General features: G+C 67.2%; 190 protein-coding genes and 1 pseudogene (2 of these 191 only partly in view). 100 read left to right on the top strand and 91 right to left on the bottom strand.

Going from position 1 to position 230,686, the window contains the following annotated elements; translation table 11 throughout:
- On the top strand, nt 1-218 hold the 3' portion of the coding sequence (locus tag CFB47_RS26240; RefSeq protein ID WP_011658604.1) for an XRE family transcriptional regulator. Its footprint begins 79 nt before the window's first position; the window shows 218 of its 297 coding nt (coding positions 80-297); its start codon lies beyond the left edge, outside the window; the stop codon is at nt 216-218.
- A 150-nt stretch (nt 219-368) separates the two neighbouring features.
- Here the strand turns inward: CFB47_RS26240 and CFB47_RS26235 are convergent, their stop codons facing one another.
- The 3 genes from CFB47_RS26235 to CFB47_RS26225 all read right to left on the bottom strand — a co-directional run bounded on the left by CFB47_RS26235 (nt 369) and on the right by CFB47_RS26225 (nt 7,085).
- Nucleotides 369-1,643, bottom strand: a complete 1,275-nt coding sequence (locus tag CFB47_RS26235) for an APC family permease (protein WP_089442665.1) — start codon at nt 1,641-1,643, stop codon at nt 369-371.
- Nucleotides 1,644-1,778: 135 nt separating this feature from the next.
- A complete protein-coding gene (locus CFB47_RS26230; protein ID WP_089462766.1) occupies nt 1,779-6,359 on the bottom strand; it encodes a DEAD/DEAH box helicase in 4,581 nt (1,526 codons plus the stop codon).
- 201 nt (nt 6,360-6,560) lie between these two features.
- Nucleotides 6,561-7,085: a metal-dependent hydrolase gene (locus tag CFB47_RS26225; RefSeq protein ID WP_089442663.1), complete on the bottom strand. Its 525-nt coding sequence runs from the start codon at nt 7,083-7,085 to the stop codon at nt 6,561-6,563.
- A gap of 398 nt (nt 7,086-7,483) precedes the next feature.
- On the opposite strand from CFB47_RS26225, the gene ggt reads away from it, so the two are divergent.
- Nucleotides 7,484-9,205: a gamma-glutamyltransferase gene (gene ggt / locus CFB47_RS26220; protein WP_089442662.1), complete on the top strand. Its 1,722-nt coding sequence runs from the start codon at nt 7,484-7,486 to the stop codon at nt 9,203-9,205.
- Between the two features lie 87 nt (nt 9,206-9,292).
- Here ggt and CFB47_RS26215 read toward each other — a convergent pair whose 3' ends face one another.
- Nucleotides 9,293-10,216, bottom strand: coding sequence for an alpha/beta fold hydrolase (locus tag CFB47_RS26215; protein WP_089442661.1), 924 nt, complete (start codon nt 10,214-10,216; stop codon nt 9,293-9,295).
- 361 nt (nt 10,217-10,577) lie between these two features.
- Between CFB47_RS26215 and CFB47_RS26210 the strand changes: the two genes are divergently transcribed.
- From CFB47_RS26210 to ppk2, 3 genes are all read left to right on the top strand, one after another.
- Nucleotides 10,578-11,027 carry a helix-turn-helix domain-containing protein gene (locus tag CFB47_RS26210; RefSeq protein WP_069251376.1) on the top strand — a complete coding sequence of 150 codons (450 nt, stop codon included), beginning with the start codon at nt 10,578-10,580 and terminating at the stop codon, nt 11,025-11,027.
- Between the two features lie 67 nt (nt 11,028-11,094).
- The gene (locus CFB47_RS40700; RefSeq protein ID WP_256941145.1) at nt 11,095-11,226 is read left to right on the top strand and encodes a hypothetical protein; all 132 of its coding nucleotides are present in this window, start codon (nt 11,095-11,097) and stop codon (nt 11,224-11,226) included.
- A 90-nt stretch (nt 11,227-11,316) separates the two neighbouring features.
- On the top strand, nt 11,317-12,267 hold the full coding sequence (gene ppk2 / locus CFB47_RS26205) for a polyphosphate kinase 2 (protein WP_089442659.1): 951 nt from the start codon (nt 11,317-11,319) through the stop codon (nt 12,265-12,267).
- 55 nt (nt 12,268-12,322) lie between these two features.
- On the opposite strand, the gene CFB47_RS26200 is transcribed toward ppk2, so the two are convergent.
- The 3 genes from CFB47_RS26200 to CFB47_RS26190 all read right to left on the bottom strand — a co-directional run bounded on the left by CFB47_RS26200 (nt 12,323) and on the right by CFB47_RS26190 (nt 14,580).
- Nucleotides 12,323-12,613, bottom strand: a complete 291-nt coding sequence (locus tag CFB47_RS26200) for an H-NS histone family protein (RefSeq protein WP_089458043.1) — start codon at nt 12,611-12,613, stop codon at nt 12,323-12,325.
- A 266-nt stretch (nt 12,614-12,879) separates the two neighbouring features.
- Nucleotides 12,880-13,467, bottom strand: coding sequence for a YigZ family protein (locus CFB47_RS26195; RefSeq protein WP_089462765.1), 588 nt, complete (start codon nt 13,465-13,467; stop codon nt 12,880-12,882).
- Nucleotides 13,468-13,722: 255 nt separating this feature from the next.
- Complete coding sequence (locus CFB47_RS26190; protein WP_089463556.1) at nt 13,723-14,580, bottom strand: LysR family transcriptional regulator; 858 nt, start codon at nt 14,578-14,580, stop codon at nt 13,723-13,725.
- A gap of 127 nt (nt 14,581-14,707) precedes the next feature.
- On the opposite strand from CFB47_RS26190, the gene CFB47_RS26185 reads away from it, so the two are divergent.
- The 10 genes and pseudogenes from CFB47_RS26185 to CFB47_RS40690 all read left to right on the top strand — a co-directional run bounded on the left by CFB47_RS26185 (nt 14,708) and on the right by CFB47_RS40690 (nt 31,915).
- Nucleotides 14,708-15,286 (top strand): DUF4865 family protein, encoded by a 579-nt coding sequence (locus CFB47_RS26185; protein ID WP_179258983.1) that lies wholly within the window; start codon nt 14,708-14,710, stop codon nt 15,284-15,286.
- Nucleotides 15,287-15,797: 511 nt separating this feature from the next.
- Entirely contained in the window at nt 15,798-17,675 is a 1,878-nt protein-coding gene (gene tssF / locus CFB47_RS26180) for a type VI secretion system baseplate subunit TssF (protein ID WP_089463555.1), read from the top strand.
- Nucleotides 17,676-17,744: 69 nt separating this feature from the next.
- Nucleotides 17,745-23,624, top strand: coding sequence for a type VI secretion system tip protein TssI/VgrG (tssI, locus tag CFB47_RS26175; protein WP_256946756.1), 5,880 nt, complete (start codon nt 17,745-17,747; stop codon nt 23,622-23,624).
- Between the two features lie 254 nt (nt 23,625-23,878).
- A complete protein-coding gene (locus tag CFB47_RS26170; RefSeq protein ID WP_089462763.1) occupies nt 23,879-24,388 on the top strand; it encodes an RHS repeat-associated core domain-containing protein in 510 nt (169 codons plus the stop codon).
- A gap of 113 nt (nt 24,389-24,501) precedes the next feature.
- Nucleotides 24,502-24,744, top strand: coding sequence for a hypothetical protein (locus CFB47_RS40695; RefSeq protein WP_143330865.1), 243 nt, complete (start codon nt 24,502-24,504; stop codon nt 24,742-24,744).
- Between the two features lie 414 nt (nt 24,745-25,158).
- The gene (locus tag CFB47_RS42155) at nt 25,159-25,323 is read left to right on the top strand and encodes an RHS repeat-associated core domain-containing protein (protein ID WP_089462762.1); all 165 of its coding nucleotides are present in this window, start codon (nt 25,159-25,161) and stop codon (nt 25,321-25,323) included.
- A gap of 994 nt (nt 25,324-26,317) precedes the next feature.
- A complete protein-coding gene (locus CFB47_RS26160; protein WP_089462761.1) occupies nt 26,318-26,572 on the top strand; it encodes a PAAR domain-containing protein in 255 nt (84 codons plus the stop codon).
- Nucleotides 26,573-26,803: 231 nt separating this feature from the next.
- Nucleotides 26,804-27,547 (top strand): type IVB secretion system protein IcmH/DotU, encoded by a 744-nt coding sequence (gene icmH, locus CFB47_RS26155; protein ID WP_256946755.1) that lies wholly within the window; start codon nt 26,804-26,806, stop codon nt 27,545-27,547.
- Between the two features lie 28 nt (nt 27,548-27,575).
- Nucleotides 27,576-31,574 (top strand): annotated as a pseudogene (tssM, locus tag CFB47_RS26150) (type VI secretion system membrane subunit TssM).
- Nucleotides 31,571-31,915 carry a hypothetical protein gene (locus CFB47_RS40690; protein WP_105749912.1) on the top strand — a complete coding sequence of 115 codons (345 nt, stop codon included), beginning with the start codon at nt 31,571-31,573 and terminating at the stop codon, nt 31,913-31,915. Before tssM ends, CFB47_RS40690 begins: the two are co-directional and overlap by 4 nt.
- A 55-nt stretch (nt 31,916-31,970) precedes the next feature.
- Here the strand turns inward: CFB47_RS40690 and CFB47_RS26145 are convergent, their stop codons facing one another.
- Together CFB47_RS26145 and CFB47_RS26140 are read right to left on the bottom strand one after the other, a co-directional pair.
- A complete protein-coding gene (locus CFB47_RS26145; protein WP_089442655.1) occupies nt 31,971-34,172 on the bottom strand; it encodes a glycoside hydrolase family 3 C-terminal domain-containing protein in 2,202 nt (733 codons plus the stop codon).
- 472 nt (nt 34,173-34,644) lie between these two features.
- Nucleotides 34,645-35,904 (bottom strand): oligosaccharide flippase family protein, encoded by a 1,260-nt coding sequence (locus CFB47_RS26140; RefSeq protein ID WP_089458046.1) that lies wholly within the window; start codon nt 35,902-35,904, stop codon nt 34,645-34,647.
- 578 nt (nt 35,905-36,482) lie between these two features.
- Here CFB47_RS26140 and CFB47_RS26135 point away from each other — a divergent pair.
- Complete coding sequence (locus CFB47_RS26135; RefSeq protein WP_089462759.1) at nt 36,483-38,339, top strand: serine aminopeptidase domain-containing protein; 1,857 nt, start codon at nt 36,483-36,485, stop codon at nt 38,337-38,339.
- A gap of 169 nt (nt 38,340-38,508) precedes the next feature.
- Here the strand turns inward: CFB47_RS26135 and CFB47_RS26130 are convergent, their stop codons facing one another.
- Nucleotides 38,509-38,928 (bottom strand): hypothetical protein, encoded by a 420-nt coding sequence (locus CFB47_RS26130; protein WP_089462758.1) that lies wholly within the window; start codon nt 38,926-38,928, stop codon nt 38,509-38,511.
- A 128-nt stretch (nt 38,929-39,056) separates the two neighbouring features.
- Here CFB47_RS26130 and CFB47_RS26125 point away from each other — a divergent pair, with 128 nt between their 5' ends.
- The 8 genes from CFB47_RS26125 (at nt 39,057) to CFB47_RS26090 (ending at nt 50,366) form a co-directional block, all read left to right on the top strand.
- Entirely contained in the window at nt 39,057-40,283 is a 1,227-nt protein-coding gene (locus CFB47_RS26125; RefSeq protein WP_089462757.1) for a polysaccharide biosynthesis/export family protein, read from the top strand.
- A gap of 59 nt (nt 40,284-40,342) precedes the next feature.
- A complete protein-coding gene (locus CFB47_RS26120; RefSeq protein ID WP_089462756.1) occupies nt 40,343-42,616 on the top strand; it encodes a polysaccharide biosynthesis tyrosine autokinase in 2,274 nt (757 codons plus the stop codon).
- Nucleotides 42,613-43,947 (top strand): oligosaccharide repeat unit polymerase, encoded by a 1,335-nt coding sequence (locus tag CFB47_RS26115; RefSeq protein WP_089462755.1) that lies wholly within the window; start codon nt 42,613-42,615, stop codon nt 43,945-43,947. Before CFB47_RS26120 ends, CFB47_RS26115 begins: the two co-directional genes overlap by 4 nt.
- A gap of 253 nt (nt 43,948-44,200) precedes the next feature.
- Nucleotides 44,201-44,446, top strand: coding sequence for an acyl carrier protein (locus tag CFB47_RS26110; protein WP_089458051.1), 246 nt, complete (start codon nt 44,201-44,203; stop codon nt 44,444-44,446).
- A 55-nt stretch (nt 44,447-44,501) separates the two neighbouring features.
- Complete coding sequence (locus tag CFB47_RS26105) at nt 44,502-46,445, top strand: HAD family hydrolase (RefSeq protein WP_089462754.1); 1,944 nt, start codon at nt 44,502-44,504, stop codon at nt 46,443-46,445.
- Nucleotides 46,446-46,682: 237 nt separating this feature from the next.
- Entirely contained in the window at nt 46,683-47,603 is a 921-nt protein-coding gene (locus tag CFB47_RS26100) for an SGNH/GDSL hydrolase family protein (RefSeq protein WP_179250141.1), read from the top strand.
- Between the two features lie 52 nt (nt 47,604-47,655).
- A complete protein-coding gene (locus CFB47_RS26095) occupies nt 47,656-49,086 on the top strand; it encodes an MBOAT family O-acyltransferase (RefSeq protein WP_089462752.1) in 1,431 nt (476 codons plus the stop codon).
- Nucleotides 49,087-49,196: 110 nt separating this feature from the next.
- A complete protein-coding gene (locus CFB47_RS26090; protein WP_089462751.1) occupies nt 49,197-50,366 on the top strand; it encodes an acyltransferase in 1,170 nt (389 codons plus the stop codon).
- Between the two features lie 75 nt (nt 50,367-50,441).
- Here the strand turns inward: CFB47_RS26090 and CFB47_RS26085 are convergent, their stop codons facing one another.
- The 3 genes from CFB47_RS26085 to CFB47_RS26075 form a co-directional block, all read right to left on the bottom strand.
- Nucleotides 50,442-51,521 carry a glycosyltransferase family 1 protein gene (locus tag CFB47_RS26085; protein WP_089462750.1) on the bottom strand — a complete coding sequence of 360 codons (1,080 nt, stop codon included), beginning with the start codon at nt 51,519-51,521 and terminating at the stop codon, nt 50,442-50,444.
- 27 nt (nt 51,522-51,548) lie between these two features.
- On the bottom strand, nt 51,549-52,697 hold the full coding sequence (locus tag CFB47_RS26080; RefSeq protein ID WP_089458057.1) for a glycosyltransferase: 1,149 nt from the start codon (nt 52,695-52,697) through the stop codon (nt 51,549-51,551).
- A 439-nt stretch (nt 52,698-53,136) separates the two neighbouring features.
- Nucleotides 53,137-54,186, bottom strand: coding sequence for a glycosyltransferase family 2 protein (locus CFB47_RS26075; RefSeq protein ID WP_089442759.1), 1,050 nt, complete (start codon nt 54,184-54,186; stop codon nt 53,137-53,139).
- Here CFB47_RS26075 and CFB47_RS26070 point away from each other — a divergent pair.
- Nucleotides 54,185-55,906 (top strand): right-handed parallel beta-helix repeat-containing protein, encoded by a 1,722-nt coding sequence (locus CFB47_RS26070; protein ID WP_373453158.1) that lies wholly within the window; start codon nt 54,185-54,187, stop codon nt 55,904-55,906. The genes CFB47_RS26075 and CFB47_RS26070 overlap by 2 nt on opposite strands.
- Here CFB47_RS26070 and CFB47_RS26065 read toward each other — a convergent pair.
- The 3 genes from CFB47_RS26065 to CFB47_RS41285 form a co-directional block, all read right to left on the bottom strand.
- The gene (locus tag CFB47_RS26065) at nt 55,896-57,470 is read right to left on the bottom strand and encodes a mannose-1-phosphate guanylyltransferase/mannose-6-phosphate isomerase (protein WP_089462748.1); all 1,575 of its coding nucleotides are present in this window, start codon (nt 57,468-57,470) and stop codon (nt 55,896-55,898) included. The two genes, CFB47_RS26070 and CFB47_RS26065, sit on opposite strands and share 11 nt — an antisense overlap.
- Nucleotides 57,467-58,045, bottom strand: a complete 579-nt coding sequence (locus CFB47_RS26060) for a drug:proton antiporter (protein ID WP_089458970.1) — start codon at nt 58,043-58,045, stop codon at nt 57,467-57,469. The genes CFB47_RS26065 and CFB47_RS26060 overlap by 4 nt, the downstream gene beginning before the upstream one ends.
- 883 nt (nt 58,046-58,928) lie before the next feature.
- Nucleotides 58,929-59,207 (bottom strand): hypothetical protein, encoded by a 279-nt coding sequence (locus CFB47_RS41285; RefSeq protein WP_179258963.1) that lies wholly within the window; start codon nt 59,205-59,207, stop codon nt 58,929-58,931.
- A 59-nt stretch (nt 59,208-59,266) separates the two neighbouring features.
- On the opposite strand from CFB47_RS41285, the gene CFB47_RS26055 reads away from it, so the two are divergent.
- Entirely contained in the window at nt 59,267-60,658 is a 1,392-nt protein-coding gene (locus tag CFB47_RS26055; RefSeq protein WP_179243726.1) for a sigma-54 dependent transcriptional regulator, read from the top strand.
- Between the two features lie 41 nt (nt 60,659-60,699).
- On the opposite strand, the gene CFB47_RS26050 is transcribed toward CFB47_RS26055, so the two are convergent.
- From CFB47_RS26050 to CFB47_RS26025, 6 genes are all read right to left on the bottom strand, one after another.
- Nucleotides 60,700-63,153, bottom strand: coding sequence for a glycoside hydrolase family 2 protein (locus CFB47_RS26050; RefSeq protein ID WP_256946754.1), 2,454 nt, complete (start codon nt 63,151-63,153; stop codon nt 60,700-60,702).
- A 29-nt stretch (nt 63,154-63,182) separates the two neighbouring features.
- Nucleotides 63,183-64,250: a DUF1839 family protein gene (locus tag CFB47_RS26045; protein ID WP_089463554.1), complete on the bottom strand. Its 1,068-nt coding sequence runs from the start codon at nt 64,248-64,250 to the stop codon at nt 63,183-63,185.
- Nucleotides 64,247-65,221, bottom strand: coding sequence for an amino acid--[acyl-carrier-protein] ligase (locus CFB47_RS26040; RefSeq protein ID WP_089458061.1), 975 nt, complete (start codon nt 65,219-65,221; stop codon nt 64,247-64,249). Before CFB47_RS26040 ends, CFB47_RS26045 begins: the two co-directional genes overlap by 4 nt.
- The gene (locus tag CFB47_RS26035) at nt 65,218-66,414 is read right to left on the bottom strand and encodes an acyl-CoA dehydrogenase family protein (protein WP_089442641.1); all 1,197 of its coding nucleotides are present in this window, start codon (nt 66,412-66,414) and stop codon (nt 65,218-65,220) included. Before CFB47_RS26035 ends, CFB47_RS26040 begins: the two co-directional genes overlap by 4 nt.
- Complete coding sequence (locus tag CFB47_RS26030; RefSeq protein WP_089442640.1) at nt 66,411-66,662, bottom strand: acyl carrier protein; 252 nt, start codon at nt 66,660-66,662, stop codon at nt 66,411-66,413. The genes CFB47_RS26035 and CFB47_RS26030 overlap by 4 nt, the downstream gene beginning before the upstream one ends.
- Nucleotides 66,663-66,841: 179 nt before the next feature.
- On the bottom strand, nt 66,842-67,624 hold the full coding sequence (locus CFB47_RS26025; RefSeq protein ID WP_179243727.1) for a Crp/Fnr family transcriptional regulator: 783 nt from the start codon (nt 67,622-67,624) through the stop codon (nt 66,842-66,844).
- Nucleotides 67,625-68,546: 922 nt separating this feature from the next.
- Between CFB47_RS26025 and CFB47_RS26020 the strand changes: the two genes are divergently transcribed.
- The 4 genes from CFB47_RS26020 (at nt 68,547) to polX (ending at nt 73,455) form a co-directional block, all read left to right on the top strand.
- A complete protein-coding gene (locus CFB47_RS26020; RefSeq protein WP_089462746.1) occupies nt 68,547-69,335 on the top strand; it encodes a Crp/Fnr family transcriptional regulator in 789 nt (262 codons plus the stop codon).
- A gap of 32 nt (nt 69,336-69,367) precedes the next feature.
- Nucleotides 69,368-70,753 carry an undecaprenyl-phosphate glucose phosphotransferase gene (locus tag CFB47_RS26015; RefSeq protein WP_089463553.1) on the top strand — a complete coding sequence of 462 codons (1,386 nt, stop codon included), beginning with the start codon at nt 69,368-69,370 and terminating at the stop codon, nt 70,751-70,753.
- 384 nt (nt 70,754-71,137) lie between these two features.
- A complete protein-coding gene (locus tag CFB47_RS26010) occupies nt 71,138-71,530 on the top strand; it encodes a TraR/DksA family transcriptional regulator (RefSeq protein ID WP_089462745.1) in 393 nt (130 codons plus the stop codon).
- A 155-nt stretch (nt 71,531-71,685) separates the two neighbouring features.
- On the top strand, nt 71,686-73,455 hold the full coding sequence (gene polX, locus CFB47_RS26005; protein WP_089462744.1) for a DNA polymerase/3'-5' exonuclease PolX: 1,770 nt from the start codon (nt 71,686-71,688) through the stop codon (nt 73,453-73,455).
- A 54-nt stretch (nt 73,456-73,509) separates the two neighbouring features.
- Here polX and ald read toward each other — a convergent pair whose 3' ends face one another.
- On the bottom strand, nt 73,510-74,625 hold the full coding sequence (gene ald, locus CFB47_RS26000; protein ID WP_089458064.1) for an alanine dehydrogenase: 1,116 nt from the start codon (nt 74,623-74,625) through the stop codon (nt 73,510-73,512).
- A 336-nt stretch (nt 74,626-74,961) separates the two neighbouring features.
- On the opposite strand from ald, the gene CFB47_RS25995 reads away from it, so the two are divergent.
- Nucleotides 74,962-75,378, top strand: a complete 417-nt coding sequence (locus tag CFB47_RS25995; RefSeq protein WP_089458066.1) for a DUF3995 domain-containing protein — start codon at nt 74,962-74,964, stop codon at nt 75,376-75,378.
- Nucleotides 75,379-75,387: 9 nt separating this feature from the next.
- Here the strand turns inward: CFB47_RS25995 and CFB47_RS25990 are convergent, their stop codons facing one another.
- The gene (locus CFB47_RS25990; RefSeq protein WP_089462743.1) at nt 75,388-75,975 is read right to left on the bottom strand and encodes an RNA 2'-phosphotransferase; all 588 of its coding nucleotides are present in this window, start codon (nt 75,973-75,975) and stop codon (nt 75,388-75,390) included.
- 602 nt (nt 75,976-76,577) lie between these two features.
- Between CFB47_RS25990 and CFB47_RS25980 the strand changes: the two genes are divergently transcribed.
- From CFB47_RS25980 to CFB47_RS25965, 4 genes are all read left to right on the top strand, one after another.
- On the top strand, nt 76,578-77,315 hold the full coding sequence (locus CFB47_RS25980; protein WP_039356908.1) for a gluconate 2-dehydrogenase subunit 3 family protein: 738 nt from the start codon (nt 76,578-76,580) through the stop codon (nt 77,313-77,315).
- Nucleotides 77,315-79,093 (top strand): GMC family oxidoreductase, encoded by a 1,779-nt coding sequence (locus CFB47_RS25975; RefSeq protein ID WP_089462742.1) that lies wholly within the window; start codon nt 77,315-77,317, stop codon nt 79,091-79,093. Before CFB47_RS25980 ends, CFB47_RS25975 begins: the two co-directional genes overlap by 1 nt.
- Nucleotides 79,090-80,502, top strand: a complete 1,413-nt coding sequence (locus CFB47_RS25970) for a cytochrome c (protein WP_089462741.1) — start codon at nt 79,090-79,092, stop codon at nt 80,500-80,502. The genes CFB47_RS25975 and CFB47_RS25970 overlap by 4 nt, the downstream gene beginning before the upstream one ends.
- A gap of 209 nt (nt 80,503-80,711) precedes the next feature.
- Entirely contained in the window at nt 80,712-82,430 is a 1,719-nt protein-coding gene (locus tag CFB47_RS25965) for a cation:proton antiporter (protein WP_089462740.1), read from the top strand.
- Nucleotides 82,431-82,651: 221 nt separating this feature from the next.
- Here CFB47_RS25965 and CFB47_RS25960 read toward each other — a convergent pair whose 3' ends face one another.
- Both CFB47_RS25960 and CFB47_RS25955 read right to left on the bottom strand, forming a co-directional pair.
- Nucleotides 82,652-84,550, bottom strand: a complete 1,899-nt coding sequence (locus CFB47_RS25960) for a penicillin-binding protein 2 (protein ID WP_089462739.1) — start codon at nt 84,548-84,550, stop codon at nt 82,652-82,654.
- A gap of 417 nt (nt 84,551-84,967) precedes the next feature.
- On the bottom strand, nt 84,968-85,312 hold the full coding sequence (locus CFB47_RS25955; RefSeq protein WP_089458071.1) for a DUF3564 family protein: 345 nt from the start codon (nt 85,310-85,312) through the stop codon (nt 84,968-84,970).
- A gap of 638 nt (nt 85,313-85,950) precedes the next feature.
- On the opposite strand from CFB47_RS25955, the gene CFB47_RS25950 reads away from it, so the two are divergent.
- Complete coding sequence (locus tag CFB47_RS25950) at nt 85,951-87,162, top strand: SDR family oxidoreductase (RefSeq protein WP_089442628.1); 1,212 nt, start codon at nt 85,951-85,953, stop codon at nt 87,160-87,162.
- Between the two features lie 55 nt (nt 87,163-87,217).
- Here CFB47_RS25950 and hpaR read toward each other — a convergent pair whose 3' ends face one another.
- Nucleotides 87,218-87,658 (bottom strand): homoprotocatechuate degradation operon regulator HpaR, encoded by a 441-nt coding sequence (gene hpaR / locus CFB47_RS25945; RefSeq protein ID WP_039356885.1) that lies wholly within the window; start codon nt 87,656-87,658, stop codon nt 87,218-87,220.
- Between the two features lie 152 nt (nt 87,659-87,810).
- On the opposite strand from hpaR, the gene CFB47_RS25940 reads away from it, so the two are divergent.
- From CFB47_RS25940 to hpaI, 7 genes are all read left to right on the top strand, one after another.
- Nucleotides 87,811-88,500, top strand: coding sequence for a fumarylacetoacetate hydrolase family protein (locus tag CFB47_RS25940; RefSeq protein WP_089458074.1), 690 nt, complete (start codon nt 87,811-87,813; stop codon nt 88,498-88,500).
- Entirely contained in the window at nt 88,497-89,261 is a 765-nt protein-coding gene (locus tag CFB47_RS25935; RefSeq protein ID WP_089462738.1) for a fumarylacetoacetate hydrolase family protein, read from the top strand. Before CFB47_RS25940 ends, CFB47_RS25935 begins: the two co-directional genes overlap by 4 nt.
- Nucleotides 89,262-89,283: 22 nt before the next feature.
- The gene (gene hpaE / locus CFB47_RS25930; RefSeq protein ID WP_089462737.1) at nt 89,284-90,747 is read left to right on the top strand and encodes a 5-carboxymethyl-2-hydroxymuconate semialdehyde dehydrogenase; all 1,464 of its coding nucleotides are present in this window, start codon (nt 89,284-89,286) and stop codon (nt 90,745-90,747) included.
- Between the two features lie 160 nt (nt 90,748-90,907).
- A complete protein-coding gene (gene hpaD, locus CFB47_RS25925) occupies nt 90,908-91,756 on the top strand; it encodes a 3,4-dihydroxyphenylacetate 2,3-dioxygenase (RefSeq protein WP_089462736.1) in 849 nt (282 codons plus the stop codon).
- 33 nt (nt 91,757-91,789) lie between these two features.
- Nucleotides 91,790-92,182: a 5-carboxymethyl-2-hydroxymuconate Delta-isomerase gene (locus CFB47_RS25920; protein ID WP_089462735.1), complete on the top strand. Its 393-nt coding sequence runs from the start codon at nt 91,790-91,792 to the stop codon at nt 92,180-92,182.
- A 20-nt stretch (nt 92,183-92,202) separates the two neighbouring features.
- The gene (gene hpaH, locus CFB47_RS25915) at nt 92,203-93,006 is read left to right on the top strand and encodes a 2-oxo-hept-4-ene-1,7-dioate hydratase (protein ID WP_089427639.1); all 804 of its coding nucleotides are present in this window, start codon (nt 92,203-92,205) and stop codon (nt 93,004-93,006) included.
- A gap of 12 nt (nt 93,007-93,018) precedes the next feature.
- Nucleotides 93,019-93,825, top strand: coding sequence for a 4-hydroxy-2-oxoheptanedioate aldolase (gene hpaI / locus CFB47_RS25910; protein ID WP_089462734.1), 807 nt, complete (start codon nt 93,019-93,021; stop codon nt 93,823-93,825).
- An 80-nt stretch (nt 93,826-93,905) separates the two neighbouring features.
- On the opposite strand, the gene CFB47_RS25905 is transcribed toward hpaI, so the two are convergent.
- Nucleotides 93,906-94,697 carry a helix-turn-helix domain-containing protein gene (locus CFB47_RS25905; protein ID WP_089462733.1) on the bottom strand — a complete coding sequence of 264 codons (792 nt, stop codon included), beginning with the start codon at nt 94,695-94,697 and terminating at the stop codon, nt 93,906-93,908.
- A 95-nt stretch (nt 94,698-94,792) separates the two neighbouring features.
- On the opposite strand from CFB47_RS25905, the gene CFB47_RS25900 reads away from it, so the two are divergent.
- Nucleotides 94,793-95,044 (top strand): hypothetical protein, encoded by a 252-nt coding sequence (locus tag CFB47_RS25900; protein WP_089442618.1) that lies wholly within the window; start codon nt 94,793-94,795, stop codon nt 95,042-95,044.
- A 46-nt stretch (nt 95,045-95,090) separates the two neighbouring features.
- Nucleotides 95,091-96,056: a zinc-binding alcohol dehydrogenase family protein gene (locus CFB47_RS25895; RefSeq protein WP_089462732.1), complete on the top strand. Its 966-nt coding sequence runs from the start codon at nt 95,091-95,093 to the stop codon at nt 96,054-96,056.
- A gap of 182 nt (nt 96,057-96,238) precedes the next feature.
- Here CFB47_RS25895 and CFB47_RS25890 read toward each other — a convergent pair whose 3' ends face one another.
- From CFB47_RS25890 to CFB47_RS25870, 5 genes are all read right to left on the bottom strand, one after another.
- Nucleotides 96,239-97,330 (bottom strand): porin, encoded by a 1,092-nt coding sequence (locus tag CFB47_RS25890; protein WP_089458084.1) that lies wholly within the window; start codon nt 97,328-97,330, stop codon nt 96,239-96,241.
- Between the two features lie 130 nt (nt 97,331-97,460).
- Complete coding sequence (locus CFB47_RS25885; RefSeq protein ID WP_089458085.1) at nt 97,461-98,528, bottom strand: ABC transporter ATP-binding protein; 1,068 nt, start codon at nt 98,526-98,528, stop codon at nt 97,461-97,463.
- Nucleotides 98,521-100,293, bottom strand: a complete 1,773-nt coding sequence (locus CFB47_RS25880) for an iron ABC transporter permease (RefSeq protein ID WP_089462731.1) — start codon at nt 100,291-100,293, stop codon at nt 98,521-98,523. Before CFB47_RS25880 ends, CFB47_RS25885 begins: the two co-directional genes overlap by 8 nt.
- 120 nt (nt 100,294-100,413) lie before the next feature.
- Nucleotides 100,414-101,514, bottom strand: coding sequence for an ABC transporter substrate-binding protein (locus CFB47_RS25875; RefSeq protein WP_089462730.1), 1,101 nt, complete (start codon nt 101,512-101,514; stop codon nt 100,414-100,416).
- 218 nt (nt 101,515-101,732) lie between these two features.
- The gene (locus CFB47_RS25870; RefSeq protein WP_089462729.1) at nt 101,733-103,223 is read right to left on the bottom strand and encodes a PLP-dependent aminotransferase family protein; all 1,491 of its coding nucleotides are present in this window, start codon (nt 103,221-103,223) and stop codon (nt 101,733-101,735) included.
- 102 nt (nt 103,224-103,325) lie between these two features.
- Here CFB47_RS25870 and CFB47_RS25865 point away from each other — a divergent pair, with 102 nt between their 5' ends.
- The 3 genes from CFB47_RS25865 (at nt 103,326) to CFB47_RS25855 (ending at nt 106,975) form a co-directional block, all read left to right on the top strand.
- Nucleotides 103,326-104,564: a multidrug effflux MFS transporter gene (locus CFB47_RS25865; protein ID WP_089462728.1), complete on the top strand. Its 1,239-nt coding sequence runs from the start codon at nt 103,326-103,328 to the stop codon at nt 104,562-104,564.
- A gap of 130 nt (nt 104,565-104,694) precedes the next feature.
- Complete coding sequence (locus tag CFB47_RS25860; protein WP_089458090.1) at nt 104,695-105,375, top strand: response regulator; 681 nt, start codon at nt 104,695-104,697, stop codon at nt 105,373-105,375.
- A gap of 181 nt (nt 105,376-105,556) precedes the next feature.
- Nucleotides 105,557-106,975 carry a sensor histidine kinase gene (locus CFB47_RS25855; protein WP_089462727.1) on the top strand — a complete coding sequence of 473 codons (1,419 nt, stop codon included), beginning with the start codon at nt 105,557-105,559 and terminating at the stop codon, nt 106,973-106,975.
- An 84-nt stretch (nt 106,976-107,059) separates the two neighbouring features.
- On the opposite strand, the gene CFB47_RS25850 is transcribed toward CFB47_RS25855, so the two are convergent.
- The 8 genes from CFB47_RS25850 to CFB47_RS25815 all read right to left on the bottom strand — a co-directional run bounded on the left by CFB47_RS25850 (nt 107,060) and on the right by CFB47_RS25815 (nt 115,204).
- Nucleotides 107,060-107,926: an MOSC domain-containing protein gene (locus tag CFB47_RS25850; protein WP_089458092.1), complete on the bottom strand. Its 867-nt coding sequence runs from the start codon at nt 107,924-107,926 to the stop codon at nt 107,060-107,062.
- A gap of 88 nt (nt 107,927-108,014) precedes the next feature.
- Nucleotides 108,015-108,968: an ABC transporter substrate-binding protein gene (locus tag CFB47_RS25845; RefSeq protein WP_089462726.1), complete on the bottom strand. Its 954-nt coding sequence runs from the start codon at nt 108,966-108,968 to the stop codon at nt 108,015-108,017.
- Between the two features lie 37 nt (nt 108,969-109,005).
- Nucleotides 109,006-110,190 carry a cytochrome c gene (locus CFB47_RS25840; protein WP_089462725.1) on the bottom strand — a complete coding sequence of 395 codons (1,185 nt, stop codon included), beginning with the start codon at nt 110,188-110,190 and terminating at the stop codon, nt 109,006-109,008.
- A gap of 50 nt (nt 110,191-110,240) precedes the next feature.
- On the bottom strand, nt 110,241-111,068 hold the full coding sequence (locus CFB47_RS25835) for an ABC transporter ATP-binding protein (RefSeq protein ID WP_089462724.1): 828 nt from the start codon (nt 111,066-111,068) through the stop codon (nt 110,241-110,243).
- On the bottom strand, nt 111,062-112,168 hold the full coding sequence (locus CFB47_RS25830; protein ID WP_089463552.1) for an ABC transporter permease: 1,107 nt from the start codon (nt 112,166-112,168) through the stop codon (nt 111,062-111,064). The genes CFB47_RS25835 and CFB47_RS25830 overlap by 7 nt, the downstream gene beginning before the upstream one ends.
- A 4-nt stretch (nt 112,169-112,172) precedes the next feature.
- Entirely contained in the window at nt 112,173-113,213 is a 1,041-nt protein-coding gene (locus CFB47_RS25825; protein WP_089462723.1) for an ABC transporter substrate-binding protein, read from the bottom strand.
- Nucleotides 113,214-113,245: 32 nt separating this feature from the next.
- Nucleotides 113,246-114,085: a class II aldolase/adducin family protein gene (locus tag CFB47_RS25820; protein ID WP_089462722.1), complete on the bottom strand. Its 840-nt coding sequence runs from the start codon at nt 114,083-114,085 to the stop codon at nt 113,246-113,248.
- Between the two features lie 33 nt (nt 114,086-114,118).
- Nucleotides 114,119-115,204: an LLM class flavin-dependent oxidoreductase gene (locus CFB47_RS25815; protein ID WP_089442602.1), complete on the bottom strand. Its 1,086-nt coding sequence runs from the start codon at nt 115,202-115,204 to the stop codon at nt 114,119-114,121.
- Nucleotides 115,205-115,509: 305 nt separating this feature from the next.
- Between CFB47_RS25815 and CFB47_RS25810 the strand changes: the two genes are divergently transcribed.
- Complete coding sequence (locus tag CFB47_RS25810; protein ID WP_089462721.1) at nt 115,510-116,862, top strand: acyl-CoA dehydrogenase family protein; 1,353 nt, start codon at nt 115,510-115,512, stop codon at nt 116,860-116,862.
- Nucleotides 116,863-116,953: 91 nt separating this feature from the next.
- Here CFB47_RS25810 and CFB47_RS25805 read toward each other — a convergent pair whose 3' ends face one another.
- The gene (locus CFB47_RS25805) at nt 116,954-117,928 is read right to left on the bottom strand and encodes a LysR family transcriptional regulator (RefSeq protein ID WP_179258982.1); all 975 of its coding nucleotides are present in this window, start codon (nt 117,926-117,928) and stop codon (nt 116,954-116,956) included.
- A gap of 17 nt (nt 117,929-117,945) precedes the next feature.
- Here CFB47_RS25805 and CFB47_RS25800 point away from each other — a divergent pair, with 17 nt between their 5' ends.
- Nucleotides 117,946-118,512 (top strand): cysteine dioxygenase, encoded by a 567-nt coding sequence (locus CFB47_RS25800; RefSeq protein WP_089458099.1) that lies wholly within the window; start codon nt 117,946-117,948, stop codon nt 118,510-118,512.
- Between the two features lie 116 nt (nt 118,513-118,628).
- Complete coding sequence (locus CFB47_RS25795; RefSeq protein WP_089462720.1) at nt 118,629-120,257, top strand: rhodanese-related sulfurtransferase; 1,629 nt, start codon at nt 118,629-118,631, stop codon at nt 120,255-120,257.
- A 57-nt stretch (nt 120,258-120,314) separates the two neighbouring features.
- On the opposite strand, the gene CFB47_RS25790 is transcribed toward CFB47_RS25795, so the two are convergent.
- Nucleotides 120,315-121,457, bottom strand: coding sequence for a glycerophosphodiester phosphodiesterase (locus tag CFB47_RS25790; RefSeq protein WP_089462719.1), 1,143 nt, complete (start codon nt 121,455-121,457; stop codon nt 120,315-120,317).
- A gap of 376 nt (nt 121,458-121,833) precedes the next feature.
- Here CFB47_RS25790 and CFB47_RS25785 point away from each other — a divergent pair, with 376 nt between their 5' ends.
- Together CFB47_RS25785 and CFB47_RS25780 are read left to right on the top strand one after the other, a co-directional pair.
- Nucleotides 121,834-122,898 (top strand): phytoene/squalene synthase family protein, encoded by a 1,065-nt coding sequence (locus CFB47_RS25785; RefSeq protein ID WP_089462718.1) that lies wholly within the window; start codon nt 121,834-121,836, stop codon nt 122,896-122,898.
- Between the two features lie 491 nt (nt 122,899-123,389).
- Nucleotides 123,390-124,610 carry a porin gene (locus CFB47_RS25780; protein WP_071332677.1) on the top strand — a complete coding sequence of 407 codons (1,221 nt, stop codon included), beginning with the start codon at nt 123,390-123,392 and terminating at the stop codon, nt 124,608-124,610.
- A gap of 227 nt (nt 124,611-124,837) precedes the next feature.
- Here CFB47_RS25780 and CFB47_RS25775 read toward each other — a convergent pair whose 3' ends face one another.
- The 8 genes from CFB47_RS25775 to CFB47_RS25740 all read right to left on the bottom strand — a co-directional run bounded on the left by CFB47_RS25775 (nt 124,838) and on the right by CFB47_RS25740 (nt 132,831).
- Entirely contained in the window at nt 124,838-126,334 is a 1,497-nt protein-coding gene (locus CFB47_RS25775) for an efflux transporter outer membrane subunit (RefSeq protein WP_089462717.1), read from the bottom strand.
- Nucleotides 126,335-126,344: 10 nt separating this feature from the next.
- Nucleotides 126,345-127,499 (bottom strand): ABC transporter permease, encoded by a 1,155-nt coding sequence (locus CFB47_RS25770; RefSeq protein ID WP_089462716.1) that lies wholly within the window; start codon nt 127,497-127,499, stop codon nt 126,345-126,347.
- Nucleotides 127,496-128,455: an ABC transporter ATP-binding protein gene (locus tag CFB47_RS25765; protein WP_089462715.1), complete on the bottom strand. Its 960-nt coding sequence runs from the start codon at nt 128,453-128,455 to the stop codon at nt 127,496-127,498. Before CFB47_RS25765 ends, CFB47_RS25770 begins: the two co-directional genes overlap by 4 nt.
- Nucleotides 128,452-129,426 (bottom strand): HlyD family secretion protein, encoded by a 975-nt coding sequence (locus CFB47_RS25760; RefSeq protein ID WP_089462714.1) that lies wholly within the window; start codon nt 129,424-129,426, stop codon nt 128,452-128,454. Before CFB47_RS25760 ends, CFB47_RS25765 begins: the two co-directional genes overlap by 4 nt.
- Complete coding sequence (locus CFB47_RS25755) at nt 129,423-130,130, bottom strand: TetR/AcrR family transcriptional regulator (protein ID WP_089442592.1); 708 nt, start codon at nt 130,128-130,130, stop codon at nt 129,423-129,425. The genes CFB47_RS25760 and CFB47_RS25755 overlap by 4 nt, the downstream gene beginning before the upstream one ends.
- A gap of 254 nt (nt 130,131-130,384) precedes the next feature.
- Nucleotides 130,385-130,804, bottom strand: coding sequence for a cupin domain-containing protein (locus CFB47_RS25750; RefSeq protein ID WP_089462713.1), 420 nt, complete (start codon nt 130,802-130,804; stop codon nt 130,385-130,387).
- A gap of 10 nt (nt 130,805-130,814) precedes the next feature.
- Nucleotides 130,815-131,252 (bottom strand): carboxymuconolactone decarboxylase family protein, encoded by a 438-nt coding sequence (locus tag CFB47_RS25745; protein ID WP_089442590.1) that lies wholly within the window; start codon nt 131,250-131,252, stop codon nt 130,815-130,817.
- A gap of 94 nt (nt 131,253-131,346) precedes the next feature.
- Nucleotides 131,347-132,831, bottom strand: coding sequence for a PLP-dependent aminotransferase family protein (locus CFB47_RS25740; RefSeq protein WP_089462712.1), 1,485 nt, complete (start codon nt 132,829-132,831; stop codon nt 131,347-131,349).
- Nucleotides 132,832-133,148: 317 nt separating this feature from the next.
- On the opposite strand from CFB47_RS25740, the gene CFB47_RS25735 reads away from it, so the two are divergent.
- Both CFB47_RS25735 and CFB47_RS25730 read left to right on the top strand, forming a co-directional pair.
- Nucleotides 133,149-134,066, top strand: a complete 918-nt coding sequence (locus CFB47_RS25735; RefSeq protein ID WP_089462711.1) for a LysR family transcriptional regulator — start codon at nt 133,149-133,151, stop codon at nt 134,064-134,066.
- A 156-nt stretch (nt 134,067-134,222) separates the two neighbouring features.
- Nucleotides 134,223-134,972, top strand: coding sequence for an SDR family oxidoreductase (locus tag CFB47_RS25730; protein ID WP_089442587.1), 750 nt, complete (start codon nt 134,223-134,225; stop codon nt 134,970-134,972).
- Between the two features lie 94 nt (nt 134,973-135,066).
- On the opposite strand, the gene CFB47_RS25725 is transcribed toward CFB47_RS25730, so the two are convergent.
- Nucleotides 135,067-136,704 carry a glycoside hydrolase family 32 protein gene (locus tag CFB47_RS25725; RefSeq protein ID WP_089462710.1) on the bottom strand — a complete coding sequence of 546 codons (1,638 nt, stop codon included), beginning with the start codon at nt 136,702-136,704 and terminating at the stop codon, nt 135,067-135,069.
- A gap of 150 nt (nt 136,705-136,854) precedes the next feature.
- Nucleotides 136,855-138,453 (bottom strand): glycoside hydrolase family 68 protein, encoded by a 1,599-nt coding sequence (locus CFB47_RS25720; RefSeq protein ID WP_089462709.1) that lies wholly within the window; start codon nt 138,451-138,453, stop codon nt 136,855-136,857.
- A 172-nt stretch (nt 138,454-138,625) separates the two neighbouring features.
- Between CFB47_RS25720 and CFB47_RS25715 the strand changes: the two genes are divergently transcribed.
- The 5 genes from CFB47_RS25715 (at nt 138,626) to CFB47_RS25695 (ending at nt 143,785) form a co-directional block, all read left to right on the top strand.
- Nucleotides 138,626-139,654, top strand: a complete 1,029-nt coding sequence (locus CFB47_RS25715) for a substrate-binding domain-containing protein (protein WP_089462708.1) — start codon at nt 138,626-138,628, stop codon at nt 139,652-139,654.
- A 404-nt stretch (nt 139,655-140,058) separates the two neighbouring features.
- The gene (locus tag CFB47_RS25710) at nt 140,059-140,745 is read left to right on the top strand and encodes a type 1 glutamine amidotransferase domain-containing protein (protein WP_089458114.1); all 687 of its coding nucleotides are present in this window, start codon (nt 140,059-140,061) and stop codon (nt 140,743-140,745) included.
- A 142-nt stretch (nt 140,746-140,887) separates the two neighbouring features.
- Nucleotides 140,888-141,997, top strand: a complete 1,110-nt coding sequence (locus tag CFB47_RS25705; protein WP_089462707.1) for an NADH:flavin oxidoreductase/NADH oxidase — start codon at nt 140,888-140,890, stop codon at nt 141,995-141,997.
- 128 nt (nt 141,998-142,125) lie between these two features.
- On the top strand, nt 142,126-143,196 hold the full coding sequence (locus tag CFB47_RS25700) for an AI-2E family transporter (RefSeq protein WP_089462706.1): 1,071 nt from the start codon (nt 142,126-142,128) through the stop codon (nt 143,194-143,196).
- Between the two features lie 214 nt (nt 143,197-143,410).
- Complete coding sequence (locus CFB47_RS25695) at nt 143,411-143,785, top strand: hypothetical protein (protein ID WP_089442751.1); 375 nt, start codon at nt 143,411-143,413, stop codon at nt 143,783-143,785.
- A gap of 27 nt (nt 143,786-143,812) precedes the next feature.
- Here the strand turns inward: CFB47_RS25695 and CFB47_RS25690 are convergent, their stop codons facing one another.
- Entirely contained in the window at nt 143,813-144,607 is a 795-nt protein-coding gene (locus CFB47_RS25690; protein WP_089442580.1) for an SDR family NAD(P)-dependent oxidoreductase, read from the bottom strand.
- Nucleotides 144,608-144,789: 182 nt separating this feature from the next.
- On the opposite strand from CFB47_RS25690, the gene CFB47_RS25685 reads away from it, so the two are divergent.
- A complete protein-coding gene (locus tag CFB47_RS25685; protein ID WP_089462705.1) occupies nt 144,790-145,635 on the top strand; it encodes an AraC family transcriptional regulator in 846 nt (281 codons plus the stop codon).
- Between the two features lie 10 nt (nt 145,636-145,645).
- Here CFB47_RS25685 and CFB47_RS25680 read toward each other — a convergent pair whose 3' ends face one another.
- The 7 genes from CFB47_RS25680 to CFB47_RS25650 form a co-directional block, all read right to left on the bottom strand.
- A complete protein-coding gene (locus CFB47_RS25680; RefSeq protein ID WP_089442578.1) occupies nt 145,646-146,233 on the bottom strand; it encodes a LysE family translocator in 588 nt (195 codons plus the stop codon).
- 104 nt (nt 146,234-146,337) lie between these two features.
- On the bottom strand, nt 146,338-147,777 hold the full coding sequence (locus CFB47_RS25675) for a heavy metal sensor histidine kinase (protein ID WP_089458117.1): 1,440 nt from the start codon (nt 147,775-147,777) through the stop codon (nt 146,338-146,340).
- The gene (locus tag CFB47_RS25670) at nt 147,774-148,469 is read right to left on the bottom strand and encodes a heavy metal response regulator transcription factor (protein WP_011355331.1); all 696 of its coding nucleotides are present in this window, start codon (nt 148,467-148,469) and stop codon (nt 147,774-147,776) included. The genes CFB47_RS25675 and CFB47_RS25670 overlap by 4 nt, the downstream gene beginning before the upstream one ends.
- A 28-nt stretch (nt 148,470-148,497) precedes the next feature.
- Complete coding sequence (locus tag CFB47_RS25665) at nt 148,498-150,018, bottom strand: efflux transporter outer membrane subunit (protein ID WP_089462704.1); 1,521 nt, start codon at nt 150,016-150,018, stop codon at nt 148,498-148,500.
- Nucleotides 150,019-150,023: 5 nt separating this feature from the next.
- Nucleotides 150,024-151,253, bottom strand: coding sequence for an efflux RND transporter periplasmic adaptor subunit (locus CFB47_RS25660; RefSeq protein WP_089442575.1), 1,230 nt, complete (start codon nt 151,251-151,253; stop codon nt 150,024-150,026).
- A gap of 36 nt (nt 151,254-151,289) precedes the next feature.
- Complete coding sequence (locus CFB47_RS25655) at nt 151,290-154,457, bottom strand: efflux RND transporter permease subunit (protein WP_089462703.1); 3,168 nt, start codon at nt 154,455-154,457, stop codon at nt 151,290-151,292.
- A 228-nt stretch (nt 154,458-154,685) separates the two neighbouring features.
- Nucleotides 154,686-155,441, bottom strand: coding sequence for a Crp/Fnr family transcriptional regulator (locus CFB47_RS25650; RefSeq protein ID WP_179258981.1), 756 nt, complete (start codon nt 155,439-155,441; stop codon nt 154,686-154,688).
- A 168-nt stretch (nt 155,442-155,609) separates the two neighbouring features.
- On the opposite strand from CFB47_RS25650, the gene CFB47_RS25645 reads away from it, so the two are divergent.
- Complete coding sequence (locus tag CFB47_RS25645) at nt 155,610-157,265, top strand: acyl-CoA synthetase (RefSeq protein WP_089462702.1); 1,656 nt, start codon at nt 155,610-155,612, stop codon at nt 157,263-157,265.
- Between the two features lie 36 nt (nt 157,266-157,301).
- On the opposite strand, the gene CFB47_RS25640 is transcribed toward CFB47_RS25645, so the two are convergent.
- From CFB47_RS25640 to CFB47_RS25625, 4 genes are all read right to left on the bottom strand, one after another.
- Nucleotides 157,302-159,284 (bottom strand): methyl-accepting chemotaxis protein, encoded by a 1,983-nt coding sequence (locus tag CFB47_RS25640; RefSeq protein WP_089462701.1) that lies wholly within the window; start codon nt 159,282-159,284, stop codon nt 157,302-157,304.
- A gap of 158 nt (nt 159,285-159,442) precedes the next feature.
- Entirely contained in the window at nt 159,443-159,874 is a 432-nt protein-coding gene (locus CFB47_RS25635) for a YqaA family protein (protein ID WP_089462700.1), read from the bottom strand.
- A gap of 61 nt (nt 159,875-159,935) precedes the next feature.
- On the bottom strand, nt 159,936-161,111 hold the full coding sequence (gene kch, locus CFB47_RS25630; RefSeq protein ID WP_089463549.1) for a voltage-gated potassium channel protein: 1,176 nt from the start codon (nt 161,109-161,111) through the stop codon (nt 159,936-159,938).
- Nucleotides 161,112-161,233: 122 nt separating this feature from the next.
- Entirely contained in the window at nt 161,234-161,881 is a 648-nt protein-coding gene (locus tag CFB47_RS25625) for a LysE family translocator (protein ID WP_089462699.1), read from the bottom strand.
- A gap of 283 nt (nt 161,882-162,164) precedes the next feature.
- Here CFB47_RS25625 and CFB47_RS25620 point away from each other — a divergent pair, with 283 nt between their 5' ends.
- On the top strand, nt 162,165-162,647 hold the full coding sequence (locus CFB47_RS25620) for an Lrp/AsnC family transcriptional regulator (protein ID WP_021159229.1): 483 nt from the start codon (nt 162,165-162,167) through the stop codon (nt 162,645-162,647).
- An 847-nt stretch (nt 162,648-163,494) separates the two neighbouring features.
- Here CFB47_RS25620 and CFB47_RS25610 read toward each other — a convergent pair.
- Nucleotides 163,495-165,144, bottom strand: a complete 1,650-nt coding sequence (locus CFB47_RS25610) for an IclR family transcriptional regulator (protein ID WP_089462698.1) — start codon at nt 165,142-165,144, stop codon at nt 163,495-163,497.
- Between the two features lie 177 nt (nt 165,145-165,321).
- Here CFB47_RS25610 and CFB47_RS25605 point away from each other — a divergent pair, with 177 nt between their 5' ends.
- The 3 genes from CFB47_RS25605 (at nt 165,322) to CFB47_RS25595 (ending at nt 169,235) form a co-directional block, all read left to right on the top strand.
- The gene (locus tag CFB47_RS25605; RefSeq protein WP_089427583.1) at nt 165,322-166,281 is read left to right on the top strand and encodes an MBL fold metallo-hydrolase; all 960 of its coding nucleotides are present in this window, start codon (nt 165,322-165,324) and stop codon (nt 166,279-166,281) included.
- Between the two features lie 179 nt (nt 166,282-166,460).
- Nucleotides 166,461-167,810: an MFS transporter gene (locus CFB47_RS25600; protein ID WP_089462697.1), complete on the top strand. Its 1,350-nt coding sequence runs from the start codon at nt 166,461-166,463 to the stop codon at nt 167,808-167,810.
- Between the two features lie 87 nt (nt 167,811-167,897).
- Complete coding sequence (locus CFB47_RS25595) at nt 167,898-169,235, top strand: MFS transporter (protein WP_089462696.1); 1,338 nt, start codon at nt 167,898-167,900, stop codon at nt 169,233-169,235.
- A 34-nt stretch (nt 169,236-169,269) separates the two neighbouring features.
- On the opposite strand, the gene CFB47_RS25590 is transcribed toward CFB47_RS25595, so the two are convergent.
- The 3 genes from CFB47_RS25590 to CFB47_RS25580 form a co-directional block, all read right to left on the bottom strand.
- The gene (locus CFB47_RS25590; RefSeq protein WP_089462695.1) at nt 169,270-169,566 is read right to left on the bottom strand and encodes a hypothetical protein; all 297 of its coding nucleotides are present in this window, start codon (nt 169,564-169,566) and stop codon (nt 169,270-169,272) included.
- Nucleotides 169,567-169,681: 115 nt separating this feature from the next.
- A complete protein-coding gene (locus tag CFB47_RS25585; RefSeq protein WP_256946752.1) occupies nt 169,682-171,502 on the bottom strand; it encodes a sensor domain-containing diguanylate cyclase in 1,821 nt (606 codons plus the stop codon).
- Between the two features lie 325 nt (nt 171,503-171,827).
- Nucleotides 171,828-172,628, bottom strand: coding sequence for an SDR family oxidoreductase (locus CFB47_RS25580; RefSeq protein ID WP_089462693.1), 801 nt, complete (start codon nt 172,626-172,628; stop codon nt 171,828-171,830).
- 136 nt (nt 172,629-172,764) lie between these two features.
- On the opposite strand from CFB47_RS25580, the gene CFB47_RS25575 reads away from it, so the two are divergent.
- Together CFB47_RS25575 and CFB47_RS25570 are read left to right on the top strand one after the other, a co-directional pair.
- Nucleotides 172,765-173,724, top strand: coding sequence for a GlxA family transcriptional regulator (locus CFB47_RS25575; RefSeq protein ID WP_089462692.1), 960 nt, complete (start codon nt 172,765-172,767; stop codon nt 173,722-173,724).
- A gap of 75 nt (nt 173,725-173,799) precedes the next feature.
- Entirely contained in the window at nt 173,800-174,948 is a 1,149-nt protein-coding gene (locus CFB47_RS25570; protein ID WP_089462691.1) for an epoxide hydrolase family protein, read from the top strand.
- A gap of 93 nt (nt 174,949-175,041) precedes the next feature.
- Here the strand turns inward: CFB47_RS25570 and CFB47_RS25565 are convergent, their stop codons facing one another.
- Nucleotides 175,042-175,533 (bottom strand): 2,4'-dihydroxyacetophenone dioxygenase family protein, encoded by a 492-nt coding sequence (locus tag CFB47_RS25565; RefSeq protein WP_089462690.1) that lies wholly within the window; start codon nt 175,531-175,533, stop codon nt 175,042-175,044.
- A 168-nt stretch (nt 175,534-175,701) separates the two neighbouring features.
- Here CFB47_RS25565 and CFB47_RS25560 point away from each other — a divergent pair, with 168 nt between their 5' ends.
- From CFB47_RS25560 to CFB47_RS25550, 3 genes are read left to right on the top strand one after another with little or no spacing between them, the layout of a single operon-like run.
- Nucleotides 175,702-176,172: a MarR family winged helix-turn-helix transcriptional regulator gene (locus CFB47_RS25560; RefSeq protein WP_089462689.1), complete on the top strand. Its 471-nt coding sequence runs from the start codon at nt 175,702-175,704 to the stop codon at nt 176,170-176,172.
- 45 nt (nt 176,173-176,217) lie between these two features.
- The gene (locus tag CFB47_RS25555) at nt 176,218-176,553 is read left to right on the top strand and encodes a hypothetical protein (RefSeq protein WP_089458132.1); all 336 of its coding nucleotides are present in this window, start codon (nt 176,218-176,220) and stop codon (nt 176,551-176,553) included.
- The gene (locus CFB47_RS25550) at nt 176,550-177,788 is read left to right on the top strand and encodes an MFS transporter (protein ID WP_089462688.1); all 1,239 of its coding nucleotides are present in this window, start codon (nt 176,550-176,552) and stop codon (nt 177,786-177,788) included. The genes CFB47_RS25555 and CFB47_RS25550 overlap by 4 nt, the downstream gene beginning before the upstream one ends.
- 162 nt (nt 177,789-177,950) lie before the next feature.
- Here CFB47_RS25550 and CFB47_RS25545 read toward each other — a convergent pair whose 3' ends face one another.
- Nucleotides 177,951-178,901: a LysR family transcriptional regulator gene (locus tag CFB47_RS25545; protein WP_089458134.1), complete on the bottom strand. Its 951-nt coding sequence runs from the start codon at nt 178,899-178,901 to the stop codon at nt 177,951-177,953.
- 105 nt (nt 178,902-179,006) lie between these two features.
- On the opposite strand from CFB47_RS25545, the gene CFB47_RS25540 reads away from it, so the two are divergent.
- Nucleotides 179,007-180,362, top strand: coding sequence for an aspartate aminotransferase family protein (locus tag CFB47_RS25540; RefSeq protein ID WP_089442555.1), 1,356 nt, complete (start codon nt 179,007-179,009; stop codon nt 180,360-180,362).
- 49 nt (nt 180,363-180,411) lie between these two features.
- Nucleotides 180,412-181,929, top strand: a complete 1,518-nt coding sequence (locus CFB47_RS25535) for a CoA-acylating methylmalonate-semialdehyde dehydrogenase (protein WP_089462686.1) — start codon at nt 180,412-180,414, stop codon at nt 181,927-181,929.
- Between the two features lie 153 nt (nt 181,930-182,082).
- On the opposite strand, the gene CFB47_RS25530 is transcribed toward CFB47_RS25535, so the two are convergent.
- Nucleotides 182,083-182,457, bottom strand: a complete 375-nt coding sequence (locus CFB47_RS25530) for a hypothetical protein (RefSeq protein ID WP_089458136.1) — start codon at nt 182,455-182,457, stop codon at nt 182,083-182,085.
- 237 nt (nt 182,458-182,694) lie between these two features.
- Nucleotides 182,695-183,630, bottom strand: coding sequence for an AraC family transcriptional regulator (locus CFB47_RS25525; RefSeq protein WP_089458137.1), 936 nt, complete (start codon nt 183,628-183,630; stop codon nt 182,695-182,697).
- Between the two features lie 87 nt (nt 183,631-183,717).
- On the opposite strand from CFB47_RS25525, the gene CFB47_RS25520 reads away from it, so the two are divergent.
- Nucleotides 183,718-185,181, top strand: coding sequence for a cytochrome P450 (locus tag CFB47_RS25520; protein WP_089462685.1), 1,464 nt, complete (start codon nt 183,718-183,720; stop codon nt 185,179-185,181).
- A gap of 199 nt (nt 185,182-185,380) precedes the next feature.
- Nucleotides 185,381-185,698 carry a panthothenate synthetase gene (locus CFB47_RS25515; protein WP_089462684.1) on the top strand — a complete coding sequence of 106 codons (318 nt, stop codon included), beginning with the start codon at nt 185,381-185,383 and terminating at the stop codon, nt 185,696-185,698.
- 75 nt (nt 185,699-185,773) lie between these two features.
- Here CFB47_RS25515 and CFB47_RS25510 read toward each other — a convergent pair whose 3' ends face one another.
- On the bottom strand, nt 185,774-186,244 hold the full coding sequence (locus tag CFB47_RS25510) for a hypothetical protein (RefSeq protein WP_256941151.1): 471 nt from the start codon (nt 186,242-186,244) through the stop codon (nt 185,774-185,776).
- A gap of 49 nt (nt 186,245-186,293) precedes the next feature.
- Nucleotides 186,294-187,094: a helix-turn-helix transcriptional regulator gene (locus CFB47_RS25505; protein ID WP_089458141.1), complete on the bottom strand. Its 801-nt coding sequence runs from the start codon at nt 187,092-187,094 to the stop codon at nt 186,294-186,296.
- A gap of 141 nt (nt 187,095-187,235) precedes the next feature.
- On the opposite strand from CFB47_RS25505, the gene CFB47_RS25500 reads away from it, so the two are divergent.
- Together CFB47_RS25500 and CFB47_RS25495 are read left to right on the top strand one after the other, a co-directional pair.
- Nucleotides 187,236-188,642: an APC family permease gene (locus CFB47_RS25500; RefSeq protein WP_089462683.1), complete on the top strand. Its 1,407-nt coding sequence runs from the start codon at nt 187,236-187,238 to the stop codon at nt 188,640-188,642.
- 80 nt (nt 188,643-188,722) lie between these two features.
- Nucleotides 188,723-189,832, top strand: a complete 1,110-nt coding sequence (locus tag CFB47_RS25495) for a P1 family peptidase (protein ID WP_089462682.1) — start codon at nt 188,723-188,725, stop codon at nt 189,830-189,832.
- 132 nt (nt 189,833-189,964) lie between these two features.
- Here the strand turns inward: CFB47_RS25495 and CFB47_RS25490 are convergent, their stop codons facing one another.
- On the bottom strand, nt 189,965-190,177 hold the full coding sequence (locus CFB47_RS25490) for a hypothetical protein (protein ID WP_089442544.1): 213 nt from the start codon (nt 190,175-190,177) through the stop codon (nt 189,965-189,967).
- 137 nt (nt 190,178-190,314) lie between these two features.
- The gene (locus CFB47_RS25485) at nt 190,315-192,498 is read right to left on the bottom strand and encodes an FUSC family protein (RefSeq protein ID WP_089462681.1); all 2,184 of its coding nucleotides are present in this window, start codon (nt 192,496-192,498) and stop codon (nt 190,315-190,317) included.
- A 200-nt stretch (nt 192,499-192,698) separates the two neighbouring features.
- Here CFB47_RS25485 and CFB47_RS25480 point away from each other — a divergent pair, with 200 nt between their 5' ends.
- Nucleotides 192,699-193,646, top strand: a complete 948-nt coding sequence (locus CFB47_RS25480) for a LysR family transcriptional regulator (RefSeq protein WP_027791525.1) — start codon at nt 192,699-192,701, stop codon at nt 193,644-193,646.
- A gap of 124 nt (nt 193,647-193,770) precedes the next feature.
- Here the strand turns inward: CFB47_RS25480 and CFB47_RS25475 are convergent, their stop codons facing one another.
- Nucleotides 193,771-194,073 carry a DUF4148 domain-containing protein gene (locus CFB47_RS25475; protein ID WP_089462680.1) on the bottom strand — a complete coding sequence of 101 codons (303 nt, stop codon included), beginning with the start codon at nt 194,071-194,073 and terminating at the stop codon, nt 193,771-193,773.
- 216 nt (nt 194,074-194,289) lie between these two features.
- Nucleotides 194,290-195,432 carry a porin gene (locus tag CFB47_RS25470; RefSeq protein WP_089462679.1) on the bottom strand — a complete coding sequence of 381 codons (1,143 nt, stop codon included), beginning with the start codon at nt 195,430-195,432 and terminating at the stop codon, nt 194,290-194,292.
- A gap of 501 nt (nt 195,433-195,933) precedes the next feature.
- Here CFB47_RS25470 and CFB47_RS25465 point away from each other — a divergent pair.
- Together CFB47_RS25465 and CFB47_RS25460 are read left to right on the top strand one after the other, a co-directional pair.
- Nucleotides 195,934-197,268: a chloride channel protein gene (locus CFB47_RS25465; protein WP_089462678.1), complete on the top strand. Its 1,335-nt coding sequence runs from the start codon at nt 195,934-195,936 to the stop codon at nt 197,266-197,268.
- 209 nt (nt 197,269-197,477) lie between these two features.
- Nucleotides 197,478-198,800 (top strand): TIGR00366 family protein, encoded by a 1,323-nt coding sequence (locus CFB47_RS25460; protein WP_089462677.1) that lies wholly within the window; start codon nt 197,478-197,480, stop codon nt 198,798-198,800.
- 180 nt (nt 198,801-198,980) lie between these two features.
- Here the strand turns inward: CFB47_RS25460 and CFB47_RS25455 are convergent, their stop codons facing one another.
- The gene (locus CFB47_RS25455; protein WP_089462676.1) at nt 198,981-199,772 is read right to left on the bottom strand and encodes an IclR family transcriptional regulator; all 792 of its coding nucleotides are present in this window, start codon (nt 199,770-199,772) and stop codon (nt 198,981-198,983) included.
- Nucleotides 199,773-199,932: 160 nt separating this feature from the next.
- Between CFB47_RS25455 and CFB47_RS25450 the strand changes: the two genes are divergently transcribed.
- The 5 genes from CFB47_RS25450 to CFB47_RS25430 all read left to right on the top strand — a co-directional run bounded on the left by CFB47_RS25450 (nt 199,933) and on the right by CFB47_RS25430 (nt 204,323).
- Complete coding sequence (locus CFB47_RS25450) at nt 199,933-200,709, top strand: ABC transporter substrate-binding protein (RefSeq protein ID WP_089462675.1); 777 nt, start codon at nt 199,933-199,935, stop codon at nt 200,707-200,709.
- Between the two features lie 88 nt (nt 200,710-200,797).
- Nucleotides 200,798-201,454: an amino acid ABC transporter permease gene (locus CFB47_RS25445; RefSeq protein ID WP_089462674.1), complete on the top strand. Its 657-nt coding sequence runs from the start codon at nt 200,798-200,800 to the stop codon at nt 201,452-201,454.
- The gene (locus tag CFB47_RS25440) at nt 201,451-202,206 is read left to right on the top strand and encodes an amino acid ABC transporter ATP-binding protein (protein WP_089442530.1); all 756 of its coding nucleotides are present in this window, start codon (nt 201,451-201,453) and stop codon (nt 202,204-202,206) included. The genes CFB47_RS25445 and CFB47_RS25440 overlap by 4 nt, the downstream gene beginning before the upstream one ends.
- Nucleotides 202,203-203,513 carry an FAD-binding oxidoreductase gene (locus CFB47_RS25435; RefSeq protein WP_089462673.1) on the top strand — a complete coding sequence of 437 codons (1,311 nt, stop codon included), beginning with the start codon at nt 202,203-202,205 and terminating at the stop codon, nt 203,511-203,513. Before CFB47_RS25440 ends, CFB47_RS25435 begins: the two co-directional genes overlap by 4 nt.
- 78 nt (nt 203,514-203,591) lie before the next feature.
- The gene (locus CFB47_RS25430) at nt 203,592-204,323 is read left to right on the top strand and encodes a class I SAM-dependent methyltransferase (protein WP_089462672.1); all 732 of its coding nucleotides are present in this window, start codon (nt 203,592-203,594) and stop codon (nt 204,321-204,323) included.
- 29 nt (nt 204,324-204,352) lie between these two features.
- On the opposite strand, the gene CFB47_RS25425 is transcribed toward CFB47_RS25430, so the two are convergent.
- Both CFB47_RS25425 and CFB47_RS25420 read right to left on the bottom strand, forming a co-directional pair.
- Entirely contained in the window at nt 204,353-205,774 is a 1,422-nt protein-coding gene (locus tag CFB47_RS25425) for a cytochrome-c peroxidase (RefSeq protein ID WP_089462671.1), read from the bottom strand.
- A 95-nt stretch (nt 205,775-205,869) separates the two neighbouring features.
- Nucleotides 205,870-207,543 carry a phospholipase C gene (locus CFB47_RS25420; RefSeq protein ID WP_089462670.1) on the bottom strand — a complete coding sequence of 558 codons (1,674 nt, stop codon included), beginning with the start codon at nt 207,541-207,543 and terminating at the stop codon, nt 205,870-205,872.
- 349 nt (nt 207,544-207,892) lie between these two features.
- Here CFB47_RS25420 and CFB47_RS25415 point away from each other — a divergent pair, with 349 nt between their 5' ends.
- Nucleotides 207,893-208,804, top strand: coding sequence for an EamA family transporter (locus tag CFB47_RS25415; RefSeq protein ID WP_089442525.1), 912 nt, complete (start codon nt 207,893-207,895; stop codon nt 208,802-208,804).
- Nucleotides 208,805-208,822: 18 nt separating this feature from the next.
- On the opposite strand, the gene CFB47_RS25410 is transcribed toward CFB47_RS25415, so the two are convergent.
- Complete coding sequence (locus CFB47_RS25410; protein WP_039367332.1) at nt 208,823-209,296, bottom strand: Lrp/AsnC family transcriptional regulator; 474 nt, start codon at nt 209,294-209,296, stop codon at nt 208,823-208,825.
- Between the two features lie 319 nt (nt 209,297-209,615).
- On the opposite strand from CFB47_RS25410, the gene CFB47_RS25405 reads away from it, so the two are divergent.
- The 6 genes from CFB47_RS25405 (at nt 209,616) to CFB47_RS25380 (ending at nt 214,003) form a co-directional block, all read left to right on the top strand.
- Nucleotides 209,616-211,001, top strand: a complete 1,386-nt coding sequence (locus CFB47_RS25405; protein WP_089442524.1) for an amino acid permease — start codon at nt 209,616-209,618, stop codon at nt 210,999-211,001.
- A gap of 46 nt (nt 211,002-211,047) precedes the next feature.
- Nucleotides 211,048-212,250, top strand: coding sequence for an amino acid aminotransferase (locus tag CFB47_RS25400; RefSeq protein WP_089462669.1), 1,203 nt, complete (start codon nt 211,048-211,050; stop codon nt 212,248-212,250).
- Between the two features lie 162 nt (nt 212,251-212,412).
- Nucleotides 212,413-212,811, top strand: a complete 399-nt coding sequence (locus CFB47_RS25395; RefSeq protein ID WP_089462668.1) for a DUF488 domain-containing protein — start codon at nt 212,413-212,415, stop codon at nt 212,809-212,811.
- Nucleotides 212,812-212,949: 138 nt separating this feature from the next.
- Nucleotides 212,950-213,240 carry a DUF1488 domain-containing protein gene (locus CFB47_RS25390; RefSeq protein ID WP_089427535.1) on the top strand — a complete coding sequence of 97 codons (291 nt, stop codon included), beginning with the start codon at nt 212,950-212,952 and terminating at the stop codon, nt 213,238-213,240.
- 16 nt (nt 213,241-213,256) lie between these two features.
- Nucleotides 213,257-213,496, top strand: coding sequence for a UDP-glucose 4-epimerase (locus CFB47_RS25385; RefSeq protein ID WP_089442521.1), 240 nt, complete (start codon nt 213,257-213,259; stop codon nt 213,494-213,496).
- A gap of 156 nt (nt 213,497-213,652) precedes the next feature.
- The gene (locus CFB47_RS25380; RefSeq protein WP_089462667.1) at nt 213,653-214,003 is read left to right on the top strand and encodes a metal ABC transporter ATPase; all 351 of its coding nucleotides are present in this window, start codon (nt 213,653-213,655) and stop codon (nt 214,001-214,003) included.
- A gap of 45 nt (nt 214,004-214,048) precedes the next feature.
- Here CFB47_RS25380 and CFB47_RS25375 read toward each other — a convergent pair whose 3' ends face one another.
- From CFB47_RS25375 to lhpI, 3 genes are all read right to left on the bottom strand, one after another.
- Nucleotides 214,049-214,828, bottom strand: coding sequence for a helix-turn-helix domain-containing protein (locus CFB47_RS25375; protein ID WP_089442519.1), 780 nt, complete (start codon nt 214,826-214,828; stop codon nt 214,049-214,051).
- 16 nt (nt 214,829-214,844) lie between these two features.
- The gene (locus CFB47_RS25370; protein WP_089462666.1) at nt 214,845-215,249 is read right to left on the bottom strand and encodes a response regulator transcription factor; all 405 of its coding nucleotides are present in this window, start codon (nt 215,247-215,249) and stop codon (nt 214,845-214,847) included.
- A 168-nt stretch (nt 215,250-215,417) separates the two neighbouring features.
- Complete coding sequence (gene lhpI, locus CFB47_RS25365; RefSeq protein WP_089462665.1) at nt 215,418-216,353, bottom strand: bifunctional Delta(1)-pyrroline-2-carboxylate/Delta(1)-piperideine-2-carboxylate reductase; 936 nt, start codon at nt 216,351-216,353, stop codon at nt 215,418-215,420.
- A gap of 262 nt (nt 216,354-216,615) precedes the next feature.
- Here lhpI and CFB47_RS25360 point away from each other — a divergent pair, with 262 nt between their 5' ends.
- From CFB47_RS25360 to CFB47_RS25335, 6 genes are all read left to right on the top strand, one after another.
- Complete coding sequence (locus tag CFB47_RS25360; protein ID WP_089442516.1) at nt 216,616-217,353, top strand: FadR/GntR family transcriptional regulator; 738 nt, start codon at nt 216,616-216,618, stop codon at nt 217,351-217,353.
- A gap of 121 nt (nt 217,354-217,474) precedes the next feature.
- Nucleotides 217,475-218,596 (top strand): branched-chain amino acid ABC transporter substrate-binding protein, encoded by a 1,122-nt coding sequence (locus CFB47_RS25355; protein WP_089462664.1) that lies wholly within the window; start codon nt 217,475-217,477, stop codon nt 218,594-218,596.
- Between the two features lie 65 nt (nt 218,597-218,661).
- Nucleotides 218,662-219,669 (top strand): trans-3-hydroxy-L-proline dehydratase, encoded by a 1,008-nt coding sequence (lhpH, locus tag CFB47_RS25350; RefSeq protein ID WP_089432659.1) that lies wholly within the window; start codon nt 218,662-218,664, stop codon nt 219,667-219,669.
- A gap of 175 nt (nt 219,670-219,844) precedes the next feature.
- Nucleotides 219,845-222,436 (top strand): penicillin-binding protein 1A, encoded by a 2,592-nt coding sequence (locus tag CFB47_RS25345; RefSeq protein ID WP_089462663.1) that lies wholly within the window; start codon nt 219,845-219,847, stop codon nt 222,434-222,436.
- A gap of 79 nt (nt 222,437-222,515) precedes the next feature.
- Nucleotides 222,516-223,406 (top strand): PilZ domain-containing protein, encoded by an 891-nt coding sequence (locus CFB47_RS25340; RefSeq protein ID WP_089462662.1) that lies wholly within the window; start codon nt 222,516-222,518, stop codon nt 223,404-223,406.
- 222 nt (nt 223,407-223,628) lie between these two features.
- Nucleotides 223,629-223,958 (top strand): DUF4148 domain-containing protein, encoded by a 330-nt coding sequence (locus CFB47_RS25335; RefSeq protein ID WP_089462661.1) that lies wholly within the window; start codon nt 223,629-223,631, stop codon nt 223,956-223,958.
- A gap of 132 nt (nt 223,959-224,090) precedes the next feature.
- Here CFB47_RS25335 and CFB47_RS25330 read toward each other — a convergent pair whose 3' ends face one another.
- Genes CFB47_RS25330 through CFB47_RS25320 form a run of 3 tightly spaced genes read right to left on the bottom strand, consistent with a single transcriptional unit; the run spans nt 224,091 to nt 226,407 of the window.
- Nucleotides 224,091-224,984, bottom strand: a complete 894-nt coding sequence (locus tag CFB47_RS25330) for a DMT family transporter (RefSeq protein WP_089463548.1) — start codon at nt 224,982-224,984, stop codon at nt 224,091-224,093.
- 8 nt (nt 224,985-224,992) lie between these two features.
- Complete coding sequence (locus CFB47_RS25325; RefSeq protein ID WP_089463547.1) at nt 224,993-225,781, bottom strand: DUF2182 domain-containing protein; 789 nt, start codon at nt 225,779-225,781, stop codon at nt 224,993-224,995.
- A gap of 23 nt (nt 225,782-225,804) precedes the next feature.
- Entirely contained in the window at nt 225,805-226,407 is a 603-nt protein-coding gene (locus CFB47_RS25320) for a DUF1326 domain-containing protein (RefSeq protein ID WP_089458173.1), read from the bottom strand.
- A 348-nt stretch (nt 226,408-226,755) separates the two neighbouring features.
- Here CFB47_RS25320 and CFB47_RS25315 point away from each other — a divergent pair, with 348 nt between their 5' ends.
- Complete coding sequence (locus CFB47_RS25315; RefSeq protein ID WP_089462660.1) at nt 226,756-227,160, top strand: lysozyme inhibitor LprI family protein; 405 nt, start codon at nt 226,756-226,758, stop codon at nt 227,158-227,160.
- Between the two features lie 99 nt (nt 227,161-227,259).
- Here CFB47_RS25315 and CFB47_RS25310 read toward each other — a convergent pair whose 3' ends face one another.
- Together CFB47_RS25310 and CFB47_RS25305 are read right to left on the bottom strand one after the other, a co-directional pair.
- Nucleotides 227,260-227,907, bottom strand: coding sequence for a response regulator transcription factor (locus CFB47_RS25310; RefSeq protein ID WP_039367385.1), 648 nt, complete (start codon nt 227,905-227,907; stop codon nt 227,260-227,262).
- Nucleotides 227,904-230,012: a PAS domain-containing sensor histidine kinase gene (locus CFB47_RS25305; protein ID WP_089462659.1), complete on the bottom strand. Its 2,109-nt coding sequence runs from the start codon at nt 230,010-230,012 to the stop codon at nt 227,904-227,906. The genes CFB47_RS25310 and CFB47_RS25305 overlap by 4 nt, the downstream gene beginning before the upstream one ends.
- Nucleotides 230,013-230,335: 323 nt before the next feature.
- Here CFB47_RS25305 and CFB47_RS25300 point away from each other — a divergent pair, with 323 nt between their 5' ends.
- Nucleotides 230,336-230,686, top strand: the 5' portion of a protein-coding gene (locus tag CFB47_RS25300) for a universal stress protein (protein WP_089442508.1). Its footprint extends 120 nt past the window's final position; the window shows 351 of its 471 coding nt (coding positions 1-351); its start codon is at nt 230,336-230,338; its stop codon lies beyond the right edge, outside the window.

The following is a 230,686-nucleotide window of genomic DNA, read 5'->3' as shown; positions in this document are numbered from 1 at the left end:
CCGCCACCGCGATCAAGCGCGTGATCGCCTGGCAGATCGGGCAGGAAATGAAGGCGCAGCACATCACGAAAACCGCGATGGCCGCACGGATGAAAACCAGCCGCGCCGCGCTCAACCGTCTGCTCGACGAAACCGACACGAGCCTCACGCTGGCGACGCTCGCGAGCGCGGCCACCGCGCTCGGCAAACGGCTCAGCTTCGAGCTGGTGCCTGCCTGACGGGCGCGAAGCATCGGCGGACGGCCGAGGCAGCGCCCCCGCGCATGATGCACGCGGCGGCGTGGCCGGCGATCCGGCCGGCGGTTCGGGGATGATCAGCCCGCGCGTCGCCGCCAGCAGGCGCGTGTCGGCCCGCGCGCAGCTGCCGGGTCACTCGCGCGGCCCGGCCACCTGCAGATAGAGCAGCGCCCCGCCCGCGAGCAGCAGCGGGCACAGGATGTACCAGCCGGTCGTCAGGAACAGCGCGGCCACCGCGACCAGCGAAATCCATGCACAACGGTGCGCGATGCCGCCGCGCGGCAACAGTTTCAGCGCGGCGGCCGCGCCGAGCCCGTACACCATCACGAAGCACCCGGAGGTGACGAGCACGAGCGGCTTCGGCCCGACGTCCGACAGCGTCGTCGCAGCGAGAGCGACCACGGCGAGCAGGGCGATCACACCGAGGCTGCGGCGCGGGACGCCGCCGACCTGGCTGCCTTGCGCGAGCCACGCGGGCAATGCGCCGTCGCGCCCGAGCGCCGCGCCGAGCTTGGCCGCGCCCGCGAAGTACGCGTTCATCGTACCGAGCGTGAGCAACAGTGCGGCTGCGGCGGCCAGCACCTGCGCATGGCCGCCGATGCCGCCCGCGATCAGTTCGGCGAGCGGCGCACCCGATCCGCCCGCGGACGGCCCGAGCACCGTCACGCTCGCGGCAGCAACCGACAGATACAGAAACCCGACCACCACGACCGCGATTCCCGCCGAGCGCGGCATGTCGTGCGCGGGCCGGCGGAATTCGGCCGCGAGATGCGTGATCGCTTCCCAGCCGGCGAAACTCCACACGAGCAGCGCGGCGGCCTGGCCGACCGCGAGCCAGCCGTGCGGCGCGAACGGATGCAGGTTCGCGGTGCGTGCATGCGGCGCGGAGGCGAGCACCGCGGCGAGCAGCAGCGTGACGAGCAGTGCCGACAGCACGAGCTGCATGCGGCCCGAAACCGTGACGCCGAATGCATTCGCGGCCGACACGGTCGCGATCAGCGCGGCAGCGGTGACGATGACCGTGGTGTGCCCGCCGCCCGTGACGGCTGCGACGTAGGCGCCGCCGAACATGGCGGCGGCCGGTGCGCCGGCCGGTACCGCGAAGTAGAAGCACCATCCGACGATCGCCGCGGCTTTCGGCCCGAATGCGCGCCGCGCATAGGTCGATACGCCGCCTGCGTCGGGATAGCGCGCGCCGAGTGCGGCGAAGGTGGCCGCGAGCGGCCCGGACAGTACGACCAACGCCGCCCACGCGAGTAGCGAGGCGGGCCCCGCCACCTCGGCGGCCAGTGCGGGCAGCGCGATCACGCCGGTGCCGAGCACCGCGCCGATATAAAGCGCGGCGCCCTGGAAAATCGTCAGCGAGCCCGCGTGATGAGCGGCGGGCGATTCGACATGCGAGGGCATGGACAGCAGTCTCCGGAAGTCTTGTTGTGTTCGAGCGCGGGCGCTCGTGCGGAAAATCGTTCGATGCTACCCGAACGACCGCGGCCGCGCGGCCCGGCGATCAGTAGTCCGTGCGGTGTCGCGTGTCAGCCGATGTCAGCAGTGGCGTGCGAGCCGCAGGCGGGCATCCTCGCGCGCGGCGGGTGACAGTTCGGGGGCGTAGTGGAACGCGCCCGAAACCAGCGACGCGACGGGCACGCCATCGCGGAACAGCACGCGATTGCCGGCCAGCGCCGGCACCTTGTCGCCGGGCAGCAGCGTGCCGGCGAGATTCAGCGGATCGGCGCCCGTCACGCATACGTACTGTCCGTCGCCGGGTTGCCGCCGTAGTTCGCGCAGGATCGGAATCGCTTCGGGCAGCGCGAACTGCTCGCCCGCGAGCCCGGCGACGAAGCGTCCGCCGCGAATCTCGCCGCGCGCTTCGAGACGCTGCAGCACGCGCACGAGTTCGCGCCAGCTCGGCAGCCAGTCGGCTTCGCGTTCGAGCAGCCGCCAGAACACGACGCCGTAGCGGCGCAGCAGCGTCCACGCGATGTGTTCGAGCGCGTCGGGGTCGGTCGCGGCCTGGCCGCGTTTCGGCACGGGCGCATCGTCCGGCGGCGCGTGACGTTGCACGAGTGCCCAGCGGCCGGCGTCGTCCATCCCGCCGATCAGCGCGCCGCCGCGCCGGGTGCGTGGCGCATAGGTCGCGCTGCGCTTGACGGCGGGCTTCAACAGCGCACGCAGGCCCGCGTAGCTGTCCGCATTCACGAGGCCGGCCGACACGAGCTCGCCGAGCGCCTGTTCGAGTTCGACGGGCAGCATGTGCAGGTCGTCGAGCAGCGCATCGAAGAACATCGCGCCATGCGCGGCAAGGGCGTCGCGCACTTGCGTGGCGCGCGCGGATAGTGCCGGTTGCGCGTCGGGATCACGCAGCGCCTGCCATGCCGAGAGGTGGCGGCGCGGCAGCAGCACGATCGGCGTCGTCTTCACGGGGGTGCCGGCCGCGCGCGCCGGTGCGCCGATGCGTGTCCACACGAGCTTGCCCGAGCGGCACAGCTCGTCGAGGCCGCCCGCCATGTAGTCGGTGAGCCGCGCGGGCAGCAGCGCGTCTTCCCAGGCGCTCGCCGCGGCCTCGTAGCCTTCGAGCTGTTCGACCACGGCCGCGAGTGCGTCGCGGCCCGTGCCGCGCGTGTCCGGCGTCAGGTGTTGCCAGTGGAACAGGAAGCGCATGAAGTCTGCACGCTCGACCGGCTCGATCTCGCGGCGCAGCCGCTTCACCGTATAGCGATGAATGCGTGCAAGCAGATGGCGTTCGCACCATTCGTCCGTCGTTGTGCCCGGCGTGAACCGGCCGCGCATCACATAACCTTCGCGTTCCAGCGCCGCGAGTGCCGTCGCGACCGACGCGGGCGGCAGGCCGAGCGGTGCCGCGATCGCGTCGAGCGCAAGCGGCCCGAAGCCGGTGAGCCGCGCGCGGATCACGTCGACGAGTGCGGCATCGGCTTCCCACGGCTGCGCGCAGGCGGCCGGCACCTTGAGCGCCGGCGCGATGCGTGCGTCGGGATGCAGCGCACGCATACAGACGAGTCGTTCGACCGGTACCCATAGCGCGGCGTGGCCGGGTGTCACGAGTTTCGTCGCACGGCGGCGTTCGGCGAGTTCCGCGAGCCGGTCGAGCCAGCCATCGCGTTGGCGTGCTTCGCTGTCGGCGATGCACGCGAGCGTGAGCAGCGCGTCGTGCATTTCGTCGGCGTTGCGCACGAGCGGCCAGGCTTCGTCGCGCACGGCATCGATCGCGTCGGCGTCGAGCGCGCCGAGATCGTCGGCCGATTCGGGATCGCTCCAGCGGCGCGACTGCACGGCCTGCGTGCGGCGTTCCTCGAGCGGGGCATCGTCGAGGAACGCGTAGGGTTTCGCGTTCAGGATCTCGGCCGCGAGCGGCGACGGCGCGGGCAGGTCGCGCGCGACGAGTTCGATCGCGCCGCTCTCGATCCGGCGCAGCAGCGCAAGCCAGCCCTCGGTGTCCATCGCGTCGTGCAGGCAGTCGTCGAGCGTCTGGTCGACGAGCGGGTGATGCGGGATCTCGCGCTCGCCGACGATGTTCTCGAGGCACGCGACCTGATCGGGGAACACGGTCGCGAGCAGGTCGTCGCTCTTCATCCGCTGCAGTTGCGGCGCGGTGCGCTTGCCGCCGGTGAAGCGCGGCAAGGCAAGCGCGGTCGTCGCGTTCCAGCGCCAGCGCACGCCGAACATCGGCGCGTCGAGCAGGGCCTGGATCAGCACGTGCTCGGCGCTCGCCGAGCGCAGGTAGCGCCACACTTCGTCGAGCGCGAAGCTGTGCGCGAGCGACAGCGACAGGATGATCGCGTCGTCGGTCGCGGCCGCTTGCAGCTCGAAGTTGAAATTGCGGCAGAAGCGCTTGCGCAGCGCGAGCCCCCACGCGCGGTTGATGCGGCTGCCGAACGGCGAATGGATCACGAGTTGCGTGCCGCCCGATTCGTCGAAGAAGCGCTCCATCACGAGCGTGTCCTGCGTCGGCAACGCGCCGAGCGCGGCGCGCGTGCGCGCGAGATAGTCGGCGATCTGGTGCGCGGCGTCGGGCGACAGGTGCAGATCGTCGACGAGCCAGCGCAACGCCGGCGCGAGACGGCTGTCGGCCGGGCTGGCAGGGGCGACCCGGGCGACGTCGTTTCGTACACTGATCGCGGCTTCGGCTTCGGCTTCGGCTTCGGCTTCGGCTTCGGCTTCGGCTTCGGCTTCAACACGTCGCGTCGATTTTGCGCCGCCTTTGGTGTTGGCTTTGGTCGTCGCCTCTGTTTCAGCCGCCGTCTTCCCGCGGATCTCGTCGTCAGTGCGTTCACCGCCTCGGGCATGTCCTTGCCGGTCGCCGTCGGCGAACAGCCCGTCGAGCCGCGCGCGCAGCCGGCCGACCGCCGCCGACAGCTCGTCGCTGCGCCCCGGCGCCTCGCCGAGCCAGAACGGAATGCTCGGCGACTGGCCTTGAGCGTCCTCGACACGCACGCGGCCCGTTTCGACGCGAATGATCCGGTACGACTGGTTGCCCAACTGGAACACGTCGCCGGCCAGGCTCTCGATCGCGAAATCCTCGTTGACCGTGCCGACCTGGATGCCCTGCGGTTCGAGGAGCACCGCGTAGTCGGCCATGTCGGGGATCGTGCCGCCCGACGTGGTGGCGGTCATCATCGCGTTGCGGCGCCCGCGCACGGTGCCGCCGACCACGTCGCGATGCAGGTACGCGCCGCGCACGCCGCGCCGGCTCGTGAAGCCTTCGGCGAGCATCTTCATCACTTCGTCGAAGCGCTCGCGCGTCAACCGCGCATACGGCGCCGCGCGCGTGAAACTCGCATACAGCGCGTCTTCCTGCCATTCCGTGCACGCCACTTCGGCGACGATCTGCTGCGCGAGCACGTCGAGCGGCGCTTCGGGAATGCGCAGCGTGTCGAGCTCGCCGCGCTGCACGCAATCGAGCAGCGCCGCGCATTCGACGAGCTCGTCGCGCGACAGCGGGAACAACCGGCCCTTCGGCACGCCGCCGACATGGTGCCCGGAGCGGCCGACGCGCTGCAGGAACGGTGCGATCCCGCGCGGCGAACCGACCTGGCAGACGAGGTCGACGTCACCGATATCGATGCCGAGTTCAAGTGATGCGGTGGCGACGAGCAGTTTCAGTTCGCCGCGCTTCAGGCGCTGCTCGGCGTCGAAGCGATGCTCCTTCGCGAGACTGCCGTGATGCGCGGCGATCGCCTCCTTGCCGAGCCGATCGGCGAGATGGCGCGCCATGCGCTCGGCGGTGCGTCGCGTGTTGACGAACACGAGCGTCGTGCGATGCGCGGCCGCCAGTCCGGCGATGCGGTCGTATACCTGTTCCCAGACGTCGGTTGCCATCACGGGTTCGAGCGGCACGTTCGGCAGTTCGAGCGCGAGGTCGCGCTCACGCGTGTGGCCCGTGTCGACGATCGTGCAGTCGCGCGGCGCGTCGGCCGGGCCGCCAACCAGGAAGCGTGCGACCGCATCGATCGGTTTTTGCGTGGCCGACAGCCCGATGCGCGGCAGCGCGCGGCCGGCCAGCGCGTCGAGACGTTCGAGCGACAACGCGAGATGGCTGCCGCGCTTCGATGACGCGAGCGCATGGATTTCGTCGACGATGACCGAGCGCACGTTCGACAGCATCTGCCGCCCCGACGTGGACGACAACAGCACGTACAACGACTCGGGCGTCGTGACGAGAATGTGCGGCGCGCGCTTGCGCAATGCGGCGCGCTCGGCCTGCGTCGTGTCGCCGGTGCGCACGGCGGTGCGGATCGCCGGCACCGGCAGGCCGAGTTGCGCGAGCGATTCGGCGATGCCGGCCAGCGGCGCATCGAGGTTCACGTGGATGTCGTTCGACAGCGCCTTCAGCGGCGACACATACACGACGAGCGTCGCATCGGGCAGCGTGCCGTCGTGCGCCAGCGCATCGCGCACCAGATCGTCGATTGCACACAGGAACGCGGTGAGCGTCTTGCCGGAGCCGGTCGGTGCGGCCACGAGCGTCGATCGGCCGGCCTTGATGTGCGGCCACGCGAGCGCCTGCGCGCCGGTCGGTGCGGCGAACGTGCGCCGGAACCACGCGGCGACGGCCGGGTGGAACACGTCGAGCGCACTGGCAGCAGGGCGGGTCGTGGTGACGTCCATCGGAGCGTTGAAATGGGGTGCAAGCGCGCGGTGGGCGCGGGTGCGAATCGAATCGTCAGTGTGCCAGACGTCGCGTATGCGCGCGCGGCACGTGTGTCGACGATTCCGCTTCAGATGGGGGCCGTCACCGCACTTTCAATGAACGGAAAGTTGCATGCACGTCGGCACGCGGATCGCGTGCCGAATTGCGCCCAATTGCAACTAAACGCGATGCAGCCAGCCGATCCAGTGTTCGAGCAACGGCGCACGCGAGCACAGCGACTGCGCGAGCCACAGCGTGCCGCCCCATGCGGCGGCCACGACGATCAGGTCGCAACGCCCGCTCTTCCACAGGTTGAGCGAATGACGCCGCCAGATCCACGGCACGCCGAGCGGGTTCGGCCAGTCGGCGAGCAGGTGCATCAAGCCGCCGCATGCGAAGCCGAACAGCGGCGCGGCCCACAGCGGATGCGGATCATGGATGAGCCCGTGCCACCCGAGCGCCAGCAGCGCGATCCAGCCGATGCCCCAGTGCGTGACGGTGCGATGCGTGATCCACAAACGGCGCTTGCGGCTCCACCATGCGACTTCGAGCCAGTCGGGCGCGGTGCCGCCCGCGACGCCGGCCGCGAACGCGGCGAACAGGCCCGAATGCCACGGGCCGGTTGCGCCGGTTTGTGCGACGAGGACGGCGGCGGCGACACCGGCCGCGAAGCCGGACGCATGATGCGCATTGTGTGATGCCATAGGAAGCGAGACGAAGAAACGTGAAGCGACGCGTGCACGAAAAATGATGCACCGCGAAAGCGGGGCGCTATCTTCGCAGATCGGCCCACGCAGTGGGAGGGGCCGTTTGCAGATTTTTTTGCACGGGTCGCGCAGCCTTCCGCGCAGTTCGCAACTTTCGGTTTTTTGTGCATTGCGTGACGACGTGTTCCGCGTGCCATTCGACCGCTCCGCATCGCTGTGCGGACGCCTCGACATGATCTTGCGCACATGACGAATGCGCTTTCGTTGCACGCCCCGTGTTCGACCCTTTTTGTCCCCCTATACTACGAGACCGGATGTGGCCGTCGGCGCGCCAGCGGCCATGAGCGGAACAGGTGCTTTTCCTGCCTGAAGGAGATCCACATGGGGGACATGCAATGACTACGCTGAATCGCTTCAAATCATCCGCTGTCGTGCTCGCGACGGTGGCCGGCATCGGCTTCCTGCCGAACGCGCCCGTCTATGCGAAGGGGCCGCAGCCGGCCATCCTGACGAGCTCGGCGGTCGCGGTGGCCGACAAGTACAGCGCGGATGCCGCGGAGCGAATCTTCAAGGAAGGCGGCAACGCGATCGACGCGGCCGTCGCGATCGCATTCACGCTCGCCGTCACGTATCCGGAAGCCGGCAACATCGGCGGTGGCGGCTTCATGACGATCTACAAGGACGGCAAGCCGTACTTCATCGACTATCGCGAGCGCGCGCCGCTCGCCGCGACGAAGGACATGTATCTCGACAAGGACGGCAACGTCGTCAAGGGCATGAGCCTGTACGGCCCGCGCGCGGTCGGCGTGCCGGGCACGGTCGCGGGCATGTGGGAAGCGCAGAAGCGCTTCGGCAAGCTGAAGTGGAAGCAGGTGCTCGCGCCGGCGATCCACTATGCACGCGACGGCTTCGTCGTCGACGAGCAGCTCGCGCAGCGCGGCGTCGACGCCTCGAAGGAGTTCGGCGGCAAGACCAACTTCGACAAATATTTCTCCGGGCTGAAGGCCGGTGTGAACTTCAAGCAGCCCGATCTCGCCGACGTGTTGACGCGCATCGCGGACGGCGGCGCGGAGGGCTTCTACAAGGGCAAGACGGCCGAGCTGATCGCCGCGTCGATGAAGACCGGCGACGGCAACGGGCTGATCACCACCGAGGATCTCGCGCAGTACCGCGCGGTGTGGCGCCAGCCGGTGCAGGCGAAGTGGAACGGTTATGATGTGATCACCGCGCCGCCTCCGAGTTCGGGCGGCATCGGCCTCGTGCAGCTGCTGAAGATGAAGGCCGACCTCAAGCAGGACTTCGAGGGCGTGAAGCTCAACTCGCCGCAGTACATCCACCTCGTCGCGGAAATCGAGAAGCGCGTGTTCGCCGATCGTGCGCAGTATCTCGGCGATCCGGATTTCTACAAGGTGCCGATCGCGCAGCTGACCGACGACGCGTACATCGCGAAGCGGGCAGGCGAAGTCAACCCGAAGGAGCCGTCGGATACGAAGAGCGTGCAGCCGGGCCTCGGCACGACGATGCCGGAGAAGGCTGAAACGACGCACTTCTCGGTGGTCGACAAGTGGGGCAATGCAGTGTCGAACACGTACACGATCAACGGCTATTTCGGCTCGGGCGTGATCGCCGACGGCACCGGCATCGTGCTGAACGACGAGATGGACGACTTCTCCGCGAAGCCGGGCGTCGCGAACATGTTCGGCGTGGTCGGCAGCGACGCGAACGCGATCGAACCGAAGAAGCGCCCGCTGTCGTCGATGTCGCCGACGATCATGACCAAGGACGGCAAGGTGTCGCTCGTGATCGGCACGCCGGGCGGCTCGCGCATCTTCACGTCGATCTTCCAGGTGATCAACAACATCTACGACTTCAAGATGCCGTTGAAGGAGGCCGTCGGCGCGATGCGTTTCCATCACCAGCTGCTGCCGCCGAACACGATCTTCTGGGAGCCGTACCACCCGATCGAAGGCGAACTCGCGAAGCAGATCGAGGCGCGCGGCTATACGCTGAAGGGGCAGGATTTCAGCGGCGACATCCAGGTGATCAAGATCGACGGCAAGACGCCGGAAGCGATGGCCGATCCGCGCGGGCGTGGCGTGACGCGGATCATCCGGTGACGTGAAGCGGTGCGTGCGCGGTGGCGAAGGCGGCCGCGCACGCGGTGATCCGCAGCCGGGCATCGTGCCGCCGGCTGCGGAATACCCTCAGCCGGTGGCCCGGACGAATTCGGCGATGCGTGACGCGATGACGTCGGGCGCATCCTCGAAGCAGTAGTGCCCGACGCCCGCCAGCCGTTCGACGGGCGCGGACGGAAACAGTGCCGTGAAGAGCGGCAGGAAGTGTTCGGCGCCGAGCGTTCGATCGGCGTCTCCCCAGATCGCGAGCGCGGGCTTGTCGCGTATCGCGCGCAGCGCCGCCGCATCGGGCACCTCGAACCGATGCGCGCCAGCGGCAAACCCGCGGGCCCATCCGATCGCGCCGGCGCAGTCCGCCGGTTGCGCGAACGGCGCACCGTATGCGGCGATCCACGTGTCGTTGATCACCGCGTGATTTTCAAACCCGTTCAGCTTCAGCGTGCTCAGGATATTGAAGCCGAGCTGACCGAGCACCGTCTCGAGCGTATCGTCCGACGCCGCGCGCGCGATCCACTGGAACCACGGTGCGGCGCGACCGTTCGCGTTCAGCCGCTCGACCAGATCGGGCTGGCCGAATGGCGTCGGCCCGTTCGCGGACACGATCCGCCGGATGCGATCCGGATGCCGCGCGGCCAGCCCCATGCCGACCGGGCCGCCGAAGTCGTGCATCACGAGCGTGATGCGATCGAGGCCGCGCGCGAGCACGAAGCGCTCCAGATTGTCGATATGGTCCTGCAGCCAGTAGCTGCGGTCCTGCGGCGTCGCGCTTTTGCCGAAGCCCATGTGATCGGGGACGACGACGCGGTGTGTCGGACTCAGCGCGGCAATCAGATGGCGGAACAGATAACCCCACGTGGGTTCGCCATGCAGGCACAGGAGGGTTTCGCCGTCGTGCGGACCTTCGTCCACGTAGTGCATCCGGAAGCCGGATGCGTCGTCGAAATGGGGGGCGAATGGAAAGGTGCCGTCGAACGTGGCATCGGACCGGATCATCGAATGCTCCTTCGGATAGTCGGATAGTCGGATAGTTTGGTTTCAAGTTGAAACCGAATCGAAGCGTAGGATATTGGGTTTCAAGTTGCAACCAAAAAGATCGAAGCGCTGGCCGCCGAATGACCGAGCCGTGGGCGCGTGATGACGCATCGGAAGGGAGCTGTGCCGGAATTTACCGGCCTGAAAGAGGAGGTGGAGTGCTAATCGGGCTCGAATCGGCCGTTCCATTCGGCCATCGCGAACAGTCGGGCCGCGGGAGATTGATCTTTCGTGTGGTGAGTTTTATATTGCAACCATTCATTTCAACGAAAACGACCGCCGTTCCGCCCGCATACCGGGAACGGCATCGCCCCATGCATCGATGAACAGACGAACCACGCACGAGGATTCCCCTTGCGGGGTTGCCCGCCCGCTGGACGCGATCGGCGACTGGTGGTCGCTGCTGATCGTCCGCGACGCGTTCGACGGGCTGCGCCGCTTCGGCGAATTCCAGAAGAACCTCGGGCTGGCCAAGAACATCCTGGCCGCGCGCCTGCGCAACCTGGTCGCGCACGGGATCATGGACATCGTGCCGGCCGCGGACGGCGGCGCGCATCACGAATACGTGCTGACCGAGAAAGGGCGTGGCCTGTTTCCGTTGCTCGTCGCGCTGCGGCAGTGGGGCGAGGATTTCTTCTTCGAACCGGACGAGGCACACGTGCTGCTCGTCGACCGGAAGAGCGGGCTGCCGGTCAGGAAGCTCGAACTGCGTTCGCAGGACGGGCGCGTGCTCGGGCCGGAGGACACGGTCGTGTTGCCGCCGCCGGACTGACGAGCGGCGACCGGGCTCGTGCCGCGTTCAACTCCGGTCGCTCGCCGTGTCGCATTCGAGGAAGCGGGTGACCTATATCCCGTTACGTACGAAGATTACGCTGGACATCGACCAGCCGAACCGGCAGCTCGCGTCGAACACGTTCGATATTTCCGCGAACCCCGTGCTGGCCAGCGTGCTGCTCGCGTTCCGCTTCTGACCGGCGCGCCGGCCCCATTTTTCATGAATTTGACGCGCGACACTGGGATAATGTCAGCGTTTGGCTGCGTCAATGATGGAAGGAGGCCCCATGGGCGACAACGATACCCGTACCGAGACCGACGACCGCACCGATATGGAGTCGATGGAGGCGCGCCAGCGCCGCTTCGAGGAAGATCTGGTCGACGCCTACGACGAAGAGCTCGAGATGGAGCTCGACGATCGCCGCTTCGACGACAGCGACGACCTGCTGTTTTCGCAGGAGCGCCGCGAGGCGCGCAAGCAATATTTCCGCGAACTGTTCCGCCTGCAGGGCGAACTCGTGAAGCTGCAGGACTGGGTCGTGAGCACGGGGCACCGGCTCGTCGTCATTTTCGAGGGGCGCGACGCGGCTGGCAAGGGCGGGGCGATCAAGCGCATCACGCAGCGGCTGAACCCGCGCGTCTGCCGCGTGGCGGCGCTGCCCGCGCCGAACAACCGCGAACGCACGCAATGGTATTTCCAGCGCTATGTCGCGCATCTGCCGGCCGGCGGCGAGATCGTGCTGTTCGACCGCAGCTGGTACAACCGCGCGGGCGTCGAGCGCGTGATGAACTTCTGTACCGACGAGGAATACGAGGAGTTTTTCCGTTCGGTGCCCGAATTCGAGAAGATGCTGGTGCGTAGCGGGATCCAGATCGTCAAGTACTGGTTCTCGATCACCGATCACGAGCAGGAAGTGCGTTTCCAGAGCCGGATCGAGGATCCGCTCAAGCAGTGGAAGCTGAGCCCGATGGATCTCGAGAGCCGCCGCCGCTGGGAAGCCTACACGGCCGCGAAGGAAGAGATGCTGCTGCGTACGCACATTCCGGAGGCGCCGTGGTGGGTCGTGCAGGCCGTCGACAAGAAGCGCGCGCGGCTGAACTGCATTCACCACCTGCTGCAGCAAGTGCCGTATCACGAGGTGCCGCACGCACCGATCGACCTGCCGCCGCGTGAGCATCACGAGGATTACATCCGTCGACCGGTGCCGGACAACATGATCGTGCCGGACACTTACTGAGCGGCCGGCGCGGATTCGATGCGATGAAGGGACGCGCCGCGCCACGCGGCGCGCATTACTCCCGAATCAGAAACGCGGTGCGGTCGCGCCCGACGATCCATGTGGGTGCACGGCCGCGGCCGCTCCATGTCGCGCCGGTTGCCGGGTCGCGATACTTCGCGCCGACGGTGAACAGCTTCGCGCGATCGCTGTAACCCTGCCCGAAGATTTCCCGCGCGGTCAGCGCGTAGCTCGTGACGAGTTCGCGTACCTGCGCCAGCACCGCATTGCGTTCGCGGCTCCGCGCCGCCTTGATGCGCCGATCGAGTTCCGCAAGCTGGGCTTGCAGTGTCTGCACTTGATGCATGCGTCCGTTATCCCGTAGCTGAGTTTTGATTATTGGCGACGCGTGACGAACCGCACGTCGGCACACCCGGCCCTGGCGTGCCGACTCGGCCGGTGGCGGTTGCGTGCTGCCTGTGCCGGCCTGCGGATAAAACGTATGCGGCGCGAGTCGCCGGGAACCCGGTGAGATTAAGTGGCGGCGTGCGGTTTTTCTATCGGACGTATCTGATTTTTCGGCGGAATTTTCAGGCGGCGGGGTGACGGGGTCGGGACGATAGCGGCCGCTCGTTACAGATCGGGAAAGCCCGATCGCCCTTGCGTCAGGTCGAACAACTCGGTCCGCGCGTGCGCGTCGGCGGTTTCGGGCAGCTTGATCACGAGCTTGACCGTCATCCCGTACACGCTGTCCACCAGTTCATAACCCGCCTGTTCGATCCAGCGGCGCACGCGCGCCTCCTCGGGATAACCGATCTCGATGGCGAGCCGCGTGTAGCGGATGCGCTCGACGCGCTCGGCATCGAGCAGCGCCGACGCGATTGCATCGGTGTACGCGCGCACCAGCCCACCCGCGCCGAGCTTCACGCCGCCGTAGTAACGCACGACCGCACCGAGCACACCGTCGAGATCGTGATGGCGCAGCACTTCCAGGATCGGCCGGCCCGCCGTGCCGGACGGCTCGCCGTCGTCCGACATCCCCGATTGGCCGCCCGCCAGCAATGCCCAGCACACGTGCGTGGCGGCCGGATGCTCGTCGCGCAGGCGTTGCAGCGCCTGCATCGCGGCGTCGCGGTCGTCGACGGGAATCGCGTAGGCGATGAACCGGCTCTTGCGGATTTCGAGTTCCCGGATGTAGGTGGTGGCGAGCGAGTACATCATGCGTCGCGACGGGGAAAGGGTAGGGAAATCAAGGTGATGATGGCGTGTCGGTTCTTTGGGAGGGCGGCCCGCGCAGGCAGGGGGCCCCTGCATGGGCGCGATGAAGACGGAATTTTACCGTGGCGCGCGTCGAAGCCTTTCGAGGCCGTCACGGCCTGATCCGGGTGAGGTGCCGGATACCGAATGGAGAAGCGCCACTGTGCATGGTGCGGCAGCGGCCGTTCCGATTTTTTCTCCGATGGTTCAAGCACGCCATCACCGCGCGCCGACCGACGACCGCAGCGCTGCGCCCAGCGTGCGCAGCGCCTGGCGGGCCCGCGCATCGGTCAGGTTCGAGTAGAGCACCACGTCGCGCGCCGGCAACGGCGGCAGCCCGTATCGCGCGCCCACGTCGACCGTCCCGACGGGCGCCACGCGATGCCCGAGCGCGGCGACGGCCAGCCCCGCGGACACCGCCGCGCCGATCGTCGCCACGCCGCCGCCGACGAACACTTCAGTCCACGCGACACCGGCTTCGTCCAGCGCGCCGATCGCCATGTGGCGCACGCTGCACGGCTCGGCCTGCGTCGCGAGCCGCAGCGGTTGCGGCGGATGGTAGTCGAAATCGGTCGCGGCCATCCAGCCGAACGACTCCGACAGCAGGGTTTCCCCATCGAGCCGCCGGCTGCCGTGCTGCAGCGCGACGGCGGCGTCGAGCTGGCCGCGATCGAACGCATCGAGTACGTCGCGCGACGCGGCGACCCGGATCTCCAGCACGAGCCCCGGTTCCGCTTCGCTCATGCGCCGAAGCAGCATCGGCAGATCGGCGCCGACGGCATGATGGCTCACGCCGATCACCAGCCGCCGCTGGCCGGCGCCGAACGCGCCGACCGCACCCTGGTGAGCCGCTACGAGCTCGCGCGCGGGTTCCAGGAACGCGGTGCCGTCGGCCGACAGGCGAACCTGCCGCGGCGTGCGTTCCAGCAAACGGCGGCCGAGGCCGTCTTCAAGTCGCTTGATCTTCAGGCTCACCGCGGACTGCGTCGTGTCCATCGCCTCGGCGGCCCGCGTGAAGCTCTTGAGGTCGGCGGTCAGCACGAACGCCTGCACGGCTTCGATGTCGAGCGTTTTCATCACGCATTCATCCATTAAGAAAATGAATCATTGAAATATTCTGCCATCGTCTTTTCAAATGATTCAAGGTCTTCTACGCTGTTCTCGAGCCGTTCGGAATCTCCCTAGTCAATCCCAGGAGTCGATCATGCTGACCGCGTACTACGTGCACCGCCTGCCGGCGGACTACGACCTCGACATCATCCGCAATCGCGTGCGCGAGCGCGGCAGGCTCTGGGACGACACGCCGGATCTCGTGTTCAAGGGGTTTCTGCTGCGTGAGGCGGGCCGCTACGGTGCGACGGAAAACGGCTATGCGTCGCTTTATCTGTGGCGCAATGAACAGGCGTTCGCCCGGTTCGTCACGGACGGCCGCTATCGGGTCGTGACGGACAGTTTCGGGCGCGCGCCGATCGATGTGCAGGTCGCGCTCGATGCGCGCAAGGGCAGCGCGTCGACGGGACGCTTCGCGCGGCTGGAGGCCATCGATATTCCGGCGGACGCCGACTTGGATGCGACGCTGGCACAGGAAGTCGAGCGCAATCGCGACGTGGCGGCGCGGCAGGGTACGGTTGCGGCCGCCGTCAGCCTCGATCCGCTGCGCTGGCGGCTGACGCGCGTGCTCGTATCGGAGCAGGAGCCGGACGACGGCGGCGCGGGCACGGTGTATCAGGTTTTGCATCTGGCCCGGCCGTTGCTCGATACGCTCGAAGGGAGTGGGGTGTGATGGTTGGCCCTGCACCGAGCCGGCGGCATGGTCGGTCGTCAGCGCGCAGCGCGCCGACGTTACGTTTGCCTGCCGGGCTTGCGCTTGCCGCGCATCTGGCAGGTGTGGCTGCAGCGATGGTTGGGATTGCTGCGTTGGCGACGTCGCTGGCTTTGCTGCTCCGGTAACGGTCGGCAACAGTAGGGCGTTTCCAGATGTGTCGTAAATGAATCCGGCGTGTGGTCAGTCTCGTGAATCCGCGTGCCCGCGTCGCACTCGACCTGCCGGGCTCGCGGACTATCTACGGCGTTCGGTCTCGCTACAAGCTGCTATCCCCCGACGATGCATCGACTATTTGGCGTGGTTTTCCGACAGTCGTGGTAACTCGGATATTGTCCTGAAGCGAGGCGTCAAACCTGGCCTTGCAATTCTGTCAGGTGTTTATCGAGATGGTATTTGCGGCTAGCATCCATCGCATTGCCGACAGCACCGCTGTCGAATGCTCTGCACGGAACCCGGATTTGCGCTTGCCATGAACCCTCATCTCCTTGATGCCTACAATCGGGAATTGCTCTATTTCAAGGAGCTGATGGAGGAGTTTTCCCACGCGCATCCCAAAATTGCGCGTCGGCTGGGCATGCATGCCGGTGAGATTGCCGATCCTTTTGTCGAGCGTCTGGTGCAGGCAGCGAGTTTTACAACCGCTCGACTGCAATTGAAGCTGGATGCCGAATTCCCGCTGCTGACCAGTCGGCTACTCGAAACCATCTATCCGAATTACGTCGCCCCGACGCCTTCGATTGCTGTCGCACGTCTCTATCCCAATGAGCAGGAAGGCAATTTGCTCGAGGGGTTTTGCGTACCGCGTGGCACGGAGTTCACGAGCCGTGTGCCGGATGGCGAACGCACGTCCTGCACCTTCCGTAGCGGCCTGGACGTGATGGTGTATCCATTGGAGATCGTTTCCGCGAGGTTGACAGGGGTTCCGCCGGATATTCCATCGATAGAACGGTATAGCGTCGCACACAAGCGCGTTCGCGGGGCGCTGCGTCTCAGGCTCCGTACTACGGGTGAGGCGCGATTCGAAGAATTGCGCGGCCTGGATCGATTGCCCGTGTATCTGGCAGGCGACGAGGGCGTCGCGTCACGGCTGTTCGAGTTGATCCACGCAGGCGCTGTAGCAACCGTGACAGGAGTACCGGATCGCTTCGCAGATCCGAATCAGGCACGCGGGATTGTGTCCGCTCAGGCGGTCGAATACACCGGGCTGGCTACCGACGAGAGTCTGCTGCCGTTGGCGGGACCGAAGTTTCACGGCCATAACCTGCTGCACGAATATGCGGCGTGCCCCGCGCGCTTCTGGTTTTTCACGCTGGCCGGTCTGAATGCGGGATTGCGACATGTGGCCGGTCGTGAAGCCGAAATCGTCATATTGCTGGATTGCTTCGACAGTACGCTGGTCGAGCACGTTGACGCATCACGCTTTGCACTCTTTTGTACACCGGTTATCAATCTGTTTCGTCGCAAGACCGATCCTGCCGAGATTCCGCGCACGGGCGGCGAAATCCTGTTGCAACCCGACAGGCAGAACGGTTCGGACTATGAGGTGTTCGCGGTGGAAGCGCTGCACGGCTTTGTGAGCAAAGGCGCGGCATCGCTCGAGTTCCGGCCGCTGTACCGGGCGTTGACGAACGATGAAAACAATCACGGGCGCTACTTCACGACGCGCCGCGAGCACGGAAGGGCGAAGGCGTCATATCGTCGCTACGGTGCTCGTACCACTTACGTCGGGACGGATTTTTTCGTTTCGTTGGTCGATCAAAATGAGCAGTCCTATCCACAGATCATGAAATATCTGGCGGTAGATGCGTGGCTGACGAACTGCGATCTGCCGAGCTTGCTGGCGCCCAATGGCGTCACGGATCTCACTATCGGAATCAGTGCGCCGTTAAGCAGTGCGGGGCTCATTCGTGCACCAAGCCCGGCACGCGCGCCGCTTGCTCAGCGGAACATTGCATGGCGGCTGATCGGCCAGTTGAATCTCGGCTACGGCACCTTGGAGGCTGGTGACGGGAGCGGACTGCGCGACATCCTTGCTTTGTTCGCTGCCGACGACGATGTGCGCTACCGCCGCCAGATCGACAGCCTGATCCGCGTTGATGCGCATCCCGTGACGAAGAAGCTTCCCGGCCAGAGTCAGTTGCGATTCGGTCGAGGCATCGAGTGCGTCCTGACGGTGGATGAAACCGGCTTCGATGGCATGAGCCCTTATCTCTTCGGGGTGATCCTCGAACATTACGTGGCGCGCCACGTTTCGACACATTCTTTTACTCAATCCGTGTTGCGCTCGACGCAACGCGGCGAGTTGATGCGCTGGCCAGTTCGAACAGGAACGCGCAGCGCACTCTGACTCACGGAGGAATGCAGTTCATGCAGTCGGTAACACAGAACAACATCAAGCGCACGAGGACCAGCACGCATGTTGAATTTCAAGACGAACCGAACGTTTTCGGTCAGCGGTCCTGCGCTGCCGGAGCTGGAAGGCATCGCGTCGGTACTGCACCTCAGCGCGATCCGGGGCACCGAACAACTTTCCACGCTGTACGCGTACGAGCTATGGCTGACGACGCCCGCCGATCTGCTGTTGCCGGTCGACCTACTGGCCAACCTAGATCTCAAGGCGATGCTCGGCAAGGAGTTAACCGTCACGATCCAGCTCGACGGGATGGGCAGCTTTGTCGCAGGGATAGCCGGGCGCACAGGTGCCGCGAACGTAGGTGCCGGCACGCGAGAAATCAGCGGCGTCGTGACGGCGGCCAGCTATGTGGACCAACTGAATCGGCAGTCGCGTTACCGGATCGTGCTGGAACCGTGGTTTGCACTGGCGCGAGAGCGGACCGATTACCGCATCTTCCAGCGCAAGAGCGTGCTGGACATTCTGCGCGAGGTGTTCGGTTCTTATCTGTACTCGTTCGAGATGCGCGTTGGTCGGACGTACAAACCGCTGCGCTATCAAGTCCAGTATGGCGAGTCGGATTTTGCGTTTGCCCAGCGGTTGATGGAAGAACACGGCATCACGTGGTTCTTCGAACACTCGCAAGGCGTGCATCGACTGGTACTGGTCGATGGTCCAGGCGCTTTTCGGACTGTGGAAAGCGTCGCGTACCAGACGCTCGGCTACTACCCGCCGGGCCAGAAGATCGACCGGGAACACGTCGACTACTTCGAAGCGACGGAGCGCCTGCAGTCGGGCGTGTGGACCACTGACGATTTCGACTTCGAGAAGCCGGGCGCGACGCTGACTGCGCAGAACAGCCTGCCGCGCGACACCGCGCACAATCAGCTCGAACGCTATGAATGGCCGGGCGACTATACGGAACCGGAGGACGGCCGCGCATTCGCATTGGTGCGGATGGAAGAGATTCACGCACAGGGCGAGCGGGCGAAAGGCGAGGGCAATCTACGCAATGTGGTGTGCGGCACGACGTTTGCGTTGGCAGGCCATCCGATGGCGAGCGCCAACCGCGAGTATCTGGTGATCGCGTCGGAGCTGGATGTGAAGGAAACCGGAGAAACGACCGGGTTCTCGGCCTACGCGATTCGCAGCAAGTTTGTCGTCCAGCCCTCCGCCACGATATTCCGCCCACCACGCACGATCAGAAAACCCCGCACGCGCGGCCCGCAGACGGCGATCGTGACCGGCCCGGCGGGCGCGGAGATCTGGACCAACAAGAACGGTGAGGTGACGCTCAAGTTCCACTGGGACCGCTCCGACGTGAAGGACCAGAATTCGTCCTGTTGGGTGAGGGTGTCGTATCCGTGGGCCGGCAGCAACTTCGGCGGCATCCATATTCCGCGGGTGGGCACCGAGGTCATCGTCGATTTCGAAAATGGCGACCCGGATCGCCCGATCGTGACGGGGCGCGTCTACAACGCGATGACGATGCCGCCGTGGACGTTGCCGGCGAACGCGACACAAAGCGGGATCCTGACGCGCTCGACCAAGGGTGGTGGATACGGCCACGCCAATGCAATCCGCTTCGAAGACAAGAAAGGCGCGGAGCAGGTGTGGATCCAGGCCGAGCGCAACCTGGATGCGGTGATCGAAGCCGATGAAACCCACACGGTGGGACACGACCGCACGAAGCGAATCGGCCACGATGAAACCGACCAGATCGGACGCCACTGGACACTGTCGACCGGCGGCTACAAATTCGAGACGGTGACGCTCGCGTCAGTGAAGAGCGTGGGCATGGGGGCGATGCTCAACGTCGGGATGGCGTACAACGTCAACATCGGCGGGCTGTACCTGCGTAACGTCGGGCTGCATATGGCCAGCACGGTCGGCCAGAGCCGGACCGACCGCGTCGTGCAGGACTGGACGGCGGATGTGGGGCACACCTACACGGTGACCGTGCGCGGCAAGGCGGTGGGCGATGCGGTGAGCGCCGATCAGGCGAATCCGATCGCGCCGTCGCCCGATTTTGCGCCGCAACTGCCCGCGCCGGTATCGAGTTCGAACGCCAACCAGTTGCGCATCACGGATACGGGTGAAAGCAGCCTGTCGGGAGCGAAGCAGGCGCAGCTGACGGGACCGGGCGGCACGGTGACGATCGACGAATCGGGCATTCACCTGAAAGGTACGGCGATTTACCTGCAGGCGCCGACGATCAGCATGACGAATGGCGATACCAGCGGCCTCGCACCGGTGACCGAAGCCGATTGCGCGGAGTGCGCGAAGAAGACGGTCAGCGCGAACCCGGTCGATCTGGCGACGGGGCAGAAAGTGCTGTCGCACACGGACTTTACGCTGCCGGGTCGGGTCTCGATTCACTGGAGCCGGAGCTACCGCAGCGCGGACCAGCGCCAAGGCAGTCTGGGCGTGGCGTGGAAGTTGCCGTATGCGACGGAAGTGAGGACGAGTTCGACGGGATTGATCTACTTCGACGCGGACGGGCGGCAATTGCGGTTTCCGCCGCTGAGCCCCGGTGAAGAACACTTCCATCCGATTGAGAAGTTCACGCTGGTGCGCGGTGACGACAACGCCTCGGGCGCGACCTACGTGCTGCGCTTCGGCAATGGTGTCGAAGAGCACTATGGCCGCCATCCGGCTGACGAGAACCGATGGCAATTGCAGCGTATCGGCACACGCGACGGGCAGAGCCTGACGCTCGGCTATACGGCACAGGGCTGGCTGGAAACGGTCCGCAACAATCGCCACACCGTGCGCTGCGAACTGGACGAGGCTGGCCGCATCACGTCCGTGTTGCTCGACCAGGGGTTCGGCAATCAGCCGCTGCACCTGACGAGTTACGTCTATGACAAACACGGCGACCTGATCGAGGCCACCGACCGCGAAAATCTGACGTGGCGATACGGCTATGACCACCATCTGCTGACGACCTACCGTACGCCGGCGGGCGCGACGCACGTGTCGGAATGGAGCGACGACACACCAAACGCGTACTGCCTGCGGACTTACGCGTACACCGAAATCGCCGACGGGCAGCGCGCCATCACGCGCGAGACGCGCTTCGATTACCTGCCATCGCTGCGCGTGACACGGGTGACGGACGGACTGGGGCATACGACCGAGTATCACTACAACGGCTTGTGGGCGATTGAGAAGATCGTGCATCCGGACGGCAGCCTCGAGCAGACGCATTTCGACGAGACGGGGAGCGTGGCGGGCTATACGGATGGAGTGGGCCGCACGACGCGGATGGTGAACGATGCGCGGGGCAATCCGACGTCGATCATCGATCCGGCCGGTCAGGTCACGCGCATCAGCTATAACGACCGGAACCTGCCGGAACAGATCACCGACCCGGCCGGACAGGTCTGGCAGCGCGGCTACGACGCGCAAGGCCACCTGACGAGCGAAACCGATCCGCTCGGGAATGTGACGACTTACGCGTACGAGAACGGCTTGCCGGTTGCCCGCACCGATGCGCTGGGCAACGCGACGAAGATGCAGTGGGACGACGCGGGACACCTCGTGGCGAGGACCGATTGCTCGGGGCAGACGACGACCTATCAGTACGACCAATTCGGCCAGTTGACCGAGACGACCGACGCGCTGGGCCAGGTCAGCCGCCACAGCGGCAGCCTGTCGGCGCGCATGACGGCGGTGCAGCCGGCCGGTATGGGCTGGTGGAAGGTTGAATACGACGACGCAGGCAGGGCCATCGTGCATACCGATCCGCTCAAGCGCGTGACGCGGGTGGACTGGGATGGATACGGGCAGCGGACGCAAATCGTCGATCCTGCAGGCGGCACGCAACAGTTCCGGTATGACTCGATTGGCCGTCTGACAAGGCTGACCAATGCGAATCAGGAGGCGACGACGTTCCGTTACGACAGCCGGAACCGGCTGATCGAACAGACCGGCTTCGACGGCCGTCGGCAAAGCTACCGGTACAACGCGGCGGGGGAACTGGTCGAACGCATCGATCATGGCCAGGATGGGCAGATCACCACGCATGTGGCGTATGACGTGCTTGGCCGGCCGGTGGAGCGGCGGTCAAGTGACGGGAGTCAGGCCAGTTATCGGTACGACGCGCGGGGGTTGCTTACGCAGGCACAGGCGGTCTCGCCAGGCCGAGGCCCGGTGCAGGTGACCTACGAATATGACGCGGCCGGGCGCCGCACGGCGGAGGTGCAGGCGCATCACGGACGCGTCTGGCGACTGACGCACGGGGTGGACGCGATCGGGAACCGCAACTGGACGAACGTGCCGGACGTCGGTTCGCTGGTGTGGCAGCGCTATGGCTCGGGGCATGTGCACGGCGTCCTGCTGGACGAGCATCCGCTGGCGAGTTTCGAGCGGGATGAGCTGCATCGCGAGATCAAGCGTACGCAAGGCCCTGCGTCACACCACTTCGGGTATGGCGCGAACGGTCTGTTGGCCGCGCATCGCTGGCAGAACCTCGACGAACGGGGGCGCTCGCTGGAGAGGCCTCGGCCGTGGCGGGCATGGGAGTACGACGCGGCGGCCCAACTGACGACATTGGACGACGCATGGCGAGACAAGAAGACCTATCGGTACGACGCACTATCCCGATTGACGCACGTGACGGCGGCAAGTGGTGCGGAAGCGTTTCACTACGATCCGGCGAGTAACCTGCTGGGTGCTGCGCCGAGCCTGAACGACGTGCAGGCGTGGAAGGCAAGCGGCGATCGCTTGCTGCGGTTTGCGCCGCAGACGCGCCCGGATCGCCCGGTGGATTTTACGTACGACGGGCACGGTAACCGCATTGCACGAACGGTGCCGTTGCCGCCGAAGCCGGAACTGACGGCGGCAGAGCAGCGTAGCCAGCGCGGGACGGACAACCTGCTGCGCGTGATGGAGGTGCTGACGGGGACGCCGAAGTACGAAGAGCCGGAAGCACATCCGGAGGTGACGCGGTATCGGTACGACGGCAGCCACCAGTTGATCGCGATTGAGCACGCGGACGGCGCGAAGAGCGAGTACGAATACGACGCACTCGGACGGCGGGTAGCAAAGCATCACACGCCGGCAGGCGGTCCGGGACAGACGGCGCTGTTCATGTGGGACGGTGACTGGATGATGCAGGAGATCCAGACGGGGCGCACGTCGCATGAGGACAACGCCGTGACATACGTGCCGCATCCGGACCATGAAGGGCCGCTGACGCGGCTGGCGGATGGGCAGGCGTGGCACTACGTGACGGATCACCTGGGTACGCCGCAGGAACTGTACGACGACCAGCGTGAGGTGGTGTGGGCCGCGGACTTGAGTGCGTATGGACGGTCAGCCCGGACGCTGGCGCACGGCGTTGACAATCCGATACGGTTTCCGGGGCAGTACTACGATCGGGAGTCGGGGCTACACTACAACAGGTTCCGCTACTACGATTCTGAAATTGGGCGGTACGTATCACAAGACCCCATCGGGTTGCGCGGTGGGTTCAATAGCTACACCTACGTCAAAAACCCGATTGTATGGATTGATCCGCTCGGGTTACAGGCAACGGGACCAGTGCTCTTGGGAATGGGCAATCTTTATCGTGCGGGTGTACAGCCACCATTGCCAACGATTTCACGTAACGCTCCGCTCGCTAGTGTCTACGGCGATATATCTAATCTCGCGTTTCCCTCTAAGGTACTCCCCGGGGAGTGGGTCGGTGTTAACGTCCCGTGGAGTATGCCGATCATCGAACGATATTGTGCAAAGGGGTATTTTGGAGATTCGCCACTTGAGATGACGGACAATTCGGGAAGGCAATGTAAGCGTCAAAAGGATTTTGATGTTCCAAGTCTAGTTCCAGATGGATGGTCGGATAATCGGAAATTCAATTGCATGGAATGGGTTCCATATGAGTTATCGAATCGCTAAAATAGTTAAAAACCCCCTGTTCTTGGTGGTGGTGATTATGGTTTCCCTCATTTTGATTTCAACTCTAGGACCAGCGCCCGACACTTACTATGGAAGGCTGAGGCGGTGTATCAATATGTGTAGGGAGTCTAGTCACTTTGGCAGGTTGCTTGAGCCCAAGCGGGCCTCCCCCAAAAACACGATAGCTGATTACCAATGTCAATGCTATTGACTACACAGCGGACTTGAAAGCGTATGAGCGAACATTCAGATGACTGGCACATGCCGTTGACAATCCGATACGGTTTCCGGGGCTGCACTACAAGCGCTTCCGGTACTACGATCCTCAGGTGGGCAGGTACATCAATCAGGATCCGATTGGGTTGGCTGGGGGGCGGAACAGCTACACCTATGTGGACGATCGGCCTTCGCATTCGAAAGATTCACTTGGGTTACAAACAGTTGCATTGGGTGCAATGGGCGGTGGTGCCGTAGCCGGTCCTCTTGGTGCTCTCGTTGGAGCGGTAGCAGGCGGGATCGTATTGTTAGCGTGGGTCGCGTGGTACGCGATGTCCGGAAAGAAAGATAGTGTGATCGAAGAAACCAAAACGGATTGCCCTTCGAACTCAAGGACGTGCCCGCCGTGCAAAACAGTAACGGGTCGAATCGTGGCTCGTGGAGCTTTTGGCTATCGGCCGTTGGACGTAATCCCTGATGGGGAAATGCAGCACGGCGTTTATGGATCGCATCACAATATGTTTATTGCAAATCAAAAATCCGAATAGCTGTCAATGCTTTTGGGCGAAGCAGAAGTATGTTCTGAAGCCAGATCAATTAACCGCGGAAATGGTTCCTGTCGAGGAATTCGTTAACTAATTGGAAGTCGTTAGGAGGATATATGAAATATGTGGGTTTTGAGCGGGGATTTAAGGTGGGTGACAGTGTTTTGGTTGAGGATGGTGTAGAGGGCGTGGTTGTGTGCGATTTCGATGGAAGCCAGTTTTTTCCTGGATTCGAGGATTGGTCGCCAGGTGCTAGCGTTGTCAAAGATAGCGTTCCGAATAAAGGAGTGTTAATCGAATCCAGAAGGTACGGTTTAATTCACTATGAAAATGAGGACGATTCAATAAAATTTATATAATCTGCTGGCGAGGAATAGTAGTTCCGACGACGTTGACACCGCTTCTGCGACGGATAGCCTGACAAAGGAATGTCATCGAAATGACGATTGCGATCCATGTGATAAGAAAATTGACAAATCTCTAGGGGGGCTGATAAAGGGAGGTTTGTTTGTGCGAGAAAGGCTTTGAGATGAAAAAAATAATCAAGGCGGGCTTTTATATTTTTTGTTGCTTTAATTGTGTTGTTCGTTTTGGCGAAATGCAACGAGCCAACTATAAATGAGCGGCAGAATCAATGCTTCAAGACTTGTGGTGATCGCGGCATGTTTGGAATTTTGGAGGCTCCTTTCCCAAATTCGACTAGAAACACCGCGGCAAATTACACGTGCAAGTGTTATTGAGTGTGTCGTGAGGATCAGTGACGCGATTGCTAGATGAGAAGCTTGTTACGTAGCAGATACGATCGGGAATCAGGGCTGCACTATAAGCGGTTCCGGTACTGCGATCCTCAGATAGGCAGATATATCAATGAAGATTCTATTGATCTAAAGGTTGGATTGAATCTGTTTTTGCGCGTTGATAGAGATTCGGTAATTTAAGTGGATTCGCCGGATATTTTAAATCCGACGAAACTTCTGACGTGTGATGGAAATGCAGCTAATTAAGGAAGACTTTATGCATCGGGAGGTTTGAAGTTGGCCGTTGCAGCCGGATTGGAGCGCACGGAAATTGCGACCCCCCGCTGGAATAGGCGTTGTGGTGCTAGGGGTTTGGAATATAAATTCTGCAGGCTCTGCTTGAAAGCGTTCGATTCAGCAATCGACTTAAGCGAGTAATGAGAAGTTGTCGGATGCAAGTTGGGGAAATTTACTTGGAGTTCTCTCGTGTGGTGCGGAATTTGGTGACCCAGGTGGGCCGGCGCCTTATGATTTATTCAAAGAGAAGGGGGTGATGAAAAAAATTAAGAAATCTTCTTCATGAAATTGGAGTGGTGTTGTTCTGATGGGGCATTGGAATTTTTAATAATATTAATCACGACGTGTTTGGTAGTGTATTTTTCGGCTTTATTTATTTTGAAAATAAAGGTGAAGGGGCGAGTGACGTGGAGGGGCTTCCGGCAGTGGTTAAGAAGTGTCATTGACTCATTTTTTTGGTATGGGCTGAATGCATAGTTGTCGCTAGCATGTGAAATGCTGTGCTGGTTCAGTATATGGGGATAATCCAGAGGTGTATCTGTCGATCTGGGTCACGCAATTTTGCTTGCGTATTTATTCGTAGGTGGCGACAAGGTATTTTGGTTGCAATAAAAATGTGAGGCTGTATCTAGTGTTAGATAGATTGGTACTGGCAGGGGGCGGTGTGCGAAGAGTAGATGGGGCTTGGCTTTATATTTTATTTTTCATTCCGCTTGCATTTTTTTATGAGCCGATGAAGAGATATCTGGGCGGAGGCGCGTTATTTGTTGTGTGCTCTGTGTTTTATCTGTGTGTCTGTTCTGCGTTGGCTATTTTTTGGGGAAAAACCGGAGGGCGAAAATAGTGTCATGCTTTTCAAAGGTGTGAAATTGGAGAACTATTTTTGAGGTGTACCTGAATGTCAGCTTTCGTCGCAACTCTTTGCACATTGACCACCCATGGCGGCGTAGTCACGTCAGCCAGCGCAGGCGTCTCGATCAACGGACGTCCCGCAGCATGCGTAGGCGATTCCGTGTCGTGTCCATTGCATGGCCCGGGTGTCATTACCAAAGGCGGTTTTGGCACGATCAACGGCCGTCAAATTGCTCATCACGGCAGTGACACGAGTTGCGCTGGAACGCTGATCGTGTCCGATGCTGGGCCTACGGTTTGACAGTTTCTACATCGAGCGCGATGAGTCGAATTTTGAATTCACCCGAGCATGACCCAATCCAGTAGCCCGCCCAAGATCGTGTCGGCTCGAAGCGCGCTGGCTCCACCGCGACAACCGACCGGTATCTTTCTCTCTGGCAAGAGTACAAGGCAGCGTCGCAACACGCGCCGTAGTCGTCCATTGGGACCGCTTTCGCCGCCCGAGGACGAGCAGACTAGGCTGGCGTCGGTAATGGGCCACCGCAATGCCTTGCTGGAGGCAAGCAGGGTGCTGCTTCGAGCACTTGTGGACATGCCGGAGCTAATCGGCATCGGCCATGACGAACGCTTGCGCGACCTGCTGATGGACGAAGTTCGCGTGTTCGAGCGCCTATGTGTGAGGGCCAACGTCCGCAGCGAGCACATGATCGGCGCACGATATTGCCTATGTACAGCACTGGACGAGGCCGCAATGCGCGGACTTGCATCGCGAGGCGATACGTCGGGGTGTGTCGCATGGGCTGCCGACGCGCTGACTCAGCGTATCGGCGAAGACAATCAGGGCGGTTCGAAGATCTACACACTGTCGCTGCGTTTGTTGAAAGACGACGCCGATCACTGGCCATTGCTCGATGTGATCTACCGGATTTTCAGCCTGGGGTTTGAAGGTCGGTATCCGCATGGCAGGGTGTTTGGCATGCACGACCGCGTACGAGAGCGAATTTACAACGCGATTGCCGTGTATCTGCCGTCTGTTCCACACGCGCTCTCACCTCATGCGCAATCTACCGTAACGATTCGACAAACATTCCATTTCGAAATCCCGGTGTGGATGTCGGTGGCCTTGCTGTCAGTGACGCTCTGCGCGCTGTATGCCTTCTGCCGTATCGAGTTGGGTGCGCAAGCGAACGACGTGCAGCGACAACTCTCCAGCATTGCGCGTGTCGCGACGACAGGCAGCGCGATCGATCCACCGAGGGCCAGTCCGGCACGGTAGTGCGAGTTGGACGCCATTCACCGTACACATGAAGAAGATTCTCTCGTTTCTACGCTCGCGTCATCTATGGGCAGTCGTGACGGTGATCGTTGCTGCTGCTGCGATCTGGTTTGCAGGGCCGATGGTGAGTTTCGGTGGACTGAATCCACTCGCTTCGGTCGGCATTCGCCTGACTTTGATCGCCTTGGTGCTCGCCGTATGGATCCTGTGGCTGGTCGACTGGTCGACGAGCATCGTAACCGTCGCGCTGCTCTGTCTCACGATCTGGCATGCCTTTCCGCTCATGACGTTGGCCGGCAAACCGCTGTTTGCATCCGTGATGGCCCGCATTCTGGCAATGATCGGCGTTGTGTTCGTGTATGCCATCGCCATGTCGGTCCGATGGTGGAAGCGCATGCGCCGGTATCCGGGCCAGCTCAGGCGTTTGCTTCGACTCGGTAAGGGTGGTGCCCGGCCGCTGGCTGCATCGCGCCTGGCGGAGATCGAAGACATGGCCAGCACCGCGATCAAGCAGTTGAAAGCCCGGCGCGGGGGCGCCCGCGGGCTGGCGCGACTGTTTCGAGGGCCAGCGTATCGCTACGAGGTGCCGTGGTATGCCGTGCTGGGCTCGAAGGATTCGGGCAAGACCACGGCGCTGTTAAACGCGGGCCTGGCGTTCCCGCTGGATGCACAACTTCAGCATTCGCTCGCGCCCGATGACGCCCGGGCTTTGCCGGGTTGGCGAATAACCAATGAGGCTGTGCTGATTGATACGGCCGGCCACTATGTTCGGCACGGCACGTCGCGCTACCGTCTGACGGCGGAACTGTCGGATACGCGGAATGAGGGGATACGCAACAAGCGGCCAACCGACATAAGCACTGCCCGCGAGCAGGCTGATGCGGCGGAATGGAAAGGATTTCTTCGACTGCTTCGCCGTATCCGCCCCCGTCTGCCGCTGAATGGCGTGCTGTTGACGATCAATGTTGCTGCGTTGACGCATGCGGATTCCGACGTACGCGCGGCCGAGAGCCGCGCATTGCGAGCGCGTCTCGATGAAATGCAAGCCGAGTTTGGAACCGGATTTCCCGTCTGGCTGATTGTCACGAAGGTAGACCGGCTTCCAGGCTTCACTGACTATTTCTCATCGCTCGGGGAGCAAGATCGTGCGCAGATATGGGGCGTGACATTGCAGCCCGACCCTGAGGCACGGGCGGCTGAGGCGATTCGCGCAGAATTGAATTTGCTGGCCACACGTCTTGCGGATGGCGTGAGTGGTCTGCTTCGCAATGAAACCGATGTGGCACGTCGTCGCCGTCTGGCGATGCTGCCGGAGGCATTTTCAGCGCTCACGAACCCGTTGGTAGATCTGCTCGGACAAGTGCTCGCCGGGAGCGACAATGGTGTGCCGACGGTACCGAATTCAATGCTCCGAGGTGTTTACCTGACGAGCGCGAGTCAGACCGGCCAGCAGGTCGTCGCGGATCGGAACACGCTGTTGCAACGCATGATCGGCGCATCCAGTGCGCACTCGAATGACAGGCGAGGAGAGCGTAGCGAAGCCAGCTACTTCCTGCGCGATCTGTTTTTCGGGGTCGTATTTCGCGAGGGGCGCCTCGCATGTCCGAACCGGAGTCGGGAGCATCGTGCGCGACTGCAGCGGTGGCTGGGACACTCGCTCGTGTGGCTGATCGCCGTGGGGTTAGGCGCGAATCTTTGGAGCAGCTTCACAGCGGAACGGACGGCCCTTGCTACGCTGGGGCAAAAGGCACGCTCACTGGCCGCTTTGCTTGCACGCAGCAACCTTTCTACTGCTCCTGAGCGTGTTCCGATGGTGTTGGACAGTGCAAACGAATTGTTGCGTGACACAACGCACCTCGTCGCCGATCCCGACGTCGCATTTCGGCTCGGCGCGGACCGGCTGGACATGATCGAGTCCGGAAGTCGTCACGTATACGAGGCTCTGTCGGAGCAGGTTGTATTGCCGAACATAGTTCGCAGGATGGAGGTCGTGATAAACGATGCCTCGGCGAGCGGTGACGCCAAGGCTGCGTACGATACGTTGCGCGTGTACCTGATGCTCTACGACAGGGCACGGTTCAACGCGAACGACATCAGGGGGTGGGTGCTGGACGATTGGGCACGATACGACAGTGCCGCAATATTCGGTGGGCGCGCCGCAATGATCGATCACGTGCAGCGGCTGTTTTCCGAAGGACATGTAGTGCAGTCGCCACTGTCCCGTAACGAAGGGCTGATCCGGCAGGCGCGTGCATTTCTCGATGGCAGCAATCCAGTCGATCGTTTGTATCAGCGCGCGAAAGCGGCGATGTTGAAAGACGCGCCCGACGAATTTTCGCTGCTGCGCGTGGTTGGACCACAAGCAGGCGTCGTGTTTACGCGGGCCAGCGGAGCATCGTTGTCCAGCGGCGTGCCGGGACTCTTTACGCTGGATGGATATCGAGCGATGTTCGACAAACGCCTGCCGGAGTTTCTTCAGACGGCAAGCGACGATGATGCCTGGGTAATGGGGCGTCGGCCGCTGGGTGATTCCTCTGGTAGTTCGGTTGGGGTGCTGAACGTATCGAGTCGAGATGGGGGCGCGCTGTCGATGGCGATCAGGCGCCTGTACCTGACGGAGTACGCTCAACAATGGGAGGCGTTTCTCGACGACATTCGTGTCGTGAGCGGAACGAGCCTTGCCTTCAGCTTGAAGGTGCTGCGAAGTTTCGCAGCACCAGATTCACCGCTGACGCGTCTCGCGCGCGCGGCGGCACGCGAAACGACGCTGACGCGACCAATGGCGAGAGCCGACGCCTCCTTCCTTGAAAAAGCGACTGACGCCGTCAACCAGCAAACCGAGAGGATACTGGGGCCTCGCGAGTCGGAACAGGTTGAACGCGAGTTGGTCGATAGCCATTTCGCGGCATTGCGCTAGGTCGTGACTGGCCATGCCGACGTGTTGCCGGATACGCAGTTGTCCAGTCCGCCGGCGGAGAAGACGGGCCTGGATGGCGTCACAGATCTGTTGAACGATTACTACACGACACTCACGATTTCCGACAATGCGCTGTTGAACAACAGCATGCCGCCGAAAAGCGAGAGTGCTGCAAAGCTCAAGATGACGGCTGACACGATGCCGACGCCGTTCCGGGCAGTCTTGCGTCAACTCGCTGTCGATGGCTCACGTGGCGTGAATCAGGGTATCGGCCAGTTACTGTCGCGCCAGATGCAGGCGGTAGTTGCAGACACCTGTCGAATGACGATCGAAAGCAACTATCCGTTCTCGCCTGATAGCAAGCGTGACGTCAGCATTGACGATTTCACTCGGGTGTTTGCACAAGGTGGCGTGATCGACGATTTCTTCGCGAAAACGCTTGCACCGTTCGTCGACACGGCTGCGAAGCCGTGGCGCTACCGGACGCTGCCGGGCGCGACCGAACCCGTGCAGGGGCCGGACCTGGAACCGTTCGAGCATGCGAAGGCGATTCGCGACATTTTCTTCAACGATCCTGATCGCAAGAAACCGAGCTGGAAGGCTGACATCCGAATTCCTGAACTCGACCCGTCAATCATGAGCCTGTCGCTCGATATCGACGGACAGACGACGCTTTACCGACACGGTCCGGTCGCGCCCTTCACGGTGACTTGGCCGGGACCGCGTGGTGGAGTCCACGCTCAAATCATGGCGAGCCCGACCGTCTGGCCAGACACATCGACGATCGCCGCGGACGGGCCGTGGGCGCTGATGCGGTTGCTCCGGAAAGGTCGTGTTGTCGAGGCGGCCACGCCGGGCCGCACGCGAGTCGTGTTCAGTTTTGACGGTCGGGAAGCCGCACTCGACATCGCGAGCGCAGGAAGTGTCGCAAACCCGCTGACAAGCGATGTGCTGACGACGTTCCGGTGTCCGAGCACGATGCCTATGTTCAATCTGCCGGACAGTGGCCCTCCGGTGGGACTGCCGCGCGGATCGATTCCGGTTGTCCAGAAAGGGGAGCGTACCGCGATGTCCTCAACAACAGTGTTGCATGCCAAAGGTAATCGATGATCCGGGGAAAATTCACTCATATCAAAACGATTGTTGCCATTGTCGCCGTTTCCACCGTCCTATTCGTTGTATTTGGAGGTATATCAGCGGGGTATTCGCTCGACGCTGTCATCGTTCTCGGCGTAATGGGTGCCTTGTTCGGTGCCATAGCCGTTCCGGAGCTGGAGCCGAAAGCTTTTCGGTATCCAACGATCTGGCAGATTTCCTGTTCAGTCGCTGGAAGTCTGCTTGTAGCTTGGATGCTGGCGTCTGGGGCAGAAGGCTATGTACTCGCAATTCTTATCGGGACATGCATCGGTTATTTTGCGCCGTTCTGGATAAAGCACATCGTCTTGCCGTGACGCTTCGGAAGCGCCGCGCACGACGCACGCGGCGCTTCCGTCGGGTGATGACCGCTCAGTGCCCCTGCAACCGGATATCCCGCGACGACGCACCGACGTACACCGTTCCGCCCGGCACCACGCGCCAGCCGTTACGCGACGTATCCCACACGCTCTGCATCCGCGGCGACACGGTCACGCGCACACGCCGCGCCTCGCCCGGATTCAGCCGGATCTTCTCCCAGCCGACCAGCCGCTTCGGCGGTTCGTCCTTGTACGGCACGCCGAGATAGACCTGCGGCGTTTCCGCGCCGGCGACGCGCCCGTCGTTACGCACCGTGAACGCGACGCTCAGCGATCCGTCCCATTGCTTCGACACCGACAGCCCCGAATACGCGAAGTGCGTGTACGACAGCCCGTAGCCGAACTCGAACATCGGCTTGATGTTGTGCGCGTCATACCAGCGATAGCCCATGTTCAGCTTTTCCGCATAGACGGGATCGTTGTCGAACGCGCCGTTTTGCCCCCAGGTCGGCGAATCCTGATCGCGCGCGGGGAACGTCACGGGCAGCTTGCCGGACGGATTGACCGCACCGAACAGCACGTTCGCGATCGCCTTGCCGCCGGCTTCGCCCGGATACCACGCCTCGACGATCGCGGAGACCTGGTCCTTCCACGGCATCAGCACCGGGTTGCCGCTCTGGACGACGACGATCGTGTGCGGATTCGCGCGGGCGACGGCTTCGACCAGAGCATCCTGGTTCGACGGGTTCGCGAGGCTCAGGCTCTGGAGATCGCCGAAATCCTCGCCGGCCGGCTGCGCGACCACGACGATCGCGACGTCCGAACGGCCCGCGAGTGCCGCGGCCTGGTCGATCTCCTGCTGCGTGTACGCGCGGAACGGCGACTGCTGATCGCTGTTGCCGGCATACGTGACCTGCGCGGCCGGTGCGAGCGCGCGGATCGCCGCGACGATCGGCACGTCGACCTTCAGCCACGGATTGCGCCACCAGCTGCACCCGGTCGATGACCCGAACGTCAGGCCGCCGCACCCCGCGAACGATCCCGATACGGGGTCGCGCGTGTTGCCCGAGCCGCCGCCCGACAGCACGGCCGCATCGGCATGGCCGCCGATCACGGCGATACGCGACAGCGCCGACGCGGCGAGCGGCAACTGGTTGCCGTCGTTCTTCAGCAGAACGATCGACTGCTCGGAAGCGGATTGCGCGAACCGGTTTCCGGCCGCGAAATCGATCGTGCCGCCGCCTTTGGCCGGATCGTCCATCACGCCGACGCGGATCATCACGGCGAGCTTGCGGCGCACCATGTCGTCGAGGCGCGCGGTCGACACCGAGCCGTTCGCGATCGCCTGCTTGACCGCCGCCGGCGTCAGGTACACGCTCGGCCCGACGTCTTCTTCCTCGTCGAGCCCGGCGTTGATCGCGGCGGCGGTGCTGTGCGTGGCGCCCCAGTCGGACTGCACCTGGCCCTGGAAACCCCATTCGTTCTTCAGCACGTCGTTCAGCAGATGGGGGTTCTCGCACGCATAGGTGCCGTTCAGGCGGTTGTAGCTGCACATCACGCTGCCGGGCCGCCCGCGTTTCGCGGCGATCTCGAACGGCAGCAGGTAAAGCTCGCGCAGCGTGCGTTCGTCGATCTGCGTGTTGCCGCCCATCCGGCCGTGCTCCTGCTCGTTGCCCGCGTAGTGCTTGATGGTCGCGATGACTTTCTGCCGCTGCGTGGCGAGCGTGCGTTCGGCGAGCAGGTCGCCTGCCAGCAGCGGATCCTCGCCGAGGTATTCGAACAGGCGGCCGCCGCGCGGTTCGCGCGCGAGGTTGGTGCCGCCGCCGAGGCCCATGCCGAATCCTTGCGCGCGCAACTGGATCGCGACCTGCTTGCCGAAGTCGTACGACAGGCGGCGATCCCAGCTCGCGGCGACGGCGATCGTCGCGGGGAACGTCGTGCTGGCCTGCGACGTGCTGCCGGAACCCGTCGCCGAGTCGACCATGTTCAGGTCGGGAATGCCGAGGCGCGGCACCCCCTGTATGTAGCCGGCGCCGCCGCCCGGCACCTTGGACATTTCGTATTGCGAATGAATGAATTGAAGTTTTTCGTCGAGCGTCATCTTGCGCACGAGCAGGTCAGCGCGCCGAGCCGCCGCGGCCGACGCGAATGCATCGGTCGCGTCGGCCTGCGCGTTGAAATCGGCGTCGCCCGCGTAGGCGGTGGTGCAGAGGGTCGCTGCCAGCACGACGGCCGGCCAGAGTGTGTCCCGCATGTTGCTCTCCATGATCGTATTGCCGGTTGTTCGGATGATGTCTGGAGCTGCGCACGTCCGGTGGATTCGCACCGGACGCAATTGGCCGGCAATGCTGGGTGGTTGCGCGTCGGCATGCCGGGCCAGGCGGGGAATCGTTACGGCCGGTTGGGCCCGATCGAACATCGAGGACGGCGACGCGGACCGCCCGGCGCTGCCGAATCGGATGTAGCGATTCTCTGCAGCGACCAATCGTACAAATGTAGTTTGACTACAGCATCGGTGTTTCTACCGATACGTGTGATCTTTATTTCGTAGGGGCGCGTAGCGGGGCGGAAAGACGGTCATCGTTCCCGATCGAGCGTGCGCGGAGGAGTAAGAAGTACCCGTGTGCGAGCGTGCGGAGGCGGCGGGCAATCAGGAGACGTGTGGCACGGTGCGGTTCGTTGCGCTCGCATCGAATGGAACACCGTACGATGCCGGCCACCTCGCGCTAGCCGCGTCGCGCGACCGGACTGCCGGGAAGCGGAATCCCGGCGCGATAGACGACGGTGGCGAGTGCCGCGGCGACCGCCGCTTCGGCCGTCAGCACGGCGGCGGCTGCGCCCAGCTCGGCGAAGTACTTGGCGAGCACGGGTACCAGCACGATGTTCAGAATGCCCGATGACATCAGGATGCGCGTGAATGCGGACTTCATCCCGAGCGGCAGCATCGTCTGCACACCGAACAGGTCGGTCATGCCGGCCATGAACGGAATGAAGGCCATCCAGCGCAGCACCTGGACCGTCGGTTCGTACGAAGGGCCATACAGGATGCGCACGGCGAGCGGCGCGCCGAAGAAGATCACGAGCGAGATGCCGAGCACCATCGCAACCTGGACGACGAACAGCTTGCGCAGGAACGAGAACGCATCGTTGCGCGCGTGCCGCATCAGGTAGTTGATGCGCGGATAGGTGGCGGCCTTCAGCGGTTGCAGCATGCTGAGCGCCGCACGGATCAGCTTGTCGCCGGCGGCGAAGTAGCCTGCCGCGACGTTGCCCGATACGAAGCCGAGCAGTACGGTGTTGGTCGACGCATAGAACGCGATGGACGTCGACGCGAGGAACACCTGCCAGCCGCCTTTCAGCGATTCCGCGATGTCGGAGAACTCAACGCGAATGAAGTCGATTTCGCGCTGCGCATAAAGGTAGATGGCCAGCACGATCGCGGACAGCGTCGGGACGGCTGCGTTGACGATCATCGCGCGGTCGATGTCCGCCGGGCTGTGCACGAGCGCGAACATCGCGGGCAGGCTCAGGATGCGGCCGATGAACAGGATCACGCTCAGCGCGCGCAGTTTCTCCATGCCCTGGAAATACCAACCCGGCGTAAACGCCACGCCGGCCACCATGCCGAAACCGATCAGCAGCAGATCGCGGTCCTCGCCGAAGCGCTTGAACAGGAAAGTCAGCGCGACCAGCACGATGAAGCAGATGATGGCGATGCCGATCTGGGCGTACAACGTCGCCCAGAAGATACGGGAGCGCTCGGCGCGGTCGTCGCGGGCGAGCGCGATGCGCGGCGTGGCGGTCAGGTCGAAGCTGTAGCTCGTGCAGTTGGTCAGGTAGGCGATGACCGCGAGCGAGAACGCGAGTTGGCCGTAGCCTTCAGGCCCCAGTGCGTGCGTCAGCAGCGGTGCGATCATCAGCGGCACCGCGTACATCGAAATCTGCAACGTCAGCAGCAGCAGGAAGTTCTTCTTGAGGTTAGACATTCGCTCGGTCGGCGCCGTGGGTGTCGCGGTGCGGCGGCATGGGGCCGCGATGCGTGTGTGCATCCGGTCGGCGCTGACCCGGGTGCATGGGTGGGTGGCGCGTCCGGCGTCGCCGGGCACGGCCACATCATCGTATGGCGGCCATGATACCGGCCGCACGAGACGACTGTGTTCGCGAGCCTACTGTTCGCGGATGCCGTGCGCACGGTATGCGTGGATCCCGACACCGCGCACGCCGTCGCGCGTCGTCTCGTCGTATCGCGACCGTGATGAATCCATTTGTAAGCTGGCGCACCGAAGGACGCTCGAACCGGGTGCTTTAATCGAACGCACAGTTTTGGCTCACGCCGCACGGGTTCCCGGCGCAAACCGTGACGGCGTGCCGGGCACGCAACATCACCTCCCGCGGGCATGCGGGCAGGGTAACGAACGAAACAGGGCGGGCCGCGCAGGGGCGCGGCTGGGGGCGCCGCCGTGTGTTCGTCGAGCAGTCGCACGATCGTGGAATCGCTCATTTCGGTGGAGCCGCCGGAACACGCGTCCGCGTCCGATAAAAATACCGATCCGAGGAGTACCGATTGAAGCCGATTACGTTCGGCAGCTGCGTGGGGTGGCTGCACGAGGGACAGACGACACAAGGGGTGGTCCTGTGCGAAGCATTGGGCCACGAGGCATCGTGGACGCACAAGCTCATGCGGGCGATCGCCGAGCGCCTTGCCAGTAACGGCGTCACGGTGTTGCGATTCAACTATCCGTGCAGTGGTGACTCCGCGGGCGACGATCTCGATGCCGGTCGCTATGCCGCGTGCATCGACAGCATTCACGATGCGATCGACATGCTGCGCGACCAGGTCGGTGTCGCGTCGCTGACGCTCGTCGGAATCCGTGCGGGCGCGCTGTTCGCGATGCTGGCCGCCGTGGGCAGCGGCCAGCGTCCGTCGCCGCGCGTCGACGCATTGGCGGCGTTCGCGCCCGTCGTGCGTGGGCGCGCGTATCTCCGCGAGATGTCGTTCGTGCATCGCCAGTGGCTCGACATCACGTCGCCGGCCATTCGTGCCGCACATCGCGACGAACCGTGCATGAACGTGCTCGGGCACCGCTTTCCCGACGATTTCGTCGATGCGCTGAAGGCGGTCGATCTGTGCGACGTCGTGCGCGATGCAGCGGCGTTGCCCGGTGCGGTGCTGCTGATCGATCCCGATCAGGGGGACGGCCCTGCGTTGCGCGATGCACTGCTCGCGCGCGGCGTCGACGTGGCCACCGATTCGTTCCGCGAATGGTCGACGACGATGCTGGACGGTACGCGCTCGCGCCTGCCGCTCGACGCGATCGACACGCTCGCGAACTGGATCGCCGAACGGGCGCCGCGCGCGGCGACAGGCATCGACCCCGCGCGGCCGCTGGATCCGGCATGGAATGGCGAGTCGGCTGTCGCGCTCGACATGACGGACATGACCGAGCAGGTCGTCGCGGTAGGGCCGGACCGGGTGGTCGGCGTGCTGTGCCGTCCCGCCGATACGGGGCCGGCAAATCCCGTCGCTCCGGCACTCGTGATCGCGAACACGTCGACGAATCCGCGCAGCGGAGAAGGGCGCTTCAGCGTGCGCCTCGCGCGCACGCTCGCACGCGCCGGCGTGACGACGCTGAGGATCGACGTGCATGGCGTGGGCGACAGCGGGGCTGCCGCGCCCGACGACCAGGCGCCGGTCGTGTATGCACCGCAGTCGAGCGACGACGTGGCGGCCGCCGCGGACTGGCTGCGTGCACTCGGCTACCCGGAGGTGATCGCAACCGGCATCTGTTCGGGCGCCTATGCAGCATTGCATGCGGCCGTGAAGACGCCGTCGCTCGGCGGCGTGATCGCGATCAACCTGGCGCGTTTCGTGTGGCCGGCCGGGCTCTCGCTGGAGGCGGTGCAGAAGCAGCGGAACAATTCGGTGCGCGGCTACTGGCTATCGGTGCGCGACTGGAAAAAGTGGAAGGGCCTCGTGCGCGAACGGCGCGATCTGCGGCCGATCGTGGGGGCCGTCGCCGCCAATGCGATCGCGCGCGTCAGCGTGCCGATGAAAGAGGCCGCCGCGCGCTTCGGCTGGAAGCCGCGCCCCGGCACGCCACGCGGCGTGATGCACGTGCTGGCGCAACGCAATGTCCGGACGACGCTGGTGTACGGCGCGCTCGATCCCGGCATCGACGACGTGCGGCGCCACTTCGGGGCGATCGAGCGCGCGTTCAGGCACTCGCGTCACGTGCGACTGCATCTCGAGCCGCAGGTCGATCACGCGGTGTACGGCGCGGTCGGCACGGACATCGTGATCGGGCTTTGCATGCAGGCACTCGGCCGTGATTCGGCGAGGCCGGTCGTGCGCGTCTCCGATCCTGCCACGCTCGAAGCGGCCGCAGGATCGTACGGGAGCGTGTCGGTCGGCAGGCCGTGACGTGCGCTGTGCCGCATGCGTCGCATGCAGTGGCGCGTCGGGGTGCGATCGCGCTCGCGTATGAAGATGGGCGTTCGGTGGGGTTGCTCACAGACGCGCCGTTTGCCGTGGTGTCCAATCCCTTATCGATGCATGCGCGGTCATGCCGAGGCATGACCGGCCGGGTGCTTCAGTCCGGATCGGCTGGCGCGTCAAAGGGTGATTTCGCGTAGGGCGATGCGTACAACGTGCCACTGCCCCATACGTCGTCGGCCGGTGTACTGGCCACCTGCGCGCGATGCGGGCGCGCCGGGACGAGCGGCCGGCGCAACGTGCCGTGGGCGCGCGGGTCGGGCTGAACGGCGGCGCTCGCGGCGGGGCTCGTGAGCGCGGGCGCGGCAGTCGCGGACGCGGGCGTGGCAGGTTCGGCGGCCGCGCGTGCGACCGCCGCTTGCGCCGAACGTTGTGGCGGCACCAGGCCCGGTAGCGTCGACGACGCAAAGGACGGGGTGTCGGCGGGGCTGCTGGACAGCGTCTGCGCACCGGCGGCACAGACGAAGCCGGCCGACACGATGCAGACGAACGACGAAAGCGATGAAGAGAAGTTCATGACGAATCGTATGGAGTGACGTGCGGTGAAGAGGGCGGTGCGGCGATGCAATGCGAGCCGCGCTGGGCAAGCGTAATGCCGGAATTCGCCGCGTTCGGCGGGTTACCGCACAGTTTTGGAAGGACATCATGTCAATCACCACGCAACCGGAATCGACGCTCGGCACGCCTGGGCCACGCCGGGCCGTCGCCCGTCGCGCATCGTGGCAGTCGCGCCTGGCGATCGCGGCCGCCGCGTGCGCACTGAGCGCATGTGCGCTGTCGCCGGGCATGACTTATCACCCGCCGGCCGAGCGCGACGCGAATGCGCGCGTGAGCGCCGACGCATCGGGATCGGGCGGCCTCGACGGCGTGCAGAACGTGTCGAGCGAGGATCTGATCGAGATCACGCCGGCCTTCGTCGCGCAGCACCATGCGGGGCGGCCGGCCAACGTCGACGCGGAAATCCGCCAGCTGTTCGGCAAGCCGGTGCCGTACACGATCGGCCCTGGCGATGTGCTGGGCATCGTCGTCTGGGACCACCCCGAGTTGAACCTGCCGACGACGCAGACGGTCGGTGGCGGCGACGGGGTCGGCGCCAGCTCGGTCGCGACGGGCTACACGGTCGATGCGAACGGCAACGTGCAGTTCGCTTACGCGGGCCTCGTTCACGTGGCCGGGTTGACCGAGGCGCAGGCAGGCGCGCTGCTGATGAAGCGGCTCGGCGAATACGTGCGCAAGCCGCAGCTCTCGCTGCGCGTGCAGAGCTACCGCAGCAAGCGCGTCTATCTCGACGGCGAGGTGCGCACGCCGGGTCTGCAGATCGTCAACGACATGCCGATGACGCTGCCCGAGGCGATCGACCGTGCGGGCGGTTTCACCCCGACGGCAGACCGCTCGCAGGTATCGGTGACGCGCGGCGACAAGACCGTGAACGTGAGCCTGCCCGCATTGATTTCGGCGGGCGTGAATCCGTCGAACATCCTGTTGCGCGACGGCGATCTCGTGCGCGTGCGCGCGGCGAGCGACGCGAAAGTGTTCGTGCTCGGCGAGGTGTCGCGACCCGCGACGCTGACATTGACCGACGGCCGGATGAGCCTTGGTGAGGCACTCGGCGACACGGGCGGCGTGAGTCAATACACGTCCGACGCGCGCCAGGTGTTCGTCGTGCGCCGTGGCCCGGACAACCGTCCGCGGGTGTACCACCTCGACGGCAGCTCGCCCGCGTCGTTCGCGCTTGCCGACCAGTTTCCGCTCGAGCGGCGCGACGTCGTGTTCGTCGATGCGTCGTCGCTCGTGCGCTGGAGCCGCGTCGTGAACCTGCTGATTCCATCGTCCGCGCAAGGTGCGCTGACGGCGAAAGCCATTTCGCCGTGATATTCGCGGCGGATTTTGTGACCGCGACGGTGCGTCGCGCCATACGGGACTGAGGCTGTATGAATACTTCGACCCTGCCTGACTCGCACAGCGGGCGCATTCCGCGGCCGTCCCATTCGGTACGCCGCTACTGGGGCGTGCTGTATGGCGGCCGGCGCCTGATCCTTTGCACGGCGCTTGCGGGCGCGATTGCTGGAGGCTTGTATGCGCTGTGCGCGGCCCCCGTCTACCGCTCCGACATCCTGTTCCAGGTCGAGCAAAGCCAGACCGACTCGAAGCAGACGTCGCCGCCTGGCGATCCATCGTCGGTGTTCGATCTGAAGACGGATGCATCGACGGAGATCGAGGTGCTGAAATCCCGCGCGGTGCTCGATCGCGCGATCGACAGCACCAACCTCGCGCTCGACGCCCGACCGCATTACCTGCCGCTGATCGGCTGGCGGTTCGTGAATGCCGCCGACGGGTTGTCGTCGCCGTTGCCGGGCGGATACGTGTACGGCACCGAGCGCATCGACGTGCCGACCTTCGACGTGCCGAAACGACTGCTTGGCAAGCGCTTCGCGTTGACCGTCGGCGATGACGGCGCCTATACGCTGCAGCGCACCGGCCTCTTCGGCCGGAAAGGGCCGATGTGGCAGGGCCGTATCGGCCAGCCGTTGCACGTCGAGACGCCGGAAGGCGCGATCGACGTGTTCGTGCGCGGCGTGGCCGGCAAGCCCGGCGCACGCTTCGACCTGACGCGTTACAGCGACGAGGAGGCGTCCACGTGGCTGCAGAAGAACGCGCTGATCTCGGAGCGCGGCAAGCAGTCGAACATGGTTGGCGTGACGCTCGACGGCACCGATCCCGTGCAGGACAGCCGCGTGCTGAACGCGATCGGCGACGCGTATCTGGCGCAGAACACGCAACGCAAGTCCGAGGCGGCCGACAAGCTGATCCGCTATATGGACGGCCAGTTGCCGCAGTTGAAGGCCCAGCTGGAGGCGGCGGAAAACCGCTTCAACGCATTCCGTGCGTCGCACGGGACGGTCAATACGAGCGACGAAGCGCTGGCATTGCGGCAACAGGCGGTCGACATCGAGACGCGCGTGCAGACGCTGCAGCAGCGGCGTGAGGAACTGATGACGCGCTTCATGCCGAAGCATCCGGCGGTTGCGGCCGTCGATGCGCAGCTCGCCGATGCGCAGCGCTCGCTCGACACGACACGCAAGCAGATCCAGCAGCTGCCGACCGTGGAGCAGGGCGTGCTGCAGCTGCAGCGCGACGTGGCCGTGGATACCGCGCTGTACACGAACCTGCTCAATACGCGCCAGCAGATGGTCCTCGCGCGTGCCAGCAAGACCGGCACCGTGCGGATCGTCGATACGGCGAAGATCGCCGAGCAGCCGATTGGTCCGCATCGCGGGGTTGCAGTGGTCGGTCTCCTGATGGTGGGCCTGCTGGCTGGCGCGGCGATCGTGATCGCCCGGCAGCGTGTCGTCGGCACGATCGGCGACGCGGAAGAAATCGAATGGGCGACGGGGCTGCCGGTGTTCGCGACCGTCCCGCACAGCGCGATCGCGGCGGCCGCGGAACTGCGGTCCAAGGCCGGCCGGCCCGGTCCGCGCACGTCGATTGCGCCGGTCGGCGCGCAGGACGCCGCGCTCGAAAGCTTGCGCGGTCTGCGCGCGTCGCTGCAATTGGCGATGCCGGCCGCGTCGAATCGGGTCGTGCTGATCTCCGGGCCGACGACGGGCGTCGGCAAGTCGTTCGTCGCTGCGAATATCGCGTCGCTCGCCGGTGCCGCGAAACGGCGGGTCCTGCTGATCGACGCCGATCTGCGCAAGGGTTCGCTGCACGACCGGTTCCGCTATAGCCGTGCGCCGGGGCTGTCGGACGTGGTGGCGGGCACCCATGCGCTCGACGAGGCAATCAAGCGCGGCGTGACTCCGGGCCTCGATTTCATCGCGATGGGCAGCGTCGTTCCCGATCCGGGCGAACTGCTGCTCCAGCCCGCGTTCGCCGAATTGATCGGGCAGCTCGCGTCGCGCTACGACATGGTGGTGCTCGACGGCCCGCCGCTGCTGCCGGTCGCCGATGCGCTGGTGCTGGGGCGTCTGGCGGGCACGGTGTTCCTCGTCGCGCGTAGCGGCGTGACGACGCTGACGGAGCTCGACGAAAGCGCGCGACGGCTCGAGCACGCGCATATCGATGTGCGCGGCGTGATCCTGAACGATTACCAGGGCGCGCCGGGTCGGTACGACTACGGCTATACGGATACGAATACGCATCAGGCCGCGGCGATCGCCAATGGAATGGCGGTATCGCGACAACAGATGGAACGTGCTTCATGAGACCGCGTGGCGTGGGCGAAGGCCGACCCCGCCCGCGACAAAGCGGGGCGACGGCACGCAAGGCGGCCCGTGTCGGTCGCGACGCAGGTGCTTACACGGGTTACTGGTGGGAAGATCCCGCCCGGCTCGTGCTGATCTTCATCCTGCCGTTGTACGGGATGTTGTCATTGAGTCTGCTGGTCAATCAGAAATCGATTGCGCGGCTCTACTTCGACGGCTATTACGCCTGGGTCGGCGCACTGTTCCTGGTGGTGGTCGTGGCGACGGCGTGGCTGGCGACGACCGAGGCGCAGTCGCGCCGGGGGCCGCCGGCCGCGCCCGCCGAGCTGCTCCCCGGCGTACTCGATTTCGTGTTCGTGCTCGCGATGTTCGGCAATCTGATGCTGCTGGGCGGGATTCTCGCGCGTCCGGCGTTGTTGCTGGCGTTCCTGCACGGCGAAGCGAATGCGTATGTCATGCTCGAGCAGAAAGGGCACTTCACGGGCCTGAGCTCGTTCACCCAGGCAGCCGCGCCGTACGTCGTGCTGTATTTCTACGTGTTCAAGACACCGGTCAAGGGCTTGAACCGCTACAAGGTTTACCTGGGCGTGCTCGCGGTGCTGACGCTGCTGCGCAGCTTCATCTTTGCCGAGCGGCTCGCGTTGATCGAGGTGGCGCTGCCATGCGTGCTCATGATCGTGCGGTTCCGGCTTCGCGGCCGGTTCTCGCGACTGCTGACGCTCGGGCCGTACGCCGCGATTCCGTTGCTGTTCGGGCTCTTCATCGCGAACGAGTACAACCGGTCGTGGGAGGCCTATTACGTCACCGTCTACGACAACATTTTCGATTTCGCGATCGAACGTCTCGGCTTGTATTACTCGACGGCGCTGAACAACGGTGCGGGGATACTGAGCGTGCTCGGGTGGGGCAGCGGCCATCCCATGTTCACCTTCGACTGGTTGCTGCATTTTCCGATCATCGGTGCGCCGTTGGAGCCGTGGCTCGATTCGACCGACAGCATCACCGTGTTCCTGAACAGCTACGCCGACCCGGAATTCAACAATCCGTCGGGGATCTTCGTTCACTTTTACGAATGGGGCTGGTTCGGGCTGCTCGATGCGGTCGTCCTCGGCTGGGTGTTCGGGCGGAGCTACGCAGGCTGGCGGAGTGGAGCGGGGTTCTGGTGTTGCGCGCATGCCGTGCTCTTCGTTTCGATCATGGAAATTCTTCGAATTCCGAATTTGTTCAGTGGACGGAATTTCGTGCCGACAGTCTTGCTGATCGTCGTGTTCCGCTATTTCGTCAAGCGACCGGCGTCGGTCGCGCCGCTCACCCGTCCTGCCGCGCCGTGAGGCGCACGCGGTCGCGCACCCGCTCGACATTCCGCCCGCGAGTCGAAACCTGCATCCGAGCCTTGCAGTCTCCCGGAAAAGTAGCTTTTCGCACGTTAATGATTCGATCGCCGGGCTAGCATTTGTACGATGGTCGAGGTTGTCGTGCTGCCACGAACCGCTGACCGACGCAATGCGATGACGTACGCGAGAACGACTTCGACCGGGTACATCGCATCGTTCATTTTTCCCTACGTCAAAGGATGCCTTCGCCGTGAGCCAATCTGCCGTCTATGCCAAGTTGACCGATGTGTTGCGGGACGTATTCGACGACGACGAGCTGGTGGCAACGCCTCAACTGACCGCCGCCGACGTCGACGGCTGGGACAGCCTGTCGCATATCCGTCTGGTTCTGAGCGTCGAGCGCGCGTTCGGAATCAAGCTTGCCGCCGCCGATATTTCCGGCCTGAAGAACGTCGGTGAATTTGCAGACCTGATCAGCAAGCGCCACGTCGCATGACGCGCGTCGGCCCGCATTTCCAGTCCAGAACCCGCTTCGCCGAGAGCGCCGCCCGATGAAAGATGATTTGTACACTGCGCTGGCCTGGTTGCCGCGCCCGCCTGACGATTTCTCCGCGCGCTGCCGCGAGCTCGGCGAATCGATCCACGATGATCCGGGTGCCGGACTGGGCAGTCGCATACGCCAACTGGCCAGCTGCGCGCTCGGCGAAAATCAGTTGATCAAGCTGGGGCGCGCGATCGTTGCCTTGCAGCGCGCGGGGCGTACGCTTGCACCGCTTACGCCGTTCCGGCTCGGGTTGGTCGGCAACGGCACGCTCGATCATCTCGTGTTGCCGCTCGTCGCCAGCGCCGCGCGTCATGGCGTTGCGCTGGAGATCGTGTCGGGACACTACGGGCAGGTCATGCAGGAAGCCCTGGCGCCCGATTCGACGATCAATCGCGCGCAAGTCGATGCCGTGCTGGTGGCCCTGGACTACCGCGGGTTGCCGCTGAACGCACAACCGGGCGACGAGGAAGCGGCGCAGCACGGCGTGGCCGCGGCGCTGGACCAGATCGATGCACTGCGCGCCGGCTTCAGGCAGCACGGCAACGCGCTGTCGATCGTCCAGACGCTCGCGCCGCCGTCCGACACGCTGTTCGGCAACCGGGATGCACTGATTGCCGGCACGCCGCTCAATCTCGTCGAACGTTTCAATCGAGCACTCGCGCAGCGGGTGGCGGAATCGAACGACATCCTGTTCGACGTTGCGCATGTCGCGGGGACGGTCGGCGTCGCGAACTGGCATTCGCCCGCGCAATGGAATCTGGCCAAGTATCCGTTTGCCGGCGACTACGTGCCGCTGTATGCGGATCATGTGGGCCGGCTGCTCGGCGCGGCGCGCGGCAAGAGCCGACGCGTGCTGGTACTCGATCTCGACAATACCCTGTGGGGCGGGGTGATCGGCGACGACTTGCTCGAAGGCATCAAGGTGGCGCAGGGCGATGCGGTCGGCGAAGCCCATCTCGCGGTGCAGCAGCTCGCGCTCTCGCTGAGAGCGCGCGGCATCGTGCTCGCGGTGTCGTCGAAGAACAATGACGACACGGCGCGTCTGCCGTTTCAAAAACACCCTGAAATGCTGTTGCGCGAGCAACACTTTGCGGTGTTCCAGGCCAACTGGAACGACAAGGCGACCAATATTCGCGCGATTGCCGACGAACTGTCGCTCGGTATCGATGCGATGGTGTTCCTCGACGACAATCCGGTCGAGCGGAATCTGGTTCGTACGACGTTGCCCGAAGTCGCCGTTCCCGAGTTGCCCGATGATCCGTCGCTGTACGCGCGAACCCTGGCCGCCGCGGGCTATTTCGAGTCTCTCGCATTCTTGCCGGAAGATCGGAAGCGCGCGGACATGTACCAGGACAATGCGCGCCGCGTGGCGCTGCGCAGTCAGGCCGGCGACATGGATGCGTACTTGCGTTCGCTCGACATGAAGATCGATTTCGCACCGTTCGACGATACCGGACGGGCACGCATCGTTCAGTTGATCAACAAGTCGAACCAGTTCAATTTGACGACGCGCCGCTATACCGACGCGGAGATCCAGGCGCTCGAAGGCGACGGGCGAGTTTTTACGCTGCAGGTTCGGCTGACGGATACGTTCGGCGACAACGGCATGATCTCGGTCGTGATTTGCCGGCCCGACGAACATGCGTCGAATACCTGGCAGATCGATTCGTGGTTGATGAGCTGCCGCGTGCTCGGGCGCCAGGTCGAGCAGATGGTGTTGCGCGAAGTGCTGCAGCATGCGCACCAGCGCGATGTCACGCGCGTGATCGGGCGTTATGTCCCGACCGACCGCAATGCGCTGGTCAAGGATCACTATGCGAAGCTCGGTTTCGAAGCCGTGCGTGAAGAGCCGGACGGCACGACGGTCTGGGAAATGGCCAGCGACCGCGAGATCGCGCCCGGTCACTTCGCCGTGACGCGGGCGGGTTTCGATACGATGGCTGCCGCCTGAACCATGAAAAACACCGTACCACTCACGTCGTTTCGCGAGACGGATGACGTCGCGGTTTCTCGCCGGCTGCCGCGCCGGGACTATGTACTACTGCCGTTGATCGTCGTGGCGACGGTGATCTGCCTGTTCGTCGCCGCCGAATGCGTGACGAGGGCGATCTGGAGCGCGGGAACGCACGGGGGCGAATGTCGTGTAGCCGATGCGGCGGAGGGCATGCGCAACGTTCCGAATTGCACGATGACGGTCAAGACCCCGGAAACGCCGTGGATCGCTTACCACTACAACGCGTGCGGGTTCCGCTCGACCGAGGATTGCGGGCCGAAGCCCGCCGGTACGCGCCGCGTGGCGTTGCTCGGCACGTCGTTTGCCGAAGGCACGAGCCTCCCGTATGACCAGTCGTTCGCGGCGCTGGCGGAACAGGATTTGAGCAGGATGTGCGGCGCGCCGGTCGAGGTCCAGAATCTCGGTGTCTACGAACTGCCGTTCCGCAAGGTGCTGAACCGGATCGGGCCGGCGCTCGCCTTGCAGCCGGATGCAGCGGTACTCACGGTTGCGCCGTTCGATCTGGAAAAGATCAACTTGCCCGACGTCGCGGATGCGCCCGCGGCCACCGCAGCGCCGGAACCGCGCAGCGACCTGATGGCGCGTGTCAAGGGCTGGCTGAGCGGGAGCCGTGCCATTGCCGTCGCACAGCACTACATGTTCGAAAATCCGGACATTCAGGTGCCGATGTATCTGAAATACGGCGACAAGGCCGATTTCCTTCGCCCGCCATTTTCGACCGCCTGGCGCGAGCGGCTCGAGACGTTCGACAAAGTGGCCGCCACGGTCGCGGACAGGTTTCGCGCGACGGGCGTGCCGGTGGCGCTGATGCTGATTCCGCAGCGCACGCAGGCGGGGCTCCTGGCCGCGAAAGCGCTGCCGAGCGGGATCGATCCGTGGGCGCTCGATCGCGCGATGGCCGAAATCGCCGCGAAGCACGGCATGCGCTACATCGACCTGGCCTCGAGCCTGAAGCAGTCGGCGAACCCGGCCGATTACTACTATCCGGTCGACAACCATCTGAACGCCGCCGGCGCGCGCGTTGTCGCGCAAAGCATGGTGACGGCGCTTACCACCGGCGGTTCGCCCGCGTTGTCGGCATGCGGGTCACATTGAATCTGGCGGCGCATGCCGCCGCCATCGTTTCGAACGGTATCCAGGCCGCCCGATGAATATTCCATCCTTCCAGTTCTTCGCCTTCGCGGCCGTTGCCGCGCTGATCTTCAACCTGTCTCGCTCGCTGACCTGGCAAAACACGGTATTTCTCGTGGCCAACCTGCTGTTCCTGGCCACGTTTTCCCGCGATCCGGTCGCGTGGATTCCGTTCGCCGCATTCCTGCTCGTCGGCTATCTGAGCGTCCGGGGCATGCAGACGAAGCAGTGGCTGGCGGCGTTCGCCCCGATCCTCGCGATCGTGATCGCGCTGTTCTTCTGGCTCAAACGCTATACATTCGTGCCGTCCGCGTTGCTGCTGTCGCACCCTTACGTGACGATCGGCGTGTCCTACATCTTTTTCCGGATGCTCCACCTCATCATCGACGCTCGCAGTCCGGGCCTGCCGGTTCGCGTGACACCGGTGGTGTATCTGAATTACGTGCTCAACTTCACGTCGATCGTATCGGGGCCGATTCAGCGCTTTCAGGATTACAGCGTAACGCAGACGAACGAGCGGCCGGGGCCGGATGCGATCGACTACGGCGTCGCGCTCGAGCGTGTCATCGTGGGATTCTTCAAGGTGGCGATCGTGTCGGTGGCGCTGTCGCACGTCCATCATCAGGCGCTTGCGCAACTGTCGCCGGCGCAACCGCTCGGCGAGCGCATTCTGACCGGGCTGACGATCGCTGCGATCTATCCGGTCTACCTGTATTTCAACTTCTCCGGCTACACGGACACGGTCGTCGGTGTCGCGCGCTTTTTCGGGATCTCGCTGCCGGAGAATTTCGACCGGCCGTTCTCGTCGACCAACTTCATCGGATTCTGGAGCCGCTGGCACATCACGCTCTCCGGCTGGCTCAAGACCTACGTCTACAACCCGCTGCTGATGGCACTCATGCGTCGCTTTCCGTCGCGTTCACTGGAGCCGTATCTGGGTGTCGTCGCGTTCTTCGTGACGTTCTTCCTGGTCGGCGCCTGGCACGGGCAGACGTCGATGTTCCTGTTCTTCGGTGTCTTGCAGGGCGGGGGCGTCAGCGTCAACAAGCTGTATCAGATCCGCATGACCCAATGGCTTGGCAAGAAACGGTACGTCGCGCTGTGCAACACGCCGCTCTACACCCATTGCGCGCGCGGGCTGACGTTCACGTTTTTCGCGTTCAGCCTGTTGTGGTTCTGGTCGACCTGGAGCGAAATCCAGGCCATCGCGACCACGCTCGGCCCGGTACTCGTCGCGCTCGTGTGGCTGGTGGTATTCGTCGGCGCGACGGTGACGCTTGCCGTGCTCAATGCGGGATACGCGCGTATGACGCAAGGCGGCATGGCCGGACTGTTCCTGTCGCGTTACGTCCGTACCTCGTGGTGCACGGTATTGGCGGTCGTGACCGTGCTGGTGCTGGTCATTTCCGATTCGCCCGCGCCGGACATCGTCTACAAGACTTTCTGATCCGCGTCGGCGGTACGGCGATCGCAGGGGCAGGTTGCCGGACCCGTGCAAGTGCGCGCCGACGCGTGCCGAACCTGCAAGATCGATATTTCCCGGAGCCAGTCACTTTCATGGCCAGTCACAAGCAGAAGTTCGAAATCCTGGACGGCTTGCGAGGCATCGCTGCCATCAGCGTGATGTTCATGCATTTCCTGCAGGAACTATCGAGCACGATCCTGCAGGGTGCCTATCTTTCCGTCGACATGTTTTTCATGTTGAGCGGATTCATTCTTGCGTACTCTTACGGTGAACGGCTGCGCCAGGACGCATGGCGTGGCGAGTATCTGAAGCGCCGGTTGATACGCCTGTACCCGATGATTCTCATCGGGTTCGCGATCGGCTTCGCCAGCCTTATCGTCATGCAGGCCAATTCGTCCGCGCGGTTCTCGACGGGCAACCTGGTGGCCGCCACCGGCCAGAATCTTTTTCTCGTTCCGTACCTCGGTCGCTTTTCGGTGTCAGGTTTCGTCGGTGCGGCGAATCACAGCTTGCCGTCCATCAATGATCCCGGCGTATTCCCGCTGAACCCGCCTGCCTGGTCGCTGTTCTTCGAGATGTTCGCGAGCGTCGTCCTGATCGTGGCAATCAGGATGAGCGCGCGCAATCTGTCGAGATGGGCCTACGCCTGTCTCGTCGCATTCCTCGTATACGGTTTCCTCGCCAGTCTCGATAACGACAAGCTGGCGATCCTGATGAGCCAGGGCTGGGCGGCGGATAACTTCTTCGGCGGCTTCTTCAGGGTGGGCTACGGGTTCTTGTTGGGAATCGCGATCGGCAAGATGTACGACGCGAATCTTCCGGCGAAGTCGCATTGGTTCATCGGCGGGCTGGTGAAGAACGACTACATGCTGTTTGTCGTATTCCTGGCGGTCGTCGCGTTTCCGTCGTCGATCAAGGGGATCTATTCAGTGGCGATCCTGCTGTTCGTCGCCCCTGCACTGGTTTACCGGGGGGCCACGCTCGCGCCCAGCGGCAAGGCGATTGCAAGGCTCAGCGCGTTCCTCGGCTGGATCTCGTATCCGCTTTATTGCGTGCACTATCCGATCGGAAGGCTGGTGTTCGCGTATGCGCCACAGGCCGACATCCACATTGTCCGAACCGCGATGCTCGCCGCGTTTCTTTCGATCGTGTCCGCCGCCATCCTGGCGAAATTCGTCGAAGAACCGATCAGGTCGTATCTGGGCAAGCGCATGTTCGGAAATCACCGGGCCGCGACCGGCAACCCGGTCAACGCCGGGTAACCGGCGCAGCGCGCGGCGCATGCCGGCGTCGTTGCGGCGCCGGCATGCGGGAATGCGGGATTTCGGGAATCGCGCTTACAGCCCCTCGAAGATCTCCGTCATCATCTCGGCGCTTCGGCGCCAGCGATATTTCTCCGCGTGCAGGCTTCCCTTGCGTTTGAGCTCGGCCCTGAGCTCGGCCGAATCGAGCAGGGTCCGCAATTGCCGTGCGATGTCGTCCTGGGAATACGGATCGCAGTACAGGGCCGCATCGGCACAGACTTCCGGCAGCGCGGCCGATTTGCCGACGACCGCCGGACAGCCGCAGCGCATCGCCTCGAGAGGCGGTATGCCGAAGCCTTCGTAGATCGACGGATAAAGGAAGCATGCCGCGTTCTGATACAGCGCCTTCAATTGCTCGTCGCTGATGTAGCCGACGTACTTGATGTTCGGTTCGGCGGCCGACAGTGGATCCTGCTTGCCGAATACGGTGGTGTTCTGCATGCCGACGATGACGAGATCGACCGACGGATCGTCGATCTGCCGGAAAGCCGCGATCAGCCGCCCGAAGTTCTTGGTCGGATTCATGCTGCTGACCGCGAGCACGAATCGGCCGGGCGTCAGCGCATGCTTGTCGAGCACGCTCGTGTCCGCTTCCAGCGCATCGAGATGATCCGCACCGAGCGGCACGACGCTGATCTTCTCCGCGGGCACGCCGCAGTGATGCGCGAGGCGATCCCGTGAGAAATAGGAGTTGGTCAGCACGCAGACGGAAGTGCGCGCGAGGATCCAGAACATGATCCGGTACCACACGCGAAACGGGCGTGAGAAATGTGCGGGCGTGTCGAACACCGCCGCATCGTGCATGTAGATGATCTGGTTGCCGATGAAAACGGATGCCGAATTGCTGAGATTGACGATGCGGCCCCGGCGAGCGAACAACGGGAGCACCAACTGCTCCCAGACCACACCCTTGTAAAAGCCGACCTTGACCGTCCTGGCGCCGCTGACCTCGACGCCGGGCTGCGGAGGCACCAGCACGGTCACCGGATCCTGCGGCTGAAACTTGATCAATGCGGCGATCAGCTCGCGCGCGACGCGCTGCACGCCGGTCGTCTTCTGCGTGGTGAAGCGGCCGTTATAGACGAGTTGCTTCGGTTTATTGAAAGTGATCATGTCAACAAGAAGATATCGAATTCGGAATCAGGCTTTGACGTGATCCGGTGCGACCGGCTTGAAGTCGCGCGTGTCGACACGCGGCTCCTCGGTATCGAGTCCGTAGAGCGCATTCCACTGCCGGAAAATCGCGTTCATCGAAAACCGCTGAATCGCCCGTTTTCGCGCTGCGGCGCCCATTTGCTCGCGAAGCTGCCGGTCGTCGCGCAGCGTCGTCAGATACGTGGCCATCTCGGCGGCGTTCGACGCGACGTAGCCGGTCACGCCGTGAATCACCACGTCGCGATTGCCCACGACGTCCGTCACCACGGCCGGTATGCCGGCGACTTGCGCTTCGATCAGCGCGACCGGCATGCCTTCCCAGCGGGAAGTCTGGACGTAGATGTCCAGCTCCGAGGTCAGCGCGAGCGCACGTGCGCGGGGTATCCAGCCGCTGCAGACGACGGCTCCGCGTTGGCCGGGATCCGGAATCTCGGCCGCGTTGCCGCCGATCCAGAGAAACTCGACGTCCGTGTCGTGCAGCATGTCGGCGAGTCGCACGAATGCGTGATGATTCTTCTGGTACGACGCCCGACCGCTCATCCCGATGACGACTTTGCGATCGTCGCGCATTCGACGCGGCGGGATCTCCGCCACATCGACACCGTTTTCCACCAGGACCGTCGATTTTGCCCGGACCTTTCCCCTGATCTCGGCGAGCTCGCTGCCCGAGCACGCGACGATGGTGCCGCCGATGTGCGCCGCGATGCGTTCGAAGCTCAGATAGGCGTACTGCTTCATGCGCGACACGTCGCGACGCAGGAACGAGAGTCCGTGCGGCGAGTAGAGCACCTTCGCGTTCGGAGTGGCGATCCGGGCGGCGATTCGCCCCAGCACGCCGGCCTTCGACGAGTGCAGGTGAATCGCGGTCGGTTTGCAGTCGCGCAGGTTCCGGACCAGCGCACGCACGCTGCGTAGATCCTGTTTGACGCTCACCTCGCGCGCCATGTCGACGTACACGAGCTTCACGCCGGGCAGGAACAGCGTCGAAAAATCGGTCGGGGTTTCCGATCGGATCGAGTGCAGAACCGTCACGTCGACGCCGGTCGCTGCGGCATGGTTGGCGAGATGGGTCAGCATCGAAAGCACGCCGCCACCGAATGCTTCGGCGATATGAACGATCTTTTGTTGGGTCATCTGTGGGTCCAGCGATTCGCTCGAAAATTCATCGCACGTCGTGACGATGAGTCGCCTGCGAATCTTGCGGTCTCGATATCCGGTTCGTGAAACTATGCATTCCTGATTGATAAATGCATCGCAGTCGCGGCCATTGGATCCTGCTGTCACAGTCGCGGGTTGGCGCCGACGAGGCAGCGTGATGGTTTCCGCCGCTGGAAGGTCGAGTCGACGTTGCCGCAGGAGCGCCGGACACGATGAAGCGCGAGGAATCCATGCCGCGTCATACGTGCGGGCGCGACGCCTCCGAACATCGAAACCGGCGTTCGACTACGACGGCTGGAGCCGGGACAACGACGAAGTCCGGTCAGTGCGCGTGAATCCACTGGTCCGGATCATTGTGCAGCGCATGCGCGACCCACTGGGTGCGATGGCTTACCGAATGCGCGATTCGGCGACGCTATCGCGCGTCGGCGTGACGGCCGGATGACTTGCGCACGCGTGCGAGCGGATTGGAGATATAGCGAATCGCGCGGTTGCTGAGCGTTGCCGACGGCAGCAAGCATGCGAGCGACAGCCCGGCTACGGCCGCTTTCTTGGCAACGCCCCAGAATGGGTTGCGCAGCACGGTTTGCCAGTAGCGTCCGGATTCGCACAGGAACCAGCGCCAGCGCCGCACGAGCGGGGCGTGATAGAGCGTGCTGGCGAAGCGGGCTTTCTCGATCGCGAAGTCGAGTGGCGCGATCGGCAATGCTTCGTGCAGCCGCGTGGCGGCGAGCATGCGCAGCGTCGCCCACCGGCGTTCGGCTTTCAGCGCGCCCGTCGCGGCGTCTTCCGAATTGGTGAGCGCAAGCGCCGGCGTGTCGGCGGACGGACGCGTCCCCGGCTGCTGGTGGACGCGATAGCCGCCGAGCGTCGCATCGATCATGTGCACGGCGCCGAGCAACGCGATACCGTAGATCGCGTAGAAATCCGCACCATGAAGATTGTCCGGGGTGACCGGCACCGGAAAGATGCGCTTGAGCGCATCGACCCGATACGCGTTGCCCGATGCGGGCGGCGACGGGTACAGCCAGCCCGCGCGCAACAGGCGGCCGCAATCGGTGTCGACGGCCGACTGCGGTACGCTGGCCCCGGTCACCGCACCGTCCCGCGCGATCACGTCGAGGCGGAAATGCACCTTTACGAAGTCGCCGGATGCGAACGCGGCCAGCACGCGGGCCGCCGCGTCGGCATAGAGCAGGTCGTCGGCGTCGAGCAGGATCACGTAGCGCGTCGTGAGATGCTCGATCGCACGGTTGTACGCGGCGACCTGACCGCGATTCTCCTGGAACACCGCCGTCACGCGCTCGCCGTACGAGCGAATGATGTCGCGCGAATCGTCGGTGGAACCGTCGTCGACGACCAGCACGCGGATGCCGGGCGCGCTTTGTGCGAGCGCCGAATCGATCGCTTCGCGCAGGTACGCGCCGTGGTTGTAGTTGCAGATTGCGATGGTCAGGGTGGTCATGAACGGATTCTGGACGAGCGACGTGCGGACGATCCGGGTGCCCGGCGCGCAGGGTGCGGTGCCCCGGAGCACGGTCGCGTCGCATGGCGGCCATGATACGCGTCGTCGATCGGCATTCGGTTCGCGAGCCTACCGTTCCGCGATCCGCTTCAGCGAAAGCGCGATGAAGCGTCAACGGCAAGTCGGATACCCGATACGCCGCGCAGGCAGGACGTATTGGTCTGTTGACGCACTGAAGTGCGGCGGGTTCGAATGGTCCAATCGACGGTATCGTCGGAGGACAACTCGGTCGGCATGCAGCGATTCGGATGCGCGGGCCGGCACGTTCGAAGTCATTCCAGGGAGTCGACTCGATATGCGTAGATCACGTGGCACGTTTCTCGCGCGCGCAGCGCTCGCCGCCATGTGCGCGGCAGGCGGGCTGGCGTGGCCGGGCGGTGCCGCGGCGGCATCCGGCACGTCCGCGCCTGGTGCGCCTCATGCGACTGTGCCGGATGCGGTCGTTCGTCCCGCTGCGGACGCGGCCGATCAGGCCGACATGCTGCAACGTGCGCTGGACGCGTTGCAGCCGGGCCAGCGACTGGTGTTCGCGCCGGGCCGGTATGTGGTCGGCCGGTCGCTGGTCGTGCGGCAGCGGCATGTGGTGTTGTCGGGCTACGGCGCGACGCTGATCGCGACCACTCCCGGCGACCAGACGATCGAGATGAGCGGGGACGGTACGACGCTCGTCGGCTTCAGGCTCACCGGAACCGGCACGACACGCCTCACGACGCCGGAGTCGTCGAAGGTCGAGGTGACGGGGCGCGGTGTGCAGGTGCTCGACAACGTCATCGACGGCGGCGCGGGAGGCGGGATCTTCGTGTTCGGCGGCGCGGACGTCGCGATCGTCGGCAACGAGGTGCTGTCGACGCTGGCGGACGGTATTCACATGACGCACGGCTCGCGCAACGTGCTGGTGCAGGGCAACGTCGTGCGCGGCACCGGCGACGACATGATCGCCGTGGTGAGTTACCAGGCGGAAGGCGTGCTGACGCGCAACGTGCTGATTACCGGCAACTCGCTGGAGGGCAATCCGTGGGGGCGGGGCATCACGGTGGTCGGCGGTGCGGAGGTCACCATCTCGAACAACGTCGTGCGCAACGTACAGGTGAGCTCCGGGATTCTGGTCGCCCAGGAAGACAGCAATCGCACCGCCGGCTCGTCCGACATCCGCATCGAGGGTAATTCGATCGCGGATATCCAGACGGCGACGGATCGGGCCGATGCTCGCCCGGTCACGCAGCAGGCGGCGATCGAGGTCAGCACGTGGTCGGGTTCGGTGTCGCGCGTGACCGTGATCGGCAATCGCGTGTCGCATGCGCGATTCGACGGCATTCGCCTGTGGGGAAACGTGTCGGGCGTGCGGCTCGCGGACAATCAACTGTCGGCGATCGGCGGAATGCCGGTCCGGATCGACCCTGCGCACGATTGCGCGGCCGGCCGGCAGGTGGGGGCATCGGGACAGCAGGCGAAGGGCACGCCATGTGCGGGCGCCGCGCTTCAGCCGCTGTCGGCGGCAGGCGACGCGATCGGCGCGGATACGTCGGTGTTGCCGCGCGTGCGCGAGTCCCTCAGGCGGCCGGCGGCGCCAGGCGGCGAACAGGCGGCCGCCCGTTGTTCGCGCGGCGGCGGGTGTTGGCTTCACACATGCCGTCGCGAACCGCACGCACTTACCGGATGACGTCGCGTTCCGCGGCTTCCTCGTCCGGTTCGCGCGAGGCGAGCGACGGGGGCGGCGGCGCGGTCCCGACGACTGCCCGCCCGTACTGATCCTCGAACCGCACAATGTCGTCCTCGCCGAGATAGTTGCCCGATTGAACCTCGATGATTTCGAGCGGAATCCGGCCGGGATTCTCGAGCCGATGCACTTCGCCGACGGCGATGTAGGTCGATTCGTTCTCGCACAGCAGGAACGTCTCGGTGCCGCGCGTCACCTTCGCGGTGCCGCGCACGACGATCCAGTGCTCGGCGCGGTGATAGTGCATCTGCAGCGACAGCTGCTTGCCGGGTTCGACCACAATCCGCTTCACCTGGAAGCGCTCGCCGAGATCGATCGAATCGTAATGGCCCCACGGCCGCTGCACCTTGCGGTGCTCGCTCGCCTGCGGGCGCCGGTCGCTCTTCAGGCGCGCGACGATGTTCTTCACGCGCTGCACGTCGTGCTTGTTCGCGACCAGCACCGCATCGGCCGTCTCGATCACGACGACGTCCTTCATCCCGACGCACGCGACGAGGCGGCCTTCCGAACGCACGAGGCTGTCCTGCGTATCCTCGAAGACGATCGAGCCGCGCGCGACGTTGCCGTGATCGTCCTTCGGCATGATTTCCCAGATCGCGTCCCACGTGCCGACGTCCGACCAGCCGGCCGCGAGCGGCACCACAATGCCTTCGATGCCGAGTTCGGTGTGTTCCGCGAGGCGCTCCATCACCGCATAGTCGATCGAATCCGATGGGCACGCATCGAAGGCGGCCGCATCGACCCGGAAGAACGGATCGTCGGCGACGCCGGCGCGCCACGCGTTGTCGCAGGCGGCATGGATGTCCGGCGCGAGTGCACCGATCGCTTTCAGCCAGACCGATGCGCGCGTGACGAAGATTCCGCTGTTCCACCAGTAATCGCCCGATTGCAGGTAGCGCTCGGCGAGTGTCGCATCGGGTTTTTCGACGAAGCGTCCGATCGCGTAGCCGCCGTGGCTGCCGTGGCGGCCCGAGCGCGGCTCGCCGACCTGGATGTAGCCGTAGCCCGTCTCCGCGCGGCGCGGCAGCACGCCAAGCGTGACGATCGCGCCTTCCTGCGCATAACGCGCCGCGCGTGCGACCGCGTCCTGGAACGCGGCGACATCCGCGATCACGTGATCGGCCGGCATCACGGCGAGGACAGGATCGTTCGCGAGCGCGTTCGCATCGAGCGCGGCCAGCGTCAGCGCGGGCGCCGTGTTGCGGGCTGTGGGCTCCAGCAGGATGCGGGCGGGCGCCGAGCGGCCGTGTACCTGCTCGGCGCTCATGAAGCGATGTTGTTCGCCGCATACGAGTAGCAGCGTGTCGCCGAGCGACGCGTTCGCGATGCCGTTCAGGCGGCGCGCCGTCGCCGACAGCGGCGACTCGTTCGAGACCAGCTCGATCAGCTGCTTCGGATACTGTTCGCGCGACAGCGGCCACAGCCGCGTGCCGGAACCGCCGGCGAGAATCACCGGCAGGATATTCGGCAGATCGGGTTCGGGAACCGGGTGAAGGGCGCGGGTCATCGGTTCGCTCCGGTATCGGCGGGCAGCCGGGTGTGAGGGCGGCCGTCGGCGCGCGTATCGTCGTCGCGCGAGAACGAAACCGCGCGCGACAGCAGGTGACGCAGCGCACCGGCCGTACGGTCGGCCGGCCGGATCAGGCCGACGAACGGCGCCCCTTGTTCGAGATACGGACCGTAGGCCTTGCGGAATCCGAACCGTTTGTAGAACGCCTGACGCGGCGCGGGGACGTGCATGCGCACCGCGGTGTCCGGCCATGCGGCCTGCGCGGCGGTGAGTGCGCGCCCGATCAAACGCTCGAGCGTCTCGTCATCGCGGCAGCTTTCGCTCGTCAGCACCTTGTCGATCATGACGTCCGGATCGATGTCGTCGCCGGGCAGGATGCGCGCATAGGCCGCGACTTCCGTCGTGTCGCCGTCGCTCGCGCTCGCATAGACGTGCAGCGCGCCCGCGTCCTTGCCGTCGATGTCGAGATGCGTGTGGGCGTCTTCGACCACCAGCACGGCGTTGCGCGCGCGCAGGATTGCATAGAGATCGACGGCGCTCAGATGTTCGAATTCACAACAATGCCATTCCATGATGCTGTCCTCGCGTGATGCCTTCGGCATGCCGCGCTGCACGGACGCGATCGTTCCGTACGGCGTGGCGATCTTCATCATCCGGATGCGCGCTCCGGCGGTCTGTTCGAAAGCGTACTCACGCTCCGGATTCGCAAGTCCGGCGCGTGCGATGGAGCGGTGTGCGCGACAGGCGAGCGTCGCAATGTGCGACAGCACACATCGTCGGGGTCGCTGCCTTTTCATAATTGATTCATCGTGGCGGGCTGCAATGAAGCGCGACTGGCCAGCATCGCCCGCGAACGAGCCAGCGGGGCGCGGGACCGACGATTGCGCTTGCCGACGACGGGCCGCTCGCGTACCGCATCGTCGGCACGCGGCCGACCGCATTCACGGCCGACGCGACCTGCCGTTGGGCCTGCATCCGGTCGAACCGCGGGGGTGCCCAGTCGCGTTGGAATGGCCATCATGCTGCGCCGCGAGACGCGCGTGCCGGCCCCGCGAATTTCAAATTCGTCGGCGGCGATTCGCGAAAAGCGCCAGCGTGGCGCGATGCCGTTGATTACGGCGTGATTACGACGTGTAACGGCGGGACGGCCCTCGCGCCGGCGCAATGGGATGGGGTTATCCGGGGGCGCGCGCGATTATGTGGTGCGAGGGAAACGGTGCCGCCACTTTGACGAGATTTCGACGGTAATTGCGGGTAATCGACGGTATCAATCTTGCGGAAAAGTAGTATTTGCCACTGATTGACGGGAAAGGTCATAGATAATCAAATCTCAGTGTTCAAAAAGGGGGCGGTGCGGAACGGCCTGCGCCGTAACGGCTTGATTCAGGTTTATCTTTTGCTAACAAAACCGGCCCGAAACGGGGTGTAAATTCAGGTGCGAATGAAATGGGGTAGTCAATCCGGGCGCGGTTTGGCGGCCCTCCGGTTCAGCATCGGCGCGATTGTCGTGTACGACGCGATGCCCATGCGGACGGTTTTTTGTTTGCCGACGTGCCCCGCCTGGCGGCGGGTTGCTTCAAAGCCGGAATGTCGTGGCTCCCGTAGCCGCGTGTTCCGTTCGAGTTCGATGACAACGAGACGGGATGATATCCGGCTCGATCTCCGGGGGTTCTCGCCGTGTGCAGTTTCGATCTTCGCCAAGGCTGCGGAAACGCAGCGCGGAAAGGCGGCCATGCGCCGCCTGCCGCCGCGCACGCGAACGGTTCGCGGAGTGCAGAAAATGATGGTTTGTTATGAATATGCCAATAACGCGCGATAAGAGCGCCGGCGTGGGGAGCAGTAACGGGCAGCGTCCGCTGATTTACTGGACGCAATCGCCGTCCGTGATGCTGCGAAAGGAATTGTCGCGCCGCGACTGGAAGGTGTCGGTCGTCGCGCATGCGAGCGAGCTGCGCGACACGTCCGGCGAAATTACCTGCGGCATTCTCGACCTGAGCGGCGGCCATGCCGATGCGATCGGCAGCATCGCGTCGACCTGCGCGTCGATGCGCGATGTCGTCTGGGTGGCGCTGGTGGATGTCGGTCAGACCACCTCGCCGAACGTGCGCGCGCTGTTGCGCGACTACTGCTTCGACTACGTGACGTTGCCGGCGTCGCATCAGCGGATCGCCGATACGGTCGGCCATGCCTACGGCATGGAATGCCTGTTCGCGCGCGATCGCGAACAGCTCGAATCGGAGGAAAAGGGCATCGTCGGCACCTGCAGCGCGATGCTGCGGCTGTTCGATACGGTGCGTCGTTTCGCCCGCACCGACGCACCGGTGTTCGTGTTCGGCGAAACGGGAACCGGCAAGGAACTCACGGCCGTCGCGATCCATCGTCATTCGGCGCGGCGCAACGGCCCGTTCGTCGCGGTCAACTGCGGCGCGATTCCGCCGCATCTGCTGCAATCGGAACTGTTCGGCTATGAGCGCGGCGCGTTTACCGGCGCGAACGCGCGCAAGATCGGCTACGTCGAAGCCGCGAACGGCGGCACGCTGCTGCTCGACGAGATCGGCGACCTGCCGCACGAGAGCCAGGCGAGCCTGCTGCGGTTTCTGCAGGAACGCTCGATCCACCGTCTTGGCGGCAGCGAGCCGGTGCCGGTCGATGTCCGGATCGTATCGGCGACGCACGTCGACCTGCGCGATGCGATGGAAGAAGGACGCTTTCGTGCCGACCTGTTCCACCGTCTGTGCGTGATGCGCATCGACCAGCCGCCGCTGCGCGCGCGCGGCAAGGACATCGAACTGCTCGCGCATCACATGCTCGAACGCTTCCGCGGCGATGCGCGCCATCGCGTGCGCGGGTTCTCGACGGATGCGATTACCGCGCTCTACAAGCACGACTGGCCGGGCAATGTCCGCGAACTGATCAACCGCGTGCGCCGTGCGGTCGTGATGACGGAGGGGCGCCTGATCACAGCGCGCGACCTCGAGCTCGAATACTGTCTCGATGCGGCGTCGCCGTCGGTGGCCGACATCCGCAAGTCGATCGAGCGCGAGGCGATCGAAACCGCGTTGCTGCGAACGCGCGGGCGCGTTGCCGCTTCGGCGCGCGAACTCGGCGTGTCGCGCGCGACGCTGTACCGCTGGATGGAGGCGTACGGTATCGAGCGGCCGCGCGGCACGGGCTCGTCCGATTGATCCAGGGCGGCACGACGCTCGCGGCGGCCGCCAGCGTCGTGTCAGCCGGCCTGCGTGGCTCGCACCGCGCGCGCGGCGTTCACGGCGCGGATTTCCACCGCGGGCGGGACATTGTCGCCGGCCGCCACAGGCTTCCCGTCGATGCGCAATGGAACGAGCGCGATGCGCGTCGGCGTGCCGGGCGCGAGATGGAACCAGTCGTCGCCTGGCATGAAACCCGGCGCGTCGATCTGCACATGGCGCGCGACGTGTCGCGTGTCGACGTCGACGTGCCAGGTCTCGCCGGTGCGCGACACGCATGCCTCGATCCCGAGTTCGCGACGCGCCAGCACGGCCGGATGCGTGCGCGACACAAAATGGAACGCCTGCGACAGCAGCGCGCCGTCGTCGGCACGCAGGGTCGCGACGACCGTATCGTGTTCGCACGGGCCAAAACGGTATGCATAGGTCCAGTCGAAGAAGCGGCCGAGCAACTCGGCCGAGCCGAGCCGCACCGTGTCGTGCGCGGCGATCCGCACCGGACAGCCGGCCCGCGCGACCGGCGTACGGCCGTCGCGCAGCGCGACCAGCTCGATTGACGCCGATAGCGGCGCCGGGCGCTCGTTGACGACGTGCACGTCGAGCCCGTTCAGCCCTTCGTCGACGAGGAGCACCTGGATCGGCTGCAGCACCTGGCGCAGCGCATACCATGCCGATTTCGGCCGGTGGGCGGCGTCGATCACGCCCCATCCGGCGCCCGGCATCACGTCCTGGAACTGCCACACGAGTGCGCCGGCGCAACGCGAGCCGGTGCGGCGCCATTCCGAAAACGTCTCGCGCATCACGTCCGCGACCACCGCACGCGAGAGCTCGACATAGCGCGCCGGATCCTCGCGCCGCAGCCGGTCCGGCACAACGTCGTACAGCGTCTGCAAATAGTGGTCGCGGATATCGTCGAAATCCCACGACGTGCCGGGGTCGCGCGGCACGGCCGCTTTCCAGCGCGGCTCGTGCACGCCGGGCCAGCCGAGGCCGGCGAGTGTCGCGTCGCACGGCACGTTCGCGAACGCGAGGCATTCGCTCGCAAAGCGCACGTCCGCGCGTCGCGCGTCGTCGAGCGGACGCAGGTACGCACCGACGCCGTAGTAGTGCGACACGCGTTCGCGCGGCGTGAACGGCAGTACGCCGCCGTCGGGCGAATCGGGCACGTACGGGACATCGGGACGAAGCGCGGCCGCATGGCCGGCCAGCCGGTCGGCCGTCAGTTCGAGGAAGCGCTGCTTCGGCCCGAGCCCCGACATCGCGGCCTGTTGCGCGATCTCGCTGCCGCCGCACAGCACCGCCAGCGACGGCGAAGCGCCGTGACGCGACAGGAACTGGGTCGCTTCGCGATCGACGTTGGCCGCGAACGCGGGATCGTCGAGCGCGTAATCGAAGTTCGCGAAACCGAAGTCCTGCCAGACCAGCAGCCCGAGTCGGTCGCACCCCGCGTGGAACGCATCGGCCTCGTAGGTCATCGTGCCGCCGACGCGGATCATGTTGAAGCCGGCGTCGCGTGCGAGCCCGAGCAGGCGGCCGTAGGTCGCGTCGTCCGTGTGCAGCGCGAGCGGCGCGGCGCTGCTCCAGCATGCGCCGCGCGCGAACACGGGCACGCCGTTGATGCGCAGTCCGAAACCCTTGCCGTCGGCGCCGGAATCGATCTCGATCGTGCGGAAACCGGTCGAGCCGAGCGGCCGGCGCGCATCGCCGATATGCAGCACAACGTCGTAGAGCGCCGGTTCGCCGTGCGTATGCGGCCACCAGCGACGCACGTTCGGTATCGCGACGTGCGTACGCAGCCGGTCGGCGCCGTCACGTTCGAGCGTCGCATGATGTTCGCCGCACGACAGCCGCGCTGCGAACGTATCGGGCAGCGGCGCGGCGAACGTCAGTTCCGCATCGAGCCAGCCCGTGTCGCCTTCGACGCGCGCCTGCAGTTTGCAGTCGGCCAGAACCGGTCCGTCGGCCGGATCGAGCACGTCGACGGGCCGCCACGGGCCGGTGGGCACATACGGCGGAAACCAGCCTGGCATGTGCCCGAACAGCGACGTGCGGATCGTGCGCAGCCCGGCCGGCTCGGCGAGCCGCGTGCGCCAGCGCGCGCGGCGCGGTGCGCGCGCGTCGCGCAGGTGCGGCGCGAGCGCGCGGAAACAGAGGGTCAGCCGGTGGGTGCCGTCGAGCGATACCGGCACGTCGTGCGCGACGAACATGCTGTCGGATTGGAGGATCGGCATGTCGTCGAGCCACGCTTGCGCGAGCGTCGCGAGGCCGTGAAAGCGCAGGATGCGCGGCCCGCGCCCGCGCAGTTCGATCCGGTACCAGTGGTCGCGCTCGTCGAGGGTTGCAGCTTCGTCGAGCCGTCCGGCCACCGCGAGCGCCTGCGCGACCGTGCCGGGCACCGGCGCTGTGATCCAGTCGCCGCCGTCGACCGGGAGGTCGCGCGGTTCCCGCACGGTGCCTGCGGCCGTCGCCAGCATCGACCACGCGGGCAGGGCGCGCGCGCGCGTCACCGCATGGCCGGCACGGGTGCCGCGATGTCGCTGGACTCGCTGCGCACGGGCTTCACGTGCCGCAACGGCGCGCAGATCTGCCGCGCGCACGCGACGACGTCCGCATAGGCGGCCTCGATCGCCTCGAGCGTCGAGTCGCCGCGCTCCTCCTTGCCGCGCGCGCACGCGCGTGCGAGCCGGAATTCGAGCACCATCGCTTCGGACGCGATGCGCTCGCACGCGGCGCGGATTTCGGCGAACGGCCCGACGCAACCGCTGGCCTGCAGCCAGCGCGCGTAATGGCCGAACAGCTCGAAATTCGCGCCGAGCTGCCGCACCGAGTTGAACGAGTACGCGTGAAAATGCTCGAGCGGCGCATCGGCGAGCGTTCGCGCATCGGTCTGCAACTGCCGCCGGAACGCGGCGATCGGGTTGACGACCGGCAGGCGCCGCAGGTGGCGCTGCAGCGCGGCAAGCGACGTTTCGCACAGCTCGCGTTCGTCGAGCGGCGCAAACCGCCGCTTCGCGCATTCCACGTAAGGCGGCAGCGTCATCGGCGAGTTGCCGCCGACGAGCCCGTTGTAGTCGAAATCCTCGGCCACGTAATAGCCGCTGTTGTGGAAGTAGCCGATCTGGCGCTTCGCGCGGTCGATCGCATCGATGCCGATCGTCGTCTTCGTATGCTGCGTGCGGTAGCTGCTGCCGCGCGTATCGGGCAGGAACCATGCATCGACCTCGACGATCATCAGGTGGCCGCGCGCAACCTGCGTCTCGATGTGCTGGTCGAGCGGTTCGTAGATCGAGTGCTCCTGCACGACGATGCCGTACAGCCGCTCCAGTTCGTCGTGCGGAAACTTGAAGAACGTGAACTGGTCGCCCTCGAAATCGAGCGCGATCGTAAACGGCAGCGCCGCGTATGGATTGAAGCCCCACCACCGGAGCACCTCGAGCCACATGTCGACGTAGCAGTTGGTCTGCTTCCAGACCATCTCCTGGCTATGCAGCGGATGCGGCCGGTAGTGGCGCGCGCGGTGGCGCACATCCTCGAACGACGCGTGTTCGCCGTCGCGGGACACGAATCTCATGGCGTGCCCCACAGCACGTCGCGGACTTCGCGCGGCCAGCCCTCGATGTCGAAGCCGTGATGGCGGAACAGCGCGAGCGTGAGCCGTTCGAGGCCGAAGCCGACGCAGCCCGTATGCGCGACGTCGCCCGTCGCGGTGCGGATATCCCACAGCAGCCCGAAATGGTCCATGTGGTAGTTGAAGCTCAGGCACGCGGTCTGGCGATCGTCGTGCTCGATCGGGATCAGCAGCTCGAACTTCAGGTTCTGCTCGCGCTGGCTGTTGGCGACGATCTTGCCGCCGCGCCCGAAGAACGGATCGTTCGCGAGGTCGATCGCGTTGGGCAGGCGCAGCGCGTCGATCATCCGCGTGCCGCGTTCGATCCAGGTCTCGCGGAACGACACGATCTGCTCGGGCGTGCCGATCCGCACGTACTCGCGCATCCTGAACAACTGCATGCGGGTCGGGTCGAGCGACGGCTCGTGACGGAAGCAGTACGAGAAGACGTCGACGATCCGGCCGTCCGCCGGCAGCGCACCCGCGCGGGCGACGACGGGGTAGACCGGGTAGCACGCGGCGGGCGTCATCACGACGTAGGTCGGCTTCTGGCTTTCCGTCCAGTCGTCGCCGCGATCGAGGCACTGCAGTACGCGCTGGTGCTGGTGTTCGTCGCCGCAGAACGCATGCACGCTGCCCGCGAGTTGCGGAAAGCTCTTCATGTATTCGCTGCGCTCGAACTCGGTGCGGCTCATCGCCGGCGGGAAGCGCAGCACTTCGGCGTGCTGGTCGGCGCCGAGGCGCGTGACGAACGCGTCGAGCGCTTCGACGACGCGCTCGAACCGTTCGCTGCGGCCGAACAGGCCCTGGATGCCGGTCGAGACCAGCAGGCCCGCGTCGATCAGTGCGTCGCGCAGCGGGTTGACGCCCGCGCGGTCGATCGGTGCATCGGCGGGAGCGGAGGCGGCGGAGGGCACGGCAAGGCGATCGTTCACGTATGTTTCTCCAGCGTCGCAGGACGCAGCGCGAGCAGCAGGTTCGAGGTGTTGACGGCAATGCGGTCGTTGCTGATCATCAGCGGCGCCGCATGCAGGTCGCGAATGTGGCGGCCGATGCTGAACGGCGTGCCCTGCTTGTAGCCGGCCATCCCGCAGATCATCATGGCCTGGTGCGCGACTTCCAGCGCGGTCGTCGACACGTAGGTCTTCAGCGTGTTGATCTCGGCGGCCCGGGCCATGCCGGCCGACCACGAGCGCGACGCCGGGTTCGCATGAAGGCGCAGTACGTTGTCGACGCGGGCCTGCATCGCCTGCATCAGCGCGAGCGATTCGGCGATGCGCCGCGACGCGGGCGATGGCGCGCCGTCGGTCTGGCGTGCCTGCGCGCGGAAGAACTGGTGCGCGCGATGGAACGCATCGCCGGCCACGCCGATCCATACCGCGGCCCACAGGATGTGGGACACCGGCACCATCGTCTCCTCGGCGATCGTTGCGAACGGCACCGGCAGGCACTGGACGGCGGCGCCTTGCGCATCGAGCTCGAAGCCGTTGCTGCAGGTGCCGCGCATCCCGAGCGTGTCCCATTCGCCGCGGCGAGTGAGCGTGTAGCCGTCCCGCAGCAGCGTGACGAGCACCTGCTCGGAAGCCGGCGCGTCCGCATCGCGTCGTGCGGTCGCGAGGATGCCGTCCGCGTAGTCGCCATACGAGATCGTCGGCGCCGATTTGCGCAGCCGGAACTCGCCGCCGCTCGCTTCGAGCGCGCATTGGCTCGCGCGCAGGTTGCCGCCGACACCGTCTTCCGACGTGGCCGATGCGAGCAGCCACTGGTGGCGCACGAGCTGCTGCAGGAACAGCTTGTGCCAGCCTTGGTCGGCGGCATGATTGACGATGCAGGCGACCTGAATCTGGTGCATCGCGAATACCATCGCCGACGAGGCGCAGGCCTGGCCGAGAATCGAGCAGGCCGACGCGATGTCTTCCAGCGACGCGCCCGCGCCGCCGAGATGCGTCGGCACCATCGCGCCGAGCAGGCGGCGCGCGCGCATCGCCTCGATCGCCTCGACGGGGCAGCGCGCGTCGCGGTCGACCGCATCCGCGTGCTGCGCGGCGATCTGCGCGACGGCATGCGCGGCCTCGTCGAGCCGACGCGTATCGCTGTCGCTCGCGAGTTCGGGAAGCAGCGCGCTCATGCCGAATGCTCGGTGCGTTGCAGCGTGGCGATCGTGTCCGCGAGCGCGTCGATGCTGCGGAACAGGTTGCGGTTCAGCATCTCGTCGGGAATCTCGATGTTGAATTGCTTCTCGATCGCGAGCATCAGCTGGATCGTGTCGAGTGACGAAAGGCCCGCTTCGTAGAGGTCGTCCCCGTCGCCGATCGAATCGATCGCGGCTTCGAGATGGGCGACGTGTTTCAGGATGGTTCTGATTTCTTTTTTCACGTGCTGCTCCGGCGTGCGTGGTGTCGTCCGCTCGGGCAGACGCGCGACACGCGCTGACGTCCCCCCGGCAGTCCGGCATCAGTAGACCATTGGCAGACACGGCGTTCTGTTCGCCACCCTACAAACGGCTGACCCGGCAGGCAGGCGGCGCGACAGCGACGCCCGATGCGGCATGCCGATCAGGCGCGCGACGCGGCCGGCACGCCCGAATCGGCCGACAGGATGCGCTTCATCTCGTCGCGCACGATCGCGCGGCAGCCGCACGACATTTTTTCGAGGCCGGCGAGGTCGGCGAGCTCGATCGAGCTCCGGTACTGCCGGATCAGGCCCAGCTTCTGGATTTCGCCCGCAGCATCGGTGACCGTTTCGCGCCGCACGCCGAGCATCTGCGCGAGCATGCTGTGCGTCACCTGGATCTCGATGCTGCGGGTCCGGTCGTACGCGAGCAGGAACCATCTGCATAACTGATGTTTCAGCACGTGATGACGGCTGCAGAACGTGATCTGCGAGACCTGCGCCATCAGCAGCCGCACGCAGATGAACACGAGATGACGGATCACCGGCGAGGCGTCGAACGCCGCGGCGAACATGCGCCGGTCGAGGCGGTAGACGAAACCGTCGCGGCAGGCCACGGCGCGACAGGGCATCCGGCCGCTGCCGCCGATCACGTCGTCGCACACCACGCTCTCGCTGCCGATCTCCGCGACTTCCAGCGTCATGCCGCCGGACGACACGTACTGCAGCGAAATCGCGGTCGTGACGGGCAGGTAGACCGCGGTGAGCATTTCGCCGGGCTCGCAGAGCACTTGCCCCGATTTCAGGTGGACGAGTTGAAGGTGGGGGGCCAGCGTCGCGAGTTCGTCGCGGTCGATGGCTGCGAGAAACCGGTTCGCGTCGAAGCTGTGGGAAAGCTCGATCATGCCGTTCGCGTGTGCGACGGCGTCAGGGGCCTGGTGAGTCACGGCGCATCCTCGTAGGGTGGCGGTCACGCGTCGTCGCGGCGATATCCCGGGAATGGGGAATTCGCACGATCGTGCGGACTTGTGTTCGTCAAAAATGGAGTGACGATACTGGCGAAAAGGCTAGCACGCCATTGAAATCGATCAATTGCATATTACGTCATTTCACAAAGTTTGACGATTTAGACCGGCTGCAGACGTTATCCGGATTTAGTGATTCATTGCGGTGGAATTAATCATCCGGAAATGGAATGGGGCGCCTGTCATTCATTCGATGTCAACCGGGAATCAATTCTTCGGCGATGTGCGTCGTGTAACGAAACTGGTTGCCGGGCATTGAACACTCTTTGACAAATTAATGGTTCCAGCAATATTACTCATGAAAATCAATGGGTTGCTGGCGGAGTGTGCGGTGGCGTACAAAGCGGAAAATTAGTGTGTCGATTCAGATTTGAGACAGTTTCAAACGATCGTGTGACGCGTGGTGCCGGAGCGGAACGGTGTCCGGTACATCACGGAAACAATTGAAAATCGACTGTAAGTATATGAGCGACAAGCTACGTAGCCCGGTCGCACCGGCCTCGGGTCGATGCGGGGGAATTGATCAGTCAAATGGCGCGCAGTGTCCGCTACCGGGAAGAGTGTCCGGAAATGAGACGCTTTTTATGTCTTCTTTCCGCTAATTCGGTCGATCTAAATCCGGCGTGATTCATATATTAAGGACGGGCATGGTTTGGCACGTAAATCGCTTATTGGGGCTGGCGCGTTGAAACGGGACGGTCGACTCGATCCGGCGGCGAGAAGCCGATGGTCGGTTGGAATCAGGGTTGTGGCCGCAACTCCAGTCAACGTCCGGGCGCGCATCGCGATAACGAATTCCGTGCACGCGGCTGCAGGCGGTGCGGACGATAAAAGGGATACAGACATGCTTCATCTTCACTTGAGCTACTCGGCGAATGCCATCCTCGATGCCCTCCCCGAGGACAGCATCCGCACCATCGCACCGCATCTCGAACTGGTCAGGATCAAGGCCGGGATGCTCGACCGGGTCGGCGAGCCGATGCGCCACGTGCATTTCCCGACGACGTCGATGATGTCGGTGCAGCATTTGATGGAGGACGGTGCGATGGTCGAGGTCGCGCAGGTCGGCCGCGAAGGCGTGGTCGGGCTGGCGACGATGGTCGGTGGCGCCGCGGCGTCGCACCGGGTCGAGGTCCGCATCGGCGGGATGGCCTATCGCGTGCCGAGCTGCGTGGTGCGTGCCGAATTCGAGCGCTCGCCGGAAACCTACCGGCTGCTGCTCAACTACTGCCAGGCAGCGATGGCGCAGATCTCGCGCAGCGCGCTGTGCAACCGGCATCATTCGGTCAGCGAGCAACTCAGCCGCTGGCTGCTGCTTGCGCATGACCGCATCGACGGCGACGAACTGGCCGTCACGCAGCAGACGATCGCGAACATGCTCGGCGTGCGGCGCGAAGGCGTGACGGAAGCGGCGGGCAACCTGCAGGAAGCCGGGTTGATCCGGCAGCGCCGCGGCCGCATCACGGTGCTCGACCGCGACGGCCTCGAACATCACGCGTGCGAATGCTACAACCTGATTCGCGCGGACTATCGCAGGCTGCTCGGCACGCGCGGGACGGCGAGGCCGACTCCGACACCGGTTCGGCCCCGCATGCCGGACGCGCTTCGCGGGTTCCCGGCACATGGTGCGTGACGATGCTATCGAAGTCCGGTGGGACGAATTCGATGCGGCGTTCTGTGATCGCAGTTACCGACGCCGTGCTCGTGCTGACAGGCGCGCTTGCCGCGCAGGCGGCATCGGGCCTTGCGTGGCGCGAGCTGTCCGACGCGCAGCGCGGCGCGATCGCGCTGCTGTGCGTGCTGACCGTGGCCTTGCTGCCGCGCTATCTGCGCACCGTGCGTGGCGGCATGGCGCCGCAAGGCGGCACGCATGCACTGACGCAGACGATGGTGGCGCTCGTCTGCGCGAGCGTGCTGACGGTGACCGCCGCGATGTGGATCATGAATCGCGGCGGCACGATCACGACACCCTGGATCGTGCGCACGGTGCTGGCCGGCGACGCTGCGTTGCTGCTCGGCCGCGCCGCGCTGCTGGCGCTTGCGCTGACGCGTGACGACCCGCGCACGCGGCAGCGCCGCGTCGCGGTGGTCGGGGCGACGGCTTACGGGCGTGTCGCGGTCGAGCGGATGCAGCTGGCGCCGCAGGGGCCTTTCGTGGCGGCGTGCGTATTCGATGACGACGCCCAGGCTGCCTCCGGCGGCATCGGCGGCGTGCCGGTGATCGACGACTGGAACGCGTTGCGCGACCTGATTCGCGGCGGCGACATCGACGAGGTCTGGCTCACGCTGCCGATGTCGCACGAGTGGCGGATCCAGCGCATCGTCCGCGAGTTGCGCGACGAGTTCGTGGAGCTGCGGCTGTTGCCCGACGTGCGGCAGATGGCGGTGGTCGATCGCTCGGCGACCGACGTGCTCGGCATGCCGGCCATCAACCTCGCGACCACGCCGCGTTCGGCGCCGGAGCTGTGGGCGAAGTTCGCGTTCGACCGGCTGTTCGCATTCGGCGTGCTGATTCCATTGCTGCCGCTGCTGTCGATGCTGGCGATCGCGGTCAAGCTGTCGTCGCCGGGGCCCGTGCTGTTCAGGCAGCGCCGCAAGGGCGTCGACGGCCGGGAGTTCGACATTCTCAAGTTCCGGACGATGCGCGTGCATCGCGCCCAGCCGGGCGTGCTGAAGCAGGCGTCGCGCAACGATTCGCGCATCACGCGCGTCGGCGCGTTCCTGCGGCGTACGTCGCTCGATGAACTGCCGCAGTTCTTCAACGTGCTGTTCGGGCAGATGTCGGTGGTCGGCCCGCGCCCGCACGCGATCGAGCACGACGACCTCTATCGGCAATTGATCGACTGCTACATGTACCGCTACCGCGTGCGGCCCGGCATCACCGGATGGGCCCAGGTGAACGGCTATCGCGGCGAAACGCGCAAGGTCGAGGCGATGGAGGCACGTGTGAAGTTCGATCTGTTCTACATGCAGAACTGGAGCTTCTGGTTCGACATGAAGATCATCCTGTTGACGGTCGTGCGCGGCTTCATCGGACGCAATGCATTCTGAGGATCACGAATGATCGAGAAGCCGCAGCGCGAGCGATCGTCCCGACAGAGTCATGCCGGTTCGTGCGCGCGGACGAAGTGTGGTGGTCGTGCCGGAAATTGCTGCGCTGCGGTCGTGCCGGCGAGCGTCCGAGCGCGCACCGCAGGCCCGGATTATGCGTCCGGCCCCAGTTTCCGTACAGCTGCCGCTACTTCACGGGCACGCTGATTCCGGTCAACACACGCGTGTTCAATGGGTTTATCCTGCGTCGAATGCGTCCGGCGCTTCGTGTCGCCGGGCGCACATCCGGGCACGGTGGCAGGCGGTGACGCCGGCCCGCCGCGCACCGGTGCGACACCGCGCGCCGCAATGCGCCGCGCGGAACCCGGAACAGGAGAGACGGCCATGGCGCTCGACCCACAACAACGGCAGACGCTGAAACAGCGGCTGAACGAGAGCGAGCAGACGTTGCGTGCGGAGATCCGCGCGAGCGAAGACCAGCGTGCGTCGGAATCCTACGCAGATCTCGCCGGCGCGGCGCCGGACGAGGGTGACGAGGCCAATGCGGATCTGTTCGTCGACGTCGATCATGCGTTGATCGGCATGAAACTGACCGAGCTGCGCGCGATCGGCCGCGCCCAGCAGCGGATGCGCGACGGCAGCTACGGCGAGTGCATCGACTGCGACGGCTCGGTCGGCTATGAGCGCCTGATGGCGCGCCCGGCCGCCGAACGCTGCACGCATTGCCAGTCGATCTACGAGCGGCACTACGCCACGACGCCGCGCGCCTCCCTCTGACGTCGCCATCGTCGCCACCACGGCGCTGCACGCGCGGCGTGGCCGGCGTACGATGATGAACGGGCGCCCGGCGGCGTCAGCATGCGGCGCCGGGCGGGCAGACGCCGTCGCGCACGCGTGCGGCGCCATCCACGTGGAAGGGAGCCACGCCGATCATGCCGATCCACAATGCCGGGTGTGCGGCCGTGTTCGCCGAGATCGCCGACATGCTCGAGATCCAGGGCGCCAATCCGTTCCGGGTGCGTGCCTATCGCAACGCAGCACGGACGATTGCCGACTACGGGCGCGATATCCCGACGATGATCGCGAACGGCGACGATCTCGGGAAGATTCCGTCGATCGGGCCCGATCTCGCGTCGAAGCTGCGCGAGATCGCCGCGACCGGCACCTGCGAACTTCAGCAGACGCTGCGCCACGCGCTGCCGGGCGCGATCGTCGAACTGCTCGACGTGCCGGGGCTCGGCGCGAAGCGCGTGAAGGCGCTCCATGACGCACTGCATGTCGATTCGCTCGAGCAGCTTCGCGCGGAAGCGAAGAGCGGGCACGTGCGCGCGTTGCCGGGCTTCGGTGCGAAAACCGAAGCGCATCTGCTCGAAGCGATCGACGACCGGCTGAAGCGCGAACCCCAACGTTTCCTGCTGCCGGATGCGGCGCACTCGCTGCAGCCGCTGCTCGAACGCCTGCGTGCGATCGCAGGCGTCGGCAAGGCCGTGCCGGCCGGCAGTTTCCGCCGCCGCCGCGAGACGGTCGGCGATCTCGACATCCTCGTTACCGCAGGTGATCCGGTGGCCGTCGCCGACGCGTTCGTCGGCTATGGCGAGGTCGCGCGCGTGCTCGCGCACGGCAAGACGAAGTCGAGTGTCGTGCTCGCCAGCGGATTGCAGGTCGACCTGCGCGTCGTCGATGCCGATGCGTTCGGCGCGGCGCTCGTCTACTTCACCGGATCGAAGGCGCACAACATCGCGCTGCGCAGGATCGCGCAGGCCGGCGGGCTGAAGATCAACGAATACGGCGTGTTTCGCGGCGACGAACGGATTGCCGGCGCGACCGAGGCGTCGGTCTACGCGGCGATCGGGTTGCACGACGTGCCGCCCGAGTTGCGCGAGGATCGCGGCGAGATCGACGCCGCGCGCGCGGGCACGCTGCCCGCACTGGTCGAGCGCAAGCACGTGCGCGGCGACCTGCATGCGCATACCGATGCGTCAGCCGGCCGCGACAGCCTGCGTGCGATGGCCGATGCGGCACGCGCACGCGGGTTCGCGTACCTGGCCATCACCGACCGGGCGCCGCATGCCGGCGGCAGCCGCAGCGACTTCGACTGGCTTGCCCGGCAGATCGACGAGATCGATCGCCTCAACGCGTCGTTCGACGATTTGGTGCTGCTCAAGGGCGTGGAGGCCGGCATTCGGGAGGACGGCAGCCTCGACGTGCCCGACGCGATGCTCGGCCGGCTCGATCTCGTGGTCGGCGCGGTACGCGACGGCTTCGAACTGTCGCGCGATGCACAGACCGCGCGCATGCTGCGTGCGATGGACCATCCGCATTTCACGATTCTCGCGCACCCGACGGGCCGCGTGCTCGGCGAGCGCGATGCTTGCGAACTCGACGTGCCGCGCGTGATCGCGCACGCCGCGGCGCGCGGTTGCTTCGTCGAACTCGATGCGCAGCCGCGGCGGCTCGACCTGCCGGACGTCTGGTGCCGCGAAGCCGCGAAGGCCGGCGTGCTGGTGGCAATCGGCTCGGATGCGTGCAGTGCGGACGAACTCGACAATCTGGCGTACGGCGTCGATCAGGCGCGACGCGGCTGGCTTACGCGGCCCGACGTGCTGAACACGCGCACGCTCGCGCAATTGAGGCCGCTGCTGGCACGCACGATGGGAGCGGGCAGCGCGTCGAATCGCAGCGGCGGCGCGAAGGGCGCGTGAACGCAGCCGCCGGCGCGTGCCGTCAGCGGCCGGCCGGTCATGAATGCGGTCACGTCATGCCAGTACGCCCGCCGCCGGCACATAGGGCAGGCCGAGCGCCAGCGCGACGGCTTCGTACGTGATGTGTCCGTCGCATACGTTCAGGCCCGCGCGCAGATGCGGATCGTCGATCATCGCCTGCTTCCAGCCCTTGTCGGCGAGCGCGAGCGCATGGGTGAGCGTCGCGTTGTTCAGCGCGAAGGTCGACGTGCGCGCGACCGCGCCGGGCATGTTCGCGACGCAGTAGTGCACGACGCCGTCCACGACGAAGGTCGGGTCCGCGTGCGTCGTCGCATGCGAGGTCTCGAAGCATCCGCCCTGGTCGATCGCGACGTCGACGACGACCGCTCCCGTGCGCATCGTCGCGATCATGTCGCGCGTGACGAGCCGCGGCGCCGATGCGCCCGGCACGAGCACGGCGCCGATCACGACGTCGGCATCGCGCACGGCTTCGTCGATCGTGTGTGCATTCGAGCAGACGGTCGCGATCCGGTTGGCGAAAACGAGGTCGAGCTGGCGCAGCCGGTTCACGTTGGTATCGAGCACGGTGACGCGTGCGCCGAGGCCGACCGCCATCTGCAGGGCGCCGGTGCCCACCACGCCCGCGCCGAGCACGACGACATGCGCGGCCGGCACGCCGGGCACCCCGGCCATCAGCAGGCCACGCCCGCCGCGCGGGCTTTCGAGATGGGTCGCCGCGACCTGGATCGACATGCGCCCGGCCACCTCGCTCATCGGCGCGAGCAGCGGCAGGCCACCACCGGGGCCCGTCACGGTTTCGTACGCGATGCAGACGGCGCCGGACTTCACGAGCGCGGCCGCCTGGTCGGGATCGGGCGCGAGATGCAAATACGTATAAAGGATCTGGCCGCGTCGCAGCATCGCGCATTCCGCCGGCTGCGGCTCCTTGACCTTGATGATCATGTCGGCGCGCGCGAAGACTTCGTCGGCGCCGTCGCAGAGCGATGCGCCCGCGGCCGTGTAGTCGTTGTCGAGCAGGCCGATCGCCGTGCCCGCGCCGCGCTGCACCAACACGCGATGGCCGTGCCGCGTCAGTTCGCGCGCGCCGGCCGGCGTGAGGCCCACGCGATATTCGTGGTTCTTGATCTCTTTCGGCACACCGATCAGCATGAGTCGCCTCCATGGCCTTCGTTATCGTTGTCGTGCAGGTGCGCATGCGGCGAACGGTGCACGTGCGGCCGATCGCGCAGGGGCGTATCGGCGCAGGACTGGAATATCAGGGTAGTAGTGCGCGGAGGGAAGTCAAGCGGCCGTGCCGCGTGCACAGGCGCGCGCACTGCATCGCAACATGCGCGGTTCCGGGTGGCGGGTTGCGACCGGAGGTCGCAATGCACGTGGTCCCGGGTTTCGGTATCGTCGCATGTGTCGCGGACCGGGGCCGCGTGCCGGAACCTTGCCGGCGACACATCGAGATAACGAGACAACGACACGAGGACATCGACTGACATGACCGGAGCGTACTTCAGCGTGCCGACGCTTTGCGCAATTGCGCTCGTTCACGTCTACTGGGCGTTGGGCGGGCGGCGCGGCAAGGGGGCGGCCATTCCGGAGCAGGACGGCGAGCCGCTATTGCGGCCGACCGCCATCGGCACGCTCGCGGTCGCGGTGGCGTTACTGGGCGGCGCGTGCGTGGTTGCCGCGCGTGCCGGCTGGCTGGGGCCGAACACGTATCCCGGCACGATCTCGTTCGCGGTCGTTGCGTTCGCACTGATCTTCGCGGTGCGGGCCGTCGGCGATTTCCGTTACGTCGGCTTCTTCAAGCGGATTCGCGGGTCGCGTTTCGCACGCATGGACACGCTGTATTACTCGCCGCTTTGCGCGGCGCTGGCGCTGTCCATCGCGTCGATGTTCTGGCCGTGGTGAGCGCGCGTCTCAGCGCGCGGGCCCGTCGATCTCTTTAAGAAATTCCGCCGGCACGGTGTCGGTCAGCCATACGCCGCTTTCCGCGACGAAGAACGTGTGGCCTTGCCGATGCATGCGTTGCGCATCGACTTCGAGTATCGCAGGCACGCCGTAGCGTGTGCCGACGGCCAGCGCCGTCCGGATATCCGGCGACAGATGCACGTGATGACGGGCGCCGGGTTTCAGCCCTTGCACCCGAATCGAATCCAGGAAGCGCGTCGCCGTGCCGTGATACAGGCGCTCGGGCGGCGGCGCGGTGGGATAGCGGCGCTGCACGACGGGCGTCGAATGGCCTTGGACCGCACGGATGCGACGGCCGTCGTCGGAAAGGGCGAAGCGCTGCTTGTCGTTGGTCGCGCAGACGGTTTCGAGCGTCGCACGATCGAGGTGGAGCCCGCGGCGGGCAGCGCCGGTAAGCAGTGCATCGATATCGGCCCAGCCTTCCGGGTCGAGTTGCAGCCCGATCGACTGCGGTGCGTGGCGCAGCAGGTAGCTGAGATATCGGCTGATGCCGGTCGCGTCGGTCGCCGGCAGTTCATTCTTCTGGTGTGGTTTCATCAGACGCGGAGGCTACCAGAGCACCACGCAAAAGGGCGCTCCCGGGTACCCCGCGTGGCTGGAAAGAGACAACCTTTGGCGCCGCTCGCCACACGACAATCGTCGACCTGACGCCCCTCATCAGTCGGCGTTCACGCGATCCTTGCCGATTCCGACTCCCCGATTTTTCAATTGTTGCGATTTTCGATGCATTGAATTGCACTGATACGACACTCATTGGAACCGGTTCCATCTATAATTCGCGGCACTTGTCGCCGGACCCGCAAGAGGGTCGTGCACGTCGCGCTTGCTGTCGGCAAATGCGGCGTCTAAGTTGAATGAGGGTCGTGAGCGATGAGGGGCAGATGCGGGTAGATGCCTGCATTTGTCAGACGATAGGGCTCGCGAAGAAGCCGATCCGTGCAGCGCAACCTGAATTGGCGCGATGCGCGGCTGCATGAAGGCACTGCCGTGCATGGCACGGGCGGCGCCTGCAGCGAGGTTGTTCGCAACAGATGAAAGAACAGGACGGCCAGCCGCATGCGGCATGGCTGCCATGCCGGGCATGTCGCATGCGGAGTGCGCGCGTCCGGGCCCCGATCCCCAACGATCAACATCCGACCATGTCCACGCCACCTGACAAACCCAACTCGCGCCGCCGTTTCCTGCGCACGTCGGTCGCGCTCGTGCCGATCGCGTCGGTCGCCGGCTGCGACCTGCGTTCGTCGTCGCCTTCCGCGACGACCGGCAACGCGCCCGGCGCATCGGCCAACGCCGAACGCGCGCCGTACAAGCCGACCTTCTTTGATGCGAAGGAATGGGCGTTCGTCCAGGCCGCGGTCGACCGGCTGATTCCGGCCGACGCCGAAGGCCCCGGCGCGCTCGAATCGGGCGTGCCCGAATTCATCGACCGCCAGATGGAGACGCCGTATGCGCACGGCGCGACCTGGTACATGCAGGGGCCGTTCCAGCAAGGCGTGCCCGAGCTCGGCTACCAGCTGAAGCTGGTGCCGCGCGACATTTACCGGCTCGGTATCGCGGCGGTCAACCGTTATTGCGAGAAGACCCACGGCAAGGCGTTCGCGGATCTCGACGCACCGACGCGCGACACCGTGCTCGGCGCGCTGGAGAAGGGCGGCGCGCAGATCGACGACGTGCCGCCCGGCGTGTTCTTCGGTCAGTTGCTGCAGAACACGCGCGAGGGTTACTTCTGCGATCCGGTGCATGGCGGCAATCACGACATGGCCGCGTGGAAGATGATCGGCTTTCCGGGCGCGCGCGCGGACTTCATGGATTTCGTCAACCAGAACGGCAAGTCGTATCCGTACGGCCCCGTCTCGATCAACGGGGAGCGCAGCTGATGGCCGCAGAGAAAAAGCCGCATGTCGATGCGGTGATCGTCGGCTTCGGCTGGACCGGCGCGATTCTCGCGAAGGAACTGACCGAAGCGGGCCTGAACGTGGTCGCGCTCGAGCGCGGCGAGTATCGCGACACCTATCCGGACGGCGCGTATCCGAACACGATCGACGAGCTGACCTACAACATCCGCAAGAAGCTGTTCCTCGACCTGTCGAAGACGACCGTGTCGATCCGCCACGGCCTGCAGGACACCGCGCTGCCGTACCGGCAGCTCGCCGCGTTCCTGCCGGGCGAAGGCGTGGGCGGCGCGGGGCTGCACTGGTCGGGCGTGCATTTCCGGATCACGCCGGAAGAGCTGCGCCTGCGCAGCCACTATGAAGAGCGCTACGGCAAGAAGTTCATCCCCGAAGGGATGACGATCCAGGACACGGGCGTGACCTACGAGGAGCTCGAGCCGCATTTCGACTTCGCCGAAAAGGTGTTCGGCACGTCGGGGCAGGCGTACAAGGTCGGCGGCAAGGTGGTCGGCGACGGCAACGTGTTCGAGGCGAACCGTAGCGACAACTTCCCGCTGCCCGCGCAGCTCAACACGTATTCGGCGCAGCGCTTCTCCGATGCCGCCAAGTCGCTCGGCCTGCATCCGTACCGGCTGCCGTCGGCGAACACGTCCGGGCCGTACACGAACCCGTACGGCGTGCAGATGGGCCCATGCAACTTCTGCGGCTACTGCAGCGGCTACGCGTGCTACATGTACTCGAAGGCGTCGCCGAACCTGAACATCCTGCCCGCGCTGAAGCAGGCGCCGAACTTCGAGCTGCGCTCGAAGTGCCACGTGCTGCGCGTCGACCTCGACGATACGAAGAGGCGCGCGACGGGCGTGACCTACGTCGACCCGGCCGGGCGCGAAGTGCACCAGCCGGCCGATCTCGTGATCGTGGCCGCGTTCCAGTACCACAACGTGCACCTGCTGCTGCTGTCGGGCATCGGCAAGCCGTACGACCCGATCTCGGGCGAAGGCGTCGTGGGCCGCAATTTCGCGTACCAGAACCTGTCGACGATCAAGGCGTTCTTCGACAAGGACACCTACACGAATCCGTTCATCGGCGCGGGCGGCAACGGCGTCGCGGTGGACGATTTCAACGCGGACAACTTCGACCACGGCCCGCTCGGCTTCGTCGGCGGCTCGCCGCTGTGGGTGAACCAGGCCGGCGTGAAGCCGATCAGCGGCATCGCGACGCCGCCCGGTACGCCGCAGTGGGGCTCGGCGTGGAAGAAGGCGGTCAAGGACAACTACGCGCATACGATCTCGATGGACGCGCACGGCACCAACATGTCGTACCGCGACGTCTACCTCGACCTCGATCCGACCTATCGCGATTCGTACGGCCAGCCGCTGTTGCGGATGACCTTCGACTGGAAGGACAACGACATCAAGATGGCGCAGTACGTGACCGGGCAGATGAAGAAGATCGCGGAGGCGATGGGGCCGAAGGCGATCAGCGTATCGACGCGCGAGTTCGGCAAGCACTTCGATTCGCGCGCGTACCAGACGACTCACCTCGTCGGCGGCGCGATCATGGGCACCGACCCGAAGACGAGCGTGCTGAACCGTTACCTGCAGTGCTGGGACGTGCACAACGTGTTCGTGATGGGCGCATCGGCGCTGCCGCAGGGCATCGGCTACAACCCGACCGGGATCATCGCGGCGCTGGCCTACTGGTCGGCACGTGCGATCCGCGAGCAATACCTGAAAAATCCCGCCCCGCTGGTGACCGCATGAAGAGGACGATGAACCACAACGTCGCGCGCCGGATGTCGCGCGCGCTGGCGGCCGGTGCGGCCTGGGCCGCGTTCGGCTTCGCAGGCTCGATGGCGTTCGCGCAGCCGACAGCTCCCGCGGCGGCTTCCGGCCCGGCTGCCGCACCCGCGGCCCAATCCGCCGACGCGGCCCTGATCAAGCGCGGCGAATACCTCGCGCGGGCAGGCGACTGCATCGCGTGCCACACCGCGAGCGGCGGCAAGCCGTTCGCCGGCGGGCTGAAATTCGACACGCCGATCGGCGCGATCTACTCGACGAACATCACGCCGGACCCGAAAACGGGCCTGGGCGGGTGGAGCGTCGAGGACTTCACGCGTGCGGTGCGCGAAGGCGTGCGCAAGAACGGCGACACGATGTATCCGGCCATGCCGTTCCCGTCCTACGCGCGCCTGACCGACGACGACATGAAGGCGCTGTACGCGTACTTCATGCATGGCGTCGCGCCCGTCGAGCACGAGAACCGCGCGGTCGACATCGTGTGGCCGCTGTCGATGCGCTGGCCGCTCGGGATCTGGCGCAAGATGTTCGCGCCGACGCCGAAGCCGTTCGACGCGGCGCCGTACACCGATCCGGTGGTCGCGCGCGGGGCGTATCTCGTGCAGGGTCTCGGCCACTGCGGCGCGTGCCATACGCCGCGCGCGCCGACGATGCAGGAGCGCGGGCTGACCGACGCGGATGGCCCGGACTTCCTGGCCGGCGGCGCGGCGATCGACGGCTGGGTGCCGACGAGCCTGCGCGGCGAGCCGCGCACGGGCCTCGGCACGTGGACGGAAACCGAGATCGTGCAGTTCCTGAAGACGGGCCGCACGCTGCGCACGGCCGCGTTCGGCGGGATGACGGACGTGGTCGGCCACAGCATGCAGCACATGACCGACGACGACCTGAACGGGATCGCGCGCTACCTGAAGACGCTCCCGCCGCGCGTGCAGGGCGAGCAGCCGCACGTGTACGACGCGGCGGCCGCGAAGGCGCTGCAGACCGGTGACGCGAGCAAGCCGGGCGCGGCCGTCTATCGCGACAACTGCATGGCCTGCCACCGCAGCGACGGCCACGGCTACACGCGCGTGTTCCCGGCGCTGGCCGGCAACCCGGTCGTGCAGGGCGACGATCCGACCTCGCTGATCCACGTCGTGCTGGAGGGCAGCGCGCTGCAGGGTACGCGCACCGCGCCGTCGACGTTCACGATGCCGCCGTTCGGCTGGCGCCTGTCGGACCAGGAAGTCGCGGACGTGTCCAACTTCGTACGCACGAGCTGGGGCAACACGGGGGCTGCCGTGACGGCCGCGCAGGTCGCGAAGGTGCGCAAGAGCGTGCCGTCGACCCGGCCCGAACCGCCGCCGGGCGCGCGGTTCCCGCAAGCGTCGCGCTGACGGGGCGGCGGGGCGCCGGCCCCGCCTGTCCGATGTGCATCAAGGCGCCGCCGGTTCCGCGCGGCGCCTTTTGTTTCGCCGGGGGTTGCACCCCGCAAAGGCGCGCCAATACGTGAAATTTTCGCGGCGGCGCGCCATTTTTCCGCCTCATCCCTTATCCTTTCGTTCTTGAACCTTACTAAATAGTTACAAGAACTTCGGGAGGGGGGATGCCTCATGACGTCAGCCTGATTGCGTTGCTCGCGGCCGGTTTCGGTCTCGCGATGGTCTTCGGTTATTTCGCGTCGCTGTTGAAAATGCCGCCGCTCGTCGGCTATCTGCTTGCCGGGATCGTGATCGGCCCCGGCACACCCGGCTTCGTCGGCGACCTGTCGCTCGCGCAGCAGCTCGCCGAAGTCGGCGTGATGCTGCTGATGTTCGGCGTCGGCCTGCATTTCTCGCTCGGCGATCTGCTCGCGGTGCGCAAGATCGCGCTGCCGGGCGCGATCGTCCAGATTACGGTGGCCACGCTGCTCGGCGGCGGGCTCGCGCTCACGTGGGGCTGGAGCGTCGGCGCGGCGCTCGTGTTCGGGCTCGCGCTGTCGGTCGCGAGCACGGTGGTGCTGCTGCGTGCGCTCGAAGGGCGCGGGCTGGTCGAGACGGTCAACGGGCGCATCGCGGTCGGCTGGCTCGTCGTCGAGGATCTCGTGATGGTGCTCGTGCTGGTGCTGCTGCCGCCCGTCGCGGGGCTGCTCGGCGGCACGCCGCCCGGCGACGCGCAGGCGGCCGGCGGCAGCGTGTGGGGCACGCTCGGCGTCACGATGCTGAAGGTCGCGGCGTTCATCGCATTGATGCTGGTGGTCGGCAAGCGCGTGTTTCCGCGCATTCTGTGGCTCGTCGCGCGCACCGGCTCGCGCGAGCTGTTCACGCTGTGCATGATCGCGGCCGCGGTCGGCATCGCGTTCGGTGCGGCGAAGCTGTTCGACGTGTCGTTCGCGCTCGGCGCGTTCTTCGCCGGGATGATGATGCGCGAGTCGGAATTCAGCCGGCGCGCGGCCGACGAGACGCTGCCGCTGCGCGATGCGTTCTCGGTGCTGTTCTTCATCTCGGTCGGGATGCTGTTCGACCCGAAGATCCTGCTCGCGGAGCCGCTGCACGTGATCGAGGTCGCGGGGATCGTGGTGATCGGCAAGACGCTCGCGGCGGTCGCGCTCGTGATCGCGTTCCGCTATCCGCTGAATACCGCGCTGACGGTCGGCGCGGGGCTCGCGCAGATCGGCGAGTTCTCGTTCATCCTCGCCGGGCTCGGCCGTGCGCTGGGGCTGTTGTCGGCCGAGGGGCAGAGCCTGATTCTGGCCGTCGCGCTGATCTCGATCGCGATGAACACGCTGCTGTTCGCGATGATCGATCCGGCGCTCGCATGGATCCGCAAGCATTCGGCGTTCGCGCGCAAGCTCGAGGCCCGCGACGATCCGCTCGCCGCGCTGCCGATGTCGACGCCGCAGACGCACCTGACCGGGCAGGTCGTGATCGTCGGCTACGGCAAGGTCGGTACGCGAATCGCGCACGCGCTGGACGAGCGCGGCATCGCGTATGTCGTCGTCGAGCAGAATCGCGAGCTCGTCGAGAAACTGCGTGCGGACGGTGTCGCGGCCGTGTCGGGCGACGCGATCGAGCCGATCGTGCTCGTGCAGGCGCATATTGCGCGCGCCGGGATGCTGGTCGTCACGCTGCCCGACGTGTTCGACGTGCGGCAGATCGTCGAGATCTCGCGCACCTTGAATCCGGCGCTCGAGGTCGTGCTGTGCACGAACAGCGGTGACGAGGCCGCACTGTTGTCGAGCGAGGGGATCGGCACCGTGTTCATGGGCGAGTCCGAACTGGCGCGCGGGATGACCGAGCACGTGCTCGGCAGGATGACGAAGCCGGCGGTCGCAGCGTCGCATTGACGGCGCGCGGCATCGCGCCGCGTACCGGGCAGGGCGCGGCGGCCCGGGCGGGCCGAGGCGCGTAAAAATGGCTGGAGGCGACGGCGGGAACGCTCAAATGATGCGCTGCGTTCCTGGATCGAATGACGGTGCCCGATGACCGGGAAGTCCGAGGCCGTGACGAGGCCGTCGGAGCGTGACGCGCGCGCCGGGACGGCGGCGCGTCGCGCGGGCTGCGCCGATCAACCCGCCGCCGTATTTGCCTGCGCCGGCGCTTTCGATGGCGAGGCAGTCTTCAGGGATGCGGCGGCTTTCGGCGCAGCGGCTGTTTTGGCCTGCGTCGCCGACGCTTTCGGTGCAGCCACCGTCTTTTGCGGCGCAACGGCCTTCGCCGGCGGCGTCTTCTCGGGCTCGACCGGCGCGTCGGGCGGCACGCCGAGCAACTGCAGCGAGCCGCTCGTGACCGACGCGAACACCGGGCCGGCCACCGTGCCGCCGTAGTAGCCCTTGCCGCGCGGCTCGTCGATCATCACCGCGACGATCAGGCGCGGGTTGCTCATCGGCGCCATCCCGGCGAACAGCGCGCGGTACTTGCCCTTCGCATAGGTCGCGCCAACCTGCTTGCGCGCGGTACCCGTCTTGCCTCCGATCCGGTAGCCGTCGACGCGCGCGCGGCGCCCCGTGCCGCCTTCGCCGACTGCCATCTCGAGCATCGAACGGATCGCCGCGGCCGTTTGCGGCGACGTCACGCGGTGGCCGCGATGCGCGTCGATCGTCTGCTGGTCGGTGCCGTTCTTCAGCAGCGACACCGGGTGCAGCGTGCCGTCGCCGGCATAGGCCGTGTAGGTTTGCGCGATCTGCAGCAGCGACATCGACAGGCCGTAGCCGTACGCCATCGTCGCCTGCTCGATCGGCCGCCAGCGCTTGTAGCCGCGCAGCCGGCCCGACGCGACGCCCGGGAACGTGAGTTCCGGTGCGCGGCCGATGCCATATTCCTGGTATTTGTTCCAGATCGTTTCGGCAGGCAGGTTCAGCGCGAGCTTCGCGAGCGCGACGTTGCTCGACTTCTGCAGCGCCTGCGACACCGTCAGCGACCCGTGATTCGACGTGTCGTGGATCACGGCCGGGCCGATCTTGTAGGTGCCCGGCGACGTGTTGATGATCGTGTTCGGCGTGACCTTGCGCTCGTCGATCGACAGCGCGACGACGAGCGGCTTGATCGTCGAGCCCGGCTCGAACGTGTCGATCACCGCGCGGTTGCGCAACTGCTGGCCGGTGAGGCGCGCGCGGTCGTTCGGGTCGAAGGTCGGATAGTTCGCGAGCGCGAGGATTTCGCCGTTCTGCGCGTCGAGCACCACGACGCTGCCGGCCACCGCGTTGTTCTCGAGCACGGCCGCCTTGAGCTGGCTGAACGCGAGTTGCTGGATGCGGCGGTCGATCGTCAGTTCGATCGTCGCGCCGTGCTGCGCCGGGACGAGCGGGCGCGTGTCCGACACGATGCGGCCGAGCCGGTCGCGGATCACCTCGCGCTGCCCGGACGTGCCCACCAGGCGCGCATTCGCCGCGAGTTCCACGCCTTCCTGCCCCTTGTCCTCGACGTTCGTGAAGCCGACCACGTGCGCGGCCGATTCGCCTTCCGGGTAGAAGCGCTTCGAATCGGCGATCTGCGTGATGCCGTCGATCGCCAGCTTGTCGAGCTTGCCCGCGGTGTCCGCGTCGACCTGCCGCTTGAGCAGCACGAACGTCTTGTCGTTGCCGAGGCGCCGCTTGACCTCGACGAGCGGCATGTCGAGCAGTTTCGAGATCTGCGGGTAATCGGTGTCGGCGACCTGCTTCGGGTTCGCCCAGATTTCATAGGTCGACAGGCTGACGGCAAGCATCGCGCCGTTGCGGTCGACGATGCGCCCGCGCGTCGCGTCGAGCTCGATCGTGCGCTGGTAGCGTTTCTGACCCTGGCCGACGTAGAACTCCTTGTTCGCGACCTGCACCCAGAAGGCGCGGCCGATCAGCGCGGCGAACGCGAGGAACACGATGATCACGATCAGCTTCGAGCGCCACATCGGCAGGCGCGACGCGAGCATCGGATTTTTGGTCGCGGCCGCGTACGGATCGGCGGGGTGGGTCTTTTTTTTCACGCTCATGCAATGGCCGGGTCGGGCCGCCCGGAGGCGGCGAGTCAGTCTGAATAATGCGATTGTAATAAAGGAGTAAACGCCGTGTGGGGAAAGTATGTTCCGGCCCCGAGAAAATACCGGTATCGGCGCGCTCGCACACCGGGTGAAAAAGGGGGAACGGCGCGGCGGGAGCGGCATTTTCCCGGAGCCGCTGACGATGAAACTCCGGGTGACTCGCGACGTGCAGAACGGGAGCAGGGATTTCAGGTATGGATCGACGCCGATCCTCCGGTGTGCGATCAATTGATCGGCGCGCGGTTATTTCTTTAAACCGGGAAATGAAAAACGCCCCGGAATGGGGCGCCGTTAATGCTGAATATCGAAATGAATATCGCTGAAACCGGAATAAACCCGAAAACCGCAGACGAATTACATCGATAGTTTCTATCGGGCGACGGAAATGAATTCCCGGTATTCCGGTTCGCTCGTGCAACGATCGACAGCCTGCAGTCGCCACGCGCCGGGGTGATTGCCGGCGAGCACCGCGGGGCCCTGTTCGCGCTGCATTGCATCGAACGACAGTCCCTTCAACTGGCACACGGCATTCCCGCCGTCGGCCGCGCAGAGCGCCATGGCGCCCTCGACGTCGCGGACCTTGCCCCAGGTCGGAAGATCCATGCCTTGATGTGCCTCGCGCGACCACAGGCCCTCGTCGGTGTCGACCCACAGTACCGCGAACGCGTGCCGGGTTGCCGATTCGCTGCCATTAATCCGAATGGTGAGGCGCATTGTGATCGTCTCCTAAAAAAATGACACATTCGACCGTTTTGACTTGATCAGTCTAGATAGACTGGTGTGAAACGCAAGTGATAATCCGCAATAAATTCATATTGAGTCCATTGCGATTTCAGATGGAACGACGTCTGACGATTCATGGTTATTCCGACCGGGCACCCGCCAACACGCGCGTACCGGCGATCGCGGTGCCGATGGGGGAGGGTCGATCATCGAGACATGGGATGACATGCCCGCGAGGCGCGTCGATCTGTCGCGCATGACCGGGTCGACCCGGGCGGCACCGCACCGTCGGAGCGCGGGCCGAGCGGATGTTGCGGGATGTTGACGGCGCGCCCGGTACGACACACTCCGACAATCCCATACAAATCGGCACACTTTCACGAAACTTTCGGGACAGACTTGCCTGCGGTCGGGCCCCACACTGGAATCTTCCCGATCGAGTGCCGCGGACGCCCGTCCTCGGCGGCTGCCGCCGCCTCGTGCCAGAGACGCGATCGACGCGATCGCGGGCCGCACGCCCGATCGGGACTGCCGGGGCGCGCGTCAGGCCCCGGCCCGGCCGGTGAGCCGTGCGCAGCCCGCAACCGCGGGCGTCGCGCCGCCCGGCCGACTCATCGAAGGAGACTATCGTGCTGATCTGGAAAACCGCGTTGTCGCTCAACTGGCGGACGAGCCTCGTGTCGCCGGCCAGCGCACCGGTCGCGGCGGCGAACGTCGGGCGGCTGGTGCTGACCGGTGCCACCGGCTTCATCGGCAGTACCGTGCTGACGGCGCTCGTCAATGCGGGGCTGCTCGAGCGCATCGTCTGCGTCGTGCGGGCGCAGGATCGTGGCCACGCCGTCGCGCGGCTGCGCGAAGCGGCGCTGCGCGCGGGGCTGGCGCCGTACTGGGCGTCGCGCCTGACCGATGCGAACGTGATCGTCGGTGCGCTCGGCGACGTGTGGCAGGGCGCCGACGCGCCGCGCCTCGCCGCCGCAACGCACGTGATTCATTGCGCGGGCCATGCGTCGCCGGCCGACGGCGCGCACCTGCGGGCCGATATCGCCGATGCGGTGCGCTTCGCCGAACGCTTTGCCCGGGCGCCGCGCCTGCAGCGCTTCGTGTACGTCGGCACGGCCTATGCGCATGCGGGCCGCGGCGGGATCGTGCAGGAAGAAGCAGCGGCCGCTGCGGCGAACGACGGCGCGCGCGACGCAGAAGGCCTGCCGGGTGCGGTGCTCGCGGCGGACTACCTGCATGCGAAGGCCGAGACCGAGCAGCGGCTGCGGGCGCTCGGGCTGCCGCTCGTCGTGGTGCGGCCGTCGCATGTGGTCGGCCACACGGTGCTCGGTACACGGCCCGCGCCGAATTCGTTCTGGATGTTCCGGCTCGCGCATGCCGCGCGCCGCTTCACCGCGCGGCCGATGACGCGCATCGACATCGTGTCGGTGGACGACGTGGCGCGTGCGACGATGCTGCTGGCCGTCAAGCCGACGCTCGCGCACGACCTGTATCACGTGTCGGCCGGCGACGAGGCGCCGCAGGTCGCGCAGATCGTGCGCGCGATGGACGAGGCGGCGGGGATGACGGGCGCGCCGCGCTACGCGGCATGTGCGCCGGCCGAGTTGCCGCTCGTGGTGCGCGATGTGCTGGGGCGGACCGATCCGGCACTCGAACGCGTGATCGGCCGGGCACTGCAGCGCTGCGGGGAATTCGCGACGGTCGATCGCGTGTTCGACAATCGCCGCGTGCGCGACGAAATCGATTTCGAGCCGTTGCCGTTCCTCGATTACGTCGAGGAATGCATGCGCACGTCGCGCGGCGTGGCCGTGACCGAACTGATGCGCGGCACGGTGCACTGAACGCCCGCGCTGCAGCGGCGCCCTGTTCCGCGGCTGGCGGGAACGGGCGCCGTTTTCATGTGTTGCCGCCGAGCTCGATGAGCCGGTCGAGCGCGCGATAAATGTCTTCGAGGCCGTCCTGGCCGAACCGCGATTCGAGCTGCCGGTACTGCTCGTCGATCCGCGGACCGATTTCCGTGACCAGTTTCCTGCTTTGCGGTGTCAGGCTGACCAGCAGCCGGCGCTGATCTTCCTGCGCGCGCGTGCGCGTGATCAGGCCGTCGCGCTCCATCCGTTCCAGCACGCCCGTTAGGCTCGGGCTCAGGATGCAGCAGCGCCGCGCGATCTGTCCCGCTTCGAGCGCCTGAGCCGGTTCGCCGTCGAGCACGCGGATGATGCGCCATTGCTGTTCGGTCAGCGCGAATTCCTTGAGAATGGGCCGAAACAGACCCATCAGCGTTTCGCGGGCCTCGAGCAGCAGCATGGCCAGGTTGCGGTGGTCGAGCGTACGGTTCATCGGGGAGAGCAGAGGACGGGGACGCATCAATCTTAACAGCCGCGGGTAGTGAATTTCGCCTATCAGGGTAATCGAGGTTGCGAGCGTTCGATTGTTTACTTAAGATATTAACTATTGACGATGCGCCGCGACGCGCGGCAGGGGAATGACGCATGGAGCTGTCTTGCACGACCGCCGCGGCGCCGCCGTTGCCGGTCGCCATCGGTACCGTCTACGGTGCGCTGCTCAACGAGCGCGCGGCGCTCGACGCGCTCGGCGATGCCGTGAACGCACCGCCTTACGGCCGCCCGCCACAGGCGCCGATCCTGTACATCAAGCCCGCCAACACGCATGCGAGCGACGGCGCGGCCGTCGTCGTGCCCGCCGGTGTCGACGCGCTGGAAATCGGCGCGTCGGTGGCCGTCGTGTTCTCCCGGCGCGCGACGCGCGTGCCGGCCGTACAGGCACTCGACTACCTTCACGGTTTCACGCTCGCGAGCGACGTGTCGGTGCCGCATCCCGATTACTACCGTCCGGCCGTGCGCTTCAAGTGCCGCGATGGTTTCTGCCCGCTGGGCCCGGCCATCGTGCCGGCCTCTGCGCTGGGCGATGTCGACGCGATCGGCCTGAGCGTGCGGATCGACGGCGAGGTGGCCGTATCTGCCTCGACGGCCACGCTGATTCGCCCCGTGCGCGAGTTGATCGCCGACGTGACGGCCTTCATGTCGTTCGACGCGGGCGACGTGCTGTTGCTCGGCGTCGCGGGCGGCGCACCGCGCGCCCGCGCGGGCAGCACGATCGAGATTGCCGCCGCCGGCCTGGGCACGTTGCGGCACACGCTGATTGCGGAGGAAGCACGATGAGGACGGCGCGCGTGATCTACAACGGCGCACTGCATGCGGCCGAACCGGCCGGCGACGGTGCGATCCGCCTCGATACGGGGTGCGTCGTCGCGGAAGAGCGGGTCGAATGGCTGCCGCCCGTCGCGCCGCGCACGACGTTCGCGCTCGGTCTCAACTACGCCGACCACGCGAAGGAGCTCGCGTTCAAGGCGCCGAGCGAGCCGCTGATCTTCCTGAAGGGGCCGAACACGTTCATCGGCCACCGGTCGCGCACCGTGCGCCCGGTGGATGCCACTCACATGCATTACGAATGCGAGCTCGCCGTCGTGATCGGCCGGCCCGCGCGCAACGTGAGCCGCGCGCAGGCGCTCGACTACGTGGCCGGCTATACGGTCGCGAACGACTACGCGATCCGCGACTATCTCGAGAACTACTACCGTCCGAACCTGCGCGTGAAGAACCGCGACACCTGCACGCCGCTCGGGCCGTGGTTCGTCAGCCGCGACGAGATCGGCGATGCGGGCGACCTGACGCTGCGCACGACGGTGAACGGCCAGGAGACGCAGCGCGGCAGCACGCGCGACATGATCTTCGACGTGCCTGCGCTGATCGAGCATATCAGCGGCTTCATGACGCTCTCGCCGGGCGACCTGATCCTGACCGGCACGCCCGAGGGGCTGGCGGACACGAAGCCGGGCGACGAGGTCGTGACCGAGATCGAAGGGATTGGCCGGCTCGTGAACACGATCGTCGGCGAAGCAGACTACTATCGCGCCGGCTGAGCCGGTCGCCCAAGGAGAGAGCATGACCATCAAGCACTGGATCGACGGCCGCGAAGTCGAGAGCCGCGAGACGTTCACGACGCTGAATCCCGCGACGGGCGAGGTCATCACCGACGTCGCATCGGGCGGCGAGGCCGAAGTCGACGCGGCCGTACGCGCCGCGAAGGCAGCGTTCCCGAAATGGGCGAACACGCCCGCCAAGGAGCGCGCGAAGCTGATGCGCAAGCTCGGCGAGCTGATCGAGAAGAACGTGCCGATGCTCGCGGCGCTGGAGACGCAGGACACCGGGCTGCCGATCGCGCAGACGAGCAAGCAGCTGATTCCGCGCGCGTCCGAGAACTTCAACTTCTTCGCGGAAGTGTGCGTGCAGATGAACGGCCGCACCTATCCGGTCGACGACCAGATGCTGAACTACACGCTGTACCAGCCGGTCGGCGTGTGTGCGCTGGTGTCGCCGTGGAACGTGCCGTTCATGACCGCGACGTGGAAGACGGCGCCGTGTCTCGCGCTCGGCAACACGGCCGTGCTGAAGATGTCGGAACTGTCGCCGCTGACGGCCGACCAGCTCGGCCGCCTCGCGCTCGAAGCCGGCATTCCGCCCGGCGTGCTCAACGTCGTGCAGGGCTATGGCGCGACGGCCGGCGATGCACTCGTGCGCCATCCCGACGTGCGTGCGGTGTCGTTCACCGGCGGCACGGTGACCGGCAAGCGGATCATGGAGCGTGCCGGTCTCAAGAAGTATTCGATGGAGCTCGGCGGCAAGTCGCCGGTGCTGATCTTCGACGATGCCGATTTCGACCGCGCGCTCGATGCATCGCTGTTCACGATTTTCTCGATCAACGGCGAACGCTGCACGGCCGGCTCGCGGATCTTCGTGCAGCGCACGATCTACGACCGCTTCGTGCAGGAATTCGCGCGCCGCGCGAACAACCTGGTGGTCGGCGATCCGTCCGATCCGGCCACGAACCTCGGTGCGATGATTACGCGCCAGCACTGGGAGAAGGTGACGGGCTATATCCGCATCGGCGAGCAGGAAGGCGCACGCGTGGTCGCGGGCGGCGCGGACAAGCCGGCGGGCCTGCCCGACCATCTGCGCAACGGCAACTTCGTGCGGCCGACCGTGCTGGCCGACGTCGACAACCGGATGCGCGTCGCGCAGGAAGAGATCTTCGGGCCGGTCGCGTGCCTGATCCCGTTCGAGGACGAGGAAGAAGGGCTGCGGCTCGCGAACGACACGTCGTACGGGCTTGCCTCGTACATCTGGACGCAGGATGTCGGCAAGGTGCATCGCCTCGCACGCGGCATCGAGGCCGGGATGGTGTTCGTGAACAGCCAGAACGTGCGGGACCTGCGCCAGCCGTTTGGCGGCGTGAAGGAATCGGGTACCGGGCGCGAGGGCGGCGAATACAGTTTCGAGGTGTTCGCGGAGATCAAGAACGTGTGCATTTCGATGGGTTCGCATCATATTCCGCGCTGGGGCGTGTGACGGGCGCGGGTGGTCTGGCAGCACCAATGATTTCTTGGCCGGCACGCCGGCCGGGCATGGGGCCGGAGTAAGCGCTAAAGCGCTAACTCCGGCCGACCGCGAAGCATGGGACCGGAGTAAGCGCTAAAGCGCTAACTCCGGCCGACAGGAGACTTGAACGATGGGCAAACTGTCCCTCGCCGCGAAAATCACGCACGTGCCGTCGATGTACCTGTCGGAAATGCCCGGCAGGCATCACGGCTGCCGCGAAGCGGCGATCCGCGGCCATCAACTGATCGGCGCGCGCTGCCGCGCGCTCGGCGTCGACACGATCGTCGTGTCGGACGTGCACTGGCTCGTCAACGCCGGCTATCACGTGAACTGCAATGCGCAGTTCTCGGGTACGTACACGAGCAACGAGCTGCCGCATTTCATCCGCGACATGCAGTACGCGTATCCGGGCAACCCGGCGCTCGGCCGACTGATCGCCGAGACGGCCACCGAGCGCGGGATCGCGACCCGCGCGCACGAGATCGACAGCCTCGAACTCGAATACGGCACGCTGGTGCCGATGCGCTACATGAACGCCGACCAGCACTTCAAGGTCGTGTCGATCGCCGGCTGGTGCATGTGGCATCAGCTCGACGAAAGCCGGCGCTTCGGCGAGGCGCTGCTCGAAGCGATCGAGAAGAGCGATTCGAACGTCGCGTTTCTCGCGAGCGGTTCGTTGTCACATCGTTTCAACGACAACGGCAGCCCCGAGGAATCGATTCACGAGATCAGCCGCGAATTCTTCCGGCAGGTCGACCTGCGCGTGGTCGAGCTGTGGAAGCAAGGCGATTTCAAGACCTTCTGCGCGATGCTGCCCGAGTACAACACGCATTGCCACGGCGAAGGCGGGATGCACGACACCGCGATGCTGCTCGGCTTGCTCGGCTGGGATCGCTACGACAAGCCTGTCGAGATCGTCACCGACTACTTTGCAAGTTCGGGCACCGGACAGATCAACGCGATCTTTCCGTTGTCCTGAACGCTTCGCCACGCATTCGACAGGAGACCAGCCATGCCCCATATCGTCGTCGAATACACCGCGAACATCCGCGACGACGCACGTATTCCCGTGCTGCTGCGCACGATCAACGCTACGTTGATCGCGCAGGGCGGCGTGTTCCCGACGGGCGGCATCCGCTCGCGCGCGATCGAGCTGCAGGACTATTGCGTGGCCGACGGCACGGGGGACGACGCATTCGTCCACGTGACGCTCAAGATCGGCTCGGGCCGTACCGACGAGCAGAAAAAAGCCGCGTGCGACGCCCTGTTCGACGCGATCAAGGCGCATTTCGCGGAGTTGTACGCGAAACGCTACCTGGCGCTGTCGATGGAACTGACCGAGTTCAGCGAAAGCGGCTCGTACAAGCACAACAACATCCATGCCCGCTACAAGCGGGCCGGCTGAACCCCATTCCCGATCCGACCATGCTCGAACCCGCCATCATCGACCAGCTCGCGCAGCGTCTGCACGACGCCGAGCGCGAGCGCAAGCAGATCCGCCAGATCTCGCTCGACCATCCCGACATCACGATCGACGACGCGTACGCGATCCAGCGCACGTGGGTCGCCCTCAAGCTCGCGGAAGGCCGCACGCTGAAGGGCCACAAGATCGGCCTGACGTCGAAGGCGATGCAGAACACGTCACAGATCGACGAGCCCGACTACGGCGCGTTGCTCGACGACATGTTCTTCGCCGACGGCGGCACGATTCCCACCGGCCGCTTCATCGTGCCGCGCGTCGAGGTCGAGCTCGCGTTCGTGCTCGGCAAACGGCTCACCGGCCCGGACTGCACGATCTTCGACGTGTACGACGCGGTCGACTACGTGGTGCCGGCGCTCGAGATCATCGACGCCCGCAGCCAGTCGATCGACCCCGATACGAAGCGGCCACGCAAGGTGTTCGACACGATCGCCGACAACGCGGCGAACGCGGGCGTCGTGATCGGCGGGCGGCCGGTGAAACCGCAGGACGTCGACCTGCGCTGGGTCGCGGCGATCATGTCGCGCAACGGCGTGGTCGAGGAAACGGGCGTCGCGGCCGGCGTGCTGAACCATCCGGCGAATGGGGTTGCGTGGCTCGCGAACCGGCTGGCTCGCTTCGACGTCGCGCTGGAGCCGGGGCAGATCGTGCTCGGCGGCTCGTTCACGCGGCCGTGCGCGGCACGGCCGGGCGACACGTTCAGCGTCGACTACGGCCCGCTCGGGACGATCCAGTGCTACTTCGAGTGAGGTGAACGAGCGATGCAGATTCCTTCGAATGTCTTCAAAGCGGCGCTCGCGCGTGGCGACGCGCAGATCGGGCTGTGGCTCGGACTCGCGAATCCGTACAGCGCCGAAGTGGTTGCGGGCGCCGGTTTCGACTGGCTGCTGATCGACGGCGAGCATGCGCCGAACACGGTGCCGACGATCCTCGCGCAACTGCAGGCGATCGCGCCGTATCCGTCGCATCCGGTCGTGCGCGTGCCGTGGAACGATCCGGTGATCGTCAAGCAGGTGCTCGACCTCGGGGCGCAGACGTTGCTCGTGCCGATGGTGCAGAGTGCCGACGAGGCGTGCGCGGCGGTGGCGGCCACGCGTTATCCGCCGCACGGGATTCGTGGCGTGGGCAGTGCGCTGGCGCGTGCGTCGCGGTGGAATCGCGTCGGTGACTACCTGCATCGCGCGAACGACGAGATGGCCGTGCTCGTACAGGTCGAGACGCGGGCGGGGCTCGACGCGATCGATGCGATTGCGCGGGTCGAAGGTGTGGACGGCGTGTTCATCGGACCGGCGGATCTCGCGGCCGATCTCGGGCATCTCGGCAATCCGGGGCATCCGGACGTGCAGGCGGCGATCGATGGCGCGATCCGGACGATCAAGGTGGCCGGCAAGGCGCCGGGGATTTTGAGCGCCGATGAGGCGGCCGCGCGGCGCTATCTGGAGGCGGGGACGTTGTTTGTTGCGGTCGGGGTGGATACGACGCTGCTGGCGAGGGGCGCGGAGCGGTTGGCTGCGCTGTTCAAGGGGAAGGGGGAGCAGGCCGAGACGACGGGGGACGGTACGTATTGACCCGATGGCAGAAGCTGGCGTTTTCCGTCTACTGGGCGCCAACCTTCCGCACGCGGATTCGTATCTCCGGATCGCCACGCTCATTCCTCTCCACGGCGCCCTGTTTCCATATACCTCCCCGGCGTCGTCCCCAACGCGCGCCGGAACATGTCGATGAACGCGCTGACGTTGTCGTACCCGAGATCGAGCGCGATCGTCGTCACCGGCACGCCGTCGGCAATGCGCTCAAGCGCCCTCAGCAGCCTGGCCTGCTGACGCCACTGCGCGAACGTCAGCCCCGTTTCCGCGACGAAGCGGCGGCTCATTGTCCGCGCGCTGATGCCGGCCCATTCGGCCCATTCCTCCAACCGCCGGTTGTCCGCTAGATCGGCGGCAAGCGCATCGGTGATCTTCATCAGCCGCGGATCTTGCGGCCGCACCAGCCCCAGTGCCTCGACTTCCGACGACGCGATTTCATCAAGGATCACGTCGGCGATCCGCGTCCGAGCGGCATCCAGCGCCGCCCCCTCCCAACTCGCCGCCCGCTGCACGGCCTCGCGCAGCAGCGGCGTCGTGCGGATCGCGCGCGGCGCCTTCGGCAGCGCCGCGCATCGTGCTTCGGCAACGAACGCCGACCAGCCGGAAATCGGCCCGAACGAGCGTAGCGAATGCCGGCAATGCGGCGGAATCCAGATTGCATGGATCGCCGGCACGACCCAGTCCTGATCGTCGAGACCGATCGTCAGCAGCCCGCTCAGTGCGCCGACGAGCTGGCCGCGCGCGTGCGAGTGGGATGGCGTCACGCGCGGGTCGCGTTGCGACAGGACGGCCGCGACGACGAACGGGCCGTCGTCGGACGTGACGAATCGGGCGGGCAGGAGTGGATCGGACATGGCCGGAAATCGGGATCGAATGGCCGTTATACCGGAGATCGGCCGGATTCGCACGCCTACACTGGATCCATCGATGACAACCGGAGTACGACACGATGCGAGCCGAACAGCTGCTTCCCGACCATGCCGACCGGATCGAGGCCGACGGAACGACGATCCGCAAGGGTACCGTCGGCGCGTTCCTGGTCAACGCGCAAGTGCTGACCGATCCGAACGCCGCGCCCGCCGACCGGGCGCGCGCGGAAGCCGACACGATCGACGCATTGCCCGCGTTGCGCGCACTTGGCCTGTTCGACGTGCTGGACGTACGCGACCCCGCGCTGCGCGCGTGGCTCGATGCGCAATGACACGCGCCGCAATCGTCGATCGGGATCCCTGATTCAAGGAGCAACCATGAAAGCAGCAGTCGTGACGGGCGCCGGCGAGCGTCCCGTCCATATGGAATTCGACGCGCCGCGTGCGATGCCGGGCCATCGCCTGATCGACGTGAGGGCGTCCGCACTGAGCCGGATCGCGCAGGGGCGGGCGTCCGGCACGCATTACTCGTCGGACGGGCGCTATCCGTTCGTCGTCGGTGTCGACGGCGTGGGTTGTCTCGACGACGGGCAACGCGTCTATTTCTTCGGTGCGCCCGCACCGTTCGGCGCGATGGCCGAGCGGACGATCGTGCCCGATACGCGGTGCGTGCCGCTGCCCGATGCGCTCGACGACGTCACGGCCGCGGCGATCGCGATTCCCGGGATGTCGTCGTGGGCCGCGCTGTCCGAGCGTGCGCGGCTCGTCGCGGGCGAGACGGTGCTCGTCAACGGCGCGACCGGTACGTCGGGGCGGCTGGCGGTGCGGATCGCGAAGCATCTCGGCGCTGCGAAGGTGATCGCGACCGGCCGCAACGCGGCTGCACTGCAGGCATTGCTGCACGCGGGTGCGGATGCCGTCGTATCGCTGCAGCAGGACGACGCGCATATGGCGCGTGCGCTCGAGCCGCATTTCCGTGCCGGCGTGGACGTCGTGCTCGACTATTTGTGGGGGAGCAGCGCGCAGACGCTGCTGGTTGCCGCGGCGAAGGCGACCCCCGATGGCCGCCGGCTGCGCTTCGTGCAGATCGGCTCGATCGGCGGCGCGGATGTGCTGTTGCCGGGCGCGGTGCTGCGGGCGACGGCCATCGAGCTGATGGGCAGCGGCCTCGGCAGTGTGTCGCTGCCGCGCCTGCTGGCCTCGGTGCGCGGCGTATTCGACGCGGCCAGGCCGGCGGGGCTGGCAATCGACACGCGCACGGTGCCGCTGTCGGCTGTCGGCGAACACTGGGGCGATGTGAACAGTCTCGTGCGCCCGGTGTTCACGATGCGCGAAGGCGGATGACGAACAGGCGGCGCACCGCCTGTCCGCACGCACGGCTGGGGCCGTTTCGCACGCGATCTCGTCAGGATACCGACGGGTCCTGCGAATCGGTTCGTGCAACGACCAACGGTAGGGGCCCGTCGCGAACGGGCGAACGGGCGGGTGGCGGCGCGCAACACACGCGCCGCCACCCGCCGTCAACCTCAGAACCGCTGCTGAATCCCCGCCGTCACCCCGACCTGCGTGGTGCCGTACCCGTTGACATCGCGCGATACACCGACCTTCTGCCCATGCTTCCCGATCGCGAACGCACCGGCTGCGTACAGCACCGTGCGCTTCGACAGCGCGTAATTCGCACGCATCGACACGAGCGTCGGATCGGCATCCGTGCCGCCCTTGATGTTCTGGTGATACACGGCGCCGATCAACGAGAATGTCGGCGTGAACTGGTACGACCCGCCGACCCAGTACATGTCGCTCAACTGGTTCGCGGCGCTCGTGCGATACGTGCGCTTGTAGTTGCGGTAGCCGGCCATCGTCTTCAGGTTGCCGAAGTCGTAGCTCAGGCCCGCATGAATCCCCTGGACGTAGTTGACCGTATCGGCCGGCGTCACGCTGTCGGCCGCGCCGTTCTGCCGGTCGAACGCGACCACCGCGCCGAACGGGCCTTGTTCGTAGCCGACCGCGAAGTCGTATTTCGAGCTGGTCTTCATGCTGCCCGGCACGTTGCCGAAGCCGTACAACGCGCCGAACTTGAAGCCGCTGAATTCACCGTCGTAGCGCACCGCATTCGACGAGCGCGTGAACATGCCGTCCTTGCGGCCGCCGGTCGCCATCGACGACGAGGCCCACGAGTAGTTCTGCGCGTAACCCATCGGGTCGAACGGCAGCATGTAGTCGTAGGTGACGGTGTAGTTGCGGCCGAGCGTCAGTTCGCCCCATTTGCCCTTCAGGCCGACCGTCGCGCGGCGCGCGAAGATCGAGTCGGGGCCGTCGTCGAGCGCGCCGTTCGCGAGGTCGATCCCGCTTTCCAGCCGGAACACGGCCTTCAGCCCGCCGCCGAGATCCTCGACGCCGCGCAGGCCCCAGCGCGACGTGTTCTTGTTGCCTGACTTGAGCTTGACGGAATTGCCGCCTTCCGGCGCTGCGTGGTTGGCGAATTCGATGCCGGCGTCCATGATCCCGTAGATCGTGACCGACGACTGCGCGTGCGCGGCCGGCACGGCGAGACAGGCTGCCGCTGCCGAACCGGTGAGGACTACTGTTCGAATGGAACGTTCTGCGCGTGACTTCATTTTGACGGTGTCTCCTTGATTTTTTGTGGGTGGTTGAAACAGAAAACGGGTACTCGTCGCGCCGATGCGCGTCTCGAAGGGAGGTGCGCGCGACTGCATGCGCGGCGGCGCGCGGGCCGCCGCGACGGGGTCAGCCCGCCTTCGCGAACGCCCAGCAGTCGTTGGCCGGGAATTCGATCCAGTGCTTGCCCGCTGCACGCGGCACGTGACCGAATGCGCGCAGGCGCATCTCGCCGCAATGGAACAGGTATTCCCAGCGGTCGCCGAGATACATCGACGTGACGAGGTCGGCCTGCAGCCGGTTCGCGCCCGGGCCGTCGGCGACCTGCACGCGTTCGAGGCGGATCACGGCCTGCGCGTCCTGGCCCGGCGCGAACGTGTCGCGGGCGAGCGCCTGCAGTTCCCAGCCGTCGCCGGCGAGCGTCACGCGTTCGCCGTCAATGGCCGCGACGCGCGCATCGATCCGGTTGTTGCTGCCCATGAACTCGGCCGTATACAGCGAGCGCGGCGCGCCGTACAGTTCGGCCGGCGTGCCTTCCTGCTCGATGCGGCCGTTGCGCAGCAGCAGGATGCGGTCGGACATCGCCATCGCTTCGGTCTGGTCGTGCGTGACGCACAGGGCCGACAGCCCGAGCGACACGATCAGTTCGCGCAGCCAGGCGCGCGCTTCTTCGCGCAGCTTGGCGTCGAGGTTCGACAGCGGTTCGTCGAGCAGGATCACCGGCGGGTTGTAGACGAGCGCGCGCGCAATCGCGACGCGCTGTTGCTGGCCCCCCGACAGCTGATGCGGAAAGCGTTCCGCGAGATGGCCGAGGCCGAGCTGGTCGAGTGCGGACTGCACGCGGCGCTTCTGTTCGGCGGGTGCGACGCGGCGCAGCTTCAGCCCGTAGCCGACGTTGTCGGCGACGGTGCGGTGCGGCCACAGCGCGTACGACTGGAACACGAGGCCGAGCGAGCGCTGCTCGACGGGCAGATCGACGCGCTGCGCGCCGTCGAAGAACACGCGGTCGTCGAGCTGGATGCGGCCGTCGGACGGCTGTTCGAGGCCGGCCACCGCGCGCAGCAGCGTAGTCTTGCCGCTGCCCGACGCGCCGAGCAGACACACGACTTCGCCGGCCTTCAGTTCGAACGACACGCCCTTGAGGATCGGATTGGTGCCGTAGCTGAGGTGCAGGTCGTCGACGATGAGCTTATCCATGAAGTTTCACTCCGAAACGCAGGGCCACGCCGAGACCGGCGCCGACCATCGCGATGTTGATGACAGAAAGCGCGGCGACCTGGTCGACGGCGCCGGTCGCCCACAGCGACACGAGCAGCGCGCCGATCACTTCGGTGCCGGGCGACAGCAGGTAGACGGCCGTCGAGTATTCGCGCTCGAAGATCATGAAGATCAGGAGCCACGCGGCGAGCAGGCCGAAGCGCGCGAGCGGCAGCGTCACGTCGAGCGACACGCGGCTGCGCGTCGCGCCGACGCTGCGGCCGGCTTCCTCGAGCTCGGGGCCGACCTGCAGCAGCGCGCTCTGGATGAGCCGCATCCCGTACGCGAGCCACACGACCGTGTACGCGATCCAGATGCTCCACATCGAGTTCTTCAGCTCGCGCAGGCCCGGGACGAACAGGAAGATCCACAGGAACGCGAGACCGGCGAGCAGGCCGGGCACCGCGCGCGGCAGCAGCACCAGGTAGTCGAGCAGCTTGGTGGCCCAGTCGGGGCGGCGGTGGCCGGCGAACGCGACGAGCGAGTAGAAGCCGATCGCGAGCGCGCCGCCGATCACGCCGATGCCGAGCGTATTGATGATCGCGCGCACCAGGTTGTCCTGCTCGAACAGTTCGATGAAGTTCGTCAGCGTCAGCACCTCGGCGAGCGCGACGCCTTCGCCCCAGTTGGTCACGAACGCGCGCAGCACGATGCCCGAGATCGGCACGATCACGGTCAGCATCAGCCACAGCGCGACGATCGCGAGCGCGACCCAGCGCCAGACGCCGAGCGGCAGCACGGTCGCGCGGCCGGCCTTGCCCTTCACGGTGACGAAGCGGTTCGCGGTCTTCAGCAGGCGGCGCTGCAGCAGCACGAGCGGGAACGTGATCGCGACGATGCACACGGCGACCGCGGCCATCAGGTGATACGACGGCACGCCGAGCTTGTTGGTCAGCTTGTACAGGTAGGTCGCGAGCACGAGGTGGCCTTCCGGGTCGCCGAGCACGAGCGGCAGCCCGAACACCTCGAAGCCGAGGAAGAACACCAGCACGCCGGCGAACAGCAGCGCGGGCATCGTCATCGGCAGGCTGACGTCGAGCGCGACGCGGAACGGGCGGGCGCCCGTCACGCGCGCGGCTTCCTCGACGTCCGAGCCGAGGTTGCGCAGCGCGGCCGACGAGTACAGGTACACGTGCGGCACGTGCGTCAGGCCGACGATCACCGTGATCGCGAAGACCGAGTACACGTTCCAGGGCACGCTCTGCACCCCGAACAGTTCCTTGAACCACACCGAGTAGAAGCCGACCGGGCCGGCGGCGACCACATAGCCGAACGCGAGCACCATCGGCGACACGAACACCGGCGTGAGCAGCAGCGGTTCGAGCCAGCGGCGGCCGGGCAGGTCGGTGCGCACCATCAGGAACGCGAGGATGCCGCCAAGCGGGATCGAGATGAACAGCATCCCGCCGGCGATGATGAACGAGTTCTTCACGGCCGACCAGAAATCGGGATCGCTGAAGACGAAACGGAAGCCCTCGATGCCGAGCGTCTTGTTCGCATCGAAGAACGGCGCGGACAGCAGGCTCTGGAACAGGATGAAGCCGAGCGGCAGCGCGACCGCGATGGTCAGTACCGCGACGACGATCCAGCGCAGCATGCCGGCGAGCGGCTGCAGGCTGCTGACCGGTAGCGCGGGGATCGCATCGCGCGGGCCGGTGGCGGGCGGAACGGCAGGCACCGATCCGCGTGTGCTGGTTGAAAGCATGAGTTCGCCCCTGCGGCCATCCGGATGGCCGCCTCTAGGAAGTCGGTTTGGGGAAGCGGCCGCCCGCGCGACGTGGCGGGCGGCTATTGGCCGGCCGAAGCCGATCAGCGGATCAGCGGATCAGCCCTTGATCGCCTGCTGCCATTGCTTCAGGAACGCGAGCCGCTTCGACTGGTCCAGATAGACGAGCAGGCCGGTGCCGATCTGGATCGGCTTCAGCGAATCGCCGAGTTCCTTCGTGAGGCCCGCGGCCGACGTTTCGCCGGTCACGTCCGTGCGGATCGCGTACAGGTTGGCCTGGTTCGCGATCAGCGTCTGGCCGCGTTTCGACAGCAGGTAGTCGACCCACAGCTTCGCGGCGTTCGGATTCTTCGCCTTCTTCGAGATGGTGGCGAGGCGGCTCACGACCTGCGTGTAGTCCTTCGGAAACACGTAGCCGATCGACTTGTCCTTCTTTGCCTTCGCGTACGCGTACGATCCGAAGATGTTGTAGCCGATCAGGTTCTCGCCCGACGAAATGCGCTCCATCATCGCGCCCGTGCTCGACTGCAGCTTCGGGCCGGTCGCGCCGATCGCCTTCACGAGTTCCCACGTGACCTTCTCGTTCAGGTGCGCGTCCTGCGTCAGCGCATTGAAGCCGACGCCGGATTTCTCGACGTCGTACGTCGTGAGCTTGCCCTTGAACTTGTCCGGTTGCGACGCGAGCAGCTTGATCAGCTCGGCGCGCGTCTTCGGCACTTCGTTCTCGGGGATCAGGCGCTTGTTGTAGACGATCGCGAGCGGCTCGAACGTCGTGCCGTACGCCTGCTTCTGGTACTGCGCCCATTGCGGCAGGTTCGCGCTTTCGGGCGAATCGTAGGACGCCATCAGGCCGTCGTTGACGAGCTTGACCTGCAGATCCATCGCCGAGCTCCACAGCACGTCGGCGCTGGTGCTGCTCGCCGCGTTCTCGCTGATGTAGCGGTTGTACAGCTCGGTGCTGTTCATGTCGTTGTACTCGACCTTCACGCCGTACAGGCTTTCGAAGTCCTTGATCAGCGGACGTACGAGGCCCGTGTCGGTCGTCGAGTAGACGATCAGCTTGCCTTCCTTCTTCGCGGCGTCGATGACGCCCTGGTAGCTCCCCGGATACCCGGCCGGAACCTGCGCGGCGGCGCTGCCGGCGGCAGTGCCCAGAACGACCGCCAGCGCGGCGGCGAGGTGCTTCGGTGCAAACGGCATGTCTTCCTCCAGTTACGTCTAGGTGTTGTTCGAGTGGAGCGGATGTTAATTGCGGCGCACTTTCAGCCCGCTTTCATTTTGGTAAGCAATCGTGTCCATCGTGTCATGGATTTCCCGAGGTCGAAGCGGCGGCGGCCGCGCGTTTTGCAGCGCGCGGCACGGTCGGGCGAGGGCGAGCGGCGGGGTGCCGCGGGGCGCGGCAACGATGACAGGCGCGGCTAGGCCGGTTGCGCGAGCAGCTTGCCGAGCAGCCGGCCGCCATGCCGCGCGTGCGCGGCCGTCAGCGCGGAATACCCGACGACGACGCCCGCTTCGCACCGGGCGCTTCGACAGAATCCGCGGATCGGCTGCAATTCGATGCCGTCCGCCTGGGCTTGCGCGACATACGTCGCGTCGTCCATCCCGGGCGGCAGCCAGAGCACGAAATGAAAGCCCGCGTGCTCGCCGGACACCGTGTACCGCCCGCCCGCGTGTTTCGCCAGCTGGTCGAGCACGAGGTCGCGCCGCTGGCGGTACGCGTGACGCGCGGCGCGCAGGTGCTTCGCAAAATCGCCGTGCGCGATGAAGCGGGCCAGCGCCAGCTGCGGCGCCACGCCGACCGAGCGCGCGGTCGCATGCCACACGGCCGACAGCGCCGGCCGCAGTTCCGCCGGCACCACCATGAAGCCGATCCGCAACCCCGAGAACAGCGTCTTGTTGAACGAGCCGCAGTAGATCACGCGATCGCACGCGTCGAGCGATTTCAGCGCGGGCAGTGGGGCGGTCTGGTAGCTGAATTCGCCGTCGTAGTCGTCCTCGATGATCCACGCGCGGGTGCGCTGCGCCCAGTCGAGCAGTTCGAGCCGGCGCGACACCGACATCGTGACGCCGAGCGGCGCCTGATGGGCAGGCGTCACGTAGGCTGCGCGCGCATCGGGATGCCGCTCGAGTGACGCCGTGTCGATGCCTTCGCGATCGACCGGAACGTCGATCACGGTCGCGCCCGCGATCGTGAAGATCTGCCATGCCGACGCATAGCCGGGGTCTTCCATCAGCACCGTCGAACCGGGCGCGAGCAGCGTGCGCGCGACGAGATCGATCGAATGGCGGATGCCGGTCGTGATGAAGATGTCGCCGGCGTCGCACGGGATGCCGCGATATTCGCGCAGGTACGCGGCGATTTCGTCGCGCAGGCTTTCGACGCCTTGCGCCGGCGTGGCACCGAGGTCGTGCGCGGTCGCGGCAAGCAGGCTGGCCCCGAGCGCCTTCTTCCATTGCTGCATCGGCAGCAGGCCGGGATCGGCAAGCCGCGCGACGAACGGGACGCCCGGGCGCACGCCTTGTTCCGGCACGGCGTCGTCGATCGGGCGTACTGAAGCGGGGCTTGCGTCGGAAAGGGGAAGGCCGGTGGTGTCGCGCGATTGCGCGGCCGCGCGCAGATAGCTGTCCGGCACCACCGCGCATACCCGCGACCCCGACCCTTGCGTGCGGGCGATGTAGCCCTCGGAGCACAGCCGGTCGTACGCCGCTTCGACGGTCCCCCGGGCGACGCCCCAGCGCGCGGCGAGCGTACGGCTCGACGGCAGCGGGCTGTCGCCGGGCAGCAGGCGCTTCAGGATCGCGTCGCGCAGCGCGTCGGCGATGCACTCCTGCTTCGACTGCGGACTGCCCGCGGACAGCCCGGCTGGGCAAGGCAGATCAAGCGGAATCGCGGCTTTGCCTCGCGGCATAGTGGTCTATTCAGTCACGGATTTAATGGCCCTTCAGCTTATATCACTTTGACCTTAGATTGCTGTCGACCCCATCAATCCAACCGGAGACGAGCTCACCGCATGAAAACGCGTTCATTACCCCAGTGGGGTTGGCTGTTCCTGTTGATGCTCGTCGTGTGCCTGCCGCGAGTCACGATCGACGCGTACTTGCCGTCGCTGCCGGCGATGGCGGACGCGCTGCACGGCACCGACGCCCAGTTGCAGCTCACGCTGACCCTGTACATGGTCGGCTACGCGCTGTCGATGCTGGTGTCGGGGCCGTTGTCCGACCGTTATGGCCGCCGTCCTGTCCTGCTCGGCGGCTTGTGCCTCTACGTGGTCGCAAGCGTCGCCTGCGCGTGGTCGACCAGCATCACGGCGATCGTCGCCGCCCGCATCTTCCAGGCGTTGGGCGGCTGCAGCGGAACGGTGATCGGCCGGGTGATCGTGCGCGAGCGCTTCCCGACCGCGATGCAGGCCACGATGCTGGGCCGCATCTCGGCGGGCATGGCGCTGTCGCCGGTGATTGCGCCGCTGGCCGGCAGCGCGGTGGCCGAATGGCTCGGCTGGCGCGGCGTGTTCGGTTTGCTGGCGGCGGGCGGGCTGGTCGCAACGGCGATGGTGCTGCGCTACCTGCCCGAGACGCGCGAACGCGACGCGCGGCCGGCATCGGGCGAGGGGCTTCTGCGGACGTACGCGGGCCTGCTGCGCGAGCGCAGTTTCCTGCGCTACTCGCTCGCCATCAGTTTCGCGTACTGCACGTACTACCCGTTCATCGCGGAATCGTCGACGCTGTTCCAGCGGCAGCGCGGCGTAACGGGCCCGGTGTATGCGGCGATCTTCGGCCTGACCGTGCTCGGCTACCTGATCGGTTCGAACCTGTTCGCGCGGACCGGCACGCGCTGGAAGGCCGATTCGGTCATTGCGGCAGCGGCGGGCGTCAATCTGGCCAGCGTCGCCGTGCTGTGGATCGGCGGTGCGATCGCGCCGACGGCGGTCGCGGCGCTGGTCGTGCCGATGTTCTTCGTGATGATCGCCGTCGGGATCGCGATTCCGGCCTGCCAGTTCGCGGTGATGCAGCCGTATACGACGATCGCCGGGACGGCGTCCGGGCTGTTCTTCTTTATCCAGATGGCGATCACGGCCGCGTGCGGCGGCGTGCTGGCATGGCTGTCGGACGGCACCGCGCGCCCGATGATCGTCGTCACGGCCGGCGCGAGCGCCGCATTCCTGACGGTGGCGGTCGGCCTGCGCGAGCGGCGCCGGGCAGACGACGGTTCGCGCTTCGCGACGCGGAGCCGGCCCGCCGCCGAGCGCTGAGCGCTGAGCGACTGCCGGCGCGCCGGCCGACGCGCGCCCGCACGGGCGGCGCAACCCGTGTTTCCGCGAGGCGTCGCGATGGAAAGGATCATGTAATGTAGCGGCCTGTCGCTGACCTTACGGAATCCCCATGCGTGTGCTGCTCGTCGAAGACAATCCGAACCTCGCCCAGTCGCTGAACGATGCGCTGAGCGCGGCGCGCTTCGCGGTCGACCACATGGCGGACGGCGAGGCGGCCGACCACGTGCTGCGCACGCAGGATTACGCGCTGGTGATTCTCGATCTCGGGCTGCCGAAGCTCGACGGGCTGGAAGTGCTGCGGCGGCTGCGCGCGCGCCGCAATCCGGTGCCGGTGCTGATCCTGACCGCGCACGGCTCGGTCGAGGATCGCGTGAAAGGGCTCGATCTCGGCGCCGACGACTATCTGGCGAAGCCGTTCGAACTGACCGAACTGGAGGCACGCGCCCGCGCGCTGATCCGCCGCAGCCTCGGCCACGAGCATTCGCGGGTCGAATGCGGGCCGCTTTCGTACGACAGTATCGACCGCAGCTTCCAGCTTGCGGGCGAGCCGCTGTCGCTCACGCCGCGCGAGCGCTCGGTGCTCGAGGTGCTGATCCTGCGCAACGGCCGCGCGATCAACAAGGAAACGCTGTCGGAGAAGATCTTCGGGCTCGACGAATCGGTGAACGCCGACGCGATCGAGATCTACGTGTACCGGCTGCGCAAGAAGCTCGAGAACACGAGCATCGCGATCGTCACGCTGCGGGGGCTCGGTTACCTGCTGGAAGCGAAGGCGGAGACGGCTGAATGAGCCGCCGCGGCGCTCACGATCTTTGCGCGGAACGGATGAGCACGTTGACGCGCAACGCCGGATCGACACGTTCACGGCCCGCCAACGACACGCACGCCATTCACGGCAGACCGAGCGGGCGCCGAGCGGTGCGGGGTGCTTGCTCCGCCATGCCCCACGGCCCTGTCTGTCAGGGGGCCGCGTGACCCGCACGAACCTGCGCACCCAGGTTGCGCTGTGGCTGCTGCTGCCGCTGCTCGGGCTGCTCGCGCTCGACTCGTGGCTCACGTACCAGCGCGCGATGAGCGCCGCGCACGTCGCGTTCGACCGCACGCTGTCGTCGTCGCTGAAGTCGATCCGCGAAGGCGTGCGGCTCAACGACGGCGAGATCGAGGTCGACCTGCCGTATCTCGCGCTCGAAATGCTCGAGTCGAGCGACGGCGGCAAGGTCTACTACCTGATCCGCGAGGACAACGGCCACACGATCACCGGCTACCCGGACCTGCCGCTGCCGCACGGGCGCGACGCAGGCGACGGCGCGCTGTTCGTCACGCGTTACTACGACGTCGTCTATCGCGGCGAGCAGTTGCGAATGGCCGCGCTGCGCATCCCGGTGCACGACGTACCGACCGCGCAGTCGCGCATCGTGTGGGTGATGGTCGGCGAGACGATCGAGGCGCGCCAGGCGCTCGCGCGCGAGATCCTGGTGGGCTCGCTGCTGCAGGAAGGATTGCTCGTCGTGCTGGCGCTCGGCATCGTGTGGCTCGGCGTCGGGCGCGGGCTGCGGCCGCTGAACCGGCTGTCGGCGACGGTCGCCGCGCGCAGCGAGGACGATACGACGCCGCTCGATACCGGCGCGGTGCCGAGCGAACTCGCGCCGCTCGTCGAGTCGATCAACCAGTACATCGGCCGCACGCAACGGATGCAGGTCGCGCGGCGCCGTTTCTTCGCCGATGCGGCCCATCAACTGAAGACGCCGCTCGCGGCCGTGCAGGCCGGGGTCGAGCTCGCGTTGCGGCCCGACGAGCAGCCGCGCGCGAACGGGCACCTGCGGCGTGCGAACGGCGCCGTGCGGCAGGCCGCGAAGATCGTGCAGCAACTGCTGTCGCTGTCGCGGCTCGATTCGGACAGCGGCCATGCGGTCGCGCACAAGCACGTCGCGTTGCACCGGCTCGCGCGCAGCGTGACGCTCGACTGGTCGCCGGTCGCCCGCGCGCGCGACATCGATCTCGGCTTCGAGCACGATGCCGATCTCGACGTGCACGGGCAGTCCGACCTGCTTGGCGAAATGATCGGCAACCTGATCGACAACGCGATCCGTTATGCGGGTGATCGCGCAGTGATCACGGTGCGTGTGTCGCGCGATGGCGAGCACGCGCGACTCGACGTCATCGACAACGGGCCGGGCATTCCGGCGGACGAGCGCGACGCGGTGTTCGAGCGCTTCCATCGCGGCAGCAAGACGCAGACGGTCGAAGGGACGGGGCTCGGGCTGTCGATCGTGCGCGAGATCGCACGCGTGCATCAGGGCAGCGTGACGCTGGCGGATGCGGCTGGGGGCGGGCTGGTCGTGACGATCTGGTTGCCGGCGGCGAACGACGCCGCGCCGCGCGCTGCGTGATGGCGAGCAGGGAGGCGGGAAGCGGTGGCTGTGAGCCGCGGCTTCCCGGCAGTGAAAAGGGGCGAGCGGCTCCGCGCGCCCGGCTCAATCGCCGAACCCGATCTCCGCTTCCAGCGACTGGCCGATTTCGAGCCACGCGCCCGCGCCCTCGACGACGATCGCATTGATGCCGAACGTCAGCTCGCCGTTGAAGTTCGGGTTCGCGCGATAGGTCTGCATCGTGTCGGTCGGCTCGTGCGGCCACGCCGGATCGGGCGCGCCGGTGGCCTGGTCGATCGTCGGCATCGGGCAGCGCGTGCACGGCTTCACGAGGCGCAGCCGCACGGGCGTCGCGCCTTCCGTGTCGAGGTGTTCGACGAAATCCTCTTCGAACGCGTCGAGATCCGACACCACGATATTCGGGCGGAAGCGGTTCATCGGGATCGCCGGCGCGCCCTTCGCGGCGAGCCGCGCGTTCAGGTCGTCGAGCGATGACTGGCCGATCACGAGCAGCGGGTAGCCGTCCGCGAACTGCGTGTGCGTATCGATCTCGCCGGTCCATTTGCGGTTGCAGCCGCGGCGCGCGTCGGGCGCGAAGCGCGCGAGCTTCGTGGGCGTGCCGAGGAATTCGGTGAGCCAGGCGGCCGTTTCGGCACCCGTGTCGATCGCGTCGACGGTGTCGCGCCACACGGTCGCGGCCATTTTCGGCGTGGCGGGCGATACGTCGCCGTCGAGCGGCGTGCGGATCTCGCGCATGCCCGGTGCGTTCAGCACGAGGGCATCGCTGTCGAGCGCCGTGCGGATCAGCGCGAGGCGCGGGTGCGTGCGCTGCGTGATCATCTGCCCGGCCGGGTCGGTGATCAGCCAGTGGCGGTCGTACGCGAGGCCCGTTTCGAGCAGTTGCGCGCGCGACAACGCGATGCCGGCGCAGGATTTGATCGGGTAGACGAAGAGTTCGGCGATGGCTGGCATGACGCTGGCTGGAGGCGAATGGCGAGAGTGCGATTGTGCCAGATCGTGCCGAAGCCGTTTGGACGGCTGCGCGCCGTCGCGCAGCCGGTCATGCGAGCGGGAAGCCGGAGTCGAACGTCGTGCGCACGTCGAGCGGCTGGCGCAGCAGTCCCGCTTTCAGATAGAAGTCGGCGGTGCGTTGTTGTTCCGCGATGACCGTCGCGTCGATCGGCAGCCAGCGCGTGTTGCGGCGCTCGAACTGCAGCTTCGCGGCCGCCGGCGGAATGCCGATGATGCGCGCGAGTGCGGCGGAATATGCATCGACGTGGCGGTACGACCAGGTCTGCGCGCGTACGACGCGCCGCAGGAAATCGTGCAGCACGTCGCGCTTCGACGCGATCGCCGCGTCGGTTGCCGCGAGGTAGCTGAGGCCCGACCACAGCCCGCGGCCATTGACGAGCACGCGCGCGCGGCCGCTCGTTTCAGCGAGCGCGGTATAGGGCTCCCAGGTCGCCCACGCGTCGATCGAACCGGTTGCGAGCGCCAGCATCGTGTCGGCCGGCGGCAGGAAGCGAAACGACACGGCGTCGGGCGGCAGCCCGGCTGCATCGAGCGCCTTCAGCGTGACGAAATGGCCGATCGAGCCGCGCGTGGTGCCGATGCGCTTGCCCTTCAGGTCGGCCGCGCCTTTCAGCGCCGCATCGGGATGCACGAGCACCGCCGTGCCGTACGGGTCGGAACGGTTCGCGCCGATCACCTTGATGCGTGCGCCCGATGCGAGCGCGAAGATCACCGGCGCATCGCCGATCGGGCCGCAGTCGACGGCGGCTGCATTCAGCGCTTCGGCGAGCGGCGCGGCGGCCGGGAACTCGGTCCACGCGATGTCGTACGCAAGGCCGTTCAGCTCGCCGGCCGCTTCGAGCAGCGCGCGCAGCCCGCCTTTCTGGTCGCCGGCGCGCAGCAGCGGCCGCGTGCCCGATTGCGCGTGCAGGGCGGCCGGGGCCGCGGCGATCGTGGCGAGAGCGCTCGCTTGCGCGAGGAAATGGCGTCGGGTCGGATTCATCGTGAAGCTCGGTTGGAAAAGAAGTTCGGGGATTCAGTCAATGCGGGAGCCCGGCCTGCACATCGCGCACGGGTTCGGTGTCGACGCGCAGCAGCAGCGCGGTCAGCGGATCGCCGGTCGTTGCCGCTACCGCCGGTCGTGCGCTGGCGTCCGAGCGGCACAGCAGGTCGGCATCCGACCAGCCGGCACGGCCCGGCAACGCGCGTGCCCGCAGCCAGCCGCGCCGATCGGCGAGCAGTTGCGTGCCGGCGAGTGCGTCGGGCGCCACGCCGGCGATCGTTGCGAAAGCGCGCCACGCATCGGGCGTGGAGGCGACGCAATCGGCTCGCGCGGCGCCGGTTGCCTGCGCCACGGGCGCGCCGCGTGCCGTGACGAGCAACGTTTGCCAGCGCGCGTCTTCCGGCGGCGGTGTCGCGCCCGGCGCGAGCGCGACGACGCGCACACGCTGGCCGTCGCGCCAGCGCTCGAGCGGCTGGGGCGCGGCGGCGCCGCAGCGCACGTCGAGCGCCGGCAGCGGGACCGGCACGGGCCATGCGCCTTCCGCCTGCGCGCCGCTGCCCGCGGCGAGCGCTTTCAGGTAGTCGAGCACGGCCCAGGTGTCCTCGGGGCCGAGCGTCGCGGCGAAGCCGGGCATCGTCGACGCGCCGTGTTCGTCGCGCGTGCCGTGGCGCACGCGCCAGAACAGCTCGCCGTCGAGACGTCGGGCGAGCAGCGCGCCGGCGAAGGTCGGCGGCCAGTGCGGGAGCGTGGCCGCGAGCGGCCCTTCGCCGCGTCCGTCCGTGCCGTGGCATGCCGCGCAATGTTGTGCATACAGGTGCGCGCCGCGCATCACGTTCGATACCGAAAACGGCGCGGGATCGCGCTGGAAACTCGTCGGCACGGCGGGCGAGAGCCACAGCGAAGACGGCGGCCACGGCGCGAACCACGCAACCGCCAGCGCGGCGAGCGCGGACGCGACACGCCATTTGCGCGACACAAGTGCGATGCCCGCGAGCACGACCGCCAGCGCCGTCACCGCCATGGCGAATGCGAGTTGCCGCGTGAGTCCCGCGTCGATGCGCAGCGTTTCGAGCGCGATGCGATGGCCCCAGGGCCACGCGGCTTGACCATCGGCATCGCCCGTCAGCCCGAGCGCATGCAGCACGCGCGCCAGCGCGATTTGCGCGCGATACAGGCCTTGCAGAAACAGGAGCGCCCAGTCGGCGAACGTCGGCGCGTTCATCGGCGACGGCCGCGCCGCGCGGCAACCCTTCGTCGAACGGCGCCGTGCATCTACCAGCTCGCATCGAGCCCGAGGTGCCGCAGCGCTTCGTGGCGCAGTTCGGCGAGGCGCGCGTCGCCGCGATGGCGCGGGTAGGGCAGGTCGACGTGCAACTCGGCGACGATCCGTGCGGGGCGCGGCCCGAACACGATCACGCGCTGCGCGAGGAACAGCGCTTCCTCGACATCGTGCGTGACGAGCAGCGCGGAGAAGCCGTCGCGTTGCCACAGCGCGGTGAGCTCGGCCTGCATCGTGAGCCGCGTGAGCGAATCGAGCTTGCCGAGCGGCTCGTCGAGAATCAGCAGGCGCGGATCGTTGACGAGCGCGCGTGCCAGCGCGACCCGCTGCGCCATCCCGCCGGACAACTGATGCGGAAATACGTTCGAGAATTCCTGCAGCCCGACGCGCGCGAGCGCATCGTCGACGCGATGCTGCGCGGTGCGCGCCACGCCGCGCGCCTCGAGGCCGAGCGCGACGTTCGCACGCACGCGTCGCCACGGGTACAGCGTCGGGTCCTGGAACACGACGATGCGCGACGGATCGGGGTGCTCGATCGGCACGCCGTCCTGCGCGATCGTGCCTTGCCGCGCGGCGTCGAGGCCCGCGACGAGGCGCAGCAGCGTCGACTTCCCGCAACCGCTCGGGCCGAGCAGCGCGACGAATTCGCCCGCTGCGACCGACAGCGTGACGTCGTCGAGCACCGGCAGCGCGCCGCCGGGGCCGTCGAACGCATGGCTCACGCGGCGGATGTCGATGCGCGCGCCGCGCGGCGCCGTGACTATGGGCGCAGCGGCAGCGGACGATGCAACGGACGATTCGAGTACGGCGGCGCTCACCATTTGACGGTTCCTTTCTGCCAGGCGAGCACGCGGTCGCGCACCGCGAACAGCAGCGCGATCAGCCCGGAAAACAGCAGCGCCATCACGATCAGCGCCGCATACATGTTCACGTACGATGCCCAGCCCTGCGCCCAGCTCAGATACCAGCCGAGCCCCGACTTGACGCCCATCATCTCGGCGACGACCAGTACCGTGAACGACGCGCTCAGCCCCATGAAGATACCGACGAACACATGCGGCAGCGCGGCCGGAATCGCGACGCGCAGCACGAGGAAGCGCGCGTTCGCGCCGAGCGTGCGCGCGACGTCGTAATACTGCTTGTTGACGCTCGCGACGCCCGACCACGTGAGCACCGCGACCGGGAAGCCGGTTGCGAGCGCGATCAGGAACGCGGCCGCCGAATAGCTCGACGGGAAGAAGTAGAACGTGAGCGGCAGCAGCGCGGTGGCCGGTACCGGGCCGAGCACGCGCAGCACCGGATGCACCCAGTAGCCGATCCGGCGCGACCAGCCGATCGACACGCCTACGGCAAAGCCCACCGCGACGCCGTACGCAAAGCCGAGCGCGAGCAGCTTCAGCGTGTTGACGGCGCTGCCCAGCAGGCGCGGCCAGTCGTCGACGTAGACCTCGATCAGCGCCTGCGGCGGCGCGAAGAACGGCGTGGGCAGCCAGCCGGTTTTCGCGGTGACGATTTCCCACGCGGCGAGCACGAGCGGCAGCGCGACGAGCCACGGGCCGGCCGGGCGCACGCGCGCGAGCCGCGCACGCGACGCGGGAACGAGATGGCCGAGCGTCGCGGCGACGAGCAACAACGCGGCGATCGTCCACGCGCCGACGGCGAATTCGCCGGTGTACGCCCAGTCGCTGAAACCGACGACGCGGTTCGGCCACAGTTGCGTGAGGGCGCCGAGCACGCCCCATGCGAGCGCGGCGGCGATGCCGGTCGGCCAGGTACGCGCGCGGCGGGCTTCGGCGGCCAACGTGGCTTCGCAGGCGATGCACGCGACGCCGGACGCGGGTGCGGGCGCGGATGCGGCGGCACTGCCGCCGGAAGCGGCGGACGCGGTGCGTGCGGCGGGCGCGTGTTCGATCGTCGACATCGCGTCACCCCAGCACGTTCGCATAGACCTGCTGCGCGAAGCGCTGCGGGTCGGTGCTCTTCTTCAGCACGCTGATGCGGCGGAAGTCGTCCGCGTAGAACGCGATTTCCTGCTGCAGGTCGACGTTGGTCGGGTGGTGATTGTAGGTGAGCGTCGCGTAGAGCTTGCGCAGGTCATCGGGGTTGATCTTCGGCGAATACTTCGCGAACACCTTCGCGGCTTCGTTCGGGTTGTCGTGCGTGAATTCGGTGGCCTGCACGATCGAGCGCGCGAGTGCGGCGGCCGACGGCCGGTCGTTGCGCACGAGGTCGCCGCGCGCGCCGATCACGCAGCACACCTTGCGCGCGTATTCGCCGGACAGGTTCGTCGCCAGTTCGGTGTACGCACCGTTGCTGCGCTTCTCGAGCAGATAGAGGTTCGGGTCGCCGTCGGCGATCGCGTGGATCTCGCCCTTGTCGACCGCCACGCCGAGCAGGTCGGCCGGATACTGCCGCCACGTGATGTCGCGCTCGGGATCGATGCCGTTCTTCGCGAGCAGGATCGAGAAGAAATGCTTGCCGGGCGCGGCCAGATCGCTGACGCCGACCGTCTTGCCCTTCAGCGCCTGCAGCGTCGTCACGCCGGCCGCCTTCGCGCCGACGAGCCGCACGCAGCCGCCATGCGAGCTGCCGATGATCTTCACGTCGAAACCGGCTTCGAGCGGCTTCAGCCAGCGGTGGATCATCCCGACCGCCGCATCGGCCTTGCCGGTCGCGATCGATTCGAGCAGCTGGTCGGTCGAGCCGCTGTAGTTGATCAGATCGACCTTCAGGCCGTTCTTCTCGAAGAAGCCGCGCTCCTGCGCGACGACGATCGGCGTCAGGCAGAACGCGTTCTGGTTCCACGCGAACGTGAGCTTCTTCAGCGGCGGCGCGGACCAGGCCTTGCGGCCCAGCGTGATCGCGGGCGCAGCGAGCGCGACGGCGCCGGCCGCGCGCAACAGCTTGCGGCGCTTGTCGTCGTGCGCGTCGGCGTGCACGGGTGCGGGTGCGGTGGTTCGGGTCATGTGGTCTGGTCTCCGGTCGTGCGGAAAGGCGCTCAGTCGAGCAGGTCGGGTTCGTCGGCGACGACGCGCGCGAACAGGCTGTCGAATGCGTGCAGCGCGCCGTCGGGGCCGCCGATCTGGCCGTGCGTGTGGCGCGCGGTCGCATGATCGATCGGTTGCGGCGTGCCGGCCGCCTCGGCCAGCAACTGCGTGTGCGCGGCGTTGTCGAGCGCGATGTACCACCACGCGGCAGCCTCGACCGTCGGGCCGGCGCTCAGGATCCCGTGGTTCTTCAGGATCGCGCCCTTGTGCGTGGTGCCGTCCGGCTTCGCGAGCGCCGCCGCGATCCGTGCGCCTTCGCTCGTGTCGACGACCATCCCCGTGAAGTCGTCGAACAGCGCGTGGTCTTCGTAGAACACGCAGGCATCCTGCGTGAGCGGATCGAGCAGGCGGCCGAGTGTCGACCACGCCTTGCCGTACGTCGAGTGCGTGTGCGCGGCGGCGACGATGTGCGGATGCGCTTCGTGGATCGCCGCATGGATCGCGAACGCGGCCTTGTTCAGCGGCCGCGTGCCGATCGCGGTTTCGCCGCGCGCGTTGACGAGCAGCAGGTCGGACACCTTGATCTGCGAGAAATGCACGCCGAGCGGGTTCACCCAGAAGTGGTCGGGCAGTTCGGGGTCGCGTGCGGTGATGTGGCCGGCGAGCCCCTGTGAGAAGCCGAAGCGGGCGAACAGGCGGAATGCGCCTGCGAGCCGTTCCTGACGGTGACGGCGCTCGGCGGCGATGTCGATGCGCGGTGCCGGCGGATCGAACCAGAAATGCTGGCGTGGCGCTTCGGCGAGTTCGAGACCCGATGTCGTACGGATAGGCGAGGCAAGGACGGCGGACATGATGGCGGATGGCTCCAGTAGGCTCCGTTGGGCTCAGGCCGCGCGGCGTGCCGCGTCGCGGGCGGCGACGGCGCTGCGCACGCGCGGAATCAGTTCGCGGCCGTAGTCGATCGCGTCTTCCAGCGGATCGAAGCCGCGGATCAGGAACGTCGTGACGCCGAGGTCGTAGTAGTCGAGCAGCGCGTCGGCGACCTGTTCGGGCGTGCCGACGAGTGCCGTCGAATTCGAGCGTGCGCCGGTGAGCTTCGCGATCTCGGTCCACAGCCGCTTGTCGACGCGCGAGCCGCGTTCGGCCGCTGCGAGCAGGCGGCGCGCGCCTTCGCTCTGCTGCGGGCCGCCGGCGCCGAGGCCGGCCGCTTCGCGCAACCGGCGCGTTTCGTCGAGGATGCGATGCGCGCGCGCCCATGCTTCGTCTTCGGTCGCGGCGAGGATCGGGCGGAACGACACGGAGAAGCGCACCTGGCGGCCATGCTTCGCGGCTTCGGCGCGCACGCGCGTGGTCAGGTCGCGCACCTGGTCGAGCGATTCGCCCCACAGCGCGTAGACGTCCGCGTGCTTGCCGGCCACTTCGAGCGCCGCTTCCGATGCGCCGCCGAAATAGATCGGCACATGCGGCTGCTGGAACGGTTTCACTTCCGAAAAGCCCTGTTTGAACCGGTAGTGCGCACCGTCGTGATCGAACGGCTGCGCTTCGGTCCAGATTCGTCGGAGGATGCCGAGGTATTCGTCGGTGCGCGCATAGCGCGCGTCGTGGTCGAGGAAGTCGCCGTCGCGCTGCTGTTCGCTGTCCGAGCCGCCGGAGATGAAGTGCACGGCGAGCCGGCCGCGGCTGAACTGGTCGAGCGTCGCAATCTGCCGCGCGGCGAGCGTCGGCGCGGTGAAACCCGGGCGATGCGCGAGCATGAAGTGAATGCGCTCGGTCGCGGCCGCGGCGAACGCGATCGTCAGCGTCGCCGACGGGCCGGTCGAGTGGTGCGGCACGAGGATCCGGTCGAAGCCGGCCGTCTCATGGGCGCGTGCGAAGTCGCGCACGTAATCGGGATCGACGACGGGGCCGGACGCCGGATGGATTTCCGACTGCTTCTGGCTCTGGATCATGCCGATGAATTCGACGCTCATCTGGGTCTCCGGTGCAGGGACGTCCCGGCGCGCGGCCGGGCAGGAATGGAGCGCAGGTTAACGCCGGGATCATGCGAAACGGAAATAATCAATCCCGAATTGAATATCAGATTTGCATGGTTTGGGCGAAGGTGCGCTGCGCATACGCTGTGGGCTCACGAAAGATCGGGCGCGCGGGCGCCAGCGAATCCGGCGCCGCGCGTGACGGATCGCCGACTTCATGAGAAACCGCGCCGCGTGGCGATCGATTGCCGCGATTGCCGCATGCCGTATTACTTTGCGTATTGCCCAGGGAATCCGTCTCGATGTCCGCCAGCCTTGCCGCTTCCTCGCCAGCGCCGCAGCCGCGTTCGCTGCGCCTCCTGTCCACCGACGATGCCGACGCCGACGACGCACGCGTCGCCGCGCTGCTCGACCGCCTCGCGCCGGAGCTGGCCGCCGACGCGGCCCGCAACGACGCTGACGGCCGCTTTCCGCACGAGAACTTCGCGCGGCTGCATCGCGCGGGGCTGATCGCCCAGGTCGTGCCGCGCGAGCATGGCGGCGCCGGTGCGACGCTCGCGCAGGCGAGCCGGATCGTGGCCGCCGTCGCGAGCGCCGACCCGGCGACCGCGCTGGTGCTGACGATGACGTACCTGCAGCATCGCGCGCTCGGCCGCGCCGACAACCGCTGGCCGGCGCAGGTTCGGCGGGCGGTATTCGACAGCGCGGTCACCGAAGGAGCGCTGATCAACGCGCTGCGCGTCGAGCCCGCGCTCGGTTCGCCGTCGCGCGGCGGCCTGCCGGAAACCATTGCACGGCGTGACGGCGACGGCTGGCGGTTGTCCGGCCACAAGCTGTACAGCACCGGGATTCCGGCGCTGCGCTGGCTGGCCGTGTGGGCGCGCACCGACGAGCCGGTGCCGCGAGTCGGCGTGTTTCTCGTGCCGCGCGACCGCGACGCGGACGGCGATCGCATCCGCGTGATCGAAAGCTGGAATCACCTCGGCCTGCGTGCGTCAGGCAGCCATGAGGTCGTGTTCGACGACGTGCGGCTGCCGGCCGATCACGCGGTCGACGTACGCGCACCGGACGCATGGGCCGTGTCGGCGGCGACCCATGCGGATGCCGACGCGCAGGCCGACCAGCAGGCGTGGATGGTCGCGCTGCTCGGCAGCCTGTACGACGCGGTGGCGCGTGCGTCACGCGACTGGCTGGTCGGGTTCGCGACGACGCGTGCGCCGAGCGGGCTGGGCGCGCCGCTGGCGACGCTGCCGCGCGTGCAGGAAGCGGTCGGCGAAATCGAGGGCTGGCTGCATGCGAACCGTGTGCTGCTCGACGATCACGTCGCGCGCACCGACGCGGGCCACGCACCGACGGTCACGACGAGCGGCCTCGTCAAGCGGACCGTGACCGAGCATGCGATCCGCGTGGTCGAGCAGGCGTTGAAGCTGTCGGGCAATCACGGGCTGAGCCGCGCCAATCCGCTCGAACGCCACTATCGCGACGTGCTGTGCAGCCGCGTGCACACGCCGCAGGACGATGCAATCGCGGTGGCGGCAGGGCGTGCGGCGCTCGAAGCGGCGAGCCGCAGCGAGACGAAGCGCGCAGCGAACGGCGAGACGGAGACGCGCGGGGCGTCGGTCAACGAGACCGAACGCGGCCGCAACGATGCGTGACGGGAGCCGGGCGGGCGCGGTCGCCAATCGGGCGGCGCGGTTCCGACGATTCCGACGATTCCGACGATTCCGACGCCGCCCGGTGGTCCGGTCAGGCCGCCTTGCCGTGCGCCTGCTCCGGCAACGCGAACGCGGTGCGCGCATGCTCGGCAACGGCGGCAAGCGGCGCGTCGAAGCGGGCCGCATCGTGCCGGCGCAGCAGCCACAGGTCGATCTGCGGCTTGAAATCGGCGAGCGGCACGATGTCGAGCGCATCGCGCAGTGGGCTGCCTTCGACGAGCGGCAGCGGCATCAGCCCGATGCCGAAGCCGTTCGCGACGCTCTGCAGCTGCAGGTCGCGGCCGTAGGTGTCGAGCGTGACCGGCATCGGCAGGCGCTGCGCGTCGAGCGCGCGCCGCAAGCCCGCGCGAAAACCGCAGCCGTCCGGGTTGAGCACCCAGCCACGCGCGTGGCAATCGGCGAGCCGGTAGCTGCGGCGCGGCCAGTCACCCTTGCGGCCGACCGCGACGAGCCGCGTAGCCAGCAGCCGTTCGCCTTCGACCTGCGCCGGCAGCACCATTTCGCGCGCGAGGAACACCAGCGCCGCATCGAGTTCGCGCCGGGCGACGCGCTCGACGAGCATGCCGCCCCAGGCGGTCGTGACCTGCGTCGCGAGCGCGGGCCATTGCGCGGCGAGTTCGGCGATCAGCGCGGGCAGCATCAGCTCGCCGAGGCCCTGCGTGAGGCCGATCCGGAATTCGCCGGCAGGCGGCTGCTCGCCGGCCGTCAGCTCGCGCAGCGCATCGACTTCGCGCAGGATCGCGCGACACTGCTCGAACACTCGCCGGCCGATGTCGGTCGGGCGCGGCGGCTTGGTGTTGCGATCGAGCAGGGTCACGCCGAGCGCTTCCTCGAGATTCTGGACGCGCCGCGTGATCGCGGGCTGCGTCATCCCGAGCTCGGCCGCGGCCTGGCTCAGGGTCTGGCAGCGGACGACCGCTGCAAAAGCGTCGATATCGCTAATTTTCATGTTTGTTCTGCATGGTCTTTCAGGTGCATCATGACGATCCATCATATTCGGCATCATATTCGAGGAGTCAGCCGATGAGTACGCTTTCGTTGCATCAGACGCCGCTGCGGCCGTTCGTCGACGGTCTGGGCGCACTGCTCGCGTCCGGCGCGAACGAGGCGCGCATCCTCGACGAGGGCGGTGCGCTGCTCGCCGCGCTCGTCGAACACGACGACTGGTTGCCCGACGCATTCGCGCAGCCCGACCCCGCGCGCTATCGGCAGTACCTGCTGCATCTCGACCCGGACGAGCGGTTCTCGGTCGTCAGCTTCGTGTGGGGGCCCGGCCAGACGACGCCGATCCACAACCACACGGTGTGGGGGCTGATCGGGATGCTGCGCGGCGGCGAGTTCTCGCAGCCGTACCGGTTCGACGCGGCGGGCAAGCCGGTGCCGGCGGGCGACGCCGTGCGGCTGCAGCCGGGCGAAATCGAGGCCGTGTCGCCGCGCATCGGCGACGTCCATCGCGTGACCAACGCGTTCGACGATCAGGTATCGATCAGCATCCACGTGTACGGCGCGAACATCGGCAAGGTCGAGCGCGCGGTGTTCCTGGACGACGGTACCGTGAAGCCGTTCGTGTCGGGTTATTCGAACGCCTGATGCCTGATGCAACGCCCGCACGCGCGGCCGGTTGCCGGCACGCGCCGGCCGGCCCGAGATTCAACCGTTCCGCTTTCGTCCCCGACTTCAACGCATTCAATCAACACAGAGACACCGTGACGCAATCCGCCGACTCCACCTCCCGCTTTCCCGTCGCGTCGTACCAGGACGTGCGCGCCCGCCTGCTGGCCCGCGACGAGATCGCGCTGATCGACGTACGCGAGGAAGATCCGTACGCACAGGGCCACCCGCTGTGGGCCGCCAACTTTCCGCTGTCGAAACTCGAACTCGACGCGTGGACGCGGATTCCGCGCCGCGACACGCCGATCGTCGTGTTCGGCGAAGCGGGCGGCGAGGATCTCGCGCCGCGCGCGGCCGCCACGCTCGCGCAACTCGGCTACACCGATGTGCGGTTGCTCGACGGCGGCCTCGCGGGCTGGCTCGCCGCGGGCGGCGAACTGTTCATCGACGTGAACGTGCCGAGCAAGTCGTTCGGCGAATGGGTCGAGGCCGAGCGGCATACGCCGTCGCTGTCCGCGCAGGAGGTGCAGGCGCTGATCGATGCGAAGGCCGACGTCGTGATCGTCGACGCGCGCCGCTTCGACGAATACCAGACGATGAACATCCCGACGTCGACGAGCGTGCCGGGCGCGGAGCTCGTGCTGCGCGTGCGCGCGCTCGCGCCGAACCCGGCGACGCAGGTGATCGTCAACTGCGCGGGCCGCACGCGCAGCATCATCGGCACGCAGTCGCTCGTCAACGCTGGGCTGCCGAATCCGGTCGCCGCGCTGCGCAACGGCACGATCGGCTGGACGCTCGCGGGCCAGACGCTCGAACGCGGCGCCGCGCGACGCTTTCCGGACGACATCGACGCGACGCAGCGCGCCGACGCACGCCGGGCGGCGCGCGCGGTGGCCGAACGCGCGGGCGTGCCGCGCATCGCGCTCGCGGACGTCGCCGCGCTCGACGTGCCGGGCCGCACGCTGTACCGCTTCGACGTGCGCACGCCGGAGGAGTACGAAGCCGGCCACCTGCCGGGTTTTTTGAGCACGCCGGGCGGCCAGCTCGTGCAGGAGACCGACCATCACGCGGCCGTGCGCGGCGCGCGGATCGTGCTTGCCGACGACGACGGCGTGCGCGCCGACATGACCGCGTCGTGGCTCGCGCAGATGGGCTGGGACGTGCGGGTGGTCGAACCGGAGGACGGCACGGCACGGTTCGACGAGCGCGGCCAGCCGCCGCGCGACGTACCGGCGACCCCGAGCGTGACGGACATCTCGCCCGCGACGCTCGCAGGCTGGCTGAAGGAGGCCGTGCCCGGCGAACTGGCGATCGTCGACGTGACGGCCAGCGCGAACTACGTGAAGCGGCATATCCCGGGCGCGTGGTTCGCCGTGCGTGCGCAGCTGCGTGATGCGCTCGCGGCGATTCCGCCCGCGAAGCGCTACGTGTTCACGTGCGGGTCGAGCCTGCTGGCGCGGTTCGCGGCGGACGACGCCCGCGCGCTGCTGCCGGCTTCGGCCGACATCTCGGTGCTCACCGGCGGCACGGCCGCGTGGATCGACGCCGGGCTGCCGCTCGAAAGCGGCGAGACGCATCTGGCCTCACCGCGCGTCGACCGCTACCGCCGCCCATACGAAGGCACCGACAACGCGGCGGCCGCGATGCAGGCGTATCTCGACTGGGAGTACGGACTGGTCGATCAGTTGAAGCGGGATGGCACGCATCACTTCAACGTGATCTGACCGATACGGTGCAACCGGGCGCGTCGCGTCGTGCGTCGCGCCCGGTCAGCGCGCCTGTCAGCGCTTGAACGTGTCGACGGCCGTGCGGCCGACGGCCGGATCGTCGGTGAAGAAGCCGTCGATGCCCGCGCGCAGGTACGCCTGGATCTCGCGCACCGAGCCGGCCGTGTTGCGCGTGGCCGGCGTGCCGCCATCCTTCAGCGACGCGGGCAGGAAGTTGTTTTCCGGGCGGAACGTGTACGGATGCACGACGAGGCCGGCCTCGTGCGCATAGCGCACGTACGGCGTCGGCTGCTGCAGCGTGCCGTCCGCGGCGACCGCGATGATCGACGTCTTGTACGGGCCGACGCCGTTCGCATAGGTCGCGATCTCGCGCATGCCGTCGCGCGTCGACAAGTCGCCGTAGGTGCGCTTGTCGTTCGCCTTCACGAAGTCGTACGGGCGCTGGCCGGCTTCGTCCATAAGCTGCACGAGCTTCCAGTTCGGCTGGCTCGACTTGATCCGGTTGCGGATCGTCTTCAGGTTCGCGACCTCGAACGACTGGATGTAGACGGTCGCCGTGCGCGCCGTGTACTCGTCCTTCAGCAGCGCATCGACGAGACGGTCCTCGAGCGGCAGGCCGATCGACTGGAAGTAGGTCGGATGCTTGGTTTCCGGATACAGGTGGATCGTGCGGCCGGTCTGCGCGGACATCTGCTTCGCGAGCGCGACGATCTCGTCGAAGGTCGGGATCTCGAACTGGTCGTTGTACGCGGTGTTCGCGGGGCGCACCTGCGGAATGCGCTCGCGGGCGCGCAGCGTCTTCAGCTCGGCGAGCGTGAAATCCTCGGTGAACCAGCCCGTCAGCTCGGCGCCGTCGATCGTCTTGGTCGCCTTGCGGCTCGCGAACTGCGGCAGCGTCGACACGTTCGTGGTGCCCGAGATCTCGTTCTCGTGACGCGCGACGAGCACGCCGTCGCGGGTCGACACGAGGTCGGGCTCGATCACGTCCGCGCCGTCCTCGACCGCCTTGCGATACGACGCGAGCGTGTGTTCGGGGCGCAGCGCGCTCGCGCCGCGATGGCCGACCACCTGGACCTTCGCGGAAATCGGCTGGGTGGGATCGGACGCGACGTCGTCGCCGCCGCACGCGGCGAGCAGGAACGCGGCGGCACAGGCGAACGGAACGCAGCGCAGGGAGGTCGGGCGCTTGAAGAGCATGTCGATGAACCTTCGAAACGAGAGTCGGAAAGGGGCGATCGATCCGGCGGCGCGGCTGTCGTGGCGTGTCGCACGGCGTCGAATGGGACGCGATCGTCGCATCGAATAATTACATATGTATTACTTAAACCTTTCTGCGTTCTATTTTTAGGGCGCAATGGCTGCGGCAGGGCGGTTGAATGCGGTCTGACGGAACGCGCCTTCCAGCCGTCTCGGGCAGGCCGGCCGCCGGATGCACTAAACTTGCGGGAATTTTGCATTGCCGCGCCGGGGCCAGACGCCCGTCTGGCACGACGATGCGGCGACTCGCGGGCCGGCGCGGGTGCCCGGCGCCCGTGTGCGTCTGGGGCCCGCGCCGGCCGATTTTTCCCGACCCATGACGACTCGAACCGATTCCGCTTTCCTGCTCGGCGACCTGCTGAAGAACGTTTCCCGCTCCTTCTACCTGACGCTGCGCGTGCTGCCCGACGGCATGCGCGACCCGGTCGGCCTCGCGTACTTGCTCGCGCGCGCGGCCGACACGATCGCCGACACGGCGCTCGTCGCACCCGATCGCCGGGCGGCGTTGCTGACCGACCTGCGCGACGAGGTCGAGCGGCTCGGCGACGGCGTTGCGCTGTCGCGGGCGCTCGAGGACGTGACGCGGATGCAGGCCGATTCGCACGAGCACGTGCTGCTCGGCTCGATGGAGCCGATGCTCGCGCTGCTGCGCGCGCAGCCGGACGCCGACCGCGCGTCGATCCGCAAGGTCGTCGCGACGCTGACTGCGGGGATGGTATTCGACCTGCGCACGTTCCCCGACGAACAGTCGGGGCGCGTCGTGTCGTTGCCGACGCGCGGCGAGCTGGACCGCTACACGTATCTCGTGGCCGGCTGCGTGGGCGAGTTCTGGACCGACATGACGGGCATGCACACGCCGGCCGCGCGCGGCTGGAACCTGCCGGACATGTGCGAGAAGGGCATCCGTTTCGGCAAGGCGCTGCAGATGACCAACATCCTGCGCGACTGCGGGAAGGACCTGCGCATCGGCCGCTGCTATCTGCCGGACGACGTGCTGGGCGCGCATGGGCTCGGTGTTGCCGACCTGATGGCGCCCGATGCGTCGGCGCGCGCGCGCGGCGTGCTCGTCGACCTGCTGCGCGTGACGCTCGACCAGTATCGCGACGCGGGCTTGTATACGCTTGCGATCCCGCGCCGCTTCGTGCGGCTGCGGCTCGCGTGCCTGTGGCCGATCATGATCGGCCTCGAAACGCTCGAGCTGCTGGCCGGCCATGCGGCGTGGCTCGATCCGGCGAAGCCGGCCAAGGTGCCGAGAAAGCGCGTCTACCGGATCATGGCGTCGTCGCTCGCGCTGGTCGGGTCGAACGCCGCGATTCGCGCGCGCCTGACCGCGCTCGCCGATGCCGTGAACGCGCATCTCGGGCAGCCGGCCACGCGCTGACTCGTACTGCACGATGCCGGCGCGACAGGTGCCGGCATCGCCCCTCGGCCCGCGTTCGCCGGGCCATCATCGTTCGCCTCTTCAGGCGTCGACTAAAAACGTTTTCATTTTTTCGTGTCGCGAAACGTGGGTGTCATGAACGTCAGCGATCCTTCGCGGCGGCGTGAGTCGTGGCGTCAGCTACGGCCGCGTTTTTTGTAAGACGATATTTCGCCGAAGGCATCTGACGACATCCGACGGAAGCGTTGCACCCGTAAAAATGTAAAGCTAGGGTTTTCACCGGGAAATGCCGGAAAGGCCTGCCGCGTAAGCGTTTTCAGGTGTTATGTAACCGCTTGGTGAACCCGTGCGTTGCGTCGATCATACGACGACCGACTGCGCGTGTTGGGAAATATTAGGTAATCCGTCAGAATTGCGCCGGCATGTACTCGCACATGTGTCAGTCACAAAACCACACCAGAAAAGAAACATTCTTTGAGGACGGAGAATCAATGAAAAAGCGCGTCGCTTTCGCCATGACGGCAGTTGGCCTTGCAGCCGCTACCGCCGCCCACGCTCAAAGCAGCGTGACCCTGTACGGTATCGTCGACAACGGTATCGCTTGGCAGAACAACTCGTCGGGCACCAGCGCGATCTCGGGTGGTCACTCGAAGGTGCAAATGTCCACCGGCGTGTGGGCAGGCAGCCGTTTCGGCCTGAAGGGCAGCGAGGATCTCGGCGGCGGCACGAAGGCGATTTTCCAGTTGGAAGCCGGCGTCAACACGGCTAACGGCTCGTCGCAATGGACCAACGGCATCTTCACGCGTCAGGCGTGGGTTGGCCTGACCAACAGCACGTACGGTACGCTGACGGCTGGCCGCCAGTACACCGCGTACTACACGCTGCTGTCGCCGTACAGCCCGACGACCTGGCTGACCGGCTACTACGGCGCACACCCGGGCGATATCGACTCGCTGGATACGAGCTACCGTGCGAACAACTCGCTCGTCTACATGTCGCCGAAGTTCTACGGCTTCACGGTCGGCGGTTCGTACTCGTTCGGCGGCGTCGCAGGCGCGACGAACCGTGGCTCGACGTGGAGCGCGGCGATCCAGTACCTGAACGGCCCGGCAGGCATCGCGGTCGGCTATCAGAAGATCAACAACTCGACGCTCGGCGGTGGTGTGTGGGGCGCGAACTCGACCGCACAGAACGGTCTGGACACGAACGGCAACGGTGCGGAACAGGCCGTGTCGTCGATCAACGGCGGTTACAAGACGGCACAGTCGCAACAGCGTCTCGCCGTGACGGCCGGTTACCAGTTCACGCCGGCGTGGGACATCTCGGTCTCGTACTCGAACGTCCAGTACATCCCGGGCACGCTGTCGGCATTCCGCAACACGGCGATCTTCAATACGGCAGGCGCCGTGCTGCACTGGAAGGCATCGCCGCAGTGGGACTTCGCGGCAGGCTACTCGTACACGGCGGCAACGCAGTCGAACGGTGTTTCGAGCTCGGCCAAGTACCACCAGGTCACGCTGTCGCAGTACTACAGCCTGTCGAAGCGCACGGGTCTGTACGCGGTTGAAGCGTACCAGCACGCTAGCGGCAACACGATCAGCGGCCTTACCGGCGGCATCGTCAATGCAACGACGTCGATCGGCGACGGCGTGGGTGCAGGTTCGAAGCAGAACCAGATCGGCGCCGGTGTCGGCCTGATCCACCGCTTCTAAATGTCGCGCGGCGCGCGAGCGCCGCTTGTGGCATGCGGTTGAAGAACCGGCCTTCGGGCCGGTTTTTTTATGCGCGGTACGTATTGCGGCGCGTACTCTGGTTCCGTTACCGGCCGGCATCGACCGTGTGCGGAGGGCGACGAAAGCGGCGCCTGACAAGCGCATCGCTCACGCGGCGCTAGCCTGCAGAAGGCAGCATCCGGCCCGTGCCAATGTCGTCCAGCCCGTCACTTAGCCGCACCATCCGTCCAGCTTCCCGCCAGCGCCTGAAACAGCGCCGCCGTATCGGCGAGCCGGTCTGCCTGCGCGCGCGTACGATCGAGCGCCGTCTGCAACGTCTGCCGCTGCGCGTCGAGCAGGTCGAACGTGCTGATCCCGCCCGCCGCGTAACGGTCGCCGGCAATCCGGTTGCTGGCCGCCGCTTCCTCGGCGGCGGTGTCTCTCGCCTGCAGTGCAGCCGCATCGTGCTCGACGGCACGCATGGCATCGGCCACCTGCTGCAGCGCCTCAAGCACGGTTTCCCGGTAGCTCGCGAACGCCGCGTCGTACGCCGCTTCGGCCGCACGTTTCTTTGCGCGCAGTTCACCGCCGTGAAAGAGCGGTTGCGTCAGCCCGAGGCCGACATTCCACACGTTGAGCCCGCTCACGAGATCCGCGATGCGCGTGCGCTCCGAGCCGATTCCCGCCGAAATCGAAAAGCGCGGATACAGGTTCGCGGTGGCCACGCCGACGTTCGCGCTGGCCTGGTGCAGCACGGCTTCGGCGGCGCGGATGTCGGGGCGTTCGCGTGCGAGCGTCGACGGCAGCGCGACGGGCAGCGTGCGCGGCAGCACGAGCGTATCGAGTGTGAGGTCGGGCAGCACGGCATCGGACGGCGGCACGCCGAGCAGGATCGCGAGCCGATGGCCGGCTTGTGCGAGGCGGGCCTCGAGCGGCGGCAGCGACGCCCGCGTCTGCGCGAGCAGCGCGCGCTGCGCATGCACGTCGGCCTGCGAAACGCCGCCCGCCGCGAAACGCGCTTCGACGATGCGCAACTGCCGCGCCTGCGCATCGATCAGTTGCCGCGTGAGCACGACCTGCTGCGCGAGCGACGCGCGCAGGATCGCGGTCGCGACGACATTGCCCGCGAGCGTCAGGCGCGCCGCGTCGAGCGTGTACGCCTGGTAGTCGACCTGCGCGCGTAGCGCTTCGAGCGCGCGCCGGTTGCCGCCGAACACGTCGAGTACATACGACACGCTCACCGACGCGTCATACAGCGTGAACGGCCCCGGGCTGGGCACGTTGGCGGACAGGCCGAACGCGGTCGTATTGACCTGCTCGCGCGTGGCCGACAGACTCACATCGACTTTCGGCAACATCGTCGCGCCGGCTTCGGCCGCATGGTTCTGCCGCGCTTCGTCGAGTCGCGCGCGGGCCTCGGCAAGCGTCGGGCTGTTGTGCCACGCGGTATCGACGAGCCGGTTCAGCGGTTCGGAGCCGAACTGCGTCCACCAGTGCCGCGGCGTATGCGCGGCCGATGCGAACGTCTGCGCGTCGCCAGTCGGGGCGTCAGCGGCGGCCGTCGTCGCGGGCGGCTCGCCGCTCGTGTAGTGCTGCGTGGCGGGCGCGTCAGGCGCGTGGAAATCCGGCCCGACCGCGCATCCCGCGACGAGCAGCGCGGCAGCCAGCGCACAGCCGCGAGCAGCAGGGTCGACGTGGAAGGAGCGACGCGAAGCCGGTTTCATCGTGCGGCACCTAGTCGAGCGTACGTCGGTAGAAGCGCAGCGCGACGCCCATCACGACGACGGTGAACAGCGCGACCGGCCACACCGACGGCCACAGGTCGCTCCAGCCGTTGCCTTTCAGCAGGATGCCGCGCACGAGGCGGTTGAAGTAGGTGAGCGGCAGCAGGTTGCCGACGAACTGCGCCCACTTCGGCATCCCGGCAAACGGGAACATGAAGCCCGACAGCAGGATGTTCGGCAGGAAGTAGAACACCGCGAGCTGCATCGCCTGCAACTGGTTCTGCGCGAGCGACGACAGCGTGATGCCGACCGTCAGGTTCGCGGCGATGAACAGCAGCGCGGACAGGTAGATCGCGAACACACCGCCGACGAACGGCACGTCGAACACGAAGCGCGCGGCGGCGACGATGATCGACACCTGGATCAGCCCGATCAGCACGTACGGGACGATCTTGCCCGTCATCACCTCGAGCGGCCGCACCGGTGTGGCGAGCAGGTTCTCCATCGTGCCGCGCTCGCGTTCGCGCGTGATCGCGAGGCCCGTCATCATCACCATCGTCATCGTCAGGATCACGCCCATCAGGCCCGGCACGACGTTGTACTGCGTGATGCCCTCGGGGTTGTACAGCCGGTGCAGCACGATGTCGAACGCGGCCGGGCGGCCATTCAGGTAGGCGAGCGGGCCCGTCAGGTCCTTGTCGGCGACGGGCTGCACGAGGCCCGGCAGCGCACCGATCGCCGACGCGGTCGCGACGGGATCGGTCGCGTCCGCCTCGACGAGCAGCGACGGACGCTCGCCGCGCAGCAGCCGCCGCGAGAAATCGGCCGGCACGCTCAGCACGAACTGCACGTCGCCGCGGGCGAGCGCATGCCGGCCGGCCGCCTCGTCGGGCAGCGTCGCGACGATGTCGAAGTACGCGGAATTGCGCATCGCGGCGACGAAGCTGCGCGCGAACGGGCTCGCATCGGCGACGATCACCGCCGTGGGCAGGTGTTTCGGATCGGTGTTGATCGCGAAACCGAACAGCGTGAGCTGGATGATCGGCACGCCGACGATCATCGCGAACGTCACGCGGTCGCGCCGCAGCTGCAGGAATTCCTTCAGCACGATGCTCCACCAGCGGGCGACCGAAAACGCATCGCGCAAGCGCGCCCACGCGTTCATGACGACGCTCCGCCGGGCGGCCCGGATGCGCGGCCCATCATGTAGATGAAGACGTCCTCGAGCCCGGTGTCGATCGGCGCGACCTGCAGCGCGGCAGGCCCGCCGCCTTGCGCCGCGACCTGCGCGAGCGTCGCGTCGAGCCGCGCCTGATCGCGGCCGCTCACGTGCAGCGCCGAGCCGAACACGACCGTCTGCTCGACGCCCGGCATCGTGCGCAGCCGCGCGGACAGTTCGCTCAGATGCGCGCCGGTGATCGCGCGGGTCGCGAGCCCCTGCGACGCGACGATCTCCGCCGACGTGCCCTGCGCGAGCAGCTCGCCGTACGCGATGTATGCGAGCTTGTGGCAGCGCTCGGCCTCGTCCATGTAGTGCGTGCTGACGAGCACCGAGATCCCTTGCGCGGCCAGCCGGTGCAGTTCTTCCCAGAAGTCGCGGCGTGCGGCCGGATCGACGCCGGCCGTCGGTTCGTCGAGCAGCAGCAGCGCCGGCTCGTGCAGCATGCAGGCGGCCAGCGCGAGGCGCTGCTTCCAGCCGCCCGACAGCGCGCCCGTGAGCTGGTCCGCGCGGCTCGCGAGGCCGAGCCCGTCGAGTGCGCGCGCGACGGCCGCCTTGCGGTCGGGCATCCCGTACACGCGGGCGACGAAGTCGAGGTTCTCGCGGATCGACAGGTCTTCCCAGTACGAGAAGCGCTGCGTCATGTAGCCGACGCGCCGCTTGATCTGCGCGCTGTCGCGCACGATGTCGTAGCCGAGGCAGGTGCCGCTGCCCGAGTCGGGCGTGAGCAGCCCGCACATCATCCGGATCGACGTGGTCTTGCCGCTGCCGTTCGGCCCGAGAAAGCCGAAGATCTCGCCGCGCGCGACGCGCAGCGACACGTCCTTCACGACGTGCTTGTCGCCGAAATGCTTGTTCAGGCGATCGACGTCGATCGCATACGGTGCGGGCGGCGCGCTCATGGCACCCTCACGGCGACGGGCTGGCCCGGATGCAGCTTTGGCGCGTCGATGGTGGCCGGGCGCGCCTCGATCATGAACACGAGCTTGGTCCGGCTCTCGTTGCTGTAGATCACGGGCGGCGTGTATTCGGCCTCGCTCGACACGTAGGTGATGCGCGCGGGCACGTCGGTCGCACAGCCGTCGCAGTGGATCGCGACCGTGCGCCCGGGCGCGAGCGAGGCGATCGCGGCCTCCGGCACGAAGAAGCGCACCTTCAGGTTTTGCGGCGGCAGCATCTGCACGACCGGATTGCCGGCCTGTACCCATTCGCCGACGCGGTACAGCGTGTCGTACACGCGCCCGGCGGCGGGCGCGGCGACGCGCTTCTGGTCGAGCTTCCATTGCGCCTCGGCGACCGCCGCCTGTGCGGCGTCGACCTGCGCGGCCTGCGCGGCGACCTGCTGCACGCGGCCCGGCAGGCGCGCGACGTCGACCTGTTTCTGCAGTTCGCGCATCTGCGCGGCAGTCGTTTGCGCGGACGTGCGCGAATCGTCGAGCTGCTGTTTCGACAGGCCGCCAGCGGCGTACTGGCTTTCGTCGCGCGCGAGTTGCGCGGCGGCTCGCGCGGCCTGCGCGGTGGACTGCGCGAGCTGCGCCTGCGTGACCGCGATTTCCGGCGGGCGCTTGCCCGTTTGCAGGTCGGCAAGCTGCGCGCGGGCAGCTGCAAGCTGGTGCTGCGCCTGCAGCAGCGCGGCCGTTTCGCTGACGTCTTCGAGCGAGAAGGCCGGCGCGCCGGCGGCGAGGGTCTGGCCGCGCGCGACCGACAACTGCGTCAGCGTGCCCGACTGCGACGACGACAGGTACACGAATTCGCCTTCGACGTAGCCCTGGTAGGTCGTGCCGTGGCTCGCTGGCCGTCCGCAACCGGCGAGCAGTGCGAGGGCGGCGACGGCGGTGGCCAGCGCGGGCGGCCGCGCGCGGGGCGCGTTCATGACGGCCTCCGTGGCGAGGGCGAGCGGGCCCGTGCGTGCGGCGCGGCGGCCGGCGGCTGCATGCCCGAACCGAGCAGCGCGCGGACGTGGCGGTGCAGCACGTCGCGCTCGATCGGCGGCAGGCCGCCGCGCGCGCTTTGCCACAGTTTCGCGGTCGCGAGCGGCAGCATCACCAGCGCGATGATCGAATGGAACAGGAACGCCGGTTCGAGCGCGGGATTCAGCGTGCCGGCCTGCTGCGCGCCGCGGATGCGTTCGGCGAAGCGCCCGACATGTTCGAGCGGAATGCGGCGGACCATCCGCTCGCGCAGCAATCCGCCCTCATGAATGATCTCGCGCAGCCAGATCGATGGCAGCCATGGCATGCGGTGCGTGACGTCGAAGAAGCGGTCGACGAGTTCGGCGACGAGCGCGAACGGATCGTTTTCGATCTGCGGCTCGGTCGGCCGCCACACGAACGCGATGGCCTGCGCGAGCCGTTCCTCGACGATCGCATCGAGCAGTTGCTCGCGATTCGTGAAGTAGTAGTGAACCATCGCCGACGTGACACCGGTGGCGGCGGCGATCTGCGCGACGGTCGTCGCGGCGATCCCGCGCTCGGCGAACAGCTGCATCGCGACGTCGAGCATGTGGTCGCGCAGGTCGAAATCGTCGACCGACGGGCGGCGCCCGCGCGGCCTGGCGACGGTGGATTTCGCGTTCATGAAATCGACGCTAATTGATGCGTTAGTTAATTTCAAGGAAGGGTTTCCGTCCGGGTTGATCGCGATCAGGCGAGCGTCGAAAGGGGACGCGGGCGGGCGAGGAGGGGACGGATGCGGCGCGGTACGGCAAGCCCGTGGCGGAGTGTAGGGAGCAGCTAATGGAGAAACGGGAGGCGTGGCTGACCCACGGTATGGAAAACCGGTCGCGAAGCGGGGGCCTGTGCCTGGACGATCGCACGCCCCCCGGAAAGCGGTTACTGATCGATCGGCGATGTCAGTGGCACGTGTTCGCCGGTCAACCCGAATACGAGCTGAGCCGGCTCGGTCGCGCTCGCGTTGCGCGACACCGTGTGGCGCGAGCCGGGCGCCTCGTACCAGCCTTCGCCGGCGCGGTAGCGGTGCAGCGGGCCGCCGTTCACCTGCGACAGCACCGCGCCTTTCGACACGACCGCGAACACCGAGCCGAGGTGCCGATGGGCTTCGGACGCCTGGCCGGGCGCATAGTCGACGGTCGCGACGACCGCGAGCTTGCCGGGCGCTTCGGGCACGGCCTGCTGCAGGATCGTGTGCACGTTGTCGCCGGTGTCGTGCGCCCGGGCAGCGACCGGCAGCAGCGCTGCGCCGGCCGCGAGCGAGGCGAACAGGGCGGCGCAACGGAGCGTGGCATCCATCATCGTCGTCTCCTTACTCGGGCATCTTGCGGAACGCGATCGCGAAGCGGTTCCACGAATTGATCGTCGCGATCAGCATCGACAGGTCGAACAGCTCCTCATCGGTGAAATGCGGCTTCACGGCTTCCCAGACGGCGTCGGGCACGTGGTTGCTGGCGACCAGCGTCAGCGCCTCGGTCCATTCCAGCGCCGCGCGTTCGCGCTCGGTGAAGAACGGCGTCTCGCGCCACGAGACGACGGTGGCCAGGCGGCGGTCGGTTTCGCCGCCCTTGCGCGCGTCGGTCGTGTGCATGTCGACGCAGAACGCGCAGCCGTTGATCTGCGACGCGCGCAGCCGGACGAGTTCGGCGAGCGGCTTCTCGATCGAGCTTTTCGCGAGGAATTCCTCGGCGTTGCGCATCACCTTGATCGCATTCGGGCTGGCGGCGTAGAAGTTCAGGCGAGGTTGCATGGCAGGTCCTTTTTCGGTTGGAGCGCGCGGTGGCGCGACAGAACCCACTTTAAGACCGACGCTGGCCTGCTTGAATGGCCAATTTCTGGAAAATTCAGGTAACCAGTGCCGAGCCGCCGACGCCATCCGAACCCAGCAGGCCGGCCAGCGTCGCGAGCGCCGTGTCGATGCGCAGCGTGTCGATCCCGCCATAGCCGAACAGCAGCCCCGCACGCACCGGCACGCCGACGTGGAACGACGAGATGCCGTACAGGCCGATGTCCTGCGCACGGGCCGCGCGGACCAGCGCCGCTTCGTCGAGCCCCTGCTTCAGGTAGGCCGCGAGGTGGATGCCGGCGGTCGGCACGATCGCGTCGAACCACGGCGCGAGTGCGCCGCGCAGATGCGCGATCAGCATCTTGCGGCGCGCATCGTAGTGCTTCTGCACGCGCTTCAGGTGGCGCGCGAAATCGCCTTCGAGCATGAAGCGCGCAAGCGCCGCCTGCGTCAGCGTGCAGGTGTGCCAGTCGACGATCTGCTTGGCCTTGGTCAGTGCGCCGCGCAGCGCGCGCGGCGGAATCGCGTAGCCGATCCGCAGCTCAGGAAAGATCGTCTTCGAAAACGTGCCGACATACGCGACGAGGCCCGTGCGGTCGAGGCTCTTCAGCGATTCCACCGGCCGGCCCTCGAAGCGGAACTCGCCGTCGTAATCGTCCTCGATGATCACCGCGCGGCGGCGCTGCGCCCATTCGAGCAGCGCGACGCGCCGGTCCAGCGTCATCGGCATCCCGAGCGGGAACTGATGCGACGGCGTGACGTAGACGAGGCGCGCGTCGTCGGGCAGCCGTTCCGTCATCAGCCCGTGCGCGTCGACCGGCACGCCGATCACCGTCGCGCCGAGCGACGCGAACGCGGCGCGGGCGGGCGGATAGCCGGGATCCTCGACCGCCACCACATCGCCCGGCCGCACGACGACGCGGGCGATCAGGTCGAGTGCTTGCTGCGCGCCTTGCGTGACGAGCACGTCGTCCCAGCCGCACGCGACCGCGCGGCTGAACGCGACGTAGCGCGCGATCGCGCCGCGCAATTGCGGATCGCCGGCCGGGTCGTGGTACTGGGCGGGGCCGCGCATCTGCTGACGCAGCGCGTGATGCAGGCAGCGCCGCCACGCGTCGAACGGGAACAGCGCCTTGTCGGTCACGCCGCCGCGGAAGTCGAAGCCCGGCGTATCCTGCGGCGCGGGCATCGCGAGCGCGTCGGGCAGGTCGTCCCATAGGGCACGCGGATCGACCGCGTCGATGCGCGGCGTGTATTCGACGAGGGAGGGCGCCGACATGGCCGCGGCGTGCGGCACGCGCGCGAGGCCGTCGGCGACGAACGTGCCGTCGCCCGCGCGCGTGGTCAGGTAACCCTCGGCGACGAGACGCTCGAACGCGTCGAGCGTCGTCTTGCGCGATACGCCGAGCTGTTTCGCGAGGTCGCGGGTCGACGGCAGACGCGCGCCGCCGGCGAGCCGCCCGTCGACGATCGCGGTGCGCAGTTGCCGGAAGATCTGCCCCGTCAGGTCGTGACGGCCTTCGATGCGGATCGCGATGTCCATCGCAGTGGTTACCTCGATTGATGAAATTTCGTGCCGATCAGCATACCGAAGGCGACGAAAGAATGGGTGGTTCCGCGCGGCGTGACGGCTCGCGGGTTGCGCTCGATGCACGAACCGGCCGCACGGTGCACGGCATCCCGGCAGGGCGACGCGGGCGGCCGGCGAAACGGTGCATCATGCAACGCTGGCCCGGGGGCATCCGTCAGGAGTGACGGGCATTCTCAGACGACGCGGCCCCGTCGCGCGATTGGACCTCGGCCCGCCGCTGCCTTACGATCCACGACAGATCCACGACAACCCCACCCCGGAGCGTGCCCATGCTGTCCGAAGACGAACTTGCGCTGCTCGACGCGATCCGCGCCACCGGCAGCCTGTCGCGCGCGGCCGCGCGGCTCGGCAAGGCGCCGTCGACGGTGTCGCACGCGGCGCGCCAGCTCGAAACGCGCTTCGACGCACTGCTGTTCGACCGCCGCGGCTACCGGCTGCAGCTCACGCCGGCCGGCCAGTTGCTGACCGACGAAGCGGCGCGGCTGGCGCTGGACGTCGCGCGGCTGACGCAGCGCGTGCGGCAGGTCGCGAGCGGCTGGGAGGACCGGTTGTGGATCGTCAGCGACGAGGTGCTGGAGTTCGATACGCTGTTGCCGGTCGTGCGCGCATTCGATGCGCTCGACTCGGGCGTGTCACTGCGTTTCACGCACGAAGTGCTCGGCGGGACCTGGGAAGCGCTGCGCGACGGGCGCGCGGACCTGGTGATCGGCGCGACCAACGAGCCGCCGGCGATTCCCGGCTTCAAGTGGTTCGAGCTGGGCGCGATGGAGTGGGTGTTCGCGGTGTCGCCGCGCCATCCGCTGGCCGCCGTGAGCGGCGCGCTGACGCGGGACGCGATCGGCGCGCACCGGGCCGTCGTCGTCGCCGATTCGTCGCGGCGCGCGGCCGGCCGCGCGTATGGCCTGCTCGGCGGGCAGGCCGTGCTGGCGGTGCCGTCGATGCGCGCGAAGATCCTCGCGCAGCGCGACGGGCTTGGCGTCGGCTGGGTGCCGCGCCGGCGCGTGGCGTCGCTGCTCGCCCGCGGCGAACTCGTGGAAAAACAGACGGCCGATCCGCGCGAGCCGAACCTGCTGTATGTCGCGTGGCACGGCGACCGGGACGGCCGCGCGCTGCAATGGTGGCTCGAGCAATTGCGCGAACCGCGGCTCGCGCAGCGCCTGCTCGACGGCATCGACATAGTCGGCTGACGCGGCGCGGCGCGGAACAGCACAAGGCAATCGAATCCACCCGCCCAAACACGTTCGACGATTTCGAACATGTTCGTCACGCCCGTCGTACGGCATGACCGGGCGCGGCGCGCATCCTGTGTTCACGGTCAACTCACCGGTTCACAGGAGAACATCATGCAACGCTTCGAAGGAAAGACGGTCCTCGTCACGGGTGGCAACAGCGGTATCGGCCTGGCGGCCGCCAAGGCATTCGCGGCAGAAGGTGCGCGCGTCATCATCACCGGGCGCGATGCGCAGACGCTCGAGGCCGCGCGGCAAACGCTCGGCGCGGACGCGCTGGCGATCCGCAACGAGGCCGGCAGCGTCGCGTCGGCCCGCGCGCTGGCCGATGCGATCGCATCGGCGGGGGCGCGGCTCGATGCCGTGTTCATCAATGCGGGCGTCGCGAAGCTCGCGCCGTTCGCCGACAGCGACGAGGCCATGTGGGATCTCGTGTTCAACACCAACGTGAAGGGCGCGTATTTCCAGATCCAGTCGCTGGTGCCGCTGCTGAACCGCGGCGCGTCGATCGTGATCAACGGCTCGATCAACGCGCACATCGGGATGCCCGGCTCGTCGGTGTATGCGGCGAGCAAGGCGGCCGTCAATTCGTTCGCGAAGACGCTGTCGACGGAGTTGCTGCCGCACGGCGTGCGCGTGAACGTCGTGAGCCCCGGGCCCGTGCAGACACCGCTCTACGGCAAGCTCGGGCTCGACGCGGCCACGCTCGACGAAACGGCAGAGAAGATCAAGGGCCTCGTGCCGGTCGGCCGGTTCGGTACGCCGGACGAGATCGCGTCGACGGTGCTGCACCTCAGCGCGCCGGAATCCGCGTTCATCGTCGGGGCGGAGATCATTGCATCGGGCGGGATGGGCTTGCTCTGATCGGTGCGGCTCCGGCGGGGCTGCAACCGGCCGGCGAGATGCCGGGCGGGCAGCCCCGTCACATGCAGGACCGATGGCCGTCCGCCCATCGCATCTATCGCGCCGCACAGGCGTTATGCCCATCACCACCGGCATCGAGTTGCGTCACCGTGAGCCCGGAGAACGTCGCGCGGCCGTGTTCGGCGAACACGGCAACGCGGTCCGCGTCGAGCGGCGGGAAGATCAGGTCAGTGAGCGCGACCCGGCCGCCGTTCGCGAACACTTCCACCGAACCGCGATCGACGACGATCTCGAGCCGCAACTGCCCATGCTCGAGCGGCAGGTCCACGATGTGTTCGCGGCTGAACGTGTCGGCGAAATGGGTTTCGCCGGACTGCGAGCGGTCGAGCGTCAGCGTGCGCTTTGCCGTGTCGTACACGATCCGGGTGCCGACCGAGCCATCCGCCGAGCGCCGGACGATCAGGCCGGCACGCGCCGCGTGCTGCGGTGCGAGCGTGACCGTGATGCGCTGGACGACGCCGCGCGTCGCGGCCGACAGCGCACGTATCGTGGAATCGACCGCGAGGTCGCCTTCATGCACGGCGGGCCTGCCGTCCGCCCAGGCGTCGAACGCGGCGGCCGGTGCGACGACGAGCGTCGGTTCGCCGTCGATCGTTTTCAGCGACAGTTCGCGCGGCAGCGTCATCGCGCCGCGCCACGGCGCGGTCGGCGCTTTTGCCGCGTAATCCCAGTTGCTCATCCACGCGATCGCGACCGGGCGTGAGCCGGGCGCGCCCGAGAAGGTGCCGGCTGCGTAGAAGTCGGCGCCATGGTCGACCCAGCGGAATTGCGCGGGATCGGAGCCGGCGGGCGCAATGCAGTCCGGTGTAAACGTGCGGCCGTCGAAGTCGCCGACGAAGTACATCGCGCCGGAGCCGCCGGCGATCGACCACGGATTGACGTTGACGATCATGACCCAGCGGATGCGCGCGGGGTCGCCGTCGAGCGGCAGCGGCACGAGGTCGGGCATTTCCCACAGCGCGCCGTCGTGCGGCACGCCCGGCCGCGTGAAGTCGCTCAGGAAAGTCCAGTGGATCAGGTCGTCCGAGCGATAGAGCTTCACGACGTGCGCGTCGGCGACGACCGTCGTCATCAGCCAGTAGCCGCCCGGCGCATACCACGACACTTTCGGATCGCGAAATTGCTTCGATTCCGGATCGAGCGTCAGCACCGGATTGTGTGCGTACGGCTGCCAGGTCGCGCCTCGGTCGAGGCTGTACGCCAGCGACTGCGCCTGGACGCCCGGCGCGTGACCGGAGCCTGCCTTGTACACGCTCGTGTAAAGCGCGACGAGCGGCGTGTGGCCCGGTTGGCCCAGGCCGGACGTATTGAGCGTGTCGGCGACGAGCGAGCCGGAGAAGATTTCCTCCGTCGCGTTCGCGCGCATCGCGACCGGCTGCTCGCGCCAGTGGACGAGGTCGGTGCTCGTCGCGTGGCCCCACGACATGTTGCCCCAGTCGCGGCCGAGCGGATTGTATTGATAGAACAGGTGATAGCGGCCGTTGTCGTAGACGAGCCCGTTCGGGTCGTTCATCCAGTTGCGCTGCGGCGTGTAGTGGAGCGCGGGCCGCCATTGCGGCGTGTCATGTTCTGCCGGTGCGTGGCAAGGCGCGGCGATGACCTGGGCGCAGGCCACGCAGGCGAGCAGCAACCGGGCGATGCGGACGGAAAAGCGGAAAGACGTCGATATCATGCGGGGTTTCGTGCTTCGTCGTGCAAAGCGGGAAAGGAGGGCGCATGCCGCTTTCAGCGGCGATGTGCGCGATGGATGGAAGAAAAAAGAGGCGCGCACGCGACACGCGCGATACGCGCCTCCTTAACCCCGTGCCTTTACCAGCGTTCGTTATTGTTGGTTATCCTGATTGCCCTGGATGTTGCCGCTGTTGTGGCCGCCGCCGGTCGCGGGCAGGTTCGCCGGAATGTCGCCGTAGCCGCCGAGCCCGCCGCGTCCGTAGGCGCGATCGACCGCCGTCGACGCTCCGTTGATGTTGACCTTCACCGTCGGCGCGAGCGTGCCGCCGCGGCGCGGGCCGATCGCATCGATGAACGATTCGACGAGCCCGCCCGGCATCACGTAGTGCGAATACGACTGGAATTCGCGCGGATTCTGGTTCGGATCCTGCGAATACGGCGCGCCTGCCGGCGCGGAGAAGTCGGTCGGGTTGCCGAGCACGAGGCCGCTGCCGCCGTTCAGCGGCAGGAAGTCGCTGCGGATGCCGTTGCCGACGAAGCCGTACACGCCGTCCGGCCCGTCGACGCCGGCCGCCATCGTCGTGCGGTGGCTGATCGTGAACAGGTAGTACTTGCCATCCTTCAGGTAGATCTGCGGGCGCTCGGTCTGGTCGTCGACGCAGTTCGCGGACAGGATCGGCGGCAGGAATTTCCACTCGGTCAATTGCGGGTTCGTTGCGATCGCGAGGCCGACATTGGCCTTTTGATACACTGCGCCCGAATTCATCACCGCGTTGAGATCTTCCTTGTACGGATCGTTCGGCGCGTAGCCGAGATCCGCGTTGGTGCAGGTGCGTGCGCCGCGCGGGCCGCCCGTGTTGCCCTCGAAGACCATGTAGGTCTTGCCCGGGTGCGCGGGATCGGTGAACACGAACGGGTCACGGAACGAGAAGTAGGTGTTCTGCTGGCCGGACTGGTAGTAGTTGCCGTCCGGTTGCAGCAGCGCCTTGTGATCGTCGAAGCCGCTGAACCAGACGTGCGTGGCGTCGGCGTGGATATGGCCGTCGGCGCGCGTGATGATCGCCTGCGGCGGCGTGATGTCGGCGCCGCCGGGCGCCGAGCGGTTGAACGACGTCGCGGTGTAGTAGAGGCTGACGTTGTCGCCGTGCGTGAGCCGCGCGGAGCCCGACCATTCGGCGTTGTTGGTCATCGGCGCGGTGCCGAACACCTTGGCGCTGGCGCCGTCGGGGAACAGGTGGCCGCCCCAGGTCCAGCCGCCGTTCGCGGGGCGCTGCGACGCGGGGATGCCCGCGCGACGGTAGAAGAAGCCGATGCGCGCATGGACGTGACGGTCGTCGAACGTGTAGCCCGCATGCGGATCGGCGGTGAGCGAGAAGATCACCTCCCAGCCCTTGTAGCTGAGCTGGTTCGCGCGCAGGTCGGCCAGCGGCCACGTGTCCCACACCCACACGTTCGAATTGATCAGCGGGAAATCCTGCGGGATGTCCGGCATCGTCAGCGCCTGCGGCAGCGAATTCTTGTCGGCACCGGCGGTATGCGACTGCGCGACGATCTGGCGAATGTCCGCCCGCGTCCAGCGCATCGTGAAGTTGCCCTCGGGATCGTAGGCCTGCTGCGTATGGGGCGTGGGCAGGGGCGCGCCCGTGCCGCCGGACTGCGCATGCGCGACGGACGCGAAGGCGGCGAGTGCGCCGCCAGCGAGGAACAAGCGTTGGGCCGCCGTCGGGCGGAAAAGGGAAAAGTATGTCATCTCGTCGTCGTTTCCAGGGAAAGTGAAAGTGAACGGCTGAGTGGGCATCGATGTCCAAACCGGTTTGGATGCTATTTCAAACCGGTTTGGAGCGCAAAAGATATTTATTTGACGGTAATCGCTACCGAGCGGAAACAATTGCCGCCCATTGGCATGCCGGGCGGCACATGGAATGCGAGGAACGACGGTGAAGGTGAATCTGAAGGCGCTCTCGGACGCGCTCGGGCTGTCGCGGACGACGGTCAGCCGCGCGCTGAACGGTTACGACGACGTCAGCGAGGCGACGCGCGAGCGCGTGGCGCGGGCTGCGCGCGAAATGGGCTATGTGGCGGATCCGACCGCGCGCCGGCTCGCGACCGGGCGGGCGGACGTGATCGGGATCGTCTATCCGTTCGGCGCGGGCGATCTCGGCGATCCGCGTTTCGGCGAGGTCGTCGCGGGCATCACCGAGCGGCTCGCGGAACGCAATCTCGATTTCATCATCGCGTCGGCGCGACCGAATGCGGAACTGGACACCTATCGGCGCATCGTCGACGGCAAGCTCGTCGACGGGCTGATCGTCGCGCGCACGCGGGTCGACGATCCGCGCATCGCGTACCTGCAGGCGAGCGCGTTTCCGTTCGTGGCCTACGGCCGGACGCAGGTGGCCGAGCCGTATGCGTGGTTCGATTTCGACAACGAGGCCGGCGCGCGGGACGCGGTGCGTCGGCTGACGGCGTTCGGGCACCGGCGCATTGCGATGATCAGCGCGCCGCTGGCGCTGAATTTCGCCGCGCAGCGCCGCGCAGGCTATCTGTCGGCCCTGCGCGAAGCCGGTATCGAGCCGGATCCGGCGCTGATGGTCGAGTGTCCGTTTACGCACGACGGCGGGTGGCAGGCGGCGCGGGCGCTGCTCGCGCGCACCGAGCGGCCGACGGCGCTGCTGGTCGACAACAATATCGCGGGCGGCGGCGCGTTTCGGGCGCTCGTGGACAGCGGGCTGCGCCTGGGCGAGGACATGTCGCTGATCGTCTACGACGGCGTGCCGCCGAACCTCGCGCATCCGTATCGCGTGACGGCGGTCGTGCAGCCGACCGGCCACGCATCGGGGCGCGCACTGGCGGAACTGATGCTGCGGCTGCTGGGCGACGGGGTTCGCGAGCAGCGGCTCGAAGCACCGGCGATCGAGGCGGGTGACACGGACGGGCCGTTACGCGGCTAGCCGCGGCCGCGCAGGTGAAGGGCGCGGGCCACGGCAGACGCCGGCGGATCGCGCGCCGCCGAAAAGGCCATGACGAAGGCAGGGGTTACTAGACGACCGGTCTAATCAGGGGCTATCATCCGTTCCCATGAATGCGACGACGTCCGCGGCGCAGGCAACGAAGACGCGAAATGCCATCTGAATGCCATTTCGCGCTGCGATGCTGGTGGTGCAGCGAGACGCCGTCGTTTTATTTCGAATAATCCTAGACGACTGGTCTAATAGACGCATGTCGCATTCGGATACACGGGTCGCACGTTGACGCGTCACAGCTGACTAACCCACAGGCGTGCCGCGCTGACCAGCCGGAGTTACCGGTCGAGCGGCCCCGTTCCCGTCATCCATTTTCGAAGGAGTGTCCGATCATGAAGATTCTGGTTGTCCTGACCTCGCACGACACGCTCGGCGACACCGGCAAGAAGACCGGCTTCTGGCTCGAGGAACTGGCCGCGCCGTACTACACGTTCAAGGATGCGGGTGTCGAGCTGACGCTCGCGTCGCCGAAGGGCGGCCAGCCGCCGCTCGATCCGAAAAGCAGTGACCCGACGGCCCAGACCGACGCGACGCGCCGCTTCGACGCCGATGCGGCGGCCAAGGCGGAACTCGCGTCGACGCGCAAGCTGGCCGACGTGTCCGTGGACGACTACGATGCCGTGTTCTATCCCGGCGGCCACGGCCCGCTGTGGGATCTCGCCGAGGATCTGCATTCGATCGGCCTGATCGAGCGCGCGCTGGCGGCCGGCAAGCCGGTCGCGGCCGTGTGCCACGCGCCGGGCGTGCTGCGTCACGTGAAGAACCCGCAGACCGGCGAATCGGTCGTGCGCGGCAAGCGCGTGACGGGCTTCACCAACAGCGAGGAAGCGGCCGTCGAACTGACGGAAGTCGTGCCGTTCCTCGTCGAGGACATGCTGAAGACCAACGGCGCGGCGTTCGAGCGCAGCGCCGACTGGGCGCCGCATGTCGTCACCGACGGGCTGCTGATCACGGGGCAGAACCCCGCGTCGTCGGAGCCTGCCGCCGAGGCGCTGCTCGCGCAGCTCGGCCGCCGTTGAGCCCAGGGCGCCGGCCGGGCCGGCGCCATCCCGTATCCGTCGCCGGGCGCAGGCCGGCCCGTCGGCGGCCCGAATCGTTCCGTCGCGCACGTTGCGCGACGCGTTTCCAGTCGTTTTGCAGAACCAAGCAAAGGAGCCGTGGATGTCTGCCCTGTTCGAACCGTTCAAACTCAAGGATGTCACGTTGCGCAACCGCATCGCGGTGCCGCCGATGTGCCAGTACGTCGCGGAAGAGGGCGTCGTCAACGACTGGCATCACGTGCATCTGGCCGGCATCGCGCGTGGCGGTGCGGGCCTTGTGATCGCCGAGGCGACGGCCGTGTCGCCGGAAGGGCGCATCACGCCGGGTTGCGCGGGGCTGTGGAACGATGCGCAGGCCGAAGCGTTCGCGCCGTCGGTCGCGGCGATCAAGGCGGCCGGCGCGGTGCCCGGCATCCAGATCGCGCACGCGGGCCGCAAGGCGAGCGCGAACCGTCCGTGGGAGGGCGACGATCATATCGCCGACGGCGATCCGCGCGGCTGGCAAACCATCGCGCCGTCGGCCGTGCCGTTCGGCGCGCACCTGCCGAAGACGCCGCGCGCGATGACGCGTGACGACATCGCACGCGTGCAGGCCGACTTCGTTGCGTCGGCGAAGCGCGCGCGCGACCTGGGCTTCGAGTGGCTCGAGCTGCACTTCGCGCACGGCTATCTCGGCCAGAGCTTCTTCTCGGTGCATGCGAACCAGCGTGACGACGAATACGGCGGCTCGGCCGAGAACCGCGGCCGCTTCCTCGTCGAGACGCTGGCGGCCGTGCGCAAGGTGTGGCCGGAGCATCTGCCGCTGACCGCGCGCTTCGGCGTGATCGAGTACGACGGCCGCGACGAGGAGACGCTCGCCGAGTCGATCGCGCTCACGCAGCGGCTGAAGCGGGAAGGGCTCGACATGCTGAGCGTGTCGGTCGGGTTCTCGACGCCCGACGCGCAGATCCCGTGGGGCCCGGCGTTCCTCGCGCCGATCGCCGAGCGCGTGCGCCGCGAGGCCGGGCTGCCGGTGTCGTCCGCGTGGGGGATCGACACGCCGCAACTGGCGAACCGCGTGGTGGCGGAGCAGCAGCTCGATCTCGTGATGGTCGGCCGCGCGCATCTGGCCGACCCGCACTGGCCGTACTACGCGGCCAAGCAACTTGGCGTCGAGCGTCCGTCGTGGACGCTGCCCGCGCCGTACGCACACTGGCTCGAGCGTTACCGGAGCGCCGACAAGGTGGCCTGAGCGGGCGGGGTGCCGGGGCGGCGCGCGCATCCCATGCGCCGCCGATCCGGCGCCGATGGATAGAATGGCGGTTCGCGCAGGCCGGTTGCCTGCGCAAACCGCCATTTTTTCTTTTCGACAGAGGTGCCATGGCCGCACATGTCCCGTCGTCTCCCGAGCCCGCCGCACGGCCGCGCGCGCAGCAGATCTCCCGCGCCGTGCTGGTGGCGGCGCTGCTGGTCATCGCGCTGTGGGTGATCCGCGATTTCATTCCCGCCATCGCATGGGCCTGCGTGATCGCCATCGCGATGTGGCCGATGCTGAAGCGCTTCGAATCGCATCGGCTGTTCCGCAACCGCCCGACGCTCACCGCGGTCGTCATCACGGCGGCGATCTCGTTGCTGGTCGTGCTGCCGGTGGCCGTCGCGGCGACCCAGGCGATCGGCCAGGTGCATGACCTGCGCGAGTGGCTGCGCACGATCCAGGAAAACGGCATCCCGGTGCCGGACGTGGTCGCGAGGCTGCCTTACGGCGCGGCGCAGATCACCGAATGGTGGCAGGCCAACCTCGCCCATCCGCTGCATGCGGCCACCGCGATGCACGGCGTCAACAGCGAGAAATTCCTCGCGTTTGGCCGGCAGTTCGGTACCAAGCTCGCGCACGCGCTGCTCGAATTCGGCTTCATGCTCGTCACGCTGTTCGTGATCCTGCGCGCCGGCCACAAGCTGTCGGGGGCATTGCTGCAGGGCGCACGGCGCGCGTTCGGGCGCAGCGGCGCGGAGCTGATCGAGCGGATGGTCGCGGCCGTGTTCGGCACGGTGACGGGGCTCGTCGTCGTCGGGCTCGGCGAGGGCGCGCTGCTCGGTATCGCGTATGCGCTCGCCGGCGTCCCGCATGCGGCGCTGCTCGGCCTCGTCACGGCCATCGCCGCGATGCTGCCGTTCTGCGCGCCTGTCGTGTTCTGCGGCGCGGCGCTCTGGCTGTTCGTGCAGGGCGCGACCATGTGGGCGATCGTGGTGGCCGTGCTCGGGTTCGTCGTCGTGTTCGTCGCCGAGCACTTCGTGCGGCCGGTGCTGATCGGCAGTTCCGCGCGGCTGCCGTTCCTGCTGGTGCTGTTCGGCATCCTCGGCGGTGCCGAGACGTTCGGGCTGATCGGGCTGTTCGTCGGCCCCGCGCTGATGACGGTGCTGACGATGCTGTGGGCCGAGTGGATTGCATGACGATGCGTGCCGAGGCGGCGGCATGAAGCGGCGGTACGGATGCGCGTTCAGGCGCGCATCGGCCGCCGCGACGGGTGCCGATCACGCGTGTGCCGGAGCATGCAATGCAAGGATTCGGATAAAGATCTCTACATTTCTTTTCGATCCGGACCCAAAGGTCGAGTAGCATGGGGCTTTCGATTACGCCGGCATGGCGCGGCCGATTTTCCCAAGCATGCGATTGATTACGATGTCCCGTCCCGCAGCGACGCTGTCCCTGGCCGCCAGCTGCCTGATGTTGCACGGTTGCGCGTGGTTCGACTCGTGGCTGCCGTTCTCGTATTCGCGCACGCCGCTCGCGAGGGCCGCGTCGCGGCACGGCGCGACGCGCGCCGATGTCGTCCGGGCCGCCGGCAATCCGCGCAGCGTATGGATGGTCCGCAACGGCAACGGCGTCTGCTACAACTACTTCATCGAGCACGGCAACGATCACCGCGAGTATTTCGTCGTGTTCGACAGGGCCGGTGTCGTCACGCAATACGGCTTCGATTCCTGCATGAACGCCGACCGCAAGGGCACGCTCCAGCCGGGCAAGGCCGCGTCGCGCTAGCGCGGCGGCGGCCTTGCCCGTTCGCCGTTACGCGATCGTGTCGACCACGCCGCCGTCCACCCGCAACGCGGCGCCCGTCGTTGCCGACGCGAGCGGCGAGCACACGTAGACCACCAGGTTCGCGACTTCCTCCGGCGTCGCCGGCCGCTGGATGATCGAGCTCGAGCGCTGGCTGCGCACGAAATCCACGGCCACGTCCTCGACGCTGCGGCCGGTTTCGTCGGCCGTTTCCTTCAGCAGCGCCCGCACGCCGTCCGACATCGTCGGCCCCGGCAGCACTGAGTTGACCGTCACGTTCGTGCCGGCCGCGAGCTTCGCGAGGCCGCGGGCGATCGACAGCTGCGCCGTTTTCGTGAAACCGTAATGAATCATGTCGACCGGGATGTTCAGGCCGGATTCCGACGAAATGAACACGACGCGCCCGGCATTGCGTTCGATCATCCCCTTCAGGTAATGCCGCGCGAGGCGCACGCCGGACATCACGTTCATCTGGAAGTAATGTTCCCATTCGGCGTCGTCGATGTCGAAGAACGCCTTCAGGCCGTAGATGCCCGCATTGTTGACGAGGATGTCGGCCGCGCTCGTGTGCTGCGTGACGCGCGCAACGCCGGCGGCATCGGACAGGTCGGCCGCGACGCCGTCGAAGTCCGCATCGGGGACGGCGGCGCGCAGGTGCGCGAGCGCGGACTGCACCGACGCATCGCTGCGGCCGTTGACGACGACGCGCGCACCGGCGCGCGCGAGCCCTTCGGCGATCGCGAGCCCGATGCCGGCGGTGGAGGCGGTGACGACCGCGGTCTTGCCTTTCAGATCGATATGCATGTGCGTGACGGGAGAGGAATGAACGGAATCGCTGCGGGTGCCGCGGCGGACGGAATTCAAAGCTTAGGCGAAACGGGGCGATCCGGTATTGAAGCCGCGGCCGGCGATCCGCCGATCCGGTTGCGCGGCGCCGCACAGTCTTGTACGGTGAGCGTTCGCCGTCCGAACCGGGAGCCCGCCGCGTGAGCCGTACCGCCAACCGATCCGTCGTCCCGTCGCCGTTCTGGCGGGATGCCGCGCTGCCGTTCATCGAGGCGCGCACCGTCGACGACGGCCGCGCGATCTGCTACGCGAAGCACACGCACGACACGTTTTCGGTGGGCGCGATCGTCGGCGGCACGAGCACCTACGTGAACGGCGCGACGAACGCGCACGTCGGGCGCGGCGTGCTGGTGATCATCGATCCCGAACAGGTGCATGCGTGCAATCCGTATGGCCCCGACGCATGGGCGTACCGGATGGTCTATGTCGACGTGCCGTGGCTCGCGCGGCTTCAGCATTCGCTGGGCCGCGATCCGAACGGCGATTTTCACGGCTTTTCGCAGAAGTTGACGGAGCGGCGCGACCTGTTCGCGCAATTTGGCGGCTTCTACCGCACGCTCATCACTCCCGGCGTCGATCCGCTCGGCAAGGAGAGCGCGGCGGTCGAGTTCTTCACGGCGCTGCACGGCGCGCTCGATCGCGACCTGCCCGGCCCGCGCGCCGGGGACGACAACGCCCGGCTCGCGCGCGCGGCCGACTACATCGCCGCGCATTGCCGCGAGGGCGTCACGCTCGATGCGATCTGCGCGGCGGCCGATCTGTCGCCGTCGTACCTGATCCGCGCGTTCAACGCCCGCTACGGGATGACGCCGCATGCGTTCCTGATCGATCGCCGCGTGCAGTACGGCCGCACGGAGCTGCGCCGCGGCCGGCCGATTGCCGACGTCGCGCTGGACGCGGGCTTCGCCGACCAGGCGCATTTCCAGCGCGCGTTCCGGCGGATCGCAGCCGCGACGCCCGGGCAATACCGCAGCGCGACGAACTGAACGGCACGCGCTACACGTCGAGCAGGAACAGGGCGCTGCCCGCGAGCAGCAGCGCCATCAGGCGGTTGAACACGCGCATGTGCCGCGCGTTCGCCAGCCGGTGCCGCAGCGACGCGCCCGCATACGACCAGCACGCGATCGACGCGAAACAGATCACCAGATACAGCGCGGCGAATTGCCAGACCTGCGTGCGGTCGCCATCGGCCGCATATGCGCCCATCGCGGCCACGCACGCGAGCCACGCCTTCGGATTCAGCCACTGCATTGCCGCGCCGGCCGCCGCCGACGGGCCGGCCACGTCCGGGTCGGCCGACAGCCGGCCGTCATCGAGCGCGAGCCGCAGCGCCATATAAAGCAGGAACGCGATCCCCGACCACTGCGTGGCCGTCGTCAGCACCGGCCAGCGCGCGAGCGCCGCGTGCAGCCCGAGGCCGATCAGCAGGAACAGCGCGACGAAGCCGAGCGTCGCGCCGGCCGCGTAGCGCAGGCTCGCGCCGAGGCCGTGGCGTGCGCCGGCACTGAGCGCGACGATGTTGACGGGGCCGGGGGTGATCGACGAGGCGAGCGCGAACGCGGCCATCGAAACCAGCATGCTCATAGGGTGTCTCCATGCGAAAGGTCGAAAGTCGCATCGAGACTACGGGCGCCGCACGCGCCCGTATTGAAGAAAACTGCCCTCGTTGGACGGTCGCGCGGCCGCCGTCAGTGCAGCGCGCTCGGCGCGTGCGCCGGCCGGGTCTCGTGCCGGTCGGCCGGAGGCAGCGGGCCGCCGGCGCAGGGTTTCGTCGATACCGAGAAGCCGAACGTGTTGACGCCGCCCGAACACGCGACGAATACGCTGCCGCCGTGCATCTCGGCCACGGCCTTGACGATCGACAGCCCCAGCCCGTGGTTCTCCTTGCTGTTCGCGCGCGCTTCCTCGAGCCGGTAGAAGCGCTCGAACACGTGCGAGCGCCGGGCGGGATCGATCGGCTCGCCGGGATTCGCGACGGACACTTCGACCAGCGTGTCGCGACGCACGATCGTCACGCCGACCGTCGCGCCGGGCGCCGAGTGCTGGATCGCGTTGATCAGCAGGTTCGTCATCGCGCGGCGGAACAGCGACGGATCGACGGCCGCGCGCGCGTCGCCGTGCAGCTCGGCGCGCAACTGCGCTTCGTCGAGCGGGATTTCGAGGAAGTCGAGCATGCGCCGCACTTCGTCGGCGAGCGACACGTCCTTCAGGTCGGTCGCGCGTTCGCCGCGGTCGCTGCGCGACAGGAACAGCATGTCGTTGATGATCACGCGCAGCCGCTCGAATTCCTCGAGGTTCGACTGCAGCGTCCGCTCCATCCGCTCGACCGTGCGGTCGCGGCTCGTCAGCGCGACCTGGGTCTGGCCGATCAGGATGCTGATCGGCGTGCGCAACTCGTGCGCGACGTCCGCGTTGAACGCCTCGAGCCGCGCGTAGGTTTGCTGGATGCGGTCGAGCGCACCGTTGAACGACGTGGCGAGATCGCGCAGCTCGGGCGGCAGCGCGTCGGTCTGCAGCCGCTGGCGGCGATTCGCGAGGCTGATCGCGGAGGCGTCCTGCGACAGCCGGTCGAGCGGCGCGAGCCCGAAGCGGGCCACCGCGCGGCTCAGCAGCAGCGTGATGATCGTCGCGATCGTGATAAGCCCGGCGAGCGTCCAGCCGAAGCGGCGCAGCATCCGCTGCGTGCGCTCGCACGAGCTGGCGACGATCAGCTTCAGCGGCGGCCGCTCGCCGTTGCCGGCCACCGTGACGGTCTTCGTCATCACGTCGTAGGTGCTGTGGTTCAGCGCGTAGCGCTGGAACGCGCCGGACGGTGCGCCGACGGGCACGCCGTCGACGGGCGTGCCGAAGCGGAAATCCGGGTTCGGGCTGTCGACCTGGTAGTGCGTCGAGCCGTCGGGCGGTTCGAGGTCGGCGAGTTTTTCCTGCATGAGACGCCCGCGCATGGCCGTGGTCGCATGCGACACGATCATCTCGGCCACCTTGGTGCGCGTGTCGAGCGTCGCGCGCAGCTCGGCGAACAGCTGGCGCTCCATGATCACGAACAGCCCGCAGCCTACCAGCGTGAACACGAGCAGCGACACGATGCCGAACATCGCCGACAGCCGCAGGACGATCGAGCGTTTCATGCGGGCCTCTCGGTGTCGCCGTCCTCGCGCGCCTCGAGCACGTAGCCCATGCCGCGGATCGTGTGCAGCAGCTTGTCGGTGAACGGGCCGTCGAGTTTCGCGCGCAGGCGCTTGATCGCCGTTTCGACGACGTTCGCGTTGCTGTCGAAGTTCACGTCCCACACCAGTTCGGCGATGGTCGTCTTCGACAGCACCTCGCCGCTGCGGCGGGCGAGCACGCCGAGCAGCTGGAATTCCTGCGCGGTCAGGTCGAGCCGCGTGCCGTCGCGCGTGGCGCGGCGGCCGATCAGGTCGACGCGCAGGTCGCCGATCGAGATCAGCGTCGATTCCTGCACGCGGGCGCGGCGCGTCAGCGCGCGCAGCCGCTCGATCAGCTCGAGGAACGAGAACGGCTTGGTCAGGTAGTCGTCGGCGCCGCCGCGCAAGCCCCGCACGCGGTCGTCGACGCGGTCGCGCGCGGTCAGCATGATGACGGGCGTCTGCTTCTGCGCGCGCAGTGCCCGCAGCACGCCGAAGCCGTCCAGCTTCGGCAGCATCACGTCGAGCACGACCACGTCGTAGTCGAATTCGACGGCTTTCCACGCGCCGTCCTCGCCGTCGAGCGCGGTGTCGACGACCCAGCCTTCCTCGGTCAGGCCGCTCTTCAGGTATTCAACGACTTTCGGTTCGTCTTCGACGATCAGGACTTTCATGTGCGAATCCGTTGTCCGGGTAATCCGGTTAAGGGCGCGGGGGCGCCGCGGCCTGGGCCGCCGCCGGCGCTGCCGTGGCGACTTCGGCCGATGCGGGGCCGCCCGCGGCATGGCCATCCCAGCCGCCGCCCAGCGCCTTCGCGAGAAACACGACGAGCGCTGCGCACTGGCCCTGGATCTGCACGGCCTGCCGCTCGCTCGTCAGCAACTGCTGCTGGGCCGTCAGCACGTCGATGAACGGCGTCAGGCCGCCCGCGTAGCGATCCTGCGCGAGCGACACGAGCTTGCGCGCGTCGTCGACGGCGGCGGACGCCTGCTGCGCCGCCTCGGCGAGCACCGACAGGCCCGTGACCGCATTCTGCACCTCCTGGAACGCGGTGAGCACGGTCTGCCGGTAGCTGGCTTGCGCGGCGACGTAGCCGGCCTGCGCGAAATCGACGCCGGCTTTCAGCTTGCCGCCTTCGAACAGCGGCTGGCTGAGCGATCCGCCGACCGACCACAGCAATGCCGGCACGGTGAACAGGCCGGCGAAGCGCGTCGCGTCCCAGCCGATATCGGGCGACAGCGTGATGCGCGGGAAATACGCGGCGCGCGCGACACCGATCTGCGCATTCGCGGCGGCCATCGCGCGCTCGGCCGACGCGACGTCGGGCCGCCGCTGCAGCACGTCGCTCGGCAGGCCGGTCGGCAGCGCCGGCGCGTTGATCGGCACGACGCGCGGTGCGATCGAGAAGGCGGGGGCCGGTGTGCCGACCAGCGTCGCGATCGCGGTTTCGACCTGCACGCGCTGCTGGAGCAGCAATTGCGCCTGCGTGCGCGTCGCGTCGAGCTGCGCGCGCTGCTGCAGCAGGTCGAGGCCCGACACCGCGCCGAGGTCGTGGCGCGCGCTCACGTAGTCGAGCGCCTTTTGCTGCAGGTCGATCGAGCGCTTGACGACGTCGATCTCGGTGTCGAATTCGCGCAGCGCGAAATAGCTCGACGCGAGATTGGCGGTCAGCACCAGGCGCGCGTTCGCGAAATCGTCGCCGGCCTGCTCGGTGCTCGCCTGCGCGGATTCGACGCTGCGCCGCACGCGGCCGAACAGGTCGAGTTCGTAGCTGACGGCCGCGCCGACCTGGATGTCGTTCTGCACGGTCGACGTGCTTTTCGTCGCGTAGTTGGTCTGCGGCCGGTCGGCGGAGATCTTGAAGCGCTGGCCGCTCGCGTTCAGGCCGACGGCCGGATACTGCGCCGAGGCGACCGACGCGAGCGTCGCCTGCGCCTGGTCGTAGCGCGCGGCGACGGCTTTCAGGGTCTGGTTGTTGCGCAGCGCGTCGGCTTCCAGCGCATCGAGCTGCGGATCGCCGAACGCGGTCCACCATGCCGGGTCGAGCGGCGCGCGGGCCGGCGCGGCCGGGTGCCAGTAGGAATCCGCCGGGTCGAGCCGCCATGCGGCCGGTGTGTCGACGTCGGGCCGCGTGTAATCGGGGCCGACCGTGCAGCCGGCGAGCGCGGCGGCGAGCGCAATCGACGTGATGGAGACGGCGGCAGGCCACCGGCGGGGGCGCATCGCGATCACGACTTCGCCTCCGCGGCGCCGGAGGCCGGCTTGGCGGCCGGCGCCGTGACGATCACCGGGTCGCCGTTCGCGAGCGCGTCGCTCGGGTTCGTGACGAGGCGGTCGTTCGGCGTGAGCGGGCCGTCGACTTCGAGCGTCTGCCCGATCGTGCGCACGACCGTCACCTGCTTCAGGCGTACCTGGCCGTTCGCGTCGACGGTGGCGACCGTCGGGCCTTCGGCGCGGAACAGCAACGTATTGGCCGGCACCTGCAGGCGGCCGACCGGCGTCATCGGCAACGTCGCCTGCACGTACGCGCCGGGCAGCAGCCGGCCGTCCGGGTTCGGCAGCGTGATCTCGATCTGCAGCGAGCGCGTCGCGACGTCGATCGCCTCCGACGTGCGCGTGACCGTCCCGTCGAAGGTCCGGCCCGGCAGCTCGGCCTGCGCGACGCTCACGTGCTGGCCGACCTTCACCTGCTGCGCGTACGCCTGCGGCACCTGTACGTAGAGGCGCAGCCGGTCGGCCTGCACGACCGTGAACAGCGAGCGGCCCGCGTTGCCGGAACTGACGAGATCGCCCACGTCGACGTTGCGCTGCGTGACGATCCCGTCGATCGGCGCGGCGATCCGCTGGAAGCCTTTCAGCTCGGTGAGGCGGCGCATGTTCGCATCGGCCGCGGCGAGGTTCGCGGTGCCCTGGTTGAACGCGCCTTGCCGGTCGTCGAGTTCCTGCTGCGAGACGGCATCGCGCTGGCGCAACTGCTGCGCACGGTCGAACGAGGTCTTCGCGAGCGCGAGCGCGGCTTGCGCCTGCTGGCGCTGCGCGGTGGCCTGCGCGAGTTCCTGGTTCAGCTCGGGCGTGTCGAGTTCGGCAAGCGTCTGGCCCTGCTTCACGTGCGCGCCGATGTCGGCCTGCCAGCGCAGCACGTAGCCGCTCGCGCGGGCATAGATCGGCGCCTCGACGAAGCCGCGCAGCGTGCCGGGCAGCGTCAGCTTGCCGCCGGTGGCCGCATCGACCGGATGCGCGATGGTCACGTACTGGCGCGTGTTCTGCTCGGCGACCGCGTCGAGCCGGCTGTGGTTCAGCACGTTGACGACGATCGTGCGCGCCGCGCCGGCGGCCAGCAGCACGCCGATCACGACCAGGACGATTTTCCCGCGTCGCGACACCGACGACCGTGTCGGCAGGTGCATGCCGTGTTCGTCCACCTGGATGCCGACGGCGCTGTGATGTTTCTCTTCCATGAATTCAACCAAATCAACCGGGTAGTGGGACGAAAGTCAGTGGCCGGCCTGGCGCGCACGCCGGCGGGCCAGCCGCGCATGCACGCCGCCGAACACCAGCGGCACGAACAGGAGGGTCGACACGGTCGCGAACAGCAGCCCGCCGATCACCGCGCGGCCGAGCGGCGCATTCTGCTCGGCGCCTTCGCCGAGACCGAGCGCCATCGGCACCATCCCGATGATCATCGCGAGCGCCGTCATCAGCACCGGCCGGATCCGCGTCGCGCCGGCTTCCAGCGCGGCCGTGAGCGGCGGCGCGCCGTCCGCGAGGCGCTGGCGCGCGAACGACACGACCAGGATGCTGTTCGCGGTCGCGACGCCCACCGTCATGATCGCGCCCGTCAGCGCGGGCACGCTCAGGTGCGTGCCGGTGATGAACAGCATCCAGACGATGCCGGCGAGCGCGGCCGGCATCGCGCTGATGATGATCAGCGGGTCGAGCCACGACTGGAAATTGACGACGATCAGCAGGTAGACCAGCACGATCGCCATCGCGACGCCCGCGCCGAGGCCGATATACGACGTACGCATCGTCTCGATCTGGCCGCGCATCGTCAGCTCGGTGCCGCGCGGCAGCGTCGCGCGCGCATCCGACACGATGCGGTCGATCTCGCCGGCCACCGCGCCGAGGTCGCGGCCTTCGACGCTCACGAACACGTCGATCGCCGGGCGGATGTTGTAGTGCGTGATCACGGCCGGGTTCGCGGTGCTGCGCACCTGCACGAGGTTGCCGAGCAGCTGCAGCGGCATGCCCGTGCGGCCGCTCGCCGAGATCGGCGTGCCGAGCAGGTCGTCGACCGACGCGAGGTTGTATTGCGGGGTCTGGATCTGCAGCGGGTACTGGACGCCCGTGCGCGGGTTGATCCAGAACGACGGCGTGGTCTGGGAACTGCCGGACAGCGAGATCAGCATGTTCTGCGCGACGTTCTGCGCGGAGAGGTTGAGCTGCTGCATGCGCGTACGGTCCATGTCGGCCAGCAGGGTCGGTTCGTCGTTGCGTTGGAGCACGTGCACGTCGACGGCGCCGGGGATTTGCCTGATCTTTTTCATCAGGCTGCTCGCGATAGTCATGTTACTCGCGAGATCGTTGCCGAGCACCTGCAGGTCGATCGCGGCCGGTTGGCCGAAGTTGAGGATCTGCGTGATGATGTCCGACGGCTGGAAGAAGAACTCGACGCCGGGGAAGCGCTCGGGCAGCACTTTGCGCAGCGCCTGCACGTAGTGCTGGGTCGCGCGGTGGCCGGGCTTCAGCGCGATCAGCAGCTCGCCGTCGAGCGTGCCGATCGTGCCCGCGTTGCTGTACGACAGGTTGATGCCGCTCACCGGCAGGCCGAGGTTGTCGACGAGCGCGCCGAGCTCGTCGGGCGGCACGGTCTCGCGGATCACGCGCTCGACCTGATCGGCGAGGCGCGCGGTTTCCTCGATCCGGTAGCCGGTCGGCGCGCGCATGTGCAGCCGGATGTTGCCGGAATCCGCATTCGGGAAGAAGTCGCGGCCGAGCACGAACACGAGGCCCGTCGACAGCACGCAGAAGCCGAGGAAGCACATCGCGTAGAAGCGGCGGCGCACCAGCAGGATGCTGAGCAGCACGATGTACCACGCGCGCAGCCGCTCGAACGCCGCGTTGAACGCGTGATGGATGCGCGCGAAGCGCGACGTCGCATGGCCGGAGCCGGTGCTGGCCTGCTGCGGGCGGAACAGCAGCATCGCGAGCGTCGGCACCAGCGTGCGCGACAGCACGTACGACGCGAGCATCGCGAACACGACCGCTTCCGCGAGCGGCACGAACAGGAAGCGCGCGACGCCCGTCAAGAAGAACATCGGCACGAACACGATACAGATGCACAGCGTCGACACGAACGCGGGCACCGCGATCTCGCCGGCGCCTTCGAGGATCGCGTCGTGCAGGTTGGTGCCGAGATGCAGGTGCCGCTCGATGTTCTCGATCGTCACGGTCGCATCGTCGACGAGAATCCCGACCGCGAGCGCGAGCCCGCCGAGCGTCATGATGTTGATGGTCTCGCCGAGCGCGGACAGCGCGATCAGCGACGTGAAGATCGACAGCGGGATCGAGATCGCGATGATCAGCGTGCTGCGCCAGTTGCCGAGGAACAGCAGGATCATCATCGCGGTCAGCACGGCGGCGATCAGCGCCTCGTGGATCACGCCCTGGACGGCCGCGTTGACGAACACCGACTGGTCGAACAGCGGCGTGATCGTGAGCCCTTCGGGCAGCGTCGGGATCACCTTCGGCAGCAGCGCCTTCAGGTCCGACACGACCTTGAGCGTCGACGCGTCGCCGCTCTTCAGGATCGAGATGAGCACGCCGCGCTGGCCGTTCTGGCGCACGACGTTGGTCTGCGGCGCGAAGCCGTCGCGCACCGACGCCACCTCGCGCAGGTAGGTCGTCGCGCCGTTGATGGTCTGGACCGGCAGGCTGCTGATGTCGGCGATGGTGTCGGCCGACGCGTTCGTGTCGATCCGGTATTCGGTCTGGCCCATCTTCGCGGTGCCGGTCGGCAGCACGAGGTTCTGCGCGTTGACCGCGTTGACGATGTCGGCGGGCGTGAGCCCCTTCGACTGCAGCGCCTGCGGATCGAGGTCGATCGCGACCACGCGTGTGCGGCCGCCGTACGGGAACGGGATCTGCACGCCCGGCACCGTGATCAGCTGCGGGCGCAGGAAGTTGAGCGCGATGTCGGCGAGCGACTGTTCGCTGAGCGTCTTGCTCGACAGCCCGAGCTGGATCACCGGGATGCTCGACGCCGAATAGGTGATCACGAGCGGCGGCGTCGCGCCCTGCGGCATCTGCCGCACGATCGCCTGCGCGGACGACACCGTCTGCGCGATCGCCGTCTGCACGTTCGCGCCCGGCTGCAGGAACACCTTCACGACCGCGATGCCGGGCAGCGACGTCGATTCGACGTGCTGGATGTTGTTGACGGTCGTCGTCAGGATCCGCTCATGCACGGACGTGATGCGGTTCGTCATCTCGGTCGCGGAGAAGCCGCTGTAATTCCAGATGACGCTGATCACGGGAATGTTGATCGCGGGCAGCACGTCGACCGGCGTGCGCATCAGCGCAAGCGGGGTGGCCAGCACGATCATGATGGCCATCACGATGAACGTGTAGGGGCGCTTGAGCGCGAGATTGACGATCCACATGGAGGCAGCGGGACGGGCGGTGATCAGGCGTGGATAAAGGGAACCCGAATGATAGGCGTCGGCGTGGAACGGGTTACTGTCGCGAAACTGGCGGAATTGTCAGGTTGACGCATCGCGCGCGATGGCCGATTCAGCAGAGGAAACGCGGTGCGGCGTGACGACCGGAAAACGGCCGTGATACCGGATGGAAATGCTGCGTCGATGGCGATTCCGTTCATCGGCGCGCGCTCAGATCTGCTCCATCCCGACGCGCGCGAGCGCACCGAGATCGACGACGTCGATCTGGTTGTACGCGAGCCGCAGCGCGCCGAGCTTCTCGAGCTGCTGCAGCGCCTGGTTGATGCGCTGTCGCGATACGCCGACGAGCATCCCCAGTTCCTCCTGCGAGATCGACAGCGACGGGCCGGTGTCCGGGTACAGGGCGGGGTTGAAGAGCTGCGCGAGCGCCTGCGCGACGCGTGCGTCGACGTCCAGCAGCCGGCTGTTCTGGATCGACGCGATGAACTCGCCCATCCGGTTGTTCAGCTGGTGGATCACGAAGCGCGTGAACGGCAGGCTCGTGTCGAGCAGCGCATGGAACGTGTCGACCGGCACGAACAGCACGGTCGAGCGCTGGATCGCGACGACCTCGTACTTGCGCAGCTCGCGCTTGATCACGCTGCCTTCGCCGAACCAGCCGCCCGACGGCACGCCGGAGAACGTGCAGCCGCGCCCCGACGCATTGAAGATCGCGAGCTTCAGCAGCCCGCGGTGCACGCCGATCCAGTATTCGGAGGGCGCGAGCCGATGCGCGATCACGTCGCCGGCCTCGCACTGCTCGACGCGCGACTGCGCGAGCACGAGCGCCTGGTGCTCGGGTGCGAGCGTGCGGAACCACGCGCACTGGCTGAACAGCGTGGCCAGCGCCGGCAGCGGGCCCGGTTCGGGCAGGGCGTCGGCCGGGTGGGCGGGCGCGTCGGGCGATGCGGCGAGCGGGTCGTGCATGGGTGCGGGTTTGCGAGGATAGGGATAACGCGCAGCGCGTGAAAGGCACTCTGTCGTTTCGATGACAGACGGCTCACAATAGCGCCCGTTAGGCTGTCGGCAATTGAACCACATCAAAACGATCCGGGGTGGCTGCGCCCCGGTCGACAGGACACGGGAGACAGGATCATGACGCAGATGTTCGAGGCCGGACTCGGCCGCCGCGACGCGAATTACGTACCGCTCACCCCGATCGACTTCCTGGTCAGGACGGCCGAAGTCTACGGCGAGCGCCTCGCGATCGTGCACGGCGACGTGCGCCGCACCTGGGCCGAGACCTACACGCGCGCGAAGCAACTGGCGAGCGCGCTCGCAAGGCTCGGCGTCGAGCGCGGCGACACGGTCGCGGCGATGCTGCCGAACATTCCGGCGATGGTCGAGGCGCACTTCGGCGTGCCGATGGCCGGCGCGGTGCTGAACACGATCAACACGCGGCTCGACGTGTCGTCGGTGCTGTTCATGCTGCGCCATGGCGAGGCGAAGGTGCTGATCGTCGACACCGAGTATGCGGAGTTCGCGCATCGCGCGGCGCTCGAGGTGCCGGGGCTGAAGATCGTCAGCGTGGCCGATGCGATACCGGCCGATCCCGCGCGCTTCGCGGGCGCAACCGACTACGAGGCGCTCGTCGCGAGCGGCGACGCCGACTACGCATGGACGCCGCCCGCCGACGAATGGGAGGCGATCGCGCTGAACTACACGTCCGGCACGACCGGCGACCCGAAGGGCGTCGTCTATCACCATCGCGGCGCGTATCTCGCGGCGGTCAGCAACCTCCTCGAATGGGACATGCCGAAGCACGCCGTCTACCTGTGGACGCTGCCGATGTTCCACTGCAACGGCTGGTGCTTCCCGTGGGCCGTCGCGGCGCGTGCGGGCGTGAACGTCTGCCTGCGCAAGTTCGATGCGAAGACGGTGTTCGACCTGATCCGCCGCGAACGCATCACGCACTATTGCGGCGCGCCGATCGTGCAGAGCGCGATCGCGAATGCGCCGGCCGAATTCCGCGAAGGCATCGATCACACGGTGCACGCGATGGTCGCGGGCGCGGCGCCCGCGCCGGCCGTGATCGCGAAGATGAAGGAGATCGGCTTCGACCTGCTGCACGTGTACGGGCTGACCGAGGTCTACGGCCCGGCGACCGTGTGCGCGAAGCAGTCGCACTGGGAAACACTGAGCGACGACGAGCGCGCGCGGCTCAACGCGCGCCAGGGCGTGCGCTATCACCTGGAAGCGGGCGCGACGGTGCTCGATCCCGACACGATGGCGCCGGTGCCGGCCGACGGCGAGACGCTCGGCGAGATCATGTTCCGCGGCAACATCTGCATGAAGGGCTACCTGAAGAACCCGAAGGCAACCGACGACGCGTTCCACGGCGGCTGGTTCCATACCGGCGATCTCGCGGTGCTGATGCCGGACGGCTATATCCGGATCAAGGATCGCAAGAAGGACATCATCATCTCGGGCGGCGAGAACATCTCGAGCATCGAGGTCGAGGATGCGCTGTACCGGCACCCCGCGGTGGCGGTGGCGGCCGTCGTCGCGATGCCCGACCCGAAGTGGGGCGAGGTGCCGTGCGCGTTCGTCGAGCTGCGTGAAGGCGCGAGCGTGACCGAGGCGGAGATCGTCGCGCATTGCAAGGCGCTGCTCGCAGGCTTCAAGGTGCCGAAGGCCGTGCGGTTCGGCGAACTGCCGAAGACGTCGACCGGCAAGATCCAGAAGTTCCAGCTGCGCAATGCGGTGGGATCGGACAAGGCGATCGATCTGGCGGGCGACGACAAGAAGTAGGCGATGGGCCGGCCTTGGCCGGCCATCCGTGTTTCGTCACACACTCCGCTCGAGCCGGAACACGCTGACCGCGTCCGACAGGTGCGCGGCCTGGTCGCGCAGCGCGACGGCCGCGCGTTCGGCATCCGAGATCAGCATTGCGTTCTGCTGCGTCGCGTCGCCGATCTGCGTGACGGCCAGGTTCACCTGCTCGATACCGGTCGACTGTTCGCGCGACGCGGCGCTGATCTCGCCGATCAGCGTGCTGACCTGGTCGACGCGCGCGACGATGTCGCGCATCGTGCCGCGTGCGGCCTCCGCGATCCGGTAGCCGTGTTCGACGGTCGTCGACGATTCGGCGCTCAGCGCGTCGATCTCCTTGACCGCGGCCGCACTGCGCTGTGCAAGTGCGCGCACTTCGGCCGCGACCACCGCGAAGCCCTTGCCGTGTTCGCCCGCGCGCGCGGCCTCGACGGCCGCGTTCAGCGCCAGGATGTTGGTCTGGAACGCGATGCCTTCGATCGTGCCCGTGATCTCGGCGATCCGGCGCGTCGCGCGGCCGATGTCGTCCATCGTCGCGACCACGCGCTGCACCGCGGCGTCGCCGTTCGTCGCGGCGGCCGACGCGTCCGCGACCAGCGCATTGGCTTGCGCCGCATGCTCGGCACTCTGCTGCACGGCGGCGGTGATCTGTTCCATGCTGGCGGCCGTCTGTTCGACGCTGCTTGCCTGCGTCGCGATCCGCGCGGCGATGTCGCTGCTGCCGGCGGCGATGTCGACCGTGCCGCGCGCGATGTCGGCGGAGCTGTTGCGCACCTGCGCGACGATCCGCGCGAGGCCGTCGCCGATCCCGTCGACCGCCTGCACGAGCCGGCCAATCTCGTCGTCGCCCGCCTGGCCGCGCGTGGCCGCGCCATCCCGGATGCGCACGCTGAGATCGCCCGCCGCATAGCGCTCGGAGGCCCGTGCCGCCGCATCGAGCGGCCGGCTCACGACGCGGCGTACCACGATGACGAACAGCGTCGCGAACGCGGCGACGAGCACGGCGCCGATCATCAGGAAGCGGTTGCGGGTGGCGCGCATGGTGGCGAGCAGTTCGTCGTCGAGCGCGATGCCGCCGACGAGCCACTGCCACTGCGGAATCGTCGTGAACGACACGAATTTCGCGGTCGGGCCGCCATCGTGCGCGGCCGGGTCGGTCGACGTGTACGCGAGCCGCCCCTGGCCGGCCGCGAGCATCTGCGCGTATGGCGCGCGGGTGTCGTCGGCACGCTGGCCGTCGGCATCCGGATGCACGACGAAGGTGCCGCGCGACGGGCCCTGCGACGCATCGAGCACGAAATAGTAGCCGTTGTCGCCGATCTTCAACGCGCGGATGCCATCCTCGACGAGCTTGAGTTCGGCGCCGATGTCGAGGCCGACGAACAGCGCGCCGATCACGCGGCCGGTCGCATCGGTCACCGGTTTGTACTGCGTGATGTACGACCGGCCGAACAGCTTCGCGAGGCCCGTGTAGCTGCGTCCGGCGACGAGCGGTGCGTACGCGGGGCCGGCCCGGTCGAGTTTCGTGCCGACGGCACGCGCGCCGTCCTGCTTCTTCAGCGACGTCGTGATGCGCACGAAATCGTCGCCGTCGCGCGCGAAGATCGTCGCGATCGCGCCGCTTTTCTTCAGGAACTGGTCGGGAATCGAATAGTCGAGGTCGAGCGGCTGGCCGCCCGCGAGCAGGGTCGGCGCGGCGACGCCGCCGATATCGACGGTGCGCGCCGGGTCGAGCGTGAAATCGGGCGGCAGGAAGCTCGCGAACAGCGACATCGAGCGGTTTGCTTCGGCGGTCAGCGCCTTGTCGAACAGGTCGACCATCGCGCGGATCGACTGTTCCTTGTCGACGATCCGCATGTGCGCTTCTTCAGCGAGCTGCTGGCCGGCGAAATGGGCGAGCGTCCACGCGAACACGGTAAACAGCACGGCGACGAGTGCGCACGCCAGCGCCGCGAGACGCGCGCCGACGCTCACCCGGCCCAATTGAGTCAATCTCATGGAACATCCTGAGTGGGGAGGGAGAGGGGGCGGAACGCACGCGTCACCGCTAGTCGTCCGGTTAATACGGCAACTTCGGCGAAATCTTTAGCGGCGCGTCGTCGATGGCAACGTTAGCTGGTGCGACTGGCGCGCGGGCGGGCGACGGGAAGCGGGTGTCAGTGCGTCACGAGCCACGCGATCGCGAGATACCGCGCGACCTTCGCGACGGTGACGATCGCGAGGAACGACGGCAGCGGCTCGCGTAGCACGCCGGCGATCATCGTCAGCGGATCGCCGATCACGGGCGCCCAGCTCAGCAGCAGCGACCAGCGGCCGTAGCGCGCATACCAGCGCTCGGCGCGCGCAAGTGCGGCGGGCTTGACGGGAAACCAGCGGCGCTCGCGGAAGTGCTCGATGCCGCGCCCGAGCGCCCAGTTGATCACCGAGCCGGCAACGTTGCCGATGCTCGCGACGAGCACCAGCGCCCACACGGGTTCGCGCCCGGCGAGCAGCAGGCCGGCGACCACGGCTTCGGACTGGAGCGGGAACAGGGTCGCGGCGACCATCGACACGGCGAACAGGCCGCCGTAAGTGAGCAATTCGGACATCGCGCGATTGTACCGGTCACGCACCGGCCAATCCGGGGCTCAGAGTCGTGCGGTCACACGGTCATGCGGCGTCGGCCGTGCCGAACAGCAGGTGCGAGATCAGCGACTTGTCGACGGGTTCGTCGTTGAGCGTGCTGGCCAGCAGTTCGCCCGCCAGCTGCTGCGGCGAGAACACCATGTCGGGCTTCAAGAGGCGCAGCCGCTCGAGGTTGCGCTGCTGGTTCACGAGCGCGACCGTGCGTACCGACGGGGCGATCTCGCGGATCGCGAGGATGATGAAGGCGTTCTCGGCATCGTCGGAACGCAGCGCGAGCACCGCACGCGCGGTCGCCGCGGCGGCGCGTTCCAGCACCGCGTGGTCGGTCGCGTCGCCGACGATCAAGTCGGTCGCGGCCGGATAGTTGTGCTCGACGCCGGCCGGCACGACGACGGTCACCGCGTAGCCGCGCTTGCGCAGCCCGTCGTGCACCGCATGCGCGACGGGTGTCGCGCCGACGATCAGGTAGTGATGCTTGCGGATCACGTTCGAAATGCCTCCCTTGACGATCCGTTTGAGATTGCCGCCGATCACGGGGCCGACGACCGCGCTGATCGACGTCGCGAACACCGTGATGCCGAGCACGATCACCGATGCGGTGAACAGGCGGGCGGTCGGCGCATGCGGAACGATGTCGCCGTAGCCCACCGTCGACATCGACACGATCGAGAAATAGACGGCCGTGGCGAGATCGTGGACGGGCGGCGTGAATTCGTCGCCGAGATACAGCACGCCGAAGGTCGCGTAGATCAGCAGCGACACGATGCTCAGCAACGCGAACAGGCTGCTTGCGGCGACGCTCGCGCGGTCGAAGTGCCGCCAGTAATACAGCAGCGCGACGACCAGCACGGCCGTATAGACGAACACCGCGTGGCTGCGGTAGCCGCCGAGCACGCTGATCGCGGCGGCCGCGACCAGCAGCAGGATCGACAGCACCCACGCGACGCGGGCGCGCAGCACGATGCCGATGGCCATCGTCGCGAGGCCGGCCGCGACGACCACTTGCGGCAACACGACGAGCCCGGCGTTGTCGACGAGGTTCAGCGCATCGGCGAGCCACGCGTGATGCACGCCGAGCCTGGCATGCTCGATGACGGGGCGCAGCACCATGAGCGCGTCGAGCGCGAGGAGGAGAGCGAGATACCAGTGCAGGCCGATCGGCGCGAACAGGCGCCGCAGGCGGGGAGTGAGGGGCTTCATCCAGTCGCCCGGCTGGCCGGGCATGTCCAACGAAACAGCCGCTACCCTAAAGCATTCGGCAATCGGCTGCTTTTTCGAGGGGCGTGGCGTCGGCCGCGATGAAGCCGGCCGCCCGGCCGCTGTCAGTTCCAGCCGACCATGATCGCGCCCATTCCGACGAGCAGCCCGCCCGTCACGCGGTTCATCGCGCGCATCCTTGCGGGCCGCTGCAGCGCGCGGCTCAGCCGGTGCGAGAACAGCGCCATCGACGCGACGCCGCCCGCGAACAGCACCGCGAACGTCGCCGCGAGCAGCAGGAACTGCTGGTTCAGGCTCCAGTCGGCGCCGGGGCTGATGAACTGCGGGAAGAACGACGGGAAGAACAGCAGCGTCTTCGGATTCAGGCCCGAGGTCGCCACGCCGCGCCAGAACAGTGCGCGGTGCGAGTCGGGGTCGGGCGCGGCCGTTCCGGCGGGGCCGGCCGAGGCGGCGGGTGCGCCGGCCGGCGTACGGCTGAGCCATTGCTTGCAGCCGAGCCACACGAGGTAGGCCGCGCCGGCCCAGCGCAGTACGGTCAGCGCGCGCTCGTCGAGATGCACGAGCGAATTCAGGCACAGCGCGGTCAGCGCGAGTTGCAGCAGCACGGCGAGCGTGCCGCCCCAGACGCACGGCAGCGCGCGGCGCCAGCCGGCGCGTAGCGCCTGGTTCATGGTGAGGAGGTTGACGGGGCCGGGGGCGTAGACGAGAACGGCGGAAGCCGCGAGAAACGAGAGGTAAAGCCTGAACGACATGACGGGTAGGGCAGGAACAGGAACACGGGCGCCGAAGCCGCGCGGCCGGATAGGCGCGCGGGCGGCGGGGAATCGCATGCCTGCCGGCTGGCACCGCAACTCGTGATTGCGGCCGTGCGTCCCGGTGCGAAGGGTTGTCGCGGGAACGTGCCGGACAGCAGGCATGGGTAAAAATATATCAAGGGGCCGGATTAAAAGGCTTCCGCTTTTCCACACAAACCGGCACAAATCCGGAATGTCGTTCAGATAGAATCCCGGTTTCCAGTAGATGATTCTTTTTGCCATGGCCACACGTGAACGCTCGCCGAAAACGCTCGACAGCCAGGACCGCAAGATCCTCGGCGCCCTGCAGAAAAATGCGCGTCTGTCGAACGCCGAACTGGCCGAACAGATCGGCATGTCGACCACCGCGTGCTGGAACCGCACGCGGCAACTGGAGGTGGACGGCTACATCGACGGTTACGTCGCGCTCGTCAATCAGCGCAAGCTGGGCTATGCGGACATCGTGATTCTCGAAGTCACGCTCGATCGCCACGAGGACGACGCGCTCGCGCGCTTCGGCGAGGAACTCGCCGCGCTGCCCGAGGTGCTCGAGGCCTATCTCGTGTCGGGCGAGTACGACTACTGGATCAAGGTCGCGGTGGACGGCACGGCCGGTTACGAGCGGTTCCTGCGCGAAAAGCTGTACAAGATTTCGAGCATCCGTCACAGCCGCTCGATGTTCGCGCTGCGCTGCATGAAGGACGTGCCGTCGATTCAGGTGTGATGGGGGACGGGGAAGCGTGTGCGGCCGTCGTTGAAACGACGGCGCATGGGGCTGCGCCTTTGCGCGGAGCAAGCCGGCAATCGGGAGAAGGGCCAGGCAGAGGCGCGGTTCGGCGCCTGGGCCCGCCACGCGGATGAATCTTCCGTCCGTGATGATCCGGCGGATTTACGCGCTGGCGAGATAACAGTTGCCTGCCCGGGCAACCGGCAGACAAAACCGCGCCGAGGTTGATCGGCGCGGCATCGGCTTTAAAGCAACTTCAGAGCGACTTCAACGCGCGCCTGAAACGGGGCGCGCATTCAACGGGACTACCCGGCCTGTTTCCGACGACTTGCCTTGCAACCCGTTGCCCGACGCGGCGGCCTCATGGCGCGCGTCCGGGCAAGCGGATCGGGTGGGCATCGTGCGGCCAGCGCGGCTGGCGGCCGGCCATTGCGCGCTCAGCGCGGCAGGCGTGCGTGTGCTTCAGCGATGACTTCGCAGTTCTCGAGGTGGAGTGCCCAAGCTTCTGCAATCAGCTCGCCCATACGTGCGAGCCAGCCAGCGGATTCGGTGGAACGGTCGGAGGTGTTAGACGTTTGCATGTCGAAGCCCCATATAGGTGGCGAGTTAGGGATAACCCTAATCATAGCGAAACACCTCCGCTTTGTGAAATGCGATTTCGTTATATGAGAATTTCTGACAGTTTATGTTGCCTCGATGCAACATGAATCGCGGTCGCGCGGGGCTTCATATCGATGTCACTTGATACGGCCATCCCGCCCCGGAAAGGCCCGGCGCGCACGCGCGACGAGGCGGCGCCTCGCGGCGCGGTCTGGCAGAGCGAAGAAGAGGAAAAAGGGGATGGCTATCCGCCGATCCACCCGAACCGCCACGACAGCCGCCGCGTCGCGGCGAGCAACGCCTGCGCGAGCTCGCTGTCCAGCCCGCGCGGGAAGCCGCGCGACGAGCCGATGATCGCGATCACGAGCCGGATGCTGCCGGTGTGATCGAACACGGGCGCGGCGACCGTCCCGATGCCCGGCACCGGCGCATCGAACGCGAAATCGAGTTCGTCCGCGCGGATCGTCGCGAGCCGCGCGCGGAAGGCCGCGTCGGCCGGCGCGGCGGCGCGGCCCGCGAGGCGCACGGGCTCGTTGGCGAGCAGGTCGGCCAGCACGTCGTCGGACATGCCGGCCGCGAAGATCCGGCCGATCGCCGTGTTGACGAGCGACATCACCGTGCCGACCTGCAGGCTCACGTGCTGCGGCCGCGCCGACTCTTCGAGGCGGATCACGGTCGGGCCGAGCGGCCCCAGCGTCGCGGCTGCGACGCTCATGTCGGTCGCGCCGGCCAGCGCGACGATCTCGGCTTCCGCGTCGCGCGTCGGCGACACGCGCTGCATCGCGATCAGGCCGAGCGCCTGCCCGAGCGGGCCGCCGCCGAAGCAGCCGGCGTCGTCTCGGCTCAGCAGGCCGATCTTCAGCAGGCTGACGAGATGCGGAAAGGCCTTCGCGGCCGGCATGCCGGTGGCCGCCGCGAGATCGCGCAGCGGCAGCGCGCGGCCCGCCGACACCAGCGCGAGCAGCAGTTCGCCGGTGCTGTCGAGCGCATTGATCCCGCGCTGCGCCTTCGCATCGTCGGCCAGTGCGGGCGGCACACGCGGGGTGGCTGGGGCCGGGCCGGACGCCGACGGAGGCGCATCGTGCGCCGCGCCGAGCGATGCGGTTGCCTGAAGAGCCGCGTCGCGTAACGCTGCCGCGATCGGGCCGTCCCAGTCGACGTCGATCGAGCCCGTCGAACCGATCACCGTCAACGCGAGTTGCAGCGTGCCGTGCTCGTCGAATACCGGCACGCTCATCGCGCTGACGCCGGGGCTCGGCAGGTCGACGCCGCGCTCGATACCGCGTGCGCGGATCGCGTCGAGTTCCTGCTGCGGCACGCCGGCGTCCGGCGCGGGCTGCTCGGCGCCCGCGAGCGTGGCGCCGGCGCCGGCCTGGCTGGCCGCCATCGCATCGAGTTGCGCGGGATCGCCGAACGCGCGGAACACGCGGCCGGTGGCCGTCGTGTCGAGCGACATCACCGAGCCCACATGCAGGTTCACGTGCAGCGGATAGCCGCCGTGCTCGATGCGCACGATCGTCGGCCCGAGCACGCCCGGCACCGACACCGCGACGCTCAGGCCGACCGCTTCCGCGAGCCGCGCCGCGTGCGGCAGCGCCGCGCGATAGGCCGGCTGGCGCTCGATCGACATCAACCCGAGCCGCAGCGACAACGGGCCCGGCTCGTAGTTGCCGGTGATCGCATCGCGCTTCACGAGCGCGAGCCGCGTCAGGCTGACGAGATAGGTGTGCGCCTGCGCGGTCGACAGGTCGGCCGCCGCGGCCAGCTCGGACAGGCCGAGCGGCTTGCGCCGGCGCGCGAGCGCGTCGAGCAGCCGGCCGCCGACCTCGACACTCTGGATCCCGCGCTGCGCCTTGGGCGGCGCGTCGTCTGCGCTGACTTCGTGGTTCTGCACGCGATGATTCTTCCGTTGACGAAACCCCGCATGGTATCCGACGCCATTTATCGCGCCAGCCCGCAGGTTTACCCGTATTAGACAATAGCAAGCGACTTTGTCATTGACAAATATTCGGCGCAGGAAGATGATCCGCTCACTCCCCTCAACACATGGCTCGCAGCCACGGAACGCAACATGGCCAAAGCATTCGCCTCCCAAGCCGATCTGGAAGAGAAGAAAGTCACCTGGACGAAGCTGTCCGAGAACGCCTACGCGTACACCGCCGAAGGCGACCCGAACTCGGGCGTGATCATCGGCGACGACAGCGTGCTGATCGTCGACACGACCGCGACGCCCGCGATGGCGCAGGACCTGATCGCGAAGATCCGCAGCGTGACCGACAAGCCGATCAAGCACGTGGTGCTGTCGCATTACCATGCGGTGCGCGTGCTCGGCGCGTCCGCGTATTTCGACGAAGGCGCGCAGCACGTGATCGCGAGCCGCGGCACGTACGAGATGATCGTCGAGCGCGGCGAGGCCGACATGAAGTCGGAGATCGAGCGCTTCCCGCGCCTGTTCGCCGGGGTCGAGACGGTGCCGGGCCTGACCTGGCCGACGCTCGTGTTCGAGCGCGAGATCACGCTGTTCCTCGGCAAGCTCGAAGTGAAGATCATGCACGTCGGCTCGGGCCACACGAAGGGCGACACGATCGTCTGGATCCCGTCGCAGAAGGTGCTGTTCTCGGGCGACCTCGTCGAATACGACGCCGCGTGCTACTGCGGCGACGCGCAGCTCGAACAATGGCCGGCCACGCTCGAGGCGCTGCGTGCGCTCGGCGCCGAGAAGCTCGTGCCGGGCCGCGGCCCCGCGCTGCTGAACCCGGCCGACGTGAACAAGGGCCTCGACTACACGAAGGATTTCGTCACGACGCTGCTCGCGCAGGGCCGCAAGGCCGTCGAGCAGAAGCTCGACCTGAAGGCGTCGATGGCGCTCACGCGCGAAGCGATGGATCCGAAGTTCGGCCACGTGTTCATCTACGAGCACTGCTTGCCGTTCGACGTGTCGCGTGCCTTCGACGAAGCGAGCGGCATCACGCATCCGCGCATCTGGACCGCACAGCGCGACAAGGAAATGTGGGCCGCGCTGCAGGACTGAGCGGCTTGCACAGGCGGGGTGTCCGGCAGGGCGCTCCGCCTTTTTTCTGAAGCGGCGACGGGCCACGGCTTCCTGCCGGCTTTCCGTCCGCCGTATCCGATCTCACAAGAAAGCAGGGCGCACGTACGCCCTGGGAGACGGCTGCGCGCGCGAATCGCGCAGCCTGTTTGGAGAGAGACATGCCCCAATCGCTTCCCGCCGAAGCGACGCTCGCGCACGCGAGCGCTTCGGTTTCCGCTGCCGCCGCCACGGACGACGCGCTGCTGTTCCGCAAGATCGCGTGGCGAATCGTGCCGTTCCTGTTCCTCTGCTACGTCATCTCGTTCCTCGACCGGATCAACATCGGCTTCGCGCAGTTGCAGATGAAGCACGATCTCGGCTTCAGCGACGCGATGTACGGCCTCGGCGCCGCGGTGTTCTACGTCGGCTACGTGTTCTGCGAAGTGCCGAGCAACCTGCTGCTCGCGCGTTTCGGCGCGCGCCGCACCTTCACGCGGATCATGCTGCTGTGGGGCATCGCATCGACCGGGATGATGTTCGTGTCGCAGCCGTCGCATTTCTACGTGCTACGCTTCCTGCTCGGCGTGTTCGAAGCGGGCTTCTTTCCCGGCATCGTGCTGTACCTGACCTACTGGTTCCCCGCGAACCGGCGCGCGGCCGCGATCTCGGTGTTCTTCGCGGGCGTCGCGGTGGCCGGCGTGCTCGGCGGCCTGATGTCGGGCTGGATCATGCGCGACATGAGCGGCGTGCTCGGGCTGCACGGCTGGCAGTGGATGTTCGCGATCGAAGGCGCGCCGGCGATCCTGCTCGCGTTCGCCGCGTTCACGTTGCTGGTCGACCGGCCGCAGGACGCCACATGGCTCACGCCGGATGAAAAGGCACGGGTCGCCGCGCAGTGCGCCGACGTTGGGGGCCACGGCCACGCGCACGACGGGCGCAGCCTTGTGGCGGCACTGTCGAACCCGCGCGTGTACCTGTTCGCGTTCATCTATTTTTCGCTGACCTGCGCGTCGCTGACGCTCAACTTCTGGATGCCGCTGATGATCCGCGACTTCGGCGTGACCGACGTCGTGGCCGTGAGCCTGTACACGGTGGTGCCGAACGCGGTCGGCGCGGTGGGGCTGATCCTGATCGCGCGCCGCTCGGACCGCACCGGCGAGCGCCGCAAGCATTTCGCGTGCTGCACGATCGGCGGCGGGCTCGCGCTCGCGGCGCTGACGCTGCACCTGCACAGCTTCGCGGCGATGCTCGCGTGCCTGTCGGTCGCGGCGACGCTGATCTTCGCCGCACTGCCGATCTTCTGGGCGGTGCCGACCCGCTACCTGTCGGGCAACGCGTCCGCGGCCGGGATCGCGCTGATCAGCAGCATCGGGATCACGAGCGGGATCGTCAGCCCGTGGGTGATCGGGATGATCCGCACGCGCACCGGCAGCATGGATCTCGCCGTGTATCTGCTGGCCGCGCTGCTGGTGGCGAGCGGCGTCGCGCTGATGCTCGGCGTGAAAGGCGAAGCCGCGCCGCGCGACTGATCGAGCAACGGCCGGTCGCCGCTCGCGGGCGGCGGCGACCGGCACGCCGTGTGAGCCCCGCACCCGAATCCAGCGAGGAGACGATCGATGTCAGCCCCTCTTCAAGCGGACGCCGCGCGTGCCGTCGCGTCCGGTATCGCTTCAACGGACGACGCACTTTACCGCCGCATCGGCGCGCGGATCGTGCCGTTCCTGTTCATTTGCTACATCGTGTCGATCCTCGATCGCAGCAACATCGGCTTCGCCCAGTTGCAGATGCGGCAGGATCTCGGCCTGACCGATGCGATGTACAGCCTCGGCGCGGTGCTGTTCTTCGTCGGCTATGTCTTGTTCGAGGTGCCGAGCAACGCGCTGCTGCGCCGCTTCGGCGCGCGCCGCACGTTTGCGCGGATCATGTTCCTGTGGGGCGCGGTGTCGGTCGCGATGATCACCGTCGACAGCGCGAAGCATTTCTACGTGCTGCGCTTCCTGCTCGGGCTGTTCGAGGCCGGGTTCTTTCCGGGCGTGGTGTTCTACCTGACGTACTGGTATCCGGCACGGCGGCGCGCATCGGTGCTGTCGATCTTCTATGCGGGCGTCGCGGTGGCGGGGATGGTCGGCGGGCTGCTGTCAGGCTGGCTGATGCGCGGGATGTCGGGCGTGCTCGGGCTGCACGGCTGGCAGTGGATGTTCGCGATCGAAGGCGCGCCCGCGATCCTGCTCGGCGTGATCGCGTGGTTCTGGCTGTGCGATCGTCCCGAGCACGCAAAGTGGCTGTCCGACGCCGACCGCCAGCGGCTCGCGGCCGACCTGGCCGCCGACCGCGCCGGTGCCGAGACACCGGCGCCGCATTCGCTGCGGCAGGTGCTGGCCGAACCGCGCACGTACCTGTTCGCGTTCATTTATTTCTCGCTGACCACCGCGCTCCTGATGCTGCTGTTCTGGATGCCGCTGATGATCCGCGAATTCGGCATTCACGACGTCGTGCAGATCAGCCTGTTGTCGGTCGTGCCGAACGCGATCGGCGCGGCCGGCCTGATCGCGATCGCGCGGCGCTCCGACCGCAAGCGCGAACGACGCTGGCACTTCGCCGCATGCGCGTTCGGCGGCGCGGTGGCGCTCGCGCTGCTGACGCTGCACCTGTCGAGCATCGTCGCGATGATGGCGCTGCTGTCGGTCGCGGCGATGCTGATCTTCGCCGCGCATCCGGTGTTCTGGGCCGTGCCGTCCGCGTATTTCTCCGGCGCGGGCGCGGCCGGCGGGATCGCGCTGATCAGCAGCATCGGCGTGTCGAGCGGCATGATCACGCCGTGGCTCGTCGGGCTGATCCGCACCCGAACCGGCAGCATGGACCCGGCAATGCTGATGATCGCGGCGCTGCTGGCCACGTGCGCGGTCGCGATGCTGGTGGGTGTGCGGGCGGCGCCGCGTGCGGAATCGGCGTGACGCGGGCGGTGGCGGTGCGGCTCGGCGGTGCGGTTCAGTGGAAGGACATGAACAGCCCGGGCAGGACGATCAGCCCGTGCAGCGCCAGCGCCCAGTTGATCGTGCCGCCGCGCGCCTGCTGGTCGATCGACAGGCACGCGATTGCCGCGATGACCCCGATGGCCGACAGGCCGGCCGCCCAGAAGAGCGCGGTGATGAACACGCGAAGGCCCATGTACGGATCGTCCATCGAACTGGCGAACCCATAGCCGAACAACAGCGCCAGCAGCTCGATGAGCGCGACGACGAGAAGACCTGACGCGAGACGCGCGGTCAGTTTGGAATTGTCCATGGCAAATCGTGTTGAGGTGGGCCCGGAGCGCTAGCCTATACGATCGGTCCCGAATATGTCGCGCAATGGAGGCGGCGGGACGCGAGGCGGGGGGCGGACGTCGCGCCCCCGAACGCTACGCCCGATACACCTCGATCCGGTTGCGGCCGCGCTCCTTCGCGAGATAGAGCGCCTTGTCGGCGCGCGACAACGGCTGGTAGGCGCCGAAGTCCGACGCCCGCATCGCGTCGATGCCGATGCTGACGGTCAGCGTGACCTGCTGGTCCTCGTGCATGAGCCGCGCCTGCATCGCGCGTTGCTGCACGCGCTGCGCGAAGGCCAGCGCGCGGTCGAGATCCGCGCCCGGCAGAACGATCGCGAATTCCTCGCCGCCGACGCGTCCGACGATGCCGTCCGGCCCGGTTTCCGCGAGCAGCAGCCGCGCGAAATGCCTGAGCGCGCGGTCGCCGACCGGGTGCCCCCAGCGGTCGTTAAGCGCCTTGAAGTGATCGAGATCGAGCATCAGCACCGCGGCGGCCTGGCCGGTCGAGCGCACGGCGCGCAGCGCGGCTTCGCTTTGCCGCATGAACGCATGGCGGTTCGACAGCTGCGTCAGGTGGTCGGTCGTGGCCATCCGGTGCAGTTCGGCCTCGATGTGCTTGCGGTCGGTCGCGTCGGTGATGAAGCCGTGCCACACGGTGCCGCCGTCGGCCGTGCGCTGCGGCCGCGCATCGCCTTCGCGCCAGCGCAGGCCCTGGCCGGGCAGCAGCACGCGATATTCGAGGCGCCACGGCGTCAGTCGTACCGCCGAGTCGTGCAGCGACAGCCGGTAGGCGACCAGGTCGGCCGGATGGATGCGCGTCTCGACCGCCGCCGCGCTGCCGGCGAGCTGCTCGGGCGTCAGCTCGTAGATGTCGGCGACACCCGCGCTCGCGTAGGAAAAGAAGCGGCGCCCGTCGGGCGCCTGGCGCAGCTGGAACACGAGCCCGGGAACCTGGTCGGTGAGGTCCGTGACGAGCGCGGCCGAGTCGCGCAACCGCGCGGCGAGCTCGCGCAGCGCGGTGATGTCCGTGGTCGTCCCGACCATCCGGAGCGCGCGGCCGCGGCTGTCGCGGTCGATCACCTTGCCGCGGCTGCAGATCCATTTGTACGAGCCGTCCTTGCAGCGGATGCGGTGCTCGACCGCGTAATGGTCGGTGCGCTGCTCGAAGTGCGCGAGCATCGCGGCCTTCACGTCGGCGACGTCGTCCGGATGCAGCCGTTCGTATGCATCCTCGATCCGGGTGCTGAGCTCGTGCGGCGCGTAGCCGAGCAGCGCCTTCCAGGCCGGCGAGTAATGGATCTCGCCGGTTTCCACGTTGCGGTCCCACACGCCGGTGCCGCTCTCGGTGAGCGCCTGCGTGGTCAACGTGCTGTGTTCCTCGACGGTGCCGAGGCGCTCGCGCAAGGTCACGGTTTCGATCGCGCGGGCAAGCGTGCTTGCAGCCAGTGTGGCGAGGTCGCGCAGCGTCGTGCGTTGCGTCGCGTCGAGCACCGGGGTCTTGTCGTCCACGACGCACAGCGTGCCGAATGTCGCGCCGTCGGGCGTGGTGAGTTCGCAGGCCGCGACGATCCGCAGTGCGTGACGTGGGCCGTCGTTGCGTGGCCCGTTGGCGTGCGTGCTCCACGGGGCGAACCGCGAATCGGCGGCCGGCGTCGGCTCGGCTTCGGGCAGCCACGCATCGGCGGGCAGCGGGTCGGGAAGCCGATCGGGCAATGCGCCGTCGGCGGCCAGCACGCGTGGCGCATCGGCGTCGGCGCGCGCGACGAACGCGCCTGCGGCGCCGACATGCACTCGCGCGATACGGCAGAGGGTGTCCAGTTCAGGCAGCGGTGGGAGCGCGGGCAGACGGACGGCCGACCTGCGTGCGGAGGCCGGCGCGTCGCCGGTCTCGGTGATGAACATACGGGCCTGCATGGTCGAATTCCGCAACGGACGATTGCCCTCGTGATCGGACGAATGCCGGTCGAACGAGGTCGCTTGGGGACTGCAATCGCAGAGCTTACTGTTGCGCGGAATGCGTGGCAAGCCAACCGGAATCGTCGGTCGGCGCGCGACATTTATGCTAACCGGGAAATAATCCGGCGCGGGTTTCCGCAGACGAATTCATCGATCCGCATCGGCCCGGAAACGTGCCGCGGAACCGCGGATGATGACGGGCGATTCGCCACGTATCACCGTGTTGCGCGGCACCTCCGGGTTCGACGTGCCTGTTGCTTTCGACCTGCGGGATGCCGCGTGCTCAGCCTGCCGTCGAATAGCGCGGCGCGGGCGTGTCGGCCGACAGGTGCGGCGCCATCGTGCGGCGCGCGGCCTCGTACGCGGCCCATTCGTCACCCGCGTGCAGCGACGGGATCGTCACGCGTTCGCCGCGATCGAAGCCGACCAGCGCCGCGTCGACCATGTCGGTCGCCGACATCACGATTTCCTTCGGCAGGTGCTCGAGCGGCAGGCCGCCCGTCTGCCAGAAATCGGTGGCGGTCGCGCCGGGCAGCACGGCCTGCACCCGCACGCCCTTGTCGGCGAGTTCGTGATGCAGCGACTGGCTGAACGCGAGCACGAACGCCTTGCTGCCGCCGTACACGCCGTTCAGCGTTTCCGGCGAGATCGCGACGATCGACGAAATGTTGATCACCGCGCCGTTGCCGCGGGCGACGAAGCCGGGCACCGCCGCATAGGTCAGGCGCGTGAGCGCGGTCACGTTGAGGTCGATCATCCGCGTCATCGCATCGACGTCGCTGTCGAGCAGCGGCGTGTGCGTGCCGATGCCCGCGTTGTTCACGAGCAGCGTGATGCTCGCATCCTGCTTCAGCTTCGCTTCGACGGCGGCGAGTGCGGCTCGGTCGTTGAGGTCGGCGTCGATGATCTCGACGCTGCGCTGCGTGTCGTTCGTGATGCGGTCGGCGAGGGCGGCCAGGCGGTCGCGGTTGCGCGCGACCAGGATCAGGTCGTAGCCGCGGCGCGCGAGGCGGTCCGCGTAGACGGCGCCGATGCCCGACGAGGCGCCGGTAATGAGGGCGGTACCGCGATGTGCTTGCGTCATGATGTGCTCCGTTTCGAGGGAAATGGCCGGATGGCGTGAAGCCATTCTGGTCCCGAATCGCCGCGACACAAATGACGTAGATGGGTATGATTCAGGACATCGGGTCGACCCATTCGCCCGGGACGGGAGAACTCACGTGCACCGCATCGGCTTTCTGATCAGCGACGGCTTCCAGATCATGGCGCTCGCCGCGCAATCGGTGTTCGAGTACGCGAACATGGGCATGAGCGAGCCGTTCTACGGGATGGCCAACTATTCGGTCGACGGCGGCGACGTGCGCTCGTCGCTCGGGCTGCCGGTCGCCACGCACGCGCTGCGTGGGCGGATCGCCGTCGATACGTGGATCGTCGCGGGCGTCAACGATCCGCTCGCTTCGCCGGCGCCGGCCGGCGTCGTCGCGTTCCTGCGCCGCACCCGGGCACGCGCGCGGCGGATCGCCGGCATCTGCACGGGCGCGTTCGTGCTGGCCGAAGCCGGGCTGCTCGCGCAGCGCCGCGCGACGACGCACTGGGCGTTCGGCCGCGACATGCAGCGGTGCTATCCGGAGATCCGCGTCGAGGACGACCGGATCTACATCGTCGACGGCCCGATCTGGACGTCGGCCGGGATGACGGCCGGCCTCGATCTCGCACTCGCGATGGTCGAAAAGGATCTCGGCGCCGATGCGGCCCGCTCGGTCGCGCACAAGCTCGTGATGCACCAGCGGCGCGCCGGCGGCCAGTCGCAGCATTCCGAAATGCTGGAACTCGCACCGAAATCCGACCGGATCCAGAACGCGCTGAATTACGCGCGGCAGAATCTCGGCCGCGCGCTGACGGTCGAGGATCTCGCCGAAGCCGTCCACCTGAGCCCGCGCCAGTTCAGCCGCGTGTTCACGCTCGAAACGGGGCAGTCGCCGGCGAAGGCGATCGAGCGGCTGCGGCTGGAGGCGGCGCGACTGATGATCGAGCAGAGCCGCCATTCGCTCGACGTGATCGCGAAGGAAAACGGCTTTCGCGACCGCCGCCACATGCGCGAGGCGTTCGTGCGCGGGTTCGGCGTCCCGCCGCAGGCGATGCGGCGCGACGCGCGGACGGACGAGCGGGAAGCGGGCTGATGCCGGCGGGGCGACACGCCAGCGAGCGTCGGAAAAATCGCGCAGAATCTCCGGCACGCTTCGTGAGGAGACACCATGCACGCCGAGCCGTTCGAGATTGCGATACCCGATGATGCGCTGGAGGACCTGCGTCGGCGCCTGCGCGCCCGCCGCCCGCCGTTGCTCACGCCCGCCGAGCCGTGGCAGCAGGGGGTGGACGGCGCGTGGCTGAGTGAGCTGACCGACTACTGGGCCGAGCGCTTCGACTGGCGCGCGGTGGAGCGTGCGTTGAACCGGTTGCCGCAGTTCGTCGCGGACGCCGGCGGGCAGCGCGTGCACTTCATCCATCGGCGTGGGGCGGGACCGAAACCTTATCCGCTCGTCATCACGCACGGCTGGCCCGGCTCCGTGTTCGAATTCGCCGCACTGATCGAGCGCCTGTGCGATCCGGCGGCATTCGGCGGCGATCCTGACGACGCGTTCGATGTCGTCGTGCCGTCGCTGCCGGGCTTCCTGTTCTCGCCCGCGCCAACGGCACCCGGCATGTCGGCATGGCAGGTCGCCGACTGCTGGGCGGCGTTGATGTCCGGCCTCGGCTATCGACGCTTCGGCGCGCAAGGCGGCGATCTCGGCGCAGGCGTGTCGATCGCGCTCGGCGCGCGGCATGCCGACCGGGTAGGCGGCATCCATCTGAACTACCTGCCCGGCAGCTACGAACCGCCGGCCGACGCGGCCGTGCCGCTGACCGACGACGAACGGGCCTTCGTGACGCAGCGCGGCGAGTGGGCCGCGCTGGAAGGCGGGTACGCGCACGTGCACATGACGAAGCCGCAGACGCTGGCCGTCGCGCTGAACGATTCGCCGGCCGGACTCGCCGCGTGGATTGCCGAGAAATTCCGCGCGTGGAGCGATTGCGACGGCGACGTCGCACGGCGGTTTTCGCACGACGAGCTGCTGACCGGCATCTCGCTCTACTGGTTCACCGGCTGCATCGGCTCGTCCATGCAGACGTATTGGGAAAACCGCCTGCAGCCCATGCGCTTCGCGGCCGGGCAACGCGTGACGGTGCCCGTCGCGTTCGCGCGCTTTCCGAAGGAAATCAGCCGTCCGCCGCGCAGCTGGCTCGAACGTGTGTTCGACGTCGTGCAGTGGACCGACATGCCGAGCGGCGGCCATTTCGCGGCGATGGAAGAGCCGGATCGGCTGGCCGACGACATTCGGACATTGTTCCGGCGCTTTCGGTGACGATCGGGTCGGCCGGCGACACGCATCGGCGGTCATCCGGTCGACAGGGCGCGCGAGCGCCACGCGGATCGTGACGCGACGGTGGCGCCTGCGTTACCGCGTGACGAACGGCGCGGCGTCGTCCGGCGCGGTACGCGCATGCTTGCGCTGGCGCAGCAGCGCGACGCGGCAGTTCTCGCGCGCGGTCTCGCGGCCGTCGCCGTCGAGCAGCACGAGATCGCCGCGCATCACGTTGAGCGTGATCACGTCCTCACCCGGCGCACCGAGCGTTTCCGGCGTATGCACCGAGCCGGCCGGTTCGAGCACCGTCGAGCCGGCGTGCGCCACCCAGTCGTATTCGCGATAGCGCCACGCCCCCTGCAACGTATGGACGAACACCTCGCCTTCATGACGATGGCGCGGCAGCGTGCCGCCGGCCGGCATCTTCAGCAGCGCGGTGAGCGTGTCTTCGGCCGCATTGATATGCAGGTACTTGATCGCCAGCCCCGGCAGGTCGGCGCTCATCGGCAGCCACGGCAGCGCGTCGCCGGGCAGGCACGAGATCGGCGGCAGGTCGGTGGAGAGCGGGGCGGACGGCTGCGTCATGGCGGGCGGCGGAGCGGAAATGGGGAGCCCGCATTATCGCAGAGCCGGCTCGCGCAGCCGAACGGGACATGTCACATCGGCTCGAGCGCAGGCGACGACGTGCTCCTTACAACTTGAAATATGCAGCTAAACTGTACAGTTTGACTGTATATCTGCTATCTTGAATTCATGAACACGCCATTGCCTCCCTCCGAAGCGCTCCCACTGGCCGGTCTCGCCGGCGAACTTCGCATCTCGGTCGGCAAGCTGATGCGGCGGATGCGGGAGCAGGTCCACCCGAACGACCTCACGTCATCGCAGAAGTCGGTGCTGTTGCGGCTCGACCGCGACGGCCCCGCGACCGTGTCGGCGCTCGCGCGCGCCGAAAGCGTGCGGCCGCAGTCGATGCGCGTGACGGTCGCGACGCTCGAGACGCTCGGCGCCGTCAGCGGCGAGCCCGATCCCACCGACGGCCGGCAGACGCTGATCGCGCTCACGCCCGCTTTCCGCCAGGCGCTGCAGGCCAACCGCGCGGCCAAGGACGACTGGCTGTTCCGCGCAGTGCATGCGCAACTGTCGGAGGCCGAGCAGGCCGAGCTCGCGTCGGCCGTGAAACTGCTGCAGCGGCTCGCCGAATTCCAGGAGCCGCCGCGTTCGTAACCCCTGTCGACCCGCATCGACCCGTTAGTCGAAAGGACAACCCGCATGAACCTCCCGCATCTCGTGTCGTATTTCTTCGGCGGCGCGTTTCTCGCGAACGTCGTGCCGCATCTCGTCAGCGGGTTGCGCGGCGAGCCGTTCCAGACGCCGTTCGCGAATCCGCCCGGGCGCGGGTTGTCGTCGTCCACGGTGAATGTCTTGTGGGGTGTCGCGAACCTCGTGATTGCCTACGTGCTGGTGTGCAGGGTCGGCGACTTCGATCTCCGCGTCACGGCTGACGCGGCGGCATTCGGCCTCGGCATCCTCGCGCTCGGGCTGTTCCTCGCGCGGCGCTTCGGCGAGCTGCACGGCGGCAACGAGCCCGACCGGGAGCGGCCATGAGCGTGCCGGCGGCGGGCGTCTTCCGCTCGCTGCGCAGCTTCAACTATCGCGTGTGGGCGATCGGCTCGCTGGTGTCGAACATCGGCACGTGGATCCAGCGCACCGCGCAGGACTGGCTCGTCCTCACGCAGCTCACGCATCACGACGCGTCGGCCGTCGGGATCGTGATGTCGCTGCAGTTCGGCCCGCAGCTTCTGCTGCTGCCGTGGACGGGTTATGCGGCCGACCGTTTCGACCAGCGCAAGCTGCTGATGGCGACGCAGGCGCTGATGGGCGGGCTCGCGCTGCTGCTGGGGCTGCTGACGGTGACCGGCGTCGCGCAGCTGTGGCACGTGTATTTGTTCGCGTTCCTGTTCGGGTGCGCGTCGGCGTTCGATGCGCCGGTGCGGCAGACGTTCGTTGCCGAGCTGGTCGCCGATCGGGAGCTGGCGAACGCCGTCGCGCTCAACTCGACGTCGTTCAACGCGGCGCGGATGATCGGGCCGGCGGCGGCCGGCTTCATCATCGCGTCGGTCGGCACCGGCTGGGCGTTCCTGCTCAACGGGCTCAGCTTCGTCGCGGTGCTGGCGTCGCTGTCGATGCTGCGGGCCGACGAGCTGCGCGCGCATGCGCGGGCCGACCGCGCGCGCGGGAGCCTGCTCGACGGGTTCCGTTACGTGTGGCAGCGCCCGGACCTGAAGGCGATCCTCGTGATGCTGTTCCTGATCGGCACGTTCGGGCTCAATTTCCAGCTGTTCATCTCGACGATGGCGGCCAGCGTGTTTCATGTCGACGCGCGTGGCTTCGGCGTGTTGTCGTCGATGATGGCCGTCGGCACGATCACCGGTGCGCTGCTCGCGGCGCGCCGCGACCGGCCGCGTTTCCGGCATCTGTGGATCGGCGCGGCGCTGTTCGGGCTCGGCTGCACGCTGGCAGCGCTCGCGCCGGGATATTGGCTGTTCGCCGCCGCGCTCGTGCTGACCGGGATCGCGGCGATCACCTTCATGAACTCGACCAACAGCCTCGTGCAGTTGTCGACCGAGCCGGCAATGCGTGGGCGTGTGATGGCGCTGCGTCTCGCGGTGGCGCTCGGCGGCACGCCGATCGGCGCGCCGGTGGCCGGCTGGGTCGCGAATCATCTCGGCCCGCGCTGGGCGCTCGGTGTCGGCGCGATGTCCGGTTTTGCGGCGGCGCTCGTCGCGACGCATTTCATGAAGCGGATGCGTGCGCAGACGGGCACGGGCGACGGGGCTTGACCGGCAGTAAAGCCGACGCAGGCTACCCGACCGTTCAGCCGTTCAGCCGTTCAGCCGTTCAGCCGTTCAGCCGTTCAGCCGCTCAGCCACTCAGCCACTCAGCCACTCAGCCACTCAGCCACTCAGCCACTCAGCCACTCAGCCACTCAGCCACGATGGCCGTTAAGCGACCGGCCGAGCCGCCGCATGCGCGGCCTCCAGACAAGACTGAAACAGCAACGCAGCCCGCGACGGCCGCGGCGAGCGCCGCAGCAGGCTCACGAACCGGCACCGGTAATTGAACCGATGCGGCGCGATCGGCTGCATCAGCCCCTTGTTTTCGAAGCTTTCCGCGTAATGGTCGGGGAGGAAGCCGAGATAGCGGCCGGACAGGATCAGCGTCGCGATCGACTCCTGGTCCGACGCGGTAGCGCTGCGCGTGAGCTTCGCGCGGTGGCTCAGCTCCATGTTCGGCGAATGGAAGCCGAGGCCCGCGAACGCATGGTTGCGGATCGTCGTCCACGTGAGCTTGCCGTGCGGCGCATCGTAGAGCGGATGCTGGCGGCCGCAGTAGAGCAGCATCCGTTCGTCGAACAGCTCCGAATACACGAGGCTGCCCGAGTTGCGGTGCGCGGGAATGATCCCGACCTGATAGCTGCCGTCGATGATCCCGCGCTCGACCTCGTTGATCGATGCGACATGCAGGTTCAGCGCGACGTCGGGCGCTTCGTCGGCGAACTGGCGGATCGCGTCGCCGAGCCGCGCGTTCGCGTTGGTGGCCGTCTTGTCGAACACCGCGATGTGCAGTTCGCCGCCCATCCGGTCGTGAATGCCGTCGATCCTGCTGCGAAATGCTTCCATCGACGCGAGCAGCCGCAGCGTCTCCTCGTACACCGTCTGGCCCTCGGGCGTCAGCGTGAAGCCCGCGCGGCCGCGCCGGCACAGCACGAGGCCGAGGCGCGTTTCCAGATCCTTCACGTGCCGGCTGATGGTCGAGATGCCGATATTCAGTTCCAGTTCGGCCGCCGCCATCCCGCCGCACTGCACGACGCCCTTGAAGACCCGCAGCAGGCGGAGATCCATGTCGCTGAGCTGCCCGAGCAGCGCGCGACTCTTCGGTTTCTTTGCTTGCATAAATGCGCAAGTGAACATTGATATTGCGATATTCAAAAGACTAATTGGCCTCCCGACAATGCGCAATATCAACATAAGGAGGAGGGGCGCTCCGCGCCGACCGACATGACCGACATCACCACCGCCCAGCACGACGAAACCACCCTCCGCACCGACGCCGCGTGGCTCGACGCGCACTGGATGCCGTTCACCGCCAACCGCCAGTTCAAGGCCGATCCGCGCATGATCGTGTCGGGCAAGGGCGCGTATTACACGGACGCCGAAGGCCGCAAGATCTTCGACGGCCTGTCGGGTCTCTGGTGCACGGGCCTCGGTCACGGCCGCACGGAAATCGTCGAAGCCGTGAGCCGCCAGATCGCGCAGCTCGACTACGCGCCGGCATTCCAGTTCGGCCATCCGAAATCGTTCGAGCTCGCGAACAAGATCAAGGACCTGACGCCGGCCGGCCTCGACTACGTGTTCTTCACGGGTTCGGGCTCGGAAGCGGCCGATACGTCGCTGAAGCTGGCCCGCGCTTACTGGCGCGCGAAGGGCAAGGGCACGAAGACGCGCCTGATCGGCCGCGAAAAGGGCTACCACGGCGTGAACTTCGGCGGTATCTCGGTCGGCGGGATCGGGCCGAACCGCAAGCTGTTCGGCCAGGGCATCGATGCCGACTTCCTGCCGCACACGCAACTGGCTGAAAACAAGTTCTCGCGCGGGATGCCCGAGCACGGTGCCGAGCTGGCCGATCGCCTGCTCGAGCTGATCGCGCTGCACGACGCATCGAACATCGCGGCCGTGATCGTCGAGCCGTTCTCCGGTTCGGCGGGCGTGGTCGTGCCGCCGAAGGGTTACCTGAAGCGCCTGCGCGACATCTGTACCGCGCACGACATCCTGCTGATTTTCGACGAAGTCATCACGGGCTTCGGCCGGGCCGGCGCGATGACGGGCGCCGATGCGTTCGGCGTGGTGCCGGACATCATGAACTTCGCGAAGCAGGTCACGAATGGCACGCAGCCGCTCGGCGGCGTGATCGCGACGAAGGAAATCTACGATACGTTCATGGCCGCGGGCGGTCCCGAGTACATGCTCGAGTTCCCGCACGGCTATACGTATTCGGCGCACCCGGTGGCCTGCGCGGCCGGCGTCGCGGCGCTCGACCTGCTGGTGAAGGAAGACGCGGTGGCCCGCGTGCGCGATCTCGCGCCGCATTTCGAAGCCGCGGTGCACGGGTTGAAGGGCCAGCGCCACATCACCGACATCCGCAACTACGGGCTGGCAGCCGGCCTGACGATCGCGGCGCTGCCGGGCGAGCCGGCACGGCGCCCGTACGAGATCGCGATGCGTTGCTGGGCGAAGGGTTTCTACGTGCGCTACGGCGGCGACACGATCCAGCTGGCGCCCCCGTTCATCTCGGAGAAGCGCGAGATCGACAACCTGGTCAACGCGCTGTCCGACGCGCTGAACGAAGTGGACTGAGCCGCGGCTTGCCCCGAGCGATAACCGAATTCACGAAAGAGTCAGATACATGAAACACGACAGCAACGTAACCTCCACCGTCGGCCACCTGATCGACGGCAAGCGCGTCGACGGCGGCAGCCGCGTCCAGCCGGTGTTCGACCCGGCCACCGGCGAATCGCACAAGAGCGTCGCGCTCGCCGACAAGCTGACCGTCGAAGCCGCGATCGCATCCGCGCAGGCCGCGTTCCCGGCCTGGCGCAATACGCCGCCGCTGAAGCGCGCCCGCGTGATGAGCCGCTTCAAGACGCTGCTCGAGGAACACGCCGACGAGCTGTGCGCGTTGATCACGGCCGAGCACGGCAAGGTGCTCGCCGATGCGATGGGCGAACTGCAGCGCGGGATCGAGAACGTCGAATATGCGACCTATGTGCCCGAACTGCTGAAAGGCGAGCACAGCAAGAACGTCGGCCCCGCGATCGATTCGTGGAGCGAGTTCCAGGCGCTCGGCGTCGCGGCCGGCATCACGCCGTTCAACTTCCCGGTGATGGTGCCGTTGTGGATGTGGCCGATGGCCGTCGCGAGCGGCAACACGTTCGTGCTGAAGCCGTCGGAGCGTACGCCGTCGTCGACGTTGCGCATGGCCGAGCTCGCGCTCGAAGCGGGCCTGCCGCCGGGCGTGCTGAACGTCGTGAACGGCGACAAGGAAGCGGTCGACACGCTGCTGACCGACCCGCGCGTGAAGGCGGTGAGCTTCGTCGGCTCGACGCCGATCGCCGAATACATCTACTCGACCGGCTGCGCGCACGGCAAGCGCGTGCAGGCGCTCGGCGGCGCGAAGAACTTCGCGGTCGTGATGCCGGATGCGGACATCGGCAACGCGGTGAACGCGCTGATGGGCGCCGCGTACGGTTCGTGCGGCGAGCGCTGCATGGCGATTCCGCTGGTCGTCGCGATCGGCGACGAGACGGGCGACCAGGTCGTCGCGGGCCTGAAGGCCGAGATCGAGAAGATGAAGGTCGGCCCGGGCAACGGTGCGGGCGTCGACATGGGCCCGCTCGTCACGCAGCAGCATTTCGAGAAGGTGACGGGTTTCGTCGAAGCCGGTGTGGCAGCGGGCGCGACGCTCGTCGTCGACGGCCGCGGCGTGAAGGTCGACGGCCACGACGGCGGTTATTACCTCGGCCCGTGCCTGTTCGACAACGTGAAGCCCGGCATGCCGATCTACCAGCACGAGATCTTCGGGCCGGTGCTCGGCGTGATCCGCCTGAAGTCGCTCGACGAGGCGATGGCGCTGATCGACGCGCACGAGTACGGCAACGGCACCTGCCTGTTCACGCGCGACGGCGAGGCCGCGCGCTACTTCAGCGACAACATCCAGATCGGCATGGTCGGTATCAACGTGCCGCTGCCGGTGCCGGTTGCGTACCACTCGTTCGGCGGCTGGAAGCGTTCGCTGTTCGGCGACCTGCACGCGTACGGCCCGGACGCCGTGCGCTTCTACACGAAGCGCAAGACGATCACGCAGCGCTGGCCGTCGGCCGGCGTGCGCGAAGGCACCGTGTTCAGCTTCCCGTCGAACCGCTGACGCGCCCCGGCTGCATGCGTCGTCCGCCTGCCTGATGGCGGGCAACGCGACGCAATGCGGCCGGCGTGACCGCGAGGAGGCCCGCCCGGACCGGCGATCCGCGCGGGCTTTTTTACGTCTGCTCGGCGAGCACGGAAGATGGCGGAAGGACGCTTACGGCGCGACCACGTGCCACATGTCGTTGAAGTTGTCGCCGTTGCGGTCGCCCTGTTTCATGTCCTTCGAGAAGAAGTAGAGCGGCTTGCCCTTGTAGGCCCATTGCGGGCTGCCGTCGTCGCGCTTGACGATCGTGTAGGGCCCGACCGGAACGTCGGTCGCGCTGGCCTTGTACGGTGGCCAGAAGGATTCGCATTGGCCCGTGCACGCACTGGTGCCGGCGTTGGCCTTGTCCTTGTCGAACGTGTAGACGGTCATCCCGTTCGCGGCGACGAGTGAACCGTTTTCGACTTTCGTGATCGAGCCTTGGGCCGACGCCGAAGCGGATGCGATGGCGAGCAGGGCGGAGCTGACGAGCAGCGCGGCTTTCATGGGGGCCTCCTGTAATCCGGTGGGCGGCCGCGATCGTGCACGGGCGAGCGTGCGCCGGGATCGCGATGAATGGTGCCGGAACGCGGTGCCGTTACCGCCGGTGCGAGCGACGCAGGGTCGAATGGCGGTGAACGGGGCGCTCCATTCACGATAGGCGGTTTTTGGCGGGGCTGCGAGGAGATCGGGGGCGTATCGGCCGCGCGTGGGCGTCACGCAACGGTGGGGTGCTACCGTGCGTCACACCCACAGCCGGTACATCCAGAACGACTCGTCCTCGATGAAGCGTTGCGTGAATTCGCTCGGCGAGAAACCCGTGATGCGCTTGACCTCGCGGCTCAGGTGCGCCTGGTCGGCGAACCCTTCGTCCAGCGCCAGCGTGGCCCAGTTGAACGCGGCGCCGGCTTCGTACCGGTCGCGCGCCGCGAAGAATGCGCTTTCCGTCCTGACGAGCGTTTGCCATTCGCGCAGCGATCGGCCGCTGTAGCTCTTGATCCGCCGCTCGACCTGGCGCGGGCTATGGGTATGCCGCCATTCGCGCGCCTGCAGCGCGAGGCGCTCGACCCAGCTGCGTCCCGCATTGCGTAGCGACGACAGCGGCGTCGTGGGCCGCAACGCCTGCCAGCGACGCGCAAGATGACGTTCGATCGCCGCCAGCGCATCGGCATCGCGTTCCGCGCCGACCAGCGTGTCGAGCAGCGGATGCCAGTCGTCGCCGAGGCACGCATGGGCGTCGAGCACGCGATCGTGGATGTCCGCCAGCGCGATGCCGAACAGCGCCCGCGCCGCATCGGCGGTGAAGCAGATCATGCCGATCCGTCCGCCCGTCGGCGCCCAGGCCACGGTAGGGGCCGAGTGGCTGCCCGACAGCGTTACGGCTGCACCGAAGGGGCGCCACCGGGGCCCGTCGGCCGTGGATTCGACGAAGCCCACGTCGAGATCCCGATACCACGACACGCACACGAGCGGCGTGGCCGGAAAATGCGAGAGCCGCTGCGCGTCGCTCAAGGCGACCCCGCGCGTGTCGTGCAACACGATCGCGACCACCGCACCCTGCAGCGCCGCCGGCGCGGGGTACAGCCGTCCACGCGGCGCCCGCCCGTCGCTCGGCGCGCGAGGGGCGCGTGCGAGCGGATCGGGGCACGACAGCGGGATCGATGACGGGGCGGAGCACATGACGCTGGAGTATAGGGAGCGGCCCGACGCGTGTCGATGTCGTTTGCGTTCAAGACCGCCGCCATGCCGGTGCGGACAATCCGTCCCATGAATACGCGATCCACATCCTCATGTCCATTCCATACGGGCGCTGCCGCGGCGGCGCCCGTGCTTCACCCGCCCGGCGTATGGCCGCCGGGGCCGCCTGCCGGCCTGACGGGTTGGGGGCTGCTGCGCGCGATGTCGCGCGACCTGCTCGGCACGCTGGCCGGCTGGCGGCGCGCATACGGTGACGTCGTGCACGTGCGCGTGTGGCCCGAGCATGCGGTGGTCGTGACCGATCCGGCGCTCGTACGCGAACTGCTGGTCACGCATCACGACGCGCTCGGGCGCTGGGAGCGTGCCGTCCGCGTGTTTGCGCAGGTCCATGGCCATAGCGTGCTGATCGCCGAAGGCGACGCGTGGCGCGACAAGCGGCAGGCGTTGCAGCCGAATTTCATGCCGAAGGCGGTACAGACGTTCGTGCCGTCGATCGCGGCGACGGCCGGACATGCGCTCGCGCAGTGGCCTGCGCGCGATCCGGACTGGCCGATCGAAAGCGCGCTGACGTCGCTGGCGATGGACGTGATCATGCGCACGATGTTCTCCGACGCGATCGGCGACGACGCACGGGCGGCCGAGGAAGCCGTGCGCGCGGTGAGCGCGGCGGCCAACGCCGATTTTTACTGGCCCGCGAGCACGCCGGACTGGGTGCCGTGGAAGCGCGGCAAGGCCCGGGCGATGGCCGTGCTGAACGGGCTGATCGACCGGCAACTGCATGCGCGTCTCGACCTGCCGGCGCGTGCGTGGCCCGACGATCTGCTGTCGCGTTTGTTGCGGCTGCATCGGGACGACGCGCGGCGATGGCCGTTGCACGCCGTGCACGACGAATGCATGACCGCGTTCCTCGCGGGCCACGAGACGACGGCCGGCGCACTGACCTGGTGGGCGTGGTGCATGGCGACGAATCCGGCGGCGCAGGCCGCCGCGCGCGATGAAGTGTCGCGCGTGCTGGGCGGTTGCGCGCCGTCCGCCGAGACGCGCACGTCGTTACGCTACCTGACGCACACGCTCGAGGAAACGCTGCGCCTGTATCCGTCGGCGCCAATCCTGATCAGCCGCCGCGCGTCGCGGCCGATCGTGCTGGGGCCGTGGCAGTTTCCCGCGCGGACGCTGTTCATGCTGCCGCTGCAACTCATGCAGCGCGATGCGCGATGGTTCGACGCGCCCGACGTGTTTCGCCCCGAGCGTTTTGCGGACGACGCGCCAGCCGCGCCGCGCGGCTCCTACATGCCGTTCGGCACGGGCCCGCGCGTGTGTCTCGGCCAGCATCTGGCGATGACGGAAATGACGGTCGTCGCGGCGATGATCCTGCAGCGCTACGCGTTGTCGGCGCCGCCCGGCAGGATGCCGCCGCGGCCGGTGCTGAACGTGACGCTGCGGCCGGACCGGCCGCTGCATCTCGCGATCGCGCCGGCGGCGGAGGGGGTTCCATGTGATGCGGTCGACGCGGCCGCGCGAGCGTGCCGCTGAGTCGACGACGGATATCGAACGCGACGGCAGGCTCGGCTGATTCGCGTGTCGCGCACGCTTGCCGTTCGCGACACGCAACGCAATCGAATCGTCGGAATTTGAATGCATGCCGGCCGCTGCATTCGGCGCCACTGGCGCGGCATCGCGCAGCACCTATGCTTGAAGGGCCCAGGTCGGGCTCAGCTCAAGGAGGCGGGTCATGCGCATGCTTCTCAACATACGAATCCCTCACGAGCCGTTCAACACGCTGGTGCGCGACGGCAGCGTCGGCGACGTGATCGGGCGAATACTGGAAGCGGTCAAGCCCGAGGCCGTGTATTTCACGGAGCAGAACGGCGGGCGCGGGGCGGTCGTGATCGTCGACCTGAATGATCCGTCGCAGATCCCGGCGCTCGCGGAGCCGTGGTTCCTGATGCTGAATGCGGACTGCGAGTTCCGCGTGGTGATGTTGCCGGACGATCTCAAGAACGCCGGGCTCGCGCAGATCGGCGCGACGTGGAAGCAGACACAGACGTAGCGGGAATCGGCGCATGACGATCCCCCTGCTCGAAACCCGGGCAGGCGGCTTGGCGCGCCGTCGTTCGCGTGCCGGCTATCGCGCGGGCTGCGACGGTTCGGCGTTCGCTGTTTGCCCGTCTTTCGGCCGCACCAGCAACAGCAGGCCGCTCAGTGCCGCGGCAGCGACGAACACGAAAAAGCACTGTTCGTTCCATCGGCGCAGGCTGTCGGACGCCACGCCGCCGTGACTCCCGGCCGAGGCGCCGGCTTCCAGCAGGAACGTGAAGACGGCCGGCACCGGCGCTGAACCGAGGTAGGCCAGGAACGCGAACTGCAGCCGGCCGCGGGTCAGGATCGACCAGACGTGCTTGCCCCTCAGGCAAGCGACCAGTATCACCGGCGGGATGAGCACGATCGATGCGGCACTGATCGCGCACAACAGCAGCCAGCCAAGTCCGATGATCGGAATGAGCGACATGAAGCGGGTTTCCTGTTGTCGGGCAATCGTGTTGTCGAAGGCATCCGCATCAGCGTTACCGGATGACCCCGGCAAGCGGCGCTTCACGGAGTGTGCCCGATTCCCTGCCGGTTGCCATCCACCGAGATCGATTCGGTCATCCGGCCGCGTCTTCCCCCAGCGCCTGGATGAAGCGCGAAAACAGCTCGGGCTGCGACGCAATCCCGAGCTTCGCGTACAAATGCCGCCGGTGCACCTTCACCGTTTCGGGGGAGATCGCGAGCCGCTCGGCAATCGCCTTCGACGAATTGCCGCGCAGCACCATTCGCGCGATCGACATCTCGCGATCGGTCAGCACGCCCGCGCCGAAGCGGGCAAGCGCCTGCTCGACCCGCGCGCCGAGATCGGCATCGGGCGTCGCGCGCGCCGCGTCGCCCACCAGCCGCCAGTGCTGCCGGATCGCCGCGAGCACCCACGGCATCGCGGCCGTCAGCTTGCCGAGCGGCTCGACGTCGAACCGCGTGCCCGCGCCGAGCGACAGCGACAGCAGCGTGTCGGCGTTCGGCCGCACGAGAATCTGGATCTCGTCCTCGCCGACGGCGTCGCGGAAGTAGCTCAGGAAATATTCGCTCTGCCGGAACAGGTCGGGCGCGACTTCCTCGAGCCGATAGCAGCCGTCGGCGAGCCCGTCGTGCGCGGCCTGCAGGAACGGGTCGAGCAGATACAAGCCGTTCAGGTAGAGCGGCACGGGCGATGCGGCGTCGGTGCCGCCCGTGTCGTATTCGTCGAGCACGAGCGGCACGCCGTCGCGGCCGATCGCGGTCGCGAGCGCGTTGTCGAACGGCGCCATTTCGTTGAGCAGCAGCACCAGGAACCGCCAGAAGCGCGGCTGGCCGAGATGATCGATTGCGCGGCCGAGCGCCTGGTGCATCGCGATTTCGGAAAAGAGACGATCCATACCACCACCGGAAGGGCGTAACACGAAGGGGGAATAGCGGTCCTGAAATTGGCTTCCTAGACTGCCACGCAATCAATCGGGCCCGAGTATGGGCGTTCAAAAAAAAGTGGCAAAGGATCGACCCAAGCACAGGAGAACGAAATGGCGATGATGTCGGAATCGACGGGCACGCTGCAAGCGGCGCCTGCAACGGAAGACGCGCCGCGCGCGCTGTCGCAGACGCTCAGCGTGCGCGATGCGGTGATGATTACCGTGTCGGGCGTGACGCCCGCGAGCTCGATCTTCGTGATCGCGCCGTTCGCGATCCAGCAGGCCGGCAGCGGCGCCGTGCTGTCGTTCCTGCTCGGCGGCGTGCTCGCGCTGGCGTTCGCGCTCTGCTATGCGGAGCTCAGCGCCGCGCACCGCAGCGCGGGCGGCGAGTACGTGATGGCCAAGCGCGTGTTCGGCACGCTGCCCGGCTACCTGACCTTCATCACGGTGCTGTCCGTCAGCGTATTCATCCCGGCCGTGCTCGCGAGCGGCGCCGCGCCTTACCTGAACAACGCGCTCGGCACGCATTTCAGCAACCAGTCGGTCGCGCTGACGATCGTGCTGCTCAGCTACCTGCTCGGCATGCTGAACATCAAGACGAACGCGTGGATCACGGGCGCGTTTCTCGTCGTCGAGATCGGCGTGCTGATGCTGATCGCGGGCCTCGGCTTCGGGTCGCCGCATCGTGGCGCCGACGCGCTGGTCGCGCCGGTCGTCGCGAGCGGCAATGCGCTCGTGCCGGCGACGCTGGCTGCGATCGTCCCGGCGATCGGCACGGCGATCTTCTGCTACAACGGCTTCGGCTCGGCCGCCTATCTCGCGGAAGACCTGCGCGGCGGCAACCGCAATGTCGCGAAGGCGGTGATCTACTCGCTGCTCGTGATCCTCGTCGTCGAACTGATTCCGCTCACCGCGATCGTGCTCGGCGCGCCGTCGCTGACCGAGCTGTCGAAGAGCGCCGACCCGATCGGCTACGTCGTGCGTTCGCTGAGCAACCCGGCCGTGTCGCGCGTGGTCAGCGGCGGGATCTTCCTGTCGGTGTTCAACGCGATCATCGCGATCGTGATCACGATGGGCCGACTGCTGTACAGCAGCGGCCGGCACGCGCTCTGGTCGCGCACCTGCAACCGCGCCTTCTCGACGATCCATCCGCGCTTCGAATCGCCTTGGCTCGCCACCATCGCGCTCGCGGTGCCGTCGGCGGGGCTCGTGTTCGTGTCGAGTCTCGACGAACTGACCGCGTTCACGGTCGACCTGCTGCTGCTGATCTATCTGGTCGTCGGGCTGGCCGCGCTCGCGAGCCGCTTCGTGCGTCGTGACGTCGAGCATCATTACCGGATGCCGTTGTGGCCCGTGACGCCGCTTGTCGCGGTAATCGGCGCGGCCTACACGCTCTACACGACGCTGGCGACTGCCACGAAGCCGACCGACCTGATCATCATTGCCGGGCTGCTGGTCGCCGCGCTCGTGATGTATGCGGTCTGGGCACGCCACAGCGAAGCCTTCCGCACGCTCTGAGCGCGGGATCGAACGCTTGCCGTACCGAAACATCGAAACACTGAATCATCGAACTACTGAAAGACTGGAGGAACTGCATCATGCGCACGAGGGATCTCGGCATCCGCATCGGGCTCGGCACACCCGGCCGCTTCAACGCGATCACGGACGTTCCGGGCGTGCGGGTCGGACATTGCACGCTGAACGTCGAGAACGGCGATGCGTCGATCCGCACCGGCGTCACCGTCATCGAGCCGCGCGCGGGCGCCGCACACGATTCGCCGTGCTTCGCGGGCGTGCACGTGCTGAACGGCAACGGCGACGCGACGGGGCTCGAATGGATCCGCGAGGCCGGCCTGCTGACCACGCCGATCGCCTATACGAACACGCACAGCGTCGGCGCGGTGCGCGATGCGCTCGTCGCGATCGAGCGCGAAGCGGCGGCCGGCCGCGTGTACTGGTGCATGCCGGTCGTGATGGAAACCTACGACGGGCTGCTGAACGACATCTGGGGCCAGCACGTGAGCGCCGCGCATGTGCAGCGCGCGCTGGCCGCCGCGCAGTCGGGGCAGGTTGCCGAAGGCGGCGTGGGCGGCGGCACGGGGATGATCTGCCACGAGTTCAAGGGCGGCATCGGCACCGCGTCGCGCGTGCTCGCGGCCGACGCGGGCGGCTGGACCGTCGGCGCGCTCGTGCAGGCGAACTACGGCGTGCGCGAGATGCTGCGCGTGGCCGGCTACCCGGTCGGCGAAGTGCTGCGGCACGTGCCTTCGCCGTTCCGCACGCCGGACGCGCAAGGGGAGGCCGGAATGGGCTCGATCGTCGTGACGATCGCGACCGACGCGCCGCTGCTGCCGCACCAGTGCACGCGTCTCGCCCAGCGCGCGAGCGTCGGGCTGGCGCGCGTCGGCGGCGGCACGGAGGATTCGAGCGGCGACATCTTCCTGGCGTTTGCAACAGGCAACGACGGCCTGCCGGCGGCGAACTACGGCAGCAAGGGCGCGCCGACCACCGGCGTGAAGATGGTCAACAACGACCATATTTCCGCGCTGTTCGTCGCGGCGGCGGAAGCGGTGGAGGAAGCGATCGTGAATGCGCTCGTCGCGGGCGGCGACGTCGAGTCGCGCGGGGCGCGGGTCGAAGGGCTCGGGCAGGCGCGCTTGCTGGATGCGTTGCGCGAGGTGGGCTGGCGGCCGGGGCGCGGCGCCTGAAACGGCATGCGCCGCTTCAATCGAAGCGGCGCGGAGAGGAGCGGCGATACGGCGATCGGCCGGGCCGCCGCTCGCCCGCGCGAGCGATGCTGCGGGCGGTGCGGGCCTGGCCGTGACGACTCGGCGTCATGCTCAGCTGCCGAAGTAGATGTTGCAGAAGCTGACGGGGCCGACACACGCGTTCGGGTCTTCCTGCTTCGATTGCGAACGATCGACCCGGCCTGCGGTCGCGACGGCTTCAGCGCGGTTCGCCGGTTGCTTTGCGGCGTCTGCCGGTGCCGGCTGTGCGTGAGCAACAGCAGCGGTGAGCGACAGGGCAACGAGGGCGAGGTGCAGCGGCTTCATTTGGGTTTCTCCTGGGTGGGTGCCAGTCTCGCTGGCAGTGAGGAAACTATAGGCTCGCACTGCTTAAAGATTAATCACCGCGGCTGTAGAGCTTATTTCCATCCGGAACAAGGATCCCGTTGCGCGCGCAACGATCGTCAATGGCGGTGCCGGTTGAACGGCGCATCCTTGTCGAGCAGCGCGCTGCGCATGAAGTGCAGGCAGCCGACGATGCGCTGCATCCGGTGCCGCTCGTCGGGCACCGCGTACCACGCCTGCAGCGTGTGCTGCGCCGCGCGGATCGCCAGGTTCACCGATTTCAGCGTGCGCGCGTGGTGGCCGGGCGTCGGGTCGTCGAAGAAGCGCGGCAACTCGTGCAGCACCGCGTCGATCGAACCGGTCCAGCGCAGTGTTTGCGGCGGTTTCGATGCGCAGAACGCGTTCAGTTCGTCGCGCAGGTCGATCACAGCGTGGCCGACCTCGAGCGTCGACAGCATCCAGCGCAGCGCGTCGCGATGCTGTCGCGTGCGCCGCACGAGCAGCGTGCGCAGTTGCGCCATCAGGTCGTGCGTGCTCGACTGGAAGCGCTGCGCGAGGCGCTCCGTCGGCCCTTCGCACGCCAGCGTGACCTGACGGCGCAGGTCGTGCGCGATGCGGCCCGTGAGCCACGGCATGTGGGTGGGGAACACGACCGCGAACACGAGCGAGCACGCGAGCATCGCGACGACGATCGCCAGGCCGTTGTTGATCAGCACCTCGGGCGTATACGCGATCGTGTTGTCGGGCCCCGCGAGCAGGCAGAAGAACACCGCGAAGCCGATCCCGTAGCCGGACAAGCCCGGCCGCATCGCGAGAAACGCGCCGAGGCCGAGCACCGGCGCGAGCGCGGCGCACAGCAGCGGGAACCCTTCGATGTTCGGATACACGTAGCACAGGAACACGTAGCCGACCGCGGTCGCGAACGCCGCGCCGACGCTCATCTGCGCGACGAACTTCGGCGCGCGCGGCGACGTCGAGCTGAGCGCGCACGCAATCGCGGTGGCGATCACGGCGAGCGGGCCGCTCGGCCATTCGGACGCGAGCCAGAACGCGCTCATCGCGCCGACGGCGACGATCGTGCGCAGGAACGCGAACCCGACGAAGAACGAATTGGTCTTCACCGCGTAGTGCGTGACCGAGCGCTCGAACGCGTGATCGTCCTGGTCGAGCGACGCATAGGTGTCGGCGTAGCCGAGATATTCGCCGATGAAGCGGTACAGCAGCTCGATCGCGGTATCGAAGTCGAGCAGGCCGCCGGCAGCGTGCGCCTCGATGGTTCGCCGCGATGCCCGCGCGGCTTTCGGCAACGCGCTGTGAAAGCGTCGCAGTTCGAGCAGTGCGCCGGTGGCCGGCGCGATGCCGCGCTGCCGCTCGTCGCGCAGTGCGGCGAAGCGCTGCGCGAGCGCGTCGACGTGCGGCGCCAGCGCATCGAGCACCGCGTCCGAGCCATTGGCGCGCAGCCGCTTGACGAGCTGGTGCAGCGCATGCAGCCGCGTGCACGCGTTCATGAACTCGCTGTTCAGCCGCGCGAGGCGGCGGCTGCGCGCGCGAATGTGCGGATCCTCGAACGACGCGAACGCACGGTTGGCCTCGAAGCCGACGATGTCGTCGACGAAATCGGCGAAGCGCCGCTCGAAATCGCCGCGGGCGACGTCGCCCGCGAGCGCGCCGGCCGTGAACGCCGCGAACGTCGCGTGGCGGGTGCCCAGCGAACGCATCAGCGCCTTCGCGGAGCTGAGCGGCAGGATCAGCGCGCTGACCGCACCCGAGCACGCGATGCCGAGCGCGACTTCCGCGGCGCGCGTGAGCGCGGACTGGAACAGCGTCTGCGGGGTCATCACGGACGGCAGGCCGATCAGCGCGGCCGTATAGCCGGCCAGCACGAAGCCGTACCAGCGGAAGTGGCGGTTGCGCACCGCGAGCGCGATACAGGTACCGATCCACAGCGTGATGCCGGCCATGTACAGCTCGGGCTGCTGCGCGAACAGCCCGCCGAGCGCGAGCGCGGCGACGAGGCCGGCCGCCGTGCCGAGCACGCGGTAGAAGCTCTTCGCGAACACCATCCCCGATAGCGGCTGCATCAGCACGAACACGGTCGTCATCGCCGTGCGCGGTTGCGACATCTCCAGGCGCATCGCGATGCCCATCGCGAGGAGCGCCGCGAACACGGTTTTCGCGAGGTGCAGCCAGATCAGCCCGTCGCTCGCGGCCCAGTCGCGCGCCGCGTCGCCGAGTGGATCGAGCCAGGTTCTCCATCGTGCCGGTTCGATGGAAGGGCGCTCGATCGCAGATGGTGGCTTCATGAAAAGAGGGGGCCGGTACGGGGCCTGGCGAGGTGCCTGGCGCGTCCGAACGGGTCCGTTCGACTGTTGAGGCGCCGATTGTAGGAGTGCGGCGCCCCCGCATTAACGCAGCTATGGGGAAACGATAGTTGCAGCCGGAGTAACAATCTGTCGCATCCCGTGGAGGAAAATAGCGGCTCCGCTACAGGTTGCTCACAGGAATGGATACCCTACAAAACATGCGGGTGTTTTCGCGCGTCGTCGAGACGGGCAGTTTCACCGCCGCCGCGCAATCGCTGAATTCGACGACGGGCGCGATGTCGCGCGCGGTGTCGGAACTCGAGGCGCGCCTGCGCACCCGTCTGATGAATCGTTCGACGCGCCGCCTCGCGCTCACGTCGGCCGGCGAAAGCTATCTGCGGCGCTGCCGCCAGATCCTCGCCGACGTCGACCGCGCGGAAGAAGAGGCGAGCTGCGCGCACGAACGGCCGGCCGGCGTACTGCGCATGCACAGTTTCGCGAGCGTCGGCCATCACTATGTGTTGCCTGCGCTGACGCGCTATCACGCGCAGTTCCCGGACGTTTCGATCGAACTGTCGCTGTCGCAGCGCATGCCCGACCTGTTCGACGGCACGAGCGACATGGCCGTCGTGACCGCGTCGTCGCTGCCCGATTCGGAACTCGTGTCGCACCTGCTCGGCTCGACCTTCAGCATCCTGTGCGCGTCGCCCGATTACGTGAAACGCCACGGAGCACCGGCCCGTCCGCAGGATCTCGCGGCGCATGCGTGCCTGACGTTGTGCACGCCAGCGTTCCCCACGCACGAATGGGTGCTCGAAGGGCCGGAAGGCGTCGAGCAGATCCACGTCGCGGGGCCGGTGCAGACCAATACGGCCGAATCGCTCGCGCTTGCCATCCGCGACGGCATCGGGATCGGCATGCTGCCGCTTTACTCGGCGATCGACGCGCTGCGCGACGGCACGCTTGTCCGCGTGTTGCCCGCGCATATCCTGCAGAAGATGAACGTGTACGCGCTGTATCCGTCGCGCCGCTTCGTCGATGCGAAGGTGCGGACCTGGGTCGAGATGCTGCGCGCCCAGGTGCCGGGGATGATCGCGCGCGACGTCGAGATGCTGAACGCGATCGATCGCGAACCGCAGGCCGCCTGAGTGGCGGGTGCGCACCGGCGCATGGCCAAGCTGCCGGCGCCTTCTCTTCAGGCCAATCGAGCGAACGCAACCGCGCCGCGCCTGCATGACATCGTTCACGCGGGCGCGGCGCTTCGTCATGCCGTTACAGCGCGGGCTTGGTCGCCACGCCCGATTCCGTCGCCGGTGCGCCGGCGTGGCCGTAGGCGGCCTGCGCGGCCTTCTGTTCCGCGAGACGCTTTTCGTGGAGTCGTTCCTGCGCCGCCATGATGTCGTCCGGATAGTTGTTGACTTCGCCGCGCGCCGGGTTGTAGCCGACCGACTCGAGATCGATCAGCTCCTGCAGCACTTGCGCACGCGTGACGGGCGACTGGGCCGACTGGGCGAAAGACAGGGCCGGTGCAACGAGCAGGACGGCAGCGGCGGCGGTAACGAAGAGCGATTTCACGAGGTTCTCCTGGGGACGGGGTGGGCGGCCGGTTCGACGCGCGATGCGTGACCCCGACCTTTGCTGGCAGTCTACGCAGCGCCCGCGCGCGTAAAAACCCCGATTCCAGGCAGGCTGCCTTCCAGATGGCACAACATTGATCGACGCCGCCCGCGGCCGGCGAACCCACGTGCGAACGCAGGTTCGTGGCCGGCGGGCGGCGACGCATCGCGCCGGTCAGAAGCGCGTGCGCATGCCGATCGTGCCGACGATCTGGTTCGCCGTGCTCGATGCGCCGCCCGAGCCGTTGATGAACGCCTGGTAGCCGCGGCCCGCTGCGTGCTGATACATCGCTTCCGCGTAGACGTCCGTGCGGCGCGACAGCTTGTAGACGGCCTGCAGGTCGACCTGGTGCCACTTCGGATCGGTGCCGTGCTTGCTGTCGGGGTTCGACACGCTGGCGTCCGTGTACACGTAGGCCGCGCCGAGGCTGACGGCCGGCGTCACCGCATAGCGCACGTTCACGTCGTAGTTGTTGAACGCGACCTGGCCGGTCGACCCGAACGAGCCCGTGTTGTCGTACTGCGAACGCGTATAGACGAAGCCGACGGTGGCCGGGCCGAACCCGTAGCTGATGCCGCCGCCGTACGAACGCATGCGGTCCGAGCCGATCGACCAGCCGCCCTGGTTCAGGCTCTTCGCTTCGGCCGCATCGGTCGCGCCGGGGCTCGCGCTCGTCGAGCCCTTCGTGCCGTTCATCTGCAGATACGCGCCGGCCAGTTTCAGCGGGCCGTTCGTGTAGCTCGCTGCGACGCTGTACGCGCGGTTCGCGCCGAAGTTCGTCGCGTTCGAGAACGCGTACATCGCGCCGACCTTGAAGCCCGCATAGGTCTCGCTCGTGTACTTGACCGCGTTGTTGATGCGCAGCGAGTGGTTCAGGTTGTCGTTGTCGAACGGGTGCGCGAAGCTCGCGTCGCCGAAATCGCCGGCCGTGGCCGACAGCGGCGCGACGAAGTCGACCATCGTGTCGTACTGGCGGCCGAGCGTCAGCGTGCCGTAGCCGTTCTGGCTCAGGCCGACGTACGCGTGGCGGCCGAACAGCTTGCCGTCCTGCCCGAGCCCGCCGTTGTTCACGTTGAAGCCGTTCTCGAGCACGAACAGCGCCTTCAGGCCGCCGCCGAGATCCTCGGTGCCGCGAAACCCGACGCGGCTGCCGTTGACGGTGCCGCTGTTCAGGCGCCACAGCGATGCACCGTTGGCGTTGTTGGTGTACACGATGCCGGCGTCGATCAGGCCGTACAGCGTGACCGAACTCTGTGCGTGAGCGAGCGGGGCGAACAGGGCGGCGACGCATGCGCCGGCGATGAGGGTTTTTTTCAAGTCAAGGCTCCTGCGTGTGGGACTGGGAACGAAAGTTCGGCGCGAGTGTAGGGGCGCATCGCGCGCGCAAGGCCGCCGGGGCGGCGAGCGGACCTTTCCGGATCCCGCAAGAGTCCTTCACAAAACTGACACGATGTGCCGCGCGCACCGAACGCCGGCGGTTTTTGCGCGATCGCGCGCGGGTGGCATTCGCGCCTCCGTGACCGGCTGTCGTGTCGTTGCAACATGCGCGGGGCGCGGCACGGCGGTTGATCGGCGTGACCGGTGCGCGGCGGATGGGGCGCTCACGCCGACGACGGGTGTCACACGCGCATCCGTGATTGACGCGGACTTTGTCGCAGGCGGCGGGTGATTCGGGCCCCGGCCATTGCTATGTATTCGCAAAATGCATCAGTCGATTCGAAAAATACGTTTGTCTCATGATGAGCGCCGGCCTACGATGCGGTCCTGACGGCGGCGCGCATATTGCGCGCCGTCTTTTCGATTCCATTCGCCGACCCCATGCGCCCCGATCTCCCGTCCGCCCCCGCATCCTCCCCGCCGGCCAGCAGCCCGTTCGCGCGCGTGGCCGTCGTCACGATCCTGACCGGCGTCGGCGCGGGCCTCGGCGGCATGCTGCTCGCGCTGCTGCTGCATGCGATCCAGCACGTCGCGTACGGCTACAGCGTCGCGCACGTGATCGGCCCCGAGAGCTTCCTCACCGGCGTGACCGGCGCCGATCCGTTGCGCCGCCTCGCGGTGCTGGTCGTCTGCGGGATCGTCGCCGGCGGCGGCTGGTGGGCGCTGTACCGGTATGGCCGGCCGCTCGTCAGCATCCGCCGCGCGGTGCGTGCAGCCGATCCGCGGATGCCGGTCGTCAGCACGACGGTTCACGCGCTGCTGCAGATCGTCACCGTCGCGCTCGGCTCGCCGCTCGGCCGCGAAGTCGCGCCGCGCGAGATCGGTTCGCTGCTTGCCGGGCGGCTTGCGCATGCCGCAGGGCTCACGCCCGACGACTGCCGGCTGATGGTCGCGTGCGGTGCCGGTGCGGGGCTCGCTGCCGTCTACAACGTGCCGCTCGGCGGCGCGATCTTCGTGCTCGAAGTGCTGCTCGGCACGTTCGAACGGCGTGCGCTGGTCGTGGCGGTCGCGACGTCGGCGATTGCGGCAGCCGTTGCGTGGATCGGCCTCGGCAACGAACACCAGTACACGGTGCCACCGTTCGTGCTGAGCACGCCGCTGGTGGCATGGTCGATCGTCTGCGGTCCGCTGTTCGGCCTTGCCGCGTACGGCTTCGTGCGGCTCACCACACGTGCCCGGGCGAACGCGCCGAAAGACGGGCGGTTGCCCGTGCTCGCGCTGATCAACTTCGCGATGATCGGCGTGCTCGCGATGGGGTTTCCGTCATTGCTCGGCAACGGCAAGGGCCCGGCGTCGCTGGGCTTCGACGGCACGTTGACGATCGGTCTCGCCGCTGTGCTGCTCGCGCTGAAGGTGCTGATCGAGGCCAGCAGCCTGCGGGCCGGTGCGGAAGGCGGCCTGCTGACACCGGGCCTCGCGAACGGTGCGCTGCTCGGCGTCGTGCTCGGCGGGTTGTGGAGCCTTGTATGGCCGGGCGCGTCGATCGGCGGCTGCGCACTGATCGGTGCGACCGCATTTCTCGCCGCGTCGATGCAGATGCCGATCACGGCGGTCGTGCTGCTGCTCGAATTCACGCGCGCGGATCACGACAGCCTCGTGCCGATGCTGCTTGCGGTGGCCGGCTCGCTCGTTGCGTACCGGTTCGCGCAGCGGCTGGTCGAGCGGCGGGCGAATCCGGTTGCAACCATGAGCACACCTGCGACCGCCGTGCGCTGACGCACACGCTTCCGTCCTTTTTAACGGCGGTGCCGATCGCACCGCCGGTCGCCGTTTTCCTCTCCCGTTTCCCCATCCGCGCCAGCACGCGATCGTAGCCGCGTGCTCCAAAGCGCGTCCGCCTGTTCTGTGCAAGAATCCGCGCGTTTCCGCGCCTCAACCAACAACGACACGCGCGGACGTCCCTATCAGGAAACGAGGAGCTCAAGTTGATACAGCGCATTTCCCAATTCTTCACGCAGGTGGTCCACCGCGTGTTGCCCGACCCGTTGATTTTCGCGATCCTGCTGACGATCGTCACGTTCGCGCTCGCGTTCGGCCTCACGCCGAACACGCCCGTCCAGCTCACGACGATGTGGGGGGCGGGTTTCTGGAACCTGCTCGCGTTCTCGATGCAAATGGTCATGATCCTCGTCACCGGCCACGCACTCGCGAGTTCGCCGCCCGTGAAGCGCGTGCTCGTCGCGCTTGCGAGCACCGCGCGCACGCCGGGGCAGGGCGTGATGCTCGTTGCATTCGTCGGCGCGCTCGCATGCGCGATCAACTGGGGCTTCGGCCTCGTGCTCGGCGCGATGCTCGCACGCGAAGTGGCGCGCCGTGTCGCCGGCAGCGATTACCGGCTGCTCGTTGCGTCCGCCTACATGGGCTTCCTGAGCTGGCACGGCGGCTTGTCGGGCTCGGTCCCGCTCGTCGCGGCCACGAAGGGCAATCCGATGGAGAAAACCATCGGGCTGATTCCCGTGTCGGAGACGATCTTCACCGGCTACAACGCGTTCATCACGATCGGCCTGATCGTGATGCTGCCGTTCCTCGCGCGCATGATGATGCCGAAGCCGGGTGACGTCGTCAGTGTCGATCCGGCGCTGCTGGCCGAGCCGCCAAGCGTCGAGCGCCAACTCGGGCCCGACGCGACGTTTGCGGAACGGCTGGAGGAAAGCCGCCTGCTGTCGGTTTTCGTCGCAGCGCTGTGCGCGGCGTTCCTCGTGCTGAAGTTCGTGCAGAAGGGCTTCGCGCTCGATATCGACACCGTGAACCTCGCGTTCCTCGCGGCCGGCATCCTGCTGCACCGTACGCCGATGGCCTATGCGCGCGCGGTGGCCGGCGCGGCGCGCGGCGCATCGGGGATCATGATTCAGTTTCCGTTTTATGCGGGCATCCAGGCGCTGATGGATCACTCGGGGCTCGCGGGCGTGATCACGAAGTGGTTCGTCGATATCGCGAACGTGCACACGTTCCCGTTGCTCGCGTTCCTGAGCTCGGCCGTGATCAATTTCGCGGTGCCGTCCGGCGGCGGCCACTGGGTCGTGCAGGGCCCGTTCGTGATGCCGGCGGCCCAGGCGCTAGGCGCGGATCTCGGCAAGGCCGCGATGGCGATTGCGTACGGCGAGGCCTGGACCAACATGGCGCAGCCGTTCTGGGCGCTGCCCGCGCTGGCGATCGCCGGGCTCGGCGTGCGCGACATCATGGGGTATTGCGTGACGACGCTGCTGTTCTCGGGCGTCGTGTTCGTCGCGGGGATGTATCTGTTCTGACGGGGCGACGCGAGAGGCGGGCAGCGCATGCGCCCGCCTCTCGCGATCCCGAATCCGGCCTGCCGTCAGCCGAGCGACCGTGCGCCCGGCGCGGGCAAGGATATGGGCAGCGGCACTCGCGCGTCGTGCGACCGAACCAGCTGCGGCAGGGCGCCCGCGGCGTCTGCCAGGTGGCGCGTGCTACTCGAGCGTCCGGATCGAATTGCTGATCCCGCGTGCGCAGTCGATCACGGCCGGCGCGAGCTTGCGGCGCGCGTCGTCGAACGTCCAGCGGCTCGTCGGCGCCACCACGTGCACGGCCGCCACCGGCTGTCCCTGGCTGCCGAGCACGGGCGCGGCAATCGACATGTCGCCGATGAACAATTCCTCCTGGTTGGTGGCATAGCCTTCGAGCCGCGCGCTGTCGAGCAGTGCGACGAGTTCGTCGAGCGCCGTGATCGTGCGCGGCGTGTGCAGCGGACGCGCCATGCCGTCGAGACGCGCGCGCGCGTCGCCGGGCGGCAGCGCGCTCAGGAATGCACGGCCGGAACCGGTGCAATACATCGGGATGCGGCTGCCGATCGGCATGTGGATCGGCACGAACTTCGTCGACACGAAACGCGCGACGTACACCATCTCGTCCTGGTCCGGCTCGGTGAGGTTGGTGGTTTCGCCGGTCAGGTTCGTGAGTTCGGACAGGAACGGATTGGCCACGTCGATCAGCGTATCGGCCGCGAGATAGTTGAAGCCGATCCGCATCACGTGCGGCGTGAGCTGATAGCGCCGCGTCACCGGATGCTTGCGGATGTAACCGAGCTTCTCGAGCGTATAGACCATCCGCTGCGCCGAGCTTTTCGTCATGCCGGCCGCGTCGGCCACTTCCGCCAGCGTCATCGTGCGTCGCTTCGCGCTGAACGCGCGCAACACGTTCAGCCCTTTCTCCAGCGACTGGTTGAACAGCAGGTCGTTTGACGGGTCGGGCGACGTTTCCATGGGCAAGGGCCGAATCGATTCGATATCGCATCATATCGTATCGCATATCGATACGCATAAATCTTTTTGCGATATTTTTGATTCGTTTTAAGATCGGGTCATCGTCGCAGTGTCGATCCGCGACCGGCCGGCGCACCGAAGTATCCGAGAAGGAGACATCATGGTTTCGTTCATCAAGCGGTTCGGCGCACTGGCCGCCGGTTTCGCCACCTGCATCGCTTTCTCCACCGCATCGGCCGGCGCCAGCGCGGCCGAGCCCACGCTGAGGGTCGGCGCGACGGCCACCGGTGTGCCGTTCACGTTTCTCGACGTCAAGAGCAATTCGATCCAGGGGATGATGGTCGATGCGATCACCGCGGCCGGGAAGTCGGCCGGGTTTCGCGTCGACGTGCAGCAGACCGTGTTCTCGGCGCTGATCCCGTCGCTCACCACGCAGAAGATCGACATCATCTCGGCCGCGATGCTGAAAACGCCGGCGCGCCAGCAGGTCGTCGACTTCTCCGACACGGTCTATACGTTCGGCGAAGGCCTGATCGTGAAGGCGGACGACCCGGGCCGCTATACGTCGATGGACGACTTCAAGGGGCAGGTGGTCGGCGCGCAGGTCGGTACGGCGTTCGTCGACGCACTCAACAAGAAGGGCATCTTCAAGGAAGTCCGGACCTACGATTCGATCGCCGACATCATGCGCGACGTCGCGCTCGGCCGCATCAAGGCCGGCTTCGCCGACCAGCCGATCGTCGCGTATCAGATCGAACACGGCGTCAATCGCCAGGTCCGGCTCGTGCCCGAATACCAGAGCGTCGTGAAGGGGCAGGTCTGCTTCATCGTGCGCAAGGGCGACACGGCGACGCTCGAGCAACTCAACGGCGCGATCCGGAAAATGAAGGGCGACGGCACGCTGCAGCAGATCCTGCAGAAGTGGCACATGAGCTGAGCGCGCGCCCGGGATTCCCGAGCGGTATCGCCCGCGCATCGCGGGCACCCACTGCGACGTGCCGCAGGGCCGTCGCATAGGAGACCTCATGTTTTTTCAGAACGCGATCGATTTCCTGCCGATCCTGCTGAAGGGGGCGGTGGTCACGATCGAGATCACGGCATGCGCGTTCGTGCTCAGCTCGGTGCTCGGGCTGATCCTCGCATTGCTGAAGGTGTCGCCCAACTGTGCCGTGTCGACGGTCGGGAGCACGGTCGTCAACGTGATTCGCGGCCTGCCGATCATCGTGCAGCTGTTCTACATGTACTTCGTGTTGCCCGATCTCGGCATCCAGCTATCGGCATTCCAGGCCGGGGTGCTCGGTCTCGGCATCGCGTATTCGGCCTACCAGGCGGAAAACTTCCGCGCGGGCATCGAGGCGATCGACCGTGGCCAGATCGAAGCCGCGCACGCGATCGGCATGCGCGGGCCGATGATCATGCGGCGCGTGGTGCTGCCGCAGGCGTTCCGCATCGCGCTGCCGCCTTACGGCAACACGCTGGTGATGCTGCTGAAGGATTCATCGGTCGCGTCAACGATCACCGTCGCGGAGATCACGCGCGCCGGACAGCTGATCGCGTCGTCGACGTTCCAGAACATGAGCGTCTATACGCTCGTCGCGTTGCTGTATCTCGCGCTCGGCCTGCCGCTGATGTTCGGCGTGAACCGGCTCGGCAAGCGACTCTCGCTGAGGAGAAGCGCATGATCCGGATCGATGCGATACACAAGCGCTTTCAGCAACACGCCGTGCTGAAGGGCGTCAGCCTCGACGTGCAGCAAGGTGAGGTCGTGTGCCTGATCGGGCCGTCCGGCTCGGGAAAATCGACCGTGCTGCGCTGTATCAACGGCTTCGAGACTTACGACGAAGGATCGATCACGATCGACGGCGTGAAGGTCGACGCACACTCGAAACGGATCCACGAGTTGCGGATGCGGGTCGGCATGGTGTTCCAGCGCTTCAACCTGTTCTCGCATCGCACGGCGCTCGAGAACGTGATGGAAGGGCCAGTCCACGTGCGGCGCACGCCGGCCGCGCAAGCGCGCGAGCAGGCCCGCGCGCTGCTCGACAAGGTCGGGCTCGCGCACCGGATGAATGCGTACCCGTCCGAGCTGTCGGGCGGCCAGCAGCAGCGCGTCGCGATCGCACGCGCGCTCGCGATGGAGCCGCAGGCGATCCTGTTCGACGAACCGACGTCGGCGCTCGACCCCGAACTCGTCGGCGAAGTGCTCGGCGTGATGCGCGGACTCGCGCGCGACGGCATGACCATGGTGGTCGTCACTCACGAAATGGCATTCGCGCGCGAAGTGGCCGATCGCGTGTGTTTCCTGCACGACGGCACCATCTGCGAAAGCGGATCCGCGCGCGACGTGCTCACGCAGCCGAAGCATCCCCGCACGCAGGAATTCCTGCGTCGACTGCTGGCGTCGGACGACGCCGCCAACCCGGATCGAACATGAGTGCAAGGAACGCGGCACCCGGATGGCCCGACGCCCAGTGGCCGGATTCGCTGTGGGCGGCGACCGCCGCGCCGGCGCCCGATACACCCGCGCTCGACGCTTCCGCGTCGTGCGACGTGGCGATCGTCGGTGCCGGCTTTACGGGTCTGTCGACCGCGCTTCACCTGGCCGAACGCGGCGTGAACGTGCGCGTGATCGACGGCGCGCAGCCGGGCTGGGGCGCGTCCGGCCGCAACGGCGGGCAAGTGATCCCCGGCCTGAAATACGACCCCGACGAATTGATCCGCCGGTTCGGCGACGAAGCCGGCGAGCAACTTGCCGCCGTGGTCGGCGGTGCGGCCGACACGGTATTCGACCTGATCGCGCGGCACGCGATCGACTGCGATGCGCGACGCCACGGCTGGATCCAGCCGGCGCCGACTGCCGCGATGCTCGACACGGTCGCCCGGCGTGCGCAGCAATGGGCCGCGCGCGGCGCACCGGTCGAGCTGCTCGGTCGCGACGAGGTCGCGCGCCGGCTCGGCACGCATGCGTACGCGGGCGGCTGGATCGATCGCCGCGCGGGCAGCGTGCAGCCGCTCAGCTATACGCGCGGCCTCGTGCGCGCCGCGCAGGCGAGCGGGGCGATCGTGCACGGGCTGACGCGCGCCGTCGGGCTGACGCGTGCCGACGGCCGCTGGCAGGTCGCGACGGCCGGCGGCGCGACGGTATCGGCGGACCGCGTCGTGATCGCGACCAACGGGTATACGGACGGACTATGGCCGGGCTTGCGCCAGTCGGTGATCGCCGCGAACAGCTTCATCGTCGCGACGCAACCGCTCGCGCCGGAACTCGGTCGCGACATCCTCGCCGGCGGCGAGGTCGCATCGGATGCACGGCGCCTGCTGCTGTACTTCCGGCGCGATGCTGCGGGACGCCTGCTGATGGGCGGCCGCGGCCCGTTCGCGGAACCGCGTGCGACGAGCGACTGGCGACATCTCGAGCGTGCGACGACGCTGCTGTATCCGCAACTGAAGGGTGTCCGGTTCGAGTACCGCTGGGCCGGGCGCGTCGCGATCACCGCTGATTTCATGCCGCACGTGCACGAGCCCGTGCCGGGCGTGACGATCGCGCTCGGCTACAACGGGCGCGGCATCGCGATGGCGACGACGCTCGGCAAGCATCTGGCCGCGCACCTGTCGGGCGATGCGCAACTGCCGCTGCCGTTCCGGCGCACGCCGATCCGGCCCATTCCGTTTCACGGGCTGCAGCGCTTCTACATCGCGGCCGGTGTGGCCTGGTATCGGCTGCTCGACAGCCTGTCGTGACGCAGGCGAGACGCCGGTCGCCACCCGCCGGCGGATCAGGCAGAATCGGCTCCCCCCGTTTCTATCGAAGGAGTCCGCATGACCGATCCGAACGAACCACCCGGCCGCCGCGCTTACGCGAGCTTTGCGCAACGCTACGCCGACATCGCGCCGACGAAGGCGCACAACGCGCTCTACGAACGTCCGGCGACGATGGCGCTGCTCGGCGACGTCGACGGCCTCGCGGTGCTCGACGCCGGCTGCGGGCCGGGCATCTGCAGCGAACACCTCGCGCGCCAGGGCGCGACGGTGCATGCGTTCGACGTCACGCCGGAGATGGTCGCGCTGGCGAGAACGCGCTGCGAGGGCCTCGCGGTCGACATCGTGGAGGGCGATCTGGAGGGGCCGCTCACGTGGTTGCCCGACGAAGCGTTCGACAAGATCGTCTGTTCGCTCGCATTCGACTACGTGCGCGACCTTGCGTCGACGCTGCGTGAATTCCGGCGTGTCGCACGGCCGGGCGCCACGCTCGTGTTTTCGATGGCCCATCCGATGCGCGACTGGATGGACGAACGCACGCGCGGCGAGGGCACCTATTTCGATACGTCCCGCTTCGGCTGTCACTGGTCGGGTTTCGGCGAACCGAAACCCTATGTCGAAGCGTGGCGGCGGCCGCTTGCCGACATCCTGAACGCCGTGGCCGACAGCGGCTGGCGGCTCGACCGGTTCGTCGAGCCGAAGCCGCTGCCGGAGATGAAGGCCGCATCGGAGCGGCTTCATGCGGAGCTGTCGCTGGCCCCGGCGTTCCTCTGCATCCGCGCGCGCCGCTGACACGACGCGGCGCGGCGGTCATCCCGCACTCAATGCCGCACCGGCTCGTCGTTCAGCGTACCCAGGAATGCTTCGATATCCTTGATGTCCTGCGCCGTCATCGCGGGCTTGTCACCCGGCTTGCGATCGAACGGCGCATCGGTCACGTCGACGTTCGCGCGATACTTCGGCGGGATGTCGTCGTATTCGTCGACCTTGCCGTCCGCGCCGCGCGAATAGAACTTCTGCGGCGAGATGCTGCGTTCGTTGTAGAACGCCATCACCTGGTCGAGCGTGTGGAACACGCCGTTGTGGAAGAACACGTGGCGCGTCGCCGCGTTGCGCAGCGTCGGCGTCAGGAACATCCCGCAATACTGCGTCTGGTCCTTCAGGTCGTCGCGGAACGGCCCGCACACGCCGAGATCGTAGAACGCCGGGTTGCGGTTCTGCGCCAGCTCCTTGTTGCGCGGCGCGCCGAGCGCCTCGTACTGGTAGTCGGTCAACATCGGCGGCAGCCCGTCCTTGCCGGGTTTCGACAGGTGGCAGCCCGCGCAATTCGCCTTGTCCGGATCGTTGAACAGGCGCAGCCCGCGCAGTTCGGCCTGCGTGAAGCGCGCACGGCCTTCGAGCCAGCGGTCGTACTTGCTGTTGTACGGATGGAACGACGGATCTTCCACCTGGTACCGCGCGATCGCGAACATCGCCTCCGACACCGCGAGCTGCGGGCTGTCGAACACGCGCGGGCCGAACAGTTGCTCGAGCTGCGCGCGGTGCGACGACTGCTTGAGCTTGCGCGCGACGTCGTCGACGCTCGCGTTCGCCATCTCGACCGGATTCAGCAGTGGGCCGAACGCCTGTTGCTGAAGCGTATCGGCGCGGCCATCCCAGAACAACCCGCCCTGCGGCACGAGTTGCGGCGCGGCCGACGTGCCGGCCACCTTCTGCGCCTTGACGACGCCGGCCGCGGATGCAGCCTGCTGCGCGACGCTCGGCGCGGCGTCGTTTTCACCGGCATCGGGGCCGATGCTGAAGTTCGGCTGACGGTACAGGTACATCAGCGACGGCGGCGGGCGATAGCCCTGCTGCGTCATCGCGAGGCCGCCCGGCTGCACGTCGAGCGCATTCGGCGGGCCATACGCATGATCCGGGCTGTGGCACGACGCGCACGACTGCTTGCCCGACGCGGACAGCGACGGATCGGCGAACAGCGCGCGGCCGAGCTGCGCGACCGCCGACAGCGGTTGCGCGACGGGTCGCTGCAGCACGACCGGATGCGGGTTCGCGCCCGTCCAGTCGGCGACGACGGTGCCGATCGCCGCGGGCACCTGCGCGGGGAACGCGATCGCGAACGCGCCGTAGCCGAGCACGGCGGCGCCGATCACGAACGCCGCGCGGCGCAGCAGGCGGGAAGGGGCACGCGGCGCGGGTGTGCCGGCGGCATCGGGAGACGGAAACGCGGGGCGAGCTGTCATGCTGTCGGTCGAAAAACGGGCGTCGCACGAAGCGACGCGTTGAAATGGAAACGGCCGGCGCGTGCTGCGCCGGCCATGCGGTCACGACGTACCGGTCAGATCGCCGGTGCCGAGCTCAATACGGTGCCGAGCGTCGGGTCGAGGTACAGCGGCGTCGTGTTCGGCTTCGACGTGAAGTCGAACAACGCCCGCAGGTCGCCCGCCGTCGCATCGAACGAGCCGCCGCCGATGCGCTGGCCGCCGAGCCAGTTGTCCTCGATGAAGCGCACGACGGATGCCTGGTCGAGCATCGTGTGGTCGACGTAGTTCTGCTTCGCGTACGGCGAGATCACGACGAGCGGAATGCGCACGCCCGGGCCGCAGCGGCCGTTCACGGTCGCGCCGTTCACGCCGGTGGTGCCGCCGGTGCCGCACTTGCCGCTGCCGTTGACCTGGTCGACCGGGTCCGACGATGCGTGCGTCGGCGCCGTGTACACGTGGTCGTACCAGCCGTCCGAGTCGTCATACGTGACGATCACGGCCGTGTTCTGCCAGTCCGGCTGCTGCTGCAGGAAGTTGACGACCTTCGTCACGAACGCCTGCTCGTCGAGCGGATCCGAATAGCCCGCATGCCCGTCCTGCGCCGCCGGCGCCTTCAGGTAGCTGACCGACGGGAAGTTGCCGGCCTTGACGGCGGCGAAGAAGTCGTCCGTGTCGTACTGGTGGTTCGCCGGTTCGGCGGTCTTGCCGTCGGTCTGGAAGCTCGAACCGATCGCGGCGACCGAGCTCGGGCGCGTGTGCTGCGGGTTCGCGGTCGACGCGTAGTACTGGAACCAGTTGTGGTGCGGGATGTAGTCGGCCGTCGCGGCGTTCACGGCGGTGGCGACCGTGCTGCGCGCGCAGCCCGTGGTGCCGTTGCCGTTCGTCGTCGACAGGTTGAAGCCGCCCATGAAGCCGCCCCACGTGATCTTCGCGCTGTTCAGCAGGTCGCCGATGTTCTTGCCGGTCATCATCGCCTGGTCGGTCGTGCTCGAGCACACGTCGAAGCCCGGGTCGACGTCGTTGATCATCGTGAAGCCGCCCTGGCCGTCGTTGATGTAGTACGAGGTCGCGGCGAGCGTCGACGGCTGCTTCGACGTCTTGACGATCTGCATCCCGTTGGTCTGGCCCGACACGACGTTCAGCGCGCCCGGCGTCGACGGGCCGTAGACCGTCGTGAACGTGTTGTCGCTCATCGCGAAGCGCTGCGCATAGTTCCACAGGGCCGTCACGGTGTTGCCGTCGAAGTAGCCCATCACCTGGCCCTTCGTGCCGAACGCGCCGGCGCCGCCGGACGAGCCCTTGCCGGTGTATTTCGGGAACAGGTCGGCGAGGCCGTTGTCCTCGGCCTGCTGCTCGGCCGTGTACGCGTGGTTCTGGTCCGCGGTCGCGGCCTGCGTGCGGTCGAGGCGGAACGGGTTCGCCGCGTCGGTGCCGTTGGCCGTGTTCGTGAAGTTCGGGTTCGCGGTGAGCAGCGTGCCGGTCAGCCCGTTGATCGTCGGCGTGCCGGACTTGGCGGTGAACGCCGGTTCGCCCGACGGGTTCGTCGCGTTCGGGTACGTGCCGAAGTAGTGGTCGAACGAGATGTTTTCGCCGTAGATCACGACGACGTGCTTGATCGGCGTGGCGGTCTGCAGCGCATCCTGCGACGACACGGCAGGCGTCGACGTGGGATCGTCGCTGCCGCCGCAGGCGAACAGCGCCAGCGCCGCGGCTGCGCAGGCGGAGACGAGCAAGGCTTGACGGAACATCGGGAAACTCCAGGTAAGGTCTTCGATGGTGGAGAGCGGCCCCGTCGCCGTGTCGGTTCGGCGCGAAGCTCTTGAGCGAGCACGCGCATTGGAACAGTCCCGTATGAAGATATGGGGACGGAGTGGTTTCGTCGCGATTGCGCTGCGGTATCGATTTCATTACGGCGGAATGCGACGCGAAAGCGAACGGAAAGGGGCTGACCGCATGCCACGTTCGCGTCACATCTCGCGGTGCGTGGGCCGGTTGCCGCGGATGCCGCGCGGGGCGGGCGAAAGGACGTGATCGACCGGTGGGCGCACGGTGCGCTGCAGCGCCCGTTTTTTGACAATCGGATGACGTATTCCTACGATGAACGCCCTGCGGCGACGATTTCGCGTGGCCGACCGTCAGCGAGTATTCAGCGTGCCGATTCCCGTTCTGTTTGCCGTCCTGTGTGCGGCGTTCCTGCACGCGTCGTGGAATGCGCTCGTCCGCAGCAGCGGCGACCGGCTGCGGTCGGCCACGGTGCTGCAGATCGCGATCGGGCTGTTCGCGCTGCTGTTCCTGCCGGCCGCGGCGCCGATCACGCCCGCGAGCTGGGCGTGCGTCGTCGCGTCGGCCGTGCTGCACGTCGTCTATACGCTGCTGCTGGTGCGCGCATACGAGCACGGCGACCTCACCGTCGCGTATCCGGTCGCACGCGGCACCGCGCCGCTGCTCGTCACGCTCGGTGCGGCGGCGTTCGCGGGCGAGCGGCTGAACCTGGGCGCGCAGGCTGGGCTCGTGCTGATCTGCGCGGGCATCCTGGCGATCGGCCTGGAGCGCGGGCGCGGCGCGAAGCACCGGATGATGCAGGTGCTGCCAACCGCGTTCGCGACCGGCGTGTCGATCGCGGCCTACAGCGTGGTCGACGGGATCGGCGTGCGGGAAAGCGGCAATACGGTCGGCTATACCGCGTGGATGTTCGTGCTGACGGGCGCGATGATGGCGGCCTACTACCGGCTGCGGGCGGGGCCGCTGCGGCTGACGCAGGAGGCCGGGGAAACGGCGAAGGCCGCGTGCGGCGGCGTGTTCGCGGCGCTCGCGTACGGCATCGTGATCTGGGCGATGGATCGCGCGCCGATGGGGCCTGTGTCGGCGCTGCGGGAAACGAGCGTGGTGTTCGCGGCGCTGATCGCGCGGGTGTATCTCGGCGAGCGGCTGACGCCGCGCCGGGCGGCCGGTTGCGCGGTGATCGCGGCGGGGGCGTTGTTGATCAGTGCGTTTGAAGCGGTGAGATAACGGGGCCGGCCCGCCGAATCAGGCCTCGACCGGCATCGCACTCGTGCACTTGATCTCGTCGAGGCACACGCTCGAATGCACGCCGCTCACGCCGGGAATACGCATCAGCGTCTCGAGCAGGAATCGCGACAAGCCCTTCAGATCGTGCGCGACGACCTTCAGCACGTAGTCGATGTCGCCCGTCACCGAGAAGCACTCCTGGATCTGCGCGAGATCGGACACCAGTTTCTGGAACTTCGACAGGTCGCGGATATGCCCGCGCTCCATCGTCACGTGCACGAAAGCGGTCACGCCGAAACCGAGCGTGTCGGGGCACAGCCGGGTTTCATAGCGACGGATCGCACCGATTTCCTCCAGCCGCCGGTGGCGGCGCAGCGTCTGCGCGGGTGACAGGCCGACGGCCTTCGCCAGGTCGAGGTTCGACGCGCGGCCGTTCTCCTGCAGGATCGCGAGCAAGTGGCGATCGAGGCGATCCAGAACCGGTTCATGCATTTTTGTTTCCTCATCCGTCTCCCGGATGCAATCTTATCTCATAATGTAGGGTTTGCATGAACGGGTTACGAAACCCGATTTCGCCGTCGCGACGCTAAACTGACGCCGGATTTTCGTGTGCGAACGCAGCAAGGCGGGCGCGGCGACGGTCGGCGGCCGGTCTGGCGGGCACGCCGACGCGAATCGGGCGCCGCCACGCGAAGATTGCAGTCCCCAACCCGGCGGCTCCACGAACGGCCCCGGCACACCAAAACAGCGCCCGGCACACCGAGGCGCGCCGCACCCCGCTGCAGGCGGGCGCGGACAGAGTGGAGAAGACATGGTTTCTGGAAACGAGAGCGACGGCCTGAAGCGCGGGCTGAAGAACCGGCACATCCAGCTGATTGCGCTCGGCGGCGCGCTCGGCACGGGGCTGTTCCTCGGCATCGCGCAGACGATCAAGATGGCGGGCCCGTCCGTGCTGCTCGGCTACGCGGTGGCCGGCATCGTCGCGTTCTTCATCATGCGCCAGCTCGGCGAGATGGTCGTCGACGAGCCCGTCGCCGGCTCGTTCAGCTACTTCGCCAACAAGTACGTCGGCCACTTCACCGGCTTCCTGTCGGGCTGGAACTACTGGGTGCTGTACATCCTCGTCAGCATGGCCGAGCTGTCGGCCGTCGGGATCTACGTGCAGTACTGGTGGCCGGGCGTGCCGACCTGGGTGTCGGCGCTGGTCTTCTTCGTCGCGATCAACCTGCTCAACCTGGCCAGCGTGAAGTCGTACGGCGAGACGGAATTCTGGTTCTCGATCATCAAGGTCGCCGCGATCGTCGGGATGATCGGCTTCGGCGGCTGGCTGCTCGCGAGCGGCCATGCAGGGCCGGAGGCGAGTGTCCGGAACCTGTGGCAACACGGCGGCTTCTTCCCGAACGGCGTGTCGGGGCTCGTGATGTCGATGGCCGCGATCATGTTCTCGTTCGGCGGGCTGGAACTGATCGGCATCACCGCGGCCGAGGCCGACGATCCGAAGCGCAGCATTCCGCGCGCGACCAACCAGGTGATCTATCGCATCCTGATTTTCTACATCGGCGCGCTCGCGGTGCTGCTGTCGCTGTATCCGTGGGAAAAGGTCGTCACCGGCGGCAGCCCGTTCGTGCTGATCTTCCACGCGCTGAGCAGCAACCTGGTGGCCAACGTGCTGAACGTGGTCGTGCTGACGGCCGCGCTGTCGGTCTACAACAGCGGCGTGTACAGCAACAGCCGGATGCTGTTCGGCCTCGCGCAGCAGGGCAACGCGCCGAAGGTGCTGTGCTCGGTGAACAAGCGCGGCATTCCGCTCGCCGCGCTCGGCGCGTCGGCGCTCGCGACCGGCGTGTGCGTGCTGGTCAACTACTTCATGCCGGGCAAGGCGTTCGAGGTGCTGATGGGCCTCGTCGTGTCGGCGCTGATCATCAACTGGGCGATGATCACGCTGATCCACCTGAAGTTCCGCCAGGCGAAGCGCGCGGCCGGGGAGGAGACTTCCTTCCGCAGTCTGGGCTATCCTTTCACGAATTACCTGTGCCTGGCTTTCATGGCCGGCATTCTCGTCGTGATGTACCTGACGCCGGATCTCCGCCTGTCGGTGTACCTGATCCCGGTATGGCTCGCGGTGCTCGCGGTCGGGTATCGCTTCCGTCAGAAGAATGCAGGCTATGCGGTGCACGACGGCGCATCCGCACGCTGACGCAGGCCACCACCGACCATTCTTCCAAACGAGACCGATTCAAGCCATGTTCGAACACATCGACGCGTACCCGGGCGATCCGATCCTGACGCTCAACGAGAACTTCCAGAAAGATCCGCGCGACCAGAAGGTCAACCTGAGCATCGGCATCTACTTCGACGCCGAAGGCCGGATTCCGGTGATGGGCGCCGTGCGCGAAGCCGAAACCACGCTGCAGCGCGACAGCGGCGCGAAGCCGTACCTGCCGATGGTCGGCCTGGCCGCGTATCGTGACGCCGTACAGGCGCTCGTGTTCGGCGCCGATCACCCGGCCCGCGCGGCCGGGCGCATCGCGACGCTGCAGACGCTCGGCGGCTCCGGCGCACTGAAGGTCGGCGCCGATTTCCTGAAGCGCTATTTCCCGGATTCGCAGGTGTGGCTCAGCGATCCGAGCTGGGAAAACCACCGCTTCATCTTCGAGCGCGCCGGCTTCACGGTGAACACGTATCCGTACTACGACGAAGCGACGGGCGGCCTGAAGTTCGACGCGATGCTCGCGGCGATCGATGCGCTGCCCGCGCGCAGCATCGTGCTGCTGCACGCGTGCTGCCACAACCCGACCGGTGTCGACCTCGACGAAGGCCAGTGGGAGAAGCTGATCGACGTGATCGAGGCGCGCGGGCTGCTGCCGTTCGTCGACATGGCGTACCAGGGCTTCGGCGCGGGCCTCGACGCGGACGCGTTCGCGGTGCGCGAACTGGCCCGCCGTGGCGTGCCGGCGCTGGTCGCGAACTCGTTCTCGAAGAACTTCTCGCTGTACGGCGAGCGCGTGGGCGGCCTGAGCGTCGTCTGCGAGGATGCCGCCGCGGCCGAGCGCGTGCTCGGCCAGCTGGCCGGCGCGGTGCGCTCGAACTACAGCAACCCGCAAACCTACGGCGCGAAGGTCGTGGCAACCGTGCTCGGCACGCCCGCGCTGCGCAAGCAGTGGGAAGAGGAACTGGCGGCGATGTGCCGCCGCATCGCTCGGATGCGCCAGTCGATCCATGACGGCCTGCGCGACCACGTCAGCGGCGAGGCACTCACGCGCTACGTGAAGCAGCGCGGGATGTTCACGTACACGGGCCTGACCGAATCGCAGGTCGACGCGCTGCGCGAAGTGCACGGCGTGTACATCCTGCGTTCGGGCCGGATGTGCGTCGCGGGCCTGAACGACTCGAACGTCGCCATCGTCGCGGATGCCATCGGCAAGGTGCTGAAGAGCGGCGTCTGAGCGCGGCGCGCCCCGGCGCGCAACACGGCTGGCCGAACCGGCTGTCTTCGCAAGGGGGCAGCCGGTTTTTCGTCGTGCGGCCGCAAGGTGCGCCACCCGGCTGACGCGGGGCCACGCACGGCGGTACGATCACGGCATCCCACACAACTCGGAAGGAAGCACATGGGCATCCGGATCATCCAACTCGGCACGCCGCGCGCGGCCGGCGAGGGCCTGCGGATCGGCACGGTGCGGCGGCCGCCGCGCGGCGTGCCGAAGGCGGAATTCGCGTCGCGCAACTACTATGATGTATGGCTGCCGACACTGTCGCCGAGCCCGGAACTCGTCGCGCAGGCGCAGGCCGCCGCAACCGATGCCGAATGGAACGCGTTCCGGCGTCACTTCCGTGCGGAGATGGCGCACGGCGAGGCGCCGAAGGTGCTCGACCTGCTGGCGGCGCTGTCGGCGACCACGGCGTTTTCGATCGGCTGCTATTGCGACGACGAGCGCCGTTGCCACCGCAGCGTGCTGCGCGAGCTGCTCGCGGAGCGCGGCGCGACGATCGAGCCCGACGCAGGCTGAAAGCCGTTTGTAGCGGCATCGCGCAGCCGCGCCGGCACGCTGCCGCACCGTTATCGTGCGGTGCAGCGAACCGGTTGACGTGGGTCAAGCGTGCGGGCGCGCGCGCCACTATGCTCTTGTCATGGAGCCATCACGACGATGACAGGCCGACAGATGCAGATTGTTTTCCCGCCGGAGCCCCCCGAATATTGCGCACGCGACCTGGTCGTGGCGTTTTCGGCACTGGTCGACGGACGGTGCGTGCAGTGCGCGGTCACGGCCGAGGCGCTGGAGGATCATTTCGGCGCGCCGTCGCTGCTCGAACGCGACCTGCTGGCCGCATTCGACGCGCACCGGTCGGCGATCGAGGCGATGGCACGACGCATGCTCGAGGAAATCGGCGGCCGGCCGGTGCTGCTGCACAGCGGCCACTTCCGGCTCGGAGACTGATACCGCAGGAGGGCGCATGACACTGCAGGGCAACATTCACGAACGCGACTGGTCCGTCGAAGTCGAGACGCGCCCGTGCGAATCGGGCGAATTCCGCTGCCGCGTGTCGGTCGAGCACGGCACCGGCGCCGCGCGTTTTCATCATACGTTCGAGCACAGCCATGCGTATCAGACCGAACGCGAGGCGATGATCGAAGGGCTGCGGGCCGGCATGACGTGGATCGAGATGAAGACGTCGCAGACCTTCAACGTATGAACGGACCCGCGCCGGCGACGGCACGGGCAGACTATCGGCCGGGCAGCGATCGCAGAAGTCGCGCCGTGCCACGGGCAACAGGTGCCGCCGCCTTCCGGTGCGGGCGGCACATGCAAGGCGGTCGACGAGCGGGCGGCCCCGTCAGGGAGACACGACATGGGCGTGGGCATGCAGATCGCCTGCCTGGGATTCGCGGCGACCGCCGCGGTCGAAGCCGAAGCCGGCGCGCAGCTGGTGCGGCTCGAACGGTTTCGCGCGCTGATCGACGGCTGTTACCTCGCCATTGAAGCGAGTGCCGACGAGGGCGGCGTTCGCGTGTACGACGTGCGACTCGACCTCGTGACGCACGACACGGCGCGCTGGCCGCTGCCGCCGTGCGTCGGCGGCAACCTGGACGACGCGCTGCGCCGCGCGTTCATGCAGGCCGAACAGGCGCTGCTCGCGTGCCAGGCGGCCGGTGCAAGGGTGGGGCTGCGCAACGCGGCGGCCGATGGCGCGATGCGCTGATGCATCGCGCGCGGCGCCGTCAGGCGCAGCCTGGGTTCCGGCTCGTCAGACCCGGGCGAGCGCTTGCGAATCGATGATGCGCACGCGCTTGCCGCGCGTTTCGACCAGCGCTTCGCGATGGAACCGCGAGAACATCCGGCTCACGGTTTCGAGCTTCATCCCGAGATAGCAGCCGATTTCCTCGCGCGTCATCCGCAGGTTGAATTCCGTCGCCGAATAGCCGCGCGCCTCGAAACGCGACGACAGGTTCAGCAGGAAATGCGCGACGCGCTGCTCGGCCGACATCGTGCCGAGCAGCAGCATCTGGCTGGATTCGCGGACGATCTCGCTGCTCAGCATCTGGTAGAGGAAGTGCTGCATCGGCTTGATCTCGCGGCACGCCGCTTCGAGCGCACCGAACGGGATGATGCACACGACGCTGTCCTCGAGCGCGATCGCGTCGCAGCAATGCTGGCCGCTGCCGATGCCGTCCATCCCGAGCGTTTCACCGGCGATCTGGAAGCCCGTCACATGCTCGCGGCCGTCGCGATGCATCATCACCGTCTTGAACGAACCCGCGCGCACCGCATAGATGCTCTGGAACGGATCGTCGGTGCGGAACAGCGCGTCGCCCTGGCGTACCTGCCGGGTCGTGCAGATGATCGAGTCGAGGCGGCCGTATTCGGCCGCGGTCAGGTGCGGCGGCAGGCACATTGAGCGCATCGCGCACACCGAGCAGCGCGCGGCGGGATGCTTGGCGGCGTCGGCGCGCGTGACCGCGCGAAGCGGAATCGTCGGCCGGGGCGTGAGGGATACGTCGGCGGCGCAGGGGGTGGCTGTGGACATGAGTCACTCCGGCTCGTCAGGGGTGGTGCACGCGAGCGTGCACCAGGGATTCGATGACCTGGCATGCGGCGTCGAATTCGACGGTCTTGTCGAAGAAGTAGTCGGCTCCGGCCAACGCGCATGCCTCTCTGAATGCCGGCGCCGAGTGATTCGTCAGCACGATCGTGACGATGCGCGGCGCGGCCTTCGACAGCGTCCCGATCAGCTCGAGGCCGCTGCCGTCCGCCAGCCGCAGGTCGACGATCACCACGTCCGCCTGGCTGCTGCGGATATGGGCCCACGCGTCCTGGCCGTCTTCCGCTTCGCCGACGACGGCGACACCGCGGATCGCGCCGACGAGCAGCGCGATCCGCTGCCGGACGGCAGCGGCATGATCGACGAGAAACACCCGGAGCGCGGCGGGTAACTGGATGGCATTCATGCCGGCAGTATCGTGTTGCGCCGCCGAAATTGAAATCGGCCGAATTGGAAGTTGATGTAGGCCGCTGCGACGCGTTGTAGGGCGATTCCTACAACGCGTACGGGAAATCGCCGGGTCGGCTCCGGGTTGGCGATGCCGCGAGCGCGGCTGATGGGGGACGTTGCAGGGTCACCCAGCCTCGCGCGCAGCCAGCGCATCGCGCGCGGTGCGGCACGCGGCGAGATCCCACGCCGCACAGCCGACGCTCTTGAACAGCAGCGGCCCGGTGCGGTCGAATGCGCCGGCGAGCACGTCGGCGAGCGACGCGACGTGCTGCCAGTCGACCTGCGCGACGATCAGGTCGCCGGCCTCGTGGCGCGCGCCGGCCGGATCGTCGACGACCAGCCGGCTCGCGCGCACCGTGTTCGCGTCGATCTCGGCCGCGTCCGCGGTGAACGCGCCGACGCCGACCACGAGCCGGCCTTCGCGCGCGGCCTCGCGATAGACGGGCGTGCGGCTCGTCGTCAGCGTGACGACCACGTCGATCGCATCGGGAATCGCGTCGCCGTCGAGCGGCACGAGGCGTGGCGCCTGCGCGCGGTGCGCGGCACAGAATGCCGCTGCGCTGTCGGCGCTTGTGCCGCGCACGTGGAGGCGCGCTTCGGGAAAGATCGCGGCGAGCGCTTCCGCGTGATTGGCCGCCTGTTTCCCGGTGCCGATCAGCAGGATGTCGCGCGGCGCGGCGCCATGCAGCGCCTGGATGCCGAGCGCGGTGATGGCCGCCGTGCGGCGCCCGGTGACCGTCGGGCCGTCGAGCGCGAAGCGCATCTCGCCGGTGGTCGCGTCGTAGGCGGTGACCTGGCCGAGGATGGTCGGCAGCGCGCGCGCGCCGTTGCCGGGGCACACGTTCACGAGCTTGTGGGCCGCGAGGTCGCGCGCGCTCGACGGCATCGACAGCATCACGCCGCCCGCCTGCAGCGGCACGACCAGGCGTTCGGGGCTGACGATCTCGCCCGCCGCATAGTCGGCGACGGCTTGCCTGAGGGTGGCGAGCAGCGCCGGGTAGTCGAGCAGCGCGGCCGTGCCGGCCGCATCGAAAACGGGAATCGGGGAAAGAGCGGTCATCGTGTACGTCGCATGCGTCGGTGAGCGTGGACGACGGGCGCATGCCGCGCCCGCCAAGAGCTGCCGGATACCGTGACACAGGGCAGTGTGGATCGAATCTATACCACTTGCTGGCCCGGCCGCAACCCAGAAAATAAAGCGCCTCGCCGGTTTTGGTTCTAATATCTGTCCAGACGGGCCGCCATGGCCTCGATGCCGGCGCGCTCCGGTATAGTGCGAACCCATTCCAGATTCACGCCCGCGACCGGGCAGGAGCCATACGATGATGTCCGCGCGTCCCGACACACTCGAAGGCGGTTTCAGGCCGCTGCAGATCTACGAGCAGGTGGCCGAGAAGATCCGCGACGAAATCCGCGCGGGGCGCTATGCCGCCGAGTCGCGGCTGCCGTCCGAGCGCGAGCTCGCGGGGCTGTTCCAGGTCGGCCGGCCGGCCGTGCGCGAGGCGCTCGGCGCACTGCAGAACGAAGGGCTCGTGTTCACGAAGCGCAATTCGGGCACCTACGTCGTCGCGTCGCCGCTCGACGTGCTCGCGGCGCGCGGCGACACGCACCGGGCGTCCGAGCCCGATTTCAGCCCGACGTCGACGCTCGACGTGCGGCTGATCCTGGAGCCGGCGATCGCGCGCCTCGCGGCTGCGCACGGCCGCGCCGACCCCGGCGCCGAACGCTATCTGGCCCAGATGGAAACCATTACCGACGTCGACGATCCGCATCAGCGCGCGCTGTGGAACGAGAGCGACCGGCTGTTCCATCGCCAGCTGGCGCTGATGACCGGCGACGCGCTGATCGTGAAGATCGCGGACGAAGTCGCGAAGACGATGGACCAGCCGTTGTGGAAGCGGCTGAAGGACGACGGCATCTACGATGCGGGCCGGATCCGGCTCTACGTGTCCGAACACCGGCTGATCTACGAGGCGATCGTGTCCGGCGACGCCGACGCGGCGGCGTTCTATGTCGAGCAGCACATCCGCCGCGTGCGGCGCGACATCACGCCGAAATGACCGTGCATGGCTCGTTCTGGTCTGAAAAATGACCAGAATCGACATTTTTATTTTGAAATTGCTTGCATGGTGACCACGCGTATCCTACATTGGTTTCACACAAAACCAATCAGGAGACATCATGCGACACCTCGTTACCGCGCTCTCGGTGGCCCTCGCCGCCGGCGCGCTGACTTCCGCGCACGCGCAGGAAGTCGTCATGATCGGCCATTCGGCGCCGCTGACCGGCCCGCAGGCCGCGAACGGCAAGGACAATGAAAACGGCGCGCGCCTGGCCGTCGACGAACTCAACAAGGCCGGCATCAAGGTCGCCGGCAAGACCGTCACCTTCAAACTGGTCTCCGACGACGACCAGGCCGATCCGAAGGCCGGCGTGCAGGTGGCGCAGAATCTCGTCGACAAGGGCGTGGTCGCGGTGCTCGGGCCATACAACTCGGGCGTCGCGATTCCGGCCTCGCGCGTGTACTCGAGCGCCGGCGTGCCGATGCTGCCGGTCGCGTCGAACCCGGCACTGACCAGGCAGGGCTTCAAGAACATCTTCCGGATCGGCGCGAGCGACGAGCAGCTCGGCGGCACGATGGCGACCTTCGCCGCGAAGACGCTGAACGCGAAGACCGCCGCCGTGATCGACGATCGCACCGCGTACGGGCAGGGCGTGGCCGAGCAGTTCATGAACGTCGCGAAGGCGAACGGGATCAAGATCGTCGACCAGGAATTCACGAGTTCGTCGGCCACCGACTTCCTCGGCATTCTCACCAAGATCAAGGCCAGCAACCCCGACGTGATCTTCCTCGGCGGCTATGCGGCACAGGGCGCGCCGATGGCCAAGCAGATGAAGCAGCGCGGCCTGCGCGCGAAGCTGCTCGGCGGCGACGGCATCTGCTCGGCCGACATGGGCAAGGTCGCGGGCGACGCGGCGTCGATCGTCTACTGCGCGCAGGGCGGCGTCGCGCTCGAGAAGACGGCGGCCGGGCGCGAATTCCTGAAGAAGTACCACGACACGTATCACACCGATACGCAGGTCTACGGCGTGAACTACTACGACGGGATGAAGCTGCTCGCCGACGCGATGGTCAAGGCCGGCACGACCACCGACAAGGCGAAGCTGATCGCGCAGCTCGCGAAGTCGAACTATCAGGGCGTCGCGGGCATCTATTCGTTCGACGCGAACGGCGACCTGAAGGGCGCGCCGACCACCGTCTACGTGATTCGCAACGGCCTGCCGGAACCGTACGCGAAGTAACGGCCAGCCTGCCATCGGACGGCGGCGCGGCCGCCGTTCTTCGTTTCAACGCTTGCGATTCCCCCATGAAAATTTCCCGATCCCTTTCCACCGTCGAAGTCCATACCGGCGGCGAAGCGTTCCGCATCGTCACGAGCGGGCTGCCGCGCGCGCCCGGCGACACGATCGTCCAGCGCCGCGCGTGGCTCAAGGACAACGCCGACGAGATCCGCCGCGCGCTGATGTTCGAACCGCGCGGCCATGCCGACATGTACGGCGGCTACCTGACCGAGCCCGTGTCGCCGAACGCGGATTTCGGCGTGATCTTCGTGCACAACGAGGGCTACAGCGACCATTGCGGGCACGGCGTGATCGCGCTGTCGACCGCGGCGGTCGAGCTCGGCTGGGTGCAGCGCACGGTGCCGGAAACACGGGTCGGCATCGACGCGCCGTGCGGCTTCATCGAGGCGTTCGTCAAATGGGACGGCGAGCACGCGGGGCCGGTGCGCTTCGTCAACGTGCCGTCGTTCATCTGGCAGCGCGACGTGTCGGTCGAGACGCCGTCGTTCGGCACCGTGACCGGCGACATCGCGTACGGCGGCGCGTTCTATTTCTACGTCGACGGTGCGCCGTTCGACCTGCCGGTGCGCGAAGCGGCGGTGGAACGGCTGATCCGCTTCGGCGCGGAAGTGAAGGCCGCCGCGAACGCGAAGTACCCGGTCGTGCATCCGGAGATCCCGGAAATCAACCACATCTACGGCACGATCATCGCGAATGCGCCGCGCCACCCGGGCTCGACGCAGGCGAACTGCTGCGTGTTCGCGGATCGCGAGGTCGACCGCTCGCCGACGGGCTCCGGCACCGGCGGCCGGGTCGCGCAGCTCTACCAGCGCGGGCTGCTCGCGGCCGGCGACACGCTCGTCAACGAATCGATCGTCGGCACGGTCTTCAAGGGGCGCGTGCTGCGCGAAACGACGGTCGGCGACATCCCGGCCGTGATTCCCGAAGTGGAAGGCAGCGCCCATATCTGCGGATTCGCGAACTGGATCGTCGACGAGCGCGATCCGCTGACCTACGGTTTTCTCGTGCGCTGAGTCGCCGCGCCGATCGGCCGCGCCCGGCGCGGCCGCCCGTTTGTCGTACCAGGCTTGGCGCGTCGTTCCCGTTGCGGGGCGCGCGCCTTTTTTGCGTGGGGACCGCCCGCGCAGCCGCCACGGGTAGGTCGCCGCCAGGCCATCGCCGTCAGGCGGCCCGCGCGAGTTTGGTACGATGCACCCTTTTCAGCCGAGCTCCACCCGAGTGAATCGCCGAAACGTGTCGTCAGTGCGTGCCTTCTGTGCCAGATGGGTCGCGCGCGCCCAACCCGTCGCGGCTGCCGCCGTCGCGCGGGTCAAGCCTCTCGCCGCCACCGCGTGGCACCATGTCCGTCACCCGACGCGCCGCGGCGTGCTGCTCGCTGGCGCCGCCGTGCCGGCGCTGTTCGTGGTGTACGTGGTCGTGCTCATCCCGTTCACGCCGGGCATCGGCGACATCCGCAAGGCACGCGTCGACCAGCCTGCCCAGGTGCTGTCCGCCGACGGCAAGCTGCTCGCCGAATTCAAGCCGTCCAACCGCGAGTGGGTGCCGCTCAAGCAGATCTCGCCGCACATGGTCGACGCGTTGATCGCGACCGAGGATCACCGTTTCTACGAGCATCACGGCCTCGACTGGAAGCGTACGGCGTCGGCCGCGCTCCACACGTTCTCGGGCAGCCGCCAGGGCGGCTCGACGATCACGCAGCAGCTCGCGCGCAACCTTTACCCGGACGAGATCGGCCGTGCGCCGACGCTCACGCGCAAGGTGAAGGAGGCGATCACCGCGCTGAAGATCGAGGCGGTCTACAGCAAGGACCAGATCCTCGAGACCTACCTGAACACGGTGCCGTTCCTGTACAACGCGTACGGCGTCGAGATGGCCGCGCGCACCTATTTCGACAAGTCGGCCGACGAGCTCGACGTGCTCGACAGCGCCACGCTGGTCGGGATGCTGAAGGGCAACAGCTACTACAACCCGGTGCTGAACCCCGAGCGCGCGCTGCAGCGCCGCAACACGGTGCTCGGCCAGATGGTGAAGTACGGCAAGCTGTCGCCCGCGCAGTTCGCGCAGTTGCAGCGCCGGCCGCTGCGGATCGACTTCGAGCGCCAGAAGGAGCCGCCGGGCCCGGCGCCGCACTTCGCGCAGCAGCTGCGCAAATGGCTGATCGCGTGGGCCGACCGCAACGACTACAACATCTACTCGGACGGGCTGATCGTGCGCACGACGATCGACGCGCGGCTGCAGCAGATGGCGACGCAGGCGCTCACGCTGCAGGGCAACCAGTTGCAGGGCATCGCGAACAGCGCGTGGAGCGGTCGCGACGGCTGCGGCACCGACAACGAGGTGTTCCGAACCTTCATGCGCGAGTCGCCCGAGTACAAGGCCGCGCAGGACGCCGGCAAGAACGACGCGGCCGCGATGAAGCTGCTCGCGGCCGACCGCGGTTTCATGCGCGCGCTGTGCAAGGCGAAGACCGACGTGCAGGCCGGCTTCCTCGCGATCGATCCGCGCGACGGGCAGATCCGCGCGTGGGTCGGCAGCCGCGACTTCACCAACGAACCGTTCGACCACGTCGCGCAGGCGCGGCGCCAGCCGGGCTCGACGTTCAAGCCGTTCGTCTATGGCGCCGCGTTCGCGAACGGGATGAAGCCGGACGATACCTTCATCGACCAGCCGGTCGAGATCCCGTTGAAAGGCGGCGAGATCTGGCGGCCGAACGACGACGTGCCGCCCACCGGCAAGCCGATGACGCTGCGCGACGCGGTCGCGCTGTCGCGCAACCGGATCACCGCGCAGGTGATGGAGAAGGTCGGCCCGGCCGCCGTGGCCCGACTCGCACGCGACATGGGCGTGCGCGAAAGCCCGCTCGAACGCGTGCCGTCGCTGGCGCTCGGCACGAGCCCGGTTACGCTGAAGGAGATGGTCGCGTCGTACGCGACGATCGCGAATGGCGGGCTGTACGTCGAGCCGCAGATGGTGACGCGCATCGAGAACCGTCAGGGCGACGTGCTCGCCGAATACGCGCCGGCGCCGCCCGAGCGCGCGCTCGACGCCGAAACCGACAAGACGCTGCTCAGCGTGATGCGCGACGTCGTGACGCGCGGCACGGGCGGCAGCATCCGCACGCGCTTCGGGATCCGCGGTGACGTGGCCGGCAAGACGGGCACGACGCAGGACAACGCGGACGGCTGGTTCATCCTGATGCAGCCCGGCCTCGTCGCCGGCGCGTGGGTCGGTTTCGACGATGGCCGCGTGACGCTGCGCAGCGACTACTGGGGACAGGGCGCGCACAGTGCGCTGCCGATCGTCGGCGATTTCTTCCAGCGTGCGCAGCGCGCCCGGATCATCGATACGAAGGCGAAATTCGATACCGAGCCGTCGCCGGGCTGGTTCGCGTCGCTGCGCGAACGCGCGACGGACCTGTTCGATACGTGGTTCCCGCCCGACACGAAGAAGGCGCCCGCACCGGTCAGGACGCAGCGGGTGGAGCGGGCGCCCGAGGCGGATACCGGCGAGGCGTCGGCCGCATCGGCTGCTTCGGCTGCCTCGGCGCCCGAAGCGGCATCCGGGGGCATCGTCGAGGAATGGGTGCCGGCGTCCGAAGTGGCCGCGTCGGCCGCCGCGCTGTCGGCGGGGGCTTCGCAGCCGCAGTGGCAACCCGCGCAGCCGCCCGCGGGGGCGAGCGCGGCGGGCGGAGGCAGCGCGGGCCTCGGCGCCGCACCGGCGGCCGCACCGTCCCAGGCGCCGGTACCGGCCGCGCCCGACGCGAGCGGCGCATCGCAGTAACGGAGCCGTTCAGAATGCGCGCGATGCTGCCGTAATCAAGTTGTCATGACAGCACGCGCGGTCGCTCCGCGCCTCCCCGATGAGGCTATCTCCCGACTACGTCACGCTCGCGCGTGACGATCTCGCCGCCGGCGTCCCGCTCGGCTTCGATCTCTACGATGCCGACGGCGCCGCGCTGCTGCCCGCCGGCACGACGCTGCGCGATGCCGCGCAGCATGCCTTCCTGTTCGACCATTTCCGGCCGGTACGGCGGCGCGATGCCGCCGAGGCCACCGAGGTCGCGGCCGAGCCGCGCGTGCCCGACGGGGTGCCGCACGCCACGCGGATGGGGTTGTCGGCGGGCACGTCGATCGGCATCCGCCGCCGGGTCGGCACGACGCGCGCGCTGCAGCGTTGCCGGCTGATCGGCATCGCCGCGTCGGGCGCGCTGTTCGTCGAGCCGCAGCCGTCGGTTGCGCTCGACTTCGCGCGTGGCGACGACATCGAGGCCGTGGCGATCGGCCGGGCCGCGGTGTCGCGTTTCGGCGCGACGGTCGAGTCGATGCAGACGTCGGGCGGTGCGCAGTTCCTGGTGCTGTCGCCGCCCGGCTTCGTCGACCGGCTGCGCACGCGCGCGGAGCCGCGCGTGCCGGTGCGGATCGCCGCCTGTTGCGCGGGCGGGTCGGAGGGGGCGGAAGGCATCGGGATGGTGCACGACATCAGCTTGAGCGGCCTGTCGATTGCCGTCGACCGGCCGATCGCCGCAATCGGCGAACCTTTGCGCGTGCAGCTTCCGTACGCGGCGGGCGACCGGGTCGAGCTGCTGGCGCTCGACGGCACGGTGCGGGCCGTCCATGCCGACCCGGCCGCGCCCGCGCTGACGCTGCATCACGCGGCGTTCGGCGCGACCGGCGCTGACGACCTGATCCGCCTCAAGGCGCTGCTGTTCGACCGGATGATGGCGTCGTCGGATACCGATCGGCGGCGCTGATGCAGGGCTAGACGCACGGGCACCGTTCTACGGTATTCAGTACGTGAATGCCGATAATCATCTGATGATTCGGTGTATTCCGTCGCGATTGTATGGTTTCCGTCAACAGTGAATTCGCGATTTAAGTATTTACCCTGATAGCGTCGACTCCTAGACTTCTACTCATGCGCAACGACCCCGAGTCCGAAGCGCCCGACAAAACAATTCTGGAGGTAACGCATCATGAAATCGCTGATCAAGGCAGTTGCACTGGCCGCCCTGGTGGCCGCACCGGTCGTCTCGTTCGCCCAATCGAACCAGCAACCTCTGACGCGCGCGCAAGTGCGCGCCGAGCTGGTCCAGCTCGAAAAGGCCGGCTACAACCCGAACGACTGGATGAACTACCCGGAAAACATCCAGGCCGCACAGGCAAAGATCGCCGCCGCGCAGAACACCGGCGCGCAAGCTGATGCAACGGGCTACGGTTCGAACCCGGCCGCGGCGTCGCAATCGGGCCAGCGCGTGGTCGTGCCGGCCACCACCGACCGTTCGTCGGTGTACTTCGGCCACTAAGCCGGGCCGCGCCCGCAAGGACGCCCGGTTTGCCGTTTCATCCGAAACCCGTGCACGGTATCCGTGTACGGGTTTTGTATTTGGGCCGCTGGAATGGGCGGGGCTGCGTGAGCGTGCCGCGCCTGACGGTCATCACCGCGTGCTGCCCGCCCGCCGGGCCCGCGTCGCGAGCACGGTCGCGACGCCGCCAAGGATCGCGGCCGATGCGAGCGCGAGCCGCCAGGTCGGGTGTTCGGACAGGAGCAGCACGGCGCCGCACGCGGCGATGGGCGGCACGGACAACTGAACCGCCGCGGCGCGCATCGCCGTGAGGTGCCGTAGCGCGGCATACCAGACCACGTAGCCGAGGCCCGACGTCAGCGCACCGGAAAGCGCGGCGAGCGCGATGCCGGCCGGCGTGACGTGCACGCGGGCGGCGAGTGCGACGCTCAGCGCGAGTGCCAGCGGCGCGGCGCGCAGGAAGTTGCCGGCGGTAGCCGCGACCGGATCGACGGGCCGACGGCCCCGGATCGAATAGATCCCCCATGCGATGCCGGCTGTCGTCATCAGCGCGGCGCCGCGCGGCGTCGGCGCGGCGAGCCCGGGCGACACGAGATAGACCAGCCCGCCGAGCGCCGCGCCGAACCCGGCCCAGCCGGTCGCGGCAAACCGCTCGCCGGCATGCCATCCCGCCGCGAACATCGTCAGTTGCACCGCGCCGAACAGGATCAGCGCGCCGGTGGCCGCGCTGACGGTCAGATACGCGAACGAGAAGCACGTGACGTACACGAACAGCATCGCCGCAGCCGGCCAGTCGGCGGGCGGGGCGGGTCGTCGTGCGCCCGCACGCGCGACGATCGCGAGCATCAGCGCGCCCGATACGAGGCGCAGGCTGCCGAAGCTGGCCGCGTCGATCCGTCCGGCCTGCAGCGCGAGCCGGCACAGCAGCGAATTCGATGCGAACGCGAGCATCGCGATCGACGTCAGCGCAACGGCGCGCATGCCCGGCCGGACATGCAGCACGAGGGCGGGCGCGGGCGGTCGCATCGCGGGCTTCACGCGTGACTGGCGACGATCAGCACGGCCGCGCCGAACAACGCGGCGCCGAGCGGCGCCGTGAGCGCCTGCCCCCACGACGCGTTCTTCTCGAGGGCCATCAACGCGGCGAGCGCCAGCATCCAGCCGAGACTGCCGGCGCCGACGGCGAACATCAGCAGCATCAGCGCCCAGCAGCAGCCGACGCAGAAGAGCCCATGGCTGACGCCCAATGCAAACGCATGACGCATCGGCGTGCGGCCGCGCCAGCGGCTGATCACGAAACTGAAGGGGGTGCGGCACCGGTCGAGGCAGTGCGTCTTCAGTCCGCTGAACTGGAACGCGCCGGCGAGCGCGAAGACGGCCGCACCGATCAGCCAGCCGCGCCACGCCAGCGCCGGCACCCGTGCGACACCCGTCAGCAGCAGCCCGTGCAGCCCATGCGCGACGAGGCCGAAGGCGCTCCACGTGGCGACGTAGCCGAGGCCGACGAGCGTGAGCAGGCGCGTCTGGTCGGGGCGGTTCGCGACGACGCGGGCGAACGCGTCGAACAGCGACAGCGTCGTCGGCAGCATCATCGCGAGGATCATCAGCGTCCAGCCGGCCGCGGCGAGCGCGGCCGGCAGCCACAGCGCGCCACCGGGCAGCGCGCGGCAAAGCGCGCTGAACGGCTCGGCCGACGCGCCGTCGCCGTGGTCGAGGTAGCGCCCGTAAGGACTGCGCGTCCACGCCCACAGGGTGAGCCAGGCGAACGCGACGAGACTCGCGAGCACGAGCGGAAACAGGCGCCGGTGCAGCGACGCAGCCATGATCGTCGGCGTGCGATCGCGCGTCACGCGTCGAACCGGAACGTGCTCTGCAGCGCGTTGTGATTCTTCAGGTCGACGTCGATGCCGATCGCCGCATTCTTCGACCGGTAGACGGGCGCCTTGCCGACGAACACCGGCGCGCCGGGCACCGTCGAGAACACGGTGTCGGTCAGCGTCGTCTGCGCGCCGCTCGGGCCGAGGTACGGCTCGAGTTCCGCGTGGTAGTCGGTGCCGATCGACAGCGTGCCGCGAGCCCCTTCGACATTGAACGTGATCGGCGCGCGTTCGATCGACACGACCGTGCCGATCAGTTTCGCGAGTTCGGCGATCGGGCCGCCGGCCTGGCCCGTGTAGACCCTGAGGAGCGCCTGCTCCTGCGCTTCGGACGCCGTGTCGCTGACGTAGATCGCAGCCGTCCAGTTGCCTTCGAGGATGTTGCCGGGCACCCGGCACACGGCGGCGATTGTGTTGCCGCCCACGTCGACGCCGTCGACGGTGCCCTTGTCGACATGCCACGCGACGATCGTGTCGCAGACGCCGAAATCGGGATCCTCGCCGATCCAGCACGGGCAGAGTACGCGACAGTTGCAGACCTCGAGCAGACGGCCTTCAAGGTGATAACTCATGATTCCCTCCAGGGGGCGACGGCGCGGGCACGTTGGGCTGGGGGGAGGAGGCTGGCAGACGAATCGTCACCCCGCTCGGCGATGCGAACGCGAAATGCGCTGAGGAATGCGCGGAAGCGGAGACGGGATGGATGCGATAGCGCGGGCCTGAAGCGGCGTATCGATTTTCAAGTGTAGGTGCGAAGGGGCGATATGCAAGCCGTCGCAGGCTGCGACACCGGCTGACAAGCCGGCGCGCGTGCGCTAGCATCGCGATCGGTGTCGCCACGAGAGACGGCGGCCGATGCGCGACCGCGCGGCAAGCCCGGCACCGGGTTCCACGACTTCAACGAACAACAAGGAGCATCCATGCGTGTCTTGACCGGTCTGCTGTGCTCGCTCGCACTGGCGGCGAACCTCGCCCACGCGCAGGCGAATTGTGCCGACGCGACGGATCAGGCGGCGATGACGGCGTGCGCCGATCGCGCGTACAAGAAAACCGACGGGGAACTGAACCGGACGTACCAGGCCGTCACCGCGCGCCTGCGCGACGCGCGGCCGCTTGCCGACAAACTCGTGAACGCGCAGCGTGCGTGGATCGCGTACCGCGATGCCGAATGCAGCTTCTCCAGCGCGAACGCCGAGGGCGGCAGCGTGTATCCGATGGTCGTGTCGACCTGCCTCGACGATCTGACGAAAGCCCGTACCGAAACGCTGAAGGGTTATCTGTCCTGCGAGGAAGGCGATCTCGCGTGCCCCGTGCCGGCCAAGTAAGCGGGTAAGCGGGGGGCGCCGCCCGGCCGGCGCATGTGGTGCGGCCGGCGGCACCTGCCATCCAGCCGAGGCCGGGCGTCTTCCGCTACACGTTGTCCGTTACACGTCGTCCGTTTCGTCGAGCAGCTTGTGCCGCATCGCGTACCGCACCAGCGCCGCTTCGTGCGGCATCTGCATCTTTTCCAGGATCCGCGTCTTGTAGGTGCTGACCGTCTTCGCGCTCACGCACAGCGCGTTGGCGATCTCGGTCAGCGTCTGGCCGGCAGCGATCCGCCGGAACACGTCGAATTCGCGGTCGGACAGCCGCTGGTGCGGCAGCGTCTCGGCCGGCTCGTTCAGGCTCTGCGCGAACTGTTCGGCCATCGCGAGGCTCACGTAGACGCCGCCTGACGCCACCTTCGTGACCGCGCCGACCAGCTCGGCGCTCGCGCTTTCCTTTGTCAGATACCCGGACGCGCCGGCGCGGAACGCGCGCACCGCGTATTGCTGCTCCGCGTGCATGGTCAGCACGAGGACGCGCAGCGCGGGTTTCTCGTCCTTGATCTGCTTGATCAGTTCGACGCCGTTGCGGCCCGGCATCGACAGGTCGAGCACGAGCACCTGCGCGGGCGTGGCGCGTATGAGCGCGATCGTCGACGGACCGTCGCAGGCTTCGCCGGCCACCTCGAATCCGGTGGCGTTCTGGAGGATGTGCCGCAGACCGTCGCGTACGAGCGTATGGTCGTCGGCGATGAGTACCTTGATCATGTAGTGGGCGTTTCCTGTTGGACGGTACTGAGCGGGAACGCGACGGTGATCGAGAAACCGCGCGCGAGCGCGGTGTCGATCGTCACGGTGCCGCCCAGCATGTGGGCGCGTTCGCGAATGCCGATCAGGCCGAACGATTTGTCTTCATGGGCCGGGCCGCCGGGGGCGGAGCCGCGGCCGTTGTCCGCGACACGCAACACGCAGAAGCCTTCCTCGACGTCGAGCCGCAGCGCGACGCGCGTCGCATCCGCGTGGCGCGCGACGTTCGTCAGCGCTTCCTGGACGATCCGGAACAACGTGGTCGCGCCCGCGCTGGTGAACGTGAGCCCGCCGGTTTCGACGTGCCGCTCGACATCGATCCCGTAGCGGTTCGTGAAATCGTTCGCGAGCCATTCGATCGCGGGCACGAGGCCGAGATCGTCGAGCATCACGGGCCGCAGGTCGGCCGCGATGCGCCGCACCGACGCGACCGTCGCGTCGATCAGCCGCCGCATGCCCTGCAGGTGCGTCTGCACGTCTTCGTCGGGTTGTGTGCGACCCGGCACGCGCAACTGCTGTTCGACCACCGACAGATCCATCTTCAGCGCGGTGAGCTGCTGGCCGAGGTCGTCGTGCAGTTCGCGCGCGATGCGGGTCTTTTCCTCTTCGCGCACGTTCTGCAGGTTCGCCGACAGTTCGCGCAATTCCTCGCGCGACTGCTTGAGCGCGTTATCGGCACGCTGCCGCTCGGTGATGTCGCGCAGCATCACCGTATAGAGCTTGCCCGACGCGTCGCGGATCTGCGAGATCGACGCCTCGATCGGGAATTCCTCGCCGTTGGCGCGCAACCCGAACAGCACCCGCTGGCGGCCCATTTGCCGCTCGGACACGCCCGTCACGCCGAACTGGTCGACGTGCTTCGCGTGCGCGGCGCGGAACCGCTCGGGGATGAAGCGCGACAGCGGCGCACCGATCGCCTCCATCGCGGACACGCCGAACACCTGCTCGGCCATCGGATTGAAGATCACGACCGTCTGTTTTTCGTCGATCGTGATGATCGCTTCCATCGACGAACGGATGATGCCCATCATCCGCGCCTCGTTGAGGATGCCGCGGCTGCTCGCGCCCGGATCGGCGGCGGAGCGGCCGCGCAGCAGCGCATGGATCAGCACCGCGAACGCGATCGACGCGATCAGGCCCGCGGCGAGCACGGTGCCGGCCGCGCGCTGCGCGCCGGTGGCGCTCGGGCGGCCGTCCGCGGAATACGCGAGCGTCAGCACGGTGCCGCCGAAATTCAGTTCGTCGGTGCGCCGCATCAGGTCGGGCGATGCCGACGCCTCGTCGGTCGTCGTTTCGGCGCTGACGATCGCGCGCCGGTCGCCGCCGGCGGTGATCCACACGTCGATCCCGCGTTCCGCGTCGAGCGCACGCTCGACCAGGCGCCGCGGGCTCAATGCCGCGAACAGCACGCCGTCGCCGCCGGTTTCGCGCGGACCGGGCGGTGCGGCGGCCGCACGCGGCGCCGCGGCAACCGGCAGGAACAGCGTGAAGGTGCGGGCGTCGCGGGACGTGTCGTCGTCGGCCGGGTGGACGCCGAGCGCGACGTCACCGGTCTGCAGCGCGCGCGCGAGCGGCGCCGCATCGGACGCGCCGAAGCGCACGACCGGTGAATTCGACGCCGGTGCGCTGAGCGCGGCGGTCGCGAGCGTGCCGGCCGGCATCGGCTTCGCGCCGGCGAGGGCGGTGCGCGTCGCGGGCGGCAGCGGGGCATAGCCGATCTGGCGAACCGGCGAGCGCCCGCTGTCGAGGTCGAGCATCTCCGCATACCGGCGCCATTGTTCGGGCGTCATGCCCGGGACGAGGTTGAACGCGCCGCGCGCGCCTTCGAGCACGGCCGCGCTGGATTGCAGCTCATGGCGGAGCATCGCCGTCACATGCGTCGTGCGGCGTTCGAAACGCGTATGGACGGCGCCTTGCCACTGCTCGCGCACGAGCAGCGCGACGCCGAGCGACAGCACGGCGCCGGCGCACAGGGCAACGACGCTGGCCGCGAGCGGCTGGCGTAACATGGTCGGGAGGCGCGTGGGCCCTCGGGTGTCACGCGTCGGGGTTCCACTTGCGGTCATTCGATTGGCATTCTGTTGTCAGGGGCCGCGCCCTGGCACCGGGAGCGGCACAGCAAAACCGGGCGAAACTCGCACCGGCTGCGCGCAACGTCTAATTTCAAGATGAAATTGTGCGCGATTTACATGTTTTTTGTAATGGGGTCACTGGAAATTGCGGCAACCGGCGTGAAGCAGCGGGCGCGCCGGCCGCGCTTGACGCGCATCAACGGGCGCGTCGGCACGTGGGGCAGACTGTTCGGCAGGCCATCCGGCACCGGGCCGGGTGGCGATGACGGGCCGCCGTCGCGCGACGCGCGATGCGTGCCCGGTCGGAGGGACGGACCATGTACAAGCGGATTTTCGTCGGGCTCGACGGCAGCCCGAGCGCGCGTCTCGCGCTGAACGAGGCGATCCGGATCGCGGCGGCGTCCGGCGGCGACGTGACCTGCGCGTATGTCGTCGAGCACCGGCCGCAGCTCGTCGACGTCGATGCGGGCTTCGCGGCCGCGCGCGAGGGCGATGCGGCCGCGACCGATGCCGTGACGCCGGCGCTCGACGAGGCGAAGGCCGTGCTCGCGCAGGCGCACGTGTCGGGCACCGTGCGCGCGCTCGACGCGTACGGCGAGGATGTCGCCACCGTGCTGATGCGCACGGCGGCCGAAGCCGATGCCGACCTGATCGTGATGGGCACGAGC

The sequence above is a fragment of the Burkholderia sp. AU27893 genome (genome assembly GCF_002223205.1).
In the GTDB taxonomy this organism is placed as follows: Bacteria; Pseudomonadota; Gammaproteobacteria; order Burkholderiales; family Burkholderiaceae; genus Burkholderia.
This window is presented reverse-complemented; position numbering and strand designations above follow the sequence as displayed.

What these genes read in the sequence shown, in the direction of transcription:
- CFB47_RS26235 (WP_089442665.1), bottom strand. Translation starts at nt 1,643, where the DNA reads ATGCCCTCGCATGTCGAATCGCCCGCCGCTCATCACGCGGGCTCGCTG.
- CFB47_RS26230 (WP_089462766.1), bottom strand. Translation starts at nt 6,359, where the DNA reads ATGGACGTCACCACGACCCGCCCTGCTGCCAGTGCGCTCGACGTGTTC.
- CFB47_RS26225 (WP_089442663.1), bottom strand. Translation starts at nt 7,085, where the DNA reads ATGGCATCACACAATGCGCATCATGCGTCCGGCTTCGCGGCCGGTGTC.
- ggt (WP_089442662.1), top strand. Translation starts at nt 7,484, where the DNA reads ATGACTACGCTGAATCGCTTCAAATCATCCGCTGTCGTGCTCGCGACG.
- CFB47_RS26215 (WP_089442661.1), bottom strand. Translation starts at nt 10,216, where the DNA reads ATGATCCGGTCCGATGCCACGTTCGACGGCACCTTTCCATTCGCCCCC.
- CFB47_RS26210 (WP_069251376.1), top strand. Translation starts at nt 10,578, where the DNA reads ATGAACAGACGAACCACGCACGAGGATTCCCCTTGCGGGGTTGCCCGC.
- ppk2 (WP_089442659.1), top strand. Translation starts at nt 11,317, where the DNA reads ATGGGCGACAACGATACCCGTACCGAGACCGACGACCGCACCGATATG.
- CFB47_RS26200 (WP_089458043.1), bottom strand. Translation starts at nt 12,613, where the DNA reads ATGCATCAAGTGCAGACACTGCAAGCCCAGCTTGCGGAACTCGATCGG.
- CFB47_RS26195 (WP_089462765.1), bottom strand. Translation starts at nt 13,467, where the DNA reads ATGATGTACTCGCTCGCCACCACCTACATCCGGGAACTCGAAATCCGC.
- CFB47_RS26190 (WP_089463556.1), bottom strand. Translation starts at nt 14,580, where the DNA reads ATGAAAACGCTCGACATCGAAGCCGTGCAGGCGTTCGTGCTGACCGCC.
- CFB47_RS26185 (WP_179258983.1), top strand. Translation starts at nt 14,708, where the DNA reads ATGCTGACCGCGTACTACGTGCACCGCCTGCCGGCGGACTACGACCTC.
- tssF (WP_089463555.1), top strand. Translation starts at nt 15,798, where the DNA reads ATGAACCCTCATCTCCTTGATGCCTACAATCGGGAATTGCTCTATTTC.
- tssI (WP_256946756.1), top strand. Translation starts at nt 17,745, where the DNA reads ATGTTGAATTTCAAGACGAACCGAACGTTTTCGGTCAGCGGTCCTGCG.
- CFB47_RS40695 (WP_143330865.1), top strand. Translation starts at nt 24,502, where the DNA reads ATGAAATATGTGGGTTTTGAGCGGGGATTTAAGGTGGGTGACAGTGTT.
- CFB47_RS42155 (WP_089462762.1), top strand. Translation starts at nt 25,159, where the DNA reads ATGAGAAGCTTGTTACGTAGCAGATACGATCGGGAATCAGGGCTGCAC.
- CFB47_RS26160 (WP_089462761.1), top strand. Translation starts at nt 26,318, where the DNA reads ATGTCAGCTTTCGTCGCAACTCTTTGCACATTGACCACCCATGGCGGC.
- icmH (WP_256946755.1), top strand. Translation starts at nt 26,804, where the DNA reads ATGGGCCACCGCAATGCCTTGCTGGAGGCAAGCAGGGTGCTGCTTCGA.
- CFB47_RS40690 (WP_105749912.1), top strand. Translation starts at nt 31,571, where the DNA reads ATGATCCGGGGAAAATTCACTCATATCAAAACGATTGTTGCCATTGTC.
- CFB47_RS26145 (WP_089442655.1), bottom strand. Translation starts at nt 34,172, where the DNA reads ATGCGGGACACACTCTGGCCGGCCGTCGTGCTGGCAGCGACCCTCTGC.
- CFB47_RS26140 (WP_089458046.1), bottom strand. Translation starts at nt 35,904, where the DNA reads ATGTCTAACCTCAAGAAGAACTTCCTGCTGCTGCTGACGTTGCAGATT.
- CFB47_RS26130 (WP_089462758.1), bottom strand. Translation starts at nt 38,928, where the DNA reads ATGAACTTCTCTTCATCGCTTTCGTCGTTCGTCTGCATCGTGTCGGCC.
- CFB47_RS26125 (WP_089462757.1), top strand. Translation starts at nt 39,057, where the DNA reads ATGTCAATCACCACGCAACCGGAATCGACGCTCGGCACGCCTGGGCCA.
- CFB47_RS26120 (WP_089462756.1), top strand. Translation starts at nt 40,343, where the DNA reads ATGAATACTTCGACCCTGCCTGACTCGCACAGCGGGCGCATTCCGCGG.
- CFB47_RS26115 (WP_089462755.1), top strand. Translation starts at nt 42,613, where the DNA reads ATGAGACCGCGTGGCGTGGGCGAAGGCCGACCCCGCCCGCGACAAAGC.
- CFB47_RS26105 (WP_089462754.1), top strand. Translation starts at nt 44,502, where the DNA reads ATGAAAGATGATTTGTACACTGCGCTGGCCTGGTTGCCGCGCCCGCCT.
- CFB47_RS26100 (WP_179250141.1), top strand. Translation starts at nt 46,683, where the DNA reads ATGACGGTCAAGACCCCGGAAACGCCGTGGATCGCTTACCACTACAAC.
- CFB47_RS26095 (WP_089462752.1), top strand. Translation starts at nt 47,656, where the DNA reads ATGAATATTCCATCCTTCCAGTTCTTCGCCTTCGCGGCCGTTGCCGCG.
- CFB47_RS26090 (WP_089462751.1), top strand. Translation starts at nt 49,197, where the DNA reads ATGGCCAGTCACAAGCAGAAGTTCGAAATCCTGGACGGCTTGCGAGGC.
- CFB47_RS26085 (WP_089462750.1), bottom strand. Translation starts at nt 51,521, where the DNA reads ATGATCACTTTCAATAAACCGAAGCAACTCGTCTATAACGGCCGCTTC.
- CFB47_RS26080 (WP_089458057.1), bottom strand. Translation starts at nt 52,697, where the DNA reads ATGACCCAACAAAAGATCGTTCATATCGCCGAAGCATTCGGTGGCGGC.
- CFB47_RS26070 (WP_373453158.1), top strand. Translation starts at nt 54,185, where the DNA reads ATGAACGGATTCTGGACGAGCGACGTGCGGACGATCCGGGTGCCCGGC.
- CFB47_RS26075 (WP_089442759.1), bottom strand. Translation starts at nt 54,186, where the DNA reads ATGACCACCCTGACCATCGCAATCTGCAACTACAACCACGGCGCGTAC.
- CFB47_RS26065 (WP_089462748.1), bottom strand. Translation starts at nt 57,470, where the DNA reads ATGACCCGCGCCCTTCACCCGGTTCCCGAACCCGATCTGCCGAATATC.
- CFB47_RS26060 (WP_089458970.1), bottom strand. Translation starts at nt 58,045, where the DNA reads ATGGAATGGCATTGTTGTGAATTCGAACATCTGAGCGCCGTCGATCTC.
- CFB47_RS41285 (WP_179258963.1), bottom strand. Translation starts at nt 59,207, where the DNA reads ATGGCCGCCTTTCCGCGCTGCGTTTCCGCAGCCTTGGCGAAGATCGAA.
- CFB47_RS26055 (WP_179243726.1), top strand. Translation starts at nt 59,267, where the DNA reads ATGAATATGCCAATAACGCGCGATAAGAGCGCCGGCGTGGGGAGCAGT.
- CFB47_RS26050 (WP_256946754.1), bottom strand. Translation starts at nt 63,153, where the DNA reads ATGCTGGCGACGGCCGCAGGCACCGTGCGGGAACCGCGCGACCTCCCG.
- CFB47_RS26045 (WP_089463554.1), bottom strand. Translation starts at nt 64,250, where the DNA reads ATGAGATTCGTGTCCCGCGACGGCGAACACGCGTCGTTCGAGGATGTG.
- CFB47_RS26035 (WP_089442641.1), bottom strand. Translation starts at nt 66,414, where the DNA reads ATGAGCGCGCTGCTTCCCGAACTCGCGAGCGACAGCGATACGCGTCGG.
- CFB47_RS26020 (WP_089462746.1), top strand. Translation starts at nt 68,547, where the DNA reads ATGCTTCATCTTCACTTGAGCTACTCGGCGAATGCCATCCTCGATGCC.
- CFB47_RS26015 (WP_089463553.1), top strand. Translation starts at nt 69,368, where the DNA reads ATGCGGCGTTCTGTGATCGCAGTTACCGACGCCGTGCTCGTGCTGACA.
- CFB47_RS26010 (WP_089462745.1), top strand. Translation starts at nt 71,138, where the DNA reads ATGGCGCTCGACCCACAACAACGGCAGACGCTGAAACAGCGGCTGAAC.
- polX (WP_089462744.1), top strand. Translation starts at nt 71,686, where the DNA reads ATGCCGATCCACAATGCCGGGTGTGCGGCCGTGTTCGCCGAGATCGCC.
- ald (WP_089458064.1), bottom strand. Translation starts at nt 74,625, where the DNA reads ATGCTGATCGGTGTGCCGAAAGAGATCAAGAACCACGAATATCGCGTG.
- CFB47_RS25995 (WP_089458066.1), top strand. Translation starts at nt 74,962, where the DNA reads ATGACCGGAGCGTACTTCAGCGTGCCGACGCTTTGCGCAATTGCGCTC.
- CFB47_RS25990 (WP_089462743.1), bottom strand. Translation starts at nt 75,975, where the DNA reads ATGAAACCACACCAGAAGAATGAACTGCCGGCGACCGACGCGACCGGC.
- CFB47_RS25980 (WP_039356908.1), top strand. Translation starts at nt 76,578, where the DNA reads ATGTCCACGCCACCTGACAAACCCAACTCGCGCCGCCGTTTCCTGCGC.
- CFB47_RS25975 (WP_089462742.1), top strand. Translation starts at nt 77,315, where the DNA reads ATGGCCGCAGAGAAAAAGCCGCATGTCGATGCGGTGATCGTCGGCTTC.
- CFB47_RS25970 (WP_089462741.1), top strand. Translation starts at nt 79,090, where the DNA reads ATGAAGAGGACGATGAACCACAACGTCGCGCGCCGGATGTCGCGCGCG.
- CFB47_RS25965 (WP_089462740.1), top strand. Translation starts at nt 80,712, where the DNA reads ATGCCTCATGACGTCAGCCTGATTGCGTTGCTCGCGGCCGGTTTCGGT.
- CFB47_RS25960 (WP_089462739.1), bottom strand. Translation starts at nt 84,550, where the DNA reads ATGAGCGTGAAAAAAAAGACCCACCCCGCCGATCCGTACGCGGCCGCG.
- CFB47_RS25955 (WP_089458071.1), bottom strand. Translation starts at nt 85,312, where the DNA reads ATGCGCCTCACCATTCGGATTAATGGCAGCGAATCGGCAACCCGGCAC.
- hpaR (WP_039356885.1), bottom strand. Translation starts at nt 87,658, where the DNA reads ATGAACCGTACGCTCGACCACCGCAACCTGGCCATGCTGCTGCTCGAG.
- CFB47_RS25940 (WP_089458074.1), top strand. Translation starts at nt 87,811, where the DNA reads ATGGAGCTGTCTTGCACGACCGCCGCGGCGCCGCCGTTGCCGGTCGCC.
- CFB47_RS25935 (WP_089462738.1), top strand. Translation starts at nt 88,497, where the DNA reads ATGAGGACGGCGCGCGTGATCTACAACGGCGCACTGCATGCGGCCGAA.
- hpaE (WP_089462737.1), top strand. Translation starts at nt 89,284, where the DNA reads ATGACCATCAAGCACTGGATCGACGGCCGCGAAGTCGAGAGCCGCGAG.
- hpaD (WP_089462736.1), top strand. Translation starts at nt 90,908, where the DNA reads ATGGGCAAACTGTCCCTCGCCGCGAAAATCACGCACGTGCCGTCGATG.
- CFB47_RS25920 (WP_089462735.1), top strand. Translation starts at nt 91,790, where the DNA reads ATGCCCCATATCGTCGTCGAATACACCGCGAACATCCGCGACGACGCA.
- hpaH (WP_089427639.1), top strand. Translation starts at nt 92,203, where the DNA reads ATGCTCGAACCCGCCATCATCGACCAGCTCGCGCAGCGTCTGCACGAC.
- hpaI (WP_089462734.1), top strand. Translation starts at nt 93,019, where the DNA reads ATGCAGATTCCTTCGAATGTCTTCAAAGCGGCGCTCGCGCGTGGCGAC.
- CFB47_RS25905 (WP_089462733.1), bottom strand. Translation starts at nt 94,697, where the DNA reads ATGTCCGATCCACTCCTGCCCGCCCGATTCGTCACGTCCGACGACGGC.
- CFB47_RS25900 (WP_089442618.1), top strand. Translation starts at nt 94,793, where the DNA reads ATGCGAGCCGAACAGCTGCTTCCCGACCATGCCGACCGGATCGAGGCC.
- CFB47_RS25895 (WP_089462732.1), top strand. Translation starts at nt 95,091, where the DNA reads ATGAAAGCAGCAGTCGTGACGGGCGCCGGCGAGCGTCCCGTCCATATG.
- CFB47_RS25890 (WP_089458084.1), bottom strand. Translation starts at nt 97,330, where the DNA reads ATGAAGTCACGCGCAGAACGTTCCATTCGAACAGTAGTCCTCACCGGT.
- CFB47_RS25885 (WP_089458085.1), bottom strand. Translation starts at nt 98,528, where the DNA reads ATGGATAAGCTCATCGTCGACGACCTGCACCTCAGCTACGGCACCAAT.
- CFB47_RS25880 (WP_089462731.1), bottom strand. Translation starts at nt 100,293, where the DNA reads ATGCTTTCAACCAGCACACGCGGATCGGTGCCTGCCGTTCCGCCCGCC.
- CFB47_RS25875 (WP_089462730.1), bottom strand. Translation starts at nt 101,514, where the DNA reads ATGCCGTTTGCACCGAAGCACCTCGCCGCCGCGCTGGCGGTCGTTCTG.
- CFB47_RS25870 (WP_089462729.1), bottom strand. Translation starts at nt 103,223, where the DNA reads ATGCCGCGAGGCAAAGCCGCGATTCCGCTTGATCTGCCTTGCCCAGCC.
- CFB47_RS25865 (WP_089462728.1), top strand. Translation starts at nt 103,326, where the DNA reads ATGAAAACGCGTTCATTACCCCAGTGGGGTTGGCTGTTCCTGTTGATG.
- CFB47_RS25860 (WP_089458090.1), top strand. Translation starts at nt 104,695, where the DNA reads ATGCGTGTGCTGCTCGTCGAAGACAATCCGAACCTCGCCCAGTCGCTG.
- CFB47_RS25850 (WP_089458092.1), bottom strand. Translation starts at nt 107,926, where the DNA reads ATGCCAGCCATCGCCGAACTCTTCGTCTACCCGATCAAATCCTGCGCC.
- CFB47_RS25845 (WP_089462726.1), bottom strand. Translation starts at nt 108,968, where the DNA reads ATGAATCCGACCCGACGCCATTTCCTCGCGCAAGCGAGCGCTCTCGCC.
- CFB47_RS25840 (WP_089462725.1), bottom strand. Translation starts at nt 110,190, where the DNA reads ATGAACGCGCCGACGTTCGCCGACTGGGCGCTCCTGTTTCTGCAAGGC.
- CFB47_RS25835 (WP_089462724.1), bottom strand. Translation starts at nt 111,068, where the DNA reads ATGGTGAGCGCCGCCGTACTCGAATCGTCCGTTGCATCGTCCGCTGCC.
- CFB47_RS25830 (WP_089463552.1), bottom strand. Translation starts at nt 112,168, where the DNA reads ATGTCGACGATCGAACACGCGCCCGCCGCACGCACCGCGTCCGCCGCT.
- CFB47_RS25825 (WP_089462723.1), bottom strand. Translation starts at nt 113,213, where the DNA reads ATGACCCGAACCACCGCACCCGCACCCGTGCACGCCGACGCGCACGAC.
- CFB47_RS25820 (WP_089462722.1), bottom strand. Translation starts at nt 114,085, where the DNA reads ATGTCCGCCGTCCTTGCCTCGCCTATCCGTACGACATCGGGTCTCGAA.
- CFB47_RS25815 (WP_089442602.1), bottom strand. Translation starts at nt 115,204, where the DNA reads ATGAGCGTCGAATTCATCGGCATGATCCAGAGCCAGAAGCAGTCGGAA.
- CFB47_RS25810 (WP_089462721.1), top strand. Translation starts at nt 115,510, where the DNA reads ATGTCCGCCAGCCTTGCCGCTTCCTCGCCAGCGCCGCAGCCGCGTTCG.
- CFB47_RS25805 (WP_179258982.1), bottom strand. Translation starts at nt 117,928, where the DNA reads ATGATGCCGAATATGATGGATCGTCATGATGCACCTGAAAGACCATGC.
- CFB47_RS25800 (WP_089458099.1), top strand. Translation starts at nt 117,946, where the DNA reads ATGAGTACGCTTTCGTTGCATCAGACGCCGCTGCGGCCGTTCGTCGAC.
- CFB47_RS25790 (WP_089462719.1), bottom strand. Translation starts at nt 121,457, where the DNA reads ATGCTCTTCAAGCGCCCGACCTCCCTGCGCTGCGTTCCGTTCGCCTGT.
- CFB47_RS25785 (WP_089462718.1), top strand. Translation starts at nt 121,834, where the DNA reads ATGACGACTCGAACCGATTCCGCTTTCCTGCTCGGCGACCTGCTGAAG.
- CFB47_RS25780 (WP_071332677.1), top strand. Translation starts at nt 123,390, where the DNA reads ATGAAAAAGCGCGTCGCTTTCGCCATGACGGCAGTTGGCCTTGCAGCC.
- CFB47_RS25775 (WP_089462717.1), bottom strand. Translation starts at nt 126,334, where the DNA reads ATGAAACCGGCTTCGCGTCGCTCCTTCCACGTCGACCCTGCTGCTCGC.
- CFB47_RS25770 (WP_089462716.1), bottom strand. Translation starts at nt 127,499, where the DNA reads ATGAACGCGTGGGCGCGCTTGCGCGATGCGTTTTCGGTCGCCCGCTGG.
- CFB47_RS25765 (WP_089462715.1), bottom strand. Translation starts at nt 128,455, where the DNA reads ATGAGCGCGCCGCCCGCACCGTATGCGATCGACGTCGATCGCCTGAAC.
- CFB47_RS25760 (WP_089462714.1), bottom strand. Translation starts at nt 129,426, where the DNA reads ATGAACGCGCCCCGCGCGCGGCCGCCCGCGCTGGCCACCGCCGTCGCC.
- CFB47_RS25755 (WP_089442592.1), bottom strand. Translation starts at nt 130,130, where the DNA reads ATGAACGCGAAATCCACCGTCGCCAGGCCGCGCGGGCGCCGCCCGTCG.
- CFB47_RS25750 (WP_089462713.1), bottom strand. Translation starts at nt 130,804, where the DNA reads ATGATGGATGCCACGCTCCGTTGCGCCGCCCTGTTCGCCTCGCTCGCG.
- CFB47_RS25745 (WP_089442590.1), bottom strand. Translation starts at nt 131,252, where the DNA reads ATGCAACCTCGCCTGAACTTCTACGCCGCCAGCCCGAATGCGATCAAG.
- CFB47_RS25740 (WP_089462712.1), bottom strand. Translation starts at nt 132,831, where the DNA reads ATGGACATCGCGATCCGCATCGAAGGCCGTCACGACCTGACGGGGCAG.
- CFB47_RS25735 (WP_089462711.1), top strand. Translation starts at nt 133,149, where the DNA reads ATGCTGTCCGAAGACGAACTTGCGCTGCTCGACGCGATCCGCGCCACC.
- CFB47_RS25730 (WP_089442587.1), top strand. Translation starts at nt 134,223, where the DNA reads ATGCAACGCTTCGAAGGAAAGACGGTCCTCGTCACGGGTGGCAACAGC.
- CFB47_RS25725 (WP_089462710.1), bottom strand. Translation starts at nt 136,704, where the DNA reads ATGATATCGACGTCTTTCCGCTTTTCCGTCCGCATCGCCCGGTTGCTG.
- CFB47_RS25720 (WP_089462709.1), bottom strand. Translation starts at nt 138,453, where the DNA reads ATGACATACTTTTCCCTTTTCCGCCCGACGGCGGCCCAACGCTTGTTC.
- CFB47_RS25715 (WP_089462708.1), top strand. Translation starts at nt 138,626, where the DNA reads ATGCGAGGAACGACGGTGAAGGTGAATCTGAAGGCGCTCTCGGACGCG.
- CFB47_RS25710 (WP_089458114.1), top strand. Translation starts at nt 140,059, where the DNA reads ATGAAGATTCTGGTTGTCCTGACCTCGCACGACACGCTCGGCGACACC.
- CFB47_RS25705 (WP_089462707.1), top strand. Translation starts at nt 140,888, where the DNA reads ATGTCTGCCCTGTTCGAACCGTTCAAACTCAAGGATGTCACGTTGCGC.
- CFB47_RS25700 (WP_089462706.1), top strand. Translation starts at nt 142,126, where the DNA reads ATGGCCGCACATGTCCCGTCGTCTCCCGAGCCCGCCGCACGGCCGCGC.
- CFB47_RS25695 (WP_089442751.1), top strand. Translation starts at nt 143,411, where the DNA reads ATGCGATTGATTACGATGTCCCGTCCCGCAGCGACGCTGTCCCTGGCC.
- CFB47_RS25690 (WP_089442580.1), bottom strand. Translation starts at nt 144,607, where the DNA reads ATGCATATCGATCTGAAAGGCAAGACCGCGGTCGTCACCGCCTCCACC.
- CFB47_RS25680 (WP_089442578.1), bottom strand. Translation starts at nt 146,233, where the DNA reads ATGAGCATGCTGGTTTCGATGGCCGCGTTCGCGCTCGCCTCGTCGATC.
- CFB47_RS25675 (WP_089458117.1), bottom strand. Translation starts at nt 147,777, where the DNA reads ATGAAACGCTCGATCGTCCTGCGGCTGTCGGCGATGTTCGGCATCGTG.
- CFB47_RS25670 (WP_011355331.1), bottom strand. Translation starts at nt 148,469, where the DNA reads ATGAAAGTCCTGATCGTCGAAGACGAACCGAAAGTCGTTGAATACCTG.
- CFB47_RS25665 (WP_089462704.1), bottom strand. Translation starts at nt 150,018, where the DNA reads ATGCGCCCCCGCCGGTGGCCTGCCGCCGTCTCCATCACGTCGATTGCG.
- CFB47_RS25660 (WP_089442575.1), bottom strand. Translation starts at nt 151,253, where the DNA reads ATGGAAGAGAAACATCACAGCGCCGTCGGCATCCAGGTGGACGAACAC.
- CFB47_RS25655 (WP_089462703.1), bottom strand. Translation starts at nt 154,457, where the DNA reads ATGTGGATCGTCAATCTCGCGCTCAAGCGCCCCTACACGTTCATCGTG.
- CFB47_RS25650 (WP_179258981.1), bottom strand. Translation starts at nt 155,441, where the DNA reads ATGCACGACCCGCTCGCCGCATCGCCCGACGCGCCCGCCCACCCGGCC.
- CFB47_RS25645 (WP_089462702.1), top strand. Translation starts at nt 155,610, where the DNA reads ATGACGCAGATGTTCGAGGCCGGACTCGGCCGCCGCGACGCGAATTAC.
- CFB47_RS25640 (WP_089462701.1), bottom strand. Translation starts at nt 159,284, where the DNA reads ATGAGATTGACTCAATTGGGCCGGGTGAGCGTCGGCGCGCGTCTCGCG.
- CFB47_RS25635 (WP_089462700.1), bottom strand. Translation starts at nt 159,874, where the DNA reads ATGTCCGAATTGCTCACTTACGGCGGCCTGTTCGCCGTGTCGATGGTC.
- kch (WP_089463549.1), bottom strand. Translation starts at nt 161,111, where the DNA reads ATGAAGCCCCTCACTCCCCGCCTGCGGCGCCTGTTCGCGCCGATCGGC.
- CFB47_RS25625 (WP_089462699.1), bottom strand. Translation starts at nt 161,881, where the DNA reads ATGTCGTTCAGGCTTTACCTCTCGTTTCTCGCGGCTTCCGCCGTTCTC.
- CFB47_RS25620 (WP_021159229.1), top strand. Translation starts at nt 162,165, where the DNA reads ATGGCCACACGTGAACGCTCGCCGAAAACGCTCGACAGCCAGGACCGC.
- CFB47_RS25605 (WP_089427583.1), top strand. Translation starts at nt 165,322, where the DNA reads ATGGCCAAAGCATTCGCCTCCCAAGCCGATCTGGAAGAGAAGAAAGTC.
- CFB47_RS25600 (WP_089462697.1), top strand. Translation starts at nt 166,461, where the DNA reads ATGCCCCAATCGCTTCCCGCCGAAGCGACGCTCGCGCACGCGAGCGCT.
- CFB47_RS25595 (WP_089462696.1), top strand. Translation starts at nt 167,898, where the DNA reads ATGTCAGCCCCTCTTCAAGCGGACGCCGCGCGTGCCGTCGCGTCCGGT.
- CFB47_RS25590 (WP_089462695.1), bottom strand. Translation starts at nt 169,566, where the DNA reads ATGGACAATTCCAAACTGACCGCGCGTCTCGCGTCAGGTCTTCTCGTC.
- CFB47_RS25585 (WP_256946752.1), bottom strand. Translation starts at nt 171,502, where the DNA reads ATGCAGGCCCGTATGTTCATCACCGAGACCGGCGACGCGCCGGCCTCC.
- CFB47_RS25580 (WP_089462693.1), bottom strand. Translation starts at nt 172,628, where the DNA reads ATGACGCAAGCACATCGCGGTACCGCCCTCATTACCGGCGCCTCGTCG.
- CFB47_RS25570 (WP_089462691.1), top strand. Translation starts at nt 173,800, where the DNA reads ATGCACGCCGAGCCGTTCGAGATTGCGATACCCGATGATGCGCTGGAG.
- CFB47_RS25565 (WP_089462690.1), bottom strand. Translation starts at nt 175,533, where the DNA reads ATGACGCAGCCGTCCGCCCCGCTCTCCACCGACCTGCCGCCGATCTCG.
- CFB47_RS25560 (WP_089462689.1), top strand. Translation starts at nt 175,702, where the DNA reads ATGAACACGCCATTGCCTCCCTCCGAAGCGCTCCCACTGGCCGGTCTC.
- CFB47_RS25555 (WP_089458132.1), top strand. Translation starts at nt 176,218, where the DNA reads ATGAACCTCCCGCATCTCGTGTCGTATTTCTTCGGCGGCGCGTTTCTC.
- CFB47_RS25550 (WP_089462688.1), top strand. Translation starts at nt 176,550, where the DNA reads ATGAGCGTGCCGGCGGCGGGCGTCTTCCGCTCGCTGCGCAGCTTCAAC.
- CFB47_RS25545 (WP_089458134.1), bottom strand. Translation starts at nt 178,901, where the DNA reads ATGCAAGCAAAGAAACCGAAGAGTCGCGCGCTGCTCGGGCAGCTCAGC.
- CFB47_RS25540 (WP_089442555.1), top strand. Translation starts at nt 179,007, where the DNA reads ATGACCGACATCACCACCGCCCAGCACGACGAAACCACCCTCCGCACC.
- CFB47_RS25535 (WP_089462686.1), top strand. Translation starts at nt 180,412, where the DNA reads ATGAAACACGACAGCAACGTAACCTCCACCGTCGGCCACCTGATCGAC.
- CFB47_RS25530 (WP_089458136.1), bottom strand. Translation starts at nt 182,457, where the DNA reads ATGAAAGCCGCGCTGCTCGTCAGCTCCGCCCTGCTCGCCATCGCATCC.
- CFB47_RS25525 (WP_089458137.1), bottom strand. Translation starts at nt 183,630, where the DNA reads ATGTGCTCCGCCCCGTCATCGATCCCGCTGTCGTGCCCCGATCCGCTC.
- CFB47_RS25520 (WP_089462685.1), top strand. Translation starts at nt 183,718, where the DNA reads ATGAATACGCGATCCACATCCTCATGTCCATTCCATACGGGCGCTGCC.
- CFB47_RS25515 (WP_089462684.1), top strand. Translation starts at nt 185,381, where the DNA reads ATGCGCATGCTTCTCAACATACGAATCCCTCACGAGCCGTTCAACACG.
- CFB47_RS25505 (WP_089458141.1), bottom strand. Translation starts at nt 187,094, where the DNA reads ATGGATCGTCTCTTTTCCGAAATCGCGATGCACCAGGCGCTCGGCCGC.
- CFB47_RS25500 (WP_089462683.1), top strand. Translation starts at nt 187,236, where the DNA reads ATGGCGATGATGTCGGAATCGACGGGCACGCTGCAAGCGGCGCCTGCA.
- CFB47_RS25495 (WP_089462682.1), top strand. Translation starts at nt 188,723, where the DNA reads ATGCGCACGAGGGATCTCGGCATCCGCATCGGGCTCGGCACACCCGGC.
- CFB47_RS25490 (WP_089442544.1), bottom strand. Translation starts at nt 190,177, where the DNA reads ATGAAGCCGCTGCACCTCGCCCTCGTTGCCCTGTCGCTCACCGCTGCT.
- CFB47_RS25485 (WP_089462681.1), bottom strand. Translation starts at nt 192,498, where the DNA reads ATGAAGCCACCATCTGCGATCGAGCGCCCTTCCATCGAACCGGCACGA.
- CFB47_RS25480 (WP_027791525.1), top strand. Translation starts at nt 192,699, where the DNA reads ATGGATACCCTACAAAACATGCGGGTGTTTTCGCGCGTCGTCGAGACG.
- CFB47_RS25465 (WP_089462678.1), top strand. Translation starts at nt 195,934, where the DNA reads ATGCGCCCCGATCTCCCGTCCGCCCCCGCATCCTCCCCGCCGGCCAGC.
- CFB47_RS25455 (WP_089462676.1), bottom strand. Translation starts at nt 199,772, where the DNA reads ATGGAAACGTCGCCCGACCCGTCAAACGACCTGCTGTTCAACCAGTCG.
- CFB47_RS25450 (WP_089462675.1), top strand. Translation starts at nt 199,933, where the DNA reads ATGGTTTCGTTCATCAAGCGGTTCGGCGCACTGGCCGCCGGTTTCGCC.
- CFB47_RS25445 (WP_089462674.1), top strand. Translation starts at nt 200,798, where the DNA reads ATGTTTTTTCAGAACGCGATCGATTTCCTGCCGATCCTGCTGAAGGGG.
- CFB47_RS25440 (WP_089442530.1), top strand. Translation starts at nt 201,451, where the DNA reads ATGATCCGGATCGATGCGATACACAAGCGCTTTCAGCAACACGCCGTG.
- CFB47_RS25435 (WP_089462673.1), top strand. Translation starts at nt 202,203, where the DNA reads ATGAGTGCAAGGAACGCGGCACCCGGATGGCCCGACGCCCAGTGGCCG.
- CFB47_RS25430 (WP_089462672.1), top strand. Translation starts at nt 203,592, where the DNA reads ATGACCGATCCGAACGAACCACCCGGCCGCCGCGCTTACGCGAGCTTT.
- CFB47_RS25425 (WP_089462671.1), bottom strand. Translation starts at nt 205,774, where the DNA reads ATGACAGCTCGCCCCGCGTTTCCGTCTCCCGATGCCGCCGGCACACCC.
- CFB47_RS25420 (WP_089462670.1), bottom strand. Translation starts at nt 207,543, where the DNA reads ATGTTCCGTCAAGCCTTGCTCGTCTCCGCCTGCGCAGCCGCGGCGCTG.
- CFB47_RS25415 (WP_089442525.1), top strand. Translation starts at nt 207,893, where the DNA reads ATGAACGCCCTGCGGCGACGATTTCGCGTGGCCGACCGTCAGCGAGTA.
- CFB47_RS25410 (WP_039367332.1), bottom strand. Translation starts at nt 209,296, where the DNA reads ATGCATGAACCGGTTCTGGATCGCCTCGATCGCCACTTGCTCGCGATC.
- CFB47_RS25405 (WP_089442524.1), top strand. Translation starts at nt 209,616, where the DNA reads ATGGTTTCTGGAAACGAGAGCGACGGCCTGAAGCGCGGGCTGAAGAAC.
- CFB47_RS25400 (WP_089462669.1), top strand. Translation starts at nt 211,048, where the DNA reads ATGTTCGAACACATCGACGCGTACCCGGGCGATCCGATCCTGACGCTC.
- CFB47_RS25395 (WP_089462668.1), top strand. Translation starts at nt 212,413, where the DNA reads ATGGGCATCCGGATCATCCAACTCGGCACGCCGCGCGCGGCCGGCGAG.
- CFB47_RS25390 (WP_089427535.1), top strand. Translation starts at nt 212,950, where the DNA reads ATGACAGGCCGACAGATGCAGATTGTTTTCCCGCCGGAGCCCCCCGAA.
- CFB47_RS25385 (WP_089442521.1), top strand. Translation starts at nt 213,257, where the DNA reads ATGACACTGCAGGGCAACATTCACGAACGCGACTGGTCCGTCGAAGTC.
- CFB47_RS25380 (WP_089462667.1), top strand. Translation starts at nt 213,653, where the DNA reads ATGGGCGTGGGCATGCAGATCGCCTGCCTGGGATTCGCGGCGACCGCC.
- CFB47_RS25375 (WP_089442519.1), bottom strand. Translation starts at nt 214,828, where the DNA reads ATGTCCACAGCCACCCCCTGCGCCGCCGACGTATCCCTCACGCCCCGG.
- CFB47_RS25370 (WP_089462666.1), bottom strand. Translation starts at nt 215,249, where the DNA reads ATGAATGCCATCCAGTTACCCGCCGCGCTCCGGGTGTTTCTCGTCGAT.
- lhpI (WP_089462665.1), bottom strand. Translation starts at nt 216,353, where the DNA reads ATGACCGCTCTTTCCCCGATTCCCGTTTTCGATGCGGCCGGCACGGCC.
- CFB47_RS25360 (WP_089442516.1), top strand. Translation starts at nt 216,616, where the DNA reads ATGATGTCCGCGCGTCCCGACACACTCGAAGGCGGTTTCAGGCCGCTG.
- CFB47_RS25355 (WP_089462664.1), top strand. Translation starts at nt 217,475, where the DNA reads ATGCGACACCTCGTTACCGCGCTCTCGGTGGCCCTCGCCGCCGGCGCG.
- lhpH (WP_089432659.1), top strand. Translation starts at nt 218,662, where the DNA reads ATGAAAATTTCCCGATCCCTTTCCACCGTCGAAGTCCATACCGGCGGC.
- CFB47_RS25345 (WP_089462663.1), top strand. Translation starts at nt 219,845, where the DNA reads ATGCACCCTTTTCAGCCGAGCTCCACCCGAGTGAATCGCCGAAACGTG.
- CFB47_RS25340 (WP_089462662.1), top strand. Translation starts at nt 222,516, where the DNA reads ATGAGGCTATCTCCCGACTACGTCACGCTCGCGCGTGACGATCTCGCC.
- CFB47_RS25335 (WP_089462661.1), top strand. Translation starts at nt 223,629, where the DNA reads ATGAAATCGCTGATCAAGGCAGTTGCACTGGCCGCCCTGGTGGCCGCA.
- CFB47_RS25330 (WP_089463548.1), bottom strand. Translation starts at nt 224,984, where the DNA reads ATGCGACCGCCCGCGCCCGCCCTCGTGCTGCATGTCCGGCCGGGCATG.
- CFB47_RS25325 (WP_089463547.1), bottom strand. Translation starts at nt 225,781, where the DNA reads ATGGCTGCGTCGCTGCACCGGCGCCTGTTTCCGCTCGTGCTCGCGAGT.
- CFB47_RS25320 (WP_089458173.1), bottom strand. Translation starts at nt 226,407, where the DNA reads ATGAGTTATCACCTTGAAGGCCGTCTGCTCGAGGTCTGCAACTGTCGC.
- CFB47_RS25315 (WP_089462660.1), top strand. Translation starts at nt 226,756, where the DNA reads ATGCGTGTCTTGACCGGTCTGCTGTGCTCGCTCGCACTGGCGGCGAAC.
- CFB47_RS25310 (WP_039367385.1), bottom strand. Translation starts at nt 227,907, where the DNA reads ATGATCAAGGTACTCATCGCCGACGACCATACGCTCGTACGCGACGGT.
- CFB47_RS25305 (WP_089462659.1), bottom strand. Translation starts at nt 230,012, where the DNA reads ATGACCGCAAGTGGAACCCCGACGCGTGACACCCGAGGGCCCACGCGC.